The sequence below is a fragment of the Burkholderia catarinensis genome (genome assembly GCF_001883705.2).
Taxonomy (GTDB): domain Bacteria; phylum Pseudomonadota; class Gammaproteobacteria; order Burkholderiales; family Burkholderiaceae; genus Burkholderia; species Burkholderia catarinensis.
Genome location: NZ_MDEQ02000003.1, coordinates 227,835 through 434,612 on the forward strand (window position 1 = coordinate 227,835; position 206,778 = coordinate 434,612).

180 protein-coding genes and 3 pseudogenes (1 of these 183 cut by a window edge) are annotated in these 206,778 nt (G+C 67.2%); 106 read left to right on the top strand and 77 right to left on the bottom strand.

All coding sequences use genetic code 11. The features are described from left to right. Together kch and BFF94_RS06300 are read right to left on the bottom strand one after the other, a co-directional pair. Positions 1-442, bottom strand: partial view of a voltage-gated potassium channel protein gene (gene kch / locus BFF94_RS06295; protein WP_128842012.1) — the 5' portion only. It extends 734 nt beyond the left edge of the window; only the first 442 of its 1,176 coding nucleotides appear in the window; its start codon is at positions 440-442; the stop codon falls past the left edge of the window. A gap of 121 nt (positions 443-563) precedes the next feature. Beyond that, the gene (locus BFF94_RS06300; RefSeq protein WP_219139111.1) at positions 564-1,208 is read right to left on the bottom strand and encodes a LysE family translocator; all 645 of its coding nucleotides are present in this window, start codon (positions 1,206-1,208) and stop codon (positions 564-566) included. Positions 1,209-1,495: 287 nt separating this feature from the next. Here BFF94_RS06300 and BFF94_RS06305 point away from each other — a divergent pair, with 287 nt between their 5' ends. Together BFF94_RS06305 and BFF94_RS06310 are read left to right on the top strand one after the other, a co-directional pair. Then, on the top strand, positions 1,496-1,978 hold the full coding sequence (locus BFF94_RS06305) for an Lrp/AsnC family transcriptional regulator (RefSeq protein ID WP_128842013.1): 483 nt from the start codon (positions 1,496-1,498) through the stop codon (positions 1,976-1,978). A 275-nt stretch (positions 1,979-2,253) separates the two neighbouring features. After that, the gene (locus BFF94_RS06310; protein WP_219139112.1) at positions 2,254-5,124 is read left to right on the top strand and encodes an alkaline phosphatase family protein; all 2,871 of its coding nucleotides are present in this window, start codon (positions 2,254-2,256) and stop codon (positions 5,122-5,124) included. A gap of 479 nt (positions 5,125-5,603) precedes the next feature. On the opposite strand, the gene BFF94_RS06315 is transcribed toward BFF94_RS06310, so the two are convergent. Next, the gene (locus tag BFF94_RS06315; RefSeq protein ID WP_219139113.1) at positions 5,604-7,250 is read right to left on the bottom strand and encodes an IclR family transcriptional regulator; all 1,647 of its coding nucleotides are present in this window, start codon (positions 7,248-7,250) and stop codon (positions 5,604-5,606) included. Positions 7,251-7,427: 177 nt separating this feature from the next. Here BFF94_RS06315 and BFF94_RS06320 point away from each other — a divergent pair, with 177 nt between their 5' ends. The 4 genes from BFF94_RS06320 (at position 7,428) to BFF94_RS06335 (ending at position 11,705) form a co-directional block, all read left to right on the top strand. Continuing rightward, on the top strand, positions 7,428-8,387 hold the full coding sequence (locus tag BFF94_RS06320; protein ID WP_048245347.1) for an MBL fold metallo-hydrolase: 960 nt from the start codon (positions 7,428-7,430) through the stop codon (positions 8,385-8,387). 182 nt (positions 8,388-8,569) lie between these two features. Then, a complete protein-coding gene (locus tag BFF94_RS06325; protein WP_128843220.1) occupies positions 8,570-9,928 on the top strand; it encodes an MFS transporter in 1,359 nt (452 codons plus the stop codon). Positions 9,929-10,033: 105 nt separating this feature from the next. Continuing rightward, entirely contained in the window at positions 10,034-11,386 is a 1,353-nt protein-coding gene (locus tag BFF94_RS06330; RefSeq protein ID WP_219139114.1) for an MFS transporter, read from the top strand. Beyond that, on the top strand, positions 11,349-11,705 hold the full coding sequence (locus BFF94_RS06335) for a hypothetical protein (RefSeq protein WP_219139115.1): 357 nt from the start codon (positions 11,349-11,351) through the stop codon (positions 11,703-11,705). The genes BFF94_RS06330 and BFF94_RS06335 overlap by 38 nt, the downstream gene beginning before the upstream one ends. Positions 11,706-11,995: 290 nt before the next feature. On the opposite strand, the gene BFF94_RS06340 is transcribed toward BFF94_RS06335, so the two are convergent. Beyond that, positions 11,996-12,796 carry an SDR family NAD(P)-dependent oxidoreductase gene (locus tag BFF94_RS06340; RefSeq protein ID WP_128843221.1) on the bottom strand — a complete coding sequence of 267 codons (801 nt, stop codon included), beginning with the start codon at positions 12,794-12,796 and terminating at the stop codon, positions 11,996-11,998. A 136-nt stretch (positions 12,797-12,932) separates the two neighbouring features. Here BFF94_RS06340 and BFF94_RS06345 point away from each other — a divergent pair, with 136 nt between their 5' ends. After that, on the top strand, positions 12,933-13,892 hold the full coding sequence (locus tag BFF94_RS06345) for a GlxA family transcriptional regulator (RefSeq protein ID WP_219139116.1): 960 nt from the start codon (positions 12,933-12,935) through the stop codon (positions 13,890-13,892). Positions 13,893-13,964: 72 nt separating this feature from the next. Continuing rightward, positions 13,965-15,113, top strand: a complete 1,149-nt coding sequence (locus BFF94_RS06350; protein ID WP_128843223.1) for an epoxide hydrolase family protein — start codon at positions 13,965-13,967, stop codon at positions 15,111-15,113. Positions 15,114-15,235: 122 nt separating this feature from the next. Here the strand turns inward: BFF94_RS06350 and BFF94_RS06355 are convergent, their stop codons facing one another. After that, on the bottom strand, positions 15,236-15,727 hold the full coding sequence (locus tag BFF94_RS06355; RefSeq protein WP_128843224.1) for a 2,4'-dihydroxyacetophenone dioxygenase family protein: 492 nt from the start codon (positions 15,725-15,727) through the stop codon (positions 15,236-15,238). A 168-nt stretch (positions 15,728-15,895) separates the two neighbouring features. On the opposite strand from BFF94_RS06355, the gene BFF94_RS06360 reads away from it, so the two are divergent. Genes BFF94_RS06360 through BFF94_RS06370 form a run of 3 tightly spaced genes read left to right on the top strand, consistent with a single transcriptional unit; the run spans position 15,896 to position 17,983 of the window. Next, complete coding sequence (locus tag BFF94_RS06360; protein WP_128843225.1) at positions 15,896-16,366, top strand: MarR family winged helix-turn-helix transcriptional regulator; 471 nt, start codon at positions 15,896-15,898, stop codon at positions 16,364-16,366. A 46-nt stretch (positions 16,367-16,412) separates the two neighbouring features. Then, entirely contained in the window at positions 16,413-16,748 is a 336-nt protein-coding gene (locus tag BFF94_RS06365; protein WP_128843226.1) for a hypothetical protein, read from the top strand. Then, positions 16,745-17,983, top strand: a complete 1,239-nt coding sequence (locus BFF94_RS06370; RefSeq protein WP_219139117.1) for an MFS transporter — start codon at positions 16,745-16,747, stop codon at positions 17,981-17,983. Before BFF94_RS06365 ends, BFF94_RS06370 begins: the two co-directional genes overlap by 4 nt. Before the next feature lie 34 nt (positions 17,984-18,017). On the opposite strand, the gene BFF94_RS06375 is transcribed toward BFF94_RS06370, so the two are convergent. Beyond that, the gene (locus BFF94_RS06375; RefSeq protein ID WP_128845101.1) at positions 18,018-18,968 is read right to left on the bottom strand and encodes a LysR family transcriptional regulator; all 951 of its coding nucleotides are present in this window, start codon (positions 18,966-18,968) and stop codon (positions 18,018-18,020) included. Between the two features lie 105 nt (positions 18,969-19,073). On the opposite strand from BFF94_RS06375, the gene aptA reads away from it, so the two are divergent. Further along, complete coding sequence (gene aptA, locus BFF94_RS06380; RefSeq protein ID WP_128845107.1) at positions 19,074-20,432, top strand: omega-aminotransferase AptA; 1,359 nt, start codon at positions 19,074-19,076, stop codon at positions 20,430-20,432. A gap of 49 nt (positions 20,433-20,481) precedes the next feature. Beyond that, positions 20,482-21,999, top strand: coding sequence for a CoA-acylating methylmalonate-semialdehyde dehydrogenase (locus tag BFF94_RS06385; RefSeq protein ID WP_128845099.1), 1,518 nt, complete (start codon positions 20,482-20,484; stop codon positions 21,997-21,999). 116 nt (positions 22,000-22,115) lie between these two features. On the opposite strand, the gene BFF94_RS06390 is transcribed toward BFF94_RS06385, so the two are convergent. The 4 genes from BFF94_RS06390 to BFF94_RS06405 form a co-directional block, all read right to left on the bottom strand. Further along, positions 22,116-22,490 carry a COG4315 family predicted lipoprotein gene (locus BFF94_RS06390; protein ID WP_128845097.1) on the bottom strand — a complete coding sequence of 125 codons (375 nt, stop codon included), beginning with the start codon at positions 22,488-22,490 and terminating at the stop codon, positions 22,116-22,118. Positions 22,491-22,859: 369 nt separating this feature from the next. Beyond that, positions 22,860-23,792 (bottom strand): AEC family transporter, encoded by a 933-nt coding sequence (locus tag BFF94_RS06395; protein ID WP_164497750.1) that lies wholly within the window; start codon positions 23,790-23,792, stop codon positions 22,860-22,862. 164 nt (positions 23,793-23,956) lie between these two features. Beyond that, positions 23,957-24,841, bottom strand: coding sequence for a LysR family transcriptional regulator (locus tag BFF94_RS06400; RefSeq protein ID WP_128845091.1), 885 nt, complete (start codon positions 24,839-24,841; stop codon positions 23,957-23,959). A 139-nt stretch (positions 24,842-24,980) separates the two neighbouring features. Beyond that, entirely contained in the window at positions 24,981-25,916 is a 936-nt protein-coding gene (locus BFF94_RS06405) for a helix-turn-helix transcriptional regulator (protein WP_128845089.1), read from the bottom strand. An 87-nt stretch (positions 25,917-26,003) separates the two neighbouring features. Between BFF94_RS06405 and BFF94_RS06410 the strand changes: the two genes are divergently transcribed. Both BFF94_RS06410 and BFF94_RS06415 read left to right on the top strand, forming a co-directional pair. Next, positions 26,004-27,476 carry a cytochrome P450 gene (locus BFF94_RS06410; RefSeq protein WP_281426100.1) on the top strand — a complete coding sequence of 491 codons (1,473 nt, stop codon included), beginning with the start codon at positions 26,004-26,006 and terminating at the stop codon, positions 27,474-27,476. Between the two features lie 176 nt (positions 27,477-27,652). Beyond that, entirely contained in the window at positions 27,653-27,958 is a 306-nt protein-coding gene (locus tag BFF94_RS06415; RefSeq protein WP_128845087.1) for a panthothenate synthetase, read from the top strand. 72 nt (positions 27,959-28,030) lie between these two features. Here the strand turns inward: BFF94_RS06415 and BFF94_RS06420 are convergent, their stop codons facing one another. After that, positions 28,031-28,414: a hypothetical protein gene (locus BFF94_RS06420; protein ID WP_128845085.1), complete on the bottom strand. Its 384-nt coding sequence runs from the start codon at positions 28,412-28,414 to the stop codon at positions 28,031-28,033. A gap of 138 nt (positions 28,415-28,552) precedes the next feature. After that, complete coding sequence (locus BFF94_RS06425; RefSeq protein ID WP_128845083.1) at positions 28,553-29,353, bottom strand: helix-turn-helix transcriptional regulator; 801 nt, start codon at positions 29,351-29,353, stop codon at positions 28,553-28,555. A gap of 141 nt (positions 29,354-29,494) precedes the next feature. Between BFF94_RS06425 and BFF94_RS06430 the strand changes: the two genes are divergently transcribed. Both BFF94_RS06430 and BFF94_RS06435 read left to right on the top strand, forming a co-directional pair. Next, the gene (locus BFF94_RS06430) at positions 29,495-30,901 is read left to right on the top strand and encodes an APC family permease (RefSeq protein WP_128845081.1); all 1,407 of its coding nucleotides are present in this window, start codon (positions 29,495-29,497) and stop codon (positions 30,899-30,901) included. A 64-nt stretch (positions 30,902-30,965) separates the two neighbouring features. Then, positions 30,966-32,075: a DmpA family aminopeptidase gene (locus BFF94_RS06435; RefSeq protein ID WP_128845079.1), complete on the top strand. Its 1,110-nt coding sequence runs from the start codon at positions 30,966-30,968 to the stop codon at positions 32,073-32,075. Between the two features lie 129 nt (positions 32,076-32,204). Here the strand turns inward: BFF94_RS06435 and BFF94_RS06440 are convergent, their stop codons facing one another. Both BFF94_RS06440 and BFF94_RS06445 read right to left on the bottom strand, forming a co-directional pair. Continuing rightward, positions 32,205-32,417: a hypothetical protein gene (locus tag BFF94_RS06440; protein WP_096474441.1), complete on the bottom strand. Its 213-nt coding sequence runs from the start codon at positions 32,415-32,417 to the stop codon at positions 32,205-32,207. 136 nt (positions 32,418-32,553) lie between these two features. Next, the gene (locus BFF94_RS06445; RefSeq protein ID WP_219139118.1) at positions 32,554-34,737 is read right to left on the bottom strand and encodes an FUSC family protein; all 2,184 of its coding nucleotides are present in this window, start codon (positions 34,735-34,737) and stop codon (positions 32,554-32,556) included. Positions 34,738-35,227: 490 nt separating this feature from the next. Here BFF94_RS06445 and BFF94_RS06450 point away from each other — a divergent pair, with 490 nt between their 5' ends. Then, positions 35,228-36,205, top strand: coding sequence for a LysR family transcriptional regulator (locus BFF94_RS06450; protein WP_128845075.1), 978 nt, complete (start codon positions 35,228-35,230; stop codon positions 36,203-36,205). 83 nt (positions 36,206-36,288) lie between these two features. Here the strand turns inward: BFF94_RS06450 and BFF94_RS06455 are convergent, their stop codons facing one another. The 3 genes from BFF94_RS06455 to BFF94_RS06460 all read right to left on the bottom strand — a co-directional run bounded on the left by BFF94_RS06455 (position 36,289) and on the right by BFF94_RS06460 (position 39,581). Next, on the bottom strand, positions 36,289-37,725 hold the full coding sequence (locus tag BFF94_RS06455) for an SMODS domain-containing nucleotidyltransferase (RefSeq protein WP_128845073.1): 1,437 nt from the start codon (positions 37,723-37,725) through the stop codon (positions 36,289-36,291). A 183-nt stretch (positions 37,726-37,908) separates the two neighbouring features. Then, the gene (locus tag BFF94_RS38570) at positions 37,909-38,346 is read right to left on the bottom strand and encodes a type II CBASS E2 protein (RefSeq protein WP_504740283.1); all 438 of its coding nucleotides are present in this window, start codon (positions 38,344-38,346) and stop codon (positions 37,909-37,911) included. Between the two features lie 2 nt (positions 38,347-38,348). After that, positions 38,349-39,581 (bottom strand): nucleotidyltransferase domain-containing protein, encoded by a 1,233-nt coding sequence (locus BFF94_RS06460; protein ID WP_219139119.1) that lies wholly within the window; start codon positions 39,579-39,581, stop codon positions 38,349-38,351. Between the two features lie 267 nt (positions 39,582-39,848). On the opposite strand from BFF94_RS06460, the gene BFF94_RS06465 reads away from it, so the two are divergent. Beyond that, positions 39,849-40,763: an S-4TM family putative pore-forming effector gene (locus tag BFF94_RS06465; protein ID WP_128845069.1), complete on the top strand. Its 915-nt coding sequence runs from the start codon at positions 39,849-39,851 to the stop codon at positions 40,761-40,763. A 298-nt stretch (positions 40,764-41,061) separates the two neighbouring features. After that, positions 41,062-41,217: pseudogene (locus BFF94_RS06470) on the top strand (LysR family transcriptional regulator); the annotation flags it as partial. 111 nt (positions 41,218-41,328) lie between these two features. Here BFF94_RS06470 and BFF94_RS06475 read toward each other — a convergent pair. Together BFF94_RS06475 and BFF94_RS06480 are read right to left on the bottom strand one after the other, a co-directional pair. Then, a complete protein-coding gene (locus tag BFF94_RS06475) occupies positions 41,329-41,631 on the bottom strand; it encodes a DUF4148 domain-containing protein (RefSeq protein ID WP_128845067.1) in 303 nt (100 codons plus the stop codon). Between the two features lie 217 nt (positions 41,632-41,848). Continuing rightward, the gene (locus tag BFF94_RS06480; RefSeq protein WP_128845066.1) at positions 41,849-42,991 is read right to left on the bottom strand and encodes a porin; all 1,143 of its coding nucleotides are present in this window, start codon (positions 42,989-42,991) and stop codon (positions 41,849-41,851) included. 310 nt (positions 42,992-43,301) lie between these two features. On the opposite strand from BFF94_RS06480, the gene BFF94_RS06485 reads away from it, so the two are divergent. From BFF94_RS06485 to BFF94_RS06495, 3 genes are all read left to right on the top strand, one after another. After that, positions 43,302-43,763: a VOC family protein gene (locus BFF94_RS06485; protein WP_128845064.1), complete on the top strand. Its 462-nt coding sequence runs from the start codon at positions 43,302-43,304 to the stop codon at positions 43,761-43,763. 118 nt (positions 43,764-43,881) lie between these two features. Beyond that, positions 43,882-45,123 (top strand): cytosine deaminase, encoded by a 1,242-nt coding sequence (codA, locus tag BFF94_RS06490; RefSeq protein ID WP_128845062.1) that lies wholly within the window; start codon positions 43,882-43,884, stop codon positions 45,121-45,123. Positions 45,124-45,288: 165 nt separating this feature from the next. Further along, positions 45,289-46,623, top strand: a complete 1,335-nt coding sequence (locus BFF94_RS06495) for a chloride channel protein (RefSeq protein ID WP_219139120.1) — start codon at positions 45,289-45,291, stop codon at positions 46,621-46,623. A 71-nt stretch (positions 46,624-46,694) separates the two neighbouring features. On the opposite strand, the gene BFF94_RS06500 is transcribed toward BFF94_RS06495, so the two are convergent. The 5 genes from BFF94_RS06500 to BFF94_RS06525 all read right to left on the bottom strand — a co-directional run bounded on the left by BFF94_RS06500 (position 46,695) and on the right by BFF94_RS06525 (position 52,006). Next, a complete protein-coding gene (locus BFF94_RS06500; protein WP_128845058.1) occupies positions 46,695-48,023 on the bottom strand; it encodes an MFS transporter in 1,329 nt (442 codons plus the stop codon). A 222-nt stretch (positions 48,024-48,245) separates the two neighbouring features. Next, a complete protein-coding gene (gene kce / locus BFF94_RS06505; protein ID WP_006482842.1) occupies positions 48,246-49,178 on the bottom strand; it encodes a 3,5-dioxohexanoate:acetyl-CoA acetone transferase in 933 nt (310 codons plus the stop codon). A gap of 35 nt (positions 49,179-49,213) precedes the next feature. Beyond that, positions 49,214-50,020: an SDR family oxidoreductase gene (locus BFF94_RS06510; RefSeq protein WP_219139121.1), complete on the bottom strand. Its 807-nt coding sequence runs from the start codon at positions 50,018-50,020 to the stop codon at positions 49,214-49,216. A 41-nt stretch (positions 50,021-50,061) separates the two neighbouring features. Further along, entirely contained in the window at positions 50,062-50,772 is a 711-nt protein-coding gene (locus tag BFF94_RS06515) for a GntR family transcriptional regulator (RefSeq protein WP_128845056.1), read from the bottom strand. Positions 50,773-51,214: 442 nt separating this feature from the next. Then, a complete protein-coding gene (locus BFF94_RS06525) occupies positions 51,215-52,006 on the bottom strand; it encodes an IclR family transcriptional regulator (protein WP_128845051.1) in 792 nt (263 codons plus the stop codon). A 161-nt stretch (positions 52,007-52,167) separates the two neighbouring features. Between BFF94_RS06525 and BFF94_RS06530 the strand changes: the two genes are divergently transcribed. From BFF94_RS06530 to BFF94_RS06550, 5 genes are all read left to right on the top strand, one after another. Continuing rightward, positions 52,168-52,944 (top strand): ABC transporter substrate-binding protein, encoded by a 777-nt coding sequence (locus BFF94_RS06530; protein WP_128845049.1) that lies wholly within the window; start codon positions 52,168-52,170, stop codon positions 52,942-52,944. Between the two features lie 88 nt (positions 52,945-53,032). After that, positions 53,033-53,689: an amino acid ABC transporter permease gene (locus BFF94_RS06535; RefSeq protein WP_128845047.1), complete on the top strand. Its 657-nt coding sequence runs from the start codon at positions 53,033-53,035 to the stop codon at positions 53,687-53,689. After that, positions 53,686-54,441, top strand: coding sequence for an amino acid ABC transporter ATP-binding protein (locus BFF94_RS06540; protein WP_128845045.1), 756 nt, complete (start codon positions 53,686-53,688; stop codon positions 54,439-54,441). Before BFF94_RS06535 ends, BFF94_RS06540 begins: the two co-directional genes overlap by 4 nt. After that, positions 54,438-55,748, top strand: a complete 1,311-nt coding sequence (locus BFF94_RS06545; RefSeq protein ID WP_219139122.1) for an NAD(P)/FAD-dependent oxidoreductase — start codon at positions 54,438-54,440, stop codon at positions 55,746-55,748. The genes BFF94_RS06540 and BFF94_RS06545 overlap by 4 nt, the downstream gene beginning before the upstream one ends. A 91-nt stretch (positions 55,749-55,839) precedes the next feature. Next, positions 55,840-56,571, top strand: coding sequence for a class I SAM-dependent methyltransferase (locus tag BFF94_RS06550; RefSeq protein WP_128850594.1), 732 nt, complete (start codon positions 55,840-55,842; stop codon positions 56,569-56,571). A 24-nt stretch (positions 56,572-56,595) separates the two neighbouring features. Here BFF94_RS06550 and BFF94_RS06555 read toward each other — a convergent pair whose 3' ends face one another. Beyond that, on the bottom strand, positions 56,596-58,017 hold the full coding sequence (locus BFF94_RS06555) for a cytochrome-c peroxidase (protein WP_219139123.1): 1,422 nt from the start codon (positions 58,015-58,017) through the stop codon (positions 56,596-56,598). A 94-nt stretch (positions 58,018-58,111) separates the two neighbouring features. After that, the gene (locus tag BFF94_RS06560) at positions 58,112-59,785 is read right to left on the bottom strand and encodes a phospholipase C (RefSeq protein WP_128850600.1); all 1,674 of its coding nucleotides are present in this window, start codon (positions 59,783-59,785) and stop codon (positions 58,112-58,114) included. Between the two features lie 347 nt (positions 59,786-60,132). Between BFF94_RS06560 and BFF94_RS06565 the strand changes: the two genes are divergently transcribed. Further along, entirely contained in the window at positions 60,133-61,044 is a 912-nt protein-coding gene (locus BFF94_RS06565; protein ID WP_128850602.1) for an EamA family transporter, read from the top strand. A 172-nt stretch (positions 61,045-61,216) separates the two neighbouring features. Continuing rightward, a pseudogene (locus BFF94_RS06570) lies at positions 61,217-61,498 on the top strand (helix-turn-helix domain-containing protein); the annotation flags it as partial. Between the two features lie 254 nt (positions 61,499-61,752). Here BFF94_RS06570 and BFF94_RS06575 read toward each other — a convergent pair. The 7 genes from BFF94_RS06575 to BFF94_RS06600 form a co-directional block, all read right to left on the bottom strand. Then, positions 61,753-63,369 (bottom strand): ATP-binding protein, encoded by a 1,617-nt coding sequence (locus tag BFF94_RS06575; RefSeq protein ID WP_128850605.1) that lies wholly within the window; start codon positions 63,367-63,369, stop codon positions 61,753-61,755. A gap of 102 nt (positions 63,370-63,471) precedes the next feature. Next, positions 63,472-64,743, bottom strand: coding sequence for a M20 family metallopeptidase (locus BFF94_RS06580; protein ID WP_128850607.1), 1,272 nt, complete (start codon positions 64,741-64,743; stop codon positions 63,472-63,474). Positions 64,744-64,757: 14 nt separating this feature from the next. After that, the gene (locus BFF94_RS06585) at positions 64,758-66,005 is read right to left on the bottom strand and encodes a diaminopropionate ammonia-lyase (protein WP_201260484.1); all 1,248 of its coding nucleotides are present in this window, start codon (positions 66,003-66,005) and stop codon (positions 64,758-64,760) included. Positions 66,006-66,032: 27 nt separating this feature from the next. Then, entirely contained in the window at positions 66,033-67,622 is a 1,590-nt protein-coding gene (locus BFF94_RS06590; protein WP_128850610.1) for a gamma-glutamyltransferase family protein, read from the bottom strand. A gap of 52 nt (positions 67,623-67,674) precedes the next feature. Next, the gene (locus BFF94_RS37780; protein WP_246637234.1) at positions 67,675-68,022 is read right to left on the bottom strand and encodes a D-glutamate cyclase family protein; all 348 of its coding nucleotides are present in this window, start codon (positions 68,020-68,022) and stop codon (positions 67,675-67,677) included. Next, entirely contained in the window at positions 68,019-68,363 is a 345-nt protein-coding gene (locus BFF94_RS37785; protein WP_246637235.1) for a putative hydro-lyase, read from the bottom strand. Before BFF94_RS37785 ends, BFF94_RS37780 begins: the two co-directional genes overlap by 4 nt. Further along, complete coding sequence (locus BFF94_RS06600; protein WP_128850612.1) at positions 68,360-69,784, bottom strand: MFS transporter; 1,425 nt, start codon at positions 69,782-69,784, stop codon at positions 68,360-68,362. The genes BFF94_RS37785 and BFF94_RS06600 overlap by 4 nt, the downstream gene beginning before the upstream one ends. Before the next feature lie 76 nt (positions 69,785-69,860). Between BFF94_RS06600 and BFF94_RS06605 the strand changes: the two genes are divergently transcribed. Beyond that, the gene (locus BFF94_RS06605; RefSeq protein WP_128850615.1) at positions 69,861-70,349 is read left to right on the top strand and encodes an Lrp/AsnC family transcriptional regulator; all 489 of its coding nucleotides are present in this window, start codon (positions 69,861-69,863) and stop codon (positions 70,347-70,349) included. A 7-nt stretch (positions 70,350-70,356) separates the two neighbouring features. Here the strand turns inward: BFF94_RS06605 and BFF94_RS06610 are convergent, their stop codons facing one another. Together BFF94_RS06610 and BFF94_RS06615 are read right to left on the bottom strand one after the other, a co-directional pair. Further along, complete coding sequence (locus BFF94_RS06610; RefSeq protein ID WP_128850618.1) at positions 70,357-70,566, bottom strand: RidA family protein; 210 nt, start codon at positions 70,564-70,566, stop codon at positions 70,357-70,359. A gap of 432 nt (positions 70,567-70,998) precedes the next feature. Then, the gene (locus tag BFF94_RS06615) at positions 70,999-71,472 is read right to left on the bottom strand and encodes an Lrp/AsnC family transcriptional regulator (protein ID WP_128850620.1); all 474 of its coding nucleotides are present in this window, start codon (positions 71,470-71,472) and stop codon (positions 70,999-71,001) included. Between the two features lie 316 nt (positions 71,473-71,788). Here BFF94_RS06615 and BFF94_RS06620 point away from each other — a divergent pair, with 316 nt between their 5' ends. The 6 genes from BFF94_RS06620 (at position 71,789) to BFF94_RS06645 (ending at position 76,147) form a co-directional block, all read left to right on the top strand. Next, entirely contained in the window at positions 71,789-73,174 is a 1,386-nt protein-coding gene (locus BFF94_RS06620) for an amino acid permease (RefSeq protein ID WP_128850622.1), read from the top strand. Positions 73,175-73,219: 45 nt separating this feature from the next. Further along, positions 73,220-74,422, top strand: coding sequence for an amino acid aminotransferase (locus tag BFF94_RS06625; RefSeq protein ID WP_128850624.1), 1,203 nt, complete (start codon positions 73,220-73,222; stop codon positions 74,420-74,422). Between the two features lie 162 nt (positions 74,423-74,584). Continuing rightward, on the top strand, positions 74,585-74,983 hold the full coding sequence (locus BFF94_RS06630; RefSeq protein WP_128850627.1) for a DUF488 domain-containing protein: 399 nt from the start codon (positions 74,585-74,587) through the stop codon (positions 74,981-74,983). A 111-nt stretch (positions 74,984-75,094) separates the two neighbouring features. After that, the gene (locus BFF94_RS06635; RefSeq protein WP_128850629.1) at positions 75,095-75,385 is read left to right on the top strand and encodes a DUF1488 family protein; all 291 of its coding nucleotides are present in this window, start codon (positions 75,095-75,097) and stop codon (positions 75,383-75,385) included. Positions 75,386-75,401: 16 nt separating this feature from the next. After that, positions 75,402-75,641 carry a UDP-glucose 4-epimerase gene (locus BFF94_RS06640; RefSeq protein ID WP_089453021.1) on the top strand — a complete coding sequence of 80 codons (240 nt, stop codon included), beginning with the start codon at positions 75,402-75,404 and terminating at the stop codon, positions 75,639-75,641. A 155-nt stretch (positions 75,642-75,796) separates the two neighbouring features. Beyond that, a complete protein-coding gene (locus BFF94_RS06645) occupies positions 75,797-76,147 on the top strand; it encodes a metal ABC transporter ATPase (RefSeq protein ID WP_128850632.1) in 351 nt (116 codons plus the stop codon). Positions 76,148-76,175: 28 nt separating this feature from the next. Here BFF94_RS06645 and BFF94_RS06650 read toward each other — a convergent pair whose 3' ends face one another. The 3 genes from BFF94_RS06650 to lhpI all read right to left on the bottom strand — a co-directional run bounded on the left by BFF94_RS06650 (position 76,176) and on the right by lhpI (position 78,480). Then, the gene (locus BFF94_RS06650; RefSeq protein WP_128850635.1) at positions 76,176-76,955 is read right to left on the bottom strand and encodes a helix-turn-helix domain-containing protein; all 780 of its coding nucleotides are present in this window, start codon (positions 76,953-76,955) and stop codon (positions 76,176-76,178) included. A 16-nt stretch (positions 76,956-76,971) separates the two neighbouring features. After that, positions 76,972-77,376: a response regulator transcription factor gene (locus BFF94_RS06655; protein WP_128850637.1), complete on the bottom strand. Its 405-nt coding sequence runs from the start codon at positions 77,374-77,376 to the stop codon at positions 76,972-76,974. Between the two features lie 168 nt (positions 77,377-77,544). Continuing rightward, entirely contained in the window at positions 77,545-78,480 is a 936-nt protein-coding gene (gene lhpI, locus BFF94_RS06660) for a bifunctional Delta(1)-pyrroline-2-carboxylate/Delta(1)-piperideine-2-carboxylate reductase (protein WP_219139124.1), read from the bottom strand. Positions 78,481-78,743: 263 nt separating this feature from the next. Between lhpI and BFF94_RS06665 the strand changes: the two genes are divergently transcribed. The 6 genes from BFF94_RS06665 to BFF94_RS06690 all read left to right on the top strand — a co-directional run bounded on the left by BFF94_RS06665 (position 78,744) and on the right by BFF94_RS06690 (position 86,061). Next, positions 78,744-79,481, top strand: a complete 738-nt coding sequence (locus BFF94_RS06665; protein ID WP_219139125.1) for a FadR/GntR family transcriptional regulator — start codon at positions 78,744-78,746, stop codon at positions 79,479-79,481. Positions 79,482-79,602: 121 nt separating this feature from the next. Continuing rightward, entirely contained in the window at positions 79,603-80,724 is a 1,122-nt protein-coding gene (locus BFF94_RS06670; protein WP_128842557.1) for a branched-chain amino acid ABC transporter substrate-binding protein, read from the top strand. Positions 80,725-80,785: 61 nt separating this feature from the next. After that, the gene (gene lhpH / locus BFF94_RS06675; RefSeq protein WP_128842558.1) at positions 80,786-81,793 is read left to right on the top strand and encodes a trans-3-hydroxy-L-proline dehydratase; all 1,008 of its coding nucleotides are present in this window, start codon (positions 80,786-80,788) and stop codon (positions 81,791-81,793) included. A gap of 173 nt (positions 81,794-81,966) precedes the next feature. Beyond that, complete coding sequence (locus BFF94_RS06680; protein ID WP_128842559.1) at positions 81,967-84,549, top strand: penicillin-binding protein 1A; 2,583 nt, start codon at positions 81,967-81,969, stop codon at positions 84,547-84,549. Between the two features lie 79 nt (positions 84,550-84,628). Next, positions 84,629-85,504 carry a PilZ domain-containing protein gene (locus BFF94_RS06685; RefSeq protein ID WP_219139126.1) on the top strand — a complete coding sequence of 292 codons (876 nt, stop codon included), beginning with the start codon at positions 84,629-84,631 and terminating at the stop codon, positions 85,502-85,504. Positions 85,505-85,728: 224 nt separating this feature from the next. Further along, the gene (locus BFF94_RS06690; RefSeq protein WP_128842561.1) at positions 85,729-86,061 is read left to right on the top strand and encodes a DUF4148 domain-containing protein; all 333 of its coding nucleotides are present in this window, start codon (positions 85,729-85,731) and stop codon (positions 86,059-86,061) included. Positions 86,062-86,187: 126 nt separating this feature from the next. Here BFF94_RS06690 and BFF94_RS06695 read toward each other — a convergent pair whose 3' ends face one another. Genes BFF94_RS06695 through BFF94_RS06705 form a run of 3 tightly spaced genes read right to left on the bottom strand, consistent with a single transcriptional unit; the run spans position 86,188 to position 88,504 of the window. Continuing rightward, positions 86,188-87,081 carry a DMT family transporter gene (locus tag BFF94_RS06695; protein ID WP_219139127.1) on the bottom strand — a complete coding sequence of 298 codons (894 nt, stop codon included), beginning with the start codon at positions 87,079-87,081 and terminating at the stop codon, positions 86,188-86,190. Between the two features lie 8 nt (positions 87,082-87,089). Next, positions 87,090-87,878, bottom strand: coding sequence for a DUF2182 domain-containing protein (locus tag BFF94_RS06700; protein WP_219139128.1), 789 nt, complete (start codon positions 87,876-87,878; stop codon positions 87,090-87,092). A gap of 23 nt (positions 87,879-87,901) precedes the next feature. Next, complete coding sequence (locus BFF94_RS06705) at positions 87,902-88,504, bottom strand: DUF1326 domain-containing protein (protein ID WP_128842563.1); 603 nt, start codon at positions 88,502-88,504, stop codon at positions 87,902-87,904. A 328-nt stretch (positions 88,505-88,832) separates the two neighbouring features. Between BFF94_RS06705 and BFF94_RS06710 the strand changes: the two genes are divergently transcribed. Beyond that, on the top strand, positions 88,833-89,237 hold the full coding sequence (locus tag BFF94_RS06710) for a lysozyme inhibitor LprI family protein (protein ID WP_128842564.1): 405 nt from the start codon (positions 88,833-88,835) through the stop codon (positions 89,235-89,237). 325 nt (positions 89,238-89,562) lie between these two features. On the opposite strand, the gene BFF94_RS06715 is transcribed toward BFF94_RS06710, so the two are convergent. Together BFF94_RS06715 and BFF94_RS06720 are read right to left on the bottom strand one after the other, a co-directional pair. Further along, entirely contained in the window at positions 89,563-90,210 is a 648-nt protein-coding gene (locus tag BFF94_RS06715; protein ID WP_006483707.1) for a response regulator, read from the bottom strand. Next, positions 90,207-92,321 (bottom strand): PAS domain S-box protein, encoded by a 2,115-nt coding sequence (locus tag BFF94_RS06720; protein WP_219139129.1) that lies wholly within the window; start codon positions 92,319-92,321, stop codon positions 90,207-90,209. Before BFF94_RS06720 ends, BFF94_RS06715 begins: the two co-directional genes overlap by 4 nt. 317 nt (positions 92,322-92,638) lie before the next feature. Here BFF94_RS06720 and BFF94_RS06725 point away from each other — a divergent pair, with 317 nt between their 5' ends. From BFF94_RS06725 to BFF94_RS06745, 5 genes are all read left to right on the top strand, one after another. Beyond that, a complete protein-coding gene (locus tag BFF94_RS06725) occupies positions 92,639-93,109 on the top strand; it encodes a universal stress protein (RefSeq protein WP_219139130.1) in 471 nt (156 codons plus the stop codon). A gap of 365 nt (positions 93,110-93,474) precedes the next feature. Further along, positions 93,475-93,981, top strand: a complete 507-nt coding sequence (locus BFF94_RS06730) for a cupin domain-containing protein (protein ID WP_219139131.1) — start codon at positions 93,475-93,477, stop codon at positions 93,979-93,981. A gap of 187 nt (positions 93,982-94,168) precedes the next feature. Further along, positions 94,169-95,194 (top strand): DedA family protein/thiosulfate sulfurtransferase GlpE, encoded by a 1,026-nt coding sequence (locus BFF94_RS06735; protein ID WP_128843308.1) that lies wholly within the window; start codon positions 94,169-94,171, stop codon positions 95,192-95,194. Positions 95,195-95,637: 443 nt separating this feature from the next. Further along, positions 95,638-97,020, top strand: a complete 1,383-nt coding sequence (locus BFF94_RS06740; RefSeq protein WP_128843307.1) for an amino acid permease — start codon at positions 95,638-95,640, stop codon at positions 97,018-97,020. Positions 97,021-97,220: 200 nt separating this feature from the next. Next, positions 97,221-98,156, top strand: a complete 936-nt coding sequence (locus BFF94_RS06745; protein ID WP_219139132.1) for a universal stress protein — start codon at positions 97,221-97,223, stop codon at positions 98,154-98,156. 535 nt (positions 98,157-98,691) lie between these two features. Here BFF94_RS06745 and BFF94_RS06750 read toward each other — a convergent pair. Then, positions 98,692-99,132 carry a hypothetical protein gene (locus tag BFF94_RS06750; protein ID WP_128843306.1) on the bottom strand — a complete coding sequence of 147 codons (441 nt, stop codon included), beginning with the start codon at positions 99,130-99,132 and terminating at the stop codon, positions 98,692-98,694. 563 nt (positions 99,133-99,695) lie between these two features. Here BFF94_RS06750 and BFF94_RS06755 point away from each other — a divergent pair. Beyond that, positions 99,696-99,950, top strand: coding sequence for a DUF3562 domain-containing protein (locus BFF94_RS06755; protein ID WP_128843305.1), 255 nt, complete (start codon positions 99,696-99,698; stop codon positions 99,948-99,950). Between the two features lie 326 nt (positions 99,951-100,276). Next, positions 100,277-102,076, top strand: a complete 1,800-nt coding sequence (locus BFF94_RS06760) for a methyl-accepting chemotaxis protein (protein ID WP_219139133.1) — start codon at positions 100,277-100,279, stop codon at positions 102,074-102,076. A 30-nt stretch (positions 102,077-102,106) separates the two neighbouring features. On the opposite strand, the gene BFF94_RS06765 is transcribed toward BFF94_RS06760, so the two are convergent. Continuing rightward, complete coding sequence (locus BFF94_RS06765; protein WP_128843304.1) at positions 102,107-103,144, bottom strand: sigma-54 interaction domain-containing protein; 1,038 nt, start codon at positions 103,142-103,144, stop codon at positions 102,107-102,109. A gap of 377 nt (positions 103,145-103,521) precedes the next feature. Between BFF94_RS06765 and BFF94_RS06770 the strand changes: the two genes are divergently transcribed. Next, the gene (locus BFF94_RS06770) at positions 103,522-105,513 is read left to right on the top strand and encodes a hybrid sensor histidine kinase/response regulator (RefSeq protein WP_219139134.1); all 1,992 of its coding nucleotides are present in this window, start codon (positions 103,522-103,524) and stop codon (positions 105,511-105,513) included. A gap of 37 nt (positions 105,514-105,550) precedes the next feature. After that, the gene (locus BFF94_RS06775) at positions 105,551-106,174 is read left to right on the top strand and encodes a DUF4142 domain-containing protein (RefSeq protein ID WP_219139135.1); all 624 of its coding nucleotides are present in this window, start codon (positions 105,551-105,553) and stop codon (positions 106,172-106,174) included. A gap of 42 nt (positions 106,175-106,216) precedes the next feature. Here BFF94_RS06775 and BFF94_RS06780 read toward each other — a convergent pair whose 3' ends face one another. The 3 genes from BFF94_RS06780 to BFF94_RS06790 form a co-directional block, all read right to left on the bottom strand. Next, a complete protein-coding gene (locus tag BFF94_RS06780; RefSeq protein WP_128845333.1) occupies positions 106,217-106,714 on the bottom strand; it encodes a PRC-barrel domain-containing protein in 498 nt (165 codons plus the stop codon). A gap of 59 nt (positions 106,715-106,773) precedes the next feature. Further along, a complete protein-coding gene (locus tag BFF94_RS06785) occupies positions 106,774-107,205 on the bottom strand; it encodes a CBS domain-containing protein (RefSeq protein ID WP_128845335.1) in 432 nt (143 codons plus the stop codon). Positions 107,206-107,544: 339 nt separating this feature from the next. Then, the gene (locus tag BFF94_RS06790) at positions 107,545-107,793 is read right to left on the bottom strand and encodes a hypothetical protein (protein ID WP_128845337.1); all 249 of its coding nucleotides are present in this window, start codon (positions 107,791-107,793) and stop codon (positions 107,545-107,547) included. Positions 107,794-107,935: 142 nt separating this feature from the next. On the opposite strand from BFF94_RS06790, the gene BFF94_RS06795 reads away from it, so the two are divergent. The 5 genes from BFF94_RS06795 (at position 107,936) to BFF94_RS06815 (ending at position 114,032) form a co-directional block, all read left to right on the top strand. Further along, positions 107,936-108,235, top strand: coding sequence for a hypothetical protein (locus BFF94_RS06795; protein WP_128845339.1), 300 nt, complete (start codon positions 107,936-107,938; stop codon positions 108,233-108,235). 314 nt (positions 108,236-108,549) lie between these two features. Further along, entirely contained in the window at positions 108,550-108,861 is a 312-nt protein-coding gene (locus tag BFF94_RS06800) for an ATP-binding protein (protein WP_128845341.1), read from the top strand. A gap of 204 nt (positions 108,862-109,065) precedes the next feature. After that, positions 109,066-109,944: a MipA/OmpV family protein gene (locus BFF94_RS06805; RefSeq protein ID WP_128845343.1), complete on the top strand. Its 879-nt coding sequence runs from the start codon at positions 109,066-109,068 to the stop codon at positions 109,942-109,944. A gap of 96 nt (positions 109,945-110,040) precedes the next feature. Further along, positions 110,041-111,735, top strand: a complete 1,695-nt coding sequence (locus BFF94_RS06810; protein ID WP_219139136.1) for a VRR-NUC domain-containing protein — start codon at positions 110,041-110,043, stop codon at positions 111,733-111,735. Beyond that, entirely contained in the window at positions 111,732-114,032 is a 2,301-nt protein-coding gene (locus BFF94_RS06815) for an ATP-dependent DNA helicase (protein ID WP_128842056.1), read from the top strand. Before BFF94_RS06810 ends, BFF94_RS06815 begins: the two co-directional genes overlap by 4 nt. 18 nt (positions 114,033-114,050) lie before the next feature. Here the strand turns inward: BFF94_RS06815 and BFF94_RS06820 are convergent, their stop codons facing one another. The 3 genes from BFF94_RS06820 to BFF94_RS06830 all read right to left on the bottom strand — a co-directional run bounded on the left by BFF94_RS06820 (position 114,051) and on the right by BFF94_RS06830 (position 117,295). Next, positions 114,051-114,821, bottom strand: coding sequence for an IclR family transcriptional regulator domain-containing protein (locus BFF94_RS06820; protein ID WP_128842055.1), 771 nt, complete (start codon positions 114,819-114,821; stop codon positions 114,051-114,053). Between the two features lie 107 nt (positions 114,822-114,928). Then, positions 114,929-115,651, bottom strand: coding sequence for a DUF305 domain-containing protein (locus tag BFF94_RS06825; protein WP_128842054.1), 723 nt, complete (start codon positions 115,649-115,651; stop codon positions 114,929-114,931). Between the two features lie 15 nt (positions 115,652-115,666). After that, on the bottom strand, positions 115,667-117,295 hold the full coding sequence (locus BFF94_RS06830; RefSeq protein ID WP_128842053.1) for an LVIVD repeat-containing protein: 1,629 nt from the start codon (positions 117,293-117,295) through the stop codon (positions 115,667-115,669). Positions 117,296-117,580: 285 nt separating this feature from the next. On the opposite strand from BFF94_RS06830, the gene BFF94_RS38180 reads away from it, so the two are divergent. Then, positions 117,581-117,709 carry a hypothetical protein gene (locus BFF94_RS38180; RefSeq protein WP_281426101.1) on the top strand — a complete coding sequence of 43 codons (129 nt, stop codon included), beginning with the start codon at positions 117,581-117,583 and terminating at the stop codon, positions 117,707-117,709. Positions 117,710-117,974: 265 nt separating this feature from the next. On the opposite strand, the gene BFF94_RS06840 is transcribed toward BFF94_RS38180, so the two are convergent. Continuing rightward, on the bottom strand, positions 117,975-119,276 hold the full coding sequence (locus BFF94_RS06840) for a UDP-N-acetylglucosamine 1-carboxyvinyltransferase (RefSeq protein WP_128842052.1): 1,302 nt from the start codon (positions 119,274-119,276) through the stop codon (positions 117,975-117,977). 365 nt (positions 119,277-119,641) lie between these two features. Between BFF94_RS06840 and BFF94_RS06845 the strand changes: the two genes are divergently transcribed. After that, positions 119,642-120,259 (top strand): HNH endonuclease, encoded by a 618-nt coding sequence (locus BFF94_RS06845; RefSeq protein ID WP_246637236.1) that lies wholly within the window; start codon positions 119,642-119,644, stop codon positions 120,257-120,259. Positions 120,260-120,293: 34 nt separating this feature from the next. Here the strand turns inward: BFF94_RS06845 and shiA are convergent, their stop codons facing one another. Further along, on the bottom strand, positions 120,294-121,601 hold the full coding sequence (gene shiA, locus BFF94_RS06850) for a shikimate transporter (RefSeq protein ID WP_128842050.1): 1,308 nt from the start codon (positions 121,599-121,601) through the stop codon (positions 120,294-120,296). A 357-nt stretch (positions 121,602-121,958) separates the two neighbouring features. Here shiA and BFF94_RS06855 point away from each other — a divergent pair, with 357 nt between their 5' ends. Then, positions 121,959-123,086: a 4-hydroxyphenylpyruvate dioxygenase family protein gene (locus BFF94_RS06855; protein WP_128842049.1), complete on the top strand. Its 1,128-nt coding sequence runs from the start codon at positions 121,959-121,961 to the stop codon at positions 123,084-123,086. 35 nt (positions 123,087-123,121) lie between these two features. Here the strand turns inward: BFF94_RS06855 and BFF94_RS06860 are convergent, their stop codons facing one another. The 5 genes from BFF94_RS06860 to BFF94_RS06880 form a co-directional block, all read right to left on the bottom strand. Next, on the bottom strand, positions 123,122-124,357 hold the full coding sequence (locus BFF94_RS06860; RefSeq protein ID WP_128842048.1) for an NADH:flavin oxidoreductase: 1,236 nt from the start codon (positions 124,355-124,357) through the stop codon (positions 123,122-123,124). A gap of 291 nt (positions 124,358-124,648) precedes the next feature. Continuing rightward, entirely contained in the window at positions 124,649-125,989 is a 1,341-nt protein-coding gene (locus BFF94_RS06865; RefSeq protein ID WP_128842047.1) for a type II toxin-antitoxin system HipA family toxin, read from the bottom strand. A gap of 2 nt (positions 125,990-125,991) precedes the next feature. Next, the gene (locus BFF94_RS06870; protein WP_128842046.1) at positions 125,992-126,420 is read right to left on the bottom strand and encodes a helix-turn-helix domain-containing protein; all 429 of its coding nucleotides are present in this window, start codon (positions 126,418-126,420) and stop codon (positions 125,992-125,994) included. Positions 126,421-126,603: 183 nt separating this feature from the next. Further along, positions 126,604-127,728 carry a bifunctional 3,4-dihydroxy-2-butanone-4-phosphate synthase/GTP cyclohydrolase II gene (gene ribBA / locus BFF94_RS06875; protein WP_219139137.1) on the bottom strand — a complete coding sequence of 375 codons (1,125 nt, stop codon included), beginning with the start codon at positions 127,726-127,728 and terminating at the stop codon, positions 126,604-126,606. Continuing rightward, on the bottom strand, positions 127,725-128,663 hold the full coding sequence (locus BFF94_RS06880) for an alpha/beta hydrolase (protein WP_219139138.1): 939 nt from the start codon (positions 128,661-128,663) through the stop codon (positions 127,725-127,727). Before BFF94_RS06880 ends, ribBA begins: the two co-directional genes overlap by 4 nt. 281 nt (positions 128,664-128,944) lie before the next feature. Between BFF94_RS06880 and BFF94_RS06885 the strand changes: the two genes are divergently transcribed. Continuing rightward, the gene (locus BFF94_RS06885) at positions 128,945-130,135 is read left to right on the top strand and encodes a helix-turn-helix transcriptional regulator (RefSeq protein WP_128843643.1); all 1,191 of its coding nucleotides are present in this window, start codon (positions 128,945-128,947) and stop codon (positions 130,133-130,135) included. Between the two features lie 193 nt (positions 130,136-130,328). Here the strand turns inward: BFF94_RS06885 and BFF94_RS06890 are convergent, their stop codons facing one another. Both BFF94_RS06890 and BFF94_RS37790 read right to left on the bottom strand, forming a co-directional pair. Continuing rightward, positions 130,329-131,003 carry a cation diffusion facilitator family transporter gene (locus tag BFF94_RS06890; protein WP_128843644.1) on the bottom strand — a complete coding sequence of 225 codons (675 nt, stop codon included), beginning with the start codon at positions 131,001-131,003 and terminating at the stop codon, positions 130,329-130,331. Positions 131,004-131,134: 131 nt separating this feature from the next. After that, positions 131,135-131,266: pseudogene (locus tag BFF94_RS37790) on the bottom strand (acetyl-CoA C-acyltransferase); the annotation flags it as partial. A 481-nt stretch (positions 131,267-131,747) separates the two neighbouring features. Between BFF94_RS37790 and BFF94_RS06895 the strand changes: the two are divergent. From BFF94_RS06895 to BFF94_RS06920, 6 genes are all read left to right on the top strand, one after another. Further along, positions 131,748-134,384 carry a hypothetical protein gene (locus tag BFF94_RS06895; RefSeq protein WP_219139139.1) on the top strand — a complete coding sequence of 879 codons (2,637 nt, stop codon included), beginning with the start codon at positions 131,748-131,750 and terminating at the stop codon, positions 134,382-134,384. A gap of 236 nt (positions 134,385-134,620) precedes the next feature. After that, the gene (locus BFF94_RS06900) at positions 134,621-135,730 is read left to right on the top strand and encodes a hypothetical protein (RefSeq protein WP_128843648.1); all 1,110 of its coding nucleotides are present in this window, start codon (positions 134,621-134,623) and stop codon (positions 135,728-135,730) included. A 97-nt stretch (positions 135,731-135,827) separates the two neighbouring features. Then, a complete protein-coding gene (locus BFF94_RS06905) occupies positions 135,828-136,301 on the top strand; it encodes a GNAT family N-acetyltransferase (protein ID WP_128843649.1) in 474 nt (157 codons plus the stop codon). 237 nt (positions 136,302-136,538) lie between these two features. Continuing rightward, a complete protein-coding gene (locus tag BFF94_RS06910; protein WP_128843650.1) occupies positions 136,539-137,606 on the top strand; it encodes a response regulator transcription factor in 1,068 nt (355 codons plus the stop codon). A 121-nt stretch (positions 137,607-137,727) separates the two neighbouring features. Further along, positions 137,728-139,002 carry a hypothetical protein gene (locus BFF94_RS06915; RefSeq protein WP_219139140.1) on the top strand — a complete coding sequence of 425 codons (1,275 nt, stop codon included), beginning with the start codon at positions 137,728-137,730 and terminating at the stop codon, positions 139,000-139,002. Between the two features lie 56 nt (positions 139,003-139,058). After that, on the top strand, positions 139,059-139,490 hold the full coding sequence (locus BFF94_RS06920) for an outer membrane protein assembly factor BamE (protein ID WP_158062145.1): 432 nt from the start codon (positions 139,059-139,061) through the stop codon (positions 139,488-139,490). A 36-nt stretch (positions 139,491-139,526) separates the two neighbouring features. On the opposite strand, the gene BFF94_RS06925 is transcribed toward BFF94_RS06920, so the two are convergent. After that, complete coding sequence (locus tag BFF94_RS06925) at positions 139,527-140,156, bottom strand: GNAT family N-acetyltransferase (protein ID WP_219139141.1); 630 nt, start codon at positions 140,154-140,156, stop codon at positions 139,527-139,529. Positions 140,157-140,388: 232 nt separating this feature from the next. On the opposite strand from BFF94_RS06925, the gene BFF94_RS06930 reads away from it, so the two are divergent. Next, complete coding sequence (locus BFF94_RS06930) at positions 140,389-141,243, top strand: methionyl-tRNA formyltransferase (RefSeq protein ID WP_128847341.1); 855 nt, start codon at positions 140,389-140,391, stop codon at positions 141,241-141,243. 49 nt (positions 141,244-141,292) lie between these two features. Here BFF94_RS06930 and BFF94_RS06935 read toward each other — a convergent pair whose 3' ends face one another. The 11 genes from BFF94_RS06935 to sctU all read right to left on the bottom strand — a co-directional run bounded on the left by BFF94_RS06935 (position 141,293) and on the right by sctU (position 150,527). Then, complete coding sequence (locus tag BFF94_RS06935) at positions 141,293-141,748, bottom strand: CesT family type III secretion system chaperone (RefSeq protein ID WP_128847339.1); 456 nt, start codon at positions 141,746-141,748, stop codon at positions 141,293-141,295. Positions 141,749-141,869: 121 nt separating this feature from the next. After that, positions 141,870-142,073 (bottom strand): hypothetical protein, encoded by a 204-nt coding sequence (locus BFF94_RS06940; protein ID WP_128847337.1) that lies wholly within the window; start codon positions 142,071-142,073, stop codon positions 141,870-141,872. A 93-nt stretch (positions 142,074-142,166) separates the two neighbouring features. Next, positions 142,167-142,397 carry a type III secretion protein gene (locus BFF94_RS06945; RefSeq protein ID WP_128847334.1) on the bottom strand — a complete coding sequence of 77 codons (231 nt, stop codon included), beginning with the start codon at positions 142,395-142,397 and terminating at the stop codon, positions 142,167-142,169. A 30-nt stretch (positions 142,398-142,427) separates the two neighbouring features. Further along, a complete protein-coding gene (locus BFF94_RS06950; RefSeq protein ID WP_128847332.1) occupies positions 142,428-143,543 on the bottom strand; it encodes a secretion protein in 1,116 nt (371 codons plus the stop codon). Positions 143,544-143,710: 167 nt separating this feature from the next. After that, entirely contained in the window at positions 143,711-144,535 is an 825-nt protein-coding gene (locus BFF94_RS06955) for a hypothetical protein (protein WP_219139142.1), read from the bottom strand. 12 nt (positions 144,536-144,547) lie between these two features. Beyond that, positions 144,548-144,811: a type III secretion system export apparatus subunit SctS gene (sctS, locus tag BFF94_RS06960; protein WP_046547810.1), complete on the bottom strand. Its 264-nt coding sequence runs from the start codon at positions 144,809-144,811 to the stop codon at positions 144,548-144,550. A gap of 11 nt (positions 144,812-144,822) precedes the next feature. Beyond that, positions 144,823-145,473 carry a type III secretion system export apparatus subunit SctR gene (sctR, locus tag BFF94_RS06965; protein ID WP_128848316.1) on the bottom strand — a complete coding sequence of 217 codons (651 nt, stop codon included), beginning with the start codon at positions 145,471-145,473 and terminating at the stop codon, positions 144,823-144,825. Further along, positions 145,457-146,623, bottom strand: coding sequence for a type III secretion system cytoplasmic ring protein SctQ (gene sctQ / locus BFF94_RS06970; RefSeq protein ID WP_219139143.1), 1,167 nt, complete (start codon positions 146,621-146,623; stop codon positions 145,457-145,459). The genes sctR and sctQ overlap by 17 nt, the downstream gene beginning before the upstream one ends. A gap of 80 nt (positions 146,624-146,703) precedes the next feature. Further along, positions 146,704-147,354 (bottom strand): type III secretion system protein SctP, encoded by a 651-nt coding sequence (gene sctP / locus BFF94_RS06975; protein WP_219139144.1) that lies wholly within the window; start codon positions 147,352-147,354, stop codon positions 146,704-146,706. A gap of 9 nt (positions 147,355-147,363) precedes the next feature. Continuing rightward, positions 147,364-149,457, bottom strand: a complete 2,094-nt coding sequence (gene sctV, locus BFF94_RS06980; RefSeq protein WP_167376790.1) for a type III secretion system export apparatus subunit SctV — start codon at positions 149,455-149,457, stop codon at positions 147,364-147,366. Positions 149,458-149,465: 8 nt separating this feature from the next. After that, on the bottom strand, positions 149,466-150,527 hold the full coding sequence (gene sctU, locus BFF94_RS06985; protein ID WP_219139145.1) for a type III secretion system export apparatus subunit SctU: 1,062 nt from the start codon (positions 150,525-150,527) through the stop codon (positions 149,466-149,468). Between the two features lie 319 nt (positions 150,528-150,846). Here sctU and BFF94_RS06990 point away from each other — a divergent pair, with 319 nt between their 5' ends. From BFF94_RS06990 to sctC, 10 genes are all read left to right on the top strand, one after another. Then, positions 150,847-151,419, top strand: coding sequence for an HrpB1 family type III secretion system apparatus protein (locus tag BFF94_RS06990; RefSeq protein WP_128849035.1), 573 nt, complete (start codon positions 150,847-150,849; stop codon positions 151,417-151,419). Positions 151,420-151,435: 16 nt separating this feature from the next. After that, positions 151,436-151,828 (top strand): type III secretion protein HrpB2, encoded by a 393-nt coding sequence (locus BFF94_RS06995; protein WP_158062109.1) that lies wholly within the window; start codon positions 151,436-151,438, stop codon positions 151,826-151,828. Between the two features lie 71 nt (positions 151,829-151,899). Further along, the gene (gene sctJ, locus BFF94_RS07000; RefSeq protein WP_128849030.1) at positions 151,900-152,694 is read left to right on the top strand and encodes a type III secretion system inner membrane ring lipoprotein SctJ; all 795 of its coding nucleotides are present in this window, start codon (positions 151,900-151,902) and stop codon (positions 152,692-152,694) included. A 3-nt stretch (positions 152,695-152,697) separates the two neighbouring features. Continuing rightward, complete coding sequence (locus BFF94_RS07005) at positions 152,698-153,468, top strand: type III secretion protein HrpB4 (RefSeq protein ID WP_219139146.1); 771 nt, start codon at positions 152,698-152,700, stop codon at positions 153,466-153,468. After that, positions 153,453-154,295, top strand: coding sequence for a type III secretion system stator protein SctL (gene sctL / locus BFF94_RS07010; RefSeq protein ID WP_219139147.1), 843 nt, complete (start codon positions 153,453-153,455; stop codon positions 154,293-154,295). The genes BFF94_RS07005 and sctL overlap by 16 nt, the downstream gene beginning before the upstream one ends. Next, the gene (gene sctN, locus BFF94_RS07015; protein ID WP_219139148.1) at positions 154,292-155,638 is read left to right on the top strand and encodes a type III secretion system ATPase SctN; all 1,347 of its coding nucleotides are present in this window, start codon (positions 154,292-154,294) and stop codon (positions 155,636-155,638) included. The genes sctL and sctN overlap by 4 nt, the downstream gene beginning before the upstream one ends. Beyond that, positions 155,638-156,153, top strand: a complete 516-nt coding sequence (locus BFF94_RS07020; protein ID WP_128845661.1) for a type III secretion protein SctO — start codon at positions 155,638-155,640, stop codon at positions 156,151-156,153. Before sctN ends, BFF94_RS07020 begins: the two co-directional genes overlap by 1 nt. Before the next feature lie 6 nt (positions 156,154-156,159). Continuing rightward, positions 156,160-156,987 carry a type III secretion system export apparatus subunit SctT gene (gene sctT / locus BFF94_RS07025; protein ID WP_128845658.1) on the top strand — a complete coding sequence of 276 codons (828 nt, stop codon included), beginning with the start codon at positions 156,160-156,162 and terminating at the stop codon, positions 156,985-156,987. 134 nt (positions 156,988-157,121) lie between these two features. Beyond that, the gene (locus tag BFF94_RS07030; RefSeq protein WP_128845655.1) at positions 157,122-158,594 is read left to right on the top strand and encodes a helix-turn-helix transcriptional regulator; all 1,473 of its coding nucleotides are present in this window, start codon (positions 157,122-157,124) and stop codon (positions 158,592-158,594) included. A gap of 39 nt (positions 158,595-158,633) precedes the next feature. Further along, positions 158,634-160,418: a type III secretion system outer membrane ring subunit SctC gene (gene sctC / locus BFF94_RS07035; protein WP_219139149.1), complete on the top strand. Its 1,785-nt coding sequence runs from the start codon at positions 158,634-158,636 to the stop codon at positions 160,416-160,418. A 58-nt stretch (positions 160,419-160,476) separates the two neighbouring features. On the opposite strand, the gene BFF94_RS07040 is transcribed toward sctC, so the two are convergent. Next, positions 160,477-161,352 carry a hypothetical protein gene (locus BFF94_RS07040; RefSeq protein ID WP_219139150.1) on the bottom strand — a complete coding sequence of 292 codons (876 nt, stop codon included), beginning with the start codon at positions 161,350-161,352 and terminating at the stop codon, positions 160,477-160,479. A 390-nt stretch (positions 161,353-161,742) separates the two neighbouring features. On the opposite strand from BFF94_RS07040, the gene BFF94_RS07045 reads away from it, so the two are divergent. Then, complete coding sequence (locus tag BFF94_RS07045) at positions 161,743-162,606, top strand: phage tail tip lysozyme (protein ID WP_246637237.1); 864 nt, start codon at positions 161,743-161,745, stop codon at positions 162,604-162,606. Positions 162,607-162,688: 82 nt separating this feature from the next. Here the strand turns inward: BFF94_RS07045 and BFF94_RS07050 are convergent, their stop codons facing one another. After that, entirely contained in the window at positions 162,689-164,260 is a 1,572-nt protein-coding gene (locus tag BFF94_RS07050) for a hypothetical protein (RefSeq protein ID WP_128843456.1), read from the bottom strand. A 309-nt stretch (positions 164,261-164,569) separates the two neighbouring features. Between BFF94_RS07050 and BFF94_RS07055 the strand changes: the two genes are divergently transcribed. The 7 genes from BFF94_RS07055 to BFF94_RS07085 all read left to right on the top strand — a co-directional run bounded on the left by BFF94_RS07055 (position 164,570) and on the right by BFF94_RS07085 (position 172,580). After that, the gene (locus BFF94_RS07055) at positions 164,570-165,190 is read left to right on the top strand and encodes a TetR/AcrR family transcriptional regulator (RefSeq protein ID WP_128843455.1); all 621 of its coding nucleotides are present in this window, start codon (positions 164,570-164,572) and stop codon (positions 165,188-165,190) included. Between the two features lie 234 nt (positions 165,191-165,424). Then, positions 165,425-166,483: an NADPH-dependent curcumin/dihydrocurcumin reductase gene (gene curA, locus BFF94_RS07060; RefSeq protein WP_128843454.1), complete on the top strand. Its 1,059-nt coding sequence runs from the start codon at positions 165,425-165,427 to the stop codon at positions 166,481-166,483. Positions 166,484-166,575: 92 nt separating this feature from the next. After that, positions 166,576-166,875 (top strand): putative quinol monooxygenase, encoded by a 300-nt coding sequence (locus tag BFF94_RS07065; RefSeq protein ID WP_128843453.1) that lies wholly within the window; start codon positions 166,576-166,578, stop codon positions 166,873-166,875. 100 nt (positions 166,876-166,975) lie between these two features. Then, the gene (locus tag BFF94_RS07070; RefSeq protein WP_128843452.1) at positions 166,976-167,431 is read left to right on the top strand and encodes a (2Fe-2S)-binding protein; all 456 of its coding nucleotides are present in this window, start codon (positions 166,976-166,978) and stop codon (positions 167,429-167,431) included. A gap of 1 nt (position 167,432) precedes the next feature. Continuing rightward, the gene (locus tag BFF94_RS07075) at positions 167,433-169,655 is read left to right on the top strand and encodes a xanthine dehydrogenase family protein molybdopterin-binding subunit (protein ID WP_128843451.1); all 2,223 of its coding nucleotides are present in this window, start codon (positions 167,433-167,435) and stop codon (positions 169,653-169,655) included. 15 nt (positions 169,656-169,670) lie between these two features. Then, complete coding sequence (locus BFF94_RS07080; RefSeq protein WP_219139151.1) at positions 169,671-170,981, top strand: c-type cytochrome; 1,311 nt, start codon at positions 169,671-169,673, stop codon at positions 170,979-170,981. Between the two features lie 153 nt (positions 170,982-171,134). Continuing rightward, a complete protein-coding gene (locus BFF94_RS07085; protein WP_128846790.1) occupies positions 171,135-172,580 on the top strand; it encodes an NAD-dependent succinate-semialdehyde dehydrogenase in 1,446 nt (481 codons plus the stop codon). A 151-nt stretch (positions 172,581-172,731) separates the two neighbouring features. Here the strand turns inward: BFF94_RS07085 and BFF94_RS07090 are convergent, their stop codons facing one another. From BFF94_RS07090 to BFF94_RS07100, 3 genes are all read right to left on the bottom strand, one after another. Further along, positions 172,732-173,961, bottom strand: coding sequence for a phosphotransferase family protein (locus tag BFF94_RS07090; RefSeq protein ID WP_128846787.1), 1,230 nt, complete (start codon positions 173,959-173,961; stop codon positions 172,732-172,734). 81 nt (positions 173,962-174,042) lie between these two features. Beyond that, a complete protein-coding gene (tagH, locus tag BFF94_RS07095) occupies positions 174,043-175,500 on the bottom strand; it encodes a type VI secretion system-associated FHA domain protein TagH (protein ID WP_219139152.1) in 1,458 nt (485 codons plus the stop codon). A gap of 66 nt (positions 175,501-175,566) precedes the next feature. Continuing rightward, a complete protein-coding gene (locus BFF94_RS07100; protein ID WP_128847885.1) occupies positions 175,567-175,953 on the bottom strand; it encodes a TssQ family T6SS-associated lipoprotein in 387 nt (128 codons plus the stop codon). 633 nt (positions 175,954-176,586) lie between these two features. Here BFF94_RS07100 and tssJ point away from each other — a divergent pair. From tssJ to BFF94_RS07195, 19 genes are all read left to right on the top strand, one after another. Beyond that, the gene (tssJ, locus tag BFF94_RS07105) at positions 176,587-177,102 is read left to right on the top strand and encodes a type VI secretion system lipoprotein TssJ (RefSeq protein ID WP_128847883.1); all 516 of its coding nucleotides are present in this window, start codon (positions 176,587-176,589) and stop codon (positions 177,100-177,102) included. Next, positions 177,099-178,520, top strand: coding sequence for a type VI secretion system baseplate subunit TssK (gene tssK / locus BFF94_RS07110; RefSeq protein WP_128847881.1), 1,422 nt, complete (start codon positions 177,099-177,101; stop codon positions 178,518-178,520). The genes tssJ and tssK overlap by 4 nt, the downstream gene beginning before the upstream one ends. Positions 178,521-178,535: 15 nt before the next feature. Further along, positions 178,536-179,855, top strand: a complete 1,320-nt coding sequence (locus BFF94_RS07115; RefSeq protein WP_219139153.1) for a DotU family type VI secretion system protein — start codon at positions 178,536-178,538, stop codon at positions 179,853-179,855. Between the two features lie 132 nt (positions 179,856-179,987). Beyond that, entirely contained in the window at positions 179,988-183,617 is a 3,630-nt protein-coding gene (tssM, locus tag BFF94_RS07120; protein ID WP_219139154.1) for a type VI secretion system membrane subunit TssM, read from the top strand. Then, complete coding sequence (tagF, locus tag BFF94_RS07125; RefSeq protein WP_128844800.1) at positions 183,599-184,312, top strand: type VI secretion system-associated protein TagF; 714 nt, start codon at positions 183,599-183,601, stop codon at positions 184,310-184,312. Before tssM ends, tagF begins: the two co-directional genes overlap by 19 nt. A 73-nt stretch (positions 184,313-184,385) precedes the next feature. Continuing rightward, on the top strand, positions 184,386-186,758 hold the full coding sequence (locus tag BFF94_RS07130) for a serine/threonine-protein kinase (protein WP_219139155.1): 2,373 nt from the start codon (positions 184,386-184,388) through the stop codon (positions 186,756-186,758). Between the two features lie 52 nt (positions 186,759-186,810). Then, a complete protein-coding gene (gene tssA, locus BFF94_RS07135) occupies positions 186,811-187,863 on the top strand; it encodes a type VI secretion system protein TssA (RefSeq protein WP_246637243.1) in 1,053 nt (350 codons plus the stop codon). 77 nt (positions 187,864-187,940) lie between these two features. Beyond that, complete coding sequence (tssB, locus tag BFF94_RS07140; protein ID WP_114179939.1) at positions 187,941-188,495, top strand: type VI secretion system contractile sheath small subunit; 555 nt, start codon at positions 187,941-187,943, stop codon at positions 188,493-188,495. Beyond that, positions 188,488-189,996, top strand: a complete 1,509-nt coding sequence (gene tssC, locus BFF94_RS07145) for a type VI secretion system contractile sheath large subunit (RefSeq protein WP_219139157.1) — start codon at positions 188,488-188,490, stop codon at positions 189,994-189,996. The genes tssB and tssC overlap by 8 nt, the downstream gene beginning before the upstream one ends. Positions 189,997-190,055: 59 nt before the next feature. Beyond that, positions 190,056-190,547 (top strand): Hcp family type VI secretion system effector, encoded by a 492-nt coding sequence (locus BFF94_RS07150; RefSeq protein ID WP_027791618.1) that lies wholly within the window; start codon positions 190,056-190,058, stop codon positions 190,545-190,547. Between the two features lie 16 nt (positions 190,548-190,563). Continuing rightward, positions 190,564-191,112, top strand: a complete 549-nt coding sequence (gene tssE, locus BFF94_RS07155; RefSeq protein WP_219139158.1) for a type VI secretion system baseplate subunit TssE — start codon at positions 190,564-190,566, stop codon at positions 191,110-191,112. A gap of 4 nt (positions 191,113-191,116) precedes the next feature. After that, entirely contained in the window at positions 191,117-192,988 is a 1,872-nt protein-coding gene (tssF, locus tag BFF94_RS07160) for a type VI secretion system baseplate subunit TssF (protein ID WP_219139159.1), read from the top strand. Further along, positions 192,913-194,085 (top strand): type VI secretion system baseplate subunit TssG, encoded by a 1,173-nt coding sequence (tssG, locus tag BFF94_RS07165; RefSeq protein WP_372454154.1) that lies wholly within the window; start codon positions 192,913-192,915, stop codon positions 194,083-194,085. The genes tssF and tssG overlap by 76 nt, the downstream gene beginning before the upstream one ends. A gap of 12 nt (positions 194,086-194,097) precedes the next feature. Continuing rightward, positions 194,098-196,755 (top strand): type VI secretion system ATPase TssH, encoded by a 2,658-nt coding sequence (tssH, locus tag BFF94_RS07170; RefSeq protein ID WP_219139161.1) that lies wholly within the window; start codon positions 194,098-194,100, stop codon positions 196,753-196,755. Continuing rightward, positions 196,752-199,025 (top strand): type VI secretion system Vgr family protein, encoded by a 2,274-nt coding sequence (locus BFF94_RS07175; RefSeq protein WP_128842633.1) that lies wholly within the window; start codon positions 196,752-196,754, stop codon positions 199,023-199,025. The genes tssH and BFF94_RS07175 overlap by 4 nt, the downstream gene beginning before the upstream one ends. Before the next feature lie 55 nt (positions 199,026-199,080). Then, on the top strand, positions 199,081-199,704 hold the full coding sequence (locus tag BFF94_RS07180) for a hypothetical protein (protein WP_128842632.1): 624 nt from the start codon (positions 199,081-199,083) through the stop codon (positions 199,702-199,704). 17 nt (positions 199,705-199,721) lie between these two features. After that, positions 199,722-201,020, top strand: a complete 1,299-nt coding sequence (locus BFF94_RS07185; RefSeq protein ID WP_219139162.1) for a hypothetical protein — start codon at positions 199,722-199,724, stop codon at positions 201,018-201,020. Beyond that, positions 201,017-205,561: an RHS repeat-associated core domain-containing protein gene (locus BFF94_RS07190; protein WP_128842630.1), complete on the top strand. Its 4,545-nt coding sequence runs from the start codon at positions 201,017-201,019 to the stop codon at positions 205,559-205,561. Before BFF94_RS07185 ends, BFF94_RS07190 begins: the two co-directional genes overlap by 4 nt. Continuing rightward, on the top strand, positions 205,558-206,250 hold the full coding sequence (locus BFF94_RS07195) for a hypothetical protein (RefSeq protein WP_219139163.1): 693 nt from the start codon (positions 205,558-205,560) through the stop codon (positions 206,248-206,250). The genes BFF94_RS07190 and BFF94_RS07195 overlap by 4 nt, the downstream gene beginning before the upstream one ends. Positions 206,251-206,778 lie beyond the last annotated feature (528 nt).

Consider the following 206,778-nt stretch of genomic DNA (forward strand, 5'->3'; position numbering starts at 1 on the left):
ACACGATGCTCAGCAACGCGAACAGGCTGCTCGCGGCGACACTCGCGCGGTCGAAGTGCCGCCAGTAGTACAGCAGCGCGACGACCAGCGCGGCCGTATAGACGAACACCGCGTGGTTGCGATAGCCGCCGAGCACGCTGATCGCGGCGGCCGCGACGAGCAGCAGGATCGACAGCACCCACGCGACGCGGGCGCGCAGCACGATGCCGATGGCCATCGTCGCGAGGCCGGCCGCGACGACCACCTGCGGCAGCACGACGAGTCCCGCGTTGTCGACGAGGTTCAGCGCATCGGCGAGCCATGCGTGATGCACGCCGAGCTTCGCATGCTCGACGACGGGGCGCAGCACCATGAGCGCATCGAGCGCGAGGAGGAGGGCGAGATACCAGTGCAGGCCGACTGGCGCGAACAGGCGCCGCAAGCGGGTAGTGACGTGCTTCATTCAGTCGCCCGGCGAGCCGGGCATGTCCAACGAACCAGCCGCTACCCTAAAGCATTCGGCGATCGGCTGCTTTTTCGAGGGGCCTGACGATGGCCCCGACGAAGCGCGTGCGCGCGGCCGTTCAGTTCCAGCCGACCATGATCGCGCCCATCCCGACGAGCAGCCCGCCGGTCACGCGGTTCATCGCGCGCATCCGCGCCGGCCGCTGCAACGCGCGGCTCAGCCGGTGCGAGAACAGCGCCATCGACGCGACGCCGCCCGCGAACAGCAGCGCGAACGTCGCGGCGAGCAGCAGGTATTGCTGATTCAGGCTCCAGCCGTTGCCGGGGCTGATGAATTGCGGAAAGAACGACGGAAAGAACAGCAGCGTCTTCGGATTCAGACCCGACGTCGCGACGCCGCGCCAGAACAGCGCGCGGTGCGAGTCGGTTTCCGGAGCGGCGTCGGCAAGCCCGGCCGACGTGGCGGGCGCGCCGGCCGGCGCACGGCTGAGCCATTGCTTGCAGCCGAGCCACACGAGGTAGGCGGCGCCCGCCCAGCGCAGCACGGTCAGCGCGTGCTCGTCGAGATGCACGAGCGAATTCAGGCATAGCGCGGTCAGCGCGAGTTGCAGCAGCACGGCGAGCGTGCCGCCCCACACGCACGGCAGCGCGCGGCGCCAGCCGGCGCGCAGCGCCTGGTTCATCGTGAGCAGGTTGACGGGGCCGGGCGCGTAGATGAGAACGACGGAAGCAGCGAGGAACGACAGGTAAAGCTTGAACGACATGACGGGAAGTTGCAGGAACGGGGAGATAGGCGCCGGCCCCGCACGCGGTCGGATAGGCGTGCGGGCGGCGGGGAATCGCATGCCTGCCGGCCGGCGCCGCAACTCGTGATTGCGGCCTTGCGTCCCGGTGCGAAGGGGTTGTCGCGGGGAGCGTGCCGGGCAGCAGGCATGGTGAAAATGTATCAAGCGCGCCGGTTAAAAGGCTTCCTGTTTTCCAGCAAAACGGGCCTGAAACCAGAATCCTGTTCAGATATAATGCCGATTTTCAGTAGAAGATTCTTCTTATCATGGCTACCCGCGAACGCTCGCCGAAAACGCTCGACAATCAGGACCGCAAGATCCTCGGTGCACTGCAGAAAAATGCGCGTCTGTCGAACGCCGAACTGGCCGAACAGATCGGCATGTCGACCACCGCGTGCTGGAACCGCACGCGGCAGCTCGAACTGGACGGTTACATCGACGGCTATGTCGCGCTGGTCAACCAGCGCATGCTCGGCTACGCGGACATCGTGATCCTCGAAGTCACGCTCGATCGCCACGAAGACGACGCGCTCGCGCGTTTCGGCTCGGAACTGGCGGCGTTGCCGGAAGTGCTCGAGGCGTATCTGGTGTCGGGCGAGTACGACTACTGGATCAAGGTCGCGGTGGATGGCACGGCCGGCTACGAGCGTTTCCTGCGCGAAAAGCTGTACAGGATTTCGAGCATCCGTCACAGCCGCTCGATGTTCGCGCTGCGCTGCATGAAGGATGTGCCTTCGATCCAGGTGTGAACGTTCGGGCGCGGGTCGCTGCGCACGCAGCACTGCGTGGTTGTCCATCGCCCGCGATCGGCGTGCGCGCCCATCGCCAACGCGCAATGCGTGCCGGTCGGCGTTCGCGTCGAGCCGTAATTGAAGGTGAAACGAAAGTAATCGAAATGCCTTCGACAGGTTGACGTCACCGGTGATTCATTCACGGTCAATATCCTGCTGTTCGTCAGGAATTATTACTGTCCATTACGGCCGGGCGGTGAAAGCGTTCTCATTCGACGAACAGGAGCATGCCCGTGTACAAGATTCTCGTCCTTGCCGGAGTGGTTGCCGCGACGTTGACCGCATGCAACAGCGATTCCGTGAACACGACCGCGACGCTCGGCGACACGACGTCGACGCTGCTGTCGACCGGACAGCGCATCACGCCGTCGGCCGCGCCTGGCACGACGCTCGTCGCGCTGAATCCGGGGCTGCGGGACCTGCCGGACCTGATTGCCGGCCAGCCGGTATCGGAGGCGCTCAGCCCGGACCGCAAGACGTTGCTGGTGCTGACGAGCGGCTACAACAACAGGCTGGACGCGGGCGGCAAGCTGATCAATGCCGATTCGAACGAGTATGTGTTCGTGTTCGACGTATCGGGCGGCACGCCGGTGAAGAAGCAGGTGCTGCCGGTGCCCGATACCTACGTCGGTATCGCGTTCGCGCCGGATGGCCAGCATTTCTACGTGACCGGCGGCGGCGACGACAACCTGCATGTGTTCGCGTTGTCGCAGGGCGCATGGGGCGAAGCCGGCGCGCCGATCGCGCTGAATCACAAGGGCGGCAACGGCCTCGGCAGCTCGCCGCTCGCGACCGGCGTCGACGTGACGGCGGACGGCAAGCGCGCGGTCGTCGCGAACCGCTATCACGACAGCGTCACACTGGTCGATCTCGCCGCGGGCGCCGTGCTCGCCGAACGCGATCTCCGCCCGGGCAAGAGCGGCGGTGCGTCGGGCACGCCGGGCGGCGAATATCCGAACGCGGTTCGCGTCGTCGGCAACAAGACGGCCTACGTGTCGAGCGAACGTGATCGGGAGATCGTCGTCGTCGATATCTCGACCGGTGCGCCGCAGATCGTCGCGCGTATTCCGGTCAAGGGCAACCCGAACAAGATGGTGCTGAACCGGGCGCAGACTCGCCTCTACGTCGCGTCAGACAACGCCGACATCGTGTCGGTGATTGATACGACATCGAACAAGGTGGTGTCGAGCGTGTCGACGGTTGCGCCCGCGGGGCTCGTCACGGAAATGCAGTATCGCGGCGCGTCGCCCAACGGCCTCGCGCTGTCGCCGGACGAAACCGCACTGTACGTGACCAATCGCGGCACCAACGACGTCGCGGTCGTATCGCTGTCCGGCGATACGGCGAAAGTGACCGGACTGATTCCGACCGGATGGTATCCGTCCGATGTCGCGGTCGGCGCGAACAATGCGCTCTACATGGTCTACACGAAGAACATGCCGGGGCCGAATCCAGGCAACTGCAAGGACAGCGGCCGGACCGTGCCGTGCCCGGTCAAGAACTCGCCCGTGCACCTGGTGCAGAACCAGTACATCGAGCAGTTGAGCAAGGGCGGATTCATGTGGATGCCCGCGCCGGACAGCGCGACGCTCGATCTGCTGACGAAGCAGGTCGCCGACAACAACAGCTTCAATGCCGCGCTCTCCACCGCCGACGTCGCGACGATGAACGCGCTGCGGCAGAAGATCAAGCACGTGATCTATATCGTCAAGGAGAACCGCACGTATGACCAGATCCTCGGCGATCTGGGCCGCGGGAACGGCGATCCGTCGCTGGCCGAGTTCCCGGACGCGACGACGCCGAGCATGCACGCGCTCGCGAAGACGTTCGTCACGCTCGACAATTTCCACGATTCCGGCGACGTGAGCGGCAACGGCTGGCCGTGGTCGACCGGCGCACGCGAATCCGACGCCGGCGCGAAGATGCTGCCCGTCAACTATGCCAGCAGCCCGGCACGCAGCGGCTCGCGCGGCGGCTCTTACGACTGGGAAGGCCAGAATCGAAACGTCGACGTGGGCCTGACCGGCGCGCAACGCACGACGGCGAACCCGCTCACGCCGGCCGATCCTGACCTGCTGCCCGGTACGGCAGACGTGTCGGCGCCGGACGGCCCGTCCGACGCCGTACAGCAGGGCTATATCTGGAACGCCGCGTTGCGCGCGGGCCTGACGGTGCGCAACTACGGCTTCTTCATGGATATCTCGCGCAACGGCGGCCCGAACGCGATTCCGATGGATCGCACGCCGTTCGCCGACAACAAGGTGCAGGGGTATAGCGTGACGCCCGCGCTCGTCGATCGTACGGATCCGTATTTCCGCGGTTACGACAACGCGTATCCGGACCTGTACCGCGAACTGGAGTGGGAGCGCGAATTCAACCAGTTCGTCGGCAACGGCCAGCTGCCCGCGCTGACGCTGTTGCGCCTGCCGCATGACCATACCGGCAGCTTTGCGTCGTCGCTGGACGGCGTCAACACGCCGGAGCTCGACATGGCCGACAACGACTATGCGGTCGGCCGCGTCGCGCAGGCGCTGGCGAACAGCCCGTATGCGTCGGACACGCTGATCTTCGTCGTCGAAGACGATGCGCAAGACGGACCGGACCACGTCGACGCACATCGCAGCACGGCATTTGTGATCGGGCCGTACGTGAAGCAGAACGCGGTGGTCAGTACGCATTACACGACGGTCAACATGATCCGCACGATCACGGAGGTGCTGAATCTCGATCACCTCGGGCTGTTCGACGCGACGCAAGGGCCGATGACCGATGCGTTCGACCTGAGTCAGACGAAGTGGACGTACAAGGCGGTCGCGTCGGGGCTGCTCGCAAACACGCAGTTGCCGATCCCGGCGGGAGACATCCGGACGGCGGCGCTGAAGCCGACGCACGGGATGCGCTACTGGGCAGCGGTCACGCGTGGGATGGACTTCTCGGTCGAGGACCGGCTCGATGCGGTCGCGTACAACAAGGTGCTGTGGAAGGGGCTGATGGGGGCGAAGGCGTACCCGGTGCGGCCGGGCGACACGCAGCAGGCGACGCGGCGGCACGACGACGATGACGACGCGCGGCCGACGACCGCGAGGCATGCGGTGAAGGGCTGACGCTCCCCGGCGCAGGCCGTGGCGGAAAGCAGCCGGGTCACGAATGACGGTCGTCTCGACGAACCGTCATTCGTTTCAAACCCGTCCTGCCCCGGTCGTTCCGTTCAGCGCGGCAGGCGCGCGTGTGCTTCGGCGATGACTGCGCAGTTCTCGAGGTGGAGTGCCCAAGCTTCTGCAAGCAGCTCGCCAACACGTGCGAGCCAGCCAGCGGATTGGGTGGAACGATCGGAGACATTAGACGTTTGCATGACGAAGCCCCATATAGGTGGCGAGTTAGGGATAACCCTAATCATAGCGAAACGTCACCGCCTTGTGAAATTCGATTTCGTTATATGAGAATTACTGACATTTCATGTTGCTGCCGCGCAACATGGATATCGGCTCCCTTTGCGTGACGGCCAGGCGCGGCGAGGCCGTGCCGGCACGGCCTCACGTGGAGAATGAGAGGGGAATTCGAGCGTCGGGGAAAAAGGGCGCGATTACCGGCCGATCCACCCGAACCGCCACGACAGCCGCCGCGTCGCGGCGAGCAGCGTTTGCGCGAGGTCGCTGTCGGGCCCGCGCGGGAAGCCGCGCGACGAGCCGATGATCGCGATCACGAGCCGGATGCTGCCGGTGTGATCGAACACGGGCGCGGCGACCGTCCCGATGCCCGGCACCGGCGCGTCGAACGCGAAATCGAGCGCGTCCGCACGGATCGCCGCGAGCCGCGCGCGGAATGCGTCGTCGGCCTGCGCGGCGGCGCCTGCGAGGCGCACGGGCTCGTTGGCGAGCAGGTCGGCCAGCACGTCGTCCGACATGCCGGCCGCGAAAATCCGGCCGATCGCCGTATTGACGAGCGACATCACGGTGCCGACCTGCAGGCTCACGTGCTGCGGTCGCGCCGATTCTTCGAGGCGGATCACGGTCGGGCCGAGCGGCCCGAGCGTCGCGGCCGCCACGCTCATGTCGGTCGCGCCGGCCAGCGCGACGATCTCGGCTTCCGCGTCGCGCGTCGGCGACACGCGCTGCATCGCGATCAGGCCGAGCGCCTGCCCGAGCGGGCCGCCGTCGAAGCAGCCGGCGTCGTCGCGGCTCAGCAGGCCGATCTTCTGCAGGCTGACGAGATGCGGAAAGGCCTTCGCGGCCGGCATGCCGGCCGCCGCCGCGAGATCGCGCAGCGGCAGCGCGCGGCCCGCCGACACCAGCGCGAGCAGCAGCTCGCCGGTGCTGTCGAGCGCATTGATCCCGCGCTGCGCCTTCGCGTCGTCGGCCAGCGCGGGCGGCACGCACGGGGTGGCCGGGGCCGCGAAGGGCGCGGGCGGCGGAGCGGCGTGCGCCGCACCGAGCGACGCGGTGGCCTGTCGTGCCGCGTCGCGCAGCGCCGCCGCGATCGGGCCTTCCCAGCCGACGTCGATCGAGCCGGTCGAACCGATCACCGTCAGCGCGAGCTGCAGTGTTCCAGCCGCGTCGAACACCGGCACGCACATCGCGCTGACGCCGGGGCTCGGCAGGTCGACGCCGCGCTCGATGCCGCGTGCGCGGATCGCGCCGAGTTCGGCCTGCGGTACGCCGGCGTCCGGCGCGGGCTGCTCGGCGCCCGCGAGCGTATCGCCCGCGCCGGCCTGGCTGGCCGCCATCGCATCGAGTTGCGCGGGATCGCCGAACGCGCGGAATACGCGTCCGGTCGCCGTCGTGTCGAGCGACATCACCGAACCGACGTGCAGGTTCACGTGCAGCGGATAACCGCCGTGCTCGATGCGCACGATCGTCGGGCCGAGCGCGCCGGGCACCGACACCGCGACGCTCAGGCCCACCGTTTCCGCGAGCCGCACCGCGTGCGGCAGCGCCGCGCGGTAGGCCGGCTGACGCTCGATCGACATCAGCCCGAGCCGCAGCGACAACGGGCCCGGCTCGTAGTTGCCGGTGATCGCATCGCGCTTCACGAGCGCGAGCCGCGTCAGGCTGACGAGATAGGTGTGCGCCTGCGCGGTCGACAGGTCGGCCGCCGCGGCCAGCTCAGACAGGCCGAGCGGCTTGCGCCGGCGCGCGAGCGCGTCGAGCAGCCGGCCGCCGACCTCGACACTCTGGATCCCGCGCTGCGTCTTGGGCGGCGCATCGTCTGCGCTGACTTCGTGGTTCTGCACGCGATGATTCTTCCGTTGACGAAACCCCGCATGGTATCCGACGCCATTTAGCGCGCCAGCCCGCAGGTTTACCCGTATTAGACAATAGCAAGCGACTTTGTCATTGACAAATTATCGATGCGGGAAGATGATCCGCTCACTCCCCTCAACACATGGCTCGCAGCCACGGAACGCAACATGGCCAAAGCATTCGCCTCCCAAGCCGATCTGGAAGAGAAGAAAGTCACCTGGACGAAGCTGTCCGAGAACGCGTATGCGTATACCGCCGAAGGCGACCCGAACTCGGGCGTGATCATCGGCGACGACAGTGTGCTGATCGTCGACACGACCGCGACGCCCGCGATGGCGCAGGACCTGATCGCGAAGATCCGCAGCGTGACCGACAAGCCGATCAAGCACGTCGTGCTGTCGCACTACCACGCGGTGCGCGTGCTCGGCGCGTCAGCGTATTTCGACGAAGGCGCGCAGCACGTGATCGCGAGCCGCGGCACGTACGAGATGATCGTCGAGCGCGGCGAGGCCGACATGAAGTCGGAGATCGAACGTTTCCCGCGCCTGTTCGCCGGCGTCGAGACGGTGCCCGGCCTGACCTGGCCGACGCTCGTGTTCGAGCGCGAGATCACGCTGTTCCTCGGCAAGCTCGAAGTGAAGATCATGCATGTCGGGTCGGGCCACACGAAGGGCGACACGATCGTCTGGCTGCCGTCGCAGAAGGTGCTGTTCTCGGGCGACCTCGTCGAATACGACGCCGCGTGCTACTGCGGCGACGCACAGCTCGAACAGTGGCCGGCCACGCTCGAGGCGCTGCGCGCGCTCGGCGCCGAGAAGCTCGTGCCGGGCCGCGGCCCCGCGCTGCTGAATCCGGCCGAGGTCGACAAGGGCCTCGACTACACGAAGGATTTCGTCACGACGCTGCTCGCGCAGGGCCGCAAGGCCGTCGAGCGCAATCTCGACCTGAAGGCGTCGATGGCGCTTACGCGCGAAGCGATGGATCCGAAGTTCGGCCACGTGTTCATCTACGAGCACTGCTTGCCGTTCGACGTATCGCGTGCGTTCGACGAGGCGAGCGGCATTACGCATCCTCGCATCTGGACCGCGCAGCGCGACAAGGACATGTGGGCCGCGCTGCAGGACTAAGCGGCGCGCGGCGGCGGGGCGTTCACATGAACGCGTCGCCGTTTCCCTGACGGTTGCGGCATCCGCTGCGGCATTGCGCCGCGGTGCCGGCAGCCGTATCCGGTCTCACAAGAAAGCAGGGCGCATGCACGCCCTCGGAGACTGCCGCGCGCTCGAATCGCGCGGCCCGTTTGGAGAGAGACATGCCCCAATCGCTTCCCGTCGAAGCGACGCTCGCGCACGCGAGCGCTTCGGCGCCGACTTCCGCATCCGAATCCGAATTCAGCGACGCGCTGCTGTTCCGCAAGATCGCGTGGCGGATCGTCCCGTTCCTGTTCCTCTGCTACGTCGTGTCGTTCCTCGACCGCATCAACATCGGCTTCGCGCAACTGCAGATGAAGCACGATCTCGGCTTCAGCGATGCGATGTACGGCCTCGGCGCCGCGGTTTTCTACGTCGGCTACGTGTTCTGTGAAGTGCCGAGCAACCTGCTGCTCGCGCGGTTCGGCGCGCGCCGCACCTTCACGCGGATCATGCTGCTGTGGGGCATCGCGTCGACCGGAATGATGTTCGTGTCGCAGCCGTCGCATTTCTACGTGCTGCGCTTCCTGCTCGGCGTGTTCGAAGCCGGCTTCTTTCCCGGCATCGTGCTGTACCTGACCTACTGGTTCCCGGCGAACCGGCGCGCGGCGGCGATCTCGGTGTTCTTCGCGGGCGTCGCGGTGGCCGGTGTGCTCGGCGGCCTGATGTCGGGCTGGATCATGCGCGACATGAGCGGCGTGCTCGGGCTGCACGGCTGGCAATGGATGTTCGCGATCGAAGGGGCGCCGGCGATCCTGCTCGCGTTCTTCGCGTTCACGTACCTGGTCGACCGGCCGCAGGACGCCGCGTGGCTCACGCCCGACGAAAAGGCGCGCGTCGCCGCGCTGTGCGCGGACGGTCGCGGGCACGGCAGCGCACACGACGGGCGCAGCGTCCTGGCCGCGCTTGCGAACCCGCGCGTGTACCTGTTCGCGTTCATCTATTTCTCGCTGACCTGCGCGTCGTTGACACTCAATTTCTGGATGCCGCTGATGATCCGCGACTTCGGCGTGACCGACGTCGTGGCCGTGAGCCTCTACACGGTCGTGCCGAACGCGGTCGGCGCGGTGGGGCTGGTCCTGATCGCGCGCCGCTCGGACCGCACCGGCGAGCGCCGCAAGCACTTCGCGTGCTGCACGATCGGCGGCGGGCTCGCGCTCGCGGCGCTGACGCTGCACCTGCACAGCTTCGCCGCGATGCTCGCGTGCCTGTCGATCGCGGCGACGCTGATCTTCGCCGCGCTGCCGATCTTCTGGGCCGTGCCGACCCGCTACCTGTCGGGCAACGCGGCCGCCGCCGGGATCGCGCTGATCAGCAGCATCGGGATCACGAGCGGCATCGTCAGCCCGTGGGTGATCGGGATGATCCGCACGCGCACCGGCAGCATGGATCTCGCCGTGTACCTGCTGGCCGCGCTGCTGGTGGCCAGCGGCGCCGCGCTGATGCTCGGCGTGAAGGGCGAAGCCGCGCCGCGCGGCTGAGCGAGCAACGGCCGGTCGTGGCCCGCGGGCGGCGGCGACCGGCGCTTCGTGTCCGTCCCGCATCCGAATCCGAATCCGAATCCGAATCCATCGAGGAGACGATCGATGTCAGCCCCTTTCCAAGCGGACGCCGCGCGTGCGGTTGCGCCCGGCGCCGGTTCAGCGGACGACGACGCGCTGTATCGCCGCATCGGCGCGCGGATCGTGCCGTTCCTGTTCATCTGCTACATCGTGTCGATCCTTGACCGCAGCAACATCGGCTTCGCGCAGTTGCAGATGCGGCAGGATCTCGGCCTGACCGACGCGATGTACAGCCTCGGCGCGGTGCTGTTCTTCGTGGGCTACGTGTTGTTCGAGGTGCCGAGCAACGCGTTGCTGCGCCGCTTCGGCGCGCGCCGCACGTTCGCGCGGATCATGTTTCTGTGGGGCGCCGTGTCGGTCGCGATGATCACCGTCGACAGCGCGAAGCATTTCTACGTGCTGCGCTTCCTGCTCGGGCTGTTCGAGGCCGGATTCTTCCCGGGCGTGGTGTTCTACCTGACGTACTGGTATCCGGCGCGGCGGCGCGCGTCGGTGCTGTCGATTTTCTACGCGGGCGTCGCGGTGGCAGGGATGGTCGGCGGGCTGTTGTCGGGCTGGCTCATGCGCGGGATGTCGGGCGTGCTCGGGCTGCACGGCTGGCAATGGATGTTCGCGATCGAGGGCGCGCCCGCGATCCTGCTCGGCGTGATCGCGTGGTTCTGGCTGTGCGATCGTCCCGAGCACGCGCGCTGGCTGTCGGACGCCGACCGGCAGCGGCTCGCGGCCGACCTGGCCGCCGACCGCGCGGGTGCGTCCGCGCATGCGCCGCGTTCGCTGCGGCAGGTGCTGGCCGAACCGCGCACGTACCTGTTCGCGTTCATCTACTTCTCGCTGACCACCGCGCTGCTGATGCTGCTGTTCTGGATGCCGCTGATGATTCGCGAATTCGGCATTCACGACGTCGTGCAGATCAGCCTGCTGTCGGTCGTGCCGAACGCGATCGGCGCGGCCGGCCTGATCGCGATCGCACGGCACTCGGACCGCAAGCGTGAACGGCGCCGGCACTTCGCCGCCTGCGCGTTCGGCGGCGCGGTGGCGCTTGCGCTGCTGACGCTGCACCTGCCGAGCATCGTCGCGATGATGGCGCTGCTGTCGGTCGCGGCGATGCTGATCTTCGCCGCGCATCCGGTGTTCTGGGCCGTGCCGTCCGCCTATTTCTCGGGCGCCGGCGCGGCGGGCGGGATCGCGCTGATCAGCAGCATCGGCGTGTCGAGCGGGATGATCACGCCGTGGCTCGTCGGGCTGATCCGCATGCGAACCGGCAGCATGGACCCGGCGATGCTGATGATCGCGGCGTTGCTGGCCGCGTGCGCGGTTGCGATGCTGCTCGGTGTGCCGCGTGGCGACGCAGGCGCGCGAACCGAAGCGCCGCATTGATGACGAGGCCGGCGAGCGGGCGGCGGCGCGTTGCTGTCGTTCTGTTCCCGGCGGAGGCGGGCGCCACGATTACCCCCGATACGCATTGCGCGCCGGCTTCGGCGCGCGCAACGAACGCGCCGGCCGCGCCGAAATGCGCACGCGCGACGCGGCAGACGGTCTCCAGTTCCGGCGGCGGCGGGAGCACCGGCTGACGGTCGGCCGAACCGCGTGCGGAGGCCGGCGCGTCACCGGTCTCGGTGATGAACATACGGAACCGCATGGTCGAATTTCGCAACGGACGATTGCTCTCGTGATCGGACGAATGCCGACCGCATGATGTTGCTCGGGAAACTGCAATCGCAGAGCTTACTGTTGCGCGAATTGTGTGGCAAGCGGGCCGGAATCAGATTTAAACGTGACCTATTTAATCCGGCAGGGAAATAATTCGGGGCACTTTCCCGACCCGCGGGCGGGCGGACGTCGCGTGTCACCGGCGCTTTCCCGCAGACGAATGAAGCGTTCGACGGCCGCCCGGAAACGTGCCGCCGAACCCTGGATGACTGCCGGCCGATTCACCGCGCGTCACCGCGTCCGATCCGCGTGATGCCCGCGCGATGCCCGGCGCGATCAGCGTGCCGACACGTAGCGCGGCGCGGGCGTATCGGTCGACAGGTGCGGCGCCATCGTGCGGCGTGCGGCCTCGTACGCTTCCCATTCGTCGCCCGCGTGCAGCGACGGGATCGTGACGAGTTCGCCGCGATCGAAACCGACCAGCGCCGCGTCGACCATGTCGGGCGCCGCCATCACGATCTCCTTCGGCAGGTGCTCGAGCGGCAGGCCGCCCGTCTGCCAGAAATCGGTGGCGGTCGCGCCGGGCAGCACCGCCTGCACCTGCACGCCCTTGCCGGCGAGCTCGTGATGCAGCGACTGGCTGAACGCGAGCACGAACGCCTTGCTGCCGCCGTACACGCCGTTCAGCGTTTCCGGCGAGATCGCGACGATCGACGAAATGTTGATCACGGCGCCGTTGCCGCGTGCGACGAAGCCGGGTACGGCCGCGTAGGTGAGGCGCGTGAGCGCGGTCACGTTCAGGTCGATCATCCGCGTCATCGCGTCGACGTCGCTGTCGAGCAACGGCGCATGCGTGCCGATGCCCGCGTTGTTCACGAGCAGCGTGATGCTCGCGTCGTGCTTCAGCTTCGCCTCGACGGCGGCGAGTGCCGCACGGTCGTTGAGATCGGCGTCGACGATCTCGACGCTGCGCTGCGTGTCGTTCGTGATGCGGTCGGCGAGGGCGGCCAGCCGGTCGCGGTTGCGCGCGACCAGGATCAGGTCGTAGCCGCGGCGCGCGAGCCGGTCCGCGTAAATGGCGCCGATGCCAGACGACGCGCCGGTAATGAGGGCGGTACCGCGATGTGCTTGCGTCATGATGTGCTCCGTTTCGTTGAGGATGGCCGGATGGCGTGAAAGCATTCTGGCTTCGAATCGCTGCGACACAAATGACGTAGATGAGTATGATTCAGGACATCGGGTCGGCCGACCCGCCCGGGACCGGAGAATACGCATGCACCGAATCGGCTTTCTGATCAGCGACGGCTTCCAGATCATGGCGCTCGCCGCGCAGTCGGTATTCGAGTACGCGAACCTGAGTGCGGGCGAGCCGTTCTACGTGATGGACAATTATTCGGTCGACGGCGGCGACGTGCGCTCGTCGCTCGGGCTGCCGGTCGCGACGCGCGCGCTGCGCGGGCGGATCGACGTCGATACGTGGATCGTCGCGGGCGTCAACGATCCGTGCGCTTCGCCGCCGCCGGCCGGCGTCGTCGCCTTCCTGCGCCGCGCCAACACGCGTGCGCGGCGGGTCGCCGGCATCTGCACGGGCGCGTTCGTGCTGGCCGAGGCCGGGCTGCTCGCGCAGCGCCGGGCCACCACGCACTGGGCGTACGGCCGCGACATGCAGCGGCACTACCCGGAGATTCGCGTCGAGGAAGACCGGATCTACATCGTCGACGGCCCGATCTGGACGTCGGCCGGGATGACGGCCGGCCTCGACCTCGCGCTCGCGATGGTGGAAAAGGATCTCGGCGCCGATGCCGCGCGCTCGGTCGCGCACAAGCTCGTGATGCCCCAGCGGCGGGCCGGCGGCCAGTCGCAGCATTCGGAAATGCTGGATCTCGCGCCGAAATCCGACCGGATCCAGAACGCGCTGAACTACGCGCGGCAGAACCTCGGCCGCGCGCTGACCGTCGAGGATCTGGCCGAGGCCGCGCACCTGAGCCCGCGCCAGTTCAGCCGCGTGTTTGCGCTCGAAACGGGGCAGTCGCCCGCGAAGGCGATCGAGCGGCTGCGGCTCGAAGCCGCGCGGCTGATGATCGAGCAGAGCCGCCATCCGCTCGACGTGATCGCGAAGGAGAACGGTTTTCGCGACCGCCGGCACATGCGCGAGGCGTTCGTGCGCGGGTTCGGCGTGCCGCCGCAGGCCATGCGTCGCGACGCGCGGGTGGGCGAACGGGAAACGGTCTGACGCGGCGGCGGCCGTTCTGCGCCCAGCGGCGAAATCGCGGAGAATCGTCGGCATCCTTCACGAGGAGCCGCCATGCATATCGCCCCATTCGAGATCGCGATACCGGACGAAGCCGTCGACGACCTGCGGCGGCGCTTGCGCGACAGCCGCCTGCCGATATTGACGCCGGGCGAGCCGTGGCAGCAGGGCGTCGATGGCGCGTGGCTGCGCGAATTGATCGCGTACTGGGCCGACGGCTTCGACTGGCGCGCGGCGGAACGCGAGTTGAACCGGCTGCCGCAGTTTGTCGCGGAGGTCGGCGGTCAGCGCGTGCATTTCGCGCATCGGCGCGGAGCGGGGCCGAAACCTTATCCGCTCGTCGTCACGCACGGCTGGCCCGGGTCATTCTTCGAATTCCACTTGCTGATCGACCGCTTGTGCGATCCGGCCGCGTTCGGCGGCGATCCGGACGACGCGTTCGACGTCGTCGCACCGTCGCTTCCCGGTTTCCTGTTCTCTCCCACGCCTGCCGCGCCGGGCACGTCGTCCTTCCAGGTCGCGGACCGCTGGAGGGAACTGATGTTCGGCCTCGGCTACCGGCGGTTCGGCGCACAGGGCGGCGATCTCGGCGCGGGCGTTTCGATCGCGCTCGGCGCGCGGCATGGCGATGCCGTCGACGGCATTCACCTGAACTTCCTGCCCGGTACCTACGAACCCGCGGCTGACGCCACTCAGCCGCTCAGCGCTGACGAGCAGGCATTCCTGCGGCAGAAGAACGACTGGATCGCACTGGAAGGCGGGTACGCGCATGTCCACGCGACGAAGCCGCACACGCTGGCCGTCGGACTCAACGATTCGCCGGCCGGGCTGGCGGCATGGATCGGCGAGAAATTCCGGGCCTGGAGCGACTGCGACGGCGACATCGCGCGCCGGTTTTCGCGGGACACGTTGCTGACCGGCATCTCGCTCTACTGGTTCACCGGGTGCATCGGGTCGTCGATTCAGATGTATTGGGAGAACCGGTTGCAGCCGATGCGCTTCGCTGCCGGGCAACGGATGGCGCCGCCGGTCGCGTTCGCGCGTTTCCCGAAGGAGATCGGCCGTCCGCTGCGCAGCTGGGTCGAACGCGTGTTCGACGTCGTGCAGTGGACCGACATGCCGGCCGGCGGCCATTTTGCGGCGATGGAGGAACCGGACCTGCTGGCCGCCGACATTCGCCGCTTCTTCCGGCGTTTTCGTTGATCTGAACGCGCGGGCCGGGATGCCGCCGGCAGCCGCCCGATCGACATGACATAGCGCACGGCGAAGATCGCGTCGTCGGCAAGGATGCGGTTCACGAGCGGCGCGCCTGAACCGCCCGGCGCTCAGCGCGTGACGAACGGCGCGGCGTCGTCCGGGGCCGTACGTGCATGCTTGCGCTGGCGCAGCAGCGCGACGCGGCAATTCTCGCGCGCGGTCTCGCGGCCGTCGTCGTCGAGCAGCACGAGATCGCCGCGCATCACGTTGAGCGTGATCACGTCCTCGCCCGGCGCGCCGAGCGTTTCCGGCGTATGCACCGAGCCGGCCGGTTCGAGCACCGTCGAGCCGGCGTGCGCGACCCAGTCGTACTCGCGGTAGCGCCACGCACCCTGCAGCGTATGGACGAACACCTCGCCGTCATGACGGTGGCGCGGCAGCGTGCCGCCGGCCGGCATCTTCAGCAGCGCGGTCAGCGTGTCCTCGGCCGCATTGATGTGCAGGTACTTGATCGCCAGCCCCGGCAGGTCGGCGCTCATCGGCAGCCACGGCAGCGCGTCGCCGGGCAGGCACGAGATCGGCGGCAGGTCGGTGGAGAGCGGGGCGGACGGCTGCGTCATGGCGGGAGGCGGAGCGGAAATGGGGAGCCCGCATTATCGCAGAGCCGGATCGCGCGGCTGAACGGGGTGGGCTGCAGCGGCGCAAGCGCAGGCGAAGAGGCGATTCCTGTATCCCGATATAGACAGTAAAACTGTACAGTTTGGCTGTCTATATGCTATCTTGAATTCATGAACACGCCATCGTCACCCTCCGAAGCGCTCCCTCTGGCCGGTCTCGCCGGCGAACTCCGCATCTCGGTCGGCAAGCTGATGCGGCGGATGCGGGAGCAGACCCATCCGAACGACCTCACGTCTTCGCAGAAATCGGTGCTGCTGCGGCTCGACCGCGACGGCCCCGCGACTGTGTCGGCGCTTGCCCGTGCCGAAAGCGTGCGCCCGCAGTCGATGCGCGTGACGGTCGCGACGCTGGAGGCGCTGGGCGCCGTCAGCGGCGCGCCCGATCCGACCGACGGCCGGCAGACGCTGATCGCGCTCACGTCCGGTTTCCGCAAGGTGCTGCAGGCCAACCGCGCGGCCAAGGACGACTGGCTGTTCCGCGCGCTGCACGCGCAATTGTCGGAGCCGGAGCTGGCCGAGCTCGCGTCGGCCGTGAAGCTGCTGCAGCGGCTCGCCGAATTCGAGGACCCGGCGCGGGCGTGAACCCCATCGACCCCATCGACCCGCTCCGGCGGAGGAAAACCCGAACATGAACATCCTGCCTCTCGTGTCGTATTTCTTCGGCGGCGCGTTCCTCGCGAACGCCGTTCCGCATCTCGTCAGCGGGCTGCGCGGCGAGCCGTTCCAGACGCCGTTCGCGAATCCGCCCGGCCGCGGGCTGTCGTCGTCCACCGTGAACGTCGTGTGGGGCTTCGTGAATCTCGCGATCGGCTATGCGCTCGTGGGCCGCGTCGGCGATTTCGACCTGAAGGTCACGGCCGACGCAGCGGCGCTTGGTCTCGGCATCCTGGTACTCGGCCTGTACGTCGCGCGGCACTTCGGCGTACTGCATGGCGGCAACGAGCCTGACCGGGAGCGGCCATGAGCGTGCCCGCGGCGGGCGTATTCCGCTCGCTTCGCAGCTTCAACTATCGCGTGTGGGCGATCGGCTCGCTGGTATCGAACATCGGCACGTGGATCCAGCGCACCGCGCAGGACTGGCTCGTCCTCACGCAGCTCACGCATCACGACGCGTCGGCGGTAGGCATCGTGATGTCGCTGCAGTTCGGCCCGCAGCTCCTGCTGCTGCCGTGGACGGGCTACGCAGCGGACCGTTTCGACCAGCGCAAGCTGCTGATGGCGACACAGGCGCTGATGGGGGCGCTGGCGCTCATGCTCGGCGTACTGACGGTCACGGGGTGCGTGCAGCTCTGGCACGTGTACCTGTTCGCGTTCCTGTTCGGTTGCGCGTCGGCATTCGACGCGCCGGTGCGGCAGACCTTCGTCGCGGAACTGGTTGCCGATCGGGAACTGGCGAACGCCGTCGCGCTCAACTCGACGTCGTTCAATGCGGCGCGGATGATCGGCCCGGCAGCGGCCGGGTTCGTGATCGCGTCGGTCGGCACGGGCTGGGCGTTCCTCACCAACGGGCTGAGCTTTCTCGCGGTGCTGGTATCACTGTCGCTGCTGCGCGCCGACGAGTTGCGCGCGCACGCGCGGGCCGACCGCAAGCGCGGGAGCCTGCTCGACGGGTTCCGCTACGTCTGGCAGCGCCCGGACCTGAAAGCGATCCTCGTGATGCTGTTCCTGATCGGCACGTTCGGGCTCAATTTCCCGCTGTTCATCTCGACGATGGCGGCCAGCGTGTTTCATGTCGACGCGCGCGGCTTCGGCGTCCTGTCGTCGATGATGGCGGTCGGCACGATTACTGGCGCGTTGCTCGCGGCGCGCCGCGACCGGCCGCGCTTCCGGCATCTGTGGATCGGCGCGGCGCTGTTCGGGCTCGGCTGCACGCTGGCCGCGCTGGCGCCGGGCTACTGGCTGTTCGGCGCGGCGCTCGTGCTGACCGGAATCGCCGCGATCACCTTCATGAATTCGACCAACAGCCTGATGCAACTGTCGACCGAACCGGCGATGCGCGGCCGCGTGATGGCGCTACGGCTGGCCGTCGCGCTCGGCGGCACGCCGATCGGCGCGCCGGTGGCCGGCTGGGTCGCGAACCATCTGGGCCCGCGCTGGGCGCTCGGCGTCGGCGCGGCATCGGGCTTTGCCGCGGCGCTCGTCGCGACGCATTTCCTGACGCGCAAGCAGGCGCAGCCAAGCCCGGGCGACGCCGCGTGAGCGGGCGCGAAACCGGCGCCGGGGCGCTGCGTCGTCACGCCGCCGGCCGCGCCGCCGCATGTGCGGCTTCCAGGCACGACTGGAACAGCAGCGCGGCCCGCGACGGCCGCGGCGAACGGCGCAGCAGGCTCACGAACCGGCACCGGTAATTGAACCGGTGCGGCGCGATCGGCTGCATCAGCCCCTTGTTTTCGAAGCTTTCCGCGTAGTGATCGGGCAGGAAGCCGAGATAGCGGCCGGACAGGATCAGCGTCGCGATCGATTCCTGGTCCGACGCGGTCGCGCTGCGCGTGAGCTTCGCGCGATGGCTCAGCTCCATGTTCGGCGAATGGAAGCCGAGCCCCGCGAACGCGTGGTTGCGGATCGTCGTCCACGTGAGCTTGCCGTGCGGCGCATCGAAGAGCGGATGCTGGCGGCCGCAGTAGAGCAGCATCCGTTCGTCGAACAGCTCCGAATACACGAGGCTGCCCGAGTTGCGGTGCGCGGGAATGATCCCGACCTGGTAGCTGCCGTCGATGATCCCGCGCTCCACCTCGTTGATCGACGCGACATGCAGGTTCAGCGCGACGTCGGGCGCCTCGTCCGCGAACCGGCGGATCGCGTCGCCGAGGCGCGCGTTCGCGTTGGTGGCCGTCTTGTCGAACACCGCGATATGCAGTTCGCCGCCCATCCGGTCGTGAATGCCGTCGATCCTGCTGCGAAATGCCTCCATCGACGCGAGCAGCCGCAGCGTCTCCTCGTATATCGTCTGCCCCTCGGGCGTCAGCGTGAAGCCCGCGCGGCCGCGCCGGCACAGCACGAGGCCGAGGCGCGTTTCCAGATCCTTCACGTGCCGGCTGATCGTCGAGATGCCGATATTCAGTTCCAGTTCGGCCGCCGCCATCCCGCCGCACTGCACGACGCCCTTGAAGACCCGCAGCAGGCGGAGGTCCATGTCGCTGAGCTGCCCGAGCAGCGCGCGGCTCTTCGGTTTCTTTGCTTGCATAATTGAGCAAGTGAACATTGATATTGCGATATTCAAAAGACTAATTGGCCTCCCGACAATGTGCAACATCATCACAAGGACGAGGGGCGCGCCGCGCCGACCGACATGACCGACATCAGCACCGCCGCCCAGCAGGACGACACGAACCTCCGCACCGACGCCGCCTGGCTCGACGCGCACTGGATGCCGTTCACGGCCAACCGCCAGTTCAAGGCCGACCCGCGCATGATCGTGTCGGGCAACGGCGCGTATTACACGGACGGCGAAGGCCGCAAGATCTTCGACGGCCTGTCGGGCCTCTGGTGCACGGGCCTCGGTCACGGCCGCACGGAAATCGTCGAAGCCGTGAGCCGTCAGGTCGCGCAGCTCGACTACGCGCCGGCGTTCCAGTTCGGCCATCCGAAATCGTTCGAACTCGCCAACAAGATCAAGGACCTGACGCCGGCCGGCCTCGACTACGTGTTCTTCACGGGGTCGGGCTCGGAAGCGGCCGACACGTCGCTGAAGCTGGCCCGCGCTTACTGGCGCGCGAAGGGCAAGGGCACGAAGACGCGCCTGATCGGCCGCGAGAAGGGCTACCACGGCGTGAACTTCGGCGGCATCTCGGTCGGCGGGATCGGGCCGAACCGCAAGCTGTTCGGCCAGGGCCTCGACGCCGATTTCCTGCCGCACACGCAACTCGCCGAGAACAAGTTCTCGCGCGGGATGCCCGAGCACGGCGCCGAGCTGGCCGACCGCCTGCTCGATCTGATCGCGCTGCACGACGCGTCGAACATCGCGGCCGTGATCGTCGAGCCGTTCTCCGGTTCGGCGGGCGTGGTCGTGCCGCCGAAGGGCTATCTGAAGCGGCTGCGCGACATCTGTACCGCGCACGACATCCTGCTGATCTTCGACGAGGTCATCACGGGCTTCGGCCGTGCCGGCGCAATGACGGGCGCCGACGCGTTCGGCGTGACGCCGGACATCATGAACTTCGCGAAGCAGGTGACGAACGGCGTGCAGCCGCTCGGCGGCGTTGTCGCATCGAAGGAAATCTACGACACGTTCATGGCGGCGGGCGGCCCCGAGTACATGCTCGAGTTCCCGCACGGCTACACGTATTCGGCGCACCCGGTCGCGTGCGCGGCCGGCGTCGCGGCGCTCGACCTGCTCGTGAAGGAAGACGCAGTGGCCCGCGTGCGCGATCTCGCGCCGCATTTCGAGGCAGCGGTGCACGGGCTGAAGGGCCAGCGCCACATCACGGACATCCGCAACTACGGGCTGGCTGCCGGCCTGACGATCGCGGCGCTGCCGGGCGAGCCGGCACGGCGCCCGTACGAGATCGCGATGCGCTGCTGGGCGAAGGGTTTCTACGTGCGCTACGGCGGCGACACGATCCAGCTCGCGCCGCCGTTCATCTCGGAGAAGCGCGAGATCGACAACCTGGTCAACGCGCTGTCCGACGCGCTGAACGAAGTGGACTGAGCCGCCGCTCGCCCGTCGCGACAACCGAATTCACGAAAGAGCCAGACCCATGAAACACGACAGCAATGTGACCTCCACCATCGGCCACCTGATCGACGGCAAGCGCGTCGACGGCGGCAGCCGCGTCCAGCCGGTGTTCGACCCGGCCACCGGCGAATCGCACAAGAGCGTCGCGCTTGCCGACAAGCTGACCGTCGAAGCCGCGATCGCATCCGCGCAGGCCGCGTTCCCAGCCTGGCGCAACACGCCGCCGCTGAAGCGCGCACGCGTGATGAGCCGCTTCAAGACGCTGCTCGAAGAGCACGCGGACGAGCTGTGCGCGCTGATCACGGCCGAGCACGGCAAGGTGCTCGCCGATGCGATGGGCGAACTGCAGCGCGGGATCGAGAACGTCGAATACGCAACCTACGTACCCGAGCTGCTGAAGGGCGAGCACAGCAAGAACGTCGGCCCCGCGATCGATTCGTGGAGCGAGTTCCAGGCGCTCGGCGTGGCGGCCGGCATCACGCCGTTCAACTTCCCGGTGATGGTGCCGCTGTGGATGTGGCCGATGGCCGTCGCGTGCGGCAACACGTTCGTGCTGAAGCCGTCCGAGCGCACGCCGTCGTCGACGCTGCGCATGGCCGAGCTCGCGCTCGAGGCCGGCTTGCCGCCGGGCGTGCTGAACGTCGTGAACGGCGACAAGGAAGCGGTCGACACGCTCCTGACCGACCCGCGCGTGAAGGCCGTGAGCTTCGTCGGCTCGACGCCGATCGCCGAATACATCTATTCGACCGGCTGCGCGCACGGCAAGCGCGTGCAGGCGCTCGGCGGCGCGAAGAACTTCGCCGTGGTGATGCCGGACGCCGACATCGGCAACGCGGTGAACGCGCTGATGGGCGCCGCGTACGGTTCGTGCGGCGAGCGCTGCATGGCGATTCCGCTGGTCGTCGCGATCGGCGACGAGACGGGCGACAAGGTCGTCGCGGGGCTGAAGGCCGAGATCGAGAAGATGAAGGTCGGCCCCGGCAACGGCGCGGGCGTCGACATGGGCCCGCTCGTCACGCAGCAGCATTTCGAGAAGGTGACGGGCTTCGTCGAAGCGGGCGTGGAAGCGGGCGCGACGCTCGTCGTCGACGGGCGCAGCGTGAAGGTCGACGGCCACGACGGCGGCTACTACCTCGGCCCGTGCCTGTTCGACGACGTGAAGCCCGGCATGCCGATCTACCAGCACGAGATCTTCGGGCCCGTGCTCGGCGTGATCCGCCTGAAGTCGCTCGACGAGGCGATGGCGCTGATCGACGCGCACGAATACGGCAACGGCACGTGCCTGTTCACGCGCGACGGCGAGGCCGCGCGCTACTTCAGCGACAACATCCAGATCGGCATGGTCGGCATCAACGTGCCGCTGCCGGTGCCGGTCGCGTACCACTCGTTCGGCGGCTGGAAGCGTTCGCTGTTCGGCGACCTGCACGCATACGGCCCGGACGCCGTGCGCTTCTATACGAAGCGCAAGACGATCACGCAGCGCTGGCCGTCGGCCGGCGTGCGCGAAGGGACGGTGTTCAGCTTCCCGTCGAACCGCTGACGCGCATTCCGGCTGCATGCAGCCGGCGCGAAGGCACAAAGGCCCGCCCCGATCGACGATCCGGGCGGGTTTTTGTTACGTCCGCGCCGAGTGCGCGGAAAACGGCGGAAGAGCGCTTACGGCGCGACCACGTGCCACATGTTCTTGAAGTTGTCGCCGTTGCGGTCGCCCTGTTTCATGTCCTTCGAGAAGAAGTACAGCGGCTTGCCCTTGTAGGCCCATTGCGGGCTGCCGTCGTCGCGCTTCACGAGCGTGTAGGGCCCGGCCGGAACGTCGGTCGCGCTGGCCTTGTAGGGCGGCCAGAAGGTTTCGCACTGGCCCGTGCATGCGCTGGTGCCGGCGTTGGGCTTGTCCTGGTCGAATGTGTAGACGGTCATCCCGTTCGCGCCGACGAGCGCGCCGTTTTCGACTTTCGTGATCGAGCCTTGGGCCGAGGCCGAAGCGGACGCAATGGCGAGCAGGGCGGAGCTGACGAGCAGCACGGCTTTCATGAATGCCTCCTGATAATCCGGTGGGCGGGCGCGATCGCGCACGGGCGAGCGTGCGCCGGGATCGCGATGAATGGTGCCGGAGCGCGGTGCCGCTGCCACCGGTGCGAGCGACGCAGGGTCGAATGGCGGCGGACGGAGCGCTTCATTCACGATAGGCGGTTTTTGGCCGGGCTGCGAGAAGATCGGGGGGCGTATCGGCCGGGCGTCGGTATCACGCAACGGCATCGCGATCGCCGTCGTGCGCTGCCCGGGTATTTGTCATCCGTCCCCGAGTGCCCGGCGCGCACGCCGATGCGTCAGCGCCGCGCGCGATGGCCGGCCTGCAGGCTGATTCAGTGGGATTGGGGCGGGTGTGCCGGCGCGGCGCCGTCAGCGAAATGCGGGCGTCGACGCGAGCGAGGTCAGCACGACGGGCATCGCGAGCGCCGCGGCGATCGTCTGGAATGCGGTGATGCCGGCCATCAGCGGCGCGTCGCCGCCGAGCTGGCGCGCCATGATGTACGACGCCGACGACGTCGGCAGCGCCTGGAACAGCAGTGCGACCGTCAGCGCCGCATCGCCGAGCCCGAACAGGCGGCCGGCGGCGAGCGTGATGAGCGGCATCGCGATGAACTTGAACGCCGATGCGACACACACAGGCCGCAGCCACGCACGGGCCGCATCGAATTTCAGCGCCGCGCCCACGCACAGCAGGCCGAGCGGCATCGACGCGGCGCCGAGCGCACGCACGGCCGGCTCGACGGCGGCCGGGAACGCCACGCCGCCGGCCTGCATCGCAATCCCGAGCGCGCATGCGACGACGAGCGGATTCGACAGGATCTGGCGCGCGAGCGCGGCCGCACCGAGCCGCGTGTCGCCGTAGCGCGCGAAGACCATCACGCACATCAGGTTGACGGTCGGGACGATCGCCGCGACGCATACGGCCGCGAGCGCGATGCCTTTCGCGCCGAACAGCCCGGCCGCCAGCGCGGTACCGACATAGTTGTTGAAACGCACGGCGCCCTGGAACACCGACGTGAAGCCGGCGCCGTCGACCCGTACGAACGGGCGGACCAGCAGAAGAAGCGCCGCGGCGAGTGCGGTCGAACCGACCAGCGCCGCAGCGAGCGGTAAAACGGGCAGCGCTTGCAGCCGCGCATTCGCGAGGCCGTCCGCGAACAGCGCGGGCAGCAGCACGTAGTAGCAGAGTCGCTCGGCGTGCGGCCAGAACGCTTCGGCGATGAAACCGGTGCGCCGCAGGCCGTGACCGAACGCGACCAGCAGCGCGACCGGCGCCAGCGCGAGCAGGATCGGGCCGATCATCGGCGCGCCTTCACGCGGGACGCGCGGGGCGACCGACAGGCAACACGGCGGAACGAGGCGGGAATCCATCCGGCGGGCAACATGGCGACACGCAATCGAAAGAGTGACGATGCCGCCAAGTTAACACGCGCAAGCAACAGGAATAATTGTTAATTATCGGGTGTTCAATGAGAAATTCTCATTGATGACGCGGTGACTTCGGCGGCCAGCGCACGCGCGAAACGTTCGGCCGGACGCGACTGGTGCTCGAGCAGCACGACTTCGCGCCCCATCTGCGGCTGGCCGAACGGCAAGCGCGTGACGGGCGGCAGGCGCGCAAGCGTCGCATCGGGAAGCGCGACGATCGCCGCGCCGAGCCCTCGCGCCACCATGCGCGCGATCGTTTCCGCGCTGTCCAGCACCATCTCCTCGCGCACGCGTACGCCGATGCGGCGCAGCTCGGCGGCGATCATCCGGCCGGCCCACGCCTGTGCGTCGAAGCGGATGAACGGCAGCGCGTCGAGCAGCGCGCCCGCGTCGCGTTCGGCATGGTCGGGCGGCGCGAGCAGCCAGAAGCGGTCCTCGTACAGCGTGGTCCACGTCAGTTCCGCCGGATGCGGGCGCACCGGGCGCGTCGTGATCGCCGCATCGAGTTCGCCGGCCGCGACGCGGTTCGCGAGTTCCGCCGACATGCCGGCCGACACGTGCACGCGCAACGATGGATGCGCATCGCGCAGCGCAAGCAGCGCGTCGGGCAGCGGGCCGGACAGCGCGGTCTGGATCGCGCCGATCCGCAGGCGTCCGACGAGCCTCTTCTCGTCGCTGAGCGCATCGGGAATCCGGTCGACCATCGCGAGCACCTGCTCGGCCTGCGCGAGCAGGATGTTGCCGGCTTCGGTGAGTACCGGCTGCCGGCGCGAACGGTCGAACAACTGCACGTTGTATTCGCTTTCGAGCGTCTTGATCTGCAGGCTTACCGCCGATTGCGTGAGGCCGATGGCTTCGCCGGCACGCGCGAAGGTCCGGTATCGGGCGATGGCGACCAGCGTTCTGAATGCGCGTAGTGACATGGACGAAGTGACGTGAGCCGCCGGCTGGACAGCAGGCGGCAGGCATGCGGATGGCCCGCGCCCATCATGCCCGTGCGGGTCGAAACGGGCAACCGGGAGTCGGTCCGGCAACGGCGGCCGAAGCGCGATCGCCGCCGCGTCACACCCACAAGCGATACATCCAGAACGACTCGTCGTCGATAAAGCGTTGCGTGAATTCGCTCGGCGAGAACCCGGTGATGCGCTTGACCTCGCGGCTCAGGTGCGCCTGGTCGGCGAACCCTTCGTCCAGCGCCAGCGTCGCCCAGTTGAACGCGGCGCCGGCTTCGAACCGGTCGCGTGCCGCGAAGAACGCGCTTTCCGTCCTGACGAGCGTCTGCCATTCGCGCAGCGACCGGCCGCTGTAGGTCTTGATACGCCGTTCGACCTGGCGCGGGCTGTGGGTATGCCGCCATTCGCGCGCCTGCAGTGCGAGGCGCTCGACCCAACTTCGTCCCGCATCGCGGAGCGACGACAGCGGCGTCGCGGGCCGAAGCGCCTGCCAGCGTGGCGCAAGATGATGTTCGATCGCCGCCAGCGCGTCGGCGTCGCGGTCCGCGCCGACCAGGGCATCGAGCAGCGGGCGCCAGTCGTTACCGAGGCACGCGTGCGCGTCGAGCACGCGGTCGTGGATGGCCGGCAGCGCGATGCCGAACAGCGCCCGCGCCGCATCGGCGGTGAAGCAGATCATGCCGAGCCGTCCGCCCGTCGGTGCCCATGCCACGGTGGGGGCCGAATGGCTGCCCGACAGCGTTGCTGCGGCACCGAAGGGGCGCCACCGCGGCCCGTCGGCCGTGTGTTCGACGAAGCCTACGTCGAGATCCCGATACCACGACACGCACACGAGCGGCGTGGCCGGAAAATGCGAGAGCCGCTGCGCGTCGCTCAATGCGACCCCGCGCGTGTCGTGCAACACGATCGCGACCACCGCGCCCTGCAGGGCGGCCGGCGCGGGGTACAGCCGCGCATGCGGCGACCGCCTGTCGCTCGGCGCGCGGGGGGCGCGTGCCAGCGGATCGGGGCACGACGGCGGGATCGATGACGGGTCGAAGAACATGACGCTGGAGTATAGGGAGCGACCAGACGCGTGTCGATGTCGTTTGCGTTCAAGACCGCCGGCATGCCGATGCGGACAATCCGGCCCATGAACACGCGATCCACTTCCTCATGTCCATTCCATGCGGGCGTTGCAGCTTCGGCGCCCGTGCTTCACCCGCCCGGCGTATGGCCGCCGGGGCCGCGTGCCGGCCTGACGGGTTGGGGGCTGCTGCGCGCGATGTCGCGCGACCTGCTCGGCGCGCTGGCCGGCTGGCAGCGCGCATACGGTGACGTCGTGCACTTGCGCGTGTGGCCCGAGCATGCGGTGGTCGTGACCGATCCCGCACTCGTGCGCGAACTCCTGGTCACGCATCACGATGCGCTCGGGCGCTGGGAGCGTGCCATCCGGGTGTTTGCGGAGGTTCACGGCCATAGCGTGCTGATCGCCGAAGGCGAGGCGTGGCGCGACAAGCGGCAGGCATTGCAACCGAATTTCATGCCGAAGCCGGTGCAGACGTTCGTGCCGTCGATCGCGGAGACAGCCGGCCATGCGCTCGCCCAGTGGCCCGCGCGCGATCCGGACTGGCCGATCGAAAGCGCACTGACGTCGCTGGCGATGGACGTGATCATGCGCACGATGTTTTCCGACGCGATCGGCGACGATGCGCGTGCGGCCGAGGAAGCCGTGCGCGCGGTGAGCGCGGCGGCCAATGCCGATTTCTACTGGCCCGCGAGCACGCCGGACTGGATGCCGTGGAAGCGCGGCAAGGCGCGGGCGATGGCCGTGCTGAACGGGCTGATCGACCGGCAACTGCATGCGCGTCTCGACCTGCCGGTGCGCGCGTGGCCCGATGATCTGCTGTCGCGCCTGTTGCGGCTGCATCGGAACGACGCACGGCGATGGCCGCTGCAGGCCGTGCACGACGAATGCATGACGGCGTTCCTCGCGGGCCACGAGACGACGGCCGGGGCGCTGACCTGGTGGGCATGGTGCATGGCAACGCATCCGGCGGCGCAGGCCGCCGCGCGCGACGAGGTGTCGCGCGTGCTGGGCGGTCGCGCGCCGTGCGCCGAGACGCAATCGTCGTTGCGCTACCTGAAGCACACGCTCGAGGAAACGCTACGCCTGTATCCGTCCGCGCCGATCCTGATCAGCCGCCGGGCGTCGCGGCCGATCGTGCTGGGGCCGTGGCAGTTTCCCGCGCGGACGCTGTTCATGCTGCCGCTGCAACTCATGCAGCGCGATGCGAGATGGTTTACGGAGCCCGACGAGTTTCGTCCCGAGCGTTTTGCGGACGATGCGCCGGCCGCGCCGCGCGGAACCTACATGCCGTTTGGCACTGGCCCGCGCGTGTGTCTCGGGCAGCATCTGGCGATGACGGAAATGACGGTTGTCGCGGCGATGATCCTGCAGCGCTACGAATTGTCGGCGCCGCCGGGCATGGCGCCGCCGCGGCCGGTGCTGAACGTGACGCTGCGGCCCGAGCGGCCGTTGCATCTCGCGATCGCGCCGGTGGCGCGAGCGGCGGACGGGGGGCCGTGCGATGCGTGCGGCGCGGCCGGGCGAGAGGGCCGCTGATTCGACGACGCATCGAACGCGACGACATGCTCGTCGGATTCGTGCGATGCGGCGGGCGACATCGAATCGCAGGAATGTGAACGCGTGCCTGCAACTGCTTTCGGCACACTGGCGCGGCATCGCGCAGGACCTATGCTTGAAGGGCCCAGCCCGGGCGGAGCCCAAGGAGGATGGTCATGCGCATGCTTCTCAACATACGAATCCCTCACGAGCCGTTCAACACGCTGGTGCGCGACGGCAGCGTCGGCGACGTGATCGCGCGAATACTCGAAGCGGTCAAGCCGGAGGCCGTGTATTTCACGGAGCAGAAAGGCGGGCGTGGCGCGGTCGTGATCGTCAACGTGGACGAGCCGTCGCAGATACCGGCGCTCGCGGAGCCGTGGTTCCTGATGCTCGATGCCGACTGCGAGTTTCGCGTGGTGATGTTGCCGGACGATCTCCGGCGCGCCGGGCTGGCGCAACTCGGCGCGAAGTGGAAGTAGCGGGAAGCCGCACATGACCTTGCGCCTGCTCGAGAACCGGGCGGGAGGAATGGCGCGGCGTTCGCGTGGCGACTATCGTGCAGACTGCGACGGTTCAACATTCGGCGCTTTCCTGTCTTTCGGTCGCAACAGCAACAGCAGGCCGCTCAGTGCCGCCGCGCCGACGAAAACGAAAAAACACCGTTCGTTCCATTGGTACAGGCTGTCGGGCGCCACGCCGCCGGCATTCCCGGCCGTGGCACCGGCTTCCAGCAGGAACGTGAAGACCGCCGGCACCGGTGCGGAACCCAGGTAGGCGAGGAACGCGAACTGCAGCCGGCCGCGTGTCAGGATCGACCAGATATCCTTCCCCATCAGCCAGGCGACCAGCACCAGGGGCGGCACGAGCACGATCGATGCGGCGCTGAGCGCACACAGAAACAACCAGCCAAGGCCGACGAGCGGAATGAGCGACATGGATCGGGATTCCTGTTATCGGGCAGTGTCGTTGTCGACGGAACATCCGCGCCTGCTTCACCGGATGAGCACGGCATGCGGCGCTTCACGGATATTGCCCGATTCCGCGCAGGTTGCCATCTGTCCGTATCGATGCGGTCATCCCGCCGCATCTTCCCCCAATGCCTGGATGAACCGCGAAAACAGTTCGGGTTGCGACGAAATCCCGAGCTTCGCGTACAGATGCCGCCGATGCACCTTCACCGTCTCCGGCGAAATCGTCAGCCGCTCGGCGATCGCCTTCGACGAATTGCCGCGCAGCACCATTCTCGCGATCGACATCTCGCGATCGGTCAGCACCCCGGCGCCGAAGCGCGCGAGCGCCTGCTCGACGCGCGCGCCGAGATCGGCATCGGGCATCGTGCGCGTGGCATCGCCCACCAGCCGCCAGTGCTGCCGGATCGCCGCGAGCACCCATGGCATCGCGGCCGTCAGCTTGCCGAGCGGCTCGACGTCGAAGCGCGCGGCCGCGCCGAGCGACAGCGACAGCAGCGTGTCGGCGTTCGGCCGCACGAGGATCTGGATCTCGTCGTCGCCGACCGCATCGCGGAAGTAGCTCAGGAAATACTCGCTCTGCCGGAACAGGTCGGGCGCGACTTCCTCGAGCCGGTAGCAGCCGTCGGCGAGCCCGTCGTGCGCGGCCTGCAGGAACGGGTCGAGCAGATACACGCCGTTCAGGTAGAGCGGCATGGGCGATGCCTTGTCGGTGCCGCCCGTGTCGTATTCGTCGAGCACGAGCGGCACGCCGTCGCGGCCGATCGCGGTCGCGAGCGCGTTGTCGAACGGCGCCATTTCATTGAGCAGCAGCACCAGGAACCGCCAGAAGCGCGGCTGACCGAGATGATCGATTGCGCGGCCGAGTGCCTGGTGCATTGCGATTTCGGAAAAGAGACGATCCATACCACCACCGGAAGGGCGTAACACGAAGGGGGAATAGCGGTCCTGAAATTGGCTTCCTAGACTGCCACGCAATCAGTCGGGCCCGAGTATGGGCGTTCAAAAAAGAGCGGCAAAGGGTTGGCCCAAGCACAGGAGAACGAAATGGCGATGATGTCGGAATCGACGGGCACGCTGCAAGCGGCGCCTGCAACGGAAGACGCGCCGCGCGCGCTGTCGCAGACGCTCAGCGTGCGCGATGCGGTGATGATCACCGTGTCGGGCGTGACGCCCGCAAGCTCGATCTTCGTGATCGCGCCGTTCGCGATCCAGCAGGCCGGCAGCGGCGCCGTGCTGTCGTTCGTGCTCGGCGGCGTGCTCGCGCTCGCGTTCGCGCTCTGCTACGCGGAGCTCAGCGCCGCGCACCGCAGCGCGGGCGGCGAGTACGTGATGGCCAAGCGCGTGTTCGGCACGCTGCCCGGCTACCTGACCTTCATCACGGTGCTGTCCGTCAGCGTGTTCATCCCGGCCGTGCTCGCGAGCGGCGCCGCGCCGTACCTGAACAATGCGCTCGGCACGCACTTCGGCAACCAGTCGGTCGCGTTGACGATCGTCCTGCTCAGCTACCTGCTCGGCATGCTGAACATCAAGACGAACGCGTGGATCACGGGCGCATTCCTCGTCGTCGAGATCGGCGTGCTGATGCTGATCGCGGGCCTGGGCTTCGGTTCGCCGCATCGCGGCGCGGAAGTGCTGGTCGCGCCGGTGGTCGCGAGCGGCAACGCGCTCGTGCCGGCGACGCTCGCGGCCATCGTGCCCGCGATCGGCACCGCGATCTTCTGCTACAACGGCTTCGGCTCGGCCGCGTATCTCGCGGAAGACCTGCGCGGCGGCAACCGCAACGTCGCGAAGGCGGTGATCTATTCGCTGCTCGTGATCCTCGTCGTCGAACTGGTTCCGCTCACCGCGATCGTGCTCGGCGCGCCGTCGCTGACGGAGCTGACGAAGAGCGCCGACCCGATCGGCTATGTCGTGCGCTCGCTGAGCAACCCGGCCGTGTCGCGCGTGGTCAGCGGCGGGATCTTCCTGTCGGTGTTCAACGCGATCATCGCGATCGTGATCACGATGGGCCGCCTGCTGTACAGCAGTGGCCGGCACGCGCTCTGGTCGCGCACCTGCAACCGCGCATTCTCGACGATCCATCCGCGCCTCGAATCGCCGTGGCTCGCGACGATCGCGCTCGCGGTGCCGTCGGCGGGGCTCGTGTTCGTGTCGAGCCTGGACGAACTGACCGCGTTCACGGTCGACCTGCTGCTGCTGATCTACCTGGTCGTCGGGCTCGCCGCGCTCGCGAGCCGGTTCGTGCGCCGCGACGTCGAGCATCACTACCGGATGCCGCTGTGGCCCGTCACGCCGCTCGTGGCGGTGGCGGGCGCCGCATACACGCTCTACACGACGCTGGCGACGGCAACGAAGCCGACCGACCTGATCATCATCGCCGGGCTGCTGGTCGCGGCACTCGTGATGTATGTGATCTGGGCGCGCCACAGCGCAGCATTCCGCGCGCTCTGAGCGCCGGATCGTCATCTTGCGACACCGAAACACCGAACCATTGAAAGACTGGAGGAATTGCATCATGCGCACGAGGGATCTCGGCATCCGCATCGGACTCGGCACGCCGGGCCGCTTCAACGCGATCACGGACGTTCCGGGCGTGCGGGTCGGACATTGCACGCTGAACGTCGAGAACGGCGACGCATCGATCCGCACCGGCGTCACCGTCATCGAACCGCGCGCGGGCGCCGCGCACGATTCGCCGTGCTTCGCGGGCGTGCACGTGCTGAACGGCAACGGCGACGCGACCGGGCTCGAATGGATCCGCGAGGCCGGCCTGCTGACGACGCCGATCGCCTATACCAACACGCACAGCGTCGGCGCGGTGCGCGACGCGCTCGTCGCGAACGAGCGCGAAGCGGCGGCCGGCCGCGTGTACTGGTGCATGCCGGTCGTGATGGAAACCTACGACGGGCTGCTGAACGACATCTGGGGGCAGCACGTGAGCGCCGCGCACGTGCTGCGCGCGCTGGCCGCCGCGCAGCCGGGGCCGGTCGCCGAAGGTGGCGTGGGCGGCGGCACGGGCATGATCTGCCACGAGTTCAAGGGCGGTATCGGCACCGCATCGCGCGTGCTCGCGGCCGACGCGGGCGGCTGGACCGTCGGCGCGCTCGTGCAGGCGAACTACGGCGTGCGCGAGATGCTGCGTGTGGCCGGCTACCCGGTCGGCGAAGTGCTGCGGCACGTGCATTCGCCGTTCCGTGCGCCGGACGCGCAAGGCGAGGCCGGCATGGGCTCGATCGTCGTGACGATCGCGACGGACGCGCCGCTGTTGCCGCATCAGTGCACGCGTCTCGCGCAGCGCGCGAGCGTCGGGCTCGCACGCGTCGGCGGCGGCACCGAGGATTCGAGCGGCGACATCTTCCTCGCGTTTGCAACGGGCAACGACGGCCTGCCGGCGGCGAACTACGGCAGCAAGGGCGCGCCTACCACCGGCGTGAAGATGGTCAACAACGACCATATTTCCGCGCTGTTCGTCGCGGCGGCGGAAGCGGTGGAGGAAGCGATCGTGAATGCGCTCGTCGCGGGCGGCGACGTCGAGTCGCGCGGCGCGCGGGTCGAAGGGCTCGGGCAGGCGCGCTTGCTGGATGCGTTGCGCGAAGTGGGCTGGCGGCCGGGGCGCGGCGCCTGAAACGGCATGCGCCGCTTCAATCGAAGCGGCGTGGTTCGGGGCGGCGATGCGGCGATCGGCCGGACCGCCGCCCGCACCGCATGCGCGAGCGGGCGATGCGGGCCTGGCCGTGACGACGCGGCGTCATGCTCAGCTGCCGAAGTAGATGTTGCAGAAGCTGACGGGGCCGACGCATGCGTTCGGGTCTTCCTGCTTCGATTGCGCACGATCGACGCGGCCTGCGGCCTTCACGGCTTCGGCGCGGTTCGCCTGTTGCGGTGCGACGTCTGCCGGCGCCGGCTGTGCGTGGGCGACAGCAGCGGTGAGCGACAGGGCAACGAGGGCGAGGTGCAGCGGCTTCATTTTGTTTCTCCTGGGTCAGTGCCAGTCTCGCTGGCAGTGAGGAAACTATAGGCTCGCACTGCTTGAAGATTAATCGCCGCGGCTGTAGAGCTTATTTCCATCCGGAACAAGGATCCCGTTGCGCGCGCACCGATGTTCAATGGCGGTGCCGGTTGAACGGCGCGTCCTTGTCCAGCAGCGCGCTGCGCATGAAGTGCAGGCAGCCGACGATTCGCTGCATGCTGCGGCGCGCGTCGGGCACCGCGTACCACGCCTGCAGCGTGTGCTGCGCCGCGCGGATCGCGAGATTCACCGATTTCAGCGTGCGCGCGTGATGGCCGGGCGTCGGATCGTCGAAGAAGCGCGGCAGCTCGTGCAGCACCGCATCGATCGAACCGGTCCAGCGCAGCGTCTGCGGCGGTTTCGAGGCGCAGAACGCGTGCAGTTCGTCGCGCAGGTCGATCACCGCGTGGCCGACCTCGAGCGTCGACAGCATCCAGCGCAGTGCGTCGCGGTGCTGCCGCGTGCGCCGCACGAGCAGCGTGCGCAACTGCGCCATCAGGTCGTGCGTGCTCGACTGGAAGCGCTGCGCGAGGCCGTCCGGCGCGCCTTCGCAGGCCAGCGTGACCTGGCGGCGCAGGTCGTGCGCGATGCGGCCCGTAAGCCACGGCATGTGGGTGGGAAACACGACCGCGAACACGAGCGAGCACGCGAGCAGCGCGATGACGATGGCCAGCCCGTTGTTGACCAGCACCTCGGGCGTATACGCGATCGCGTTGTCGGGGCCCGCAAGCAGGCAGAAGAACACCGCGAAGCCGATCCCGTAGCCGGACAGGCCCGGCCGCATCGCGAGAAACGCGCCGAGGCCGAGCACCGGCGCGAGCGTCGCGCACAGCAGCGGGAAGCCGTCGATGTTCGGATACACGTAGCACAGGAACAGGTAGCCGACGGCGGTCGCGAACGCCGCGCCGACACTCATCTGCGCGACGAACTTCGGCGCGCGCGGCGACGTCGAGCTGAGCGCGCAGGCGATTGCGGTCGCGATCACCGCGAGCGGGCCGCTCGGCCACTCGGACGCGAGCCAGAACGCGCTCATCGCGCCGACGGCGACGACCGTGCGCAGGAACGCGAAGCCGACGAAGAACGAATTGGTCTTTACCGCGTAATGCGTGACCGAGCGTTCGAATGCGTGATCGTCCTGGTCGAGCGACGCGTAGGTATCGGCGTAGCCGAGATATTCACCGATGAAGCGGTACAGCAGCTCGATCGCGGTATCGAAGTCGAGCAGGCCGCCGGCCGCATGGTCCTCGATGTTCCGCCGCGACGCGCGCGCGGCTTTCGGCAACGCGCCGTGGAAGCGGCGCAGTTCGAGCAGCGCGCCGGTGGCCGGCGCGATGCCGCGCTGCCGCTCGTCGCGCAGCGCGGCGAACCGTTGCGCGAGCGCGTCGACGTGCGGCGCCAGTGCGTCGAGCACCGCATCCGAGCCATTCGCGCGCAGGCGCTTGACGAGCTGGTGCAGCGCATGCAGCCGCGTGCATGCGTTCATGAACTCGCTGTTCAGCCGCGCGAGCCGGCGGCTGCGCGCGCGAATGTGCGGATCCTCGAACGACGCGAACGCGCGGTTGGCCTCGAAGCCGACGATGTCGTCGACGAAATCGGCGAAGCGCCGCTCGAAGTCGCCGCGTGCGACGTCGCCCCCGAGCGCGCCGGTCGTGAAGGCCGCGAACGTCGCGTGGCGCGCGCTCAGCGAGCGCATCAGCGCCTTCGCCGAACTGAGCGGCAGGATCAATGCGCTGACCGCGCCCGAGCATGCGATCCCGAGCGCGACTTCCGCGGCACGCGTGAGTGCCGACTGGAACAGCGTCTGCGGCGTCATCACGGACGGCAGGCCGATCAGTGCGGCCGTATAGCCGGCGAGCACGAAACCGTACCAGCGGAAGTGGCGGTTGCGCACCGCGAGCGCGATGCAGCCGCCGATCCACAGCGTGATGCCGGCCATGTACAGCTCGGGCTGCTGCGCGAACAGCCCGCCGAGCGCGAGCGCGGCGACGAGGCCGGCCGCCGTGCCGAGCACGCGGTAGAAGCTCTTCGCAAACACCATCCCCGACAGCGGCTGCATCAGCACGAACACGGTCGTCATCGCCGTGCGGGGTTGCGACATCTCCAGACGCATCGCGATGCCCATCGCCAGCAGCGCCGCGAGCACGGTTTTCGCGAGGTGCAGCCAGATCAGCCCGTCGCTGGCGGCCCAGTCGCGCGCCGCGTCGCCGAGCGGATCGAGCCATGCTCTCCATCGCGCGGGTTCGATGGAAGGTCGCTCGATCGCAGGTTGTGGCTTCATGAGTAGGGCCTGTTCACGCTAATAACGGGCTTGCGCTGGCCCCCAGAAGGGCCGAGCGCAAGGATTGCGACGAAGCGAATACTCGACGTATTCGCGAGGAGCATGACGCGGCGATCGGCCCTTCTGGGGGCCAGCCCCACGAATGATTTTTTCCAAACAGGGGAACGTGTCTTGCCGGCCGCATTGCGGCGTCGCGCGTCGCTTGTTTGGCTCGGCCAAACGGCGCTCCTTGCTTCTTGCACTGCAGCCGGCAAGGCACGTTCGCAAGCCCGTTATTAGCGTGAACAGGCCCTAACGGAGGCTCGTACAGGGCCGGGCAAGGTGCCGCGGCGCTTCCGGACGGGCCCGTTCGACGGGTGAGGCGCCGATTGTAGGAGGGCGGCGCCCGCGTATTAACGCAGTTGCGGGGAAACGATAGTTGCAGCCGGAGTAACAATCTGTCGCATCCGGTGGAGGAAAATAGCGGCTCCGCTACAGGTTGCTCACAGGAATGGATACGCTACAAAACATGCGGGTGTTTTCGCGCGTCGTCGAGACGGGCAGTTTCACCGCCGCCGCGCAATCGCTGAATTCGACGACGGGCGCGATGTCCCGCGCGGTGTCGGAACTCGAGGCGCGCCTGCGCACCCGTCTGATGAATCGCTCGACGCGCCGTCTCGCGCTGACGTCGGCCGGCGAAAGCTATCTGCGGCGCTGCCGCCAGATCCTCGCCGACGTCGACCGCGCGGAAGAAGAGGCGAGCTGTGCGCACGAACGGCCGGCCGGCGTGCTGCGCATGCACAGCTTCGCGAGCGTCGGTCATCACTATGTATTGCCCGCGCTGACGCGCTATCACGCGCAGTTCCCGGACGTGTCGATCGAGCTGTCGCTGTCGCAGCGCATGCCCGACCTGTTCGACGGCACGAGCGACATGGCCGTCGTGACGGCATCGTCGCTGCCCGATTCGGAACTCGTGTCGCACCTGCTCGGCTCGACCTTCAGCATCCTGTGCGCGTCGCCCGACTATGTGAAACGGCACGGCGTGCCGGCCCGTCCGCAGGATCTCGCCGCGCACGCGTGCCTGACGCTGTGCACGCCGGCGTTCCCGACGCACGAATGGGTGCTCGAAGGGCCCGAAGGCGTCGAGCAGATCCACGTCGCCGGGCCGGTGCAGACCAATACGGCCGAATCGCTCGCACTCGCGATCCGCGACGGCATCGGGATCGGCATGCTGCCGCTGTACTCGGCGATCGACGCACTGCGCGACGGCACGCTCGTACGCGTGCTGCCCGCGCACATCCTGCAGAAGATGAACGTCTACGCGCTGTATCCGTCGCGCCGCTTCGTCGACGCGAAGGTGCGGACCTGGGTCGAGATGCTGCGCGCACAGGTGCCGGGGATGATCGCGCGCGACGTCGAGATGCTGAACGCGATCGGCCGCGAACCGCAGGCGGGCGTAGGTTCCCGTGCTCATAACGAACTCGTGTGAACGCGAAAATAAGTCTCGTGTTCGACGAGAGAGGAGTCGAGCAACTGAACCTCTGCTGTGCCACTTGGCGAAACGCAATCAGGTCATTCAATCACGACGTAGAACGGCTCGGATTTTCCGTACAGCCTGTTGTCAGTTTTCCCGATAAGGAATGCCTCAACGAAGTGCACCCCGCGATAGAGCAGGCTTTCCGTCCTGGAAAAGCCCGCATCGCTGCGATAGAAGCCGCCTCGCAATGAATTTGCGTCGTATGCTGCTTTGTCGGTATTGGCGACTCGCCATTCGACCTTGTAGTTGCTAGGAAAGGGAGCGCCGACGTTGTTTATTGCGGTAAACCGAATCGCGCGGCCGGGCTGCAACGGGTCCAGTGATGCGACCCGTTGAATATAGGCCCCGTTCATCGAAGTCAGTAGCTCGGCTGAAATCTTGACAGTTTGCTGCTGAGTTGCAGTACGCCATCTGGGGCGCTGCACATAAGGTAAACTTGTCATGCGTGCCGGGAGGGCTGCGCGACCCGTTTGCTTGACCAAGTCGACCAAGTCGCGGAATTGTCCGGCCAGTGCAACGGCTGCGCTCTTGACTCCGACGGACTCGCTGACGCGTGCCGACTCTTTAGCTTCGCCGGAGGCGAAGCTGTCGCCAAAGACACGCTGCCACTTCCCAATCGACTCGTCTCGGTCCGCCTCGTTATAGGCGTCATCAATCCAGCCGCGATAGAGATTGATTTTGTCGCGGAAGTTGGAGAACTGCGTTTGGTCCCAGACGCGGCTCTGAATTTCTGACGGTAACGCTGGATTGCGAATCACCGGCACGTAATAGTGCTGCTGCAGCCAGTCGTCGAGGCGGCCGACCACGGTTTTCAGGCATGTGGGCGTGTCCGCGAACGCAGCGCTGCCCTTGTCTGCGTCAAAAATATGTGACCCAACGAGCGTAGTGAAGAGGAACGACGGGCAAGTGAAGTTGGTTTTGATGTCTCGCAAATACTTCAGCAATCGCGTGACCTTCTTGAGATCGTTGCCACCGGCCACGGCATTTCGACCCATGACCCAGTTGGTGTATACCAATGGGGACGATGCCTGGAAAGTATTCGAGATTCGGTTGCAAACTTCGTAGGTATCCGGCCTGAGTCGCCCCTTGACGCACGGTGCGATGTCAATGCGGCGGTCTCCCGCGTATTCGATGGTTATGCAGTGCGAATAGCGACGCACCTTGTCCTTGTAGGTGCTGTGCCCATCGAAGACGCTACCTAACTTGTTGACGTAGTCTTTCGCTTCCCAGTCGGCAACGGGCTCCACGATAACGAGCAAGTCAGCATCAAATTCGTCGCCTGGAAGCGGCTTAATAATGGTTCCGTGAGCCCACGAGCCATGGGCTGTGAAGCTCAAAATCTTAGGACGCCAGCCAGAGGCCTTGATAGCTGCTTTCACGGCCTCGACGCTGTCGGTAAGCTGGCCGACTCGCGTTTGATTGAGGTTGACTTCATCGTCGAGGAACGTGTTGAAGTGATCTACGAGTTTCACGCTTTTACTCCCTCCCGGCGCGCCTTCTTCGCCCTTCGCCACCAAACCCTCCGCGACATGCCCCCTTGGCTTTCGTTTGCTGCTTCCAAGCTGGAATGCTCGCAGTGGAACGCAAGGAGCTTCGGTCACTATGCTGGTAGAGGGCACCTTACAGATCTATTTCGTTGTTCTACAGAACGTTCGTTAATTTTTGGAGCGCGATGGGTGAGCCCCACCGCCGACCCAGTTGCCGGTGCTTCGCCAATACTCGTAGTACCACAACCATTCGGCGGTCCAAGGAATGTACGTCTCGATGAATCTCATGTCGCGATTCCATTCCCGTTGCTTGGGCCACCATAAGCACAGTTCGGTCTGCGCCCCTTTGTAGCCGTATATGTGCGGCAGTGGCTTTCCATTGTTCGATGCAACCAAATCCGGAGATATGACGAACATGCTCGGCCAGCCAGTACGTCGAATAACCAATAAGCACTTGTAAAGCGGCGAAAACGGTGTGGGCGAGATCTCAAAACAGTACCGAAGCTCCACGCCTCGAACTCGAGTTAGCCGCGCTCCCGGGATCTCCAGTGCGTCGAGCTCAAGAGCTATGTGCTCGAGTGAACGAGTCTTCGGTCCGCGTCGCAACTTCAGTCCCCGAAAAAATTGTGCGGGCGGGAGGCGACGGACTTCGCGGTTGCTGTCGCGGTGTAAAAAGTCGCTCGCCCAGCCCCTCGTTCGGTTTGCTGGCGTGCGAGTAGGGCTTTTTGGACCGCAGTCGCCGGGCGCCGACCAAACGCTTTTCGAACGCTTTCAATCACGACATCCATACCGCTGCGAGAATCAATTGCGGCAATGATGGTCTCGATATCCCCGACCAGTTTCGCGATCCAGTTCCTAAAGGCTGTTTGGCGTCCGACCTCGTTCATATCCTCGGCAAGATTGCTAGCCGGGGCCGCCGGATTCGGAAGTTGCCATTCTTCGCGCTGTCCGACTCGTTTGCTCACGAACTTTGTCGGCATGGTTTCCACAACATCGAGTAGCAACTCGAGCGGCGTCTCATGATAAGTCCGTGCCTTTTCGGCGTAGGCGTGAGCCGCAAGCGTCGTAATGAAGATCGACGTCGGTGCGAAATCCACATCGTCAGTCTTGGTGCCGAAGCTTACGTTGCGATGCAGCTTAAGGACCTGAACGATGCGACAGAGCCACGGATCGAAAACTTCATCGGGATCTTCGAGCGGAACAATCTCCACCGATTTACGCATCGAATCCATAGCCGCTGACTCAAGCGACAACATATACGGAGCGATGGCAGCAATTTCGCCGAAAAACTTTGCATAGCCGCGTGGATTTGTCGACTCGAACCGCGCGACCGACTTATCGGGGATCAATGCATGCGTCGAACCGAAGGGTGCTTGCAGTAGCGGAGCATCGATGACCGGCGCGATGTCGGCGCACATTCCGTCGGCATAGCACAAAGTCACACATCGATCCCATTTTTTGAGCTCAAGTCCGTGAGCGTTCGCATAGTCTTGGAAGGCAGCATGGAACTGATTGAGCAGCCGAGCCGGACCCCGTTCGTCGCTATATCTGGCGCGTGCTTTTTCATTCAGCCGAGCGATGAGGTCAATATCGAAGCCATCGCGAGAATCGTCCCGTGGCCGAACCATTGTGCCCAGTTGCCGAGAACCGTGAGGGTGAATCTGCGTGATCAGGTCGGCGAACTCGTCGCGCTGCGACAGGAATTCCGCTGTACTGTTGTAGCTCGACTCGATTTTTTGCAATTGCATCGCGGTCGGGACTTGCTCTTTCGCAATGACATCCACCAGAAAAAAGAAATTGTCGGATGACGACCGCGAGATCGACCGGCGATGCGTGTTCACGAGTAGGTCACGCTGCATAGCGGCTCCCAAGCGTATTAAATAGGTTTGAACTATTGTAAATTGAAATCAATAGTACTATATGTGGTAATTCTTGTGGATGATTGCGCTAATTATAGTGTGGTTGTGTATTTTTTACATCATCCGTGCGAATTGGTGTCAAAAATACATCAGACTCGTTCCGGGGGAGACAAAGGCTGGGAAAAGAGGCGTAGGATCGCGTTTCTGTCAAATCGCCGGCTGCGCGGCAAAACGGGTAGCAAGAACAGCATGAGCATAGCGAACAAGCAAAACGAGACGGCGATGGTCCGCCTACAGAAGGCCCGCCGAGTCCTGTACAGTCAAGCCAAGCTGGCTCAGGGGCTGGTTGTCTTGGTAACGTTGCTTCTGCCCGTCGCAGCAGCGCTGTGTGCCAAGTTCTTGCCGTCAGCGAAGCCGTTTGTAGCAATCGCATCTCTTAGTGTGAGCCTGTTCGACGCGTGTTTTTTCGATCGTTGGATGAAACAGCGTCTTAAGGAGGGGGCGAAGCTGCAAGAGGAGTTCGATTGCGCTGTGTACGAGATGTCTTGGAACAAGTTCCTTGTCGGGCCAAAGGTCGACAGAGAAGATGTCTCGAAGCGAAACCGAAAGAAGCTGTCTGCAAAGATCGAGGCGACGTTTTTGAACTGGTATTCGCCCGAGGTGGATCGTCTTCCGCTTCCGGCCGCGCGGATTGCATGTCAGCGTTCAAACGTGCGTTATGACTCCAGCCAGCGCAGGACCTACACTACGGTCTTGAAGGTCGCTATTGGTGTGATTGTCGCTGGTGTCTTCGGCGCAGGACTTTATCATGGGGAAGCGATGACGGACTTTGTCCTGACATCACTGGTTCCTGCGACACCGATCATCATTTGGCTGCTGCGCGAGCACAACCGGCATATTGACACGGTTCTGGCGGTAGAACGGATCAAAGGTGAAACTGATAAGCTTTGGACTGATGTGCTCGCCGCAACGGACCATGCACCGTTCGAGGTTAAAACACGAGAGTTGCAAGATGCCATTTTTGGTTTCCGTGCTTCCAGCCCACTGGTGTTTGATTGGCTGAATGGTCTCCTTCGCAAAGGACTTGAGCAGGACATGGTCGACGCGGTGGGGGCGATGGCGGATGAGTACGACAGCGCAAGTGGAGCGAGAGCGAAGGCATAATTGCTTTACCCACAAATGTAACCGATAGCCCGTCGAGCGCCTTGAAGTGGCACAAATGCCCGCGCTTGAAATCGCATAAAGTCTCCTCTGGGCGTGCGAGCAGATTCGCATTAACAATAGGGCTATGCAGTACGAAGATGGGTGAGGACAAAACGGCGTAATGCGTAATCGCGGTCGCCAGCCTTGAAATACATTCGGCCGAGGGGCAGTCTCCTTCATCGTAAGTCGAAGCTCCCGCGCAATTGACTAAATGCAACTCGACCGAGGTCGCCGGCGGCCAAGCGCTCACCTGCACGCGCAGAAGATGAACGTATATGCGCTGTATCCGTCGCGCCGCTTCGTCGATGCGAAGGTGCGGACCTGGGTCGAGATGCTGCGCGCACAGGTGCCGGGGATGATCGCGCGCGACGTCGAGATGCTGAACGCGATCGGCCGCGAGCCGCAGGCCGCCTGAGCACCATGCATGCGCCGGCACGTTGCTTCGCTGCCGGCTTCTTCACGCACACGCCACACGCGCGTCGCCCGCGGCACATCATTCATGCGGGCGGCGCGCTTCGTCACGTCGTCACAGCGCGGGCTTCGCGGCCACGCCCGATTCGGTCGTCGCCGCACCGGCCGGGCCGTACGCGGCTTGCGCGGCCTTGTGCTCCGCGAGGCGTTTCGCGGCGAGCCGTTCCTGCGCGGCCATGATGTCGTCCGGATAGTTGCCGGCGTCGCCGAGCGACGGGTTGTAGCCGACCGATTCGAGGTCGTACAGCTCCTGCAGCACTTGCGCGCGCGTGACGGGCGACTTTGCCGACTGGGCGAACGACAGGGCCGGTGCGGCGAGCAGCACGGCAGCGGCGGCGGTAACGACGAGCGATTTCACGAGGTTCTCCTGTATGCGGGTTGTGTTGCCCGGTTCGATCATCGATATGCGATCCGAACCGTCGATGCCAGTCTACGCAGCGCTCGCATGCGTAAAAACCCCGATTCCAGGCACGGAGCCTTCCAGATGAAACAACATTGGGGCGCGTCGCCGGTGCCGTGCGAACCCGCCGGATCAAGCGGGTTCGCCGCGCGCGGGCGACGCGCGGACATGCCGGTCAGAAGCGCGTGCGCATGCCGATCGTGCCGACGACCTGGTTCGCCGTGCTCGATGCGCCGCCCGAGCCGTTGATGAACGCCTGGTAGCCGCGGCCGGAAGCGTGCTGAACCATCGCTTCCGCATAAACGTCCGTGCGACGCGACAGCTTGTAGACGGCCTGCAGGTCGACCTGGTGCCACTTCGGATCGGTGCCGTGCTTGCTGTCGGGATTCGACACACTGGCGTCGGTGTACACGTAGGCCGCGCCGAGGCTGACGGCCGGCGTCACCGCGTAGCGCACGTTCACGTCGTAGTTGTTGAACGCGACCTGGCCGTTCGAGCCGAACGAGCCCGTGTTGTCGTACTGCGAACGCGTATAGACGAAGCCGACGGTCGCCGGCCCGAACACGTAGCTGACGCCGCCGCCGTACGAACGCATGCGGTCCGAGCCGATCGACCAGCCGCCCTGGTTCACGCTCTTCGCCTCGGCGACGTCGGTCGCGCCGGCGCTCGCGCTCGTCGAGCCCTTCGTGCCGTTCATCTGCAGGTAGGCGCCGGCCAGCTTCAGCGGGCCGTTCGTGTAGCTTGCCGCGACGCTGTACGCGCGGTTCGCGCCGAAGTTCGTCGCGTTCGAGAACGCGTACATCGCGCCGACCTTGAGGCCCGCGTAGGTCTCGCTCGTGTATTTGACCGCGTTGTTGATGCGCAGCGAGTGGTTCAGGTTGTCGTTGTCGAACGGATGCGCGAAGCTCGCGTCACCGAAGTCGCCGGCCGTGGCCGACAGCGGCGCGACGAAGTCGACCATCGTGTCGTACTGGCGGCCGAGCGTCAGCGTGCCGTAGCCGTTCTGGCTCAGGCCGACGTAGGCATGGCGGCCGAACAGCTTGCCGTCCTGGCCGAGCCCGCCGTTGTTCACGTTGAAGCCGTTCTCGAGCACGAACAGCGCCTTCAGGCCGCCACCGAGATCCTCGGTGCCGCGAAACCCGACGCGGCTGCCGTTGACGGTGCCGCTGTTCAGGCGCCACAGCGACGCACCGTTGGCGTTGTTGGTATAGACGATGCCGGCATCGATCAGGCCGTACAGCGTGACCGAGCTCTGTGCATGGGCCAGCGGGGCGAACAGCGCGGCGACGGATGCGCCGGCAACGAGTGTTTTCTTCATCTAAAGACTCCTGCGTGTGGGACCGGGAACGAAAGTTCGGCGCAAGTATAGGAATGCGGATCGCGCGCAAGGCCCGGGAGCCGCCCGAGCGGACCTTTCCAGATCGCGCAAGAGTCGTTCACAAAACCGACACGACGCGCCGCGCATGCCTGACGCAGGGTGTTTTCGCGTCGTGGCGGGCTGCCGGCGCACGCAGGGCGCGTGTCCGTTGTCGCGCGGCTGCAACAGGCGGCAGCGAGCGTGCGGCGGTTGCCCGACGTGCCCGACGCGCGGAGAATGGGTGTCACGTCCCAACGACCGGAGACAGACGATGCCCACGCCAGCACCTCTTCCGCCGATCAGTCCCGCCGTGTATTACCGCGATCCGCGCGCCGCGCTCGAATGGCTGGAGCGCGCGTTCGGTTTCGGGCGCGGCATCGTCGTCTACACGGCCGATGGGCAGGTCACGCATGCCGAGCTCACGCACGCAGGCGGCGTGGTGATGATCGGCGGCTACTGGGCCGATTTCGTCGCGAGCCCGCCGGACGTCGGCGGCCGCAACACGCAGGGCGTGCACGTGCAGCTCGCGAGCGATATCGACGCGCATTGCGAGCACGCGCGGCAGGCCGGCGCTGAGATCCTGCAGGAGCCGGCCGACCAGTTCTACGGCGACCGCACGTACCGTGCGCGCGATCCCGAACTGCATGTGTGGACGTTCGGCCAGCATGTGCGCGACGTGACGCCGGAGGAGGCCGCCGCGGAAACAGGCCTGAAGTTCGAAGGCTGGTCGTGACGCGCCGCGCATCGTGCGCGGGCTTTGCCCGCATTCCTTTGCATCGAATTCAACGAATCGCACGGCCGCCATGCGCATCGCGCGGCCGTTTTCATGCATGCCACGAGGGATCCCCCACATGAATCTGTTCAACGTACGCCTGCGCGGCCGCGACGGCCTGTTCACGATCGTCATCGACGGCGGCACGATCGCGCGGGTCGACGCGCAGCCGGCGTCGATCGCACCGGCGCGCAACGACGATATCGACGCGGGCGGCCGCCTTGCGATCCCGCCGCTCGTCGAGCCGCATATCCACCTCGATGCCGTGCTGACGGCCGGCGAGCCTGCCTGGAACATGAGCGGTACGCTGTTCGAGGGCATCGAGCGCTGGGCCGAACGCAAGGCGACGATCACGCATGAAGATACGAAGACGCGCGCGCACGCGGCGATCGGCATGCTGCGCGACCACGGGATCCAGCACGTGCGCACGCACGTCGACGTCACCGATCCGACGCTCGCCGCGCTGAAGGCGATGCTGGAAGTGAAGGACGAGGCTCGCGGGCTGATCGACCTGCAGATCGTCGCGTTTCCGCAGGAGGGCATCGAATCGTTCGACGGCGGCCGCGCGCTGATGGAGCAGGCGATCGACCTGGGCGCGGACGTCGTCGGCGGGATTCCGCATTTCGAGAACACGCGCGAGCAGGGCGTCAGCTCGATCCGCTTCCTGATGGATCTCGCGGAACGCACCGGCTGCCTCGTCGACGTGCATTGCGACGAGACCGACGATCCGCACTCACGCTTTCTGGAAGTGCTCGCCGAAGAGGCGCGCGTGCGCGGGATGGGCGCGCGCGTGACCGCGAGCCATACGACCGCGATGGGCTCGTACGACAACGCGTACTGCTCGAAGCTGTTCCGGCTGCTGAAGCGCGCGGGCCTGAACTTCATCTCGTGCCCGACCGAGAGCATCCACCTGCAGGGGCGCTTCGACACGTTTCCGAAGCGGCGCGGCGTCACGCGCGTGGCAGAACTCGACCGCGCGGGCCTCAACGTGTGCTTCGGGCAGGATTCGATCAAGGATCCGTGGTATCCGCTCGGCAACGGCAACATCCTGCGCGTGCTCGATGCGGGCCTCCATATCTGCCACATGATGGGCTACCAGGATTTGCAGCGCTGCCTCGACTTCGTGACCGACCACAGCGCGACGACGATGCATCTCGGCGACGGCTACGGCATCGCGGCCGGGCGTCCGGCGAATCTCGTCGTGCTCGACGCGGACGGCGATTACGAAGCGGTGCGCCGGCAGGCGAAGGCCACGCTGTCGGTCCGCCACGGGAAGGTGATCATGCGGCGCGAACCGGAGCGCGTCACGTATCCGGATTGATGCGGAAGGCGGGCGGTCCCGGGCCGCCCGTCTTTATGTATTCATCAAATGCATGAGTCGATTCTAAAAATACGTTTGTCTCATGATGAGCGCAGGCCTACGATGCGGTCCTGACGACGGTGCGCGTGTTGCGCGCCGTCCTTTCGATCCCTGTTCGCCGACCCCATGCGCCTCGATCTCCCGTCCGCTCCCGCATCCTCTTTGCCGCCTGCCGGCCCGTTCGCCCGCGTGGCCGCCGTCGCGATCCTGACCGGCGTCGGCGCGGGCCTCGGCGGCATGCTGCTCGCGCTGCTGCTGCACGCGATCCAGCACATCGCATACGGCTACAGCGTCGCGCACGTGATCGGCACCGAGAGCTTCCTCACCGGCGTTGCCGGCGCCGATCCGCTGCGCCGGTTTGCGGTGCCGGTCGTCTGCGGGATCGTCGCAGGCGGCGGCTGGTGGGCGCTTTACCGGTACGGCCGGCCGCTCGTCAGCATCCGCCGTGCGGTGCGCGCGGCCGATCCGCGCATGCCGTTCGTCAGCACGACGATTCACGCGCTGCTGCAGATCGTCACCGTCGCGCTCGGCTCGCCGCTCGGCCGCGAGGTCGCGCCGCGCGAGATCGGTTCGCTGCTCGCCGGGCGGCTCGCGCATGCCGCGGGGCTCACGCCCGACGACTGCCGGCTGATGGTCGCGTGCGGTGCGGGCGCGGGCCTCGCGGCCGTCTACAACGTGCCGCTCGGCGGCGCGATCTTCGTGCTCGAAGTGCTGCTCGGCACGTTCGAGCTGCGTGCGCTGGTCGTGGCGGTCGTGACGTCGTCGATCGCGGCGGCCGTCGCGTGGATCGGCCTCGGCAACGAACACCAGTACGCGGTGCCGCCGTTTGCGCTGAGCACGCCGCTGGTTGCGTGGTCGATCGTCTGCGGGCCGCTGTTCGGCTTCGCCGCGTACGGCTTCGTGCGGCTCACGACCCATGCGCGGGCGAACGCGCCGAAGGACTGGCGGCTGCCCGTGCTCGCGCTGGTCAACTTCGCGGTGATCGGCGTGCTCGCGATGCGGTTTCCGCAACTGCTCGGCAACGGCAAGGGCGCGGCGTCGCTGGGCTTCGACGGCACGCTGACGATCGGTCTTGCCGCAGCGCTGCTCGTGCTGAAGGTGCTGATCGAGGCCGGCAGCCTGCGGGCCGGCGCGGAGGGCGGGCTGCTGACGCCGGGCCTTGCGAACGGCGCGCTGCTCGGCGTCGTGCTCGGCGGGCTGTGGAGCCTCGTGTGGCCGGGCGCGTCGATCGGCGGGTGCGCACTCATCGGCGCGACCGCGTTTCTCGCCGCGTCGATGCAGATGCCGATCACGGCCGTCGTGTTGCTGCTCGAATTCACGCGCGCGAATCACGACAGTCTCGTGCCGATGCTGCTCGCCGTGGCCGGCTCGCTGGTTGCGTACCGGTTCGCGCAGCGGCAGGCCGAGCGGCGGGCGAATGCGGTTGCGATCGTGAGCACGCCCGCGACGACGGCGCGCTGATGCGTACGAATGGTCAAGAGTCGGGCGAGGGTGGCGCGAACGCATCCAGCCCGCTTGAATCCAGCCTGCCTTCAGCCGCGCGATCGCACGTCGGGCCGCTCGTGCCCATGACGCAACGCGAGGCTCGCGAACGCTGCGGCGACGAGCGCGGCCGCAAGCAGCGTCAGCCCGTTCTTCGCATTGCCGGTCGCCTGTTCGATCGCGCCGACGACGGTCGGCCCGACGAAGCCGCCGAGCAACCCGCACGTGTTCACGAGCCCGAGTCCGCCGGCCAGTGCGCTACCGGCAAGCCGCGACGCGGGAAACGTGAAGACGATCGACTGTACGACGAAGAACATGGACGCCGCCACGCACACGCAAAGGAGCCCCGCGACCGGCGACGCATGCGCGGCGCCGACCATCCCGACCGCCATCACGACCAGCCCCCCGCACAGCATCCGGCGTGCATGACGCGACTCGCGTGCGAAGCGCGGTAACGTCCCGGCCCCGAGCGCCGCGGCGAGCCAGGGCAGCGCAGTCAGCAACCCGACTGTGAACGGGGAGAAGCGTCCTGACGCGCCGATGATGCCCGGCAGGAAGAAGATCACCGTGTAGATGGTCAACTGGTGGCAGAAGTACACGAAGATCGCGAGCCAGATCTGCGGATCGCGCAGTGCGGCGCCGAACGCATGGCCGCCGTGCGTGGCGACGCCCGCGTCCTGTTCCGCGGCCAGCGTGCGCTCGAGTGCACGGCCGGTTTCCGCGGAGAGCCACGGTGCCGTGCTCGGGCGGTCCGGCAACCGTGTCCACACGACGAACGCGAGCAGGATCGCCGGAATGCCTTCGACGACGAACAGCCATTGCCAGCCGTGGAAACCCAGCGTGCCGTCGAGCTCGATCAGCGCGCCGGCCAGTGGCCCGCCGACGATGTTTGCAATGCACACGCCGAGCAGGAAATAACCGGTTGCGCGCGCACGCTCCTCGCGGCCGAACCAGTACGTCAGGTACAACATCACGCCGGGAAACAGGCCGGCTTCGGCAGCGCCGAGCAGCAGGCGCATCACGTAGAACGACGTCTCGCCGCTGACGAACGCCATCGCGACCGACAGCGCGCCCCACGTAATCATGATGCGCGTGATCCAGAAGCGCGCACCGACGCGATGCATGACGAGGTTGCTCGGGATCTCGAAGAGCGCGTAGGTCAGAAAGAACAGGCCCGCGCCGAGTCCGTACGCGGCCGATGAAATGCCGAGATCGACACCCATCGAATGTTTGGCGAACGCGATGTTGGTGCGGTCGAGAAAGCTGATCACATAGGCGGCGATCAGCAGCGGCATGAGTTTGCGGAACAGCAGCCGGTTCAGCGACGCGTTCGCGTCGCCGGCGGCGGCAGACAGGGCCTGCGCGTGATGAGTGGACATGCGGACGACTCCGGTAAGGGCGAACCGGCGCGCACGGCAAGCACGGCGCGCCGCGTTCGGCAGATGCCGCTGCGGTGCATGCAGCGGATGGGCAGACGACGGAGCCGCGCCGGCGGCGCTCGGACGGAGCGGGGCGATGATGGGCGTCCTGGCGCCGGCCGGCTCGGGCCGGCGCCTTGTCACTGCGCTTGCGGATGCTGGTGTTGGGGCGCTACCCGGCGATCAGAAATTCACCGCGTCGCCGCCCTTGAGTGCGAGCATCGCGCGCGCCTCGGCCGGCGTCGCGATCTCCAGCGACAGGCCTTCGAGCACCTGCCGCATTTTCAGTACCTGCGCGGCGCTCGATTCCGCGAGCTTGCCCGGCGCGATCCACAGCGAATCCTCGAGCCCGACGCGCACGTTCGCGCCCTGCGCAGCGCCGATCGTCGCGAGCGGAATCTGGTTGCGGCCCGCGCCGAGGATCGACCACACGTAATCGCTGCCGAACAGGCGGTCGGCCGTGCGGCGCATGTGCATCAGGTCCTCCGGGTGTGCACCGATCCCGCCGAGCAGGCCGAACACGCTTTGCACGAAGAACGGCGGCTTCGCGAGCCCGCGGTCGACAAAATGCGCGAGGTTGTACAGGTGCGAGATGTCGTAGCACTCGAATTCGAAACGCGTGCCGTTCGCGCCGCAGCGCGTGAGGATCGTCTCGATGTCGGCGAAGGTGTTCTTGAAGACGAGATCGCGGCTCTTCTCGAGATGTTCGCGTTCCCACGGATGCTTCAGCTCGCGGAAGCGCTCGAGCATCGGGTACAGCCCGAAGTTCATCGAACCCATGTTCAACGATGCGACCTCGGGCTGGAAATGCAGCGCGGGCTGCAGCCGCTCGTCGACCGTCATGTGCGGGCTGCCGCCCGACGTGAGATTGATCACCGCGTCGGTCTGCGCCTTGATGCGCGGCAGGAATTCGGCGAACACGGCCGGATCCTGCGTGGGTTTGCCGTCGGACGGGTTGCGTGCGTGCAGGTGCAGGATCGCCGCGCCGGCCTGCGCGGCTGCGACAGCGGCCGTTTCGATTTCGTGCGGTGTCACGGGCAGGTACGGCGACATCGACGGGGTATGGATCGCGCCGGTCGGCGCACAGGTGATGATGACTTTGCGAGCGTTTGCCACGGATGGATTCCTTTCGGTGAGCGATGCAGGAGGCGTCAAAGCACTTCGACGTTGCCGCAGACGGAGATGGCCTGCCCCGTGATCCCATGCCCGCCCGGCGAGCACAGGAACAGCGCGGTCGCGGCGATCTCGGCCGGATCGGTCATGCGCCGCAGCGAGATCTTCTCGAGATAGCGCTGCTCCATTTCGTCGTAACCGATGCCGAGCTGTTGCGCACGCGCGTCGATCACGCGGCGCATCCGCGGGCCGCGCACGATGCCGGGCTGAATCGCGTTCACGCGGATGCCGAGCGGCCCGAGTTCGATCGCGAGGCTCTTCACGAGACCGACCACGGCCCATTTGGTTGCCGCATACGGTGTGCGGAACGCGTAACCGAGCCGGCCTGCGACCGACGACAGCGCGATGATCGCGCCGCCGTGTTTCGCGTCGCGCAGCAGCGGCACCGCGCGGCGCGCGAACAGGAATTGCGCGTTCAGGTTGATCGCGACGGTTTGCTCCCACTGCACGGGGTCGATTTCGTCGATGCCGCCGGTCGGGCCGGCGATGCCCGCGTTGTTGACCAACACGTCGAGGCCGCCGAGCTTGGCCGATACGTCGGCGAACACGCGCTCGACGGCGGCCGGGTCGGATACGTCGGCCAGCGTCGCACTGATCGCGCCGGCCGCGGCACGCGGCGGCCGGTCGGCGAGCGCTGCGATCGCGGCTTGCGATGCGTCGCACACATGCACGTGCCCGCCGCACTCGGCGAACGCGTCGGCAATTTCGAGGCCGATGCCCGATGCGCCGCCCGTCACGAGGACGCGCAGGCCGTCATAGGGTTTCAGCAGGTCGGAAGCTGTCATGCCGGGTTGTCTCCATTGTTGATGTTGTGGGATTGCGGCCGCTACGGCTTCGCGTTCACGGTCCGGGGTGTCTGTGCGGCCCGCAGCGTCTCGGCGAGATCGTGTGCGGCGCCGCCGATGTCGAGCGCGATGCCTGCCCGCACGCCTGCGCCGTCGCGCCGTCCGAGCGCATCGACGATTGCGCGGTGCGCATCCATCGAGCGCCGCATGTGCGGGATGTCGAGCGCGACCATGTTGAGGAAGGGCCCGACGCGCATCCACAGGTTCTCGACGATCGCGAGCGTGCTTTCGCTTGCGCCGTGCGCGTAGATCGCGCTGTGGAACGCGAAATTGCTTTGCAGGTAAGCGCGCGAGCGACCTGCCTCGACGTGTGCCTGCATCGTCTCGCAGGTCTTGCGCACGGCCGCGATCTGCGCATCGGTCATCCGTGCGCATGCGCGCTCGGCGATGCAGCCTTCGAGTGCGATCCGCACGTCGCGCAGTTCGTCGAGCATGTCGAGCGTCATCGGCGGCACGACGAGCGCGCGGTTCGGGCCGTCGACCAGCGCGCGCTCGGCGCGCAGCCGCGTGAGTGCGGCGCGCACGGGCATCGTCGACGAGCCGACGGCCTCGGCGACGCTGCGCAGGCTCAGCGCCTGGCCAGGCGCGAAACGCCCGCTCATCAGCGCTTCGCGCAGTTGCTGGTAGACCTTGTCGGCCATCGTTTCCTGTTCGATGACTTTCAATGCGGGCGGGACGATACGAGGCGCCAAGGCGGGGTTCTCCTGGGTTTGATCTGCGATCTGTGATCACATTTACGATGTGCGAAGTGTTGACGATCGGGGGAACCGAGTCAAGCCGAACGGGATTGGGGAAAACGAGGAGGAGGGGCGAAGCGGCCGGCAGCCAGTGCGTTGCGCGACCGGACCTGCTGCCACATGGAGCATGCATGCGCCGGATGCCGTTCGCACGCGGGTGGCGAAATATCTTGCGCGCGATTACCGGAATCCGGTCGTTGAACCGGAAGTCGGGGATGTGAAGTGCGACTTCCTGAAGTGCGTCGATCCGTATCACGGCGAGGAACCGGACACCGCGGCGAAGAGGCTCGTATTGCGCTCGAACAGTCCCTGTCGCACGGAGAATTCGCGGAAGCCGCAGTAGCGATCAAACGCCGTTGCGTATTGCAGCGGCGCACCGTCTGCCATTTCGCGAAGGCTATTCGAGCGTCCGGATCGAATTGCTGATGCCGCGCGCGCAGTCGATCACGGCCGGCGCGAGCTTGCGTCGCGCGTCGTCGAACGTCCAGCGGCTCGTCGGCGCGACCACGTGCACGGCCGCGACAGGCTGCCCCTGGCTGCCGAGCACGGGTGCCGCGATCGACATGTCGCCGATGAACAGTTCTTCCTGATTGGACGCGTAGCCTTCGCGCCGCACGCCGTCGAGCAGCGCGACGAGTTCGTCGAGCGCCGTGACCGTGCGCGGCGTGTGCGGCGCGCGTGCCATGCCGTCGAGCCGCGCGCGCGCATCGGCGGGTGGCAGCGCGCTCAGGAACGCGCGACCGCAGCCGGTGCAATACATCGGGATGCGGCTGCCGATCGGCATGTGGATCGGCACGAACTTCGTCGACACGAAACGCGCGACGTACACCATCTCGTCTTCGTCCGGCTCGGTGAGGTTGGTGGTTTCGCCGGTCACGTTCGTGAGCTCGGACAGGAACGGATTCGCGACGTCGATCAGCGTATCGGCCGCGAGATAGTTGAAGCCGATCCGCATCACGTGCGGCGTGAGCTGGTAACGCCGCGTGACCGGATGCTTGCGGACATAGCCGAGCTTCTCGAGCGTATAGACCATCCGCTGCGCCGAACTTTTCGTCATCCCGGCCGCGTCGGCTACTTCCGCCAGCGTCATCGTGCGCCGCTTCGCGCTGAACGCGCGCAGCACGTTGAGCCCTTTCTCGAGCGACTGGTTGAACAGCAGGTCGTTTGACTGATCGGGCGACGTTTCCATGAGCAAGGGGCTGGATCGATGCGATATCAAATCATAGCGTATCGAATATCGATACTCAAAAATCTTTTCGCGATATTTATGATTCGTTTTAAGATCGAGCCATCGTCGCAGTGTCGATCAACGACCGGCCGTCGCACAGGATCATTCGAGAAGGAGACACCATGGTTTCGTTCATCAAGCGGTTCGGCGCACTGGCCGCCGGTTTCGCCACCTGCATCGCCCTCTCCGCGGCATCGACGGGCGCCGTCGCGGCCGAGCCGACGCTGAAGGTCGGCGCGACGGCCACCGGCGTGCCGTTCACGTTTCTCGACGTCAAGAGCAATTCGATCCAGGGGATGATGGTCGATGCGATCACCGCGGCCGGGAAGTCGGCCGGGTTTCGCGTCGACGTGCAGCAGACCGTGTTCTCGGCGCTGATCCCGTCGCTCACCACGCAGAAGATCGACATCATCTCGGCCGCGATGCTGAAGACGCCGGCGCGCCAGCAGGTCGTCGATTTCTCCGACACGGTCTATACGTTCGGCGAAGGCCTGATCGTGAAGGCCGACGATCCGGGCCGCTATACGTCGATGGACGATTTCAAGGGGCAGGTGGTCGGCGCGCAGGTCGGCACGGCGTTCGTCGACGCGCTCAACAAGAAGGGCATCTTCAAGGAAGTCCGGACCTACGATTCGATAGCCGACATCATGCGCGACGTTTCGCTCGGGCGCATCAAGGCCGGCTTCGCCGACCAGCCGATCGTCGCGTACCAGATCGAACACGGCGTCAACCGCCAGGTGCGGCTCGTGCCGGAATACCAGAGCGTCGTGAAGGGGCAGGTCTGCTTCGTCGTGCGCAAGGGCGACACCGCGATGCTCGAGCAGCTCAACGGCGCGATCCGCAAGATGAAGGGCGACGGCACGCTGCAGCAGATCCTGCAGAAGTGGCACATGAGCTGAGCGCCGGCGCCCGATTCACGGCCGGCATCGCCCGCGTGTCGCGGGCACCCATTGCGGCGCGACGTCCGATCGTCGCATAGGAAACCTCATGTTTTTTCAGAACGCGATCGATTTCCTGCCGATCCTGCTGAAGGGCGCGGTGGTCACGATCGAGATCACGGTATGCGCATTCGTGCTCAGCTCGGTGCTCGGGCTGGTCCTCGCGCTGCTGAAGGTGTCGCGCAACCGTGCCGTCGCGACGGCCGCCAGCACGATCGTCAACGTGATCCGCGGGCTGCCGATCATCGTGCAGCTGTTCTACATGTACTTCGTGCTGCCCGATCTCGGCGTGCAGTTGTCGGCGTTCCAGGCCGGCGTGCTCGGCCTCGGCATCGCGTACTCGGCGTACCAGGCGGAAAACTTCCGCGCCGGCATCGAGGCGATCGACCGCGGCCAGATCGAAGCCGCGCACGCGATCGGCATGCGCGGCCCGATGATCATGCGGCGCGTGGTGCTGCCCCAGGCATTCCGCATCGCGCTGCCGCCGTACGGCAACACGCTCGTGATGCTGCTGAAGGATTCATCGGTCGCGTCGACGATCACGGTCGCGGAGATCACGCGCGCCGGCCAGTTGATCGCGTCGTCGACGTTCCAGAACATGAGCGTCTACACGCTCGTCGCGCTGCTGTATCTCGCGCTGGGCCTGCCGCTGATGTTCGGCGTGAACCGGCTCGGCAAGCGGCTCGCGCTGAGGAGAGGCGCATGATCCGGATCGATTCGATACACAAGCGTTTCCAGCAGCATGCGGTGCTGAAGGGCGTGAGCCTCGACGTGCGGCAGGGCGAGGTCGTGTGCCTGATCGGGCCGTCCGGCTCGGGCAAGTCGACCGTGCTGCGCTGTATCAACGGCTTCGAGACCTACGACGAGGGTTCGATCACGATCGACGACGTGAAGGTCGATGCGCATTCGAAGCGGATCCACGAGCTGCGGATGCGGGTCGGCATGGTGTTCCAGCGCTTCAACCTGTTCTCGCACCGCACGGCGCTCGAAAACGTGATGGAAGGGCCCGTGCATGTGCGGCGCATGCCGGCCGCGCAAGCGCGCGAGCGGGCCCGTGCGCTGCTCGACAAGGTCGGGCTCGCGCACCGGATGAATGCGTATCCGGCCGAGCTGTCGGGCGGCCAGCAGCAGCGCGTCGCGATCGCACGCGCGCTCGCGATGGAGCCGCAGGCGATCCTGTTCGACGAGCCGACGTCGGCGCTCGACCCCGAGCTCGTCGGCGAGGTGCTCGGCGTGATGCGCGGGCTCGCGCGCGACGGGATGACGATGGTGGTCGTCACGCACGAAATGGCGTTCGCGCGCGAGGTGGCCGATCGCGTGTGCTTCCTGCACGACGGCACCATCTGCGAAAGCGGGCCGGCGCGCGACGTGCTCACGCAGCCGCAACATCCCCGCACGCAGGAATTCCTGCGTCGCCTGCTGGCGCCGGACGGCGCCGCCAACCCGGATCGAACATGAGCGACAGGAACGCGGCACCCGGATGGCCCGACTCCCGGTGGCCGGATTCGCTGTGGGCGGCGACGGCCGCGCCGGCACCTGAAACCCCCGCGCTCGACGCGTCCGCGTCGTGCGACGTGGCGATCGTCGGCGCCGGCTTCACGGGCCTGTCGACCGCGCTCCACCTGGCCGAACGCGGCGCGAACGTGCGCGTGATCGACGGCGCGCAGCCGGGCTGGGGCGCGTCCGGCCGCAACGGCGGCCAGGTGATCCCCGGGCTGAAATACGATCCCGACGAACTGGTCCGCCGGTTCGGCGACGAGGCCGGCGAGCAGCTTGCCGGCGTTGTCGGCGGCGCGGCCGACACGGTGTTCGACCTGATCGCGCGGCATGCGATCGATTGCGATGCGCGTCGCCACGGCTGGATCCAGCCGGCGCCGACCGCCGCGATGCTCGATACGGTCGCACGCCGCGCGCAGCAGTGGGCCGCGCGCGGCGCACCGGTCGACGTACTCGGCCGCGACGACGTCGCGCGGCGGCTCGGCACGCACGCGTATGCGGGCGGCTGGATCGATCGCCGCGCGGGCAGCGTGCAGCCGCTCAGCTATACGCGCGGCCTCGTGCGTGCCGTGCAGGCGAGCGGGGCAGCCGTGCACGGGCTGACGCGCGCCGTCGGGCTGACGCGTGCCGACGGCCGCTGGCAGATCGCGACGGCAGGCGGCGCGACGCTGTCGGCGGAGCGCGTCGTGATCGCGACCAACGGCTACACGGACGGGCTGTGGCCCGGCTTGCGCCAGTCGGTGATCGCCGCGAACAGTTTCATCGTCGCGACGCAACCGCTTGCGCCGGATCTCGGTCGAGACATACTCGCGGGCGGCGAGGTCGCATCGGATGCGCGGCGCCTGCTGCTGTACTTTCGCCGCGACGCAGCGGGCCGCCTGCTGATGGGCGGCCGCGGCCCGTTCGCGGAACCGCGCGCGACGAGCGACTGGCGCCATCTCGAGCGTGCGACGACGCTGCTGTATCCGCAGCTGAAGGGCGTCCGGTTCGAATATCGCTGGGCGGGGCGCGTCGCGATCACCGCGGATTTCCTGCCGCACGTGCACGAGCCCGCGCCGGGCGTGACGATCGCGCTCGGCTACAGCGGGCGCGGCATCGCGATGGCGACGACGCTCGGCAAGCATCTGGCCGCGCACCTGTCGGGCGATGCGCAACTGCCGCTGCCGTTCCGGGTCACGCCGGTCCGGCCGATTCCGTTTCACGGGCTGCAGCGCTTCTATATCGCGGCCGGGGTGGCCTGGTATCGGCTGCTCGACAGCCTGTCGTGACGCAGGCGCGGGGACGGGGGCAGGGACCGGTCGCCACCCGTCATCCGATCGGGCAGAATCGACACTCCCAGTTTCTGCCGACGGGTGCCGCATGACCGATCCGAACGAACCGCCCGGCCGCCGCGCATACGCGAGCTTCGCGCAACGCTATGCGGACATCGCGCCGACCAAGGCGCACAACGCGCTCTACGAGCGTCCGGCGACGATGGCGCTGCTCGGCGACGTCGACGGCCTGACGCTGCTCGATGCCGGCTGCGGGCCCGGCATCTGCAGCGAGCACCTCGCACGCCACGGCGCGACCGTGCATGCGTTCGACGTCACGCCGGAGATGGTCGCGCTCGCGAAAACGCGCTGCGCGGGCCTTGCGGTCGACGTCGTGGAAGGCGACCTGGAGGCGCCGCTCGCCTGGCTGCCCGACGAAGCGTTCGACAAGGTCCTGTGTTCGCTCGCGTTCGACTACGTGCGCGATCTTGCGCCGACGCTGCGCGAATTCCGGCGCGTCGCGCGGCCGGGCGCGACGCTCGTGTTCTCGATGGCGCATCCGATGCGCGACTGGATGGACGAACGCACGCGCGGCGACGGCACCTACTTCGATACGTCCCGCTTCGGGTTCCACTGGTCGGGATTCGGCGAGCCGAGGCCTTACGTCGAAGCCTGGCGGCGGCCGCTCGCCGACATCCTGAACGCGCTAGCCGACGGCGGCTGGCGGCTCGACCGGTTCGTCGAACCCACGCCGCTGCCCGAGATGCAGGCCGCGTCGGAACGGCTCCATGCGGAGCTGTCGCTGGCGCCGGCCTTCCTGTGCATCCGCGCGCGCCGCTGATGCGGCGCGGCGGCCAGCCGGCGCTCAGCGCTGCGCCGGCTCGTCGTTCAGCGTGCCGAGGAACGCTTCGATATCCTTGATATCCTGCGCCGTCATCGCGGGTTTGTCGCCCGGCTTGCGATCGAACGGCGCGTCGGTCACGTCGACGTTCGCGCGATATTTCGGCGGGACGTCGTCGTACTCGTCGACCTTGCCGTCCGCGCCGCGCGAATAGAACTTCTGCGGCGAGATGCTGCGCTCGTTGTAGAACGCCATCACCTGGTCGAGCGTATGGAATACGCCGTTGTGGAAGAACACATGGCGCGTCGCCGCGTTGCGCAGCGTCGGCGTCAGGAACATCGCGCAATACTGCGTCTGGTCCTTCAGGTCGTCGCGGAACGGCCCGCACACGCCGAGATCGTAGAACGCCGGGTTGCGGTTCTGCGCCAGCTCCTTGTTGCGCGGCGCGCCGAGCGCCTCGTACTGGTAATCGGTAAACATCGGCGGCAGCCCGTCCTTGCCGGGCTTCGACAGGTGGCAGCCCGCGCAATTCGCCTTGTCCGGATCGTTGAACAGGCGCAGCCCGCGCAGCTCGGCCTGCGACAGGCGCGCGCGGCCTTCGAGCCAGCGGTCGTACTTGCTGTTGTACGGGTGGAACGACGGATCCTCCACCTGGTAGCGCGCGATCGCGAACATCGCTTCCGATACCACGAGCTGCGGGCTGTCGAACACGCGCGCGCCGAACAGTTGCTCGAGCTGCGCGCGGTGCGACGACTGCGCGAGCTTGTGCGCGACGTCGTCGACGCTCGCGTTCGCCATCTCGACCGGATTCAGCAGCGGGCCGAACGCCTGTTGCTGCAGCGTATCGGCGCGGCCGTCCCAGAACATCCCGCCCTGCGGCACGAGCTGCGGCGCGGCCGACCTGCCGGCCACCTTCTGCGCCTTGACGACGCCGGCCGCCGACGCGGCCTGCTGCGCGACGCTCGGTGCGGCGTCGTTTTCACCGGCATCGGGGCCGATGCTGAAGTTCGGCTGGCGGTACAGGTACATCAGCGACGGCGGCGGGCGATACCCCTGCTGCGTCATCGCGAGGCCGCCCGGCTGCACGTCGAGCGCGTTCGGCGGGCCGTACGCATGAGCGGGGCTGTGGCACGACGCGCACGACTGCTTGCCCGACGCGGACAGCGACGGATCGACGAACAGCGCGCGCCCGAGCTGCGCGACCGCCGACAGCGGCTGCGCGGCGGGCCGCTGCAGCACGACCGGATGCGGGTTCGCGCCCGTCCAGTCGGCGACGACCGTACCGATCGCCGCGGGCACCTGCGCGGGGAACGCGATCGCAAACACACCGTAGCCGAGCGCGGCCGCGCCGAGCACGAATGCCGCGCGGCGCAGCAGGCGGGAAGGGGCGCGCGGCGCGGGGGGGCCGGAGGTGTCGGGAGACGGGAACGCGGGGCGAGCTGTCATGCTGTCGGTCGGAAAGCGGGGCGCCGCACGAAACGGCGCGTTAAATGGAAACGGCCGGCGCGTGATGCGCCGGCCTGCGGTCGACGGACGCCGGTCAGATCGCCGGTGCCGCGCTCAGTGCGGTGCCGAGCGTCGGGTCGAGGTACAGCGGCGTCGTGTTCGGCTTCGACGTAAAGTCGAACAGCGCGCGCAGGTCGCCCGCCGTCGCATCGAACGAACCGCCGCCGATACGCTGGCCGCCGAGCCAGTTGTCCTCGATGAAGCGCACGACGGACGACTGGTCGAGCATCGTGTGGTCGACATAGTTCTGCTTCGCGTACGGCGAGATCACGATCAGCGGAATGCGCACGCCCGGGCCGCAGCGGCCGTTCACGGTCGCGCCGTTCACGCCGGTGGTGCCGCCCGTGCCGCACTTGCCGGCGCCGTTGACCTGGTCGACCGGGTCGGACGACGCGCGCGTCGGCGCCGTGTACACGTGGTCGTACCAGCCGTCCGAGTCGTCATAGGTGACGATCACGGCCGTGTTCTGCCAGTCCGGCTGCTGCTGCAGGAAGTTGACGACCTTCGTCACGAACGCCTGCTCGTCGAGCGGATCCGAGTAGCCCGCGTGTGCATCCTGTGCGGCCGGGGCCTTCAGGTAGCTGACCGACGGGAAGTTGCCGGCCTTCACGGCGGCGAAGAAGTCGTCCGTATCGTACTGGTGGTTCGCGGGTTCGGCGGTCTTGCCGTCGGTCTGGAGGCTCGAGCCGATCGCCGCGACCGAGCTCGGGCGCGTGTGCTGCGGGTTCGCGGTCGACGCGTAGTACTGGAACCAGTTGTGGTGCGGGATGTAGTCCGACGTCGCGGCGTTCACGGCGGTGGCGACCGTGCTGCGGCTGCAGCCCGTGGTGCCGTTGCCGTTCGTCGTCGACAAGTTGAAGCCGCCCATGAAGCCGCCCCACGTGATCTTCGCGCCGTTCAGCAGGTCGCCGATGTTCTTGCCGGCCATCATCGCCTGGTCGGTCGTGCTCGAGCACACGTCGAAGCCGGGGTCGACGTCGTTGATCATCGTGAAGCCGCCCTGGCCATCGTTGATGTAGTACGACGTCGCGGCAAGCGTCGACGGCTGCTTCGACGTCTTGACGATCTGCATCCCGTTGGTCTGGCCCGACACGACGTTCAGCGCGCCCGGCGTCGACGGGCCGTACGACGTCGTGAACGTGTTGTCGCTCATCGCGAAGCGCTGCGCGTAGTTCCACAGTGCGGTCACGGTGTTGCCGTCGAAGTAGCCCATCACCTGGCCCTTCGTGCCGAACGCGCCGGCGCCGCCGGACGAGCCCTTGCCGGTGTACTTCGGGAACAGGTCGGCGAGGCCGTTGTCCTCGGCCTGTTGCTCGGCCGTGTACGCGTGGTTCTGGTCGGCGGTCGCGGCCTGCGTGCGGTCGAGGCGGAACGGGTTCGCCGCGTCGGTGCCGTTGGCCGTATTCGTGAAGTTCGGGTTCGCGGTGAGCAGCGTGCCCGTCAGGCCGTTGGGCGTCGGCGTGCCCGACTTGGCGCTGAATGCCGGTTCGCCCGACGGGTTCGCCGCGTTCGGGTAGGTGCCGAAGTAGTGGTCGAACGAGATGTTTTCGCCGTAGATCACGACGACGTGCTTGATCGGCGTGGCGGTCTGCAGCGCGTCCTGCGACGACACGGCAGGCGTCGACGCGGGATCGTCGCTGCCGCCGCAGGCGAACAGCGCAAGCGCCGCGGCTGCGCAGGCGGTGACAAGCAAGGCTTGACGGAACATCGGGAAACTCCAGGTAAGGCCTTCGATGGTGGAGGTCGGCCCCGTCGCCGTGTCGGTTCGGCGCGAAGCTCGAGAGAGCACGCGCATTGGAACAGTCGCGTATGAAGATATGGGGACGGAGTGATTTCGCAACGGTTGCGCTGCGGTATCGATTTCATTACGGGGTCATGCGATGCGAAAGAGAACGGAAAGGGGCAGACCGCCTGCAACCTCCGCGTCACATCCCGCGGGGCGCGGGGGCACTGTCTCGGATGCCGCGCGGGGCGGGCGAAAGGGCGCTTTCGTCCGGTTCATGAGAGACGCGGTGTGCGGCGTCTTTTTTGACAATCCGGTGACGCATTCATAGGATGAACGCCTGTCGCGCGCCTGGTGCGACAGGCGACCGTCAGGGAGTATTCAGCGTGCCGATCCCCGTCCTGTTTGCCGTTCTGTGCGCGGCGTTCCTGCATGCGTCATGGAACGCGCTCGTGCGCAGCAGCGGCGACCGGCTGCGCTCGGCCACGGTGCTGCAGATCGCGATCGGGCTGTTCGCGCTGCTGTTCCTGCCGGCCGCGGCGCCGATCACGCCCGCGAGCTGGCTCTGCGTCGTCGCGTCGGCCGTGCTCCACGTCGTCTATACGCTCTTGCTGGTACGTGCGTACGAGCACGGCGACCTGAGCGTCGCGTATCCGGTCGCGCGCGGCACGTCGCCGCTGCTCGTTACGCTCGGCGCGGCGGCGTTCGCCGGCGAGCACCTGAATGCAGGCGCCCAGGTCGGGCTCGTGCTGATCTCGGCCGGCATCCTGGCAATCGGGCTGGAGGGCGGGCGTGGCGCGAAGCACCGGATGATGCAGGTGCTGCCGACCGCGTTCGCGACCGGTGTGTCGATCGCGGCCTACAGCGTGGTCGACGGGATCGGCGTGCGGGAAAGCGGCAACACGGTCGGCTATACCGCGTGGATGTTCGCGTTGACGGGCGCGATGATGGCCGCGTACTACCGGCTGCGCGCGGGGCCGTTGCGGTTGACGCAGGAGGTCGGCGAGACGGCGAAGGCCGCGTGCGGCGGCGTGTTCGCGGCGCTCGCATACGGCATCGTGATCTGGGCGATGGATCGCGCGCCGATGGGCCCGGTGTCGGCGCTGCGGGAGACGAGCGTGGTGTTCGCGGCGCTGATCGCGCGCGTGTATCTCGGCGAACGGCTGACGCCTCGGAGGGCGGCGGGCTGTGCGGTGATTGCGGCGGGGGCGTTGATGATCAGTATGTTTGAAGCGGTGCGGTGAACTGTGTAAGTCAAGACCTGACCTCTCAGACAGCGTCAGATCAGGTCTGAGATTGCTTGGCCGTCACTTCATCAAGGGCCGTGATCGACCCGTAAGGGACAGTCGAATCGGCTGCGGATTCAACCCGTCGATGCAACACACTTGAGGCTGCATAGCAGCAAGGAGTGTTGCCATGAAACAGAGACGGCGGATCTACTATACAGACACCCAGAAGGCGTTAATGTGGGAGCGCTGGCGCAAGGGCGAGTCGCTGCAGCAGATCGCTCAGTTGTTTGATCGGAACCATTCCTCGGTACAACGGATTCTGGCGGAAACGGGCGGCATACAGCCAAAGCAACGGCACCGTTCGAGATTGGCACTGACCCTTGCCGAGCGGGAGGAGATCTCGCGCTCGGTGGTTGCTGGCGATTCAATTCGCGCAATTGCGAATCAACTCGGACGTGCTGCATCTACGTCTACGCAGTCGGGCAGCTTCCGCCTCAGGGAAGGGTGAACTCGGCCTGTAACTGGCAACAGGGCAAGGCGACTGCCTCGCGAGCGAAAGCTGCGATGCGCCTCAACCGACCACGAGATACGTAGAGAGCGGATGTTGACAACTTTACTTCGAGTTCGGTGACGAATTTACTTCGCTCTACGCCGAGGCGGGGGAATTCTTCAGGCGCATCGATCGCCTCGACAGCCTAGTCGGCTCGCGTGCAGTAAAGTACCTTAGGCCCCCTCCGGTAGCGCCTCTGTAAAACTTTCCGCGAGCTCGACCCCGAGCCGCGGATAGCGGTGCTGCGAAAAGGGCCATTCGAAAGCGCTGCGTGCAGCATCCAGCGACTGCCGCAGATCGATTTCCCGGTCCAATTGTTCAGCGACATTTAGAGCCAGACATGGTCGCGAAGAATGGGAGACATAGCGTGCATGGCGCGCCGCGATCAGCTTCTGCTCGCCTTCGGCATACAGCTTCTCCAACGCATACGCACGTGTCGACTCGGAAAGGCTATACATGCTTACCGGCCCTTCCGACTCAATGTTGACGAGCGATTTCGCCACCAGGTCGCCGATGCTGCTGATTAGGTCAGCCACAGTGTATTTCTCGTCGCACACCACCGCGCACATCGCGTCGAACGTAAAGCCGCCGATGAAGACTGCAATGCGTCTGAACAATACCTTATGGTGCGGATTCAGTATCGAGAAGCTCCAGTCGAACGTCGCACGTAGTGTTTGATGACGCGGTAGAGCTGTCCGGTAGCCGCCCGTCAGCAAACTGAACCGGTCGTGCAGATAGCGATGAATACCCTTAACGCCGAGGCTGGCGACGCGTGCCGCCGCCAGTTCGATCGCCAACGGAATGCCGTCGAGCCGACGACAGATCTCGCCGATAAGACGGACTTGCTCGCAGTCGCCGTACACATATTGGTGCAATGACTTGACGCGCAGCAGAAACAACTTTACCGCCGAGAACTGGACGATCTCCGCATGGGTCGAATGGAGGAACGGCACGTCAAGCGGCTCGACTCGGTACACCGTTTCGGGCATCAGCCGAAGCGGTTCACGGCTCGTTACAAGGACGCGCAGAACACCGCTTGCCGCTACGAGTGCATCGACGATCCGCGCGACGACGTCGATCACATGCTCGGCGTTGTCTAACACGAGGAGCAAACGTTTCCCGGAAAGCGCCGCAGCCAGTTGCGCAATTTCGACCACGGCATAATTTGTGGGCAGCCCACACGCTTCAGCCACCGAGGATAGGACCGCACTTTCAGTTGCTGCCGTGGCAAGTCCGACAAAATACACACCGCAAGAAAAATCGTTCGATGCCTCTCGTATTACTTCAATAGCTAGGCTCGTCTTCCCTATGCCGCCGGGCCCAACTAGCGTCAACAGCCGCGTGGTCTGTAGCAACGTACTGATTTGCCGAACGGCTGCGTCGCGGCCTGTGAGCCGGCCTTCGCGCCGGGGCAGCCAATGTTTGAAGCCACAGAACTCGACCGCGGGTGGCCGGCTCTCAACTGGCGGTTGTCGCAACTTATACCCACGACCAGGTATCGTGACAATCAGGTTGCGGTCCTCACCAAGTATTTTGCGTAACGCGGAAAGATGGACATGTATATTGTTTTCTTCGACGATGGTTTCTGGCCAAACTTTATTCAGCAATTCGTCCTTCGTCACGACTCGCCCGTCGGCCGACACGAGTACGGCGAGGATATCGAAAGCCCGCGATCCTAGCGGAACGACCTCGCTGCCCCGGTGCAGAATCCGCATTCTCAAATCAACCTGAAACCGGCCGAGGTTGATAATGCTGGCGCTGGAATTCTCGGGTTGCTCGGTAACTGACATGTTTGCACTCTCATTGATCGAAGGAAGCTGTGCACCGGCTTACGCCATTGTTAGTTGCACGCCGGTTGAGCAGCGCAGTTGGCTGCTACGATCTCCCGATATTTAATTGCCCGGAGGCCACGCTTTTGCGGACATGAGCTGCATCGCAGTCAGCGCATAGATGGCAGCGCAATCAAGAACATCCTGCTCGACAGCATAGTCATCGATCCCCGAGGACAGGGTGGGCTGCGGACCATAGCAGACCGAAGTGATTCCGTGGTCGCGCCAGAAACGCGCATCCGAGCCTGGGAGTCTGACTACATAGCGTGCGGCTACTCCGCGAACGGCTGCGACTGCACCCGCGAGGCTTTTCACGGGATCGCTATCGAGCGGAGCCCAGCTTGCAGGCCATCCCTTTGCATACTCGATGCTGATACCCTCGCAGCTTTTGGCCATTTCGTCGATGCGTGCCTTGAGATCGGTGATCGATAGACCGGGAGGCAGGCGCAGGTCGGCCTTGGCACGAACGACCGGTGGAATGAGACTGCGTACGCTTCCTGCTTCGATACTTCCAACGCTCGCGGATAGACGGAAGCCGACATCGTTTTCGCCTCCCTCAATGCCCTCGATTTCCTTGGGCAAATCGACGTAGAAGTCGTTCAGCTGGTCGAGCCCGCACATAAACTTGGCCATTCTTGCTGCAGCGGTTTGTCCCGTGAGCGCACGAGACGAATGGCCAGCCGTCCCTTTCGCGGTGATGTCGATCCAGAGCAGCCCCTTTTCTGCGACAGCGAAATTCATCCACCCTGGTCCTTCGCCGCTGATTAGGTAGTCACCGTACAGTTCCGGATCTTGGTTCAGCACGTAAGGCGAGCCGCGCGAGCCGAACATGACTTCATCCGATACTGCGGTGAGGCTCAACTTTCCGGCTAGCTGAGGCAGACGACGCTGGACGATCTTCATCGCGAGCGCCATCGCTGCGAGCGCGCCTTTCATGTTCCCCATGCCGAGGCCATACAGTCGGCCGTCCTTTCGGGTCAGTTCCAGTGGAGGAACCGTCCACGCGGACTCGTCGCCCGCGAGCATGGTGTCCATGTGGGCATTGAATACCACATGTGCGCCGGGGCGGCTTCCTGTTACCGTGCAGACAATGTTCGGTGCCTCGGCGTCCGCTGCTACGGTTTTCGCCGGCAGATCGTGCCTTCGCAGGAAGGCCTCAAGAGTGCGTGCCATTGCAGCGGTGTTGCCGGGCGGGTTTGCACTTTCCGCTGCGACAAGCGCGCCGCAAAGGTCAACGAGAGTATCCCGCGAGGCCTCGACTTCTTCCTCGACGGCTCGCACCAGTTGCGCATCGTAGGCTCCAATGCGAATCGCTTCCACTACTGTCGAGTTCATATGAATCCCTCAAATCACGCGTCGGCCACTTGCAGAATGCTGTCGCGTACTGCATCGGCACTACGCCCGACGATCTGTTCATAAAGGGCTGGGTCAGTCGCGCCCTCGGTCCCAACCAGCATCACGACGCTCGATTCCGACAAGCCCAGCGCTTTGCGCTTTTCCGGATCAGTTGCGGCAAGCAGTACTCCCGCGAGACCCGCAACCGCTGATTCGCCCGCAACCACCCTGGCGTCGCCGAACGGGGCGTCGGCAAGCAGGCGCATACAGCTTGCGGCCGCCTCGTCTGTCACTGTCAGAAACGCATCTGCGCCTTCTCGCAGAATCTCCCATGCGATAACCGATACCTCGCCGCACGCGAGGCCGGCCATGATGGTGTCCAGATCGCCCGCGGCCGGGGTGGGTTTGCCCGCCCCGGCGCTACGGATCAGGCAATCGGCATTAGCTGGCTCGACAATGATGAATCGCGGGGCATCACTTCCGTAGCTCTCCCAGAACCACGAACACAGGCTTGCCGCAACCCCGCCAACGCCACCCTGTACGAAGACGTGAGTCGGACGCACGCCGGCGGGGAACTGGGTCGCGGCCTCTGCGGCAATGATGCCGTAACCTTGCATGACATCGCGCGGTACTTCCGTGTACCCCTCGTAGGACGTGTCCGAGATAACCTGCCATCCATTTACCAACGCATCGTCGGCGGCCCTGCGCACGGTGTCGTCGTAGGTGCCCTTGACTTCAAGCACGCTCGCCCCGTAGTCTGCGATCGCGTCACGTCGCGCCTGGCTGACGTGTGCATGGACATAGATCACGCACTTGCAGCCAAAGGTTCTCGCCCCCCAGGCAACCGACTTGCCATGGTTTCCGTCGGTCGCACAGACGACGGTAAGCATCTCGGTGATCTTCCGATGCTCGCCACGAATGAGCGAGGACGTGTCAGGTTCCACCCCGAGCTGCCTCGACACTTCCTTTTTCAAATAGCGCAATACTGCATACGCACCGCCAAGAGCCTTGAAGCTGCCCAGTCCGAAGCGCGACCCTTCGTCCTTGTACAGGATGTTCCCGAGTCCGGCCTTCGAAGCGAGCCCTTGAAGCGCGACGAGAGGCGTGACGGCGTAACCGGGCCACGTCGTGATCTCGGCTCTCGCTTCATTCAATGCGTGCAGGCTCAGGATTTCGCTGAGTCCGCCAAGGTGATATGGATGTTGGCGCGGCGGTTGCGGATTGAGGAGAAAGCCCAACGGGCCGGACACGAGGTTTGTCACGGAATGTTTCCTGTAAAAAGCGATTGATCAATAGCCGAGCGCAACGCCGTCGCGACGTGGATCGGCACCGCCCCTGAGAAGTCCGCGCGCCCTGTCAATCCAGATGGCCTGTCCTGTCCCCAGCGGATTCGGAGCCGGCTGAGGGAAATGGGAGAGCGCGCGAAGTCCGCTCCAGACTGGCTGAGGCACAGTGTGTTCAAGATGAAGCGTGTCGCCGTGGGCAAACATGCGGGGGTGATCGAGTGCTTCCTGGATTCCCATTCCGTAGTCCACGATGTTTGTCAGGACCTGAATCTGTCCGAGCGGCTGGAAATGCGCGCCCGTGACGCCGAATGACATGACGGCTTCGCCGTCTCGGGTCAGCATCGCGGGTATGATCGTATGCATCGGCCGCTTTCTGCCGGCGATGGCGTTAGGGTGAGCAGGGTCCGTCACAAAGCCGCAAGCACGGTTGTGAAGGAGGATGCCCGAACGTGGAGCAATCAGTCCGCTGCCGAAGTCATCAAAGATCGAGTTGATGAAGGAGACCGCGAGTCCGTCCTTGTCAACGACGGTCAGGTAGATCGTGTCACGATGAGCCGGCCCATCCATTGGAGCCGCGTCGGCCATTCGGCCATTCATCCGGATGCGGGAAATGCGCTGGTCCATTCTCTCTGCGGCAAGCATGTGCTGCACGATTGTGTCCGGATCTTCGCTATCGGATAGATAATGATCGCGTTCGGCATAGGCCAGTCGGGCCACCTCGGTTTGAAGATGGAAACGTTCCACTGAGAGCGGACCATACTTCGACACATCGAAGCGTTCGAGCATCGCGGCCATTCCGAGAGCGATGATTCCCTGCCCACTCGGTGGGCACTCCCAGAGCTCGTACCCGCGGTATGAAGTGGAGATCGGGGTGACGTAACGAGGGCGCCAGTCCGCAAAGTCATCGGCCCGGTGATAACCGCCAAGCGTTCTCAGCTTGGTCACGATATCCTCGGCGATCCATCCCTCGTAGAAAACGTCCGGACCATCCGACGCAATCGACGATAGCGCTTCCGCGAGCGTGGGCTGCCTGTGCAACTCGCCGGCCTGATAAGCGCTCCCGTCGCTATGAAGGAAAACCTTCGCGGTGTCGGAGTCGTTGCTCAGTTTGACCGTCTGTCGGGCCCAGTCTCGCGCAAGCCTTTCTGTGACCGGCACGCCGTTCGTGGCCGCCTCGATGGCTGGGCGCAGCAGGGAGGGCCAAGAGCGGGTCCCGTGGTCCCGCGCAAGTTGGGCCCACGTCCGAATGGAGCCGGGCACCGTCACTGCATGTGCCGAGACGGGATTGATTCCAGCTACACCAGAAGCCCGGTACTCCGACGCACTTGCGCCAGCGCACGCCCAGCCAGCACCGTCCAGTGCGATGATGGATTGCCCGGGGCGTTTTAGCAGGACGAAGCAGTCGCCACCAATTCCAGTCTGTGTGGGTTCAACGACCGCAAGCACTGCGGCCGCTGTAATCGCTGCATCGACCGCATTGCCGCCTGCCTTCAGGACGTCGAGCGCAGCAAGGGTGGCTTGAGGATGGGAGGCGGCGGCCATACCGCGGGTGCCAAGAGCCTCAGAACGCCCGGGGAGTTCAAAGTCACGCATGAGACATTTCCAGTAGGTCAGATAACAGCCAGAGACGCGTTTCGCAGATCGGTTACCAACATCGACGACGGTGCGTGAGTGATGCAAAGTGGCGGCCGCGCGTCCATGGCGACGAGTTGGGGGGGAGCCCGCATGCCCAGAAAAGCGGGATCTGCCCACTGCCGACGAAGGACGAACCGATGTTCCGATAACGCTGATCGAGATCGACACCGATCGCGTCGACTGGCGCGAACGGCCTCATGGTTACGACCAGAGATGCACGAAAGCGGCCTGCCGGCTCCGTTTGGAGGGATGTTTCGCAGACACCGGCAACCTCGCCGCGCTCGAGAAACGGCGACGGAAGTCCGGCATCCGACAACGCTTCCTCGAAGGAAAACGAACAGCCGAGTACGAATGTCACAAGGTCAGCGCGCCACAACGCACGTAAGTCCTGACCTCCGCGGTGAGTACGCCGTGCTCGAAGACGTGATATCGCGGCACATCGGTGCGAATATCGATATCGGTCCCCAGTGTCTGAAGATATGGATCGCCCACGTCTAATCGAGCGATCAACGGACAGGGTTGCGGATTCCGCTGGCAAAACACCAAGAACTTATCTGCATGATCACGTGGGAGGATGCAGATATTGCCCTGCACATTGCCAAGCGCATGTCCTGCCGTATAGCCTCTGTAGGTACCTTCCCGTGCGGCAGAGCGCAACGCCTGGGGCGTGAGCATGCGATCGTTCGCTGGATAGATCATGACTGGCTCCACGCAGAAGTTCTTTCAGTTGAGCGGGGCGGGCGTTGATCATCGGGGCTCCCTCCAACATCATCGAGCGGCTTGCGGCTCGTTTCCGATCCGAGAACGGCCATCGACACAGCCTGAACTGCAAACAGTATCCAGATTAACGTGATGACCGCGGTGACTCCACCGTGTTCAAAGAGGTAGACGATGACGAAAGGAGCACCAATCGCGCTTGCGCGGCCAATGCCAACGCACACGGCGTTACAGCGCATCCGGATCTCTGTCGGAAAGATCTCCGGCAGGTAGATGGCCTGCACCGTGGCCAGCAGATAGAAGAGCGATGCATACGTCGCGAAGCCGAATGACATCGCCACCATGGGCGACGAAACGTGGCCGAAGGCGGCGGCCATCGCGGCGGCGATTACAGACCCGAAAATGATCCCTTTGCGGCGGCCCAGACGATCAGCGAGCAGGCGGGCGACAAACGCGCCCACCGGGCCACCGAGCGCCATGATTGCAGACTGCTTTAATGACTGGTTGATCGGCATTCCCTGCCGTGCCAGGAACGTGGGGAGCCATGCGACAAGTGCATAGAGCACCGTAAAAAGCACAACCTGCATGATCGTGCCGAGGACGAGCGGTCGTAGAAACTTCAACTGCCAGATCGATTCCGAAGTGCGCATCGGAAAAGCGGCAGGGGGAGCCAATGTTGCACCGGTCTTACGTGCGGAGTCCTCGATGGAGCGGACGATGGCGTCCGCCTCGGCATGTCGTCCACGCATCTCCAGCCAGCGCGGCGACTCGGGAATAGCCTTTCGCAGCCACAGAACGAATAGCGCTGCAACGCCGGGGATCGCGAACATGATGCGCCAACCAGCAATGGGGATCAGCAAATAGCTGAAGAGCGTTGCTGTAAGAAGTCCGAAGGAAGAAAACATTGATAGCAGGGCAAGCCATTTGCCGCGCGACTGGGGCGGAACAAATTCGGCAAGTGTGCTGTAACCGGTGACGATCTCTGCACCAAGGCCCACACCGCAGATGAATCGCATCGCGATGAGTAGATCTATGTTGGTTGCGGCCGCTGAGGCGAGTGAGGCAAGGCCGAATACCGCAAGGTTGATCTGGAAGGTGAGCTTTCTGCCATATCGATCGCCGATCAACCCCGCTGCAAACGTACCGATCATCATTCCGGCGAATGTTGCGGAAACAAACGCAGCGTTCGAGGAAAGTGTCGACCAGCCACTGTGCAGCAGGACGACGAGGACCGACCCAGCAATATAGATGTCGAAATTATCGATAAGCATCCCGCCACCAACCAGACCGAGGAGGCGGGTATGAAACGAATGCGTGGGAACGCGATCCAAGCGCCCCGCAATCGTGCTTCCCTGTTTATGGCTGGACATGCTGTCCGCTCCTCGTTTGATGAATGATTTCATTTTAGGGAAGACCTCCGATGTAAAATAATGGAAACACGCCGCAGCGTGTTCGTTTTCAACGTAGACGGGTACGGAAATGAAAAAAAGCAACGACCACAAGACGGAGCTGGATAGGTTTGATCTGAAGCTTTTGAGCGCCGTACAGGAAAATAATCAGCTCACCGCACAACAGCTGTCAGAAAGGGTCAACCTCTCTTCCATGTCATGCCTGAGACGGCTGAAACGCCTGCGTGAGGAGAAGGTGATCGTCAAGGATGTTTCGGTTGTGGACCCGTCACGTGTCGGCAAATCTATGACAATGTTGGCGCTCGTATCCCTTGAGCGCGAGCGCGCAGACATGATTGACGATTTCAAACGGGCGGTCATGCAGGCGCCTGAGATCATCCAGTGCCACTACGTCACGGGCGATGTCGACTTCGTGATGATGATCTCCGCCTCAAGCATGCTCGACTACGAGAACTTCACGCGCCACTTCTTTTTCGGAAACCACAATGTGCGTCGCTTCAGCACGCTCGTTGTCATGAATCAGGTGAAGTTCGCGATGCCGATTCCCCTTGATCTGTAGAGTCTCCTCATGTTGCTGGCTGAAGTTTGGGGTCAACTGGTCGGCGAGCGACGCAGTCGATCTCAACTAACACGCTGCGAACCAGTTCTGTCACGCCGACGCAGGTTCGCGCTGGACGGTGGCCGTCTTCGAAGTAAGACCGGTAGACCTCGTTTATCTCGTCATAGTCGCGCCCGAAGTAAGTCAGGAAGGCGCGTACACTCAAAACGACGTTCAATCGAGGCCGATGGCGTTAGGTGTACGCTTCATATTGAGCATTGTCTGCTCTGTTTGCGCGCCTGTTCGGCGACACGGACGCGGGAAAGTCGGGAATAACGTGATAACGGTTCATGGTCGGGATCGTTCGTGTCTTGCCGGCGAGGGAGGGGCATGTGGTGCTAATCAGAGCGTTGCGGTTTTTCGCGGGTGGGCGGTGGGCGCTGCGGCGTAGTAAAAGGGGCGCCTGGATACGCTCAGGAGTGTGCCGATAGACGCGAGCCGGCGGCCCGGGATGGGCTGCGGCCGTGATTGTTGACGATCTACGCGCTCAAGTCGAGTGGCTGCTTCTGGCCGAACTGAGTCAGACGATCAGACGCTGTGTGTCTGGTCTAGTCCAGCCTTATACAGGTGAACCCACCCGCCGAACGTGCCAGGCACGCGGCCCGTTGCTTCAGCTCTCAACCGGCATCGCGCTCGTGCACTTGATCTCGTCGAGGCACACGCTCGAATGCACGCCGCTCACGCCCGGAATCCGCATCAGCGTTTCGAGCAGGAACCGGGACAAGCCCTTCAGGTCGTGCGCGACGACTTTCAACACATAGTCGATGTCGCCCGTCACCGAGAAACACTCCTGGATCTGCGCAAGATCGGACACCAGTTTCTGGAACTTCGACAGGTCGCGGATATGCCCGCGCTCCATCGTCACGTGCACGAACGCGGTGACGCCGAAACCGAGCGTGTCGGGGCAGAGCCGGGTTTCGTAACGACGGATCGCGCCGATCTCTTCCAGCCGCCGGTGGCGGCGCAGCGTCTGCGCGGGCGACAGGCCGACAGCCGCCGCCAGATCGAGGTTCGACGCGCGGCCGTTCTCCTGCAGGATCGAAAGCAAGTGGCGGTCGATGCGGTCGAGAACCGGATCAGGCATTTTATTTCCTCGTTTGTCTCCTGAATGCAATCTTATCTCATAATGTAGGGTTTGCATGAACGGGTTACGCAACCCGATTTCATCGTCGCGACGCTAAACTGACCCCGGATTTTCGTGTGCGGCCGCCGGCAATGCGGCATGGGCGACAGTCGGCGGCCGGTCTGGCGGGCACCGACGCGAATCGGGCGCCGCCACGCGAAGATTGCAGTCCCCAACCCGGCGGCTCCACGAACGGCCGCCGGCACAGCAAAACAGCGTCCGGCACACCGAGGCGCGCCGCACCGCTTCAGGCGGAGGCGGACAGAGTGGAGAAGACATGGTTTCTGGAAACGAGAGCGACGGCCTGAAGCGCGGGCTGAAGAACCGGCACATCCAGCTGATTGCGCTCGGCGGCGCGCTCGGCACGGGACTGTTCCTCGGTATCGCGCAGACGATCAAGATGGCGGGCCCGTCCGTGCTGCTCGGCTATGCGGTGGCCGGCATCGTCGCGTTCTTCATCATGCGCCAGCTTGGCGAGATGGTCGTCGACGAGCCCGTCGCGGGGTCATTCAGCTACTTCGCCAACAAGTACTTCGGCCACTTCACGGGCTTCCTGTCCGGCTGGAACTACTGGGTGCTGTACATCCTCGTCAGCATGGCCGAGCTGTCGGCCGTCGGGATCTACGTGCAGTACTGGTGGCCGGGCGTGCCGACCTGGGTGTCGGCGCTGGTGTTCTTCGTCGTCATCAACCTGATCAACCTGACCAGCGTGAAATCGTACGGCGAGACGGAATTCTGGTTCTCGATCATCAAGGTGGCCGCGATCGTCGGCATGATCGGCTTCGGCGGCTGGCTGCTCGCGAGCGGCCACGCGGGGCCGGAAGCCAGCGTCAGGAACCTGTGGCAGCACGGCGGCTTCTTCCCGAACGGCGTGTCGGGCCTCGTGATGTCGATGGCCGCGATCATGTTCTCGTTCGGCGGGCTCGAGCTCGTCGGCATCACGGCGGCCGAGGCCGACGATCCGAAGCACAGCATCCCGCGCGCGACCAACCAGGTCATCTACCGCATCCTGATTTTCTATATCGGCGCGCTCGCCGTGCTGCTGTCGCTGTATCCGTGGGAGAAGGTCGTCAGCGGCGGCAGCCCGTTCGTGCTGATCTTCCACGCGCTGAGCAGCAACGTGGTCGCGAACGTGCTGAACGTGGTCGTGCTGACGGCCGCGCTGTCGGTCTACAACAGCGGCGTGTACTGCAACAGCCGGATGCTGTTCGGTCTCGCGCTGCAGGGCAACGCGCCGAAGGTGCTGTGCTCGGTGAACAAGCGCGGCATTCCGCTCGCCGCGCTCGGCGCGTCGGCGCTCGCGACCGGCGGGTGCGTGCTGGTCAACTACTTCATGCCGGGCAAGGCGTTCGAGGTGCTGATGGGCCTCGTCGTGTCGGCGCTGATCATCAACTGGGCGATGATCAGCCTGATCCACCTGAAGTTCCGCCAGGCCAAGCGCGCGGCCGGGGAGGAGACTTCCTTCCGCAGTCTGGGCTATCCTTTCACGAATTACCTGTGCCTGGCATTCATGGCCGGCATTCTCGTCGTGATGTACCTGACGCCGGATCTCCGCCTGTCGGTGTACCTGATCCCGGTATGGCTCGCGGTGCTCGCGATCGGGTATTGCTTCCGTCAGAAGAATGCAGGCTATGCGATGCGCGACGGCGCGTCCGCACGCTGACGCAGGCCATGACCGATCATTCTTCCAAACGAGACCGACTTAGCCATGTTTGAACACATCGACGCGTATCCGGGCGACCCGATCCTGACGCTCAACGAGAACTTCCAGAAAGATCCGCGCGACCAGAAGGTCAACCTGAGCATCGGGATCTACTTCGACGCCGAAGGCCGGATTCCGGTGATGGGCGCGGTGCGCGAAGCCGAAACCGTGCTGCAGCGCGACAGCGGCGCGAAGCCGTACCTGCCGATGGTCGGCCTGGCCGCGTATCGCGATGCCGTGCAGGCGCTCGTGTTCGGCGCCGATCATCCGGCCCGCGCGGCCGGCCGCATCGCGACCCTGCAGACGCTCGGCGGCTCGGGCGCGCTGAAGGTGGGCGCCGATTTCCTGAAGCGCTACTTCCCGGACGCGCAGGTGTGGCTCAGCGATCCGAGCTGGGAAAACCACCGCTTCATCTTCGAGCGCGCCGGCTTCACGGTGAACGCGTACCCGTATTACGACGAGGCGACGGGCGGCCTGAAGTTCGACGCGATGCTCGCGGCGATCGACGCGCTGCCGGCGCGCAGCATCGTGCTGCTGCACGCGTGCTGCCATAACCCGACCGGCGTCGATCTCGACGAAGGCCAGTGGGAGAAGCTGATCGACGTGATCGAGGCGCGCGGGCTGCTGCCGTTCGTCGACATGGCGTACCAGGGCTTTGGCGCCGGCCTCGACGCGGACGCGTTCGCGGTGCGTGAGCTGGCCCGCCGCGGCGTGCCGGCGCTGGTCGCGAACTCGTTCTCGAAGAACTTCTCGCTGTACGGCGAGCGCGTGGGCGGCCTGAGCGTCGTCTGCGAGGATGCGGCCGCGGCCGACCGCGTGCTCGGCCAGCTGGCCGGCGCCGTGCGCTCGAACTACAGCAACCCGCAAACCTACGGCGCGAAGCTCGTGGCGGCCGTGCTCGGCACGCCCGCGCTGCGCAAGCAGTGGGAAGAGGAACTGTCGGCGATGTGCCGCCGCATCGCGCGGATGCGCCAGTCGATCCATGACGGCCTGCGAGACCACGTCAGCGGTGAAGCGCTGACGCGCTACGTGAAGCAGCGCGGGATGTTCACGTACACGGGCCTGACGGAATCGCAGGTCGACGCGCTGCGCGAAGTGCACGGCGTGTACGTCCTGCGTTCGGGCCGGATGTGCGTGGCGGGGCTGAACGACTCGAACGTCGGCATCGTCGCGGATGCGATCGGCAAGGTGCTGAAGAGCGGCGTCTGATCGCGGCGCGCCCGGCGCGCCACGCGGCTGGCCGAACCGGCTGTCTCCCGTCGCGGAGGCAGCCGGTTTTTCGTTGCGCGGCCGCCGTGTGCGCCACCGGGCAGACGCGAGCGCGGTGCGGCGGTACGATCACGGAATCGGACGCAACACGGAAGGAGCGACATGGGCATTCGGATCATCCAGCTCGGCACGCCGCGCGCGGCCGGCGAGGGCCTGCGGATCGGAACGGTGCGGCGGCCGCCGCGCGGCGTGCCGAAGGCGGAATTCGCGTCGCGCAACTACTATGATGTATGGTTGCCGACGCTGTCGCCGAGTCCCGAACTCGTCGCGCAGGCCCAGGCCGCTGAAACCGACGCCGAATGGCACGCGTTCAAGCGCCGCTTCCGCGCGGAGATGGCGCATGGCGATCCGGCGAAGGTGCTGGACCTGCTGGCCGCGCTGTCGGCCACCACCGCGTTGTCGATCGGCTGCTATTGCGACGACGAGCGCCATTGCCACCGCAGCGTGCTGCGCGAGCTGCTCGCGGAGCGCGGCGCGGCGATCGAACCCGGCGCGGGCTGAAGCGGCGTCGCGCTGCCGCACCGTCATCGTGCGGTGCGGCGAACCGGTTGACATGGGTCAAGCGCGCGGTCGCGCGCGCCACTATGCTCTCGTCATGGAGCCATCACGACAATGACAGGCGGACAGATGCAGATTACCTTCCCGCCGGAGCCGCCCGAATATTGCGCGCGCGACCTGGTCGTGGCGTTTTCGGCGCTGGTCGACGGGCGTTGCGTGCAGTGCGCGGTCACGGCCGAGGCGCTGGAGGATCATTTCGGCGCGCGATCGCTGCTCGAACGCGACCTGCTGGGCGCGTTCGACGCGCACCGGTCGGCGATCGAGGCGATGGCACGCCGGATGCTCGAAGAAATCGGCGGCCGGCCGGTGCTGCTGCATAGCGGCCACTTCCGGCTCGAAGACTGATATCGCAGGAGGGCGCATGACACTGCAGGGCAACATTCACGAACGCGACTGGTCGGTCGAAGTCGAGACGCGCCCGTGCGAATCGGGCGAATTCCGCTGCCGCGTGTCGGTCGAGCACGGCACCGGCGCCGCGCGCTTTCATCATACGTTCGAGCACAGCCATGCGTATCCGACCGAGCGCGAGGCGATGATCGAAGGGCTGCGTGCGGGCATGACGTGGATCGAGATGAAGGCGTCGCAGACCTTCAACGTATGAACAGCCCCGCGCCGACGAAGGCGCGGGCGGACTATCGGCCGGGCAGCGATCGCAGAATTCGCCCCGCGCCACGGGAAACGCGTGCTGCCGCATTTCAGTGCGGGCGGCGCATGCAGGGTGGTCGACGAGCGGGCGGCCCCGTCAGGAGATACGACATGGGCGTGGGCATGCAGATCGCCTGCCTCGGATTCGCGGGTTCCGCCGCGGTCGAAGCCGAAGCCGGCGCGCAGCTGGTGCGGCTCGAACGGTTTCGCGCGCTGATCGGCGGCTGCCGCCTCGCGGTCGAATTGCGCGCCGCGGCCGATGGCGCACGCCTGTACGACGTACGGCTCGACCTGGTGATGCACGACGCGACGCTCAGGCCGCTGCCGCCATGCATCGGCGGCGACGTGGACGACGCGCTGCGCCACGCGTTCGCGCAGGCCGAACAGGCGCTGATCGCGTGGCAGGCGCGCGGTGAAAGGGTGGCGCTGCGCGATGCGGCGACGGGTGACGCAGTGCGGTGACGCCGCGCGGGCGATCCGGCGCGGTGCGTCAGACCCGCGCGAGCGCTGGCGCGTCGATGATGCGCACGCGCTTGCCGTGCGTTTCGACCAGCGTATCGCGATGGAACCGCGAGAACATGCGGCTGACGGTTTCGAGCTTCATCCCGAGATAGCAGCCGATTTCCTCACGCGTCATCCGCAGGTTGAATTCCGTCGCCGAATAGCCGCGCGCCTCGAACCGCGACGACAGGTTCAGCAGGAAATGCGCGACGCGCTGCTCGGCCGACATCGTGCCGAGCAGCAGCGTATGGCTCGATTCGCGGACGATCTCGCTGCTCAGCATCTGGTAGAGGAAGTGCTGCATCGGCTTCATCTCGCGGCACGCCGCTTCGAGCGCGCCGAACGGGATGATGCACACGACGCTGTCTTCCAGCGCGATCGCGTCGCAGCAATGCTGGCCGCCGCCGATGCCGTCCATCCCGAGCGTTTCACCGGCGATCTGGAAGCCCGTCACGTGTTCGCGGCCGTCGCGATGCATCATCACCGTCTTGAACGAACCCGCGCGCACCGCATAGATGCTCTGGAACGGATCGGCGGTGCGGAACAGCGCGTCGCCCTGGCGAACCTGCCGCGTGGTGCAGATGATCGCGTCGAGGCGGCCGTACTCGGCTGCCGTCAGGTGCGGCGGCAGGCACATCGAGCGCATCGCGCAGACCGAGCAGCGCGCGGCGGGATGTTTGGCGGCGTCGGCACGTGTGACCGCGCGAAGCGGAATCGTCGGCCGGGGCGCGACGGGCACGTCGGCGGCGCTGGCAGTGGCGGTGAACATGAGTCGCTCCGGCTCGTCAGGGGCGGTGCGCGCGAGCGTGCACCAGGGATTCGATGACACGGCATGCGGCGTCGAATTCGACGGTCTTGTCGAAGAAGTAGTCGGCTCCGGCCGTTGCGCATGCCTCTCTGAATGCCGGCGCCGAGTGATTCGTCAGCACGATCGTGACGATGCGCGGCGCGGCCTTCGACAGCATCCCGATCAGGTCGAGACCGCTGCCGTCCGCGAGTCGCAGGTCGACGATCACCACGTCCGCGTGGCTGCTGCGGATATGCGTCCACGCGTCCTGGCCGTCTTCCGCCTCGCCCACGACGGCGACGCCGCGGATCGCGCCGACGAGCAGCGCGATCCGCTGCCGGACGGCGATGGCGTGATCGACGAGGAACACCCTGAGCGCGGCGGGTGACAGGCTGGCATTCATGCCGGCAGTATCGTGTTGCGCCGCCAAAAATGAAATCGGCCGAATTGGAAGTTTGTGTAGGCCGCTTCGACGCGTTGTAGGGCGTTTCCTACAACGCGTACGGGAAACCGCCGGAGCGGCTCCGATGTTGCGATGCCGCGCGAGCCGCTGACGGGCTCCGGTGCCGGGTCAGCCGGCCTTTCGTGCTTCCAGCGCATCGCGCGCGGTGCGACACGCGGCCAGATCCCACGCGGCACAGCCGACGCTCTTGAACAAGAGCGGGCCGCCGCGGGCGAATGTGCCGTTCAGCACGTCGGCGAGCGACGCGACGCTCTGCCAGTCGACCTGCGCGACGATCAGGTCGCCGGCCTCGTGGCGCGCGCCGGCCGGATCGTCGACGACGAGCCGGCTGCCATGCACCGTGTTCGCGTCGATCTCGGCCGCGTCCGCGGTGAACGCGCCGACGCCGACCACGAGCCGGCCTTCGCGCGCGGCTTCGCGGTAGACGGGCGTGCGGCTCGTCGTCAGCGTGACGACGACATCGATCGCATCGGGAATCGCGTCGCCGTCGAGCGGCGCGAGCCGCGGCGCCTGCGCGCGGTGCGCGGCGCAGAACGCGGCCGCGCTGCCGGCGCGGGCGCCGCGTACATGAAGGCGTGCTTCGGGAAAGATCGCCGCGAGTGCTTCCGCGTGATTGGCCGCCTGCTTGCCGGTGCCGATCAGCAGGATGTCGTGCGGCGCGGCGCCATGCAGCGCCTGGATGCCGAGTGCGGTGATGGCCGCCGTGCGGCGGCCGGTGACCGTCGGGCCGTCGAGCGTGAAGCGCATCTCGCCCGTGGTCGCGTCGTACGCGCTCACCTGGCCGAGGATCGTCGGCAGCCCGCGCGCGCCGTTGCCCGGGCACACGTTTACGAGCTTGTGGCTCGCGAGGTCGTGCGCGCTCGACGGCATCGACAGCATCACGCCGCCGGCCTGCAGCGGCACCACCAGACGCTCGGGACTGACGATCTCTCCCGCCGCGTATTCGGCAACGGCTTGCGTGAGCGTGGCGAGCAGCGCCGGGTAGTCGAGCAGCGCAGCCGTATCGGCCGCGTCGAAAACGGGAATCGGGGAAAGGGCGGTCATCGTGTACATCGCATGCGTCGGTGAGCGTGGAAGGCGGGCGCATGCCGCACCCGCCACAGGGATGCCGGATACCGAGAAACCGGGCAGTGTGGATCGAATTTATACCACTTTCTGGCGCAGCCGCCACCCAGAAAATAAAGCGTCGCGCCGATTTTGGTTCTAATATCTGTCCAGAAGGGTCGCCACGGCCTCGATACCGGCCCGCTCCGGTATAGTGCGAACCCATTCCAGATCCACGCCCGCGACCGGGCAGGAGCCAAACGATGATGTCCGCGCGTCCCGAATCACTCGAAGGCGGTTTCCGGCCGCTGCAGATCTACGAGCAGGTTGCCGAGAAGATCCGCGACGAGATCCGCGCGGGGCGCTACGCGGCCGAGTCGCGGCTGCCGTCCGAGCGCGAGCTCGCGGGGCTGTTCCAGGTCGGCCGGCCGGCCGTGCGCGAGGCGCTCGGCGCGCTGCAGAACGAAGGGCTCGTGTTCACGAAGCGCAATTCGGGCACCTACGTCGTCGCGTCGCCGCTCGACGTGCTCGCGCAGCGCGGCGACATGCACACGCCGTCCGAAGCCGATTTCAGCCCGACCTCGACGCTCGACGTGAGGCTGATCCTGGAGCCCGCGATCGCGCGTCTCGCGGCCGCGCACGGCCGCGCCGACCCCGGCGCCGAGCGCTATCTCGCGCAGATGGAAACCATCACCGACGTCGACGATCCGCACCAGCGTGCGCTTTGGAACGAGAGCGACCGGCTGTTTCACCGGCAGCTCGCGCTGATGACCGGCGATGCGCTGATGGTGAAGATCGCGGACGAAGTCGCGAAGACGATGGACCAGCCGCTGTGGAAGCGGCTGAAGGACGACGGCATCTACGACGCGGGCCGGATCCGGCTCTACGTGTCCGAGCACCGGCTGATCTACGAGGCGATCGTGTCGGGCGACGCCGATGCGGCGGCGTTCTATGTCGAGCAGCACATCCGCCGCGTGCGGCGCGACATCGCGCCGAAGTGATGACGCCCAAATCGTTTTGGTCTGAAAAGTAACCAGAATTGCATATTTTATTTTGAAATTGCTTGCGATGTGACCACGCGTGTCCTACATTGGTTTCACACGAAACCAATCAGGAGACATCATGCGACACCTCGTTACCGCGCTCTCGGTGGCCCTCGCCGCCGGCGCGCTGACTTCCGCGCACGCGCAGGAAGTCGTGATGATCGGCCATTCGGCGCCGCTGACCGGCCCGCAGGCCGCGAACGGCAAGGACAATGAAAACGGCGCGCGGCTCGCGGTCGACGAGCTCAACAAGGCCGGCGTGAAGGTCGCCGGCAAGGCCGTCACGTTCAAACTGGTTTCCGACGACGACCAGGCCGACCCGAAGGCCGGCGTGCAGGTCGCGCAGAACCTCGTCGACAAGGGCGTCGTCGCGGTGCTCGGGCCGTACAACTCGGGTGTCGCGATTCCCGCGTCGCGCGTGTACGCCAACGCCGGCGTGCCGATCCTGCCGGTCGCGTCGAACCCGGCGCTGACGAAGCAGGGCCTCAAGAACATCTTCCGGATCGGCGCGAGCGACGAACAGCTCGGCGGCACGATGGCCACGTTCGCCGCGAAGACGCTGAACGCGAAGACCGCCGCCGTGATCGACGATCGCACCGCGTACGGGCAGGGCGTCGCCGAGCAGTTCATGAATGTCGCGAAGGCGAACGGGATCAGGATCGTCGACCAGGAATACACGAGCTCGTCGGCGACCGATTTCCTCGGCATTCTCACCAAGATCAAGGCCGGCAATCCCGACGTGATCTTCCTCGGCGGCTATGCGGCGCAGGGCGCGCCGATGGCCAAGCAGATGAAGCAGCGCGGGCTGCGCGCGAAGCTGCTCGGCGGCGACGGCATCTGCTCGGCCGACATGGGCAAGGTCGCGGGCGAGGCGGCGTCGATCGTCTATTGCGCGCAGGGCGGCGTCGCGCTCGAGAAGACGCCGGCCGGCCGCGAATTCCTGAAGAAGTACCACGACACCTATCACACGGATACGCAGGTCTACGGCGTCAACTACTACGACGGCGTGAAGCTGCTCGCCGACGCGATGGTCAAGGCCGGCACGACCACCGACAAGGCGAAGCTGATCGCGCAGCTCGCGAAGTCGAACTACGCGGGCGTCGCGGGCACCTATTCGTTCGACGCGAACGGCGACCTGAAGGGCGCGCCGACGACCGTCTACGTGATCCGCAACGGCCTGCCTGAGCCGTACGCGAAATAACCCGCCTGCCATCGGACGGCGGCCGGGCCGCCGTCCTTCGTTTCAACGCTTTCGATCGACCATGAAAATTTCCCGATCCCTTTCCACCGTCGAAGTCCATACGGGCGGCGAAGCGTTCCGCATCGTCACGAGCGGGCTGCCGCGGCTGCCGGGCGACACGATCGTCCAGCGCCGCGCGTGGCTCAAGGAGAATGCCGACGAGATCCGCCGCGCGCTGATGTTCGAACCGCGCGGCCACGCCGACATGTATGGCGGCTACCTGACCGAGCCCGTGTCGCCGAATGCCGATTTCGGCGTGATCTTCGTGCACAACGAAGGCTACAGCGACCATTGCGGACACGGCGTGATCGCGCTGTCGACCGCGGCCGTCGAGCTCGGCTGGGTGCAGCGCACGGTGCCGGAAACGCGGGTCGGCATCGACGCGCCGTGCGGCTTCATCGAGGCCTTCGTCAAGTGGGACGGCGAGCATGCGGGGCCTGTGCGCTTCGTCAACGTGCCGTCGTTCATCTGGCGGCGCGACGTGTCGGTCGATACGCCGTCGTTCGGTACCGTGACCGGCGATATCGCATACGGCGGCGCGTTCTACTTTTATGTCGACGGCGCGCCGTTCGACCTGCCGGTGCGCGAAGCGGCAGTCGAAAAACTGATTCGCTTCGGCGCGGAAGTGAAGGCCGCCGCGAACGCGAAGTATCCGGTCGTGCATCCCGAGATTCCGGAAATCAACCATATCTACGGCACGATCATCGCGAACGCGCCGCGCCATCCGGGCTCGACGCAGGCGAACTGCTGCGTGTTCGCGGATCGTGAGGTCGACCGCTCGCCGACGGGCTCCGGCACCGGCGGCCGCGTCGCGCAGCTCTACCAGCGCGGGCTGCTCGCGGCCGGCGATACGCTCGTCAACGAATCGATCGTCGGCACGATCTTCAAGGGGCGCGTGCTGCGCGAAACGACGGTCGGCGACATCCCGGCCGTGATCCCGGAAGTGGAGGGCAGCGCGCACATCTGCGGGTTCGCGAACTGGATCGTCGACGAACGCGATCCGCTCACTTATGGTTTTCTCGTGCGCTGAGTCGCGGCGCGGATCGGCCGCCGTCGCGCGGCTTCCCGGTTGTTGTACCAGGTTTGGCGCGTCGTTCCCGGTACGGGGCACGCGCCTTTTTTGCGTGTGATCGGCCGTGAAGCCGCGCCGTGTACGGCGGCGCAACGCCGCCACGGGCCGGCGGGCCGCGCGAGTTTGGTACGATGCACCCTTTTCAGCCGAGCTCCACCCGCGTGAATCGCCGAAACGTGTCGTCAGTGCGTGATTTCTGTGCCAGATGGGTCGCGCGCGCCCAACCCGTCGCGGCTGCGGCCGTCGCGAGGGTCAAGCCTCTCGCCGCCGCCGCGTGGCACCATCTCCGTCATCCGACGCGCCGCGGCGTGCTGCTCGCGGCCGCCGCCGTGCCGTCGCTGTTCGCGCTGTACGTGGTCGTGCTCATCCCGTTCACGCCGGGCATCGGCGACATCCGCAAGGCGCGCGTCGACCAGCCTGCGCAGGTGCTGTCCGCCGACGGCAAGCTGCTGGCCGAATTCAAGCCGTCGAACCGCGAGTGGGTGCCGCTCAAGCAGATCTCGCCGCACATGGTCGACGCACTGATCGCGACCGAGGATCACCGCTTCTACGAGCACCACGGCCTCGACTGGAAGCGCACGGCGTCGGCCGCGCTCCATACGTTCTCGGGCGAGCGCCAGGGCGGCTCGACGATCACGCAGCAGCTCGCGCGTAACCTGTATCCGGATGAAATCGGCCGCGCGCCGACGCTCACCCGCAAGCTGAAGGAGGCGATCACCGCGCTGAAGATCGAGGCCGTCTACAGCAAGGACCAGATCCTCGAGACCTACCTGAACACGGTGCCGTTCCTGTACAACGCGTACGGCGTCGAGATGGCCGCGCGCACCTATTTCGACAAGTCGGCCGACGAGCTCGACGTGCTCGACAGCGCGACGCTCGTCGGGATGCTGAAGGGCAACAGTTACTACAACCCGGTGCTGAATCCCGAGCGTGCACTGCAGCGGCGCAACACGGTGCTGGGCCAGATGGTGAAGTACGGCAAGCTGTCGCCGGCGCAGTTCGCGCAATGGCAGCGCCGGCCGCTGCGCGTCGATTTCGAGCGGCAGAAGGAGCCGCCGGGGCCGGCGCCGCATTTTGCGCAGCAGTTGCGCAAATGGCTGATCGCGTGGGCCGACCGCAACGACTACAACATCTATTCGGACGGGCTGATCGTGCGTACGACGATCGACTCCCGGCTGCAGCAGATGGCGGCGCAGGCGCTCACGCTGCAGGGCAATCAGCTGCAGGGCATCGCGAACAACGCATGGAGCGGCCGCGACGGCTGCGGCACCGACAACGAGGTGTTCCGTACCTTCATGCGCGAGTCGCCCGAGTACAAGGCCGCGCAGGACGCCGGCAAGGACGACGCGGCCGCGATGAAGATGCTCGCGGCCGACCGCGGCTTCATGCGCGCGCTGTGCAAGACGAAGACCGACGTGCAGGCCGGCTTCCTCGCGATCGATCCGCGCGACGGGCAGATTCGCGCATGGGTCGGCAGCCGCGACTTTACCAGCGAGCCGTTCGATCACGTCGCGCAGGCGCGGCGCCAGCCGGGCTCGACGTTCAAGCCGTTCGTCTATGGCGTCGCGTTCGCGGGCGGGATGAAGCCGGACGACACGTTCATCGACCAGCCGGTCGAGATTCCGTTGAAGGGCGGCGAGATCTGGCGGCCGAACGACGACGCGCCGCCTACCGGCAAGCCGATGACGCTGCGCGATGCGGTCGCGCTGTCGCGCAACCGGATCACCGCGCAGGTGATGGAGAAGGTCGGGCCGGCGGCCGTCGCACGGCTTGCGCGCGACATGGGCGTGCGCGAAAGCCCGCTCGAACGCGTGCCGTCGCTTGCGCTCGGCACGAGCCCGGTCACGCTGAAGGAGATGGTCGCGTCGTACGCGACGATCGCGAACGGCGGGCTGTATGTCGAACCGCAGATGGTGACGCGCATCGAGAACCGCCAGGGCGACGTGCTCGCCGAATACGCGCCGGCGCCGCCCGAGCGCGCGCTCGACGCCGAAACCGACAAGACGCTGCTCGGCGTGATGCGCGATGTCGTGACGCGCGGCACCGGCGGCAGCATCCGCACGCGCTTCGGGATCCGCGGCGACGTGGCCGGCAAGACGGGCACCACGCAGGACAATGCGGACGGCTGGTTCATCCTGATGCAGCCCGGTCTCGTCGCCGGTGCGTGGGTCGGTTTCGACGACGGCCGCGTGACGCTGCGCAGCGATTACTGGGGGCAGGGCGCGCACAGTGCGCTGCCGATCGTCGGCGATTTCTTCCAGCGCGCGCAGCGTGCCCGGATCGTCGATACGAAGGCGAAATTCGATACCGAGCCTTCGCCCGGCTGGTTCGCGTCGCTGAGCGAGCGCGTGACGGACCTGTTCGACATGTGGTTCGGGCCGGAGCCGAAAAAAGCGCCGGCGTCCGTCAGGACGCCGCGTGTGGAGCGTCCGCCCGAGGCCGATGAAGAAGCGGCCTCGGCCGCTTCGGCCGCATCCGCACCCGAAGCGGCGTCCGGCGGTATCGTCGAGGAATGGATCCCGGCGTCCGAGGTGGCCGCGTCGGCCGCTGCGCTGTCGGCAGGCGCATCGCAACCGCAACCGCAGACCACGCAGCCGGCGGCGGGTGCAAGTGCGACGAACGGAAACAGCGCGGGCATCGGCGCCGCACCCTCCGCCATGCCGGCCCAGCCGCCCGAGCCGGCCGCTCCCGACGCGACCGGCGCTTCGCAGTAACGGAGCCGTTCAGATTTCGCGCGATGCTGCCGTAATCAAGTTGTCACGACAGCCCGCGCGGTCGTTCCGCGCCACTCCGATGCGGCTTCCAACCGACTACGTCGCGCTCACGCGCGACGACATCTGCGCCGGCGTCCCGCTCGGCTTCGATCTCTACGATGCCGACGGTGCCGCGCTGCTGCCGGCCGGCACGACACTGCGCGATGCCGCGCAGCATGCCTTCCTGTTCGACCATTTCCGGCCTGTACGCCCGCGCGACGACGCTGAAGCCGATCCGCACGTGCATGGCGCGGTGCCGCCCGCCACGCGCATGGGATTGTCGGCGGGCGCGTCGATCGGCATCCGCCGCCGGGTCGGCACGGCACGCGGGTTGCAACGCTGCCGGCTGATCGGCGTCGCCGCGTCGGGGGCGCTGTTCCTCGAGCCGCAGGCGGGGGCCGGGCTTGACTTCGCTCGCGGCGACGACGTCGAAGCCGTAGCGATCGGCCGTGCCGCGGTGTCGCGTTTCGGCGCGACGGTCGAGTCGGTGCAGGCGTCGGGCGCCGCGCCGTTCATGATCCTGTCGCCGCCCGGCTTCGTCGACCGGCTGCGCACGCGCGCGGAGCCGCGCGTGCCGGTGCGGATCGCGGCCTGCTGCACGGGCGGGGCGGAGGGCCTGGAACGCATCGGGATGGTGCACGACATCAGCCTGAGCGGGCTGTCGATTGCCGTCGACCGGCCGATCGCCGCAGCCGGCGAGCCGTTGCGCGTGCTGCTCCCGTACACGGCGGGCGACCGCGTCGAGCTGCTGGCGCTCGACGGCACGGTGCGGGCCGTGCATGCCGATCCGGCGGCGCTCGCGCTGACGCTTCATCACGCCGCGTTCGGCGAAACCGGCGCCGACGACCTGGTCCGCCTCAAGGCGCTGCTGTTCGACAGGCTGATGGTGTTGGCGGATACCGATTACCGGCGCTGATGCGCGGCCGGGGCGCGCTCGATGCCGTGTCGAGGTATTCGGTGCGCGAACGCCGATAATCATCTGATGAATCGGCAGAATCCGCTGCAATTGTACGGTTTCCGTCAACAGTGAATTTGCGATTTAAGTATTTACCCTGATAGTCGAGCCTCCTAGACTTCTACTCATGCGCAACGACCCCGAGTCCGAAGCGCCTGACAAAACAATCCTGGAGGTAACGCATCATGAAATCGCTGATCAAGGCAGTTGCACTGGCCGCCCTGGTGGCCGCACCGGTCGTCTCGTTCGCCCAATCGAACCAGCAGCCGCTGACGCGCGCGCAAGTGCGCGCCGAACTGGTCCAGCTCGAAAAGGCCGGCTACAACCCGAACGACTGGGTGAACTACCCGGAAAACATCCAGGCCGCGCAGGCCAAGATCGCCGCCGCGCAGAACACCGGTGCGCAAGCTGACGCAACGGGCTACGGCGCGAACGCCGCCGCCACGTCGCAGTCGGGCCAGCGCGTGGTCGCGCCGGCTGCCGCAGCCGATCGTTCGTCGGTGTACTTCGGTCACTAAGCCGGCGGGCACTCGCGAGGGTGTCCGTTTCGCCGCTTCCCCGAAACCCGTGTGCGGCGTCCGTGCACGGGTTTTTCATTTCCTGGCGCTTGAGTGGGCAGAGGTGCGCCCGGCGGCCGAGGCGCGTTACGGTCCGGCGCCCGCCGTGCGGGCACGGCTCGCGAGCACGGCCGCGACACCGCCGAGGATCGCGGCCGACGCGAGCGCGAGCCGCCAGGTCGGCTGTTCCGACAAAAGCAGCACGGCGCCGCACGCGGCGATCGGCGGCACGGACAACTGGACCGCCGCGGCACGCATCGCCGTCAGGTGCCGCAACGCGGCATACCAGATCACGTAGCCGATGCCCGACGTCAGTGCGCCGGACAGCACGGCGAGCGCGACACCGGCCGGCGTCAGGTGAATGCGGGCGGCGAGCGCGACGCTCAACGCGAGCGCCAGCGGCGCGGCCCGCAGGAAGTTGCCGGCGGTCGCGGCGACCGGATCGGCCGGACGACGTCCCCGTACCGAGTAGATTCCCCACGCGACGCCGGCGGCCGTCATCAGCGCGGCACCGGTCGGCGTCGGCGCGGCCAGCCCCGGTGATACCAGATACAGCAGCCCGCCTGACGCGGCGCCGAAGCCGGCCCAGCCCGCGGGGGCGAACCGTTCGCCGGCGCGCCATCCTGCAGCGAACATCGTCAGCTGCACCGCGCCGAACAGAATCAGCGCGCCAGTGGCGGCGCTGACGGTCAGGTACGCGAACGAGAAGCACACGACATACGCGAACAGCATCGCCGCCGCAGGCCAGTCCGCAGGCGGAGCAGGCCGTCGCGTACCCGCGCGTGCGACGATCGCGAGCATCAGCGCGCCGGACACGAGACGCAGGCTGCCGAAACTGGCCGCGTCGATTCGACCGCCCTGCAGGGCAAGCCGGCACAGCAGCGAATTCGATGCAAATGCAAGCATCGCGACCGACGTCAGCACGACGACGCGCACGCCCGGCCGCACGTGCGATGCGAATGCAGAGGCGGGCGGGCGCATCGCGGGCCTCATGCGTGGCCGGCGACGATCAGCACGGCCGCACCGAACAGTGCGGCGCCGAGCGGCGCGGTGAGTTGCCGTCCCCACACGGCGTTCTTTTCGATGGCCATCAGCGCGGCGAGCCCCAGCATCCAGCCGAGACTGCCGGCGCCGACGACGAACATCAGCAGCATCAGCGCCCAGCAGCACCCGACGCAGAAGAGCCCGTGACTCGCGCCCAGCGCAAACGCGTGCCTCATCGGCGTGCGGCCGCGCCAACGGCTGATCACGAACCCGAAGGGCGTGCGGCAACGGTCGAGACAGCTCGCCTTCAGCCCGCTGAACTGAAACGCGCCGGCGAGCGCGAATACGCCGGCGCCGATCAGCCAGCCGCGCCACGCAAGCGCCGGCACGCGCGCGACGCCCGCCAGCAGCAGCCCGTGCAGGCCGTGCGCGACGAGGCCGAAACCGCTCCATGCAGCCACGTAGCCGAGGCCGACGAGCGCGAGCAGCCACGCCCGGTCCGGGCGGCCCGACACGACGCGCGCAAACGCGTCGAACAGCGAGAGCGTCGTCGGCAGCATCATCGCGAGGATCATCAGCGTCCAGCCGGCCGCGTCGAACGCGGCCGGCAGCCACAACGCGCCGCCCGGCAGCGCGCGGCAAAGCGTGCTGAACGGCAAGGACGACGCGTCGTCGCCGTGGACGAGATAGCGTCCGTACGGGCTGCGCGTCCACGCCCACAGCGTGATCCACGCAAACCCGACGAGACTCGCCAGCACGAGTGGAAACAGGCGCCGGTGCAGCCGTGCGGCCATGGTCGTTGACGCGCGATCGCGATTCACGCGTCGAACAGGAACGTGCTCTGCAGCGCGTTGTGATTCTTCAGATCGACGTCGATGCCGATCGCCGCGTTCTTCGACCGATAGACGGGCGCCTTGCCGACGAACACGGGCGCGCCGGGCACCGTCGAGAACACGGTGTCGGTCAGCGTCGTCTGCGCGCCGCTCGGACCGAGATAGGGCTCGAGTTCCGCGTGGTAGTCGGTGCCGATCGACAGCGTGCCGCGGGCGCCGACGACATCGAACGTGATGGGGGCGCGCTCGATCGACACGACCTTGCCGATCAGTTTCGCGAGCTCGGCGATCGGGCCGCCGGCCTGGCCCGTATAGACCTTGAGCAGCGCCTGCTCCTGCGCGTCGGACGCCGTGTCGCTGACGTAGATCGCGGCCGTCCAGTTGCCTTGCAGGATGTTGCCCGGCACGCGGCACACCGCGGCGATCGTGTTGCCGCCGACGTCGACGCCGTCGACGGTGCCCTTGTCGACATGCCAGGCGACGATGGTGTCGCAGACGCCGAAATCCGGATCCTCGCCGATCCAGCACGGGCACAGGACGCGACAGTTGCAGACCTCGAGCAGACGGCCTTCCAGGTGATAGCTCATGATGCCCTCCAAGGTGAGCGACGGCGCTTGCGCGTTGTGCTGGGCGGAGGAAACCGGCTGACGAGACGTCACGCCCGATCGGCGTCGCGAACGCGAAATGCGCTGAGGAATGCGGCGGAAGCGAAGGCGGGATGGGTGCGATAGCGCGAGCCTGAAACGGCGTATCGATTTTTCAGTGTAGGCGTGCGGAGCCGATATGCAAGACGCCGGCTGACAACCGTTCGTGCGTGCGCTAGCATCGCGGACGGTGTCGCCGCGCACCGAGGCGCGGCCGGGCAATCGGCCCGGCACCGGGTTCCACAACTTCAACGAACAACAAGGAGCATCCATGCGTGTCTTGACCGGTCTGCTGTGCTCGCTGACGCTGGCGGCGAACGTCGCCCATGCGCAGGCGAATTGTGCGGACGCGACAGATCAGGCGGCGATGGCGGCATGTGCCGATCGCGCGTACAAGAAATCCGACGGGGAGCTGAACCGGACCTACCAGGCCGTCACCGCACGCCTGCGCGATGCGCGGCCGCTTGCCGACAAACTCGTGAATACGCAGCGCGCGTGGATCGCCTACCGCGATGCCGAATGCAACTTCTCCAGCGCGAACGCCGAGGGCGGCAGCGCGTATCCGATGGTCGTGTCGACCTGCCTCGACGATCTGACCAAAGTGCGCACCGAAACGCTGAAGGGCTATCTGTCCTGCGAGGAAGGCGATCTCGCGTGCCCGGTGCCCGCCAAGTAAAAGCCGGGTACTGCGCGGCCGGCAACGTCGCCATCCGCTGCTAGGGTCTGTTTACCTATGGAACGCACATGCGTTGCCACGAGAACGGCCGCTCGCGAGGCGCGTGACGCCGCGAATACTGACGTATTCGCAAGGAGCGCAACGCGGCGAGCGGCCGTTCTCGTGGCAACCCCAAATTAAAGAATTCATTCCACGGGAATGCCCGAAATCGCCCGTATGGCGGCGTCGTTCGTCGCTTGTTTGGCTCGGCCAAACGGCGCTCCTCACTTCTTGCCCTACGAGCGATTTCGGGCATTCGCATGTGCGTTCCATAGGTAAACAGACCCTAGACGTCGTCCGTTTCGTCGAGCAGCTTGTGTCGCATCGCGTAACGCACCAGCGCCGCTTCGTGCGGCATCTGCATCTTTTCGAGGATGCGCGTCTTGTAGGTGCTGACCGTCTTCGCGCTCACGCACAGCGCGTTCGCGATTTCGGTCAGCGTCTGGCCGGCGGCGATCCGCCGGAACACGTCGAATTCGCGGTCGGACAGCCGCTGGTGCGGCAGCGTCTCGGCCGGCTCGTTCAGGCTCTGCGCAAACTGCTCGGCCATCGCGAGGCTCACGTAGACGCCGCCCGACGCCACCTTCGTGACCGCGCCGACCAGCTCGGCGCTCGCGCTTTCCTTCGTCAGATAGCCCGACGCGCCCGCGCGGAACGCACGCACCGCGTATTGCTGCTCCGCGTGCATCGTCAGCACGAGTACGCGCAGCGCGGGCTTCTCGTCCTTGATCTGCTTGATCAGTTCGACGCCGTTGCGGCCCGGCATCGACAGGTCGAGCACGAGCACCTGCGCGGGCGTGGCGCGCACGAGCGCGATCGTCGACGGGCCGTCGCAGGCTTCGCCGGCCACCTCGAATCCGGTGGCGTTCTGGAGGATGTGCCGCAGACCGTCGCGTACGAGCGTATGGTCGTCGGCGATGAGCACCTTGATCATGAGATAAGTGTTTCCTGTTGGACGGTACTGAGCGGAAACGCGACGGTAATCGAGAAACCGCGCGCGAGCGCGGTGTCGATCGTCACGCTGCCGCCCAGCATGTGTGCGCGTTCGCGAATGCCGATCAGGCCGAACGATTTGTCCTCGTGGGCCGAACCGCCGGGCGCCGCGCCGCGGCCGTTGTCCGCGACGCGCAACACGCAGAAGCTTTCCTCGACGTCGAGCCGCAGCGCGACGCGCGTCGCATCCGCATGGCGCGCAACGTTCGTCAGCGCTTCCTGGACGATGCGGAACAGCGTGGTCGCACCCGCGCTGGTGAATGTGAGGCCGCCCGTTTCGATGTGACGCTCGACATCGATCCCGTAGCGGTTCGTGAAATCGTTCGCGAGCCATTCGATCGCGGGCACCAAGCCGAGATCGTCGAGCATCACCGGCCGCAGGTCGGCCGCGATGCGCCGCACCGATGCGACCGTCGCGTCGATCAGCCGCCGCATGCCCAGCAGGTGCGACTGCAAGTCTTCGTCGGGTTGCGCGCGGCCGGGCACGCGCAACTGCTGCTCGACGACCGACAGGTCCATCTTCAGCGCGGTGAGCTGCTGGCCGAGGTCGTCGTGCAGTTCGCGTGCGATGCGCGTCTTTTCTTCCTCGCGCACGTTCTGCAGGTTCGCCGACAGTTCGCGCAACTCCTCGCGCGACTGCTTCAGCGCGTTCTCGGCACGCAGCCGCTCGGTGATGTCGCGCAGCATCACCGTATAGAGTTTGCCCGACGCGTCGCGGATCTGCGAGATCGATGCCTCGATCGGAAACTCCTCGCCGCTCGCGCGCAGCCCGAACAGCACGCGCTGGCGGCCCATCAGCCGCTCGGATACGCCCGTCACGCCGAACTGGTCGACGTGCTTCGCGTGCGCGGCGCGGAACCGCTCGGGGATGAAGCGCGACAGCGGCGCGCCGATCGCCTCCATCGCGGACACGCCGAACACCTGCTCGGCCATCGGATTGAAGATCACGACCGTCTGCTTTTCGTCGATCGTGATGATCGCTTCCATCGACGACCGGATGATGCCCATCATCCGCGCCTCGTTGAGGAAGCCGCGGCTGCTCGCGCCGGAGTCGGCGGTGGCGCCGGAACGGCCGCGCAGCAGCGCATGGACGAGCACCGCGAACGCGAACGACGCGATCAGTCCCGCGGCGAGCACGGTGCCGGCCGCGCGCTGTGCGCCGGTCGCGCTCGGGCGGCCGTCCGCGGAATAGGCGAGCGTCAGCACGGTGCCGCCGAAATTCAGCTCGTCGGTGCGCCGCATCAGGTCGGGCGACGTCGAGGCTTCGTCGGTCGTCGCCTCGGCGCTGACGATCGCACGCGGATCGCCGCCGGCGGTCATCCACAGGTCGATTCCGCGTTCCGCATCGAGCGCGCGCTCGACCAGGCGCCGCGGGCTCAGCGCCGCGAACAGCATCCCGTCGGCGCCGGCTTCGCGCGTGCCGGACGGCGTGGCGGGCGCATGCGGCGACGCGGTCACGGGCAGGAACAGCGTGAGGGTGCGTGCGTCGTGGGAGGTATCGTCGTCGGCCGGGTGGACGCCGAGCGCGATGTCGCCGGTCTGCAGCGCGCGCGCCAGCGGCGCCGCGTCGGACGCGCCGAAGCGCACGACCGGCGAGTTCGAGACGGGCGCGCTGAGTGCCGCGGCCGCGAGCGGGCCGCCCGGCATCAGCTTCGCGTCGGCGAGGGCGCTGCGCGTCGCGGGCGGCAGCGGCACATAGCCGATCTGCCGGACCGGCGAGCGGCCGCCGTCGAGGTCGAGCGTCTCCGCATACCGGCGCCATTGCTCGGGCGTCATGGCCGGAACGAGGCCGAACGCGCCGCGTGCGCTTTCGAGCACGGCGGCGCCGGTCTGCAACTCGTGGCGCAGCATCGCGGTCACGTGCGTCGTGCGGCGTTCGAAGCGCGTGTGGACGGCGCTTTGCCATTGCTCGCGCACCAGCAGCGCGACGCCGAGCGATAGCGCCGCGCCGACGCATAGCGCAACGACGCCGGCCGCGAGCGGCTGGCGTAACATGATCTGGAGGCGCGTGGGCCCTTGGGCGTCACGCGTCGGGGTTCCACTGGCGGTCATTCGATGGCGATTCGTGTTGTCGGGCCCTGGGCACTCGGGCCGCGCGGCAAAACCGGGGAAAACTCGCACCGGCTGCGTGCAACGTCTATTTTCAAGATGAAATTGTGCGCGTTTTACACATTTTTTGTAATAGGGTCAGCTGAAATTGCGGCTAACGGCGCGAAGCAGCGGGCGTGCCGGCCGCGCTTGACGCGCGTCAACGGGCGCGTCGGCACGTGGAGCAGACTGTTCGGCAGGCAAGCCGGCATCGGGCCGGCTTGCGATAACGGGCCGCCGTCGCGCAACGCGCGACGCGTGCCCGGTCGGAGGGACGGACCATGTACAAGCGGATTTTCGTCGGGCTCGACGGCAGCCCGAGCGCGCGTCTCGCGCTGAACGAGGCGATCCGGATCGCGGCGGCGTCCGGCGGCGAGGTCACCTGCGCTTATGTCGTCGAGCATCGGCCGCAGCTCGTCGACGTCGATGCGGGCTTCGCGGCCGAGCGCGACGGCGATGCGGCCGCGACCGCTGCCGCGACGCCGGTGCTCGACGACGCGAAAGCGGTGCTCGTGCAGCAGCGCGTGCCGGGCACCGTGCGCGCGCTCGACGCGTACGGCGAGGATGTCGCGACAGTGCTGATGCGCACGGCGGCCGAAGCCGACGCCGACCTGATCGTGATGGGCACGAGCGGGCGGCACGGCCTGCGCCGGCTGCTGCTCGGCAGCGTCGCGGAATCGCTGCTGCGCGCGGCCGACCGGCCGGTGCTGCTGGTGCGGCACGACGAGCCGGGCGCGCCGGCGGCCGCGTGACGCACGCGGTGCGACGCTGACGCTTGGGCGGTCGCGCTCGGGCGCCTGCCTGCCGCGCGCATTCGCCGGATGTTTGCCTGATGACACGCGCGACGCGCTGCGCGCCGCATCGCGCGTGAGCGCGCCTGTCGCTTCCATTGCGTCGTTCGGCGACGGCGCTCCGGATGCGCTCGCATGGACGCGATTGCGCGCCCGCGGTTGCATCCCGCCCCGCAGTTCTGGCAGCATCGACCGGTGTCCGCTTGTTCGCCGCGCGCATGGCCGCGGCGATCGACGCCGCGGCATCCGGCGGTACCCGGTCGCATCCGCGATGAGCGGGCCGCGCGCCGGATGCCCGGTTCCTTACCTTACCGACGTCATCCGCCATGCCGATTTCCGCTACCGACCTGATTCGCCAGTTCGACCTGCAGCCGCATCCCGAAGGCGGCTATTTCCGTGAAACCTACCGCGCGGCCGAGTCGGTCGTGCGTCCGGCCGATGGCGCGCCGCGCGCCGCGTCGACCGCGATCTACTACCTGTTGTGCGACGGCGCGTATTCGTCGTGGCACCGGATCCGCTCCGACGAGGTCTGGCATTTCTATGCGGGCGATCCGATCGAAGTGTGGGTGCTCGACGAGCGCGACGGGCTGACGATCCATCGGCTCGGCAACCCGCTCACGCGTCCGGGCACCGTGTTCCAGGCGGTCGTGCCGGCCGGGAGCTGGTTCGGCGCGCGCTGCGCGTCGCCGGAGCACGTCGCGCTCGTCGGCTGCACGGTCGCGCCGGGGTTCGAGTTCGCGGAATTCGAACTGGCCGATGCGGCCGCGCTGGCCGCCGCGTTTCCCGACTACGCGGAGCACGTCGCACGGCTCGCGCCGCGCCCGGACGCATGAGTGCGCCGACGGCACGCGCAGCCGCCCGAAGCCCGCGCCGCCGACGTATGTTCAGCGCGATCGCGGCCAAACCCGTTTAGAATGCCGGTGATGCACCGGGTCGGCTGCGGACGTGCCGCGGCGGTCGCTGCACAGCCGTACCGACAGCCCCCGTCGCGCGGCCCGCATGTCTTCCAGGAGCGCCGCCGTGTGGCACTTTCCCATTGCTATTCCATCGTCGCTCGGCCCGTGGGCCGTGTTCGCGAGCGTGTTGATCACGCAGCTCGGCGTGCCGGTGCCGGCCGTGCCGATGCTGATTCTCGGCGGCACGATGGCGGCGATGGGGCAGGCGTCGTGGGTCAGCATGTTCGCGGCGGCGATCGGCGCGACGATGCTCGCCGATTCGCTTTGGTTCTTCATGGGCCGCACGCGCGGCCGGCGCCTGCTGAACGGCCTCGTGCGCTTCTCGCTGTCGCTCGACACGACGCTGCGCTTCGCGCGTAACGTATTCGAAAGATATGGTGCGCCGCTGCTGGTGCTCTCCAAATTCCTGCCGGGCCTCGGCCTCGTGTCGGCGCCGCTGCTCGGCACGACTGCGATCGGCATCGGCGTGTTCCTGTTCTGGGATCTGGCCGGCGCGTCGCTGTGGGCCGCATTCTGGCTGATCGGCGGCGCGGCCATTCACGATCAGATCGTCCAGTTCGTGCTGTGGGTGCGCGCGAGCGGCGGCACGATTCTCGACGCGTTCCTCGCGATCTTCATCACGTTCCTGCTGTACCGCTGGGTGCGCCGTGTGCAGTTCCGCCGCTATCTCGCGCAGGTGCGCATCTCGCCGCCGCAGCTCGTCGAGATGATGACGTCGGACGAGCCGCCGCTGATCTTCGACGCGCGGCCGCGCGCGATCCGCGAGCGCGAACCGTACCGGATCGCGGGCGCGGTGCCGGTCGATCTCGATTCGCCGGACCTGCTCGACCCGGAAATGCTGAAACGGCCGATCGTCGTCTATTGCGTGTGCCCGAACGAGGCGACCGCGAAGCGTCTCATCGCGAAGATGCAGCGCAAGAAGATGATCCACAACATCCGGGCGCTGAAGGGCGGGCTCGATGCGTGGGAGAAACACGGTTATCCGGTCGAGCCGATGCCGGCCGATCTCGATGCGTCGCGCTATTTCGTGCGTCCCGAACATGGTGCGCTCGAAGGCGAATATACGGTGCGCGCGACGTTGTCGAAATAAATGCGCGCGCACCGCCGCGCGCATTTGAATTCCACCACCGGTTTCACGCATCGCGATTTTTTAGAAAATCGGCTGGCGTGAAACCTCTGATCATCCATATAATCCCGCCTTCATATTGCGTGCGCTTGATCGCGCACCTTCGACGCGCGTTCGTTCGCGCCGAAAGCGATTGATTCCGTTGCCGCTCGTCACGCGCACAACCGCGTCCCACGGGCCGCTCGGGCGTATTCCGTGAAAGGCCCGATCCGTTTTCCGGATTGTTCCGGAAAATACGGATAATCCGTGGCGATTCCAATCGGATTGACGCAGCATCCATGTCGTTTCTTATTTGGAAAACGACAGCAGGGATTATTTCGTTTTCGGCAGGCCATATCGGCATGAACGGTCGCGCATTGACATCGACACAATGACGGCGGCCTGCTCGCGGCTGCCAGGAGACGGATTTGAAACACGAAGAAGACCAGTTGCACCGCGGGCTGGAAGAACGGCACATCAACCTGATGGCGCTCGGCGCGACGATCGGCGTCGGACTGTTCCTCGGCTCGGCCACCGCGATCCGCACGGCCGGCCCGGCGATCCTGCTGACCTACCTGCTGGGCGGCATCGCGATCTTCCTGATCATGCGCGCACTCGGCGAGATGGCGATCACCAATCCGGTGTCCGGCGCGTTCAGCCGCTACGCACGCGACTATCTCGGCCCGCTCGCCGGCTATCTGACCGGCTGGACCTACTGGTTCGTGTGGATCGTCACCTGCATGGCGGAAATCACGGCGGTTGGCGTCTACATGCATATGTGGTTCCCCGACGTGCCGAACTGGATCTGGGCGCTCGCGGCGCTCACGGCGATGGGTTCGGTGAACTTCATCGCGGTCAAGCTGTACGGCGAATTCGAGTTCTGGTTCGCGCTGATCAAGATCGTCACGATCGTGCTGATGATCATCGGCGGCGGGCTGATGATCGCGTTCGGCATCGGCAACGGCGGTGTCGCGACCGGCATCTCGAACCTGTGGGCGCACGGCGGCTTCATGCCGAACGGCATCGACGGCGTGATCGCCGCGCTGCCGATCGTGATGTTCGCGTATCTCGGCGTCGAGATGCTCGGCCTCACGGCCGGCGAGGCGCGCAACCCGGAGAAGTCGCTGACGAAGGCCGTGAACTCGGTGTTCTGGCGCGTGCTGATCTTCTACATCGGCGCGCTGTTCGTGATCATGTCGCTCTATCCGTGGGACCAGATCGGCACGCAGGGCAGCCCGTTCGTGATGACGTTCTCGCGGCTCGGCATCCCGGCCGCCGCCGGCATCATCAACTTCGTCGTGCTGACCGCGGCGCTGTCGTCGTGCAACAGCGGCCTGTTCAGCACCGCGCGGATGCTCTACAACCTCGCGCAGCAGGGCCAGGCGCCGAGCAAGCTCGGCCGCGTGAACCGCAACGGGGTGCCGGTGTACGGCGTGATCGTATCGGTCGCGCTGCTGCTGATCGGCGTGCTGCTGAACTATCTCGCGCCACAGCACGTGTTCACGTGGCTCACGTCGGTGTCGACGTTCGGCGCGATCTGGACGTGGGGCGTGATCCTGATCGCGCAGATGCGCTTTCGCCGCACGCTGTCGGCCGACCAGATCGCGCGCCTGCCGATCCGCGTACCGTTCTATCCGCTCGGTTCGTTCGTCGCGCTCGGATTTCTCGCGCTGGTCGTGGTGCTGATGGCGTTCACGCCCGATACGCGCGTCGCACTCGTGATCGGGCCGGTGTGGATCGTGCTGCTCGGCATCGCGTATGCGCTGTTCTACGCGAACCGGCCGGCGGCATCGGTGCCGACGAAGTCGTAAGCGGCACGGGCAGGCGCTGGGCGATCGTTGATCGCGATCATGCGCGCGCGGGCTGGACGACCTATGCTGAACGAATCGCTTGTCCGAGTTTCGCGTGGCTACCCGCCGATCCCTGCGACCGCGGCGGCCGCCGCGCGCCGCTTCCGCGCGAAGCTTCCGTCGCCGTTCCGCGACGACGCGTACGCACGGAGGTCTTCGTCATGCAGCCTGCCCAGTCCATCCCGACGCTCGAGCGGATCGCGCTGGCCGTCGATCTGACGCCCGAATCGCTGTCCGCCGCACGCTACGCGCGCACGCTGCTGCGTCCGGGCATGCGATTGCGCATTGTCTGCGCAATCGACAACCCGCGCCTCGTATTGCCCGACATCCCGCGCATCGACGCGCTGCTGACGTCCGCGCGCGAGGACATGATGCGCGAAGCGCAAGCCGTCAACGCGCGGATCGAGGCGCTGTTCGCCGGCACCGGCATCGAGGTCGAGCAGGCCATCGTTGATACGTCGGTGACGGGCGGCACGGTCGCCGATGCGCTGGTGAACGACACGGCGGCGTGGCGCGCGGACGCGCTGGTGGTCGGCGCGAATCCGCATCACGGGCTGCTGCGGCTCGTCGAAGGCGCGATGTCGGACACGCTGACGACGCGCGCGCGCTGCGCGCTGCTGATCGTGCCGGCCGACTATGCGCGGCCGTCGGACGGCATGCTGCAGCGTCTGATGTTCGCGGTCGACGGCAGCGAGCCGTCGCTGCACGCGGCGCGCGTCGGGCTCGGCTTCGCGGCGCCGACGACGTTGCTGTACGCGGCGTACGTGATCGATCGCGCGGTTCGTCTGACCGATATCGTGCCGGTGCGCGCACTCGAGGATGCGTATCGCGCGGAAGGCGAGGATGCGCTGGCGAAGATCGGCCCGCTGTTCCATGCGACCGGGAACCCGTCCAAGCGCAGCGTCGTCGAAACCCGCGCGACGAGCGACGACGTGGCCCATGCGCTGATGCGCGACGCCGTGCACTGGCGGGCCGAACTGCTGGTGGTCGGCACGCACGGCCGGCGCGGCATCGCCGCCTGGCTGATCGGCAGCGTCGCGCGCCGCGTCGCGCACCTCGCGCAGGTGCCCGTGCTGCTCGTGCGCGGAGCCGAGTGAAGCGCGCTGTCGCGATCGAAGCGGGTTTGAATTGACCTGCATCAGAAACGGGGCGCGCATCGCGTGAGACATTGACGGAACATCCGGCGACGCAGCCGGTCGGTCGTGCATGCGCGACGACAGTCGGGTTGAGCGCAGGCAACGAACGGCCTGCCAATGGCTGCGATCTGCCGTCACATCATTTTCGGGAGCCGCGCCGCATGTACCGGGTGGTGGCGCGCCATCCGACCTGGAACTCTCCGGCACGAGGGTAGGCAGCCGACGGCTGCCTTGGAGGACGGGCGGGGTGAGCGTCACCCCGTCCGCTTTCCGCGTTCGCGTTATTGGCCCCGTCTGGATTTCTTTCCCCGCAGGAATCGTTGTCGATGCTGCCGTATGGAACGGCGCGTAATGTTGCGTGATGGCGCCGATGCGGATCGGCGAGGGTTACCGCATGCGCGCCGCTGCCGTACCTGCCCGGCACGCGGCAGGCGCTGCAAAGGTTGCGCGGTGCGCAGCCGTGGCACGCCCCGTGCCGTACCGGCTGCCTGCGCGTTCAGGTGGCGCGAAGAATCGACCTCAGGTCGTGCCGGTGGCCCGCACCGCGGCGTACATGCGGGTGTTGGCGCACGACATGCAGCGGCGCACACGCGCTGCACGTGCGGTTGCGCAGACGGTTCGCGTGCGGCCAGCCGGGGCGCGCCTTGCGGCGTGGTTCCGCAACGGCCGGCGCGTCGGGCGCGGCCCGCGCGCAGAGTGCCGCGGCGAACCGTTGCAGCGCGAGAACCGACCCCGCGACGCTCTGGTACTTTTCGCGGCCGATCTGCCCGTCGAGCATGACGAGCAGCCCGGCCTCGCGTGCGAGCGCAAGCAAGGCATCGAGATTGTCGGACGGGCGGTTGCCGGCCGATACGGCCTGGGCGGGCAGGGCGCGTGCGTTGTCCGACGCGCGCCGCTGGCATCTGCCGTCCCGGCCCGGAAAGTTGCGATGTGTCATGGTTGGTCTCCTGCGCCAGATCCCGCATGCCGGCTCGATGGCCGGCTGAGCGATGACCGGTATGAACGTTTCGTCCATGTCACCAGTATCGTATGGCGATAGCGCGCTGCCAAGCGGCGCGCGCTGAAGTCTCTGTCAGGGATTGCGCGGCCCGTATCGGAATCCGCTGACACGCGTGGCGGCCGATCGGCCGATCCGCCGGTTCGGCGGCGATCCGGCGCGTTCGTTCCGACGAATGGACAGCGCGTGGCGGGCGTCGCTTGACGCATGATTTTGGACGGTCTAAGTTGGCCACTGCATCGGCGTCGCGCGGCGTTCCATCGTTCGCCCGTCGCCTGTGCCGCGCCCGGGGTGGCGTGGCAGGGCTTCCAGTCTCGTTCGCGGGCAGTTTGCGCCGCGAGCCCAAGCGCGGCCGGTCCGGGGACGGATCGGCACGGCGGCACGCAACGTGCCGTTGATCGCGCGCAAATACGCGCCGGCGCATCGCACGCCGCGCGGCCGTCCAGTGTTTAAGCTTCCAGTACCGTCATCTTTTTCGTTCCTCGACCGTCAGGAGTTCGTCGATGTCCAAGGACAATATGCTCGATTCACTCAAGGAAGCTGCCGAACAACGCGCGATCGACGCGGATCAGTTGCGTGCAATGCTCGACGACGAAGTGCGCGTGCTGTCGTCCGGCGCGCGCGTGCACGACTACATCCACGTGTTCGCGATCCGGCATCTGCGCGAACGGATGCGCCAGCGAGACGCCCTCGACAGCGACACGCGGGCCGGGACGGCGTCCACGGAAGCCGATCCGCGCCCGAGCCATCGCCTGTGACGGGCAAACGCCGCGGCTGACGCGGCGGACGTTACCCGATCCGTCTCACCGGGCCACGACCCGGCCCCGATCGACATTCATGCATGCGGTCGACGGCGAGCCGGGCGCCCCGCAACGCCCGGTGATTCCCGCATGGCCGCGCCCGAAGGCGAGCGCGCGGGCGCTGGTCGGGCGCGGCCATCCTGACGATCTGCCGACAGTTACCGCATTCGTTCGTCATACAGTTCACTGAATTGTCACGACGGCCTCAAGTAAGCGGCGCGATTTGCCGTTTACCCGGTGAAATCGTCCACCGGGCGTTCGCGCTCCCTTACCGAGTCGTTGCCATGCTCTCGTCCATCCGCGCCCGCATCCTCGCCGCGTGCGTCGCCATCGTCGTATTCGCGCTCGTCGCCACGACGCTGATCAACTACTTCATCGCCCGCTCGTACAACGACGACGCGATCGACCGCAACCTGACCTCCGTCGCGAGCGGCCACGTGGTCGGGATCGCCGACTGGGTCGCCACCCGCAGCCGGATGATCGCGTCGCTGCAGGATGCCGCGCTGACGCCCGATCCGCTGCCGGTGTTCAAGCAGATGGCCGCGGCCGGCGGCTTCACGAACGTCTACGCGGGCTATGCCGACAAGGCGTTCCGCTTCTCCGACCCGACCGGCATCCCGCCCGACTACGACCCGACCGGCCGCCCGTGGTACAAGCAGGCCGCGCAGGCCGGCAAGCCGGTCGTCACGCCGCCTTACGTCGACGCCGGCACGGGCAACCTCGTCGTCACGTTCGCGGTGCCGATCCTGCGCGACGGCGCGCTGAAGGGCGTCGTCGCCGCGGACGTCGCGATGGACAGCGTGATCGCGAACGTGAAGTCGATCCGCCCGACGCCCGCGAGCTTCGGGATGTTGATCGACAGCAGCGGCCACATCGTCGCGCATCCGGACTCGAAGCTCACGCTGAAGCCGGTTGCCGACGTATCGCCCGAGCTCGGCGCGATGAGCGCCGCGACGGTCGCGGCGGCAAACGCGCCGGTCGAGGTGAGCGTCGGCGGCGACGCGAAGCTGGTGCGCGCGCGGCCCGTGCCGGGCACCGACTGGTATGCGCTGGTGCTGCTCGACAAGTCCGAAGCGACGGCCGGGATGCGCTCGCTGCTGACCGCGTCGCTGATCACGCTGGTCGTGATCGTCGGCATCGCGTCGCTGATCATCGGCGCGATCACCGCGACCGCGTTCCGCCGCCTGTCGCAGGTGCGCCAGGCGATGGCCGCGATCGGCTCGGGTGCCGGCGACCTGACGCAGCGCCTGCCGGCCGACGGCCGCGACGAAGTCGCCGACATCGCGCGCTCGTTCAACAGCTTCGTCGACAAGCTGAATGATGTGATGCGCGAGATCCGCGACGCGAGCGAATCGGTGCGCACGGCCGCGAACGAGATCGCGGCGGGCAACCAGGACCTGTCGTCGCGCACCGAATCGGCGGCGGCGAGCCTCGAGGAAACGGCCGCATCGATGGAAGAGATCACCGCGACCGTCGGCCAGTCGGCCGCGGCGGCCGGCCAGGCCGACGAGCGCGCGGCGGCTGCGTCGCGGATCGCGTCACACGGCGGCGTGGTCGTGTCGGACGTCGTCGCGACGATGGAGAAGATCGAGGAAGCGTCGGGCCGGATCGGCGACATCATCGGCGTGATCGACGGGATCGCGTTCCAGACCAACATCCTCGCGCTGAACGCGGCCGTCGAAGCAGCGCGCGCGGGCGAGCAGGGCCGCGGCTTCGCGGTCGTCGCGCAGGAAGTGCGCAGCCTCGCGCAACGCAGCGCACAGGCCGCGCGCGAAGTGAAGGTGCTGGTCGAATCGACGGTCGCGAGCGTGTCGGCCGGGTCCGGGCAGGTGCGCCAGGCCGGCGACACGATGCGTGAGATCGTCTCCAACGTGTCGAACGTGACGACCATCATCTCCGAGATCACGCACGCGGCGAACGAGCAGACGCGCGGCATCCAGGAAGTGAATCGCGCGGTCACGCAGCTCGACGAAATGGTGCAGCAGAACGCGGCGCTCGTCGAACAGTCGACCGCCGCCGCGACCGCGCTGCAGTCGCAGGCGAACGCGCTGGCGACGACGGTTGGGCGATTCAAGGTGGCGTAACCGAGCCCCGCGGAGGTGCGGCCGCGCCGCTCACGAGCGGCCGCTGTCGCGCATCAGCGCGAGCCGGTTGTAGAGCGTCTTCAGGCTGATCCCGAGCGCCTTCGCCGCGCGCGGCTTGTCGCCGTCGAAGTAGCGCAGCGTCGCCGCGATGAAGCGCTGCTGCGTATGGTGCAGCGTCGCGCCGAGCGGCAGCGCCATCGCGTTGTCCGACATGCGCTCAGGCGGCATTGCCTGCTTCGGCAGCGCGACGTCGATGCCTTCGTCCGACAGGATGTACGCGCGCTCGATCGTGTTGTGCAGCTCGCGTACGTTGCCGGGCCACGAATACGCGCGCAGCGCCGCGATCGCAGCATCGGTCAGCCGCTTGTGCGAGCAGTGCCGCGCGTTGAGCGACGCGACGAATTCCTGCGCGATCGTCTCGACGTCGCCGTCGCGCTGGCGCAGCGGCGGCACGTACAGCGCGAACGCGGCGAGGCGGTAGAACAGGTCCTCGCGCAGCCGGCCGTCGCGCACGGCCTCGGCCGGGTTGTGGCGCGTGGCCGACACGATGCGCACGTCGAGCGGAATCGGCTCGGTGCCGCCCACCCGCACGATCGCATTCGACTCGATCGCCCGCAGCAGCTTCACCTGCAGCGACGCGGGCATTTCCGCAATCTCGTCGAGCAGCAGCGTGCCGCCGCGCGCGGCTTCGAAGAAGCCTTCCCGCTGCGCGATCGCACCGGTGAAGCTGCCTTTCTCGTGCCCGAACAGTTGCGATTCGGCGATATCGGGCGGAATCGCGCCGCAGTTCACGGGCACGAACGGGCCGTCCCGCCGCGCACTGAGATCGTGCAGCCGGCGCGCGACGATATCCTTGCCGACCCCGCTTTCGCCGGCAATCATCACGCTGGCGCGGGTCGGCGCGATTTTCTCGATGCGGCCGAGCAGCGTGCGCATCGCAGAGGACCGGCCGGACAGCCGGCGGTCGTCTGCACGCTGCTTCGACCGGTTTGCGGTTTCACCCATCGGCATCAGCGGGCCGTTTTGAAAATCGGCATCACGCGTTCCGTTCGTTGCAATATTTATCATCGACAGCGAAACGGCCGTGAAGGTGCCGCGGAATAGGAATTTCCAATGTACGCGGCGAGGGCGGAAGCCTTACTTCATCGGTCTTTCCGCGCGCCATATCGGTGCTTTTTTACAGAAACCGATGAAAAAGCCGATCGCTGCCGTATTCCGCCGCGGCAAACGGCGGCATCGACCCGGTGCCGGGCCGGTTGCGATGCGATAGACCGCCCGCCCCACACGCCGTCCGGCCATCTTCTGCCCGAACACCGATTCATGCCCGCGTCGGGCACGTGGTTTGCGGACGCGTCCACGCTCGCCCGGCACGCTCGACGGCAGGCAGGATGGCCGCAAAGCGGCGCGACGCCGCATGGCGGAAGCCGGCGCGAGGCAAGGATGCAATGAAAACTCTGACCCGTGAGGTGCTACGGCAGGGCGCATGGGTCGTGCTGGCCGTCGGGCTGGCGTCCGCGCTGCAGGCGTGGGCGATTCGGGCCGTCGGCGAGCACGCGCCGTTTGCGCCGCTGCCTTTCTATGCAGGCGTTGCGGCTGCCGCGTGGCTGACGTCGTTCGGCGGCGGCCTGGCCGCGACCGCCGCGAGCGTGGCCGTGATCGGCACGTTGTGGTGGCGCGATGCGCCGCTCGCCACGCTGCTCGCGCAGGCCGGCGCGTTCGTCGCGATCAGCTTCGTCGAGTGCGTGCTCGTGATGGCCGTGAAGCCGCTGCTCGCGAACGACCGCCTGCGCGAACCCGACGACGAAGGCGACGCCGACGCGCGCTCGCCGCATCGCGAGCCGGCGCCTGCCGCGCGCCTGCCGGACGTGCCTGACGACGGCCTGCTGCGCCGGGTGGTCGACGCTTCGCCCGATGCGATCGTCGGGGTCGATGCCGGGCGGCGGATCACGAGCTGGAACCCGGCCGCGCGGCGGATCTTCGGGATCGACGCGGCGCAGGCCGCCGGGCGCGACGTCGTCGCGATGATCGCGCCGCGCTGGTTGCGACGCCATCCGGTGCCCGCATCGTTCGCGAACCAGCGCGCGCCGGTCGGGCCGCTCGACGTGCTGTGCGTGCGCCGCGACGGCGCCCGTTTTCGGGCGACCTTCGCCGCGTCGCCGATCGTCGATGCGCAGGGCAACTGCATGGGCCTGTCAATGACGCTGCGCGAAGCGCGCGAACGCCGCCGCGACGAGCGGCGCGACCTGCGCTCGCTGCGCGGCGCGCGCGACGCGCGTGTGCAGGCCGACACGTCGAACCGGCTGAAGGACGAGCTGCTGGCCACGGTGTCGCACGAACTGCGCACGCCGCTGAACGTGATCTACGGCTGGGTCGAGGTGCTGCGCAACGTCGACGGGCATGAGCTCGCGGCACAGGCAGTCGACGCGATCGACCGCAGCGCGCGGTCGCTGTCGCACATGGTCGCCGACCTGCTCGACGCGTCGTCGCTCGCGACGGGCCGGCTTCGCCTCGAACGCGTGCCGGTCGATCTCGTGCGGGTCGTGCGCGACGCCGTGCGCGAACTTGACGCGACGGCGCAGGCGAACGGGCTCGAGATGTCGACGGAGTACGCGATGCCGAGTTGCGTGATTCAGGCCGACGACGAACGCTTGCGCCAGGTCCTGTCGAACCTGCTGTCGAACGCGATCAAGTTCACGCCGCCGGGCGGGCGGATCAACGTGTCGCTGACGCGCGCGGGCGAGCGCGTGCGGCTGTCGGTCGCCGACACGGGGCAAGGCATTGCGCCGGAATACCTGCCGCACCTGTTCGAGATCTTCAGCCGGCCCGAAGGCGCGTTCGCGTCGCCGAAGCGCGGCCTCGGGCTCGGCCTGTCGATCGTGCGCAACATCGCGCAGCTGCACGGCGGCGACGTCGCCGCGACGAGCGCGGGCGCCGGACGCGGGACGACCGTGACGATCACGCTGCCGGCCGGCTGGGACACTGACGATCCGGCCGAGAACCTGGCGCGAACGACGGACACATCGGACGCGGGGACGCTCGACGGCCAGCGCGTGCTCGTCGTCGACGACGACGCCACATCGCGCGCCAGCCTCGCCGCGGCGCTCGAAACGATGGGCGCGCAGGTATCGACCGCGCAATCCGGCCACGACGCGTTTGACGCATTGGAGCGGCATCCGCCGAGCGTCGTGCTGTCGGATCTCGCGATGCCGGACGGCGACGGCTTCTGGCTGCTCGACCGCATCCGGCATTTGCCGGCCGGCGGCGGGCACCTGCCTGTCGTTGCCGTTACCGCGCATGCCGGCAACGCCGACCGGCACCGCGTGATGGCGGCCGGCTTCGACGCGTATCTGTGCAAGCCGGTCGACATGCCGACGCTGGCGAGCGTGATCGCCGACGTCGCGCCGGACGGTACGCATCACAAAGGGCACGACCGGTAGCGGCCGGCCCGCTCCGTCGCGATACACGGAGGCCCGGATGACAACGATTCGAATGAACCGGTACGGGCGCCGGCCGGCGGTATTCCTGTCGGCCGCCGCCGCTGGCGCACTGGCGTTCGCGCTCTCGCATGCGCAGGCGCCGCCCGCTTCGTCGACTCAGGTCGCGCCGGGCATCGTCCGCCCCGGCACGACTGCCGACGAGGCCGGCATGACGCAGCGTCCGACCGGCATCGACGCCGAGTTCGTCGACAAGGCCGGCATGATCGGCAAGGTGGAACGGCAGGCCAGCCAGCTCGCGCTCGATCGTTCTTCGAACCCGGCCGTGAAGGCGTTCGCGCGCCGGATGCTCGACGATCACGGCCGCATCGCCGGCGAATTGCGGCAGCTTGGCACGCAAAAGGGCGTGCCGGTCCAGACGCGGATGCTGGTCGATCCGGCGGTGACGGCATTGCGAACGAAGGAGGGGCACGCGTTCGACACGGCCTATGTTGCGCTGGTAGGCCCGCGCACGCACGAGGAGGCGATCCGGCTCTACGAAGCCGAGGCGCGCGATGGCCGAGACCCGCAGCTCCGTGCGTTCGCGGCCGGCACGCTGGCGACGCTGAACGCGCATCTGGCCGCCGCGCGGCAACTCGCGCGAACGGTGGCAGCCGCGCACTGACCTCGCACTGACCTGCATCGCAACCGGCTGGCTTCGGCGGCGCTACCGCTTGCCGTCCTCGGGGCCGCCCGGCGATGCCTCGTACGGCGGCGCGTCGAGCGCCGTTTCGCCTTCCTCGATCAGCCAGTACGGCGAACTGCCGTAGTACGCATGCAGCGCCTCGGCCCAGTCCGGGTCGGCCATTGCCGGCCAGCGCCCCTTGTCGAAGCCGGGCGCTTCGCGCACGCGCCGGGTGTCGACGGGCAGCACGAAGCATTTGCGCTCGACATCGAGCACGAGCACGTTCCACGGCACCGCGAGCAGCTTGTCGCCGATCCCGAGCAAACCGCCCGACGACACGACCGCGTACGCGATCCGGCCGGAACGCACGTCGAGCATGATGTCCGTGACCTTGCCGATGTCGTCGCCGTCCATCGTCAGCACGCGATCGCCTTCGAGCGTGCGGGCGGCCATCACGTCGGGCCCCGGCCCGCCGCCGGCCGTGCGGCGGTTGTCGCCGACAATGCGCGCGTCGTCGCGCGACGGTCTGTCCGTTGTCATCGAAAACCTCCTGGTCGAAGCGGCACCCGGGCGGCCCGCGCGGAATGCGCGGGCGCCGGTCAACGCCGGCGCGGCAGCGACACGTCCTCGAGCGTATTGGCGAGCTCGTCGCGCTCGGGGCCGCCCGCGCGCGTCGCGATGTCGCCGAGCGACACGATGCCGACCAGCCGCATGCCGCGGTCGAGCACCGGCAAGCGATGCAGCTGCACGTCGGCCATCCGCTGCTGGACGTCGCCGACACCGTCGTCCTCGACGCACCACTGCACCGGCGTGGACGCGACCGCCAGCACCGGCGTATCGGACGAATGGCCGTGCGACAGCCCGCGTACCGCCAGGTCGCGGTCGGTCACGATCGCGACGAGCTCGGTGCCGTCGCAAACGGGCAGCACGCCGATATCGAAGCGCTGCATCAGTTCGGCCGCATGGCGAATCGTGTCGGTCGGCGCGACGCACACCACGTCGCGCGACATGATCTCGTTGACGCGATACATGAACGCCTCCTTCGTGAGCGAAACGGTTCAGAAGCAGGTGGCGTGCCGCGGGCACGCCGTACACGCCGGGCCTCGACGGCCGGGCGACGGAGAAATTTGCCAGCCCGCTTGTACATCTTCCACGGCGGCAGCCGCGAACCGGCGGTGCGGGAAGTCAGTGGCCGATGCCCGTCATCGCGACGATCGCGAGCACGACTGCGCTCTCGATGGCCGCCAGCGCGGCGACGCCGGCGGCGCCGCTGATTTCATGCCATCTGCGTTCAAGGCGTTTCATCACAACACTCCGGATTGCTCCGGCACGCCGATGCGCCGCAGCGCACCGCGAGCCGGGTGCCGCCGTCAGCCGTGATCGGGGGGCGGTGAAGGGACGTGCGGCGTGCGACGTGGGTGCTCGCCGGACGGCTTGGCAGGGTCGATACGGGTCGCGCCGCCGACGGCGGGCGGGTCGCTGGCCGGAAACGTCTCCTCGAGCCCCTCGTCGATGCGTTCCTCCGTCCTGTCTTTGGACGGCGGACGCGACGTGGCGAGCTGGAGCAGTCCGGCAGCCGGTGACACGGCGTCGTGGCGGCCGGTGGCTTGAACGGTCATGGTCGAACCTCCTTGGTCGTTGATGCGGGCGCAAGCGCCGTGCCTGTACGGCGGCGACGGCACGGTGCTTGCGCGCCGGGGAAGCCGGACGGGTGCGCGGACATGCGCGGCGCGGCGTCGGCGCGGACGAGAGGACATCGTGATGAATGCATCCCAGGAAAGGATACGTTACGACGCGAGCGTATGCGGCGGCGATTTCGCGCGCGTGCGCGAGCGTTTCGATACATGGAAGCGCGAATCACTGGTCTATCGGCCCGAGCGGCGCGTGTTCGACGGCAAGGACGAGGTGCGCGAACTGAACGACACGGTCTACGACGGCCCCGGGCGCGCGCAGCGGGCGCTCGTCGCGCAATGCGCGCCGTCCGATCCGTTCGCGCTCGCGGTGCGGCTGATCGCGGAAGGGCGCACGATGTGGCTGGTGATGGCGGCCTACGCCGACTGACCGCGCGGCGCCCATCGAAGCCGTGCATTGCGCGGGAGCGGGCACGCCGCTTGCGCGCGGTCGCGGTGCCATCGAGATGCGCGCCGTCGCGCGGGAGTGACATGAATACGCCATCCACGCTGCACCGCCCCGAGCCGACGACACCCGACGTCGTCCCGGACCCGCCACCGCCCGGGCACGACGATCCAGTCGATCCGCCGGTGCCCGAAGGGCTGCCGCAGGGCGACCCGCCGTCGCGCCCGCCGCCGATCCGGATGCCGGGCGGAAGCGGTGCGCCGCAACCGGCCGCGCGAACACTGAAAAGGAGGACCCTCATGGACATTCACGTGCAATCACCAGACAAGCGCGCGATCGCTCAGGTGCTGGGCCGCTATTTCGAATCGCGCTCGCTGCGCTATCACATCGAGGAATTGCCGGGCGGCGTGCTGCAGATCGGCTTTCGCGCGAGCGGCCGTCCGGCCGCCGTGACCGTCTCGTTCGACGATGCCGCGTACGACACCTATACGCACTGGGATGCCAGCCAGAAACAGCTCGCGCTCGGACGGCTCGCCGACGGCTTCTCGCGGATGATGTCGACGCGCAGCACGGCCGCGCTCGCCGGCGACTATCACGTCGAGCGTTTCTGATTCCGCAACGCTTCCCGGATCGTTCCGGACTAGGCAAGGTGCCCGCGCGCAGCGGGCGCTTTGCGTCTGAGCGCGCGTCGCGTAGGATGTCCGTTAATTCAGCGCATGCTACGTTCGCGCCGCAGGCTGCCGGCCATTGCAGCCGAAGAGGCGCAACGCGCTTTCCCTCAGGTTCGTTTCGTGCAACCGACGGAGACCGCCTTGATGACTGTTGCTCGCCCGTTGCTGTCACCCGGCGCACGCCGGTTCGTATCCGGCCTGTCGGCCTGCGCGGCGCTTGCCGCGGCCGGCGCCCGCGACGCGTCGGCCCAGACCCCTTCGCCGCTCGGCGAATGGCAATACTCGGCCGGCGTGCCGCTCGAGAAACTGTTCGATCCGAACATCTCCACGTGGAATGTCAGCGTCGGCGCCGCGATGACGCTGCAGCCGCGCTATGCGGGCTCCGACCGATATCGCGTGCTGGGTGGCCCGAATCTCGACGTCCGCTATCGCGACCTGTTCTTCCTGTCGACGGGCGAAGGCCTCGGCGCGAACGTGCTGCGCGGGCCGAACTGGCGCGTGAGCCTGTCGGTCGGCTATGACCTCGGGCGCCGTTCGGCCGACGATAGCGAGCATCTGAACGGCCTCGACAACATCAACGCGGCACCGGTGATGAAACTGTCGGCCGATTACGTGATCTCGAAGGAATTTCCGCTCGTGCTGCGCGCGGACATCCGGCGCAGCCTCGGCGGCTCGAACGGCTGGGTCGGCGATTTCTCCGCGTACATGCCGATGCCGGGCAGCAACGAAAAATTCTTCTGGTTCGCGGGGCCGACCGTGTCGTTCGCCGATTCGCGCTACATGAACAGCTGGTTCGGCGTGAGCCAGGGCGCCGCCGCGCGCTCGGGGCTGCCGGCTTATTCGTCGGGTGCGGGAATCAAGTCGGCAGGCGTGGGCGTGACGATGGTCTGGTTCGTGAACAAGCACTGGTTCGTCACGATGGACGGCGCGATCGAGCAGCTCGTCGGCCGCGCGGCGCGCAGCCCGATCACGCAGCAGTCGACCAACGGGGTGTTCGACATGTCGGTGAATTACCAGTTCTGACCGGGGCCGGGCAGCAGAGGGCAGATGCGGCGCGCGGCATTGCCCGTCACATTTGATATGATTCCGACCTGTACAAATGTACAGTGATCAAACCCCGTGACGCCTGCTTCGCCGACGCCCCCGGCGTTTTACTACCTGACCAATTTCGAACGCGCGCTGGCCTGGCTCGGCGAGCGTTACGACGACCTGTTCGACGCGCACGAGCACGCCTTCGTCCGGCATTTCGCGACGCTGCCGCAGGCGTCGCGCGCGCTGCTCGTCCGGATGCTGATGCGCAACGGGTCCGACTTCCGCGCCAGCAAGCTCGTGTACGACGAAATCGGCTGCGCGCTCGCTGCTGCCGCGCCGCTCGTCGAGCTCAGCTGGGTCGATCCGGCGCCCGCGCTGACGCTCGACGAATTGTTCGCGCTGTCGACCAAGGCCGATCTGCTGCGCATCTTCCCGTCGCTCGCCGCGTATGCGGGCGAGCGCAAGCCCGAATGGCTCGAACGGCTGCGGCCCGCGCACGACGTCGCGCAGCCGCTCGACGCATGGTGCGCGCAGGCCGGCGACCGCGTGCTGCGCGTGACGGTCGGCGCGCTGTGCGACCGGCTGCGGCTGATGTTCTTCGGCAATCTCCATCAGGACTGGAGCGAGTTCGTGCTCGCCGATCTCGGCGTGTTCCAGTACGAAAGCGTGCCGATCGCGCCGTCGTCGCGCGCGTTCCAGCAGCGTGGCGACGTCGACGCGTATCTCGCGCTGCAGATGTGCCGCGACGCGCTCGACGCGTGGCCCGACGATCTGCCGTTCGACGACCTGGTACGCGCGCTCGACGCGGTCGGCTGCGCGCAGCCGTGGCTCGCGACGCGCCGCGCGAAACTGCTGTTCGCGCTCGGGCAGACGTGCGAACGCCGCGCCGACTGGGCCGCCGCGCTCGACGCGTACGCGCGCAGCGCATGGCCCGGCAGCCGCCACCGGCGCATCCGCGTGCTCGAACGCTGCGGGCGCGACGACGACGCGCTCGCGCTGGCGCTCGATGCTCGCGGCGGCTTCGAGAGCGACGAGGAACGCCAGCGCGTCGAGCGCATGCTGCCGCGCCTGCAGCGCCGGCTCGGCCAGCGCGTCGAACGCGCGGCCGCCGCGGCCGACGTGCCGCGCGAGACGCTCGTGCTCGCGCGCCCCGACGCATTCGTCAGCGTCGAATTCGCGGTGCGCGACCATCTCGCGCAGCCGGCTTCGCCGGTCCATTACGTCGAAAACACGCTGATCAATTCGCTGTTCGGGCTGCTGTGCTGGGAGCCCGTGTTCGCGGCCGTGCCCGGCGCGTTCTTCCACCCGTTCCAGCGCGGCCCGGCCGACCTGCACGCGCCCGATTTCGCCGCGCGCCGCGCGGACGCGTTCGCCGCGTGCTTCGCGCAGCTCGATTCAGGCACGTACCGCGACACGATCCGCCGGCATTTCGCGACGAAGGCGGGGCTGCAGTCGCCGTTCGTGTTCTGGGGCGTGCTGACTGAAGCGTTGCTCGACGAGGCGCTCGCGTGCCTGCCGCCCGAGCACTTGCGGTTGTGGTTCGCGCGCCTGCTCGCGGATATCCGCAGCAACCGCTCGGGGCTGCCCGATCTCGTCCGCTTCTGGCCCGGCGAGCGCCGCTACGAGCTGATCGAGGTGAAGGGCCCCGGCGACCGGCTGCAGGACAACCAGACGCGCTGGCTCGCGTACTGCGTCGCGCACGGCATTCCAGTGCGCGTCGTCGATGTCGAGTGGGCCGGCGCGGGCGTCGCGCACGCCGAAGCGGCAGGGCTGTCCGCATGAGCTACGTCGTCGCGGTGCGGGCGATGTGCGAGTTCACCGCGCGGCGCGGCGATCTCGACTTGCGCTTCACGCCCGCGCCGACCGCGCTCGAAGGCATCGCCGGCCACGGCGCGGTCACGTCGAAGCGCGGCGCGCGCTACGAAACCGAGATCGCGCTGACGGGCACGTGGGGCACGCTCACCGTGCGCGGCCGCGCGGACGGCTACGATCCCATGGCAAACCGCGTCGAGGAAATCAAGACCTATCGCGGCAGCCTCGACGCGATGCCGGCCAACCACCGCGCGCTGCACTGGGCGCAGGCGAAGGTCTATGCGCACCTGATGTGCGACGCGCGCGGCCTCGCGGAAATCGACGTCGCGCTCGTGTATTTCGACATCGTGTCCGAGCGCGAGACCGTGCTGACTGAAACGCTGGACACGAGCACGCTCGCGGCGTTCTTCGCCGAGCAATGCGCGTGCTTCGTCGGCTGGGCGGAGCGCGAGACGGCCCATCGCGCGGCGCGCGATGCGGCGTTGCGTGCGCTGACTTTTCCGCATGGCCGGTTCCGCAGCGGCCAGCGCGAGCTGGCGGTGGCCGTCTATCGCGCGGCGCGCGAAGAGCGCTGCCTGATGGCGCAGGCGCCGACCGGCATCGGCAAGACGGTCGGCACCGTGTTCCCGCTGCTGAAGGCGTGCGGCGAGGGCGAGCTCGATCACGTGTTCTTCCTGACCGCGAAAACGCCCGGCCGCGCGCTCGCGCTCGAAGCGGCGACGACGCTCGGCGCCGGCACGCCCGCGCTGCCGCTGCGCGTGCTGGAACTCGTCGCGCGCGACAAGGCGTGCGAGCATCCGGACAGCGCGTGCCACGGCGAATCGTGCCCGCTCGCGCAAGGTTTCTACGACCGGCTGCCGGCCGCGCGCGACGCGGCGATCGAGGCCGGCCTGCTCGATCGCAATACCGTGCGCACAGCCGCGCTCGCGCACGACGTCTGTCCGTACTATCTGGCCCAGGAACTCGCGCGCTGGTCGGACATGGTGATCGGCGACTACAACTACTACTACGACGGCAGCGCGATGCTGCATACGCTCGCGCAGCAGAACCAGTGGCGCGTCGGCGTGCTCGTCGACGAAGCGCACAACCTGCTCGACCGCGCGCGCAAGATGTACAGCGCGTCGCTCGATCCGTTCGCGTTCGCGGCCGCGCGCGAAGCCGCTCCCGCGGCGCTGCGCAAGGCGTTCGACCGGCTCGCCCGCGCGTGGGGCACGGTCAATCGCGCGCAGGCCGAGCGCTATGCCGCGTATCCGGAGATTCCGGGCCCGATCGTGTCGGCTGTGCAGAACCTCGTCGCGGCGATCGGCGAACACCTGACCGACGCGCCGCGCGCGAACGGTGACGCGCTGCTGCGCTTTCATTTCGAGGCGATCCAGTTCGGCGTGCTCGCGGACGCGTTCGACAGCGCATCCCTCTTCGACGCGACGCTGCACGGCGAACCGATGCCGCGCCAGCCGGCGCTCGACGGCGTCGCGTCGGCCAGCCGGCGCCGCCGCGTCCAGTCGACGCTGTGCGTGCGCAACGTGATCCCGGCCGGCTTTCTGGCGCCACGCTACGAAGCCGCGCGCGCGACCGTGCTGTTCTCGGGTACGCTGAGCCCGTTTCATTTCTACCGCGACACGCTCGGGTTGCCCGGCGATACCGGCTGGCTCGACGTCGACGGGCCGTTCCGCGCCGAGCAACTGACGGTACGCGTCGCGAGCCACGTGTCGACGCGCTGGCGCGACCGCGACCGTTCGCTCGAACCGATCGCGGACCTGATCGCCGCGCAATACGCGGCGCGGCCCGGCAACTACCTCGGCTTCCTGAGCAGCTTCGACTACCTGGGGCGCGTGGTTGCGCTGATGCAGGCGCGCCATCCGGACGTGCCCGTGTGGGCGCAGGCGCCCGGCATGGCCGAAAGCGAGCGCGACGCGTTTCTCGCGCGCTTCGACGCGGGCGGGCGCGGCGTCGGCTTCGCGGTGCTGGGCGGTGCGTTCTCGGAAGGCGTGGACCTGGTCGGCGAACGGTTGATCGGCGCGTTCATCGCGACGCTCGGGCTGCCGCAGGTCAACGACGTCAACGAGCAGATGCGGCGCGCGATGGAGGCGCGCTTCGGCAACGGCTACGACTACATGTACCTGTACCCGGGCTTGCAGAAGGTCGTGCAGGCGGCCGGGCGCGTGATCCGCACCGAGCACGACGAAGGCGTCGTGCACCTGATCGACGACCGTTACCGAAGGCGCGAAGTGCGCGATCTGCTGCCGCGATGGTGGCGGATCGGATGACGGTGGCGCCGCCCGCCGCTACAGCACGTTGAGCATCGCGAGCGCGGCTTCCTGCAGGTGCGGCAGCACGCGCCGCACGGCGTCGTCGGCCGTCTCCGCGCCGATCGGCATGTTCGTGCTCAGCGCGGCGACCACTTCGCCGTGACGGTTCTTCAGCGGCACCGCGATCCCGCGCACGCCGACCTGCAACTGCTGTTCGATCGCCGCGAAACCGGCGTCGCGCGCCCGGTCGACCTGTTCGAGCAGCCGCGCCTTGTTGGTGATTGTGTGCGGCGTGAACGGCGGCAGTTCGGTGGCGTCGAGCCACGCGCGCACGGCTTCGCGATCCGGATGATGCGCGAGCAGCACGACGCCCGGCGACGTCAGCGGCGCCGGCACGCGCGCGCCGAGCACGAAGCCGGTCGTCATCACGCGCGACACGCCGTTGCGCGCGATGAACACGAGTTCCCAGCCGTCGAGCACGCTGACGTACGCCGATTCGTTCAACGACGCGCTCAGTTGCTGCAGATAGGGCTGGACCGTGCGCGGCAGGCGGGCGGAATCGAAGTACGACCAGCCGACCCGCAGCACGCGCGGCGTGAGTCCGTACAGCTTGCCGTCGGTGTAGACGTAGCCGAGCGATTCGAGCGTCAGCAGGTAGCGCCGCGCGGCCGTGCGCGTGAGACCGGTGCGCGCGGCGGCCTGGGTGGGCGTCATGCGTGCGTGCTGGCTGTCGAATGCTTCCAGGATCATCAGGCCTTTTTCCAGGCCGGCAATCCAGTCGCGTCGGTCGAGTTCGGGCTTTTTCATCGTGGGTGCGCGGATGGATGCGCGATGTTCGCGCAGGAGTGGGCGATTATCGCAGCAGATTGCCGGGCTGAAACACCGCGGCCGACCGGCGCAGCACGACGTTTGTGTCATCCTCCGTGCGAGTGGCGGGCCATGGTTGTCAGCACGCCGATCTCCGCGATTTCCTGCCTCTGGCCGACGATCATCGACTGCGCGACGGAGCGCACGGCAAAGCTGCGACCGTATTCGCTTGCGAAGCGAGCCATGGTGAGTGCGCTGAGGTGGTGCCGCAGCATCAGGCTCAGGAACAACGTGTCGAATGCCGGCCCGCGACTGTGCATCAGCCGGTCCAGTTCTACGTTGGTCGCGAGTCCCGGCATCGCATTTCGATTTTCCCGACACTGATCGATCAGGCGCTCATACTCCTCGTCGTAGCTTCGCGAACGTCGGTAGGCGTCCACCATCCACATCATGCCGGCTTGAGGCGTGGTGCGAGGGGCTTGCCACAGCATCAGCCATCCCTGCATCTGGCCGATTTCGACGAGTTGTTCGTGCAGGATACGTTCGGCCAGCGCGCGAACGCGCATCGATCCTTTGTCGTAGGCCAGTTGAGCCATCAGGACCGCCTGCTCGTGATGCAGCGACATGTCCTGTGCGAAGCCCACATCGACCGAACTGTTTGCAGTCGCACTTCGGGCGTTGACGACGAGCACCGTCTCTCGTGCGTCCGCGGGGTGTTCCACCGCGGACGCACGATGCAGGAAAACAGACAATGCCGCGCCCGTCGCGAACGACGCGAATACCGCGACCGGCACGAGGACGCGGCTCCTCCTGACGCGAATCGATTTCATCGCATACCCGCCTGATCAGCCGAGGATTGCCGTCCGCGCCATTGCCACGACCGAAAGCAGCCAATCGGTCGGGCCGGTGCCCGTATTCGACGCCATCGAACCCTGCACGCTCGCCGGCAGCACCGCTGCGCCGCTGGAAGTCGCGCCGACCGGGTAGACCCCATTGTCGAACTTGAGCACCAGGAATCCGTTGTCCTGGCACGTGACCCAAAGCTGACCGTTGACGAAACGCGGCGGCGATGAACACCAATCCGTGGACAGGTTCGCCCGACCGCCGGTCAGCGTGCCGGTCAGCAGCTTGACCGGATCGATCACGCTGCCGTCATAGAGCGGATCCTTGATCGGCAGCATCGCGTGCTCCGAACCTGGCAGCGTGGCGCGATCGCCGGGACGGGCCGGCGGATTGAAGTAGGCGATTTCCTTCGGGTGTAGCGGATCGACGATATTGAAGACGCGGATGCCGGACTGAAAATATCCGCATGCCAACGCGGTCGGATTGGCCGGCCGATCGACGTTGCAATAGTGGACGTCATATTGGAACGCGCCATTGCCCGCGCTGTCGGCCACGGCCGCCGAGCGATTTTGCGGAAGCTGGATCGCGAGACGGAGGTGGGACACGATCTGCGGTTGCTGCTCGTTCGTGATGTCGATAAAGCGCACGCCGCCGTTGGCAAGTTCGTCGGTCACGATCAGGTAATTGCGGCCGCCGTAGGTGACGGGAATCGTCTTCTGCGTGACCGAACCGTCGGTCCAGTAGATCGCGCTGACTGGCCGTACCACCGGCAGCGGTTGCCGGTTTTGGATATCACTGACATCGACGATCGCGATGCCCGCGGGAAGCGCACTCGTCAGATACATCCGGTTGCCGTCCGGGCTGAACGAGAAGCCGTGATTGGTCACCAGTGTCGAGCCATTCAGGTAAATCGTCTTTGGCGCCGTCGGGTTGCTGACGTCGATGGCGGTCATGCTGCCCGGTACGAAGCCGGTGGTCCAGTAGGTCCGCCCATCCGGCGACCAGCCGCCTTCGTGTGCCGCATTGGCAAGCGGCGGCGTATTGCTGCCCAACAGCATTCGGTTAAGCAGCCGGGGGTGTGCGCAATCCCTGACGTCGTACAAATCGAACGTGCCGACCCCGATGCCAGGCCCGACGCCGGCGCCAGCCAGCATGGTGCCCTGGTCGTTGACCTTCAGCGACTCCCAGGTGCCGGTGAACATCGCATTGGTGGTCAGGTTGGTCGCAAACGCGGGATGCGCCGGATTGCTCACATCGACGACCTGCACGCCTTGCCGCGTCTTTTGCGGGATCCCGTACCAGGACGTCGCCATATAGGCGCAAGTACCGGTCGACGCATTGACCCACGAAGCGCCTTCGCCGCGATACTGGCCGACCAGCGACATATTGCAGGTATAGCCCTGCTGGTTGCGTCCGCTCTGCCGGTCGGCGAGCGGGACTTCTCCTTGCAATGCGGTCTCGGGCGCGGAACCTGCACCGCAATGCGCGGCGGGGACTGCAATTGCGCCGTTGGTCGAAATATCGTTTGCGGTGCCGGCGCATGCGGGCCCGCCAACAAGGCCGGAGCCTAGCGCCAGAAGAGTCGCAAGCCAACGAATGCCGGAAGGATGTGAATATCGGGTTCTAGTCAAGATTGTCTCCGTTTCCTTGTTTATTCGAGTGTTGTGGCAATCATTTCTCGTGCACCGGAGGGTAATTCGGCATGCCCATCCATCGCGGCTGATCCGGTGCCTCGGTAAGTTAGGAAAACAAACTGACTGGATTCTTACGCACCGTGATCAATGGAGAACTCAGGCGTCGGGGAAAGCGCGGAAGCCAGGCGATGGAGTGTGCAGAGGGCCACATTCATCCGTTCGGCCAGCTTTCGAGGCGGGACATTGCATGACTTGGGACGAAGGCTGGCCGAGCGACACGGCTTGTTCTTCTACGACGCGTGCATCGTTGCAGTTGCTTCGATCGAGGGCAGCGACTACCTGTACACCGAGGACATGCACGGTGGCTTGCGCGTGGACGATGGCCCGATGTTGCAAAATCCGTTCGCGTGAGTGCGGACGATTTCGGGTGCGCTGCCGACAAGCCTCTTGGGCCTCTCGATCGAGACGAGCGATCAAGCGGGCCGAGGTTCGCCGGTTTGGCCGCATGTGCGCGGAGATGTCGACTACAGGGAAGGGGGAAGAGGCGCGCAGCGGCTGGTACGAACCAGCCGCTGGCTGAAGACCGACCGGCGCGCGTCGAAGCCGCCGATCGGATGCGAAAAGCGGGAAAGCCGGATGCGGCGCAAACCTCACGCTTGCCGCACCCGACGCGGCCTTACTCGCTGCTCGTCCACTCGACGTTCGCGCCGACCGAACGCAGGTTTTCGACGAAATGCGGATGCGCGCGGCGGATCGGCAGCGCGTTCATGATTTCCGATCGACCTTCGATGCTCGCGGCCACCATCAGCAGCGCGATCGCGACGCGGATGATGTACGGGCTTTCGACGCGGGCCGGCGTCAGTTGCAGCCCGCCGAACGTGATCAGCCGGTGCGGATCGGACAACAGCACGTGCGCGCCGAACTTCGACAGTTCGCCGGACCAGCCGAGCGCGCCGTCGTAGACCTTGTTCCAGAACATCGCGCTGCCTTCCGCGCGCACGCCGAGCGCGATGAAGATCGGCAGCAGGTCGACCGGCAGGTACGGCCACGGCGCGGCTTCGACCTTGGTCAGGATGTTCTGCGTGAACGGCCGGCGCACGCGCAGCGGGCCATCGCGTTCCGCGCGCGACCAGCCGTCGCGGTGCGTGATGGTCACGCCGAACTTCGCGAATGTGCGGTCGATCAGCGGGAAATGCTCGGGCGACGAGTTGCGCACCGTGATGTCGCCGCCCGTGATCGCGCCGAGCGCGAGGAACGTCGCGATCTCGTGGAAATCCTCGGCGAAGCGGAACTCGCCGCCGCCGAGCTTGTCGCCGCCCGTCACGCAGAGCCGCGACGTGCCGATGCCCTCGATCGTGACGCCGATCATCGCGAGGAACTGGCAGAACTCCTGCACGTGCGGCTCGGACGCCGCATTCATCAGCGTCGACGTACCGCGGGCGGTCGTCGCGCACAGCGCGAAGTTCTCGGTCGTGGTGACCGACGCGTAGTCGAACCAGTGATCGTTGGCCGTCAGCGGGCCGTCGGTGCGGACGATCAGGGAATCGGGCGTGCGCTCGATGTGCGCGCCGAAGCGCTCGAACACCTCGACGTGCGGATCGATCTCGCGCACGCCGAGCGTGCAGCCCTTCACGTCGTTCTCGAGGCGCGCGACGCCGAAGCGTGCGAGCAGCGGCGGAATCAGCATGATCGACGAGCGCATCGCCTCGGGCAGCCGGTGGACGGCCGGATCGAACTTCGTGTCGCGATGGTGGAGTTCGAGGAGGCCCGTCGTGAAATCGACCGACACGTCGCTGCCGAGCGTGCGGAAGATGTCGAGGATCTTGCGCACGTCGGTGATGTCCGGCACGCCGACGAGGCGCAGCGGCTGATCGGTCAACAGGGTGGCGCACAGGATCGGCAGGACGGCGTTCTTGTTCGCGGACGGCTTGATGTCCCCGCGCAGCGGAGTGCCGCCGTGGACGATGAGATTCGACATGATATGGGGGCGTATCGGTGACTGACGTAGGCCCATATGATGCCATTGGTCGGCGGGCGGCGTGGAATGTTCGGAGGGGAAAAGGGGGATCGGCGGGCGTGATTGACGGTGTTTGACGTTGGGCACGAGCGATGCCGGCATGCCAACCGAGAGATCGACGTGCAAAAAAATGAAATCAGCCAGCCGCGGCTACCGGGATCGGAATGGTTTCTTATCTCGTAAAATCGAGATCGGATTCCAGAATGCGGCCATTCATGTCGACACCAACTCCCCAATCCCCCTTAAATGAAGATGTGTCCGCGAATGCAGACGGGCGGCCGTGGACGCATGACGAACTTCGTTCGTCAGTCGACGAATATCTCAAAATGATCGAAAACGAGCGCACGGGGCAGTCCTACGTCAAGAAATCGGTATACGACAGGCTGGCCGGGCAGTTCAATCGCTCGTCGAAAGCGTTTGAGTACCGGATGCAGAACATTTCCTATGTGCTGGCGCTGATGGGCCGCCAATGGGTTCCCGGACTCAAACCCGCAAAAAACGTCGGCGCGAACGGCGTGCTAATCGAGCAGTTCATCAACGAACTGGAGCAGCGGTCGGCTGCTCCGATCGTGGAATTCGAACTCGACGTGCGCGACGCGTTGAAAAAGGCGCCGATCGCGCCGCCGACGGGCAACTCGAATCCCTCCACCACCAGTGCGACCGTGACCCAAATTCGTCGCGATCCGTCGGTCAAGGCCTGGGTGCTAGCGCAAGCGAACGGGACTTGCGAATGCTGCCGTGAGCCCGCACCGTTCAAGGGAGCCGACGGGCTGCCGTACCTGGAAGTGCACCACGTCCGCAAGCTTGCGGAGCGGGGCCCCGATCTCGTGTCGAATACGGTGGCCGTTTGCCCGAACTGCCATCGCGAGCTGCATTACGGCGAGAGCGCGCGGCAACTCATCGAACGCCTCTACGCACGGCTGCCGCGCCTCGTTCGAGCATAATCGGCGACGCTTGGCCGGTCACACGCTCACCGTGTCACTGCGCCGCCCGCATCCGTGCGGCGACCACCAGCGAAATCAGGCAACCCACCGCGAGATAGCCGGCGACGAAGTGCCACGAACCGCCGGCCACGCTGACGAGGCCGACCGCGATGAACGGCGTGAACCCGCCGCCGACCACGCTCGCGAACTGGTAGCCGACGCCCGCGCCGCTGTAGCGGTATTCGGCGCCGAACAGCTCGGTGAACAGCGGCTGCTGGACGCTCACGACCATGTCGTGCGCGGCGTTCGCGAGCAGGATCGAGAAGATCACGATCCACGCGATCGACCGCGCCTCCAGCGCGATGAAGAACGGCACCGCGGACGCGACGCCGATCAGCGCGCCGATCAGGTAGATGCGGCGCAGGCCGTAGCGGTCGGCCAGCCACGCGAAACACGGGATCGTCACGCAGCTCACCGCGCCGACCAGCAGGCCGATGTTCAGGAACAGGTCGCGCGACATGCCGAGGTTCGTCGTCGAATAGCTGAGCGCGAACGCGGTGACGATGTACATCGTGAACAGTTCGGCGAGCCGCAGCGCGATGATCAGCAGGAACGCCTTCGGATGGCGCGTCAGCGCTTCCAGCACGGGCAGGCGCAGCTTGCGGTTGCCGTGCTCGACCTTCTCGACGAACTCCTGCGATTCGTCCATGTTCTTGCGCACCCACAGCCCGATCAGCACCAGCACGATGCTGAACACGAACGGCAGGCGCCAGCCCCACGACTTGAACGCGGCCTCGCCGAGCGTGTGGCTCAGGATCGACACGATGCCCGTGGCCAGCACGAGGCCGACGCCGTAGCCGACCTGCACGCCGCTGCTGTAGAACGCCTTCTTTTGCTTCGGCGCGCTCTCGACGGCCATCAGCGCCGCGCCGCCCCATTCGCCGCCGACCGCGAAACCCTGGATCGCGCGCATCAGCACCAGCAGCACGGGCGCCCACCAGCCGATCGTCGAAAATGCCGGCAGCAGGCCGATCGCGACCGTCGACAGCCCCATCAGCATCACGGTCAGCACCAGCATCCGCTTGCGGCCGAGCCGATCGCCGTAGTGGCCGAACACGACGCCGCCGAGCGGCCGGAACAGGAAGCCCACGCCGAAGGTCGCGAACGCCGCGAGCGTGCCCATCGTCGGGCTGACTTTCGGGAAGAACTCGGAATTGAATACCAGCGCGGCAACGATCCCGTACAGCAGGAAGTCGTACCAGTCGACGACGGCGCCGACGAAGCTGCCGATCGCGGCCTTGCGGGCCTGGCTGTGCGCGCGGGCGCTGGCGGCGGCGTCGAGGGTGTCGCAGGTGGGGGTCATGGCGGTGTCTCCTGGTACGGCGCATCGTGGAATCGCGGCGCCGCCGCGTCCGATGCTGCATTGAAGTCGATGAGTGAACGGGAGAATAGGGCGCGCGCCGCATGGCGGCAATTGGCCAAGCGGACAAAGTGCGCGATTATCGTTCAGAATCGTGCGATTATCGAACGCTTTCCGGGTTTGCACTAGGCGGCTCGACGATATCCCGTTCGGCCAGGGTGTGCCGCCGTGAACGATCTGGTTAAAATCTGCAGCATCGAAAACTCGCCCGTTCGGGGCGGATGCCCGTCGCCACCTCGGCCGCGCATGCCGCGCGCGACGGGCGCCATCCCCATCGACGCATGCCCCCCGGAGACTGGAATGCCCGGCAATTCCCACCCGCTGTCCGGCGATACGCCGCCCGTTGCCGATCCGGCCGCCAATCCGCTCGGGATGGCCGGCCTCGAATTCGTCGAATTCGCGGCGCCCGTGCCGGAGGCGCTCGCGCAGCGCTTCGAGCAGCTCGGGTTCAAGGCGATCGCACGGCATGTCAGCAAGAACGTCACGCTGTACCGGCAAGGGCAGATGCATTTCCTGATCAACGCCGAGCCCGATTCGTTCGCCGCCCGCTACGCGGAGGAATACGGGATGGGCGTCTGCGCGATCGGGCTGCGCGTGGCCAGCGCCCGGCGTGCTTTCGAGCGCGCGATCGAGCTCGGCGCATGGGCGTTCGAGGGCGAGAAGGTCGGCGTCGGCGAGCTGAAGATTCCGGCGATCCAGGGCATCGGCGATTCGCACCTTTATTTCGTCGACCGCTGGCGCGGGCGCGACGGCCAGCGTGGCGGCGTCGGCGACATCTCGATCTTCGACATCGATTTCCGGCCGATCGACATCGCGACCGCGCATACCGATCTCGACTGCGTGGGCGTCGGCCTGCAGCAGGTCGACCATTTCACGCAGACGGTCGGCGCGGGGCGCATGCGGGAGTGGCTGGATTTCTACCACGACCTGCTGCATTTTCGCGAGATCCATGAAATCGACGCGCACTGGCATGTGTCGGAGGAATCGCGCGTGATGGTGTCGCCGTGCGGCGCGGTGCGGATTCCGGTTTACGAGGAAGGCACGCGGCGCACCGAGCTGATGCACGCGTACCTGCCCGACCATCCGGGCGAAGGCGTGCAGCATGTCGCACTGGCCACCGACGACATCCTGTCATGCGTCGACGCGCTGCGCGCGAACGGCGTCGAATTCATCGAGCCGCCGGCACGCTATTACGACGACGTCGATGCGCGGCTGCCGGGGCACGGCGTCGATCTCGACGCGCTGCGCCGCCGCGCGGTGCTGGTCGACGGCGAGATCGGCAGCGACGGCGTGCCGAGGCTGTTCTTCCAGACCTTCGTCAAGCGCCTGCCCGGCGAGATCTTCTTCGAGATCGTGCAGCGCAAGGGGCACCACGGGTTCGGGGAAGGGAATCTCGCCGCGCTCGCCCGCGCGCGCGACGCCGGCTGAGCGGCAGCGTCACGCAGTACGCAACACATCAAACCTCACGCGCCGGCGGCCGGCACGCGGTTCGGCGCGGGGTCGTTCGGCTCGCACAAGACGCACGCCGTGCCGCCCGGCGTATACATCGACACGACGCAGCGGTTGCACGACGTGCAGCCCGACTGCGCGAGCCGGCCGCCACGCAGCCCGTTCACGAAACCCGGCTCGAACACGAGCGCCCGTGCGAGCGCGACCGCATCGAAACCTTCGCGCATCGCCTGCTCGACGTTCCCGCGCGAACGCACGCCGCCGAGATAGGCGAGCGGCATCCTGACGGCTGCGCGCACCTTCCTCGAATGCTCGAGGAAGTACATCTCGCGAAACGCGCCCATCTTCGGCTCGGTGAGCTTCTGCGGCGTCATCGCGGCGCGCACGATCGCATTGTCGGCGTTCGCGCGCGCGTCGCCGGGCAGGGGGCTGCCGAACAACTGCCACACCGATTCGACGTTCATCCCGCCGCTCAGCACGAGCAGGTGCGCGCCCTCGGCTTCGAGCCGCCGCGCGATCTCGCATGCGTCGCTGGCCGTTCCGCCGCCGCGCACGCCTTCGGTCACGCCGATCTTGCAGACGACGGCGAGATCGCGGCCCACCGCATCGAGCACGCGGCGCAGCACCTCGGCCGGGAACGCCGCACGCCGCGCCGCGTCGCCGCCGTATGCATCGCGGCGGCGGTTGTACAGCGGCGACAGGAACTGGCTGAGCAGATAGCCGTGCCCCATGTGGATCTCGACCGCATCGAAGCCGGCGTCGCGCGCATGGCGCGCTGCCTGCGCGAATTCGTCGGCGACCGCCGACATCTGGTCGCGCGTCATCGCCTGCTTCAGGAAACGGCCGCTCATCACGCCGACCTTGTTGAAGCCGCCCGACGCGCTCAGCGGCCGTTTCGTCGACAGCGCAGGCAGGAACGTGAAGCAGCCGCCGTGCGTGATCTGCGCGGAGGCGGCCGCGCCGTGGCGATGGACTGCGTCGGTCAGCACGCGGAATTGGCGGACCGTCGGCACGTCGAGCCGCGCCTGGTCGACGAACGTGCGGCCGTCGTCGCTGATCGCGCAGTACGCGACGGTCGTCAGTGCGGCGCCGCCTTCGGCGATGCGCTCGTGAAACCCGACGAGCGCGCGCGACGGCACGCCGTTCGGCGTCATGCCCTCGTTGGTGGCGGACTTGATCAGGCGGTTGCGCAGCGTCAGCGGGCCGATCTGCAGCGGGCTGAACGCGGTCGTGAGGTCGTCGGATTCCATGAGGGTGCGGGCGTCGGGAATAGGCACGGCGACCATTGTGCGGCGGTGGTGCCGGCGCGCATCGTCCGGGTGGACGAGCCGCGGTGAGCCGATGGCGAGCCGGCGTGCCGATGGACGGCCACCCGGGGCCGGCCTGACATGCCCGCGGACGTCACCGCCCGCCGGGATGCATCGTCGGCGGCGTCCGCTCCTGCGTCGCGGCGGATGCATCGGCCCGGTCCGGGCCGGTCGTTGAAGCACCAAGCCGGATTCTCGAGCCCGGCCCAAGCCCCGCCACGACCCGCCGAGCCATCACGCGGGGTCCCCCGCCCGGAGCTTGCGGCCCTGCCGACGCATGCCGTCGAAGATCGCGTCCGCCACGTCCGCCGGAAAATCCGCCGGGATCAGCGCGGCGACTTCGGCGATCGCTGGTTCCGTGCGCGCGGCGACGGCCGCCATCGCGGCGCGCACGTCGTCTTCGGTCAGGCCGACGCGCCGGCCCTGCGCGATCCAGTGACGCGGCTGGATCTCGCCGATCACGTAGTGCCGGTTCTTCCCGCATACGGCCATCGCGAGCCGCGCGCGGCGCGGCGGCAGCTGGTTGCGGCGCGTGCCGATGATCGGATGTGCGGACAGCACGTCATACAGCGGCGTGCTGCGATACGTGTTGCCGGGCAGGTGCGCGATGCTGAAGTTCTTCGCATGGCCGTCGATCGCCGCCAGCACCCAGAACACGAGCTGCGCGACGAAAAAATTCATCCGGTCGTGCACGGCGTCGGCCGAATTCGCGAGGATGCCCATGATCGTCTCGATGCCGGGGCCGCCGTCGGATTCGTATTTCGCGCCCGACGGCGTGCCGGTCGCCTGGCACATGTCCTCCTGCGGCAGCCGCAGGATCCACGAGCCGTCACGCGAGGGGCGCCGGTCGAAGCGCTCGACGATCAGCGCCTTCTGGTCGTCGAACCGGCCGATCTCGCACGGCGCGACCGGCAGGCCGTATGCCGCGACGAGCTTCGAGCACAGCCATTCGTTCTCGACGGACGTCCGCATGTCGGCCTGCATGTTCCCGACGCGCCCGAGCGGCAGCTTGAAGATGTGCGTCGTCGGCGTGCTGCCCGACGGCCGCAACCAGCGGTTCCGCTGACGCAGCAACGCAGTCTTTTCCTGCGCGCCGGCGATCGACAGGCGCAGGTCGCCGTCCGGCTCCGCGCGACCGGGCAGCGGCGCGGCGGTCGCGTGACGCAGCACGTCGGCGACGGCTGCCTCGTCGAGCGTCACGCCGTCGATCGCCTCGAGATCGACGGGCGTCTCGCCGGGCGGCAGCATCTGGATCGCGCCGACGCAATCGCGGCCGATCGACGCGAGCAGTTCGAACGGCGCAGTCGATCCGAGCCGGTAACGCTGCGCGATGCGGCGGCGGATCGGCTCGCTGTCCGGCAGCAGGTTGTCGAAGTAGTCGGCGACGATCGCGCCCTGGTGCGGCTGGTTGCCGGGCGTGAAGGGCAGCGACAGCGACAGCGGCCGCCCCTGGGGATCGTCGAGCCAGCCCGGCAGGTAGACGAGGCGCTCGACGCCGCGCCGGACTTCCCAGTAGCCGACCGGAATGCCGTTCATCCACAGGTCGAGCCGGTCGTGGCGGACGCGCGCGGCCATCGTCACCAGTCCTCCCGTTTCGAGACCCGTGGCTTGCCGGGTGTTGCGGTCGCGGGCCGCTTGCGCGCGGCGCGGGTTGCGGGTTGGGCTGGATTCCTGGCGGGCGTGGTGCCGCGCGCCGCATCCTGCTTGCGTTTGCTCGCGGCCGGTTTGCGAACCGCCGGCGCGGCATCGGGCGCGGGATCAGGATCGGCCGATGCCGCCGACACGTCCTGCTTGCCCAGGGCGAGTGTCATGTGAACGCCGAGCGCGTTCAGCACCTTGAAGAGCCGCTCGATGCTGACCGCCGACGGATTGGCTTCGAGCTGCGCGTAGGATTGCTGCGTGACGCCCAGGCGGGCGGCCAATTGCGCCTGCGTGAGCCCCGCGGCTTTCCGGAAGCCGACGAGTATCGGACGCAGCTGGGTCAGGGTCTGGACAGGAAAGGCCATCGGGCGCTCCGCGAGATGACAGGCGATCGTTTGTAATCGGAAAATACAGTCTATGGCATGTATTTTCAAAATACAAACCATAAACTGTATTCAACAAAAACAAACGATAGCCTGTTACGCGAAAAACCGGCCGTCCTCCGTCCCCCGTGCCGGCGTCGCGCACGACGCCCTCGCATCAACGCATCACGCCGCCCGAAGCGGGTCCGCGTGCGTCCCCCGCGCGCTTTCCGGATCGTCGTCGCCGAGCGGAATGAACGCCATGATCTCCAGGTCGTGCCCCGACAGCGCCGGCAGCCGGAACGGGCTCGACAGCACGTTCAGCCGCCGCACGCCGAGCTCGCGCAGGATCTGCGACCCGATCCCCGTCACGCGGCCGTCGCGGCGCGCGTTGCCGGCCGGCATCCGCGTCGCGTCGCCGCGCATGTCGCAGTCGAGCAGCACCGCCACCCCGCAGCCGGCCGCGTCGATCCGCTGCAGCGCGGCGTGCAGCGGCCACGAATGCGCGGACGGTTCCGCGTCGAGCAGGTCGAGCAGCGAATGGCATTCGTGCACGCGCGTCAGCACGGGCGTCGCCGGATCGGGTTCGCCGCGCATGAGCGCGAGATGCGGCGCGCCGTGGACGGTGTCGCGATACTCGATCGCGCGGAATCGCCCCCACGGCGTATGCAGCGGCCGCTCGCCGATGCGTTCGACGAGCGATTCGTGCTCGCGGCGGTAGTGGATCAGGTCGGCGATCGTGCCGATCTTCAGCCCGTGATGCGCGGCGAACGCCTTCAGCTCGGGCAGCCGCGCCATCGTGCCGTCGTCGTTCATCACCTCGCAGATCACCGACGCGGGCGTGAGCCCGGCGAGCGCCGCGAGATCGCAGCCGGCCTCGGTGTGCCCCGCGCGCACGAGCACGCCGCCCGGGCGCGCGGCGATCGGAAACACGTGGCCGGGCTGCACGAGATCGTCGGGGCGGGCGCCCGAGCGCACCGCGGCATGGATCGTATGCGCACGATCGGCCGCCGAAATGCCGGTCGTCACGCCTTCGGCCGCCTCGATGCTGACGGTGAACGCGGTGCCGAACGGCGTGCCGTTGCGATCGGCCATCGGCGGCAGCCGCAGTTGCTCGCAGCGCTCGGCGGTCAGCGTCAGGCAGATCAGCCCGCGGCCGAAGCGCGCCATGAAGTTGATCGCGTCGGGCGTCACGTGATCGGCGGCGATCACCAGATCGCCTTCGTTCTCGCGATCCTCTTCGTCGACGAGCAGGACCATCCGGCCCGCCCGCAACTCGTCGACGATCTCCAGCGTGCCGGCGAGCGTCATCGTGCCTCCGTCGCGTCGAACGCGCGGCGCAGCGTGGCGGCGCCGAACGTCAGCACGCGCTCGGCCGCGTCGACCACGCCGAGCATGCTCGCGAAGCCGTGCAGCTGGCCCGGCCAGCGCACGAGCGTCACCGGCGTGCCGGCCTGCGCGAGACGCAGCGCATACGCTTCGGCTTCGTCGCGCAGCGGATCGAATTCGGCGCTGACGATCGTCGCTGGCGCCGCGCCCGCGACGTCCGGCGCGGCGAGCGGGCTCGCGAGCGGCGACGCGCGATCGGCGCCGTCGTCGAAATAGTGGCGCTTGAACCAGCGCATCATGTCGGCCGTCAGGAAATAGCCGTCGCCGAACGATTCATACGACGGATGCTCGGTCGCGCAATCGACGACCGGATACAGCAGCAACTGATGCGCGATGCCGATGCCCGAGCCGCGCAACTGCAGCGCGGCGACCGCCGCGAGATTGCCGCCGGCGCTGTCGCCGGCCACGGCCACCGCGCCGGCGCGCGCGCCGAGATCGCGCGCACTGGCGGCGGCCCAGCGCACGGCGTCGCACGCGTCGTGCGCGGCCGCCGGGAAGCGCGCCTCGGGCGCGAGCCGGTAGTCGACCGACAGCACGAGCGTGCGCGCACGCTGCGCGAGGCTGCGGCTCAGGTTCGCGTGCGAGTCGATGCCGCACGACACGAAACCGCCGCCGTGGAAGAACACGGTCAGCGGCAACGGCCCGTCGGCGTCGGGCCGATACAGCCGCGCGGCCAACCGACGGCCCGATGCGGGGATCTGCCAGTCCTCTTCGGCGGCGACGGCGTCGCCGGGCGCGAAGGCACCGCCCGCGGCGAGGCTCGCGCGGTACGCGGGAACGGTGAGCTGCGCGAAGTCGATCGCGGGGGCCTGGGCGAACGCGGCAAGCAGCGCCTGCGCTTGGGGGTCGAGCGGCATGGGAACTCCTGTCTGAATCGGATGCGGTCTGAATCAGGTAAACCCGTGTCGCGGTTTTCCCTGAGTCCGCGCCGGACGCTTGCCGGCACGGCCTGACGGGCATTCCAGCGCAGCGGGCAGGGCGCCACATCATCCGATTGGACGATGGTTCGCCAGCCCCGATGACTAATTCTCACCATTCAGTGAATCTCCCGATGACGCCGGAATTTAGACGCGTCTTAATCATGGCGGCGCGACTGGGTCGCACCGGGAACCTGTCGTATGGAGGATGGAGCGTGCTGATGGAGACGAGATGGGCTCCGCTAGAGAGCCAGGCAACAAGCGACGAGGCCGATATCGGCGTCGCGGATTTCAGCGAGCTGATGGCGCGCATCTACCAGGGGCCGCTGGAGACGCCGCCGTGGGCCGGTGCGCTCGAACTCGTCCGCCGCTGGCTGCAGGCGAACTACGTGACGCTGATCCTGCGCGCGGCCGCGAGCGACCGCCGCGCGCCGCTGTCCGTGCACGCGTCGGAATTCGGCCCGGTCGTGCCGGGCGACGGCGAGGCGTCGTACAACAACTACTACTATTCGCTCGACCCGTTCGTCGGCCTGCCGGCCGATCGCGTGGTCACGGTCGACGACGTGTTCGGCGATACGGGCTGGCTGTCGAGCGAGCTGTACAAGCAGTTCCTGAAGCCGCAGGACGTGCGCTATATCCTCGGCGCCGACCTGCGCACGTCGTCGGGCGTCGAGTGCCGGTTCCGCGTGTGCCGCAACCACGCATCGAAGCAGTTCTCCGCGCGCGACAAGGCGATCTGCGCGCTGTTGCTGCCGCACCTGAAGCGCGCGGTCGAACTGCATTCGCGGCTCGACACGGCCGAGGTCGAACGCTCGATCTATGCGAACGCGATCAACCGGATGCAGATCGGCACGATCACGCTCGACGAGAACGGCGCGATCATCGACCTGAACAGCGTCGCCGACGAGATCCTCAAGCAGAACAACGGTCTGACGATTGCGCGCGGCACGATCGAGGCGACCGACGCGCAGGAGAACCGCACGCTGAAGCGGCTGATCCGCCACGCGGTGATGGGGCACCACGGCACGGCCGCGGCAACCGTCGAGGCGATGCCGATCACGCGCAGTTTCGACAAGCCGCGCCTTGGGCTGCTGGTGCGCACGGTGCTGCTGTCCGACTGGTCGGAAGACAACAAGCGGCGGCCGGCCGTCACGCTGTTCCTGCGCGACCCCGACCGCAAGCCGCAGGGCGCGCAGGAAATCATCCGCAAGCTGTTCGACCTGACGCCGGCCGAGACGTCGCTCGCGCTGCTGCTGACGAACGGGCTGACGCTCGAGGAAGCGGCGGAGGAATCGGGGATCAGCAAGAACACGGCGCGCACGCACCTGCGCGCGATCTTCTCGAAGACGGGCGTCACGCGCCAGGCGACGCTCGTGCGGATCTTGCTGGGGAGTGTCGTGCCGCTCGGCTAAGCGGTGGCCGATGCCTACTCGTCGGAACCGGACGCATTCGTCTGGCGATACATTTGCATCGGTCGATGCGTCGCGTGTCGCATGGTGACGACGACTTCATGCAAAAGAGGCTCGCACGGTGCGAGCCTCTTCTTCATTCCGCGCAGCCGATCGCACATATCGGACGATCAACGCACGTCAATACCGCCCGCGTTCACGACCCGCGCGTCGAGCGATTCGTCCACGCCGCCAGCGCCGGCCACTGCGCGCAGCCGCGCCGGACGAAACCGGCACCCGTGCGTATCACGAGCGCGCCGATCGCGAGCGCGGCGATATCGTCGAGGCGGCCGAGGCCGACCCACGCCGCGCTCATCGCAAGCGTCGCCAGCAACGCCGACAACGCCGACAACGCATCGGTCCGCACATGCCAGCCGCTTGCCTCGAGCAGCGCCGAACTCGTTTCACGCGCCCGGCGCAGCATCCACCGCGACAACGCGGCCTTGCCGACCAACGTGACGGCGACGAGCGCGAACGCCGTCGCGCCCGGCTGCACGACCGGCGGCGTATCGAACCGGTTCGCCGCTTGCCAGATCAACTGCACCCCGGTCACGACGAGCAGCACACCAAGGCCCGCAAGCGCGAGCGGTTCGTAGGTCGGACGCCGCTCCGGCGGCAGGCGCGCGTCGAGCCGGCATGCGACGAGGATCAGCGCATCGGCCGCGAGATCGATCGCCGCGTGCGCGACGTCCGCGAGCAGCCCCGACGAATGCGCGGACCACGCCGCGCCCGTCTCGACGGCGAGCAGCAGCAGGTTGATCGCGAGGCTGACGGCGAGGGCGCGGGACGTAGCCGCGTAAACATGGGGCGTGGCGCGCGACATGCGCTGCATGGCGGATTCGTCTGTCGATAGCGTGGGTGAGCCCCGAACGCTACCGGTCGACGGTGGCAGATCGGTGACAGCGGCGGAATCGCGGGATCGCCCCGGTGCGACGCTGCTGCGGGCGCGCCGGCTTCGGTTCGGAGCGTCTCGATCGCCAGCGCGATGCGCCGGCCGCCGCCGATGCGCAGCGCCATGACGCCGCGCTTGACGCCATCGCGCCGCATCGAATGGATCGGGCGCGTCGTCGGCACCGCGCCTGTCGCGCCCATCGCTTGACGCGCTTCACCTTCGCCACGCTTCGGGCGCGCCTTGGCAGACAGATCGGACAGTCGTCCCAGCGACGCGGCTGGCGCGCGTGATTTCCCCGCGGGATGCTCGACCGGGCTTTCCGGCGCGTGTTCCGATACGGCGCCGCTGCGAGCAGACGAAATTTTCATGTTGAGGGGCTCCAGGAAGGATCGGGAGGTTGCCGGCGGACCAGGCCCCGTCGCTGCTTCGCCCCGGGATTGCCCGACGGTCGCCGAACATGGCGAAGCGAGTGGAGTGGATGCGTGATGCTGGCAACCGCGACGCATTCGGATCCCCGAACGTCTTTTCGCATTCGCCATGCAACGAGCGGCGCCGTGCGTGCGGCCGTTCGCCGTATGCGGATGAACGGCCTTCGTGGAAATGGTGCTCGCTTCGTGTCGGCGCCGGATCCGTGCGCGCACTATGACAACGTAGCGCGCAGTACGATCCTGTCGCGAGATCCCCATGTTTCGAAAGATCAGCAACGCCATGCTCGAACTGCGGCAGCGCGAGCACCCGACGACGACGACGACGACCCCCGAACGCAAGGCGCCGGAGACCGGCAAGCAAAAGGCATCGCTCGGCGCGACGCCGCCACCGCCGCTGGCCGGGCTGAATACGTTCTCGCCCCGGAAGTCGACGGAGAAGTCGCCGGCGTCGCAGTCCGACTGGGGCGCGGAGACGCTGAAGGCGCTGGATGGCATCGCGCAGCGCACCCCGCAGCCGGGCAGCGAACACACGGCCGGCTTTACGACCGGCAGGAAGCAACCGTCGCTGCGTTCGAACACGTCGCTTGCTTCGTCGAAATCGAAAAGCCGCGCCGCGTCGATCACGGACAAGACGAACGACGTCGATACACCCGAGACGCGGCTCACGGACAAGACGAACGACGTCGATATACCCGAGACGCGGCATGTGCCGGCTGTCGTCGCGGCGACACTGCACGAGACCGAGACCAAGACGACGTCGGTCGCGAAGACCGCCAAGGCGGCCGAGACCGCCGACCCGCCCGCATCGGGCGATCACGTGGCGCGCCTCGGTCGCGTGTTCGACACGTTTTTCGGCGAAACCGACACCGTCGACACGCCGGCCGACCCGCCTCCGGCCGTCAAAACGTCATCCGGAAAGGGCCGGAATGCGCCGGTGGTCGCCGACGTGCCGCCGGCAGCGCGCGATGCGCAACGCGATGCGACACGCTCGTCCAACGCGCGCTTCGAGCAGTTGCTGACCGGCCAGGAGATGCAGCCGATCCGCAACAGCGGACGCGACAACAACTGCTCGATCTACTCGCTCGTGCAGTGCGCGCGGCCGGATCTGGACGGTGCCGCGCTGGATCACGAAGTGAGCGAGATCCGCGCCGGCTTCGACGCGCAGCACCCGGACGAGAAGGGCCGGATGCTGCTGCTCGACACCAACGAAGGTGGACACGGCGCGAAACTCGTGTCGCTCGTGAACGAGCGGTTTGGCGTCGACATGCAGGTCGGCGTCGTGCAGGCGGGCGTCGACAACGCGCATCCGGTCACGACGATCGGCCAGTTCCACGGCAGCCAGCGTCAATCCGGGCAGGCGCCGACGCATCGTGTCGTCGTCTGGGACCAGCACGGGCACTTCGAGGCGATCACCAGCGCGCCGGGCAAGGCCATCGACAGCGGAATCGACGCGACGAAACCGACACCGCCCTCGAAGTCGACACCGCCGCTGGCCGTGCCCGTCACGGCAAAGCCGTCGGGCGACCTGGCCACGAGCAAAAGCGACGGCAAGCCACCCGCCAAAAAACCGGACGAAACGCCGCCTGGATCGACGAAGACCGCAACCGGGGAAGCGCTGCCGCGCCCGCACGGCGAAGCACTGGGGCAGCTCGTGCCGAACGCTTCCACGGGTGCGAAGGCGCTCCGGAAATTCGGCCGGTGGATCAAGGTCGACAACGAGAACGCGCTGCCCCAGTTGCTGAACAGGACGAAACCGGAAGGCGGGATCGTGCAAGGTCTTTCGAAGGCGCACTTGACCACGTCGCCGGCGTCCGCGCTGGCGCTCGCGCATGAAGGCGTGAACACGGTCTACGCGGCGCAGGAACTGGGCTCGTCCGCGATGCGCAAGAGCCGCTACCAGAAGCAGCTGGGAAAATGGCCCGCGTCCGGCGACGAGCCGAAGATCAAGACAGGCGGCCGGGAGGCGCCGCTGTCGGAAATCGCCGGAAAGACCGACTTCCAGTCCCGTTACGATCTCAAGGTGGCGATCCTGGGCCAGCCCGAAGGCCCCGAGCGCGACAAGATGCTCGACGTGCTGACCGGGCGCTACATCGCCGAGGTCCAGGGCAAGAATCGCGTGGTCCGGTCCGCGATCAAGACGACCATGTCGGTCGCGGGCATCGGGGCCGGCGTCGGCCTCGCGGTCGGCACGCATGGCGCGGCGTCCGCGGCGCTGGCGGGCGGCGCGATCCTGTCGGGGCGCGACCTGCTCGACAACCGCAAGGCCGCGCATTCGCTCAAGCAGCATTATCGCGACAAGAAGATGGAGGCAATCGCCGACGGCGCGATGCGCAGCCGGCTGCAGAACAAGCTCGAGGGCGAACCGGACGCCGACGAAAAGGCAACCTGGGACGGCATTCGCGCCGACGTCAACCAGCAGCGCATCGCGCGCTTCCTGCCGCTCAAGTTCGACAAGTTCAACGAGAACAAGTCGACCGACAACAAGAAGCAGGAGGTCGATCTCGTGAAGAAGCATGCGGCCGCACGCGTGGTCGGCCTGCTCGAGGAGAGCAACGGCCGGCACCCGCTGGCGCCGGCCTATCTGCAGGCGAACGGCGCCGTGCGCCACAAGGATCTGAAGCAGTTCTACCGCACGGTGGTCAGCGAAGACATGCGCGACGACGGCGGCAGCGACATCGCGTCGGCCTTGCAACTGATGCGCGATCTCGGGATGTCGAAGATGGAAGCGGTCGCGCATCTGCGGAGCGCGGCCGGCGGCGTCGCCCAGCCGAAGCTCGACGAGGAGCAAGCAGAGCGGATGAAGGACGATCCCGATCCGATCGTGAGGCAGATCGCGCAATCGCCGACCGACCGTCTCGAATCGGCGCTCGGTTCGGCAATGGGCCGGCGCTAGGATCGCGGCAATGGACGACGATCGGCGACGAAGCTGGCGATTAAAGATGGGCAGTCATTTTTTCATGAATTTTCGTATGAATCAGGTAATTCTGACGCATTGCATTGCAGGTTTTGCTTCGTATTTATGCGCGTCGATACGCGCCGGTTCCGGTGCCGTGTCGGCCACTCACCTATATTGACCGCACGAAATGCAAGCCGGGTAAATACTTCCAATCAAAGACAGGAGTGTCCGATATGGCCGCGAATATCACGATCACCGTCAGTCCGTCGACGACCACGCCGACCGACTTCGGCAATTCCGGAGCCAATGGTGGATCGTCCGCGAATCAGCCGGCGAACTTCACGCTGGACGCCGGTTCACTGGCCGCGCTCCTGAAGCCGCCGGCCGGCGGCAACGGTGGCGTGAACGGCCTCGGCGGCGCGGGCCAGGGGCTGCACAACGTCAAGCTGAGCACGGACAAGGGCACGGTGCAGGTGCAGATGGACAGCCAGGGCAACCTGTACGACAAGAGCGGCAAAAGCATCGGCAAGCAGAATCCGGACGGCTCGTTCACGTTCGACAGCGGCAAGAGCCCCGAGGCCGAGATCCTGAATACGGGCTCGACGAACGGCAAGCACCAGCCGCAAGGCCGCGAAACGCTCGACGCGTCCGACGTCAGCGTGTCGGCGGGCGACCTGCGCGGCCCGAACGGCAACGGAAGCGGCGCGACCGGTGGAACCGGCGGCACGGACGGCGGTTCGACGATTCCGGTGAACTACCAGCAGAACGGCGGCGGCTTCAACCCGAATGGCGGCAACGGCGTGCCCGGCGGCGGCCAGAACGTCAACTTCGGCCTGGGCAATTCGCCGACCGGCGGCCAAACCATCACGATCACGCTCGGCGACGGCTCGTCGCCGAACGGCACCGTGCCGCAATCGGGCAACCTGCCGGTTGCGAACGGCGGGCTCCCGCTCGGCCTGGGCGGCTCCGGACAGGCCGGCGAAGGGCTGCACAACGTCAAGCTGAGCACGGACAAGGGCACGGTGCAGGTGCAGATGGACAGCCAGGGCAACCTGTACGACAAGAGCGGCAAGAGCATCGGCAAGCAGAATCCGGACGGCTCGCTCACGTTCGACAGCGGCAAGAGCACGGCGGCCGAGATCCTGAGTAGCGGCTCGACGAACGGCAAGCACCAGCCGCAAGGCCGCGAAACGATCGACGCGTCCGACGTCAGCGTGTCGGCCGGCGACCTGCGCGGCAGCCAGGGCGAGGCGGAGGATGCCGCGACCGGCAAGGAAGTCGAGAAACTCAGCAAGCTGGGGCTCGGGCCGGTGGATCCGCAGGGGCAGACGGTCACCGTCTGACGTGGCGGCCGGGCCGGCCGCGGCAACCCGCCGGCCCGGACATGACTCACGACGCGGCAGGCGCGGCGCGCCACGCCGCATGGCACTCGCAATTGGCATGAGACGGCTCATTCTGGATCGAAGCGAGGACGTGATGCAGTTCGTCGCGTCCTTGACGGGGGAAGCGCGTTACCCCAACTACGACGACGCGATCGGCCTCGAGAAGGACGGCCGGCTCGTCGCCGGCGTGGTGTACCAGGCCTACAACGGCCCCAGCGTGGCGATGCATTTCGCGGTGGCGGGCTCGCCGCACGTGATCACGCCGGGGTTCGTCTGCGCGGCGTTTCGCTTCCCGTTCATTCTGCTGCGCTGTAACCGGGTCAGCGGCTATGTCCGCGCCGACAACCTTGCCGCGCAGCAGCTCGACGAGAATCTCGGTTTCCGGCGCGAAGGCGTGATCCGCGAGGGAGCGTCCGACCGGACCGACTTCATCCTCTACGGCATGCTGAAACACGAATGCCGCTTCCTCGACGGCCGCTACCTGACGGCAATGAACCGCGACCTCGCACAGCCGGAGATAGCGGGCGCGTGATGCGAGCGGGACGAGCGGCATCGCGGCGCGCCGCTGCCGTCGATTTGCCGGGCGGGCATGCGCGGTTCATGAAAGAGTCAGGGTAAATCAATATAATCTTTTAACGTGATTTATAGGGTCGGCTTAAAAGACTTTAATCGAATTGTAATTCATTTGTTTACGTATTAAAGATAAACAAATCGGGGAAATTTTCCGGAGGAAATTCATTCATTGGCATTTAATGCCGGTGATCGTTGCATGCATACCCCATTCCGGGCGGCGCGATATATTCATATCCGCAGCGTATTTCGCCGGTTGGCCAGATGTTATCCATTCACGATCCGGATGACCCAGCCGGAGTTGTACGTTGCATCCATCGCATCCGCCGTCGCCGACGCAGCTTGTCGCGACAGCCGGGGCGTCCAGTTGCCGCAGTCGGAACCATGGCATCGCTCCTCGCATGACGCCGCGCGCCGGCCGGCATGGACGACGCATTTCCTGCCTGCTCTTCCAGGGAACGAGCTGATAATGAATCTTGCGGTTTTCTCCAAAGACATGAAGCGGCGCGATGCGATTTGCAGTCATCTCGCCGCGAACGGTATCGCCGTCGACCGATTCGACGACGATACGACCTTCGCCCGCGCGCTCACACGCCGCGAATTCGACGCGATCCTGATCAGCATGGAATCGGGCATCGATCCGCAGCATCCCGTCCTCGTCCATCGCGCGTGCCACGGCGTGCAGCGCGCGCCGCTGATCCTGATCTGCTCGCCGGACGACAGCATGGACGCCGTCGAACTGCTGGACTATGAAACGGACGAGATCGTGCTCGCGCCGATCAGCCTGCCGGAGCTGTTGCTGCGCCTGCGGCTGACCAGCCACCGTCTCCAGTGCACGCGCAGCAGCGTGGACCGCGAGCGCCTGACGTGCGGCCCGTACCGGCTGGATCGCCACGCGTCGACGGTCAGCGTGGCCGGCGACGTGATCCGGCTCACATCGCGCGAGTTCGCGATCGCGTGGATGCTGTTCTCTCAGTTCGACAAGTACGTTGCCCGCGGCGAGATCGCGCGGGCGGTGTGGGGCAGCCCGGAAGACGTCGTCAACCGTTCGCTCGAACAGCACATCTACAAGCTGCGCAAGAAGCTCAGCCTGAACGGCGAGCATGGCGTCTACCTGCGCACGATGTATGCCGTCGGCTACCGCATCTTCATCCAGGCGCCCGAGCGCCGCGTCGCATCGGTACGGCAACGCACGGCGATGCCGGTGCCGGCGTATGTGGACGACCTCGACGCACCGGTCGCGCGTCACGCGGCCGGCGGGCGCTGACGCATGACGCGGCCACACGCGACGGTCGATCGAGCCGGGGCGGGCTGCTTGCCACGGTTCCGCGCGATGGTTGTGTGTGCAACCCTTGTGTGTGCAACCCTATTCACCCCGGTTCGCTCCCATGTCATCGCACATTCCATCGCACCGCGCGGGAACTGAGGCCGTTCGGACCGACGACGCCCGCGGGCCCGACGGCACGCCGCCCGGTGTCGCGCGGGATGCGGCGCAGCTCGACGGCGACGTCGTGCTGAGCCTGCTCGCGCTGATTGGCGGAGGCGGCGCGGAACTGAAGGACGCGGCCGGTGGAGAGCCGGCGCAGGGCCAGCCCGCAGGCACGGCGCAGGGGCCGGCGCGTGACGGTGCGCCGTTGCCGCGCATGGCGCCCGGTACGCCCGGCATGCGCGGTGGCGCGACTGGGCCGGCGGTGCCGGGCGCGGGCACGGGTACGGCCACGCCGACGGGCATCCTGCCCGCGCTCGCCGGGAACGCGCAGGCCGGCGACGCCGCCACATCGGGCATCTTGCCGAACGAGGCCGGCGACACGGAGCAGGTGCAGCAGCCGGATTTGGCCGGCCCCGAAGACGCGATGGCGTTCCCGTCGGCGCCGGAGGCCGGCATGCTTCGTCCCGGCATCGGCACCGCATGGACATCGGCGGTCGATGCGCAGGCGATGTTGCCAACCGAAGGCCTGCGCGACATCGCGCCACGCGTCGACGTTGAAACGGCTGGAGCGATGCGTGCGCCAGCTGCAACGACGACGGCCTTTGCCGGAACGGCAGGGCCGGCCGACACACCGCCGCGTGCAGCAGCCGACGCGTCCCCCGCGCAGGCCGGACCGATCGCCGTTGCCACCGGGCACGCGCCGGGCGAAGCCGCATCCCCGGCGCCCGCGCCGCCCACGGTCGCCGCTCCGCGGATGCCGACGGAGCGGCGCGCCGAAGCGGCACCGCCGGCCCGCGCCGCGCGCGACGTGATGGCCGACGCAGCCGGCACGGCGGGCCGCTACGCGAGTGCAACGGTGCGCCGCGCCGGCACGCTCGCGGCTGCCACCGGGCGCTCGCTGGCCGCACGCGGCGCAGCGCTTCCCGGCGTGCGCGCGCTGGAAGCCGGCCTCGTCGAACGCGGATGGATGGGCGGCCATGCACGGTCGTCCGCGTCGTCCGACGACGGTGGCATCGGTATCGGCACGGGTGCCGGTGCGGATGCGGGCGATCCGTCGTCCGTCGCGTCGGGCAATGAAGCCGCGGGCGTGGTGAACGTCGTGCGGTTCGTGGTGCAGGCGCGCGAATGGCTGGGCGAGCGGCGAGCGCGCGCGCCGGCGGGCGGCTGCCCGCATCGTCGCAGCCTGCGTTGCCGCTGGTACTGCCGCGCGGGATGCACGCGGCGCGGCGCATGAGCGTGCACCGGTTTCTTCCTTTTCAATTTTCAACTTTCGGGATTTCCAGCTTCGACATGAGAATCGACACGATGCGGGGCGCGGCGATCGCGCTGCTGGGCGGCATGCTGCTGGCGGGTTGCAGCGCGACCTCGCCATCCGCGGCGAACGGCGCGCCGGTGTTCCCCGATCCGGGCACGGCGTGGGTGGCCGGCGGCAGGCTCGTCAGTGCGCGCGACCTGCGGCAAGTCGTGCCCGGGATCACCGAGAACCAGGTGTATCTGCTGATTCATGAACCGCATTTCAGCGAAGGCACGTACGGCGTGCGCGCGTGGAACTACCTGTTCAAATTGCGGACCGGTCGTGCCGACGCATTCGTGACGTGCCAGTACCAGGTGCAGTTCGATGCGCACCGGCTGGTCCAGGCGACCTACTGGAAAGACCCGGCGTGCGCGCAATACGTCACGCCGGGCGCGACCGCGGCAGCGATTCCGGCGGACGCACCGTAGCGCGGCGCGGGCGCGCGGCATGCGGCCCGGCGCGCGTCACAGCCGCGCGCGGCCGCCGGACGAATCGCGCAGCAGGTCGCTCAGCCAGGTGCCGGCGTCGGGCGCCGGCGCGCACGGATAAGTACGCCGGGTCAACACGTAAAGCAGGCAGTCGGCCGCGGGCAGGTCGCGATTCGGCTGCGGTTCGTGGCGTTTCAGCACCGCTTCGCACCGAAAACCCAGGCGCTCGATGCTGTTGCCGGCCGGGCCGCCGGCCACGCAATGCGCATAGATCCGCTGCACGCCGCGCTGCGCGAGCAGCCAGCCGAGCAGCTCCTGCAGCGCCATCAGGCAGGCCCGCCGCCGCCGCGTGCCGCCGCGTTTCGCGATCATCACCGACAGGCGCACGCACGGCAGATCGGGCGTGAGCTCGATCACGCCCGCGAGCTGCCCGGTCGCGCGGCATTCGCACGCATAGCGGATCAGGGTCCGGCTACGCCAGCCGCGGCGGGCTTCGGCGATATACGCGTGGGTTTGTGCGAGATCGCCATGACGCCCGATCGGCAGGTACTTCATCGTTTCGGGATCGCTCAGCATCTGCTCGAACAGCGCGGGCGCATCGCCGGGCGCCAGCGGACGGAGTATCAGCCATTCGGTTTCGAGTTGGGTCAACGGGGGGAGTCGCATGATGATCGCTCGTCATCGATCGGTCGTATCAGTGTTGCGCAATGGCGTGCGACGCGGCGCGAACGCGCGAACCGGCACGTACGTCACGGAATGTCTTCGCGCACGCGGCGTCGGGTTCGCGATACCGCGCGGATGACGCGGCGCGCCATGACATGCTGGCGGGTGCGCCGCGCCGCGTGACCGGCGGCACCGGTTGCGGCGGCGGCCGCCGTTCCCCCGATGGAGAAATCGCATGCGCTTCGCACTCGCAGGATTCGATCTGTTTCATGGTGTGCTCGAGACGTTCGCGAGCGCCGGATGGACCCCCGTCTCGCTGTTCAGCTTCGTCACCGACGGCCGCGTGAATTCGAATGCGGAGATCGTGTCGTATGCGACGCGGCACGGCCTGCCGCTGCAACTGTCGCGGATCGACGAGGCCGCGCTGCGCACGCTGCGCGATCTCGACTGCGACGTGCTGGTCGTCGCCGGATACGGCTGGCGGATTCCGGACTGGACGCCGTACGTCCGGCACGCGATCAACTTCCATCCGTCGCCGCTGCCGGAAGCACGCGGCCCGTATCCGCTGATGCGCGCGATCCTCGACGGCCACCGCGAATGGGGCGTGACCTGTCACCGGATCGCACCGGAATTCGACGCCGGCGAAATCCTTGCGCAGGAGCGCTTCGCGCTCGCCGCCGACGAATGTCACGAAAGCCTGCAGCTCAAGGTGCAGATGGCCGGCTGCCGGCTCGCGCGGCAGGTCGCGTACCGCTTCGACGCGCTGTGGGCCGCGCGCGTGCCGCAGGCGGGCGGCAGCCATTGGCCGAAGCCGGCGGAGGCCGACCGCACGCTCGATTTCACGCGGCCCGTGGATGAAGTCATGACGCAGGTCCGGGCCAACGGGCTGCATGAATGCATCGCGCACGTGGGCGGCAGCGTGCTCTATGTGCGGCGCGCCGTCGGGTGGCACGAACGGCATGCATGCGAACCGGGCGCGATCGCGCACGTCAGCCGCCGCTGGTATGTGATCGCGGTGCCGGACGGCTTTGTCGCGCTGCTCGAATGGAGCGCGGTGAGCATGGCCCGGCGCGCGGACATCGGGCCGTGATCCGCTGCGCGCGGCGCGCAGGTGCGGCGCGGATAGTCCGGTCACGGGGTCACGCCCGCAGCCAGAAGAATTCGCCGGACGCAATACCTTCGAACATCTCGTCGCTCGACTCGATGATGTTCTGCCGCCAGTAGCGGCCGTGGTCGGCGTAGTGAACCAGCAGGTCCGCGAGGTCCGCGCCGCTGAAATCAGGATCGAAGGGCAGCCGCAGGATCAGGACGATCGAGCCCGTGTCGGCGTCGATGCCGAGCTGCGCCTGGTCCTGCGCATAGATCAGCAGGTTGGCTTCCAGCATCAGCCGGAAAATGTGCAGCGTGCGGCCCGCCGTGACCGTGCCGAAGTGGAAGTTCGCGTAGATCGCGTCCTGGTCGCGCTCGACGTGCTCGAGGCGCACCTCGAACCCTTCGACTTCGACCGAGCCGGTTTCCTGCACGTAGTCGACGTCGTGGAGGCCGACGACCGCGCAGAACTGGGCAACGAGTTCGAGATAGCGGTGATCGTTCATGAGCGTGGAGACGCGACGAAAGCGGGAAAGGGGAGGCCGGCGCGGCGCAGCCCGCCGGATGACCGGGTCGGGCTGGCCTGTCGCGCCGGCGATGGCGCCGCGGTGCGGCGTGCGAATCGCGTTACTGGTTCTTCGCGATGTCCTTGAGCGCACCCGTTGCCGAGTTGGTGGCGTTGGCGGTTGCCGTCGCCGCATTCAGCTGGGCGTTGTTCGAGGCCTGGGTAATGGCGGCCGCCGAGCTCGCTTTCGTGATCGCGGTCTGTGCTGCCGTTGATTCGGCGATGCTGCTGACTGCTTCGCCTGCACCTGCTAATGCACCTGCCATGTTGATTCTCCTTGTGAAGTGACGACGGTTACTGCGGATAAACCGTTCTCGAGCGGCAGCGGCCGCAACGAAACAGAACGGAAGCGGATCTCGCTACGCCTGCCGGATCTGCTGGATCACGCGCGAGGCCGCCAGCAGCCCGCGGTAGAGCGTCGCGCGATTCCGGTTGTCGATGTCGGCGCCGGGCGTGGCGTTGTTCACGTTCTCCGCGATCTCGACGAGCGCGCGCTGGATCCCGTCGATCGTCGGCGCGGCGTTCGGGTCCCTGGCGATCGCGGAAAGGTTGTCGAACTGCTTGGCGTAGGGCGTAATCGGCTCGTACATGTCGCTTGTCCTGTCGAGGTCGGTGAAAAATCAGGAGTCCGGCGCAGCCGGGCGGGGCGTCGCGCGCACCTGCTCCGCGCTGCGCGTGATCGTGCTGCTGTCGACGGACGGCGCCGCCGCGCCGGAAGCGGCCGGCACGCCGGACGTCGGCACGGGATCGGCCGGCGCATCCGTCACGTAGATATGCTTGATGCCGTCGGGCGTCTGCGTGTACTGCACCGTGTCCGACGACACGATCTCCGAATACTGTCCGGTCACGGGCGCGGCGTGGCCGGGGTTCTCGACCGCCTGGACGACGAGCCGCCGGATGTTCGAATCGAGGTCGGCACGCACGCGCGTGACGGCCTTGTCGAGCGCATCCTTGCTGTCGACCGTGCCGGTAATCGCGAATTCGCCGTTGCCCAGGTACTTCACGCGCACGCCCGCGATGCCGAGCGAATCCTCGATGCTGTGCACCGCGTTCTGCGCGACGTCGTAGCTGCGGACGACGTCCTTCGACGCGATCTTCGCGAGCGTCGAGCGGACGAGCTGATCGTCGGCGAGGTTGGCGACCATGCCCGTCACGACGCTCGTGTTCCCGACCGTGCGCACCTGCAGCTCGGTCATGTGCGCGGCCGCGAGCGCGTCCTGGATGCGGGTGGTCCGGTAGTCCGCGCCGTGCCGCAGCGCGGCCTCGCTGTCGGGCGCGGTGGTCAGCAGCACGGCCGTGCCCGCGACGATGCCGATCGCGATGCACGCGACGAGCGCGCCGTAGTAGCGGCGCCGCTTTCGCCGTTCGGCGTCGACCCGCGCATCGGCCGGCCGGGTCAGCAGCGTCGACAACAGGTCGAGATCCGACGGCCACGGCACGTCGTCGGGGCCCACGCACAGGATCGTCTCGCCGAACCGCATCGGCACGAAGTCGACCAGGATCACCGTTTCCGGTTCGGGCGCGGCGTCGGCCTGCGCGGGCTCACCGTCCGGCGCGTCGATACGCGTCATCGCGCGAACGACGCCGGACGGATCGACGTCGAGCGTCACATCGGTGCCGGTCCAGTCGGTCAGGCGGATATCCGCATCGGCGCCGCCATGAACCCGATGCTGACCCGGCGCGAGCTGCAGCATCGCGCCCGCGTGAAATCCCGTCAGTATCCGTAGCTGTTTCATGAGCAAAGCGTTCAATCGATATCAGGTCCGTATGCCGAATCCGCGGCGCCGTGCACGACGGGCGCGGATCGTCCGTCTCGCTGTGAATGTAGAGGCTAAAAGCGCGCTGCCGGCCCCGGATGCGAAGACTTCGCGTTTCGAACGAAGCATCGCGTGGCGCCGCCGCGCTAAGGCGTGCGCCGCAGCGCACGCAACGTATCGAGTGCGTCGGCGCACTGGCGCGCGGTTCGCGGGCGATCGAACTGGCGCAGCAGCAGGCCGGCCAGCACGTTGAAGTCGCGCGCCGCTTGCGGCAGCGGCGCGGCGCCGGCCGCCGCGCCCCGTTGCGGCGACGGCTGCGCGCGCAACATCTCGAGATCGGCCGCGGGCAACGCGACGCCGGACTGCTGCACGCGCAGCCAGCGTGCCGACCACGCATGCACGTGCGCGGCGACGCCGCCCGGCTGCGCGGCGAACTCGCGCCGCGGCGCGAGCAGGTCGCGAGCGCACGCATCGCGCAGCGCGTGCGGCGCGAGGCCGGGCGCAGGGACGGGCGGCGGTTCCGCCGGGTGCGGCGCCGCGACCGGCCGCGCAGCCGGCCGGCGGCCGGTCCTGAACGTGGCGACGCGCTCCGTGTCGTTCGCGTCGTCCTGCTCGTCGCCCTGGCCGCCGCGCCCGCCGCCGTGTCCGCCGCGGCGTTCGTGCTCGTCGCCGGATACCTCGAGCTCCGGCGGTTCGGCACCGGCGTCGGCACCGTCCGCGCCGTCGAGCGACCCGGCGCCGCGCTTGCCGCGCGCGGCGCGGCGCCGGCGCGCGAGCCGCGCGGCCATTTTCTTCGCGCGCTGCGCCTGCACCGCGTTCTGCTGGGCCTGCATGCTGCCGTGCGCGAAACGGGTGCCGCGATACAGCGTCGCGAATTGCCCGGCCGGCTTGGCGCGTGGTTTCGACGACGGTTTGTGCGCGGCCGCCGCTTGCTGGGCGAGCGCGGTGGAATGGGGTCCGATACGTGTCATGCCGGCCTCGCGTCAGTTGGGAAACGCCGTTCGCATCATCTCGTTCGCGAAATGCAGGATCGCCGCGCACGACAGCGGCGCGGCGATCACCAGCACGATCGTCACGGCGATCAGCTTGACCGCGAACGGCAGCGCCTGGTCCTGCAGCGACGTGATCGCCTGGACGAACGACACGGCGAGCCCGACCGCGGCGGCCGCGATCACGAACGGCAGCGAAACCGTCAGGCACAGCAGCATGCCCTGCGTGGCGGCGTGAACCAGCGAATCGACGTCCATGGCGGCTCCGGTCACTTGTAGGTCAGCACGAGCCCGTGGATCAGCGTCGACCATCCATCCATCACGACGAACAGCAGCAGCTTGAACGGGATCGCGACGTTCGTCGGCGAGACCTGGTTGAGCCCCATCGACAGCAGCACGTTGGCGATGATCAGGTCGATCACGATGAAGGTCACGTACAGCAGGAAGCCGATCTTGAACGCGTCGGTGAGCTCGGTCAGCGTGAAGGCCGGCGCGAGCACGATCAGGTCGGTTTCCTGCAGCGCCTGCGCTTCCTCCTTCGGCCACACGATCGACGCCGAGCGCATGAAGAAGCGCTTTTCGCGCTCCTGCGTGTGCTTGATGAGGAACTGCCGGAACGGCTCGCGCGCCGCGTCCGCGGCCTGGATCACGGCCTGTGACGATTGCGGCGAGATCGTCTGGCCGCTCAGCGTCTTGGCGGCCATCATGCCGATCGGCGCCATCACGTACACCGAAACGAGGATCGCGATGCCGTTGAGCACCATGTTGGGCGGCACCTGCTGCACGCCGAGCGCGTTGCGCAGCAGGCCGAGCACGACGACCACTTTCGCGTACGACGTCACGACCATCGCGACAAACGGCAACAGGCCGATCGCGACGACGATCAGCAGCAGGCCGGACAGGTCACTGTACTGGACCATGCTCGTGCGCCATGCGGAGAATGCGGATGCCGACGTGCTCGCCGATCCCGACCAGCTCGCCGTAGCCGATCACCTGGCCGTGCGCGACGAGCTTGAGCGTCAGGTCGGCGATCGCGGTCGGCAGCTCGATCACGTAGCCGGGCGCGAGCGACGACACCTCGTCGATCGTCAGCGCAACGGTATCGGCGACGAACTGCACCGGCAGCTCGAGTTCGCCCACTTCGACGGCGCGTTCGGCGGCCGGCGCATCGGGCGCGGCTTCCGGTGTGTCCAGGACGGTGGTTTCCGTCATCACGGGTTCCTTCAACAAAGTAATCGTTCGGGGTTGCACGGCCACCGCAGCCCGGCAATGCGCGAGACCCGCGCTGCCCCAGGTGGCGAAGGCAACGGGATGCGGCGCGGTGTCCGCACGCGCGTGCGCGCCATGCAGCCACGCCGCGTCGAGCGACGGATCGAACGCGCGCAGCAGGATGTCGCCGCTGCGCAGGCTCTGCAGCGTGTCGACCGATAGCGCCTTCACGCCGAGCACGAGGCTGCCGGGCACGCGCAGCGACGTGTCGAGCCATGCGGCGCGCACGGTGCGCGCCAGGCACGCATCCAGCCACTCGATGCAACGGCCCGGCAGTTGCACGAGCGCGTCGTGCCGTTGTTCGCCCAGCGTCAGCGACAGCGCGACGGTCACGCTGTGCGCACGCGGCGCCGGCCACGCGCCGCGCCTGACCGCGACGACCTGTGCGCCGGTGAGGCCGAGCGTATCGAGACAGCCCAGCAGCGGCCCGCACAACACGTTCGCGACGGCGTTGCGCAGCGTCAGCTCGGGGCTCGTGCGCCGGTCGGCCGCCTGGGCCTCGGACCACGCGCAGACCGACAGCGCGGGGTAGCGTTCGAGATCGAGCAGCAGGTGCGCGCTCACCGGGCCGGCCGGCGTGTCGATCCGCAGCTCGGCGACGGCCGGATCGGCGTAGTCCGGCGCACCGGTCGCGAAGCCGCAACGAACGTCGCGCGCGCCGAGCGTGTCGCGCAGGAACACCGGCAGGCGCGCGTCGAACAGCCGGCGCGAAGCGTGCGCGCTCGCCGCATCGAGCGGCGGCGGGACGAACGGCGTGCACGGTGCGCCGCCAGGAGTGATCGAATGCCGAATCAGTTTCATCCGTTGCCGGAAAATGCCGCCGTTGGCCCGCGCATGCCACCCGCTGGGCGCCGCGCTCGAGGCGATTCACGCGGGGCCGGCTACCACACCGTGATACGGACGGTCCGCGGCTGCCCCCATGCCCGCAGCATCGTGTCGAGTTCATGTTCGAGCGCGACGCTGTGGGCCAAGAGTAACTGCCGTGCTTCGCGATCCTGCGTATCGAACCGAAGCTGCAGGTCGAAATGCGAAAGCGACACGTGCAGCTCGGTGGATGCCAGGATCCGGTCGCTCAGCACGACATGCGCTTCCCACTGTCCGCCCGACGCGACGGCCGGATCGCCGCAGAACGCCGCGATCTCGCGCGACAGCACGCCGAGCAGGCCCAGGTGATCGCGCTGCTCCTGCAGCGTGACCGACGCGATCGGCGCGGCGGCGCTCGCGATGCGCGCGGCGATGGCGCGGCATTCGGCCAGCTCGGCCGGCGTCGGCGCCGGGTCGGACGCGGGCGTGTCGTGCGCGTTCGAGATCAGCGGGAAATCGTCGGCACGCGCGGACGACGGATCGGGTTGGTCGGACGGGCCGTCCTGCTGGCGCGACGCGGGCGGCGCATCGGACACCGGGCGCACCACGGTGCGGCGCGCGGCCAGCAGCGCCGCATAGTCGAACCGGCGCGCGCCGCGCGCGGACCGCGGGCTCGCGTCGTCGGGGGGCGGCAGCGCTCGCGCGTCGCGGCTGTCGATGCGGGACACGGCGCGGCGTCAGACGGTGATGCGGCCGATCGGGCGCAGATCGACGTGCTCGCCCAGTTCCTGGTACGAGTAGACGGGCAGCCAGCCGAGCTTGGCCTCGATCATCCGGCGCACGTAGCGACGGATGTCCATCGACGTGACGAGCGCGACGCCGTCGGTCGGCTGCGGCCCGACGACCGCCTGGATCTTGTCGATCAGCAGGCCGATCTCGTCCGGCGCGAGCGCGAGGAAATTTCCCGTCGGGGTCTGCTTGATCGCCTGCCGGATATGCTGTTCGATCGGCAGGTCGAGCAGCACCGCGGGCAGCGTGCGCTGGCCGCGCGTCGCGCGATGCGCGAGGAAGCGCGACAGGTCGCCCCGCACGTATTCGGTCAGCATCAGCATGTCCTTTTCCTTCGGCCCCCACGCGATCAGGCTTTCCATGATGGCCCGCACGTTGCGGATCGAGATCTGCTCCTCGAGCAGGCGCCGCAGCACGTCGGCGATCCGCTGCGGCGGCAGCACCTTCTGGACTTCCGCGACGAGTCCCGGGTGATCCTCGCCGAGCTGCTCCAGGATCCATTGCACTTCCTGGATGCCGAGAAACTGGGTCGCATGGTGGCGCATCAGCGCGACCGACGCGTGCGCGACGACCTGCTCGGGGCCCCACGCCGGGATGCGCGCCGGCGCCTCGCGCGCGTCGACCCAGTGGGTCGGCCGGCCGCCGGGATCGATCGGCGGGCGCGGTTCGCCCTTCGCGAGCAGCGCGTCGCGCTGCTGCACGTCCTCGGCCGACAGCGGGGCGCCCGTCGCGACGCGCTCCGGCTCCGGCAGCATCACCATGCCGGCCGGCAGCTCGACCAGCAGATGCGGCACGTCGTGAATCAGGATCTCCGCGTGCATCGCGGGCAGGCCCGCATGCGTCCACATCGTGATGCCGGGAAACGGCAGCCCGAGTTCCTCCTGCAGCCGCGCGCGCTCCGCGCCGAACGACTTGTCGAGCGTGGGCAGCACGAGCCGCTGCATCAGGTCGGGCGCGACCCGCACCCCGATCGGGCAGGCGAACTGCGGCGCGCGCGTCATGATCGCGGGCGTATCGGCCTTCGCGCCCGAGCGCTGCATCGCCTGCAATCCGTCCTGGGCCGGCGCCTGCTGCGGCTGCTTGCCGTCCAGCTTGTACGCGATGAACGCGAGCAGCCCGGAAAGCAGCAGGAACAGCACGACCGGAAAGCCCGGCACCAGCGCGAAGCCGAGTAGCAGCAGCGCCGCGAAATACAGCGCGCGCGAGCTCGAACCGAGCTGGCGGCCGATTTCCTCGCCGAGCGAGCGCGGCTTGTGGCTGCGCTCGTCCGCGACCCGCGTGATCATCACGCCGGCCGCGACCGACAGCAGCAGCGACGGGATCTGCGACACCATCGCGTCGCCGACCGACAGCACCGAGAAGCGGTTCGCCGCCTCGCCCGCGCTCATCCCGTGATAGGCGACGCCGACGGCGATGCCCGCGACGATGTTGATGGTCGTGATCAGGAGGCCGGCGATCGCATCGCCTTTCACGAACTTCATCGCGCCGTCCATCCCGCCGTGCAACTGGCTCTCGATCGCCAGCGTCGCGCGGCGGTGGCGCGCTTCTTCCGGGCTCAGCAGGTTCGCGCGCAGGTCGGCGTCGATGCTCATCTGCTTGCCCGGCATCGCATCGAGCGTGAAGCGCGCGCCGACCTCGGCCACGCGTTCCGAGCCTTTCGCGATCACGATGAACTGCACGGTCGTGATGATGATGAACACGACCAGCCCGACGACGAGGTTGCCGCCCACCACCAGCTTGCCGAAGCTGTCGATGATGTGGCCGGCCTCGGCATGCAGCAGGATCGATTTGGTCGACGCGATGTTCAGCGACAGCCGGTAGAGCGTCGTGAACAGCAGCAGCGACGGGAACGCGGACAGCGACACGATGTCCGGCACGTACATCGTGACCATCAGCAGCGTGACGCTGATCGTGATGTTGAGCGCGAGCAGGATGTCGATCAGCTCGGGCGGCAGCGGCAGGATCATCAGCGAGATGATCGCGGTCACCAGCAACGCGATGCCGATTTCGCCGCCTGCCGGAAACTTGATGGCCTTGAACATCGGAACGCTCAGTGAAGGGGGGGGGTGGAGGGCGCGCCGATCGCATCGACCCAGCGCAGGATCGCGGCAACCGTCTCGAACAGTTCTTCCGGCACCGGCTGGTTCAGCGTGACCTTGTACAGCGCCCGCGCGACGGGCGGGTTGCCGATGATCGGCACGCCGGCGTCGCGCGCCGAGCGCCGCAGCGACGCCGCGTCCGCGTCCATGCCCTTCGCGATCACGACGGGCAGCGGGTGCTCGTCGGGCGCATAGCGCACGGCGACCGCGAAGTGGGTCGGATTGACGACCAGCACGTTGGCCAGGCCGATGCGCGGCTTCGGCGGCGTGCTCGCCAGCTCGCGCGCGAGGCGGCGGCGCTCGCCCTTGAGTTCGGGGCTGCCTTCCTGCTCCTTGTGCTCGCGCTTCACCTCGTCCTTGCTCATCTTCATCTTCTTGATGAACAGGAAGCCCTGCAGCTTGATGTCGACGGCGCCGACCAGCAGGAAGATGCCGACGGAGATCGCGCCGAGCTTCGCGAGCATGTCCCAGAACATCAGCGACAGCCCGCCGAGCGGCTGGTAGATCGAGCCGACCACGAGCGGGAACAGCCACTTGATCGACTGCCACATCACCCAGCCGAGGATGATCGCCTTGACCGCCATCTTCGCGCAGTCGATCAGGCTCTTCGCGGAAAAGATCCGCTTGATGCCGCTCGCGGGATTCACCGTCTGCATGTTGGGCGTGACCGGCTTGGTCGCGATACGGAAGCCGGCCTGGGCGACGGAGCCGGCCATCGACGCCAGCGCGGCGGCGAACACGCACGGCACGATCAGCTTCAGCGCGGTGCCGCCGAGCCGGAACAGGTCGGCGTGCATGCGTTCCAGCGTGCGGTCCTGCGCGACGAACGACAGCGGGATCGACACGAGCTCGTGCAGCCCGTCACGAAAGAGCGGCACCGTCGCGACCAGTGCGATCAGCGCGCCGGCCATCGACAGCGCGTCGGAGAAGTCGGTGCTGCGCGACACCTCGCCGTCCTTGCGCGCGTCCTCGAGTTTCTTGTCGGTGGGCTGTTCGGTCTTTTCGTCGCTCATGGCTAGGCCCGCGGCACATCTCGGCCGGATCGGATCAAAAGGGCAAAAGGGGCGCGCATTCGTGCCGCTGCGACGACCTTAGCGCCCGTCGCACGCGGCCGGCGCATGCGATGCGAAGCGGCGCGGCGCGCACCGAAGCGAGCGGCCGGCCGATGCGGCGCGCGCCGCGCGCTTCGCCTCGCGCGCGCTGGCTTCGCATGCGCGCCGGGCGGCCGGGGCGGAATTGCTATGTTGGCAGACGTCGGCATGCATCCGACTGCGCGCCGCCCGCCACGCGACTGGCCGGCCCGTTTCCACCTCATCGCAGGAGTGCGTTGCCATGACCGTAGACACGCCGGAGTACCTGAACTGCAGCCCGGAATTCATTGGCGGGCTGATCGAAACCGTCTCCGTGGCGCTGCTGGACAATTTCCCGAACACGCCCGTCGACCTGTTCGACATCGAACAGGTGATCGACGCGCTGCGGCTGCTGCGCCCGCGCGTGGTCGAGATCGACGCGCTGGACGGCCTCCTGCGCATGGCGAAAGGGCAGTGGCAGGAAGCGAACCAGGTGCTGCTGCGCGTGATCGAGATGCGCCCGCAGTTCGGCTATGCGAAGGCGCTGCTCGCGTTCTCGCTGTCGTCGATGGGCGATCCGTCGTGGCGGCAGATCGCGACCGAGGCGCTCGCGGACGATCCGGACAACAAGGACACGCGTGCGCTGGTGCGGGCGCTCGAAGTGAAGGACGAGGTGGATCGCGCGATCCGCGAGCATCGTCCCGGCCAGCCGTTCGTCGCACCGGCGTCGCTGGAGGAGGCCGGACCGAGCGCCGACGAGCCGGACAGCACCGTCCGGCATGACCCCGCCCAGGCGGCCGAGATTTTCCACGGCGGCGCATTCCTGCGCGCGTGACTCCGGAGGAACCGACATGGCCATCGATCCCGTCAGCCAGCTCGCGCCGGCCGCCCTCGACGCAACGGCGGCGACGCCCGCTGCCACGTCCCCCGCGACGCCCGGGCTTGGCGACAAGTTCAAGGCGCTGATGGAGCGCGCGCCGATGGCGCCGCCCGAGCACGCGAACAGTCATCTGTCGTCGGCGGTGTCGAAAGCCGTCGAGGCGCAGGACGTGCAGTTCCGGAAAACGATCGAGGATGTCGGCAAGCTGTCGGCCGACATGCCGGGCCTGTCGATGACGGAGATGACCGGGCGCACCATCCAGATGATGTACGAGATGACCAGCATGCAGATGAACATGCAGGTGAAGATGAGCCTCGCGGAATCGTCGAAGTCGTCGGTCCAGACCCTGATGAAGAACCAATGAGTCGCGCGGTCCGCCGGCATGCGCAGCGGCACGTCGCGAACGGCAGCGCCCGAAGGGCGGGTGGCAATCTTATGAAGTCGAATCGTCGCGTGGCGCGCCTGGCGGTCGTCGCGCTGTGCATCGCGTTGCTCGGCGGATGCAAGAAGGAACTGTACGGCAGCCTCACCGAGCAGGACGCGAACGAGATGCTGGTCGCGCTGCTGGAGCAGGGCGTGTCCGCGAGCAAGGACAGCCCGGACGGCGGCAAGAACTGGACGCTCGACGTCGACGACGCGCAGGTGGTGCGCGCGATGGAGGTGCTGCGCTCGCGCGGGCTGCCGCACAGCAAGTTCAACGACCTGGGCGAGCTGTTCAAGAAGGACGGCCTCGTGTCGACGCCGACCGAGGAACGCGTGCGGTTCGTGTACGGCATCTCGCAGGAGCTGTCGTCGACCCTGTCGAAGATCGATGGCGTGCTGGTCGCGCGCGTGCAGATCGTGCTGCCGAACAACGATCCGCTCGCCCAGGAAATCAAGCCGTCATCCGCCGCCGTGTTCATCAAGTACCGGCCGGACGCGGACATCAACACGCTGATCCCGCAGATCAAGACGCTCGTGATGCACAGCGTCGAAGGGCTGACCTACGACCACGTGAGCGTCACGACCGTCGCGGCCGATCCGGTCGAGCTGTCGAAAACCACGCCGCCTGCGTCGAACCCGTGGTGGATGGCCGCGCTCGGTGCCGCCGTCGTGGCCGTGCTCGCGGGCGCCGGCTTCGCCGCGTACCGGTTCGGCGCGAGGTTCGGCGCGAACAGCGGCGCGCCGTCGCTGCAGGGCTGGCTCGACGCGTTCGCCGGGCGTTTCCGGCCGGCCCGCAAGGAGCCGTAGGCGATGGCGGGATTCGCAGCGCCCGCCGGGCTCGACGCCGGCGTGCCGGCCGTGCGCGTCGCGACGGCGCTCGACCGCTATCGCGACAACGTCGATCGCGTCGCCGACTGGGTGCACCCGTCCTGGATCGCCGCCTCGCTCGGCGTGCCCGAGGCGCGGCTGCAGGACTGGCGGGCGCTGCTCGCGGGTGCCCCCGCCGGCGCCGCCGTGCGGTGCTCGCGGGCGCTGGTGCGCACGCTCGGCGTGAGCCCGCCGGGGTTCGCCGAATTGTCGCAGGGCGGCTTCGCGCGCGTCGGCCCGGCCGCCGCGCCGCAGCCGAACGCGTGCCTGCTGGACGTCGCGCCCGCGCCGCTGACGCTGCGGATCTGGCGGATGCGCGCGCTGCTGCTGCGCCGCGGCGAGGTGCGGCGGCTGATCGACCGTCACGCGCAACGGCGGCTCGCCGACTGGACGGGGCTTGACGTGGACGTGCTGATGAGCGGCCCGAACACCGACAGCGCGAACGACGCAGCGCGCCTTGCCGCCGTGGCAATGCCGCCGCTCGCGTCGCTGGATGCGGATGCGCTCGCGATCGAAGGAATGCTGCTGGTGCTGCGCGACCTGAAAGGCGCAGCCGGGCTGCCGTTTCCGCTGTCGCGGCTCGCGTTGCCGCGTGCGATCGACGCGCCCGCGTGGCTCAATGCGTTGCCGACGCAGCACGACGAAGCGGGCACGGCCCGGCTGTTTCGTCGTCTGCCGGAATTGCTTCGGGAGTGGGCATGGTTATTTGGCTGAACAGCAGCCGGCTGACGGCCGGCGCCAACGACGCGGGCGAGGACGGCCCGCCGGTGCGGTTCGGCGTGCACGGCGACGTGGTCCGGCGCGAGACGTTCGGCCATTTGCTGTCGATCGCCGACGCCTACGCCCGACTCGACGCGGACCGCGCGCAGGTGCTCGAGCAGGCGCAGGCCGAGGCCGCCGCGATCGTCGCGGCGGGCGAGGAACAGGCCGAGCTGCTGCTCGACGCCGCGCGCGACACCTACGAGACGGCCGCGACGCGCGGCTACCAGGAAGGCTCGAACCGCGCGCTGACGGAATGGATGGAGCGGCTCGCCGACGCGACCGATGCGCAGAGCCGCCTGCAGGTCCGCATGCGCGAACGGCTGGCGGACATCATCGCGTCGGCGGTCGAGAGCATCGTGCACAGCATGGATCGCGAAGCGCTGTTCGAGCGCGCGCTGTCGACCGTCGACCGGATCATCGACAACTCCACCTACCTGCGCGTCGCGGTGAATCCGCAGGATTACGAAGCCGCGCGCGCCGCATTCGACCAGCTCGCGGCGAAATGGCGCGACCTCGGCCGGCCGATTCCGGTGTCGATCGTGGCCGACCGGCAGCTCGAACCGGGCGCGTGCGTCTGCGAGACCGATTTCGGCTCGGTCGACGCGAGCCTGAATACGCAGCTGCGGGCGATGCGCAGCGCCGTCGCCCGCGCGCTGAAGCGCTCGATCTACCTGGACCAGGCCGACGCGAACGGCGGGCCGGACGACGCGCAGGCGCCGGCCGGCAGCGACGACGAAGCGGAAAACGGCGATGCCGCGACGGCCGAGGTATCGCGATGAAGGACGGCTGGTTCGACCGGACGCTCGGCTTCGAGCGCCTGACCGACGAGATCGAGCGCGAGATCCTCGCGCGGCCGGGCGTGCTGCGCACCGGCAAGGTGATCGAGGTGATCGGCACGCTCGTCAAGGTCGGCGGCCTCGACGTGTCGCTGGGCGAGCTGTGCGAGCTGCGCACGCCGGCCGGCGCGCTGCTGCAGCACGCGGAGGTGATCGGCTTCACGCGCGACTGCGCGCTGCTGTCGCCGTTCTCGCGGCTGACGGACATCTCGCGCTCCACCCAGGTGGTCGGACTGGGCCGCTCGCTCGCCGTCAAGGTCGGCGACATGCTGCTCGGACGCGTGATCGACAGTCTCGGCAATCCCGTCGACGGCGGCCCCGAGATCGAATCCGACACGCTGCAGCCGGTGTTCGCGTCGCCGCCCGAGCCGATGAGCCGGCGGATGATCGACACGCCGATGGCGACCGGCGTGCGCGTCGTGGACGGGATGATGACGCTCGCGGAAGGGCAGCGGATGGGCATCTTCGCGCCCGCGGGCGTCGGCAAGAGCACGCTGCTCGGCATGTTCGCGCGCGGCACCGACTGCGACATCAACGTGATCGCGCTGATCGGCGAACGCGGCCGCGAAGTGCGCGAGTTCGTCGAGCTGATCCTCGGGCCGGACGGCATGGCGCGGTCGGTCGTCGTCTGCGCGACGTCCGACCGTTCGTCGATGGAGCGTGCGAAGGCGGCCTACGTGGCGACGGCGATCGCCGAATACTTCCGCGATCGCGGGCTGCGCGTGCTGCTGATGATGGATTCGCTCACGCGCTTCGCGCGCGCCGGGCGGGAAATCGGTCTGGCCGCCGGCGAGCCGCCGGCCCGGCGCGGGTTCCCGCCGTCCATCTTCGCGGAGCTGCCGCGCCTGCTGGAGCGCGCCGGGATGGGCGCCACCGGCTCGATCACGGCGCTCTACACGGTGCTCGCCGAGGACGAGAGCGGCAGCGATCCGATCGCGGAGGAAGTGCGCGGGATTCTCGACGGGCACATGATCCTGTCGCGCGACATCGCCGCGCGCAACCAGTACCCGGCCATCGACGTGCTGGGCAGCCTGTCGCGCGTGATGTCGCAGGTGATGCCCGCACCGTATGTCGACGCGGCCGCGCGAGTGCGCGCCTTGATGGCGAAGTACCGCGAGATCGAGATGCTGCTGCAGATCGGCGAATACAAGCCGGGCGCGAACGCGCTCGCCGACGAGGCCATTGCCCGGCACGACGCGATCAAGGCGTTCCTGTCGCAACGCACGGACGAAATCGTCGCGCTGGCCGACACCGAGGCGCGGCTGCATGCGCTGACTGCCGCCTGATGGCCGATGATGCGAACCGTCACCGGATCGCCGCGCTCACGCACGCCAATGCGCGGCGCACCCGCGAGATCGACGCATCGCGCGGCGAGCTCGCCGCCCGGCACGACGAACGCGCCGGGCTGCTCGCGCGCCGCGCGGCGAAAGTCGAGCAGATCGATGGCGAAACGCGGGTGATCGCCGGCTACGAGGCGCGCGTCGCGAACATGACGGGCGGCAGCGAGGGTTTTTCGATCGACGCGTTCAACCAGTGCGTGCGGTACATCGGCGTCGTGACCGACCGCAGGCGCGCGATGGTCGCGGAGTTGGCGCAGCTCGACGGCATGATCGACGGCGTCGAAGGCGAGATCGCGCTGATCCAGCACGACATCGCGCGGAACACGCAGCGGATCGACCAGTGCAGCGAACGGATCGCGGCCATCCGGCGGGCGATCGACCTGGCCCGCGAGGACGCGCAGGACGAAGAAAACGAGGAAATCGCGACGTCCCGGTTCATCCGGGCGCGCGCCCAGGGATGACACAGGATGATCCAGACGCTCGAGCCGCTCGTTGACCTCCACGGCCTCTTCATCGGCTACCTGACGGTGACTTCCGTCTGTGCGCTCCGGCTGTTCGTGCTGATGTTCGTGTTTCCGCCGACCGCGGACGGCGTGATCCAGGGCACGGTGCGCAACGCGATCGCGATCGTGTTCAGCGCGTACGTCGCGATGGGCCAGCCGATCTCGTTCATCGAATCGCTGCACGGCCTGTTCCTCGTCGAAGTGATGCTGCGCGAGACGGCGATCGGGCTGGTACTCGGCTATGCGGCGTCGACGGTGTTCTGGGTCGCGGAGAGCGTGGGCGTCTACATCGACGACCTGACCGGACACAACAACATCCAGATCACCAATCCGGCCAGCCAGGAGCAGAGCACGCCGGTCGGCACGCTGCTGCAGCAGGTCGCGATCATGGCGTTCTGGTCGCTCGGCGGGATGACGTTCCTGCTCGGCACGCTGTACGAATCGTATGGCTGGTGGCCGGTATCGAAGGGCGCGCCGATCGTCGGCTACATCGTCGAATCGTTCGTGCTGCGGCAGACCGACACGCTGATGCAATCGATCGCGAAGCTCGCCGCGCCGCTGCTGTTCATCCTGGTGCTGGTCGACATCGCGTTCGGCTTCGTATCGAAATCGGCGTCGAAGCTGGATATTTCCAGCCTGAGCCAGCCGGTGAAGGCCGCGGTCGCGATCGCGATGCTCGCGATCTTCATCGGGCTGTTCGTCGACCAGGTGCACGGGCAACTGGCCCTGAATTCCCTCGAAGCGCAGTGGAATGGAATTTTCTCAAATCATGGTAAGGCAGATAACCATTAGCTTACTATTTCATTTAATACTCAATGTTTCTCAAGGAAGCCCGAAAAATTAGATTAATTGAGTTTCTTCATATTTAATTTGTTTACGCTGTTCTCCAAGGCGGCCTGACAAGCCGGCACGCACTGGAGTCAGATATGTTCTCGACACTTTATTTCCCGCTTGCCGCGTATCTGGGAACCCCGGATTTCGGCGCAGGGCGGGAACGTTTTGGAGCCATGCTGTTCAACGGCGACGTCGGCGTCGCGCGCCAGCTGGCGAGCCGCTGGGCAGACGAGGCCGATGCGCCGCGCAATCCGCCGCACGCGCTGCAACTGCACGCCGACATGCAGTTGCTGACCGGCGGCGACGTCGAAGCGGAGGAGGCCTATCGGGCCGCGCAGCGCCTGAGCAACGCATCGCGCCAGGCGATGCGCGCGGAGTCCTGCCGCAACACCGCATGGCAGGCGTTCTTCCGTTATCGCCTCAACACCGCGCTGGCCTGCTTCGGCCGCGCTGCGGACGAGGACGACATCCCGATCGATCGTGTAATCGAAGTCCGCGTCGGCATCGTCTGCGTGCTGTACGAGCTGGGGCGCGTGACCGAAGCGCTGGGCGAACTGGACGAACTGCGCGAGCTGGCCCGCGGGGCGCCCGAACCGACGATGCCTGCGTGGCACGAATTGCTCGCGGCGCTGAAACTCGACATCGCGATGCAGTGCGCGCTGCGTTCGGCCGCCTCGCTGCAGGATCACGTGTACTGGCAGTCCGGCGCGATGCACGGCCGTTCCGCGCGGGCGTCGCTGCACGATTACCACGAGTACCTCGACAGCGCTCAAAGCAGGATCGATCTCGCGAGCGTGCATATTCCCGTGCTGCGCGCGCGCGTCGATTACCTGTGCCAGTTGCGCGACGCGACGGGCGCCGACCGGAACGCGGTCGACGGGCTGCTCAAGCATGTGAACTGGGCGCGCGACCACAACCTGCGCGACTACGAGCGGACCTTGCGGCTCGAGATCGCGCTCGCGATGCTCGCGTGCGACGCCGCTCAGGCCGCCGACATGATCCTCGAGCCGCTGTACGGCGCCGCGCAGTCCGGCGTGGCCGGACACCGGCAGATCGAGTACCTGTACTGCGTGGCCAAGACCCGCCAGGCGCAGGGGCGGCTGAAGGACGCGCAGCAGTTCTACAGCCGTTACGCGCTGACCTCGATGGAATGCCTGCGCGAAGCGCTGTCGGCGCGCGTGCCGTTCCTCGAACGCAAGATCCGCGAGACGTCGCAGCTCGACGACATCGGCGCGCGGTTGCCGGCCCGCTATCGGCGCGCCTACAGCTTCCTGCTCGAGAACCTCGAGCACGCCGACCTGTCCGTGCGCGACATCGCCGCGGAAGTCGGCGTGACCGAGCGGGCGCTGCAAAGCGCGTTCAAGAAATTCCTGAACATGTCGCCGACCGAGCTGATCCGCCGACAGCGAATGGAGCGCATCCGCTCCGAGCTCGTGGACGGTTCGGCGTCCGACGGCGGGGTGCTTGCCACCGCGAGCCGCTGGGGCGTGCAGAACCGCTCGACGCTGATCAACGGCTACCGAAAGCAGTTCGACGAAGCGCCATCGCACACGCTCGAACGATAACGAACCGATTTTTCCTTCCGTAACGGGTGTGCGACAGCGATGAGATCGAAGGCGATATTTTGCGCGGCGTGGGCCGTGTGGGTGATCGGCATGGGCGCGTCGGCGGCGGCGCATGCGGACGCGGTGCGCTGGCGCAGCAGCGTCGCGCACGTGACGGCCGAAGGCAAGGAGCTGAAGGACGTGCTGCGCGACCTGCTCGCGAGCCAGGGCGTGACCGCGTCGATCGCCGACAACGTCCAGGGCACCGTGACCGGCCGCTTCGACATGCCGCCGCAACGGATCCTCGACACGCTCGCCGCGACGTTCGGCTTCGTCTGGTTCTACGACGGCAGCGTCATGTCGATCAGCAACGCGAACGACGTCACGCGTCAGATCATCCGGCTCGACAACGCGTCGATCAGCGATCTCAACTCCACGCTGCGCGGCATGCGGCTCGACGACAAGCGCTATCCGCTGACCTACGACAGCAGCGCGCGCACCGTGATCATCAGCGGGCCGCCGCAGTACGTGCAGATGGTGGCCGGCGTCGCGAAGCATCTCGACGAGAACATGCAGCGCTCGAACGGCACCGTGGTGCGCGCGTTCAAGCTGAGCAGCGCGTGGGCGGCCGACCACAAGGTGCAGCTCGACGGCAAGAACGTCGTCGTGCCGGGCGTCGCGACGGTCGTGTCGAATCTCTATCATTCGCAGCAGGCCGGTGCGGGCGGCAACAATGCGGCGCCGGCGATTGGCGGCCTGCAGCGGCTGTCGCCGATGACCGACGCGAGCGGCGGCACCACGGGCGGCTCGCCGGTGCCTCCGCTGCCGCCCGGCATGGCGGGCGGCGACGCGTCGCGCAGCCTGGTGAGCGGCCTGCTCGGCGGCGGCCAGTCGGGCGGCGCCAGGAATGGCGCGGTGATGGATGCGACGCAGGGCGGGGCGAGCGGTGCGATGGCGGCCGACCCGGGGCCGGGCGACCGGAGCCTGCCGGTCGTGGAAGCCGATCCGACCACCAATTCGGTGCTGATCCGCGACACGCCGCAGCGCATCGGACTCTATGCGCCGCTGATCGAGAAGCTCGACGCGCGTCCCAACCTGATCGAGATCGAGGCGCACATCATCGAGATCGACGACGACCTGCTGCGGCAGATCGGCGTGGACTGGCGCGCACACAACAGTCACATCGACCTGCAGACCGGCTCGGGCACGCTGCAGCAGAACGGCTACAACGGCAACCTCAACCCGAACTTCGGCGTGACGACGCTGGCCGACGGCACCACGTCCGTCGCAGCCACGCCCGTCGGCGGCGCGATCACGGCGGTGCTCGGCAACGCCGGGCGCTATCTGCTCGCGCGGATCACCGCGCTGGAAACGACGTCGGAAGCCAGGATCGACTCGAGCCCGAAGGTCGCGACGCTCGACAACGTCGAGGCCGTGATGGACAACAAGACGCGCTTCTTCGTGCGGGTGCAGGGCTATACCTCGGGCGACCTGTATTCGGTGTCGACCGGCACGTCGCTGCGCGTACTGCCGATGGTCGTGCAGGACAACGGCGCGACGCGGATCAAGCTCGACGTGCACATCGAGGACGGGCAACTCACCGGCGACACGGTCGATACGCTGCCGGTGATCACGAGCAGCGAGATCAACACGCAGGCGTTCGTCGGCGAAGGGGAGAGCCTGCTGATCGCCGGCTACAGCACCGACAAGGATTCCAACGGCGTCGCGCGCGTGCCGTGGCTGTCGAAGATTCCGGTGGTCGGCGCGCTGTTCAGGAATACGGATCGGTCGCACAAGCACATGGAACGCGTGTTCCTGCTGACGCCGCGGATCATTCACTTCTGATCCGACGGGGCACGCGCCGGGCGCCGGCGCGGGGTCGAACGACGCGCGCCGCGCGTCGTCAATGCTTCGTCGCGTCCGACATCACGATATTGACCGTCTTGCTCGGATCGCCCGCGAGGCCCATCGCGGCCGCGTCGTCGGTCGAATACATGTACGGACGGATCGCGTCGCCGTCGCCGGCGGTGCGGCCATTGGACAGCGTCACGGTCATGTTCTCGTCGTTGCCGGCGAAATCCTTGTCGCCGTCCACCTTGCTCACGTCCGGATTGCCCGCGCCGGACGCCTGCCCGTTGTCGGCCCCGCCGTCTTCGTACAGCACCTCGTTCGGACGCGTGTTGCCGTTCGCATCGGACGGCGAGATCCGCACGCCGATGTCGTGCGAACCGCCGACGAACGTGCCGGTCTGGCCCGGCGCAAGCGTGAGGGTCGCCTTGTTCTGGCCTTGCACGGAGTACGTGAACGACTCGGGCCGGTTCGTGTTGTTGGTGACGTTGAAGGTCTTGTCGTTGCCGGTGCCCGTATTGGCCACTTTCGACGACGCCGGATCGATGCCGTTGATCGCGGCGGCCTGCGCGACGCCGCCCGCGTTCGTCGACAGCGTGGTCGGGCCCGTCGTGGAGGTGCCGCCGGCCGGCGGGCCTTGGGTGTTTTGCGGGTTCTGGTCGATCGGTGTGTTCTGGCCGGTCGGCGGCGACTGCGGCGACAACGCGCTGTAGCTGGCGAGCGGCGCGGCCGATCTGCCGGCGCCGCCGACCGGGGGCGACGACGAATCGTCGCCGTTCTGCCCGGACAGCACGCTCTTGAGCGCGGCCATCAGTTCCTGAATGATCTGCGCGATCTGTTGCTGCGTACCGGAGTTGTCCGCCGACGACGCGTCGCGCGTGGAGTCGGTCTGGGCCGTCGGGGCGTTGCCCTGGAGCGTGATGGTGATCATGATCGCCGTTGTCCGCAGAGGGTGGACGCGATTCGTGTGCACCGCGTCGCCGTTCGCGCCGGCCGAACCGGGCCGGTCCCGCTTGCCGGCGGCATGCGCCGGAGCTGGTTCGACTTTATGCGTCCTGGCCGCACCCGGGCCGCGCGACCCGAAACGCCGGCGCGCGACGCGAAGCAACGCGACTCGGCGCGCCGGGCCGACCGGCCGCGGCCCGCCGACGGCGCGAATCGACTGCTGCTCGCCGTTCGCCGGTCCGATTTGCAAACCCGTTCGCAACCCAAACCCTTCGCAAACCCGTCACGGACTTCGCGCCGCCCGCATGGGCCGCCGCGGCACGCACCTATAGTGCGAGGGATCAGTCGATCACGCGATCCTCCGGAGGAGGCAGTCATGTCCTTGTCAGTGAACGCCATCGGGCCGACGAATTTCGACCCGCTGCAGAATTCCGGCTCGAACCAGGCGCAGATCATGCAGGTGCTGGCCGAGCTCGGGCCGATCCTGCAGGCGGTGTTCGCCGCGCTCAAGCAATCGTCGGCCGACGGCGGCGGGCCATCCGGCGGCAACGGCGGTGGTAGCGGCGCGAGCGGATTCCCGACGATCAGGATCGAGATCGGCGACGACGGCAATAGCAGCAATGGCGACAACGGCGGTGGCGGCAATGCGCCGACGCCGTTCACGCTGAATGCACAGAGCCCGCAAAACGCGCCGCCGCCGGACGCCGGTGCGCCGCAGGGCAACGGGCAAGCTGGCGGGCAGTCCCAGCCTCCCGCGCAAAACGGATCGACGTTGCCCGCGAACAGCGGCGGCAGCGCGGCGAATGCGATCGCGAACGACCTGCGCAGCCGCTACGGCCTGAACGACACGCAGATCGCGGGCGTGCTCGGCAACCTGCAGCAGGAAAGCGGGCTGAAGCCGAACGTCAACCAGGGCGGCGCCGAAGGCGCGCCGTCGGGCAACTTCGCGGACGACAACGCGAACGGCTGGGGGCTCGCGCAATGGGGCGGCGCACGCAAGCAGGGCGAGATCGCGTATGCGAAGCAGCACAACCTCGATCCGGGCAGCCTCGACGCGAATATCGGCTACATGAACCAGGAACTCGACGGCCCGTACAGCAAGACGATCTCCGACCTGAAGAACACGACGAACGTCTCGCAGGCCGCGCAGGTCTGGGACACCGACTACGAGCAGGCAACCGATCCGCAGATGGACAACCGGCTCCAGTACGCGCAGAACTTCCTGAAGGAAGGCCTCTGAGCCGTACCGGCCGCCCGGCGCGCCACCCCGCAGCGGATGGCGCGCCGGCACAGGGCGCGGGCCCGTTTGCGGGCCCGGCGGCTCAACTCGATACATACCGCGACGGCAGCGGCGGCGCGTCCGCGGAAATCGTGACGAGCGACGTGTTCAGCCAGCCCTGCGGCGTGCCGTTCGACTGCGCATACGCGCCGACGTACGGCATCATCCGCGTCGTCTGGTAGACCTGCGGCGTCCAGCCGGCCGGCGCGAGGAAGATCGACGTCGCGCGCTTCTCGCTGCATGCCGACGCGCCGTACGTCGAGATGTTCCACAGCGTCTGCTGATAGGTCGCGTAGTCGGCGTTGTGACGCGAACCGCCGGCCTGCCAGCCTTCGAGCTGGATGAACGTGTTGTACGTGCCGGCGCCCGCGAGCAGGTTGTTGACCGTGCGCCCGTACAGGAACGACAGGATCAGCCCGCAGTTCGCCGGCGCGAAATCGCTGCCGACGCTCAGGTAGTAGCGGCCCGTCGTGTTCACGACCGACGCGTAGTGCGAGTTGCCGATATCCGTCGACGTCGTCAGCCCGCTCGCACCCATGAAGCTGTCGAACGCCTGCATCGTGACGCCCGCCGGCAGGTCGCTCGTCGCGCTGATCGCGACGATGTGCGACCCGGCCGCCAGCAGCGTCAGGAACGCGGACAGCGTGGCGGCGATCCAGTTGCCTTGCGCATCGACGAACGGGAACGCGCGATAGCCCGTCAGCGCGAACACCGCCGGATCGGTGCCGGCCTGCCATGCGATCTGCGGCACCCACATCGTCAGCGGGCCGGCGCTCGATGCGCCGGACACGTACTGCTTCAGCGCATCGACGAGTTGCGCATCGGCGCCGGGCAGCACGGCATACGACGCGCCGTTCTGCCAGCGCTGCACCCATTGCGCGACGAAGCCCGCGAGCTGGCCGCCGGTGAAATCGGCGGGCGGCACGTAGCCGAGCGGGCCGGTGCCCTGGTACGCGGACTGGATCGCCGCGGCCGTGCGCACGTTGCTGCCGAACATGCTGTTCGCGAAATCCTGGCAGTTGTTGGCCGGCGGCGTCGCGAGCTGCGCGAGCGGGACGACCCATGCGCCGTTCGCGGTCGCGACGCCGCGATACAGGTTGAGGTTCGCGACCGAGTCGTGGCCGGGAAACGTGGCGGCGTCGGCGCCCGACACGTAGCCGGCCGACGGCGTGACGCTGACGGTGGTCGGTTGCGAGCCGAACGGATGCGTGTACGCGATCGCGAACGACGCATCGCCGCCGGCGAGGCTGAACGATCCCGTGCAATCGGCCCAGCTGTTCGACGCGCTGACGGCGGTCGATTGCCCGGTCGCGACCAGCGCCTGCGACGCCTGCGGCAGCGAGCCGCTCTGGCTCGCCGCGTTGCCGAACGCGAGCGTCGTCGACGGGATCGCATTGACGACGTTGATCGTGATCGAGCGATCGGCGATGCCGTAGCTGCGCGTGGACGCATCCGCGGCGCCCGCGGCGGCGAACGACGACGCGGACGTCGGGCTGCCGTCGCCGCCACAGGCGGCCAGCGTGCCGACGAGCGGCGACAGGGTCAGCGCGGCGCCGCGCTGGATGAAGCGCCGGCGGTTCGGCGCGCTCGGGCGTGCGGGTTTCGAAGCGGTCATGGGGCGTTCCTGGTCACGGGTTCGGGAGGCGGCAACGACGGTTCGGCGCATTGCACACGTGTGCAATGTCGGCCACGGAGTGGCGATCGCCGGCACATGCGCCGCGCCTATTTAAGCGGGTGATCGATGAAACGCCCGCGACGAAACCGAGTCGCGCGTGTGACGCCGCGCACGCGGCAACGCAGGGGCGGGAGCGGGAAATGCCGGCCGGACATTAGGGCGCCTGGCCGGGATCGGGTAAAGTGCCGTTCAACCTGCCGGTTCGACGCTACTAGACGACCGGTCTAATCGTTGCTAATATACGCCATCATGAATGCATCTTCAGGCGCGGAAGTCCGCCAGCACATCCTGAATATCGCGAAGCCGATCATGCTCTACAAGGGGTTTTCGGCGGTCGGGCTGAACGAGATTCTCGCTGCGGCGGGCATCCCGAAGGGCTCGTTCTACCATTACTTCGGCTCGAAAGAGGCATTCGGCGAAGCGCTGCTCGAATCGTATTTCGACGGCTATCTCGCGCATCTCGACAACCTGCTCGGGCATCAGGCCGGCACGGGCGCCGAGCGCCTGATGTCGTACTGGGGCAACTGGCTGCACACGCAATGTGCGGACGACCCGGAAGGCAAGTGCCTCGCGGTGAAGCTCGGCGCGGAAGTGTCGGACCTGTCGGAAGCGATGCGCACGGTGCTGCGGCGCGGCACGGACGCGATCATCGAGCGGCTCGCGGGCGGCATCGAGGCCGGGCTGGCCGATGGCTCGCTGAGCGCGGTCGACGATCCGCCGCACACGGCCGCGATCCTCTACGAGCTGTGGCTGGGCGCGACGCTGCTGGAAAAGATTCACCGTAACCGCAAACCGCTCGAAAGGGCGATGACTGAAACGCGGCGCATGCTGAACCTGCCGCCGGCCGCGCATGACGACGCGCAATCGTAAGTCGGGCGCGCTTGGGCGCGCCTTGTTTTTGCCCTGACTCTAGACGACTGGTCTACTCAATCCTGCATGACGAACGCTTCGCTCCACGTTACGCTGTTCCGATTATTCCAACCGCATGCGTGCGACCGCGACGGCCTGACCGCCGGCGCGGACGCACACGTGCGTTTTCTGCTGGTCCATCCCTGATCCGATCGTGCTCAAGAAGCACGTTTATTCCTGTTGACGGAGGCTCACATGTCGCAAAGCAAGACCGCAAACCGCCAGATCATCCTGAATTCGCGCCCGGTCGGCGCGCCGACGCCGGCCAACTTCCGCACCGAAACCGGTGACGTTCCGACGCCCGGCGCCGGCCAGGTGCTGCTGCGCACGGTCTGGTTGTCGCTCGACCCGTACATGCGCGGCCGGATGAGCGACGCACCGTCCTATGCCCCGCCGGTCGAACTCGGCGGCGTGATGGTCGGCGGCACGATCAGCCGCGTCGTGTCGTCGAACCTGCCCGCGTTCCGTGAAGGCGATCTCGTCGTCGCGGGCGCCGGCTGGCAGGACTATGCACTGTCGGACGGCCGCGACCTGATTCCGCTCGGCCGCGACCTCGCGCATCCGTCGTACGCGCTCGGCGTGCTCGGGATGCCGGGCTTCACCGCCTACACGGGGCTGCTGAAGATCGGCGAGCCGAAGGCCGGCGAAACCGTGGTCGTCGCGGCGGCGAGCGGCGCGGTCGGCGCAGTGGTCGGCCAGATCGCGAAGCTGAAGGGCTGCCGCGTGATCGGCGTTGCGGGCGGCGCCGACAAGTGCGCTTACGTGACCGGCACGCTCGGCTTCGACGCGTGCGTCGACCACCGCGATCCGGCGTTTGGCGCGAAGCTGAAGGACGCATGCCCGAACGGCATCGACGTCTATTTCGAGAACGTCGGCGGCGCCGTGTTCGACGCGGTGTGGCCGCTGCTGAACGACCATGCGCGCGTGCCGGTGTGCGGGATCATCGCGCATTACAACGACGCGGCGTACGACGACACGGCGGTGTCGACCGGCCATGACCGCGTGCCGGCGCTGATGGGCACGATCCTGCGCAAGCGCATCCGGATGCAGGGTTTCATCATCATGGATCACTATGCAACCGGCTATGCGCCGTTCATCAAGGAGATGAGCGAATGGGTCGCGCAGGGCAAGGTGAAGACGCGCGAGGATGTCGTCCCCGATCTCGCCGATGCGCCGCAAGCGCTGATCGGCTTGCTCGCCGGCAAGAATTTCGGCAAGGTCGTCGTGCGCGTGGGCCCGGACGAACTGGCCTGACGCCACGCACGGCGACACACAACGGCTGCACGCCGGCGTCGCGCAACGCCGGCTTGTGGCATGCTCGGTTCCGTTTCGATAGGAGTGACAAGATGGCGCTTCACGTAATTGCTTCCCTGTTCCTGAAACCCGAACACGCGCAGGCCGCCGAAGCCGAGCTGCGCAGCATGGTCGTCAAGACGCGCACCGAACCGGGCAACCGGCGCTACGACCTGTTCCGCGAGCAGGACGGCTCGCCGAACCTGCACCTGTACGAGATCTACGACGACCAGGCCGCCTTCGACGCGCACCTCGCGAGCCCGCATTTCGGCGAATTCCGCACGAAGTCGGCTGACTGGTTCACGGCGCCGCCGGTCATCAAGGCGCTGTCGGGCATCGACGTGGCCGAGTAACGCCGCAGGACCCCCGCCGCGCATCGCGCGACGGCAATGACAATGACGACACGGCGCGCCCGTCGCGCCGCTTCCCCAATACACCGGCCCCGGAGGCTGAATGGTCACCCTCAACATCAACGGCGAGAACCGCACGGTCGACGCCCCCGACGACATGCCCTTGCTCTGGGTGCTGCGCGACGTCGTCGGTCTCACCGGCACGAAATTCGGCTGCGGGATCGCGCAATGCGGCGCGTGCACCGTGCATCTCGACGGGGTCGCCGCGCGTTCGTGCGTACTGCCGGTCGCCGCCGTCGCGGGCCGCAAGATCACGACGATCGAAGCCGTCGGTGCGACGCCGGCCGGCCACAAGGTCCAGCAGGCATGGCGCGAGCTCGACGTCGTCCAGTGCGGCTACTGCCAGTCGGGGCAGGTGATGGCCGCTACCGCGCTGATCGCGTCGAACCCGAACCCGAGCGACGCCGACATCGACGCGGCCATGGCCGGCAACATCTGCCGCTGCGGCACGTACAACCGGATTCGCGCGGCCGTGAAGCAAGCCGCGAAGGGAGCGTGACATGTCACGTGGACTGATCGAAGCAGGGCAAGCCGGCACCGGCGTATCGCGCCGCTCGTTTCTCAAACTAGGCATGTCGCTCGGCGCGGCGGCCGGCGGCGGCTTGCTGCTCGGCTTCAGCCTGCCGGCGGCGGGCGAAGACGCACGCCGCTCGGTGATCGGCGGCGATGGCGATGAAACTGCGCGCGCCGGCGTATTCGCGCCGAACGCGTTCGTGCAGATCGACCGCGCCGGCAAGGTCACGCTGGTGATGCCGAAGGTCGAAATGGGGCAAGGCGTGTATACGGCGCTGCCGATGCTGATCGCCGAGGAACTCGAAGTGCCGCTGTCGAGCGTGACGCTCGATCATGCGCCGCCGAACGAAAAGCTGTTCCTCGATCCGCTGCTCGGCGGCCAGCTCACCGGCGGCTCGACGTCGGTGCGCTACGCCTGGGAACCGATGCGCCGCGCGGGCGCCACGGCGCGCACGCTGCTGGTCGCGGCGGCCGCGAAGCAATGGCAGGTCGATCCAGCCACCTGCCGCGCGGCGAACGGCGAAGTGCAGCATCCGCCGAGCGGCCGGCGCGCGTCGTACGGCCAGCTCGCCGACGCCGCGGCGAAGCTGCCGGTGCCGAAGGACGTCGCGCTGAAGAAGCCGGAGGATTTCAAGCTGATCGGCACGCCCGCGAAGCGGCTCGATTCGCCGGAGAAGGTCGACGGCACCGCGCAGTTCGGGCTCGACGTGCGCCTGCCCGGCATGCTGTACGCGGTGATCGTGAACAGCCCGGTGTTCGGCGGCACGGTGGCGAGCGTCGACGACACGGCCGCGAAGAAGATCCCCGGCGTGCGCCAGGTGGTGCGCGTCGACAACGCGGTCGCGGTGGTCGGCGATCACACGTGGGCCGCGAAGCGCGGCGCGTCGGCGCTCGTCGTGAAGTGGAACGAAGGCGCGGACGCGAAGGTGTCGATGAAGGACATCGTCGCCGATCTCGCGCAGGCCGCGGCGAACGGCAAGGGCGCCGTCGCGCGCAAGGAAGGCGATGTCGGCAAAGCGTTCACGAACGCGAAGACGCGCATCGACGTCGTCTACGAACAGCCGTTCCTCGCTCACGCGACGATGGAGCCCGTGAACTGCACGGTGCACGTGCGCGGCGACGGCTGCGAGATCTGGGTCGGCACGCAGGTGCCGACGCGGGCACGCGATACCGTGCAGCAGCTCACGGGCCTGTCGCCCGACCGGATCGTCGTGCACAACCACCTGCTCGGCGGCGGCTTCGGCCGGCGGCTCGAAACGGACATGATCGGCCAGGCCGTGAAGGTCGCCAAACAGGTCAACGCGCCGGTGAAGGTCGTCTGGACGCGCGAGGAAGACATCCAGCACGACATGTATCGCCCGTACTACTACGACAAGATCTCGGCGGGGCTCGATGCGAACGGCAAGCCGGTCGCGTGGCAGCACCGGATCGTCGGCTCGTCGATCATCGCGCGTTTCGCGCCGCCCGCGTTCAAGGACGGCGTCGATCCCGACGCGGTCGAGGTCGCGGCCGAGCTGCCGTACGACCTGCCGAACCAGCTCGTCGACTACGTGCGGCAGGAGCCGCGCCACATCCCGACCGCGTTCTGGCGCGGCGTCGGGCCGACGCGCGGCACCTTCGTCGTCGAAAGCTTCATCGACGAACTGGCCGCGCAAACCAAGACCGACCCGGTGCAATACCGCCGCGCGCTGCTCGGCAAGACACCGCGCGCGCTGAACGTGCTCGACGTCGCGACGAAAGCGGCCGGCTGGGGTGGCGCGTCGCTGCCGAAGGGGCAAGGGCGCGGCGTGTCGGTGATGCATGCGTTCGGCAGCTTCTTCTCGATCGTCATCGACGTCGCAGTGGACGGCGGCGAGGTGCAGGTCAAGCGCGTCGTGTGCGCGGTCGATTGCGGGATGGTCGTGAATCCGAACACGATCGAGGCGCAGGTGCAGGGCGGCATCATCTTCGGGATCACGGGCGCGCTGTACGGCGAGATCACGATCGAGGACGGCCGCGTCATGCAGACCAACTTCACCGATTACCGGATGATGCGGATCAACGAGACGCCGCCGATCGAGGTCCATCTGGTGAAGAGCGGCGAAGCGCCCGGCGGGATCGGCGAACCGGGCACGGCCGCGACCGCGGCCGCGCTGTCGAACGCGATTTTCGCGGCAACCGGCACGCGGCTGCGCAAGCTGCCGGTCGGCAACCAGCTGAAGACGGCCTGAGGGGAGGACACTGCCATGAGAAACCTCACCCTGAATCACGCCACGAACGCGCTCCGCGCATCGCTGCTCGCGCTGTCGGCGCTGCTGGCCGGCACGGCCGCGCACGCGGCGCAGACGGCGCCGCCCGACAGCGCACTCGTCGCGCGCGGCGCGTATCTCGCGAAAGCCGGCGACTGCGTCGCGTGCCACACCGCGCCGCGCGGTACGCCGTTCGCGGGCGGCCTGAAGATGGTCACGCCGATGGGCGCGATCTACACGACCAACATCACGCCCGATCCGGCCACCGGCATCGGCGGCTACACGGAAGCCGAATTCGCAAGCGCGCTGCGTGCGGGCGTCGCGAAGGACGGCCGTCACCTGTATCCGGCGATGCCGTATCCGTCGTACGCGAAGCTGAAGGATGACGACGTGAAGGCGCTGTACGCGTACTTCATGCACGGCGTCGAACCGGTGAAGCAGGCGAACCGGCCGTCCGACATCCCGTGGCCGCTCAACATGCGCTGGCCGCTCGCGTTGTGGAACATGGTGTTCCTCGACACGAAGCCCTACGCCGACAAGCCGGCCAAGGACGCGATGTGGAACCGCGGCGCGTACCTCGTGCAGGGGCTCGGGCACTGCGGGTCGTGCCATACGCCGCGCGGTGTCGGCTTCCAGGAGAAGGCGCTCGACGAAGGCGGCACGGCGTTCCTGTCGGGCGCCGCGATCGACAACTGGTTCGCGTCGAACCTGACCGGCGAGCACAATACGGGGCTCGGCCGCTGGAACGAGGCTGACGTCGCGCAGTTCCTGAAGACCGGCGCGAACCGGCACGCCACGGCATTCGGCTCGATGGTGAGCGTGATCAACCACAGCACGCAGGCGCTCTCCGACGACGATCTGGCGGCGATGTCCCGCTACCTGAAATCGCTGCCGGCCGCGGGCGGCACGGGCGCGCCGCCGTACAACCCTGATCCGAAGGCGACGCTGGCGGTGCTGGGCCGGCCGGCGGCCAATCCGGGCGCGAAGGTGTATAACGCTTACTGCCTGCATTGCCACGGCGTGGACGGGCGCGGCTACGCGCCGCTGCTCGCGCCGCTCGCCGGCAATCCGAACGTGCTCGAGACCGATGCATCGTCGCTGATCAACGTGACGCTGAACGGCAGCGATACGCTCGTGATCGACGGCGTGCCGTCCGCGTATCCGATGCCGGCGTTCTCGAACCAGTTGAACGACCAGCAGATCGCCGACGTGCTGACGTTCATGCGCGCCGGCTGGAACAACGGCGCGCCGGCCGTGCAGGCGGCGGACGTCGCGAAACTCCGCAAGGCGACGGCTGCCGCGCGCTGAGCGCGGCCCCAAGCGGAACGACGGCGGGCCGGCGTGCCTGCCGTCGACGCCATCGGGTGGTTGTCTGCCCCGGCGGCTTTGCTCTTTCTGTCAACCGGCGCGCGGCCGTTCGCGGCAGCGCGCGTTTTATCGACGCAATGTAGGGGTGTCTGGATGGCTAACGTGACTTATACGGATACGCAACTGCTGATCGACGGCGAGTGGGTCGACGCCGCGAGCGGCAAGACGATCGACGTCGTGAACCCGGCGACCGGCAAGCCGATCGGCAAGGTAGCCCACGCGGGCATCGCCGATCTCGACCGCGCGCTCGCCGCCGCACAGCGCGGCTTCGAAGCCTGGCGCAAGGTGCCCGCGCACGAACGCGCGGCGACGATGCGCAAGGCGGCCGCGCTGGTGCGCGAACGCGCCGATGCGATCGCGCAGTTGATGACGCAGGAACAGGGCAAGCCGCTGACCGAAGCGCGTGTCGAAGTGCTGTCGGCGGCCGACATCATCGAATGGTTCGCGGACGAAGGCCGCCGCGTGTACGGCCGGATCGTGCCGTCGCGCAACCTCGGCGCGCAGCAGACCGTCGTGAAGGAGCCGGTCGGCCCGGTCGCGGCGTTCACGCCGTGGAATTTCCCGGTCAACCAGGTCGTGCGCAAGCTGAGCGCCGCGCTCGCGACCGGCTGCTCGTTCCTCGTGAAGGCGCCGGAGGAAACCCCCGCCTCGCCGGCCGCGCTGCTGCGCGCGTTCGTCGACGCGGGCGTGCCGGCCGGCGTGATCGGCCTCGTGTACGGTGATCCGGCTGAAATTTCGTCGTACCTGATCCCGCACCCGGTGATCCGCAAGGTCACGTTCACGGGTTCGACGCCGGTCGGCAAGCAGCTCGCCGCGCTCGCGGGCCAGCACATGAAGCGCGCGACGATGGAGCTGGGCGGGCACGCGCCGGTGATCGCCGCCGAGGATGCCGACGTCGCGCTCGCGGTGAAGGCCGCCGGCGGCTCGAAGTTCCGCAACGCGGGTCAGGTCTGCATTTCGCCGACGCGCTTCCTCGTGCACAACAGCATCCGCGACGAATTCACGCGCGCGCTGGTCAAGCATGCCGAAGGGCTGAAGGTCGGCAACGGCCTCGAGGAAGGCACGACGCTCGGCGCGCTCGCGAACCCGCGCCGGCTGACCGCGATGGCGTCGGTCGTCGACAACGCACGCAAGGTCGGTGCCAGCATCGAAACCGGCGGCGAACGGATCGGCTCGGAGGGCAACTTCTTCGCGCCGACCGTGATCGCGAACGTGCCGCTCGAAGCGGACGTGTTCAATAACGAGCCGTTCGGCCCGGTCGCGGCGATTCGCGGTTTCGACAAGCTCGAGGACGCGATCGCGGAAGCGAACCGTCTGCCGTTCGGGCTGGCCGGCTACGCGTTCACGCGTGCGTTCGCGAATGTGCACCTGCTCACGCAGCGCCTCGAAGTGGGGATGCTGTGGATCAACCAGCCGGCGACGCCGTGGCCGGAAATGCCGTTCGGCGGCGTGAAGGATTCGGGCTACGGGTCCGAAGGCGGGCCGGAAGCGCTGGAGGCGTACCTCGTCACGAAGTCGGTGACGGTGATGGCCGTCTGACGGCCGATTGACCGCGCGCGCCGCCGCCCCTGGCGCGGTGCGCACGCGAACGGCGCAAGCCGGGTGTCATGCCCGGCCTGCGCCGTTTTTCGTTGTTTTTCACGTCACCATGCCGTGGCGATTCCCGGCATCGGCGAAGACGATCCCGCATTCAGCCCGGCGTCGCGACCAGTGCCGCGGTCTGGCCCAGCCAGTCGGCCGGATCGCCGCGATGATAGATATGCTCCGACGGTTCGATATTGTCGATGAACCGCTGGTAGATCACCGCTCGCCTGGCCGTCGCGATCGGCGCGAGGAGGGCGGCGGCGCGCACCGGGTCGCTGCCGGGCCGCTTCGCCAGCCATTCGCGATTCCAGTGGTCCTTGATCGTCGCCGCGTACTCGCGCGGAACGGCGTCGAGAAACGCGGACTGGTCGAGCAACGGGTGGCCGATTCCGCTGTCGCCCCAATCCAGCAGCGTGAGCACCGATCGCGTTCCGCGAAAATTGCCGGGATGGCAGTCGCCATGCACGAGCGTATTCGGCAATCCGCATGCATCGATTTCGGCAAACCGCGCCGCAAGACCACTCACGAAATACCGCAGCGCCGCGCGTTCGTCGCGAGACAGCGCCTCGCCGGCTCGCTCGGCGACATCCGCGATGTCGGCTGCAAGGCCCGCACCGCGCCAGTCGGGCAAGCCCATCGTGCGCAATGCGTCGACACGGTCGATCCACGCAGCCTGCATGTCGACCAGCAGCGTCACCATGTCGAGCAGTTGCGGCAGCGCGGCGTCGAACTGGTCGTCGCCCGGGATCTCGGCGAGCAGGATGCGCCCGCATTCGTCCTGCCCCAGCAGGGTCGGCACATGCCGGCCGGCCAGCGCCGTGATGACGCTGCCCTCATGACCGAGGAACGGCGGCACCACTTTCAGCCAGGCCGATTGACCGCCGATCGGGATGCGCCAGACGCTGGACAGATTCCAGGTTCGCACCTGCACGGGTTTGCCGCTGGCCGACAGGCCGTGACCGGCCAGCACGTGCGCCGCCCAGCCGAGATCGGCCGCGGGGCCGCCGGGCCGTGCGTAGCGCTGGCGCAGTGAATGGGGCTCGATGTTCCCGGTCCAGCATTCGGCCGGAACGGGCTCCGCGATCTCGGCCAGATAGGTGACTTCGCCGCCGGGTGCACGGTCGCGGGCGGTTTCCAGCAGACGCAGGATCGTCACGTCGACGCGATGGCGTTCGCGCGCGGCACGCACGACCGACTCCACTTCCTGCCACCACGGGATCGCGACAGGCATCGGCGGCAGGCAACCGACCACCGAGCCGTCCGGCGTCACCAGCACCAGCCGCGCGACGCGCGGCGGCAGTGCGGCTGGATCGAGGATCCCCGTCATTGTGCTCATTTCGCTCCCGACCGGCGCCAATGGCCTGTGCAGGACGAGCGTATCTCAATTCGCGAATGCCCGGCCGGGCGGTTGCGCGACTCAATGCCGGCCGCTGCCGCGATAGCTTTCCACTTCCGCGTCGTATGCCGCCAGAAACGCCTTGCCGAACACCGACGCGAAATCGTCCTCGATCGCGAACACCGTGTCGCGATGGGTCGCCGCGTAGCGATCCCACATCCTCGCCTTGTACAGCGCGGGCACGCGCTTCTCGTACCAGCGCATCGCGTCGTCGCGCTCGCGCAGCCGTTGCGGCGAAAAGCGCGTCAGCAGGTCCATCAGCGCGGCGCGCATGCCGGCAACCATGCCGATCTGGTGCGCGTGCAGATCCTGGAACGCATCGCTGACCGCGCTCTGCGGCGACATGAAGCCCGGCAGCGGCAGCCCGAACATCTGCCGCAGCACCGCGCCGCCGTCCGGCAGCAGCTTCAGCGGGTTGTTCTCGCGATCGAGCAGCATCGTCATGTGCGCCTTCACCTCGCGCTTCAGGATGCTGCGCGACGACAGCAGCTCGACCGTGCCGTTCGCGAACAGCGCCAGCAACTGGCCCGCGATATAGAGCTGTTCGGCCGACCACTGATGCGATTCGGCGGCCGTATCGAGCCCCGCGCCTTCGAAGAACGCGTTCAGCAGCTCGTCGGGCGTCGGCGGCGCCGGCGCGCGCGCCGTATGCGGCACCGGGTCGTCGGCCGGCCGCGCATCGGCGCGCGCGGCCGCCGGCTGCACGCGCACGTGCTGGGTCCACTCGGGCGCGTGGTCGGCCTGCGTCGCGGACGGCGCTTCGCCGCCCGCATTGCCGCGATCGGCGGGCGCCCCCGCGCCGGGCGCGCCGATATCGCCCGACGACTGCGCGAACAGGTCGAGCGGATCGGTCGACAACTGGTTCAGGTCGCGCTGCGACGGTTCGGGCGGCACGGCCTGCGCGGCGCGGTTCGCCGGCTGCGCCGCGTCCGCGCGCGCCGGGCCGGGCCGCGTGCCGGCATCCGCCGCCTTGCCGCGCGGGGCGAGACGATCCTGGAGCAGCGCCCACAGCCGGTTGCCCGCGCCTTTCGTGTCGTCGCGCGAGGGCGAGGGCGAGGGCGAGGGCGAAGGGTGCGAGGGTGCGGCGGCGTCCGGCGTGCGTGGTCTGCCGACATGCGCACCGGTATCGGGTGCCATGTCGATGACCGGCGCGTCGCCGCCATCGTCGCGTTCCGCCCGCAGCACGTACGGCCCGATGCGGATGATGTCGCCGGTATTGAGCGGGCGCTCCTGCGCATAGCCGACCGGCTCGCGGTTCACCTCGATCGTCGATACGCTGCTCAGGTTCTTCAGCAGGCACGCGTCGTCGCCGACCTGCAGCAGCGCCTGCAGCCGCGAGATCTGCCGCGTGTCGTCGCGCAGCACGAGATGGTTGTCGGTGGCCCGGCCGATGGTGCCGCCCGGCGGATGAAACACGACGGCGTCGTAGGAGTCGTTTTCGACCGGCTCGCCGGCATGTTCGATCACGATCAGTTGCATGTCATACGTCGCTCGGTGGATGAGGGCATGAACAGGCGCCCAGCGCTCGCGTCGAAACCGGCTCGTTCAGGATGACGACGCATGTTTGCGGCGCGCGAATTCGAACGCGGGGCCCCAGACCGGATGCCCCTTCTCGGCCGGGGACAAGTCGAAGCGCGGGTTGAGGTCGAGAATTTTCGAGAACTCGGCGCGGCACGGCGTGACGCGGTTCGTCACGCAATAGCTGAACGCGAGGAGCTTGTGCGCGGCGACCTGCGTGTCGGTGTCGGCGCCGTCGATCTCCTTCGCGCGGCTCAGCAGCGCGATCGTGCGCCCGTAATCGCCGGTGTCGTACGCGGCGCGCGCGCTGTCGACCGTCGCGCGCGCGGCCGACTTCGTCGGGGACGTGCTGCACCCGCCGGCGCCCAGCCACAACGCGGCGAGGAAAAGAACGATCGACGAACGACCTTTCATTATTGAAATAAATAATTTGCGTGTAATTGGAGGTGACGCCCAAGCGCTGTTGGATTTTAGTGCCAATCATCGCCATCGATATCGCTGTTACGTTTTGTTTCATTTCGCCGAATCGATTACCACTTGAATGCCTAATCGACTACGAATTTCAGTGCTTGTTAATCCAGAAAAACGAACCTATAGTTCGCTGTGTTTTTCGGATTCGTCAGTTGTTTAGCCGGCGCACTTCAATGCACGAAAAAACGGGCTGTCCGTTCGTGCGATACGAATAGCCTGGCACACCATCAACGTCGCGAGCGTCTCATGCCCGGCGGCCGGCCGGCTTGCGCCCCGAGCCCATCCGACAGGTGTCCACGCAATAGAACCGGGCCGCCAGCGCGCACCGGTCGGATTAACTTTTTTCTTTAAACGACCAATATCGATTCAATTGCCTGCCATCTGGCCAAATTCACTTTTACAAACCATGGATGATTCGACCCGGTTTTTTACAAAAACGATTTGCCGGCACGAATTGCAATAGATGGAGAGACAGGCTACACAATTACCGGTCAATTAATTGTCCCTTTTTTGATCCGATCATCCGGTTCCATATTCGAAAACCGGTGAATGACTATTGGGCGGCGAGGGTGAAATATGCAATGGCGGTCGAGCAGTTTCATCGTATGGGGATGCGTGTTGCTGTTTCCGGGGTGCGGCGCGACGGAGCACGCGGCCGCGGTGCCGTATGCGATCACGGTCGACGTTGCGCCTGACGTCAACCCTGACATGAACCGCAAGCCTTCGCCGATCGTGCTGAAGGTATTCCAGCTCCGTGCGGCGTCGGCGTTCGACAGCGCGGATTTCTTCTCGCTGCAGGACAAGCCCGAGAACGTGCTCGGCGCGGACCTGCTCGGCACCGACCGCGTGATCCTGCGGCCGGGCGACTCGCGCACGCTGCACTATCGCGGCAACGTCGAGGCCGGTGCGATCGGCGTCATCGCCGAATATCGCATGCTCGAAAAGAACCGCTGGCGGCTGACGGTGCCGCTGCCGCGCGCGAAGCAGCTCAATCTCTACAAGTTCTGGCAGACGTCGCCGGGCGAGCTGAAGCTGTCGATCGCGGTCAGGAACGGCGGCATCGCGCTGAACGACGCGCGGGGGCGCCCATGACCGAACCGACGATGAACGCGACGCCGGTCGCGGCACTCCGCCAGCGGGTGGTGTGGACCGAGGGCATGTTCCTGCGGCCGCAGCATTTCCAGCAGCTCGAACGGCACTGGGAACGCTATGTCGCGCTGCGCTGCCTGCCGCTGCAAGGCTTCTACTGGGGCTTCGACACGCTGGAACTCGATCGCGAGCAGCTTGCGCTCGGCAAGGTCGCGCTGCGTGCCGCGTCGGGCGTGATGCGCGACGGCACGCCGTTCGACCTGTCGCATCCGGACGATCTCCCCGAACCGCTCGACGTGCCGGCCGACGCGAAGGACCAGCTCGTCGTGCTCGCGCTGCCGCTGTGGCGCGGCGGCGGCGAGGAAGTGTCGTTCGGCGCAGGCGCAGGCGCACGTAACGCCGGTAATGGCGGTAACGGCGGACACGACGCGAGTGCCGACGCCGACGTCGCGCGCTACGTCGTGCGCGAATACGAAGTGGCCGACGCGAACGCGGTCGCGCTCGGCCCCGCGCTGCTGCAGACGGGGCGCCTGAACGTGCGGCTGATGCTCGAAGCCGAGCTGACCGGCGACTGGCACGCGCTCGGCGTCGCGCGGATCGTCGAGCGGCGCACCGATGCGCGGCTGCTGGCCGACGACGGCTACATTCCGCCGCGGCTCGTCGCGCAGCGCGATGCCGTGCTGCTGGCGTATGCGCGCGAACTGCACGGGCTGCTCACGCAGCGCAGCGAAGCGCTTGCGGAACGGCTGTCGGAACCCGGGCGCGGCGGCGTGTCGGAAGTCGCGGATTTCCTGCTGCTGCAGCTCGTGAACCGCTATCTCGCGCTGACCTGGCATGCGCAGCAGCACGTTTCGACGCATCCGGAAGCGCTGTTCTGCGACTGGCTGAAGCTGGCGTGCGACCTGAGCACGTTCACGGCGGCCGGCCGGCGTCCGCAGTCGCTCGCGGTCTACGTGCACGACGACCTGCGCACGAGCTTCGCGGAATTGATGACGGAGCTGCGCCGGTCGCTGTCGACCGTGCTCGAGCAAAACGCGATCCAGATCGAGCTGCGCGATGCGGGCAACGGCATCCGCGTCGCGACGCTGGCCGACCCCGCATTGCGCGACACGGCCGGCTTCGTGCTCGCGGTGCGCGCGGACGTGCCGGCCGACAGCCTGCGCGCCCGTTTTCCCGCGCAGGCGAAGCTCGGGCCCGTCGAGCGGATCCGCGATCTCGTGCAGCTGCAACTGCCGGGCATCACGATGCGCCAGTTGCCGGTCGCGCCGCGGCAGATCCCGTATCACGCGGGTCATACGTACTTCGAGATCGACAAGGGCAGCGACCTGTGGAAGCAACTGGCGCGCTCCGGCGGTCTCGCATTTCATTTCGCCGGCGAATTCCCTGGGCTCTCGATGGAGTTCTGGGCGATACGCGGGTGAGGGCGGGGCGACGCGATGAACTCTTCCTCCGATTCGATCTCCGCCGGCGCCGGCGGATTCGTGCCGCCGAATCCGGGCGGCATGCATCCGGCTGCCGCGGCGGGCGCGGCCGGGCCGACGGCCACGCAGCCGCGGCCCGGCCGCTGGGCCGCGAGCGGCACGAACCCGCTCGTCGCGGCCGCGAACCCGCTGCTCAATCTGGTGCCGCAGATCCGCTCGACCGTCCATCATCCGAATCCGGCGTGGCTGCGCGAGCATCTCGTCGTCGAGATCCGGCAGTTCGAGGCGAGCGCGCAGGAAGCCGGCGTGCCGTCCGAAGCGATCATCGGCGCGCGCTACTGCCTGTGCACGGCGCTCGACGAGGCGGCCGCGCTGACGCCGTGGGGCGGCAGCGTGTGGTCGTCGCACAGCCTGCTCGTGTCGTTCCACAACGAAACCTGGGGCGGCGAGAAGTTCTTCCACCTGCTCGAACGCCTGTCGCAGCAGCCGCGCCAGCATCTCGACCTGCTGGAGCTGCTGTATTTCTGTCTCGCGCTCGGCTTCGAGGGCCGCTATCGCGTGCTCGACAACGGCCACGCGCAGCTCGATGCGCTGCGCCGCCAGCTCGCGCAGACGATCCGCTCGGTGCGCGGCGAATTCGAGCCCGCGCTGTCGCCGCACTGGCGCGACGTCGTCACGCGCGACGTCGCGCGCCGTTTCGTCGTGCCGCTGTGGGTGTGCGTCGCGCTCGCGCTGCTGATCGGCTTCGGCGTGTTCGTCGGGCTGCGCATCGCGCTCGCCGGGCATTCGGATCGATTGTTCGCGTCGATCGACGCGCTGCACGTGCCGAAGCTGCAGCCCACGCAGGCGCCGCCGCGCCCGGCGGCGGCGCCGCGCATCGCGAAGTTCCTGGAACCCGAGATCGCGGCCGGCCTCGTGGCGGTGCGCGACGACGCCGATCGCAGCGTGATCGTGCTGCGCGGCGACGGGCTGTTCAAGTCCGGCTCGACATCGGTGATCGACCGCTACGCATCGGTGCTCGCGCGCGTCGCCGATGCGCTGAACAAGGTGCCCGGCAACGTGCGCGTGACCGGCTATACCGACGACACGCCCGTGCATACGGCGCGCTTCGCATCGAACTGGGACCTGTCGCGCGAACGCGCGGAAGCCGTGCGCGGCATGGTCGCCGCGCGGCTCGATCGTCCGGAACGGCTTGCGGCCGAAGGGCGCGGCACGCTCGATCCGGTCGCGCCGAACGATACGCCCGCGAACCGCGCGCTGAACCGACGCGTCGAGATCACGCTGCTGCCGGCGCCCGGCAGCGCCGCCGTCGGCGCGACGCAGGGGGCCAATTGAGATGAAACGCCCCCCACGCTCACTTCGTTCGCTGTCGACCGGAGTTGGCGCTTCAGCGCTTACTCCGGTCCCATGCACGGCTCCCCCCGCGGGGGCGGTCAGCCTCCTTGGGGCGGCCCGGCGGAGGCTGACATGAACCAGGCTGTCGCGCGTTTCGTCCGGCCGTTGCCGTCGCGGGAGATCTGGACCTTCGCCGGTCTCGTCGTGCTCGCGTGCTTCGTGTGGCTCGCGGGCCCGCTGTTCGCGTTCGCCGAGGTCCGGCCGCTCGAAAGCGGCTGGGCGCGCGGGCTGACGATCGCGGTGCTGTTCGCCGCGTGGGGCGCGCGCGTCGCGTGGCGAAGCTGGCGCGCCGGCCGCCTCAACGCGCAACTGCTGAACCAGCTTCGCGCGGCCGTGCCGGGGCCGGCCACCGCCGACGATCCGGCGAAGGCGCAGCTCGACGAACTGCGCAGCCGCTTCGACGAAGCCGCGACGCTGCTGAAGAAAGTCCGCTTCGGGCAGGCCGACACCGTGCGCCACGGCCTGCCGCGCTGGTTCGACGCGATGTCGCGCCAGTATCTGTACCAGTTGCCGTGGTACGTGTTCATCGGCGCGCCGGGCTCGGGCAAGACCACCGCGCTCGTGAATTCCGGGCTCAGCTTTCCGCTCGCCGAGCAGTTCGGCCGCGCGGCGATTCGCGGCGTGGGCGGCACGCGCCATTGCGACTGGTGGTTCACCAACGACGCGGTGCTGATCGACACGGCCGGCCGCTACACGACGCACGAGGGCAACCGCGCGCTCGACGAGGCCGAGTGGAAAGGCTTCGTCGACCTGCTGAAGAAATACCGCACGCGCCAGCCGCTGAACGGCGCGATGCTGACGATCAGCGTCGCCGACCTGCTCGGCGCGTCGGAAGCCGAGCGCACGCAGCACGCGATGGTGCTGCGCAAGCGGCTGCTCGAATTGCGCGCGCAGCTCGGCATCCGCTTTCCCGTGTACCTGCTCGTGACGAAGGCCGACCTGCTCGCGGGCTTCGCCGAGTATTTCGGCGGCTACGGCCGCGCGGAATGCGCGCAGGTGTGGGGCTTCACGTTCCCGCTCGCGCAAAGCGAGGCGCCGGGCTTCGACCTGCGCGCGGCATTCGACCGCGAATACCGGCTGCTGCACCAGCGGCTGAACGACGGGCTGCCCGAACTGCTCGCCGCGCAGACCGACGCGCACCAGCGCGAAATGACGTACCTGTTGCCGCAGCAGATCGCCGACCTGCAGGACATGCTCGGCCAGTTCGTCGCCGAAGTGTTTTCCGTCTCGAGCTTCGAGCCGATGCCGATGCTGCGCGGCGTGTACCTGACGAGCGGCACGCAGGAGGGCACCGCGTTCGATCGCGTGATGAGCGGCATCAAGCGCTTCCTGAAGATCGAGGGCGTGCCGCCGGTCGCGCAGGTCGGTTCGACCGGGCGCAGCTTCTTCCTGAAATCGCTGCTGCAGGAACACATCTTCCGCGAAGCCGCGCTCGCCGGCAGCGACCTGCGCTGGCATCAGAAGCGGCGCGTGCTGCAGATCGCCGGCTACGTGCTGCTCGCGCTGCTATGCGTGGCCGTGCTGGCCGCGTGGCTGCGCAGCTATGCGAACAACCGGACGTATCTCGACCAGATCGCCGCGCGCGTGCCGGCCGTCGATTCGCAGATCGCCGGCGCGAAATTCTCCGATGCGTCCGACATCGCCCGGCTGCTGCCCGTGCTCGACGCGCTCGGCGGCCTCGCGAATGCGGGCGGCGTCGACCTGCAGCATCCGCCGCTCGCGTACCGGTGGGGGCTGTTCCAGGGCGAGAAGATCGACGAGGCCGTCGACGCCGTGTACCGGCGCGCGCTCGACGACGTGCTGCTGCCGATCGCCGCGCGTCGCATGGAAGCCGCGCTGCGCGACGCGCGGCCCGACGAAACCGAATACGCGTATGCGGCGCTGAAGGCGTACCTGATGCTGTACGACAGCGCGCACTACGATCCCGCGTTCGTGCAGGCTGTCGTCGACCTCGAAATGGAACGCGCGCTGCCGCCCGATTTCTCGCCGGCCGAACGTGCCGCGCTGCGCGCGCATCTCGCCGCGCTGTTCGGCAGCCGCGTCGCGGTGTCGCCGTATCCGATGAACGAGCGGCTCGTGGCCGACGTGCGCGACCGGCTGCGGCAGGTGCCGTTCTCGCAGCGGCTGTACCGGCAGCTCACGCGCACGCTGCGCCCGGCGACGTCCGCGTTCGACTTCGGCATCACGCGCGCGGTCGGCCCCGACGCGTCGCTGGTATTCCGCCGCCAGAGCGGCAAGCCGCTGTCCGAGGGCGTGCCGGGCCTCTATACGCGCAACGGCTATCGCAACGTGTTCGCGCCGCGCCTGGCCGGCGAGGTCGAGGCATACGGGCGCGAGGAAGTGTGGGTGCTGAATCTCGGGCTGTCCGAGATCCCCGGGCCGAACGACGCGGCCGCATGGGCGCGCGACATCCGCCAGCTCTACCTGAACGACTACCTGAAGATCTGGGACGACTATCTCGCCGACATCAAGCTGCAGCGCACGGCAACGCTCGCGCAGAGCATCCAGGTCGCACGCGCGCTGTCGTCCGCCGATTCGCCGCTCACGCGGCTGATGGTCGCGCTTGCGCGCGACACGGCGCTCGGCGATACGCCGGGCGGGGCGCGCAATCTCGCATCGCGCGCACAGGACAAGGTCGACGAGGCGCGCAGTTCGCTGTCGCAGATCTTCGCGGGCCAGGCCAGCGACGCGAATCCGTCCGCGGCGGCGCCCGCCAGCCCCGAGCAGGTGGTCGACAGCCACTTCGCCGGGCTGCGTGCGTTCGCGCCTGGCAGCGGCGACCAGGCGCAGGCGTTCGACGCGGTGCTGAAGTCGATCGACGCGCTGTACACGTACCTGACCGCCACCGACGACGCGCTGAGGAGCGGTGCGCAACCGCCGCCGTCCGATGCGCCCGCGCGGCTACGTGCGCAGGCCGGCCGGCTGCCGACGCCGTTCCGCGAAGTGCTCGACGATCTGTCGAACGTCGCGAACGGCAGCGTCGCGACCGTCGAGCAGCGCAGCGTCGCGACGCGGGCCGGCGCGAACGTCGGCGACTTCTGCCGGCAGGCGGTCGCGGGCCGTTATCCGTTCGCGCGCGGCTCGTCGCGCGACGTCGCGCCGGCGGATTTCGCGCAGATGTTCGCGCCGGGCGGGCTGATGGACGACTTCTTCCAGAAGAACCTGCAATCGATCGTCGATACGACGTCGCACCCGTGGCGCTTCGCGAACCGCAATGCGGACGCCGATCCGTCGGCCGCCGCGATGCTTTCGTCGTTCGAGAAGGCGGCGGTGATCCGCGACGTCTATTTCGGCGGCGGCGGCGCGCGCACCGCGCAGTTGAAGGTGCAGATCCAGCCGCTCGAAATGGACCCGTCGATCACGGAGATGGTGCTCGACGTCGACGGGCAGATCGTCCGCTACGCGCACGGCCCGCTCGTGCAGAGCGCGGTGGGCTGGCCGGGCCCGCGCGGCAGCAATCAGGTGCGGCTGCAGGTGTCGGGGCAGGCCGGCGCGACCGACGGCCTCACGGCCGACGGGCCGTGGGCGCTGCACCGGCTGTTCGACCGCGCGGCCGTGTCGGCCGGGCGCGGCTCCGACCAGATGATTGCGCGCTTCACGGTCGACGGCAAACCGATCGTGCTTCAGGTGAATGCGGGCAGTGTCCGCAACCCGTTCAGGCTGCCCCAGATGGAGTCCTTTACATGCCCTCCGAAGCCATGAGCCCGACGCCGCCGCTCACGCGCGCCGACGGCGACGCGCCGGCCTGGTACGGGAAGATTCCCGGCGCCGGCGACTTCGTGAACAGCCGGCTGCCGCATGCGCTCGCGCTCTGGTGGGAACGCTGGCTCCAGCAGGGGATGGCCGCGATGCGCCAGCGCGGCGCTGACGAGATCGAGCGCCACTACACGGTCGCGCCGGTGTGGAATTTCCTGATTCCGGCGGGCGCCGGCGCGTCGTGCGTGCAGCCGGGCTGCCTCGCGCCGAGCTGCGACCGCGTGGGGCGCTATTACCCGGTGATCGTCACGCTGCCGCTGCGCGCGGCCGATTACTGGAACGGGCTGCCGGACGCCGCCGACACGTTCTACTGGCAGGTCGGCCAGGCGCTGCTCGACGCGATCCGTCATGCGCGTGCGCCGGGCGATCTCGAGCGGACGCTCGAACGCGTGCGGCTCGCGCCGGGCGGCGGCCGGTACGCGGACATCGCCGAGCGCACGCCGGCGACGCTGCCGGAGCAGCCGGAACAGCCGGAACAGCCGAATCTTGCCGCGTGGCCGGGGCTATCCGGTTATTTCGATCCGCACGGCGGCACCAGTTTCTGGTGGACCAACCGCGCCGACGGATCGCCGCTGCGCACGCATGCGCATACGGGCACGCCCGACAACGCGCTGTTCCTGACGCTGTTCGGCGGCGGCTGACGGGCCCGGCCGACAGTGGGCGGGCCGCCGGGCGCGGCGGGCGGAAAGGACGCGGTTTCGAGAGGTGGTGGAGATGAAGGACGCAGGATCGAGGGACAACGAGCACGACACGGCAACACGCGGCGACGCATCCGAATTCGCGGTGCGGCCGCTGCCGCTCGGCCATCGCCTGGGCGAACTCCAGCTCGACGAGGTGCTGGGCATCGGCGGTTTCGGGATCGTCTATCGCGCGTTCGACCGCACGTTGCGGCGCGCGGTCGCGATCAAGGAGTACATGCCGTCGATGCTCGCGACGCGCGGCGGCGACTACACGGTGTCGCTGCGTTCCGAGCGGTTCGCGCAGGCGTTCGACGCCGGGCGGGGCGCGTTCCTCAACGAAGCGCGCCTGCTCGCGCAATTCGACCATCCGGGGCTCGTCAAGGTCCTGCACTTCTGGGAGAGCCACGGCACCGCGTACATGGTGATGCCGTTCTACGAAGGGCGCACGCTCAAGCAACTGCTCGACGGCGGGATGCGGATCAGCGAGACGCAGTTGCGCAACATCGTCGGCGCGCTGCTCGGCGCGCTCGACACGCTGCATCGCGCGCAGTGCTTCCATCGCGACGTCGCGCTCGACAACGTGCTGATCCGCCCGAACGGCAGCGCGATCCTGCTCGACTTCGGCGCGGCGCGCAAACGGATCGGCGATCTCGTCGACGACGGCGCGATGATGATCAAGCCCGGCTACGCGCCGATCGAGCAGTACACCGACGATCCCGCGTTCAGCCAGGGGCCGTGGACCGATCTCTATGCGCTCGGCGCGGTGATGCACGCGATGATCACCGGCGAGCTGCCGCCCGCGGCCGTCGTGCGCAGCATCAAGGACACGTACCGGCCGCTCGCGTCGCGCGAGTTGCCGGCCGGCGAGGTGTACAGCCCGGCGTTTCTCGCGGCGGTCGACCATGCGCTGCAGTTGCGGATTCCGGATCGGCCGGAATCGGTCGCGGCGTTCGCGGCGGAACTCGGGCTGCGGGATGTCGACCGGGCGGGCGGCGGGTATGCCGCGGCGGTCGATGCGGGCCGCAGCGGTGACGCGAAGGGCGCGGCTTCCGTTGCGCCCGGTACCGCGTCGGCGGCTGCTTCGGCGTCGATCGGCGAGGGCATGACCGCGTCGGGTCACGCTGCGCACGAAGCGCAGTTGTCGCCGCCCGCGCGTCCGGGTGCTCCGTCGACGCCGTCGGCTCCGCAGGCTGCCGCGTCGAACGCGCCCGACGGCAAGCGGGAGACGGGCGTCTCTTCCGCGTCGACGACGGCTGCGCAAGGCGCGGCGATCGCGGCGGCCGGCGCGCTGGCGTCGTCGGCATCGCATGCGTCGCAACCGGCCGCGAAGCCTGCCGAATCCGGCGTGCGTGAAGGCGACGCCGAGCGCGTGAAGGAAGCATCCCGGCAAGAACCGTCATCGGCCACGGCCGAAACGCACGACGGTGCAGGGGCTCGACCGGCACATGCCGATGCGGATATCGGCAAGCATGAGGCTGCGGATACCGGAAACACGAACGGCAATGCGGGCCCGCTTGCCGGGGTGACGCGTGGTGGTGGCGATGGCGGCGGCACGAGCGCGCCGCGTTCCGCTGCATCGACACCGGCATCGTCGTCGGGCGGTGCATCCGCGCCGACCGGAGGCCAGCGCGGCCCGGCGCTCGCCGGATCGCGCAACCGCCGCGTGCCCGTCTACGTCGGGAGCGCGCTTGTCGCGCTGATCGCCGTTGGCCTCGCCGCGACCTATCTGTCGCGTCCCGCCCGCGTCGCCGACGAAGCCGCGCCCGCCGCGAGCCAGCCGCAAGCCGGCACGTCGCCGCCCGCGAGCACGCCGGGCGCCACGCTGGCCCAGCAAGGGCCGACCCCGACCGTCGTGCCGCCGTCGAGCCTGCCGGCCGGATCGTCGGCGCAGGTTCCGCCGCCGCCTGTCGCCGCCGCGCCGGCCAGCACGCCTGCCGTCGAGGCGGCCGCCGCCGCGCCGCAGGTCGCGACAACCGTCGCGAACCCGGCCTCGCCGCGAGCCGGCTCCAGCGCCACCATCGCGCCCGCCGGCAGCCTCGACGCGTCGGAACGCGTCGTCAGCGTGCCGCCGTCGGAAGCCGCCGGGTCACCGGTGCCCACGCCCACGCCGGTGCCCAGGCCGCAGTCGGAAACCGGGACGGCTATCGCCGCCGTGAACGTGCTGCCGGCCGAGCAACGTCCGCCGAAGACGCAGGAAACCGTCCCGGTGCGCTTCAACGTTCGCCCGTGGGGCGACGTGTACGTGAACGGCGCCCGGCGCGGCGCGAGCCCGCCGCTGCGCTCGGTGTCGCTCGCGCCGGGCGTCTACGTGATCGAGATCCGCAACGGCTCGCTGCCGCCGTTGCACCGCACCGTGGCGATCGACTTCGGCAGCAAACCGGTCAACATCGACTATGCATTCGAATGACGTCAGCCAGGCGGCGCTGGCCGCCGCGGCGCTTCCCGCTGCGCCGCCCGGCATGCCGGCGGCGACGCCGCGCGCCGACCTGATCGGCCGGCTGCTCGCGGACGTCGCGCCCGATGCGCCGTGCGGCGCGAACCTCGAGTACGACGCCGAGTTCCTGCAACTGCAGGAGCGCGCGACGCCGCGCGCCGAGCAGCAGTACGGCGACACCGTGATCCCGGCCGAGGCGCCCGACTGGCGCGCGGTCGAGCGGCTCGCGCTTGCGCTGTCCGCGCGCACGAAAGACCTGCGCGTTATCGCCTGTCTCGCGCGAAGCTGGACCGAGCAGCACGGCATTCCCGGCTATGCGGACGCGCTCGTCATCGTCGCGAACCTGCTCGGGCACCGGTGGGACGACCTGCATCCGCGGCTCGACGCGGACGGCGAACCGGACCCGACGCCGCGGATGAACGCACTCGCCGACGTGGCCGGCGCGCACGACTGCGCACGCGCGGCACGCCGCCAGCCGCTGTTCGACGGCGGCCCGAGTGTGCGCGACGCCGAACGGCTGCTCGACGGCCGCGACGAAACCGGCGCCACCGCGGCGGGCAGCCGCGAAAGCCTGGTCGCCGCGCTGTCGGCCGCGCGCAACGACGGCACGACGCCGCTCGATTCGGCGCGCGCCGCGTTGCACGCGCTGGATGCGATCCGCGCGTGCGTGACGGACCGGCTGGGACGTGAATGGGCGCCCGACGAAGGTGATGCGGAGAAGGCGTTGCGGCGGATCGTGCACGAAGTGCCGGTGCCCGAGCTGCAACCGGGCGCATCGGACGGCGTGGTGCCCGCACGACAGGCCGCACCCGGCGACGCGTGGCAGCCCGGCGCGGCACCCGTCGTGCCGAACGCCCACGCGTGGCGCGATGCCGAAGTCGCGAGCCGCGACGACGTGCGCATCGGCCTCGACAAGATGTGCCGCTATTTCGAGCTGCACGAGCCGAGCCATCCGGCGCCGCTGCTGCTGCGGCGCGCGCAGCGGCTGCTCGCGCTCGATTTCTACGAAATCATCCGCGATCTCGCGCCGGAAAGCCTGCCGAAGCTGGACCTGCTGAGCGGCGAGCGGAGCGATTGAAACGAACCAACGAAGCGGGCCGCCACGCGGGCGGCGACGACGTACAGCGCAACCTGATCGATGTGAAGGAGTGGACGATGACGGACAGAACCAAGGCGGCGGGCAGCGGACAGAAGTTCATCGCGCGCAATCGGGCCCCGCGCGTGCAGATCGAGTACGACGTCGAGACCTACGGCGCCGAACGCAAGGTGCAATTGCCGTTCGTGATGGGCGTGATTTCGGACCTGGCGGGCAAACGCGCCGAGCCGCTGCCGGATCTGCCGGAACGCAAGTTTCTCGAGATCGACGTCGACAACTTCGACGAGCGGATGAAGTCGGTCGCGCCGCGCGTCGCGTTCCAGGTGCCGAATACGCTGACGGGCGAAGGGATGCTCAACGTCGACATGACGTTCGAGCAGATCGACGATTTCTCGCCGGCCGCGATCGCGCGCAACGTCGACGCGCTGCGCCGGCTGCTGGAGGCGCGCACCGAGCTGTCGAACCTGCTGTCGTACATGGACGGCAAGCACGGCGCCGAACAGCTGATCGAGCGCGCGATCAACGATCCCGACCTGCTGAAGACGCTCGTGCGCGAACCGCGCGAGCCCGCGCAGGGCGGCGACGCGACCCAACCGGAGGCCCGCGATGAATGACCCCGCCCAATCCCGCGCCGCCGCGCGCGACGCCGCACAGCCCGAAGTCGCGCACGACGCGTTCGCCGCGCTGCTGCAGAAGGAATTCAAGCCGAAGACCGCCGAGGCGCGCGAGTCGGTCGAGCGCGCCGTGCGCACGCTCGCGCAGCAGGCGCTCGAACATACGGTCGGCATGACGACCGACGCGTACGGCAGCGTGAAGCAGATCATCGCGGAGATCGACCGGAAGCTGTCCGGGCAGATCAACGAGATCCTGCATCACGACGATTTCCAGACGCTCGAAGGCGCGTGGCGCGGGCTGCATTACCTCGTCACGCACACCGAGACCGACGAGCTGCTGAAGATCAAGGCGCTGCCGGCGTCGCGCAACGAGGTCGCGCGGATGCTGAAGCGCTACAAGGGCGTCGCGTGGGACCAGAGCCCGCTGTTTCGCAAGATCTACGAAGAGGAATACGGGCAGTTCGGCGGCGAGCCGTTCGGCTGCCTCGTCGGCGATTTCCATTTCAACCACAGCCCGCCCGACGTCGAGATGCTCGGCGAGCTGTCGAAGATCGCGGCGGCCGCGCACGCGCCGTTCATCGCCGGCGCGTCGCCGGAGCTGATGCAGATGGATTCGTGGCAGGAGCTGTCGAACCCGCGCGACCTGACGAAGATCTTCCAGAACACCGAATACGCGGCGTGGCGCAGCCTGCGGCAGTCGGAGGATTCGCGCTACGTCGGCCTCGCGATGCCGCGCTTTCTCGCGCGGCTGCCGTACGGCGCGCGCACCAACCCGGTCGACGAATTCGACTTCGAGGAGGACACCGACGCCGCGAACCACGACCGCTACACGTGGGCGAACTCGGCGTACGCGATGGCCGCGAACATCAACCGCTCGTTCAAGCAGTACGGCTGGTGCTCGTCGATCCGCGGCGTCGAATCGGGCGGGGCGGTCGAAGGGCTGCCGAGCCACACGTTCCCGACCGACGACGGCGGCGTCGACCAGAAATGCCCGACCGAGATCGCGATCAGCGACCGCCGCGAGGCCGAGCTCGCGAAGAACGGCTTCATGCCGTTCGTGCACCGCAAGAACTCGGATTTCGCGGCGTTCATCGGCGCGCAGTCGTTGTACCAGCCGGCCGAATACCACGATCCCGACGCGACCGCGAACGCGCGGCTGTCCGGCCGCCTGCCGTACCTGTTCGCGTGCTGCCGCTTCGCGCACTACCTGAAGTGCATCGTGCGCGACAAGATCGGCTCGTTCCGCGAACGCGACGACATGGAGCGCTGGCTGAACGACTGGATCATGAACTACGTCGACGGCGACCCCGTGAACTCGTCGCAGGAAACCAAGGCGCGCAAGCCGCTCGCAGCCGCGCAGGTGGTCGTCGACGAGGTCGAGGACAACCCCGGCTACTACACGTCGAAATTCTTCCTGCGGCCGCACTACCAGCTCGAAGGGCTCACCGTGTCGCTGCGGCTCATCTCGCGGCTGCCGACCGCGAAGGCGGCCAGCGAGTGAGCAACGATCGGCATTCAACAAGGCAAGCAACCTGACATCGCACTGAAACGGAGACGGCAATGGGCGTGGCAATGTTTATGAAGGTGGACGGCGTGACCGGCGAATCGGCGGACGCGCAGCACAAGGGCTGGACCGACATCCAGTCGTTCACGTGGGGTGCGAGCCAGCCGGGCGCGATGGCGAGCGGCAGCGGCGGCAACGCGGGCAAGGCGAGCTTCAACGATCTCGTCGTCGCCGCGTACATGGACAAGGGCGCGCCCGCGATCATCAAGAACTGCGCGAACGGCAAGCATCTTTCGTCGGTCGAGATATCCGCGTGCAAGACGGGCGGCACGCAGGTCGAGTTCATGCGCGTGACGCTGCAGGAGGTGCTCGTCACGTCCGCGCAGGTCGCGGGCATCGATCCGGGCGACGTCGCCGACCGGCTGATGATGCACTACGGCTTCCAGGCCGCGAAGGTGAAGAAGCAGTACTGGCAGCAGAACGACAACGGCGGCAAGGGCGCCGAGGTGACGGTCGGCTGGAACATCAAGGAAAACACCGAGATGTGACGGCCCGGAGACGACCATGGACGACCCGCGAACCCGCGACGGCCGGGAGGGCAACCTGCGCGACCGGCTGCAGCCCGCGCTGCTCGACCGGCTCACCGACGACGCGCCGCAGCGCGCGACCGAAGCGCCCGGCGCGCAATGGATCGGCACCGAGCGGCTGCGTGCGGCCGTGCTGCGCGATCTCGCGTGGCTGCTCAACACGCGCAACGCCGAGGACGGCTTCGTCGACTGGCGGGCGTTCGCGCATGCGCAGGCGTCGGTGCTGAACTACGGGATGCGGCCGCTCGTCGGCAAGCCGATGTCGGGCGTCGAGCGGATGTCGGTCGAGGCGTCGATCCGCGATGCGATCGTCCGCTTCGAGCCGCGCATCGCGCCCGACAGCGTCGAAGTCCGCAGCGTGCTCGACGCGCCGGGCGGCCGCGCCGGCGAACGGCGTCACAACGTGCTGCTGTTCGAGATCCGCGGCACGCTGTGGTCGATCCCGCATCCGCTCGAATTCGTGCTGCGCTCCGACCTCGATCTCGAGACCGGCGCGATGTCGCTGCAATCCGTGGCGGGGGCCTGACGAGATGGATACGCGCCTGCTCGACTACTACAACCGCGAACTCGCGTATCTGCGCGAGCTCGGCGGCGAATTCGCGCAGCAGTTCCCGAAGGTTGCCGCGCGGCTGCGGCTGCACGAATCGGGGCCGCCCGACCCGTACGTCGAACGGCTGCTCGAAGGCTTCAGCTTCCTCACCGCGCGCGTGCAGCTCAAGATGGACGCCGAGTTTCCGCGCTTCACTCAGGCGTTGCTCGATGCCGTGTATCCCGGCTATATCGCGCCGCTGCCGTCGATGGCGATCGTGCGGTTCGCGCCGCTGATGAACGAAGGCAGCCTCACGCAAGGCTGGCGGCTGCCGGCCGGCACCGCGCTGCGCGCGCGGCCGGCCGCGTCCGAGCAGACCGCGTGCGAGTTCCGCACCGCGCACGACCTGACGCTGTGGCCGCTCGAACTGACCGACGCGACCGTCACCGGCGCGCCGTCGTGGCTGCCGCGCGGCGCCGTGGCCGCGCGGCAGGACGTGCGCGGCGCGCTGCGCATCCGGCTGAAGGCGCGCGGCGGCGCCACGCTTTCGCAGTTGCCGCTCGACCGGCTGACGTTCCATCTCGCCGGCCCCGAGCGCGACGCGCTGCATCTGCTCGAACTGATCGCCGCGCATGCGCTCGGCGTCGTGTGCCACGATCCGGGCCAGCCGCCGCGCTGGCTGCACACGCTCGACGCCGACGCGATCGTCCACGAGGGCTTCGATCCGGCGCAGGCGATCCTGCCCGACGACGGCCGCAGCTTCCACGGCTACCGGCTGCTGCGCGAGTATTTCGCGTTTCCGGCGCGCTTCCTGTTCTTCAGCATCGGCGGGCTGCGCGCCGCGCTCGCGCGCGCGACCGGCGACACGTGCGAGCTGACCGTGCTGTTCGACCGCCACGACGCGGCGCTCGAAGCGGCCGTCGATGCGCGCCACCTCTCGCTGAACTGCACGCCGGCCGTGAACCTGTTCGCACGCCGCGCCGATCGCGTTCCGCTGCAGCCGGGCGCGCGCGAGCACCATGTCGTCGTCGATCGCAGCCGGCCCCTCGACTACGAGGTCTATGCGGTGCAGCGGCTCGCGAGCGAGCAGCGCGACGACGGCCAGTCGCGCGAATTCCGGCCGTTCCACGCGTCGTTTGCCGGCGACGACGGCAACTACGGCGCGTACTACACGGTGCGGCGCGAGCCGCGGCTGGTCTCCGCGCAGGCACGCGCGAACGGCACGCGCACCGGTTATGTCGGCAGCGAGACCTACGTGTCGCTCGTCGACAGCCAGTGCGCGCCGTACGACGAGACGATGCGCTACCTCGCCGCCGACACGCTGTGCACGAACCGCGATCTCGTGCTGCTGCAGCCGCCCGGCGACGCGAACACCTTCACGCTGCGCGTGTCGGCCCCGGTCGAACGCATCGTCGCGATCCGCGGCCCGTCGCGGCCGCGCCCGCCGATCGCCGATGCGCAAACCGCGTGGCGGCTGATTCGCCATCTCGGGCTCGCGCGCCATACACTGACCGATCTCGACGACGAAGAGGGCGCGCATGCGCTGCGCGAGCTGCTCGGCCTGCATGCCGACCCGGCCGACGCCGCGATGCGCCGGCAGATCGACGGCGTGCAGCGCGTCGCGTTCTCGCCGGTGTTCCGCCGGCTGCCGGCACTCGGGCCGCTGATGTTCGGGCGCGGCGTGCAGGTCGACGTGACCGTCGACGACCATGCGTTTTCCGGCGACAGCCCGTTCCTGCTCGGCGCGGTGCTCGAACAGTTTTTCGCGCGGCATGTGTCGATCAACGCGTTCGCCGAATGCGTGCTGACCAGCGCGCAGCGCGGCACGCTCGCGCACTGGCCGGCGCGCATCGGCAGGCGGCCTGCGATATGAAGCGCGAACCGTCACCCGGCGCTCGGCCGGCCGCCGAAGCCGCACGCCGCGACGCGTGGTGGGCGCGGCTGCGTGCCGCGCCGCACGGCTACGACCTGTTCCAGGCGCTGCGCTGGCTCGATGCGCTGTCGCCCGCCCGCGCGCCGCTTGGCCGGGCCACGCGGCCGCGCGACGAACCGGTGCGGCTCGGGCAGCAGCCGTCGCTCGCGTTCGCGGCGTCGATGCTGGCCGGCGTGCATGACGACGGCGCCGCACCGCCGCGCATCGCGATCCACGGTTTCGGGCTGTTCGGGCCAAACGGGCCGTTGCCGACGCACCTGACCGAATACGCGCACGAACGCGCGGCGCAGCACGACGACCCGACGTTCGCCGCATTCGCGGACCTGTTCCATCACCGGCTGATCCTGCTGTTCTACCGCGCGTGGGCCGATGCGCAGCCGACGGTGAGCCTCGATCGCCCGGAGCGCGCTCGGTTCGACGGCTATATCGCGAGCCTGGTCGGGCGGGCGGCGCATGGCGACAATCCTGGCGCACAAGCCGACGCCCAACGCACCGCCGACACGCTCGCGCCGCATGCGCGCTATTTCCATGCGGGACATCTCGTGCGGCACACGCGCAACCCCGAAGGGCTCGTGCAGATCCTGCGCCGGCATTTCGGCGTCGATGCGCGCATCGTCGAGCACGTGCCGCAATGGGTTGCGATCGAGCGCTCGCAACGCTGCACGATCCGCGCGACGCGGCCGACGTTGCGCGTCGGCGCCGTTGCGCTCGGCATCGCGGTGCGCGATGCGCAGTCGCGCTTCCGGATCGTGCTCGGCCCGCTGTCGCTCGACGCGTACCGCCGATTTCTGCCCGGCGGGCCGCACGCTCGGCAGCTCGCGCAATGGGTACGCGAATACGTCGGCATCGAATTCGACTGGGACGTGCAGCTCGAACTGGCGGCCGACGCGGTGCCGGCGATCGCGCTCGGCGCGCCGCAGGGCATCGGCCGCACCGCTTGGCTCGGGCAGCGGCTCGAACCGGGCCCCGCGCGTGATCTCGTCGTTCGCTACGACGTGCGGCGGGCCGGCACGGCCCTTCATCGCGAAATCGCCTAAACGGGAACCGTCATGTCCGATATCGGCCGCGTCAACCTGTTCGGAAAACTGAATCCGTTCCTCTACGAGACGCTCGAGCAGGCGACCGGGTTCTGCCGGCTCCGCGGTAATCCGTATGTCGAGCTCGCGCACTGGTTCAAGCAGATGCTGCAGCGGCCCGACTGCGACCTGCAGCGCGTGCTGCGCCGCTTCGAGATCGATGCGGCCGTGATCGACCGCGGGCTCGTTACCGCGCTCGACAAGCTGCCTCGTGGAGCGGGCTCAGTGTCGGACCTGTCCGTGCACATCGACGACGCGGTCGAACGCGCGTGGGTTTATGCGACGCTCAAGTACGACGCGACGCGCATTCGCGGCGCGGTGCTGCTGCTCGCGATCCTGAAGACGCCGCAGTTGCGCAACGTGTTGGTGTCGATCACGCGCGAATTCGAGCGCATCGTTCCGGACGTGCTCGCCGACGAACTCGAATCGATTGTCGAAGGCTCGCCGGAGACGCAACCGGCCGGGCAGGCTTCGCAGGGCGGTGATACAGCGGTGCGCGGCGCATCCGCCGCCGATGGCTCCGCGCTCGCGCGCTTCGCTGTCGACCTGACCGCCCGCGCGCGGGCTGGCGAGATCGATCCCGTCGTCGGGCGCGACGCCGAGATCCGCCAGATCGTCGACATCCTGCTGCGGCGCCGGCAGAACAACCCGCTGCTGGTCGGCGAGGCCGGCGTCGGCAAGACGGCCGTGGCCGAAGGCTTCGCGCTGCGGATCGCCGCCGGCGACGTGCCGCCGTCGCTGCGCGACGTCGCGCTGTACCTGCTCGACATCGGGCTGCTGCAGGCCGGCGCGAGCGTGAAAGGCGAGTTCGAGAGCCGGCTGCGCGGCGTGATCGACGAAGCGATGTCGTCCGAGCGGCCGGCAATCCTGTTCATCGATGAAGTCCACACGCTCGTCGGCGCGGGCGGGGCGGTCGGCACCGGAGACGCCGCGAACCTGCTGAAGCCCGCGCTTGCGCGCGGCCTGCTGCGCACGATCGGCGCGACCACGTGGTCCGAATACAAGCAGTACATCGAGAAGGACCCGGCGCTGACGCGGCGCTTCCAGCTCGTCCACGTGCACGAACCGGAAGAAGCGGCCGCGCTGACGATGCTGCGCGGCCTCGCCGCGAAGCTCGAGGCTCACCACCGCGTACTCGTGCTCGACGACGCGTTGCAGGCCGCCGTCACGCTGTCGCACCGGTATATCCCCGCGCGGCAGTTGCCGGACAAGGCGATCAGCCTGCTCGATACGGCCTGCGCGCGCGTCGCCGTCAGCCAGCACGCGGTGCCCGCGCCGATCGAGGACGCGCGCCGCCGCATCGACAGCCTGCGCGTCGAACAGGAGCGGATCGGGCGCGAGTGCGCGCTCGGCACCGGCGATGCGGCGCGGCGCGATGCGATCGAGTCGGACATCGCCGCCGCGCGGGCGGAACTCGACCAGCTCGACGCACGCTGGCAAACCGAACGCAACGCATTGGCGGCGATCGTCGAATCACGCGCCACGTTGCTCGACGACGCTCCGTCGCGCGAACTCGACGCCGCCACGCGCGCCGATATCCAGGCGCGCCTCGCCGCCGCGCAGCAGGCGCTGGCCGACCTGCAGGGCGATGCGCCGCTCGTGCTGCCAGCCGTCGACACGCACGCAGTGGCGGCCGTCGTTGCCGACTGGACCGGCATTCCGCTCGGCCGGATGGTGCGCGACGAAACGCAGGCCGTGCTGAAGCTCGCCGATACGCTTGGCGAACGCGTCGTCGGCCAGAAGCATGCGGTCGAACTGATCGCCGAGCGCATCCAGACTGCGCGCGCGAAGCTCGACGATCCGACCAAGCCGCACGGCGTGTTCCTGCTGTGCGGCCCGTCCGGCGTCGGCAAGACCGAGACCGCGCTCGCGCTGGCCGACACGCTGTACGGCGGCGAGCACAACGCGATCACGATCAACATGAGCGAATTCCAGGAAGCGCATACCGTGTCCACGCTGAAGGGTGCGCCGCCCGGCTATGTCGGCTACGGACAGGGCGGGGTGCTGACCGAGGCCGTGCGCCGCCGGCCGTACAGCGTCGTGCTGCTCGACGAGATCGAGAAAGCGCACCGCGACGTGCACGAGATTTTCTTCCAGGTGTTCGACAAGGGCTGGATGGAGGACGGCGAAGGGCGCGACATCGATTTCCGGCACACGGTGATTTTGCTGACGTCGAATGTTGGCGCCGATCGCGTGATGCAGCTATGCCGCGACCCCGAGCGTCTGCCCGACGTGCAGACGCTCGCCGATGCGCTTCGCGCGCCGCTGCTCGACGTGTTTCCCGCTGCGCTGCTCGGCCGGTTGACCGTCGTGCCGTACTACCCGCTCACCGACGCGACGCTCGCGCGGATCGTCGCATTGCAGTTGCGGCGGATCGAGAAGCGGATCGACGCGCATCACGGCATCCGGCTGCACTGCACCGACGCGGCGACCGAGCTGATCGTCGAGCGTTGCCGGACGATCGAATCCGGCGGCCGGATGGTCGACGCGATCCTCACGCATACCGTGATGCCGCGCATCAGCCGCGCGATCCTGCAGGCCACGCTCGAGGGCCGCACGTTGTCGTCGATCGAGCTGAGCGCGGCCGACGGCGAATTCGCTTACCGGTTCGACGAGGAGGCAACGACGTGAATCGCGTATTCACCCTCGACAGCCCGCATGGCGACGACCTGAAATTCCATACGCTCGACGGCAGTGACGAACTCGGCCGGCTGTTCGAATTCCGGATCGAGGCGCTGGCGGACAGCCACAGCCTGTCGCTGAAGGACATGCTCGGCAAGCCCGTAACGGTGCGGATCGAACAGCAGGACCAATCGACGCGCTACCTGAACGGCATCGTTGCGCGCGCATCGCTCTCCGGGCGACGCGCCGAGCGGTACTACGGCTACGAGTTGATCGTGCGCCCGTGGCTGTGGCTCGCGACGCGCCGCTCCGATTGCCGGATCTTCCAGAACAAGACCGTGCCCGAGATCGTGCAGGAGGTGCTGTCGACGTACGGCTTTCCGACCGAGAACCACCTCGTCGAGTCGTATGTGCCGCGCGACTATTGCGTGCAGTACAACGAAACCGATGCCGCGTTCGTGTCGCGGCTGATGGAGTTCGAGGGGATCTACTTCTGGTTCCGGCATGCGGAGGATACGCATACGCTGATGCTAGGCGACGCGATGTCGTCGCATACCGCGCTGCCCGGCTACGAGACGATTCCGTACATCGCGCGCGACCGCACCGCGATCGCCGACGAGGAGCACATCGACGGCTGGCTGCCAGCGCAGGAGGTGAGCGTCGGCAAGCACCAGACCACCGACTACGACTATACGAAGCCGCGCGCCGATCTTTCGTCGCAGAAGGTCGATCCGCGTGGGCACGATCACGACAGTTTTGCGTCGTTCGAGTGGCCGGGCGGGTATCGCGACGATGCCCCCGGTGCGCATTACAGTCGCGTAAGGCTCGAGGAACAGCAGGCCGAACATGAGCGGGCGAGTGCGGATACCGACGTGCGCGGTGCTGCGCCCGGTTATCTGTTCACGCTCGAACATTGCCCGCGCACCGATCAGAACCGCGAGTACCTGATCGTGCGGTGTCAGTACCGGTTTCAGGAAAACGCTTATGCGAGCGACCAGGGCGCGGAGGCGGTCGTGCATCAGACGATGATGCTCGTGCAGCCGTCGAGCCTGCCTTACCGGTCGCCGCGCGACACGCCTCGGCCACGGACCAACGGGCCGCAGACGGCCACTGTCGTCGGGCCGCCGGGTGAGGAAATCTGGACCGATCAGTACGGGCGCGTGAAGCTGCAATTCCGCTGGGACCGGTACGGGCAGAGCAATCAGGATTCGTCGTGCTGGGTGCGGGTGTCGAGTCCTTGGGCTGGCGGTGGGTTCGGGGGCGTGCAGATTCCGCGGGTGGGCGATGAGGTGGTGGTCGATTTCCTGAATGGCGATCCGGATGAGCCGATCGTGACCGGGCGGGTTTACAACGGCGAGAAGATGCCGCCGTGGGGGCTGCCGGGGAGTGCGACGCAGAGCGGATTGCTGTCGCGGTCATCGCCAGGCGGGACGACCGAGCATTCGAATGCGTTCCGGTTCGAGGACAAGAAGGGCTCGGAACAGCTGTGGATGCATGCGGAAAGGAATTTCGATGCGGAGACGGAGGCCGATCACACCCTTTCTGTCGGGAACAACCACACGCATACGGTCGGGAACGACGAGACGATGCAGGTGAAGAACAACCGGCAAAGGAGCGTCGGGCAGAACGAGACGGTGAATATCGGCAAGAACCGGGTCGCGCAGATCGGAGTGGATGAGACGCATGGGGTGGGGGGGAACCGCAGCGTGTCCGTCGAGGGCGACAGTTCGCATACCGTCGCAAAAGGCAATCACAGCCTCGCGGTGGTAACCGGCACGCATGACGTTTTCGTGAAGGGAGACAGCACGCATGTCGTCGGCACCGGGTCATATGTGACAAAGGTCAATGCCGGAGACCATTCCGTGGACGTTAACAAAGTCGCTTCACTGGCAGCCGGCAAATACATCGACATGGGTGCAGGAAAGAGTGGCGTGTCGATCAACAAGGACAACATCGGCGTCTCCATCGGCGGAACCGCAAGCGATACCGGTGTCGGGATCAGCGGTCAGGATGGCGGCGTGGTCATCGCCGGATACGGCAAGGGCGTCAACATTGCAGGCTATGCACCGGGCGTGACGATTTACGGCGAGAACGATCTCAATCTTTCCGGCAAGTCGACGGCCAATCTTCAGGCGCCGACTGTAAATATCGATAACGGCCAGGACAGATGCAACGTTAATGTCAACGCGACAAAGATTGTTCTGGCAACCGGCGGAGGTTCGATCACGCTTGACGGTTCGGGCGTGACGATCCAGGGGACGATCGCGCATATCAATTGATTTCAACCGGTACCTGCCGGTTGCCCGCTTGCATTCGAAGCATGGGAGACATTCGATGGAAAACGAATCGGATCAGATGATGGTAGACGAAGCGCTCGAAGCGGAAACGGTCGAGGCGTTGCGCCGGTTGTTCGCCAACGATGCGACGCCGGATCGCACGCCGCCTGCCGAACGCCGCGAATCGTCAACTATGATCGGCGAAGTGACTGATACACATCATCCCGATGCGATGGGCCGGATTCGCGTGAAATGGTTGATGGTGGATGGCGGCATACGCGAGCACTGGCTCGAATGCGTGGATGGTGTGAAGCCTGAAATCGGTGATCGTGTGCTGCTGCAATCGCCTGCAAATTGGCCGGAATACCTGATCGCCGGTCTGCTGAAGCGCAGGGGTTCTGGCGTGCCGGTCGAACCGGTTGTCGAGCCTGCAATGGCACTCACGCTTGAAGCGGAAAAGTGCGTGCAGATATCGGATGCGTCGGGGTGCCCGTTGTTGCAGGTGCGTGCGTCGCCGGACGGTCCGATCGTCACGCTGTTGAACCGGAACGTGAACATCGAAGTTGCCGGCAAGCTGAGGCTGAGCGCACAGACACTCGAACTCGAAGGCGGTCGTGGCGGCGTCGACATCCGGACCGAGGCAGACACCGTCGTGCGCAGCCGCTACGTTCGGCTGAACTGAAAAGGCGGCCTGACGTCATGCATCGTGAGTTCTCCGCCATCGAATCGTCGATCGAAGCGTTCATCGAGCAGCCCGACGATCCAACGCTGTTGCTCGAAGCGACCGATAACGACGTTGTCCCTGTTCTGAAAATGATGCAATCGCTCGACGAGCGCGTTGGCGATGCGATCTTCCTGATCTTCCCGTTTCCATGTGATGCGGCCGAAGCGTATCTCCAGACTTGCATGGAGAGGCTCGCCCGTCAGATCGATGAAGAGAGTTGCACGCGTGTCGAACGCGGCGAAGCGGGCTGGTCGCCGTTGCCGCTGACGTGTACCGATCCGAGACACGCGCCGGCGCAGCGGCTGCGGGATGCCGTCATGCACGTTCACACGCTGATGCCGGCAGGCACCAAGGTCGTTTGGGCCTGGCTGCCATCACCGATGGGCGACTTCGGCGGCTTCGCGAAGATGGTGTTGCAATGCCTCGCACTGAGCGGCTTTGAAGACTGGATGGAAGGGCACCGGTTCTGCATCCGCGACGACCGGAAGCATCCGTGCCTGATTCCGCTCGCTCGCGATAAAAAGGCAGAACATGTGTTGATCCTGCAGGTGGATTTCTCGTCCGAGAAGGCGACCCGCCATCTGGTCGACATCGCGAACGATGCGGCGCACCCCATCGAGCAGCGTATGGGGGCCTTGATGCAGATTGCCGGGATCGATCTTGCGCATGGCAGGCTGCCCGAAGCACAGCGCAAGTATTACGCGCTCTTTTCGTTTCATGCGGAGCGAAAGGATTCGACGGGTTGCGCAGTCGCGTTGCACGGCTTGGGCGATGTGGCGTTGCGCCACGGATCGCCGAGCGATGCCCGGGACTGGTACGTGCGCGCACTTCCTGCCGCGCTCGATGGCCGCAATCTGCTGGTCGTGCTCAATGCGCTGATGGCGACCGGAAGCTGCTGCAGCACGCTCGGCGAACATGCGAAGGCGGCGACCTATTTCGATCTCGCGAGCGGTGCCGCCGGCAGGTTGATGCTCGTGCATACGAAGATCGAGGCGATGGAGAAGGGCGGTGTCGCATTGCTTGCGTGCGGCAAGGCTGCGGAAGCCGCGAAGAGCTGGATCGATGCGAAGGGATTGTGCGAGCAGTTCGGTTGCGAACGACAGCGCATCAGCGTGCTGGATCGGCTCGTGTCGCTTTATGGAAATGCCGGGCTGAAAACCGAGGCGAGGGCGTACGAGCTGGAAAAGGATCCCCTTTACATGGCTCGCCTGCGGGAAGTCGCGGCGCCGGCTGCGCACGATGCGGCGGCCGAATATGAGCGAGCACGCCAATGAGTGAATCCGAAAGCCGCCTGACGCGTGCATCAGAGTCGTCCGAAAGCCATGCAACGCAATCGGAAGCCAAGGCGGACACTGCGTGCGACTCCCTGCTCGATACGGTCAAGTCGACCTTCGATCCGTTCAAGGAGACGTTCTCGTCGGACGGTAGCGTACTGCATCACGTCAGCGCAGCCGTGAATTCACTCGCGTCATTGCAGGGCATGCCATCGCAGTTGCTCAACACCGGCATCGCGCAGATCCCGCTGCTCGACAAAGTACCGGGGATGCCGGCAGCCACCATCGGTGTTCCTCATCTCGGTACGCCGCATGCGCATAGTCATCCTCCGAGTAACGGCTTCCCTTTGCCGAGTGCCGGCATGACGATCGGCAGCGGCTGCCTGAGCGTGTTGATCGGCGGCATCCCGGCCGCCCGGGTGCTGGACATTGGCTTCGCGCCGACTTGCGGCGGACTGACGCCATACTTCGACATCCAGACGGGGTCGAGCAATACCTTCATCGGCGGAATGCGTGCCGCGCGCATGGGCATCGACATGACGCGACACTGCAATCCGATGGGGCATGTGGGGAAGTCGGGCGGCGAAGCGGCGAGCGCTGCGGAGAAAAGCGAGGAGGTGGCGAGCGAGGCTGCTCAGGTGACGGGCCGGGCGAAGGCGCTGGGGCGGGCGGGCAAGGCATGGTCGGTTGGTAACGCGGCGGTCGGGCCGGCGTCGGGGGCGGCGACAGCTGCGAGTGACATCAAGCATCACGAGGTCTTGGCGGCCGCGATGACGGCTGCGCAGACGGCTGCCGATCTCGCTTTCATGATGCTCAGCAATCTGATGGGCAAGGATCCCGGTATCGAGCCGAGTATGGGTACGCTGCTTTTGGGTGATCCGACGGTGCTGATCGGTGGGTTTCCGCTGCCGGACTCGCAAATGATGTGGCATGGGGCGAAGCATGGGATCGGGAAGAAGGTGCGGCCGAAGTTGCCGAAATTGGGACAGGAGCTGACATGTGAGTTTTTTGGGGAACCCATCAGCGCCGTCACCGGTGAGGTCAAGAACGACTTCACGGACTACGAGACTGACATAACTCTGCCGTTCAAATGGAGGCGTCACTACTGCAGCGGCTGGAACACGCGGAATGGTGCACTGGGATATGGATTCCGGCACGCCTGGCAACACGAGTTGCAATTGCTGCGCACGCGAGCGATCTACACCGATCCGCGTGGATCCGAGTACGTGTTCATCAGAAACTCGGATGGCACGTACGGTGGCTGCTGTCTCGGCTACGAGCTCGAACAGCTCGACGGTGTGCGGTTCACTGTCAGCCATGAGGTGGAAGGAACCACAGAGTTCGCGCGGGACACAATAAGCAATCAGTCGGCCCGCTGCGTCGGGCATATGCGCGGCAAAACGCGCAGCGTCCTGCACTGTAGCGACGATGGGCGCCTCCAGCGGATTTCGCAAACCGACGAGCGAGGTCAGACCCGGCGGGTAATCGGATTCGGATATGACCGGTTCGGACGGATATTCGAAGTTATGCTAACAGACGTCGATGGTCGAATGATTCGTATCGCCCAGTACGAATACGACGTGAACAGTTGCCTGACCGGTTTCCGCAACGCACTTGATGCAATGTCGGTGTGCGAATACGACTCGCAGCGCAGAATCATGCGTCTGATCGATGCAAACAAGTATTCGTTCTTCTATTGCTACGACAGTGAAGGTCGTTGTCTCGATAGTACGGGACAGGACGGGATGTGGCGAGTCCAGTTTAAGTACCAACCTGGGCGGACGATCGTTACTGAAGCAGACGGGGGCAAATGGACGGTCATATACAACGAAATGGGGACAATCTCCCAAGTCGTTGACCCGTATGGCGGAACAACCGAGTACGTGCTCGACCAGTTTGGGACGATCGTCAAGGAAATCGACTCGGGTGAGCGCGTATTGCGATGGCTTTACAACGCACGCGACAGGAACACGAGTCGGATAGACCGCTGGGGATATATCTGGCCAGTCAAAGACGATGCCCCAGTCTTACCGAATCCGTTGGGGCGCACCATATCCGGCGTCCCGATGGACCTGCAATGGGGCAACGTTACGCGTGCTTGGTTGCCCGATACGCTCATTCTTCCGTCCGAAGTAGCTTCGATGGCAGCATCAACGTACGCTCCTGCGCCCCCGGCACTCAAGCCATCCGAGCAACGTGACGCAGCGGGACGTGTAATCACCCGAATCGACGAACATGGTCGAACCGAATGCTTCCGGCATGACGCTGCCGGAAATTTGCTGCTGCGCCGTGACTGTGACGGGCGAGACTACCACTACAGTTCTGTATCGTGGAATTTGCGCCAAAGCGAAACCGACCCATTGGACAGTACGGTCCAGTATCGATATACGCCGAAACGCAAAATCGCGGCCATCGTCGACGCTAACGGCAATGAAAGTACCTACACCTACGACCTCAAGGATCGCATTACTAGCGTCCGCCGTCATGGGGTACTGCGCGAAACGTACACGTACGATGCAGGCGATCGGCTCGTCGAAAAATGTGATGGTGCCGGAAATGTGCTCTTGCGCTTTGAGGTCGGTGACAACGGTCTCTACAGCAAGCGCCTGCTCGCGAGCGGCGAGATACACAGCTATGCATATGACGCGCAGGGGAATTTCACAAAGGCATCGACAGACTCCTTCGATGTGACGATCACGCGTGACGCGTTCGGTCGCCGCACCGGGGACCAACGCGACGCGCGTGGCGTTGAACATGCCTACGTCGACGAAAGGTTGGCGAGCACGAGTCACTTCGAACGCTTTCAGGTGCGCTATGAAGCAGTCGGTGCATACGATGTACTAATTCACCCGCCGGTAGGTGGGACCCAACGACTACAGCGCACATCCGACGGTCGAATCTTGTTGCGCTTGGGAAACGGCACCAGCGCGCTGTTCACGTATGACAGCCTCGGTCGATGTACCGGGCGGGTCACCTGGTCCAACGATCGATCAATGGACCTTCATCGCGTGCAGTACCAATACAGTCCGACTGGAGAACTGCAGCGCGTGATCGACAGTGTGCACGGCACCACCGAGTATCAGTACAACGCCGCACACCGACTCATCTGCGAGACGCGCAACGGCGGAGAAGCGCGGCGCTTCGAATACGATCGCGGCGGCAATCTCCTGTCGATGCCCGCGTTGCGATGGATGCGCTACACGGAGGGCAATCGCCTGACGTCAGCACCGACCGGGGAGTTTCGCTACAACGACAGAAACCACGTTGCCGAAGAACTAAACGGTGACCGTCATATCGGTTATCACTACAACAGCATGGATCTGCTTGTGAAGGTGACACGGAGTGACCGACATGATACGTGGACGGCGGAGTATGACGGCCTGTGTCGGCGCATTGCCAAAGCCTTGGGGGGAGCACGTACCGAGTACTTTTGGGATGGCGACCGAATCGCGGCGGAAGTTGGACCGGCCGGTGATTTGCGGGTCTATGTGTACGTGAACGAAGCGGCTCTTTTACCGTTCATGTTCATAGATTACCCCGATGTCGGTGCCTCGCCAGAGGCCGGGCGCGCCTATTTCGTATTCGGCAATCAAGTTGGACTACCTGAGTGGATTGAGGACAGTGAAGGTGGTGTCGCATGGCGAGCAGAACACATTGATCCATATGGAAAAATCGTTACCGAGACTGGAAATTCAATCGATTATGATCTGCGGTTTCCTGGACATTACCATGATGCGGAAACCGGGCTACATTACAACCGATTTCGCTCTTACAATCCCGTTCTCGGCCGATATCTGCAATCCGACCCGGCCGGACAGTCGGGAGGCATTAACCTCTATGCGTATGCGACCAACCCTCTGGTTTCAGTTGACGTTTTAGGCCTGAGTCATGACCATGAACCAGAGAGTGACTCGACCGAGATTGGTAATAACGAATCTGGCTCGTCAACTGAAGCCCCAAAAACCAAAAATGCATCGCATGAAACTGAAAAAACTCAAAATCTTAACGATCTATTTTCTGAGATCGGCAACCCTCTAGTAAGCGAGCGCATCAACACGGACGAGTTTCGTGCAGGTGCATTAGAGGCCGGGTTGAAGTCCCAAAAAGAGGGTGATATACATTTAATTGATCTGGCGAATAAGGTTGGTGAATTGGGCGGGCGGTGGAAGGTATTCAATATCGCGCGAGTAACGCTCGAAGATGGAACGACCTTCCTGGTTGGCGCTCAAAGCGGCGGTGAAACGTTATCCCCGAGAGTTCGAAATTTCATGATCGAGAACCATATTGTTCCCCTCCGACGTGGGTGGGATAAATTCCACGGGGAGGGGAATTCGGTAAGCGTGGTTTCTCAGCACACCCCGCGTATCACAAGTGCGGTTCTGGCGCCAAACAAGCCGATGTGCTCTAATTGCGAGAGAAACGGAACAATATTCCAGGAGGCAACAGGAGTTCCTATCATTGCAGCACCCGGGGTAAAATTTACCGGCAAACCGTCACATAGAAATACCGGGACCGAGCCCTGGAAAACATTTAAGTCATGATTCAATTGGAGGTTTTTGTGGAAAACAACGCTACCACCTCACCGATCGAAAATCTAAGAAATCGAGTCGATCGACTAGACCATTGGGGGCAATTAACTTTCGCAGCATTTTGCGCTCAATCCACGCTTAAAAATATTGACATTTATGAGAAAAGTTCCAATATTCCAAACGGATGGGGATTCGAGCCTCGAATGGACCCTTGGTTTTGGAATCGGATAAAGAACCGAGAAACCACGTGCCCATTCAAATTTGAATCACTTGCGGAAGAACTTGACGGCGTGACCGAGTGGCTCTCAAAATTCCCGCTTGAGCACAATATAGAACCCGCCCCGAGCGATGTCATGTCCAATAGCGCTGTCTATGTATTTATTTCATGCTGCGCACTCTTTTCAGGGGAACCTGAAATTGGCGAATTGCTGCTGGAATTAAACGGCTGCCTATCGAGCAAAATAGACTATTACTACAATTTTTATCTTAAGATGAAATTTTACGACTTTTCAAAAGATAGCTTTGACAAAATCTACGAGTTCCCCGTATATCAAAGCGCCGTGAATGACCTAAACTGGGTTCTTGGCTTAATTGAATTGGATGGCAATAGCGGTCCATCGACGAAGACGCTGGGCATGATCAGAACGTATGCACAGAATTGCGATTCCTTTGTTGTTGATCGGCCTATGTTTATAGATTAACTTTTCGACCAGCGTCGTGCGGACAGGCGCCAGCCGGCGTTGTGGGGGTGTCGTGGAGAAGAGGGCCAAGCATGCACAAGCGTTTTCGCGAAACAATCAGGTGCACCGAAGGTGACTGTCGAGAAGGCGCTGGGCCGCCGATTCGAGTTCTGAGGATCGCGTCTCTCGATTCCCCGAACGACTCAGATCCTCCGGAGAAAGTCTGATGCTACAGATCCAAACCACGGGGCATGCGGGATAGATTTAATTTTACATAACGTGAATTATCGAACATTCGGGTTGTAGTGGCTAGATAGAAATGTCCGCTTTTGGCTACATAGAAATGTCCGCTTTCGTGCCGCGTAAGCTGTCCGGCCGCCGGGTGTCCGGCGCCGGAGGCTGCGATGGCTGCAACGGAGCGGATCACGATGACGATGCGGGAGCTGGACCGGTTCAAGGTCATTCAGGACGTAGCCGACGGCAAGCTCAAGCCATGGCGTGCGGCCGAACGGCTGGAGTTGACGACACGGCAGGTTCGCCGGCTGGTCG

Bases quoted from the DNA above. Each gene is read 5' to 3' on its own strand.
- BFF94_RS06300 (WP_219139111.1), bottom strand. From the start codon at position 1,208: ATGTCGTTCAAGCTTTACCTGTCGTTCCTCGCTGCTTCCGTCGTTCTC.
- BFF94_RS06305 (WP_128842013.1), top strand. From the start codon at position 1,496: ATGGCTACCCGCGAACGCTCGCCGAAAACGCTCGACAATCAGGACCGC.
- BFF94_RS06320 (WP_048245347.1), top strand. From the start codon at position 7,428: ATGGCCAAAGCATTCGCCTCCCAAGCCGATCTGGAAGAGAAGAAAGTC.
- BFF94_RS06325 (WP_128843220.1), top strand. From the start codon at position 8,570: ATGCCCCAATCGCTTCCCGTCGAAGCGACGCTCGCGCACGCGAGCGCT.
- BFF94_RS06330 (WP_219139114.1), top strand. From the start codon at position 10,034: ATGTCAGCCCCTTTCCAAGCGGACGCCGCGCGTGCGGTTGCGCCCGGC.
- BFF94_RS06340 (WP_128843221.1), bottom strand. From the start codon at position 12,796: ATGACGCAAGCACATCGCGGTACCGCCCTCATTACCGGCGCGTCGTCT.
- BFF94_RS06345 (WP_219139116.1), top strand. From the start codon at position 12,933: ATGCACCGAATCGGCTTTCTGATCAGCGACGGCTTCCAGATCATGGCG.
- BFF94_RS06350 (WP_128843223.1), top strand. From the start codon at position 13,965: ATGCATATCGCCCCATTCGAGATCGCGATACCGGACGAAGCCGTCGAC.
- BFF94_RS06355 (WP_128843224.1), bottom strand. From the start codon at position 15,727: ATGACGCAGCCGTCCGCCCCGCTCTCCACCGACCTGCCGCCGATCTCG.
- BFF94_RS06360 (WP_128843225.1), top strand. From the start codon at position 15,896: ATGAACACGCCATCGTCACCCTCCGAAGCGCTCCCTCTGGCCGGTCTC.
- BFF94_RS06365 (WP_128843226.1), top strand. From the start codon at position 16,413: ATGAACATCCTGCCTCTCGTGTCGTATTTCTTCGGCGGCGCGTTCCTC.
- BFF94_RS06370 (WP_219139117.1), top strand. From the start codon at position 16,745: ATGAGCGTGCCCGCGGCGGGCGTATTCCGCTCGCTTCGCAGCTTCAAC.
- BFF94_RS06375 (WP_128845101.1), bottom strand. From the start codon at position 18,968: ATGCAAGCAAAGAAACCGAAGAGCCGCGCGCTGCTCGGGCAGCTCAGC.
- aptA (WP_128845107.1), top strand. From the start codon at position 19,074: ATGACCGACATCAGCACCGCCGCCCAGCAGGACGACACGAACCTCCGC.
- BFF94_RS06385 (WP_128845099.1), top strand. From the start codon at position 20,482: ATGAAACACGACAGCAATGTGACCTCCACCATCGGCCACCTGATCGAC.
- BFF94_RS06390 (WP_128845097.1), bottom strand. From the start codon at position 22,490: ATGAAAGCCGTGCTGCTCGTCAGCTCCGCCCTGCTCGCCATTGCGTCC.
- BFF94_RS06395 (WP_164497750.1), bottom strand. From the start codon at position 23,792: ATGATCGGCCCGATCCTGCTCGCGCTGGCGCCGGTCGCGCTGCTGGTC.
- BFF94_RS06400 (WP_128845091.1), bottom strand. From the start codon at position 24,841: ATGTCACTACGCGCATTCAGAACGCTGGTCGCCATCGCCCGATACCGG.
- BFF94_RS06405 (WP_128845089.1), bottom strand. From the start codon at position 25,916: ATGTTCTTCGACCCGTCATCGATCCCGCCGTCGTGCCCCGATCCGCTG.
- BFF94_RS06410 (WP_281426100.1), top strand. From the start codon at position 26,004: ATGAACACGCGATCCACTTCCTCATGTCCATTCCATGCGGGCGTTGCA.
- BFF94_RS06415 (WP_128845087.1), top strand. From the start codon at position 27,653: ATGCGCATGCTTCTCAACATACGAATCCCTCACGAGCCGTTCAACACG.
- BFF94_RS06420 (WP_128845085.1), bottom strand. From the start codon at position 28,414: ATGTCGCTCATTCCGCTCGTCGGCCTTGGCTGGTTGTTTCTGTGTGCG.
- BFF94_RS06425 (WP_128845083.1), bottom strand. From the start codon at position 29,353: ATGGATCGTCTCTTTTCCGAAATCGCAATGCACCAGGCACTCGGCCGC.
- BFF94_RS06430 (WP_128845081.1), top strand. From the start codon at position 29,495: ATGGCGATGATGTCGGAATCGACGGGCACGCTGCAAGCGGCGCCTGCA.
- BFF94_RS06435 (WP_128845079.1), top strand. From the start codon at position 30,966: ATGCGCACGAGGGATCTCGGCATCCGCATCGGACTCGGCACGCCGGGC.
- BFF94_RS06440 (WP_096474441.1), bottom strand. From the start codon at position 32,417: ATGAAGCCGCTGCACCTCGCCCTCGTTGCCCTGTCGCTCACCGCTGCT.
- BFF94_RS06445 (WP_219139118.1), bottom strand. From the start codon at position 34,737: ATGAAGCCACAACCTGCGATCGAGCGACCTTCCATCGAACCCGCGCGA.
- BFF94_RS06450 (WP_128845075.1), top strand. From the start codon at position 35,228: ATGGATACGCTACAAAACATGCGGGTGTTTTCGCGCGTCGTCGAGACG.
- BFF94_RS06465 (WP_128845069.1), top strand. From the start codon at position 39,849: ATGAGCATAGCGAACAAGCAAAACGAGACGGCGATGGTCCGCCTACAG.
- BFF94_RS06480 (WP_128845066.1), bottom strand. From the start codon at position 42,991: ATGAAGAAAACACTCGTTGCCGGCGCATCCGTCGCCGCGCTGTTCGCC.
- BFF94_RS06485 (WP_128845064.1), top strand. From the start codon at position 43,302: ATGCCCACGCCAGCACCTCTTCCGCCGATCAGTCCCGCCGTGTATTAC.
- codA (WP_128845062.1), top strand. From the start codon at position 43,882: ATGAATCTGTTCAACGTACGCCTGCGCGGCCGCGACGGCCTGTTCACG.
- BFF94_RS06495 (WP_219139120.1), top strand. From the start codon at position 45,289: ATGCGCCTCGATCTCCCGTCCGCTCCCGCATCCTCTTTGCCGCCTGCC.
- BFF94_RS06500 (WP_128845058.1), bottom strand. From the start codon at position 48,023: ATGTCCACTCATCACGCGCAGGCCCTGTCTGCCGCCGCCGGCGACGCG.
- BFF94_RS06510 (WP_219139121.1), bottom strand. From the start codon at position 50,020: ATGACAGCTTCCGACCTGCTGAAACCCTATGACGGCCTGCGCGTCCTC.
- BFF94_RS06525 (WP_128845051.1), bottom strand. From the start codon at position 52,006: ATGGAAACGTCGCCCGATCAGTCAAACGACCTGCTGTTCAACCAGTCG.
- BFF94_RS06530 (WP_128845049.1), top strand. From the start codon at position 52,168: ATGGTTTCGTTCATCAAGCGGTTCGGCGCACTGGCCGCCGGTTTCGCC.
- BFF94_RS06535 (WP_128845047.1), top strand. From the start codon at position 53,033: ATGTTTTTTCAGAACGCGATCGATTTCCTGCCGATCCTGCTGAAGGGC.
- BFF94_RS06540 (WP_128845045.1), top strand. From the start codon at position 53,686: ATGATCCGGATCGATTCGATACACAAGCGTTTCCAGCAGCATGCGGTG.
- BFF94_RS06545 (WP_219139122.1), top strand. From the start codon at position 54,438: ATGAGCGACAGGAACGCGGCACCCGGATGGCCCGACTCCCGGTGGCCG.
- BFF94_RS06550 (WP_128850594.1), top strand. From the start codon at position 55,840: ATGACCGATCCGAACGAACCGCCCGGCCGCCGCGCATACGCGAGCTTC.
- BFF94_RS06555 (WP_219139123.1), bottom strand. From the start codon at position 58,017: ATGACAGCTCGCCCCGCGTTCCCGTCTCCCGACACCTCCGGCCCCCCC.
- BFF94_RS06560 (WP_128850600.1), bottom strand. From the start codon at position 59,785: ATGTTCCGTCAAGCCTTGCTTGTCACCGCCTGCGCAGCCGCGGCGCTT.
- BFF94_RS06565 (WP_128850602.1), top strand. From the start codon at position 60,133: ATGAACGCCTGTCGCGCGCCTGGTGCGACAGGCGACCGTCAGGGAGTA.
- BFF94_RS06575 (WP_128850605.1), bottom strand. From the start codon at position 63,369: ATGTCAGTTACCGAGCAACCCGAGAATTCCAGCGCCAGCATTATCAAC.
- BFF94_RS06580 (WP_128850607.1), bottom strand. From the start codon at position 64,743: ATGAACTCGACAGTAGTGGAAGCGATTCGCATTGGAGCCTACGATGCG.
- BFF94_RS06590 (WP_128850610.1), bottom strand. From the start codon at position 67,622: ATGCGTGACTTTGAACTCCCCGGGCGTTCTGAGGCTCTTGGCACCCGC.
- BFF94_RS37785 (WP_246637235.1), bottom strand. From the start codon at position 68,363: ATGATCTATCCAGCGAACGATCGCATGCTCACGCCCCAGGCGTTGCGC.
- BFF94_RS06600 (WP_128850612.1), bottom strand. From the start codon at position 69,784: ATGAAATCATTCATCAAACGAGGAGCGGACAGCATGTCCAGCCATAAA.
- BFF94_RS06605 (WP_128850615.1), top strand. From the start codon at position 69,861: ATGAAAAAAAGCAACGACCACAAGACGGAGCTGGATAGGTTTGATCTG.
- BFF94_RS06615 (WP_128850620.1), bottom strand. From the start codon at position 71,472: ATGCCTGATCCGGTTCTCGACCGCATCGACCGCCACTTGCTTTCGATC.
- BFF94_RS06620 (WP_128850622.1), top strand. From the start codon at position 71,789: ATGGTTTCTGGAAACGAGAGCGACGGCCTGAAGCGCGGGCTGAAGAAC.
- BFF94_RS06625 (WP_128850624.1), top strand. From the start codon at position 73,220: ATGTTTGAACACATCGACGCGTATCCGGGCGACCCGATCCTGACGCTC.
- BFF94_RS06630 (WP_128850627.1), top strand. From the start codon at position 74,585: ATGGGCATTCGGATCATCCAGCTCGGCACGCCGCGCGCGGCCGGCGAG.
- BFF94_RS06635 (WP_128850629.1), top strand. From the start codon at position 75,095: ATGACAGGCGGACAGATGCAGATTACCTTCCCGCCGGAGCCGCCCGAA.
- BFF94_RS06640 (WP_089453021.1), top strand. From the start codon at position 75,402: ATGACACTGCAGGGCAACATTCACGAACGCGACTGGTCGGTCGAAGTC.
- BFF94_RS06645 (WP_128850632.1), top strand. From the start codon at position 75,797: ATGGGCGTGGGCATGCAGATCGCCTGCCTCGGATTCGCGGGTTCCGCC.
- BFF94_RS06650 (WP_128850635.1), bottom strand. From the start codon at position 76,955: ATGTTCACCGCCACTGCCAGCGCCGCCGACGTGCCCGTCGCGCCCCGG.
- BFF94_RS06655 (WP_128850637.1), bottom strand. From the start codon at position 77,376: ATGAATGCCAGCCTGTCACCCGCCGCGCTCAGGGTGTTCCTCGTCGAT.
- lhpI (WP_219139124.1), bottom strand. From the start codon at position 78,480: ATGACCGCCCTTTCCCCGATTCCCGTTTTCGACGCGGCCGATACGGCT.
- BFF94_RS06665 (WP_219139125.1), top strand. From the start codon at position 78,744: ATGATGTCCGCGCGTCCCGAATCACTCGAAGGCGGTTTCCGGCCGCTG.
- BFF94_RS06670 (WP_128842557.1), top strand. From the start codon at position 79,603: ATGCGACACCTCGTTACCGCGCTCTCGGTGGCCCTCGCCGCCGGCGCG.
- lhpH (WP_128842558.1), top strand. From the start codon at position 80,786: ATGAAAATTTCCCGATCCCTTTCCACCGTCGAAGTCCATACGGGCGGC.
- BFF94_RS06680 (WP_128842559.1), top strand. From the start codon at position 81,967: ATGCACCCTTTTCAGCCGAGCTCCACCCGCGTGAATCGCCGAAACGTG.
- BFF94_RS06685 (WP_219139126.1), top strand. From the start codon at position 84,629: ATGCGGCTTCCAACCGACTACGTCGCGCTCACGCGCGACGACATCTGC.
- BFF94_RS06690 (WP_128842561.1), top strand. From the start codon at position 85,729: ATGAAATCGCTGATCAAGGCAGTTGCACTGGCCGCCCTGGTGGCCGCA.
- BFF94_RS06695 (WP_219139127.1), bottom strand. From the start codon at position 87,081: ATGCGCCCGCCCGCCTCTGCATTCGCATCGCACGTGCGGCCGGGCGTG.
- BFF94_RS06700 (WP_219139128.1), bottom strand. From the start codon at position 87,878: ATGGCCGCACGGCTGCACCGGCGCCTGTTTCCACTCGTGCTGGCGAGT.
- BFF94_RS06705 (WP_128842563.1), bottom strand. From the start codon at position 88,504: ATGAGCTATCACCTGGAAGGCCGTCTGCTCGAGGTCTGCAACTGTCGC.
- BFF94_RS06710 (WP_128842564.1), top strand. From the start codon at position 88,833: ATGCGTGTCTTGACCGGTCTGCTGTGCTCGCTGACGCTGGCGGCGAAC.
- BFF94_RS06715 (WP_006483707.1), bottom strand. From the start codon at position 90,210: ATGATCAAGGTGCTCATCGCCGACGACCATACGCTCGTACGCGACGGT.
- BFF94_RS06720 (WP_219139129.1), bottom strand. From the start codon at position 92,321: ATGACCGCCAGTGGAACCCCGACGCGTGACGCCCAAGGGCCCACGCGC.
- BFF94_RS06725 (WP_219139130.1), top strand. From the start codon at position 92,639: ATGTACAAGCGGATTTTCGTCGGGCTCGACGGCAGCCCGAGCGCGCGT.
- BFF94_RS06730 (WP_219139131.1), top strand. From the start codon at position 93,475: ATGCCGATTTCCGCTACCGACCTGATTCGCCAGTTCGACCTGCAGCCG.
- BFF94_RS06745 (WP_219139132.1), top strand. From the start codon at position 97,221: ATGCAGCCTGCCCAGTCCATCCCGACGCTCGAGCGGATCGCGCTGGCC.
- BFF94_RS06750 (WP_128843306.1), bottom strand. From the start codon at position 99,132: ATGACACATCGCAACTTTCCGGGCCGGGACGGCAGATGCCAGCGGCGC.
- BFF94_RS06755 (WP_128843305.1), top strand. From the start codon at position 99,696: ATGTCCAAGGACAATATGCTCGATTCACTCAAGGAAGCTGCCGAACAA.
- BFF94_RS06760 (WP_219139133.1), top strand. From the start codon at position 100,277: ATGCTCTCGTCCATCCGCGCCCGCATCCTCGCCGCGTGCGTCGCCATC.
- BFF94_RS06765 (WP_128843304.1), bottom strand. From the start codon at position 103,144: ATGATAAATATTGCAACGAACGGAACGCGTGATGCCGATTTTCAAAAC.
- BFF94_RS06770 (WP_219139134.1), top strand. From the start codon at position 103,522: ATGAAAACTCTGACCCGTGAGGTGCTACGGCAGGGCGCATGGGTCGTG.
- BFF94_RS06775 (WP_219139135.1), top strand. From the start codon at position 105,551: ATGACAACGATTCGAATGAACCGGTACGGGCGCCGGCCGGCGGTATTC.
- BFF94_RS06780 (WP_128845333.1), bottom strand. From the start codon at position 106,714: ATGACAACGGACAGACCGTCGCGCGACGACGCGCGCATTGTCGGCGAC.
- BFF94_RS06785 (WP_128845335.1), bottom strand. From the start codon at position 107,205: ATGTATCGCGTCAACGAGATCATGTCGCGCGACGTGGTGTGCGTCGCG.
- BFF94_RS06790 (WP_128845337.1), bottom strand. From the start codon at position 107,793: ATGACCGTTCAAGCCACCGGCCGCCACGACGCCGTGTCACCGGCTGCC.
- BFF94_RS06795 (WP_128845339.1), top strand. From the start codon at position 107,936: ATGAATGCATCCCAGGAAAGGATACGTTACGACGCGAGCGTATGCGGC.
- BFF94_RS06800 (WP_128845341.1), top strand. From the start codon at position 108,550: ATGGACATTCACGTGCAATCACCAGACAAGCGCGCGATCGCTCAGGTG.
- BFF94_RS06805 (WP_128845343.1), top strand. From the start codon at position 109,066: ATGACTGTTGCTCGCCCGTTGCTGTCACCCGGCGCACGCCGGTTCGTA.
- BFF94_RS06815 (WP_128842056.1), top strand. From the start codon at position 111,732: ATGAGCTACGTCGTCGCGGTGCGGGCGATGTGCGAGTTCACCGCGCGG.
- BFF94_RS06820 (WP_128842055.1), bottom strand. From the start codon at position 114,821: ATGAAAAAGCCCGAACTCGACCGACGCGACTGGATTGCCGGCCTGGAA.
- BFF94_RS06825 (WP_128842054.1), bottom strand. From the start codon at position 115,651: ATGAAATCGATTCGCGTCAGGAGGAGCCGCGTCCTCGTGCCGGTCGCG.
- BFF94_RS06840 (WP_128842052.1), bottom strand. From the start codon at position 119,276: ATGTCGAATCTCATCGTCCACGGCGGCACTCCGCTGCGCGGGGACATC.
- BFF94_RS06845 (WP_246637236.1), top strand. From the start codon at position 119,642: ATGATCGAAAACGAGCGCACGGGGCAGTCCTACGTCAAGAAATCGGTA.
- shiA (WP_128842050.1), bottom strand. From the start codon at position 121,601: ATGACCCCCACCTGCGACACCCTCGACGCCGCCGCCAGCGCCCGCGCG.
- BFF94_RS06855 (WP_128842049.1), top strand. From the start codon at position 121,959: ATGCCCGGCAATTCCCACCCGCTGTCCGGCGATACGCCGCCCGTTGCC.
- BFF94_RS06860 (WP_128842048.1), bottom strand. From the start codon at position 124,357: ATGGAATCCGACGACCTCACGACCGCGTTCAGCCCGCTGCAGATCGGC.
- BFF94_RS06865 (WP_128842047.1), bottom strand. From the start codon at position 125,989: ATGGCCGCGCGCGTCCGCCACGACCGGCTCGACCTGTGGATGAACGGC.
- BFF94_RS06870 (WP_128842046.1), bottom strand. From the start codon at position 126,420: ATGGCCTTTCCTGTCCAGACCCTGACCCAGCTGCGTCCGATACTCGTC.
- ribBA (WP_219139137.1), bottom strand. From the start codon at position 127,728: ATGACGCTCGCCGGCACGCTGGAGATCGTCGACGAGTTGCGGGCGGGC.
- BFF94_RS06880 (WP_219139138.1), bottom strand. From the start codon at position 128,663: ATGCCGCTCGACCCCCAAGCGCAGGCGCTGCTTGCCGCGTTCGCCCAG.
- BFF94_RS06885 (WP_128843643.1), top strand. From the start codon at position 128,945: ATGGAGACGAGATGGGCTCCGCTAGAGAGCCAGGCAACAAGCGACGAG.
- BFF94_RS06890 (WP_128843644.1), bottom strand. From the start codon at position 131,003: ATGCAGCGCATGTCGCGCGCCACGCCCCATGTTTACGCGGCTACGTCC.
- BFF94_RS06895 (WP_219139139.1), top strand. From the start codon at position 131,748: ATGTTTCGAAAGATCAGCAACGCCATGCTCGAACTGCGGCAGCGCGAG.
- BFF94_RS06900 (WP_128843648.1), top strand. From the start codon at position 134,621: ATGGCCGCGAATATCACGATCACCGTCAGTCCGTCGACGACCACGCCG.
- BFF94_RS06905 (WP_128843649.1), top strand. From the start codon at position 135,828: ATGAGACGGCTCATTCTGGATCGAAGCGAGGACGTGATGCAGTTCGTC.
- BFF94_RS06910 (WP_128843650.1), top strand. From the start codon at position 136,539: ATGCATACCCCATTCCGGGCGGCGCGATATATTCATATCCGCAGCGTA.
- BFF94_RS06915 (WP_219139140.1), top strand. From the start codon at position 137,728: ATGTCATCGCACATTCCATCGCACCGCGCGGGAACTGAGGCCGTTCGG.
- BFF94_RS06920 (WP_158062145.1), top strand. From the start codon at position 139,059: ATGAGAATCGACACGATGCGGGGCGCGGCGATCGCGCTGCTGGGCGGC.
- BFF94_RS06925 (WP_219139141.1), bottom strand. From the start codon at position 140,156: ATGCGACTCCCCCCGTTGACCCAACTCGAAACCGAATGGCTGATACTC.
- BFF94_RS06930 (WP_128847341.1), top strand. From the start codon at position 140,389: ATGCGCTTCGCACTCGCAGGATTCGATCTGTTTCATGGTGTGCTCGAG.
- BFF94_RS06935 (WP_128847339.1), bottom strand. From the start codon at position 141,748: ATGAACGATCACCGCTATCTCGAACTCGTTGCCCAGTTCTGCGCGGTC.
- BFF94_RS06940 (WP_128847337.1), bottom strand. From the start codon at position 142,073: ATGGCAGGTGCATTAGCAGGTGCAGGCGAAGCAGTCAGCAGCATCGCC.
- BFF94_RS06945 (WP_128847334.1), bottom strand. From the start codon at position 142,397: ATGTACGAGCCGATTACGCCCTACGCCAAGCAGTTCGACAACCTTTCC.
- BFF94_RS06950 (WP_128847332.1), bottom strand. From the start codon at position 143,543: ATGAAACAGCTACGGATACTGACGGGATTTCACGCGGGCGCGATGCTG.
- BFF94_RS06955 (WP_219139142.1), bottom strand. From the start codon at position 144,535: ATGACACGTATCGGACCCCATTCCACCGCGCTCGCCCAGCAAGCGGCG.
- sctS (WP_046547810.1), bottom strand. From the start codon at position 144,811: ATGGACGTCGATTCGCTGGTTCACGCCGCCACGCAGGGCATGCTGCTG.
- sctR (WP_128848316.1), bottom strand. From the start codon at position 145,473: ATGGTCCAGTACAGTGACCTGTCCGGCCTGCTGCTGATCGTCGTCGCG.
- sctQ (WP_219139143.1), bottom strand. From the start codon at position 146,623: ATGAAACTGATTCGGCATTCGATCACTCCTGGCGGCGCACCGTGCACG.
- sctV (WP_167376790.1), bottom strand. From the start codon at position 149,457: ATGTTCAAGGCCATCAAGTTTCCGGCAGGCGGCGAAATCGGCATCGCG.
- sctU (WP_219139145.1), bottom strand. From the start codon at position 150,527: ATGAGCGACGAAAAGACCGAACAGCCCACCGACAAGAAACTCGAGGAC.
- BFF94_RS06990 (WP_128849035.1), top strand. From the start codon at position 150,847: ATGACCGTAGACACGCCGGAGTACCTGAACTGCAGCCCGGAATTCATT.
- BFF94_RS06995 (WP_158062109.1), top strand. From the start codon at position 151,436: ATGGCCATCGATCCCGTCAGCCAGCTCGCGCCGGCCGCCCTCGACGCA.
- sctJ (WP_128849030.1), top strand. From the start codon at position 151,900: ATGAAGTCGAATCGTCGCGTGGCGCGCCTGGCGGTCGTCGCGCTGTGC.
- BFF94_RS07005 (WP_219139146.1), top strand. From the start codon at position 152,698: ATGGCGGGATTCGCAGCGCCCGCCGGGCTCGACGCCGGCGTGCCGGCC.
- sctL (WP_219139147.1), top strand. From the start codon at position 153,453: ATGGTTATTTGGCTGAACAGCAGCCGGCTGACGGCCGGCGCCAACGAC.
- sctN (WP_219139148.1), top strand. From the start codon at position 154,292: ATGAAGGACGGCTGGTTCGACCGGACGCTCGGCTTCGAGCGCCTGACC.
- BFF94_RS07020 (WP_128845661.1), top strand. From the start codon at position 155,638: ATGGCCGATGATGCGAACCGTCACCGGATCGCCGCGCTCACGCACGCC.
- sctT (WP_128845658.1), top strand. From the start codon at position 156,160: ATGATCCAGACGCTCGAGCCGCTCGTTGACCTCCACGGCCTCTTCATC.
- BFF94_RS07030 (WP_128845655.1), top strand. From the start codon at position 157,122: ATGTTCTCGACACTTTATTTCCCGCTTGCCGCGTATCTGGGAACCCCG.
- sctC (WP_219139149.1), top strand. From the start codon at position 158,634: ATGAGATCGAAGGCGATATTTTGCGCGGCGTGGGCCGTGTGGGTGATC.
- BFF94_RS07040 (WP_219139150.1), bottom strand. From the start codon at position 161,352: ATGATCACCATCACGCTCCAGGGCAACGCCCCGACGGCCCAGACCGAC.
- BFF94_RS07045 (WP_246637237.1), top strand. From the start codon at position 161,743: ATGTCCTTGTCAGTGAACGCCATCGGGCCGACGAATTTCGACCCGCTG.
- BFF94_RS07050 (WP_128843456.1), bottom strand. From the start codon at position 164,260: ATGACCGCTTCGAAACCCGCACGCCCGAGCGCGCCGAACCGCCGGCGC.
- BFF94_RS07055 (WP_128843455.1), top strand. From the start codon at position 164,570: ATGAATGCATCTTCAGGCGCGGAAGTCCGCCAGCACATCCTGAATATC.
- curA (WP_128843454.1), top strand. From the start codon at position 165,425: ATGTCGCAAAGCAAGACCGCAAACCGCCAGATCATCCTGAATTCGCGC.
- BFF94_RS07065 (WP_128843453.1), top strand. From the start codon at position 166,576: ATGGCGCTTCACGTAATTGCTTCCCTGTTCCTGAAACCCGAACACGCG.
- BFF94_RS07070 (WP_128843452.1), top strand. From the start codon at position 166,976: ATGGTCACCCTCAACATCAACGGCGAGAACCGCACGGTCGACGCCCCC.
- BFF94_RS07075 (WP_128843451.1), top strand. From the start codon at position 167,433: ATGTCACGTGGACTGATCGAAGCAGGGCAAGCCGGCACCGGCGTATCG.
- BFF94_RS07080 (WP_219139151.1), top strand. From the start codon at position 169,671: ATGAGAAACCTCACCCTGAATCACGCCACGAACGCGCTCCGCGCATCG.
- BFF94_RS07085 (WP_128846790.1), top strand. From the start codon at position 171,135: ATGGCTAACGTGACTTATACGGATACGCAACTGCTGATCGACGGCGAG.
- BFF94_RS07090 (WP_128846787.1), bottom strand. From the start codon at position 173,961: ATGAGCACAATGACGGGGATCCTCGATCCAGCCGCACTGCCGCCGCGC.
- tagH (WP_219139152.1), bottom strand. From the start codon at position 175,500: ATGCAACTGATCGTGATCGAACATGCCGGCGAGCCGGTCGAAAACGAC.
- BFF94_RS07100 (WP_128847885.1), bottom strand. From the start codon at position 175,953: ATGAAAGGTCGTTCGTCGATCGTTCTTTTCCTCGCCGCGTTGTGGCTG.
- tssJ (WP_128847883.1), top strand. From the start codon at position 176,587: ATGCAATGGCGGTCGAGCAGTTTCATCGTATGGGGATGCGTGTTGCTG.
- tssK (WP_128847881.1), top strand. From the start codon at position 177,099: ATGACCGAACCGACGATGAACGCGACGCCGGTCGCGGCACTCCGCCAG.
- BFF94_RS07115 (WP_219139153.1), top strand. From the start codon at position 178,536: ATGAACTCTTCCTCCGATTCGATCTCCGCCGGCGCCGGCGGATTCGTG.
- tssM (WP_219139154.1), top strand. From the start codon at position 179,988: ATGAACCAGGCTGTCGCGCGTTTCGTCCGGCCGTTGCCGTCGCGGGAG.
- tagF (WP_128844800.1), top strand. From the start codon at position 183,599: ATGCCCTCCGAAGCCATGAGCCCGACGCCGCCGCTCACGCGCGCCGAC.
- BFF94_RS07130 (WP_219139155.1), top strand. From the start codon at position 184,386: ATGAAGGACGCAGGATCGAGGGACAACGAGCACGACACGGCAACACGC.
- tssA (WP_246637243.1), top strand. From the start codon at position 186,811: ATGCCGGCGGCGACGCCGCGCGCCGACCTGATCGGCCGGCTGCTCGCG.
- tssB (WP_114179939.1), top strand. From the start codon at position 187,941: ATGACGGACAGAACCAAGGCGGCGGGCAGCGGACAGAAGTTCATCGCG.
- tssC (WP_219139157.1), top strand. From the start codon at position 188,488: ATGAATGACCCCGCCCAATCCCGCGCCGCCGCGCGCGACGCCGCACAG.
- BFF94_RS07150 (WP_027791618.1), top strand. From the start codon at position 190,056: ATGGGCGTGGCAATGTTTATGAAGGTGGACGGCGTGACCGGCGAATCG.
- tssE (WP_219139158.1), top strand. From the start codon at position 190,564: ATGGACGACCCGCGAACCCGCGACGGCCGGGAGGGCAACCTGCGCGAC.
- tssF (WP_219139159.1), top strand. From the start codon at position 191,117: ATGGATACGCGCCTGCTCGACTACTACAACCGCGAACTCGCGTATCTG.
- tssG (WP_372454154.1), top strand. From the start codon at position 192,913: ATGCGTGCTGACCAGCGCGCAGCGCGGCACGCTCGCGCACTGGCCGGC.
- tssH (WP_219139161.1), top strand. From the start codon at position 194,098: ATGTCCGATATCGGCCGCGTCAACCTGTTCGGAAAACTGAATCCGTTC.
- BFF94_RS07180 (WP_128842632.1), top strand. From the start codon at position 199,081: ATGGAAAACGAATCGGATCAGATGATGGTAGACGAAGCGCTCGAAGCG.
- BFF94_RS07185 (WP_219139162.1), top strand. From the start codon at position 199,722: ATGCATCGTGAGTTCTCCGCCATCGAATCGTCGATCGAAGCGTTCATC.
- BFF94_RS07190 (WP_128842630.1), top strand. From the start codon at position 201,017: ATGAGTGAATCCGAAAGCCGCCTGACGCGTGCATCAGAGTCGTCCGAA.
- BFF94_RS07195 (WP_219139163.1), top strand. From the start codon at position 205,558: ATGATTCAATTGGAGGTTTTTGTGGAAAACAACGCTACCACCTCACCG.